Origin of the sequence: Streptomyces sp. NPDC056144, from assembly GCF_042264145.1 — a bacterium.
GTDB lineage: Bacteria > Actinomycetota > Actinomycetes > Streptomycetales > Streptomycetaceae > Streptomyces.
This window is the reverse complement of sequence record NZ_JBHJVF010000005.1, coordinates 415,861-591,875: the sequence shown is the minus strand read 5'-3', so window position 1 is coordinate 591,875 and position 176,015 is coordinate 415,861. Positions and strand designations below refer to the sequence as shown.

The 176,015-nt window shown below is 73.1% G+C and carries 161 protein-coding genes, 1 tRNA gene, 1 other RNA gene and 1 pseudogene (1 of these 164 running past the window's edge); 85 read left to right on the top strand and 79 right to left on the bottom strand.

Annotation, left to right across the window (positions count from 1 at the left end; genetic code table 11):
• Positions 1–113 precede the first annotated feature (113 nt).
• Both ACFC0Z_RS19295 and ACFC0Z_RS19290 read right to left on the bottom strand, forming a co-directional pair.
• Positions 114–1,808 carry an HtaA domain-containing protein gene (locus tag ACFC0Z_RS19295; RefSeq protein ID WP_376439122.1) on the bottom strand — a complete coding sequence of 565 codons (1,695 nt, stop codon included), beginning with the start codon at positions 1,806–1,808 and terminating at the stop codon, positions 114–116.
• Between the two features lie 31 nt (positions 1,809–1,839).
• Positions 1,840–3,306 carry an HtaA domain-containing protein gene (locus tag ACFC0Z_RS19290; protein WP_376439119.1) on the bottom strand — a complete coding sequence of 489 codons (1,467 nt, stop codon included), beginning with the start codon at positions 3,304–3,306 and terminating at the stop codon, positions 1,840–1,842.
• Between the two features lie 90 nt (positions 3,307–3,396).
• On the opposite strand from ACFC0Z_RS19290, the gene ACFC0Z_RS19285 reads away from it, so the two are divergent.
• The 8 genes from ACFC0Z_RS19285 (at position 3,397) to ACFC0Z_RS19250 (ending at position 12,445) form a co-directional block, all read left to right on the top strand.
• On the top strand, positions 3,397–4,434 hold the full coding sequence (locus tag ACFC0Z_RS19285) for a hemin ABC transporter substrate-binding protein (RefSeq protein ID WP_376439117.1): 1,038 nt from the start codon (positions 3,397–3,399) through the stop codon (positions 4,432–4,434).
• The gene (locus tag ACFC0Z_RS19280; protein WP_376439114.1) at positions 4,431–5,552 is read left to right on the top strand and encodes a FecCD family ABC transporter permease; all 1,122 of its coding nucleotides are present in this window, start codon (positions 4,431–4,433) and stop codon (positions 5,550–5,552) included. Before ACFC0Z_RS19285 ends, ACFC0Z_RS19280 begins: the two co-directional genes overlap by 4 nt.
• Positions 5,549–6,577: a heme ABC transporter ATP-binding protein gene (locus ACFC0Z_RS19275; RefSeq protein WP_376439111.1), complete on the top strand. Its 1,029-nt coding sequence runs from the start codon at positions 5,549–5,551 to the stop codon at positions 6,575–6,577. The genes ACFC0Z_RS19280 and ACFC0Z_RS19275 overlap by 4 nt, the downstream gene beginning before the upstream one ends.
• Before the next feature lie 163 nt (positions 6,578–6,740).
• The gene (gene efeO, locus ACFC0Z_RS19270; protein ID WP_376439108.1) at positions 6,741–7,898 is read left to right on the top strand and encodes an iron uptake system protein EfeO; all 1,158 of its coding nucleotides are present in this window, start codon (positions 6,741–6,743) and stop codon (positions 7,896–7,898) included.
• 36 nt (positions 7,899–7,934) lie between these two features.
• Entirely contained in the window at positions 7,935–9,209 is a 1,275-nt protein-coding gene (gene efeB, locus ACFC0Z_RS19265) for an iron uptake transporter deferrochelatase/peroxidase subunit (protein ID WP_376439107.1), read from the top strand.
• Positions 9,210–9,251: 42 nt separating this feature from the next.
• Positions 9,252–10,145, top strand: coding sequence for an iron uptake transporter permease EfeU (gene efeU / locus ACFC0Z_RS19260; RefSeq protein WP_376439105.1), 894 nt, complete (start codon positions 9,252–9,254; stop codon positions 10,143–10,145).
• On the top strand, positions 10,102–11,148 hold the full coding sequence (locus ACFC0Z_RS19255) for a hypothetical protein (RefSeq protein WP_376439102.1): 1,047 nt from the start codon (positions 10,102–10,104) through the stop codon (positions 11,146–11,148). The genes efeU and ACFC0Z_RS19255 overlap by 44 nt, the downstream gene beginning before the upstream one ends.
• Before the next feature lie 58 nt (positions 11,149–11,206).
• On the top strand, positions 11,207–12,445 hold the full coding sequence (locus tag ACFC0Z_RS19250) for a GNAT family N-acetyltransferase (protein WP_376439101.1): 1,239 nt from the start codon (positions 11,207–11,209) through the stop codon (positions 12,443–12,445).
• Between the two features lie 32 nt (positions 12,446–12,477).
• On the opposite strand, the gene ACFC0Z_RS19245 is transcribed toward ACFC0Z_RS19250, so the two are convergent.
• Positions 12,478–13,257 (bottom strand): bifunctional DNA primase/polymerase, encoded by a 780-nt coding sequence (locus tag ACFC0Z_RS19245; RefSeq protein WP_376439099.1) that lies wholly within the window; start codon positions 13,255–13,257, stop codon positions 12,478–12,480.
• Positions 13,258–13,371: 114 nt separating this feature from the next.
• A complete protein-coding gene (locus ACFC0Z_RS19240; RefSeq protein WP_376439096.1) occupies positions 13,372–14,022 on the bottom strand; it encodes a TetR/AcrR family transcriptional regulator in 651 nt (216 codons plus the stop codon).
• Between the two features lie 156 nt (positions 14,023–14,178).
• On the opposite strand from ACFC0Z_RS19240, the gene ddaH reads away from it, so the two are divergent.
• A complete protein-coding gene (gene ddaH, locus ACFC0Z_RS19235; RefSeq protein ID WP_376439094.1) occupies positions 14,179–15,009 on the top strand; it encodes a dimethylargininase in 831 nt (276 codons plus the stop codon).
• On the opposite strand, the gene ACFC0Z_RS19230 is transcribed toward ddaH, so the two are convergent.
• Genes ACFC0Z_RS19230 through ACFC0Z_RS19220 form a run of 3 tightly spaced genes read right to left on the bottom strand, consistent with a single transcriptional unit; the run spans position 15,006 to position 17,832 of the window.
• Positions 15,006–15,989: a small ribosomal subunit Rsm22 family protein gene (locus ACFC0Z_RS19230; RefSeq protein WP_376439091.1), complete on the bottom strand. Its 984-nt coding sequence runs from the start codon at positions 15,987–15,989 to the stop codon at positions 15,006–15,008. The genes ddaH and ACFC0Z_RS19230 overlap by 4 nt on opposite strands.
• A 22-nt stretch (positions 15,990–16,011) precedes the next feature.
• The gene (locus ACFC0Z_RS19225) at positions 16,012–16,476 is read right to left on the bottom strand and encodes a hemerythrin domain-containing protein (protein ID WP_376439088.1); all 465 of its coding nucleotides are present in this window, start codon (positions 16,474–16,476) and stop codon (positions 16,012–16,014) included.
• Between the two features lie 21 nt (positions 16,477–16,497).
• Positions 16,498–17,832, bottom strand: a complete 1,335-nt coding sequence (locus tag ACFC0Z_RS19220) for a Bcr/CflA family multidrug efflux MFS transporter (RefSeq protein WP_376439085.1) — start codon at positions 17,830–17,832, stop codon at positions 16,498–16,500.
• 90 nt (positions 17,833–17,922) lie between these two features.
• Between ACFC0Z_RS19220 and ACFC0Z_RS19215 the strand changes: the two genes are divergently transcribed.
• The 5 genes from ACFC0Z_RS19215 to ACFC0Z_RS19195 all read left to right on the top strand — a co-directional run bounded on the left by ACFC0Z_RS19215 (position 17,923) and on the right by ACFC0Z_RS19195 (position 21,066).
• Positions 17,923–18,930: a Gfo/Idh/MocA family protein gene (locus ACFC0Z_RS19215; protein WP_376439082.1), complete on the top strand. Its 1,008-nt coding sequence runs from the start codon at positions 17,923–17,925 to the stop codon at positions 18,928–18,930.
• A 37-nt stretch (positions 18,931–18,967) separates the two neighbouring features.
• Positions 18,968–19,711: an SDR family oxidoreductase gene (locus tag ACFC0Z_RS19210; RefSeq protein ID WP_376439079.1), complete on the top strand. Its 744-nt coding sequence runs from the start codon at positions 18,968–18,970 to the stop codon at positions 19,709–19,711.
• Between the two features lie 94 nt (positions 19,712–19,805).
• The gene (locus tag ACFC0Z_RS19205) at positions 19,806–20,261 is read left to right on the top strand and encodes a hypothetical protein (RefSeq protein WP_376439076.1); all 456 of its coding nucleotides are present in this window, start codon (positions 19,806–19,808) and stop codon (positions 20,259–20,261) included.
• A 71-nt stretch (positions 20,262–20,332) separates the two neighbouring features.
• Positions 20,333–20,692, top strand: a complete 360-nt coding sequence (locus ACFC0Z_RS19200; RefSeq protein ID WP_376439073.1) for a YrdB family protein — start codon at positions 20,333–20,335, stop codon at positions 20,690–20,692.
• Between the two features lie 116 nt (positions 20,693–20,808).
• Positions 20,809–21,066, top strand: a complete 258-nt coding sequence (locus ACFC0Z_RS19195) for an acyl-CoA carboxylase epsilon subunit (RefSeq protein ID WP_376439070.1) — start codon at positions 20,809–20,811, stop codon at positions 21,064–21,066.
• A gap of 67 nt (positions 21,067–21,133) precedes the next feature.
• Here ACFC0Z_RS19195 and rnpB read toward each other — a convergent pair.
• Together rnpB and ACFC0Z_RS19185 are read right to left on the bottom strand one after the other, a co-directional pair.
• Positions 21,134–21,532, bottom strand: an RNA gene (gene rnpB / locus ACFC0Z_RS19190) — RNase P RNA component class A.
• Positions 21,533–21,575: 43 nt separating this feature from the next.
• Entirely contained in the window at positions 21,576–22,154 is a 579-nt protein-coding gene (locus tag ACFC0Z_RS19185) for a Uma2 family endonuclease (protein WP_376439067.1), read from the bottom strand.
• Between the two features lie 135 nt (positions 22,155–22,289).
• On the opposite strand from ACFC0Z_RS19185, the gene ACFC0Z_RS19180 reads away from it, so the two are divergent.
• The gene (locus ACFC0Z_RS19180; protein WP_376439064.1) at positions 22,290–23,033 is read left to right on the top strand and encodes a MerR family DNA-binding transcriptional regulator; all 744 of its coding nucleotides are present in this window, start codon (positions 22,290–22,292) and stop codon (positions 23,031–23,033) included.
• A complete protein-coding gene (locus tag ACFC0Z_RS19175) occupies positions 23,030–23,911 on the top strand; it encodes a hypothetical protein (protein ID WP_376439061.1) in 882 nt (293 codons plus the stop codon). Before ACFC0Z_RS19180 ends, ACFC0Z_RS19175 begins: the two co-directional genes overlap by 4 nt.
• Here ACFC0Z_RS19175 and ACFC0Z_RS19170 read toward each other — a convergent pair.
• Positions 23,856–25,298 carry an RNB domain-containing ribonuclease gene (locus ACFC0Z_RS19170; RefSeq protein WP_376439058.1) on the bottom strand — a complete coding sequence of 481 codons (1,443 nt, stop codon included), beginning with the start codon at positions 25,296–25,298 and terminating at the stop codon, positions 23,856–23,858. The genes ACFC0Z_RS19175 and ACFC0Z_RS19170 overlap by 56 nt on opposite strands.
• 128 nt (positions 25,299–25,426) lie before the next feature.
• On the opposite strand from ACFC0Z_RS19170, the gene yaaA reads away from it, so the two are divergent.
• Together yaaA and eda are read left to right on the top strand one after the other, a co-directional pair.
• The gene (yaaA, locus tag ACFC0Z_RS19165) at positions 25,427–26,194 is read left to right on the top strand and encodes a peroxide stress protein YaaA (RefSeq protein ID WP_376439056.1); all 768 of its coding nucleotides are present in this window, start codon (positions 25,427–25,429) and stop codon (positions 26,192–26,194) included.
• A gap of 108 nt (positions 26,195–26,302) precedes the next feature.
• Positions 26,303–26,947, top strand: coding sequence for a bifunctional 4-hydroxy-2-oxoglutarate aldolase/2-dehydro-3-deoxy-phosphogluconate aldolase (gene eda, locus ACFC0Z_RS19160; RefSeq protein ID WP_376439172.1), 645 nt, complete (start codon positions 26,303–26,305; stop codon positions 26,945–26,947).
• On the opposite strand, the gene ACFC0Z_RS19155 is transcribed toward eda, so the two are convergent.
• From ACFC0Z_RS19155 to ACFC0Z_RS19130, 6 genes are all read right to left on the bottom strand, one after another.
• Positions 26,944–27,513, bottom strand: coding sequence for a DUF3592 domain-containing protein (locus ACFC0Z_RS19155; RefSeq protein ID WP_376439054.1), 570 nt, complete (start codon positions 27,511–27,513; stop codon positions 26,944–26,946). The genes eda and ACFC0Z_RS19155 overlap by 4 nt on opposite strands.
• Before the next feature lie 327 nt (positions 27,514–27,840).
• Positions 27,841–28,665 (bottom strand): GNAT family N-acetyltransferase, encoded by an 825-nt coding sequence (locus ACFC0Z_RS19150; RefSeq protein WP_376439052.1) that lies wholly within the window; start codon positions 28,663–28,665, stop codon positions 27,841–27,843.
• A 63-nt stretch (positions 28,666–28,728) separates the two neighbouring features.
• Positions 28,729–30,192, bottom strand: coding sequence for a bifunctional RNase H/acid phosphatase (locus ACFC0Z_RS19145; RefSeq protein WP_376439049.1), 1,464 nt, complete (start codon positions 30,190–30,192; stop codon positions 28,729–28,731).
• On the bottom strand, positions 30,192–30,935 hold the full coding sequence (locus ACFC0Z_RS19140) for a zinc ribbon domain-containing protein (protein WP_376439169.1): 744 nt from the start codon (positions 30,933–30,935) through the stop codon (positions 30,192–30,194). Before ACFC0Z_RS19140 ends, ACFC0Z_RS19145 begins: the two co-directional genes overlap by 1 nt.
• The gene (locus ACFC0Z_RS19135) at positions 30,932–31,750 is read right to left on the bottom strand and encodes a Nif3-like dinuclear metal center hexameric protein (protein WP_376439046.1); all 819 of its coding nucleotides are present in this window, start codon (positions 31,748–31,750) and stop codon (positions 30,932–30,934) included. The genes ACFC0Z_RS19140 and ACFC0Z_RS19135 overlap by 4 nt, the downstream gene beginning before the upstream one ends.
• A gap of 53 nt (positions 31,751–31,803) precedes the next feature.
• Positions 31,804–32,859: an ABC transporter substrate-binding protein gene (locus ACFC0Z_RS19130; protein WP_376439043.1), complete on the bottom strand. Its 1,056-nt coding sequence runs from the start codon at positions 32,857–32,859 to the stop codon at positions 31,804–31,806.
• A 220-nt stretch (positions 32,860–33,079) separates the two neighbouring features.
• On the opposite strand from ACFC0Z_RS19130, the gene ACFC0Z_RS19125 reads away from it, so the two are divergent.
• Together ACFC0Z_RS19125 and ACFC0Z_RS19120 are read left to right on the top strand one after the other, a co-directional pair.
• Positions 33,080–34,297: a hypothetical protein gene (locus ACFC0Z_RS19125; protein WP_376439040.1), complete on the top strand. Its 1,218-nt coding sequence runs from the start codon at positions 33,080–33,082 to the stop codon at positions 34,295–34,297.
• Between the two features lie 49 nt (positions 34,298–34,346).
• Positions 34,347–34,487, top strand: a complete 141-nt coding sequence (locus tag ACFC0Z_RS19120) for a hypothetical protein (protein WP_376439038.1) — start codon at positions 34,347–34,349, stop codon at positions 34,485–34,487.
• A gap of 96 nt (positions 34,488–34,583) precedes the next feature.
• Here ACFC0Z_RS19120 and ACFC0Z_RS19115 read toward each other — a convergent pair whose 3' ends face one another.
• Genes ACFC0Z_RS19115 through ACFC0Z_RS19105 form a run of 3 tightly spaced genes read right to left on the bottom strand, consistent with a single transcriptional unit; the run spans position 34,584 to position 37,542 of the window.
• Positions 34,584–35,528 (bottom strand): 3-oxoacyl-ACP reductase, encoded by a 945-nt coding sequence (locus ACFC0Z_RS19115; protein ID WP_376439035.1) that lies wholly within the window; start codon positions 35,526–35,528, stop codon positions 34,584–34,586.
• 43 nt (positions 35,529–35,571) lie between these two features.
• Entirely contained in the window at positions 35,572–36,648 is a 1,077-nt protein-coding gene (locus ACFC0Z_RS19110) for a Zn-dependent alcohol dehydrogenase (protein WP_376439032.1), read from the bottom strand.
• Between the two features lie 39 nt (positions 36,649–36,687).
• Positions 36,688–37,542 (bottom strand): MaoC/PaaZ C-terminal domain-containing protein, encoded by an 855-nt coding sequence (locus ACFC0Z_RS19105; RefSeq protein WP_376439030.1) that lies wholly within the window; start codon positions 37,540–37,542, stop codon positions 36,688–36,690.
• Positions 37,543–37,911: 369 nt separating this feature from the next.
• Between ACFC0Z_RS19105 and ACFC0Z_RS19100 the strand changes: the two are divergent.
• A pseudogene (locus ACFC0Z_RS19100) lies at positions 37,912–38,310 on the top strand (response regulator); the annotation flags it as partial.
• 136 nt (positions 38,311–38,446) lie between these two features.
• On the opposite strand, the gene ACFC0Z_RS19095 reads toward ACFC0Z_RS19100, so the two are convergent.
• From ACFC0Z_RS19095 to ACFC0Z_RS19085, 3 genes are all read right to left on the bottom strand, one after another.
• Positions 38,447–39,901, bottom strand: coding sequence for an MFS transporter (locus ACFC0Z_RS19095; protein ID WP_376439027.1), 1,455 nt, complete (start codon positions 39,899–39,901; stop codon positions 38,447–38,449).
• Between the two features lie 73 nt (positions 39,902–39,974).
• Positions 39,975–41,168, bottom strand: coding sequence for a lipid-transfer protein (locus ACFC0Z_RS19090; RefSeq protein ID WP_376439024.1), 1,194 nt, complete (start codon positions 41,166–41,168; stop codon positions 39,975–39,977).
• A gap of 57 nt (positions 41,169–41,225) precedes the next feature.
• Positions 41,226–43,400 carry an acyl-CoA dehydrogenase gene (locus ACFC0Z_RS19085; RefSeq protein WP_376439022.1) on the bottom strand — a complete coding sequence of 725 codons (2,175 nt, stop codon included), beginning with the start codon at positions 43,398–43,400 and terminating at the stop codon, positions 41,226–41,228.
• A gap of 131 nt (positions 43,401–43,531) precedes the next feature.
• Here ACFC0Z_RS19085 and ACFC0Z_RS19080 point away from each other — a divergent pair, with 131 nt between their 5' ends.
• Together ACFC0Z_RS19080 and ACFC0Z_RS19075 are read left to right on the top strand one after the other, a co-directional pair.
• The gene (locus tag ACFC0Z_RS19080; protein WP_376439019.1) at positions 43,532–43,939 is read left to right on the top strand and encodes a DUF4259 domain-containing protein; all 408 of its coding nucleotides are present in this window, start codon (positions 43,532–43,534) and stop codon (positions 43,937–43,939) included.
• A 72-nt stretch (positions 43,940–44,011) separates the two neighbouring features.
• Positions 44,012–44,644 (top strand): class I SAM-dependent methyltransferase, encoded by a 633-nt coding sequence (locus ACFC0Z_RS19075; protein ID WP_376439016.1) that lies wholly within the window; start codon positions 44,012–44,014, stop codon positions 44,642–44,644.
• 42 nt (positions 44,645–44,686) lie between these two features.
• On the opposite strand, the gene ACFC0Z_RS19070 is transcribed toward ACFC0Z_RS19075, so the two are convergent.
• Entirely contained in the window at positions 44,687–46,654 is a 1,968-nt protein-coding gene (locus ACFC0Z_RS19070; RefSeq protein WP_376439014.1) for a hypothetical protein, read from the bottom strand.
• Positions 46,655–46,806: 152 nt separating this feature from the next.
• On the opposite strand from ACFC0Z_RS19070, the gene ACFC0Z_RS19065 reads away from it, so the two are divergent.
• The 3 genes from ACFC0Z_RS19065 to ACFC0Z_RS19055 all read left to right on the top strand — a co-directional run bounded on the left by ACFC0Z_RS19065 (position 46,807) and on the right by ACFC0Z_RS19055 (position 49,891).
• Complete coding sequence (locus ACFC0Z_RS19065) at positions 46,807–47,715, top strand: N-acetylmuramoyl-L-alanine amidase (RefSeq protein WP_376439011.1); 909 nt, start codon at positions 46,807–46,809, stop codon at positions 47,713–47,715.
• Between the two features lie 117 nt (positions 47,716–47,832).
• Positions 47,833–48,762, top strand: coding sequence for a hypothetical protein (locus ACFC0Z_RS19060; RefSeq protein WP_376439167.1), 930 nt, complete (start codon positions 47,833–47,835; stop codon positions 48,760–48,762).
• 115 nt (positions 48,763–48,877) lie between these two features.
• Positions 48,878–49,891 carry an LLM class F420-dependent oxidoreductase gene (locus ACFC0Z_RS19055; protein WP_376439008.1) on the top strand — a complete coding sequence of 338 codons (1,014 nt, stop codon included), beginning with the start codon at positions 48,878–48,880 and terminating at the stop codon, positions 49,889–49,891.
• Here ACFC0Z_RS19055 and ACFC0Z_RS19050 read toward each other — a convergent pair whose 3' ends face one another.
• From ACFC0Z_RS19050 to ACFC0Z_RS19035, 4 genes are all read right to left on the bottom strand, one after another.
• Positions 49,892–50,437, bottom strand: coding sequence for a hypothetical protein (locus ACFC0Z_RS19050; RefSeq protein ID WP_376439164.1), 546 nt, complete (start codon positions 50,435–50,437; stop codon positions 49,892–49,894).
• An 89-nt stretch (positions 50,438–50,526) separates the two neighbouring features.
• Positions 50,527–51,612 (bottom strand): prenyltransferase, encoded by a 1,086-nt coding sequence (locus ACFC0Z_RS19045; RefSeq protein WP_376439005.1) that lies wholly within the window; start codon positions 51,610–51,612, stop codon positions 50,527–50,529.
• Positions 51,609–52,340 (bottom strand): class I SAM-dependent methyltransferase, encoded by a 732-nt coding sequence (locus ACFC0Z_RS19040; RefSeq protein WP_376439003.1) that lies wholly within the window; start codon positions 52,338–52,340, stop codon positions 51,609–51,611. Before ACFC0Z_RS19040 ends, ACFC0Z_RS19045 begins: the two co-directional genes overlap by 4 nt.
• Positions 52,341–52,412: 72 nt before the next feature.
• Positions 52,413–53,741, bottom strand: coding sequence for a glycosyltransferase family 4 protein (locus ACFC0Z_RS19035; protein WP_376439000.1), 1,329 nt, complete (start codon positions 53,739–53,741; stop codon positions 52,413–52,415).
• A gap of 216 nt (positions 53,742–53,957) precedes the next feature.
• Here ACFC0Z_RS19035 and ACFC0Z_RS19030 point away from each other — a divergent pair, with 216 nt between their 5' ends.
• A complete protein-coding gene (locus ACFC0Z_RS19030) occupies positions 53,958–54,578 on the top strand; it encodes a TetR family transcriptional regulator (protein ID WP_360802601.1) in 621 nt (206 codons plus the stop codon).
• Between the two features lie 115 nt (positions 54,579–54,693).
• On the opposite strand, the gene ACFC0Z_RS19025 is transcribed toward ACFC0Z_RS19030, so the two are convergent.
• The 3 genes from ACFC0Z_RS19025 to ACFC0Z_RS19015 all read right to left on the bottom strand — a co-directional run bounded on the left by ACFC0Z_RS19025 (position 54,694) and on the right by ACFC0Z_RS19015 (position 57,070).
• Positions 54,694–55,260 carry a hypothetical protein gene (locus ACFC0Z_RS19025; RefSeq protein WP_376438997.1) on the bottom strand — a complete coding sequence of 189 codons (567 nt, stop codon included), beginning with the start codon at positions 55,258–55,260 and terminating at the stop codon, positions 54,694–54,696.
• A gap of 116 nt (positions 55,261–55,376) precedes the next feature.
• On the bottom strand, positions 55,377–55,610 hold the full coding sequence (locus ACFC0Z_RS19020; RefSeq protein ID WP_376438994.1) for a ferredoxin: 234 nt from the start codon (positions 55,608–55,610) through the stop codon (positions 55,377–55,379).
• Complete coding sequence (locus ACFC0Z_RS19015; RefSeq protein ID WP_376438992.1) at positions 55,610–57,070, bottom strand: aldehyde dehydrogenase; 1,461 nt, start codon at positions 57,068–57,070, stop codon at positions 55,610–55,612. The genes ACFC0Z_RS19020 and ACFC0Z_RS19015 overlap by 1 nt, the downstream gene beginning before the upstream one ends.
• Positions 57,071–57,212: 142 nt before the next feature.
• On the opposite strand from ACFC0Z_RS19015, the gene ACFC0Z_RS19010 reads away from it, so the two are divergent.
• The 8 genes from ACFC0Z_RS19010 to ACFC0Z_RS18975 all read left to right on the top strand — a co-directional run bounded on the left by ACFC0Z_RS19010 (position 57,213) and on the right by ACFC0Z_RS18975 (position 65,071).
• Complete coding sequence (locus ACFC0Z_RS19010) at positions 57,213–58,250, top strand: MBL fold metallo-hydrolase (protein ID WP_376438989.1); 1,038 nt, start codon at positions 57,213–57,215, stop codon at positions 58,248–58,250.
• Between the two features lie 270 nt (positions 58,251–58,520).
• A complete protein-coding gene (locus ACFC0Z_RS19005; protein ID WP_376438986.1) occupies positions 58,521–59,780 on the top strand; it encodes a prenyltransferase/squalene oxidase repeat-containing protein in 1,260 nt (419 codons plus the stop codon).
• Positions 59,777–60,463 (top strand): SCO2322 family protein, encoded by a 687-nt coding sequence (locus ACFC0Z_RS19000; protein ID WP_376438983.1) that lies wholly within the window; start codon positions 59,777–59,779, stop codon positions 60,461–60,463. Before ACFC0Z_RS19005 ends, ACFC0Z_RS19000 begins: the two co-directional genes overlap by 4 nt.
• A complete protein-coding gene (locus ACFC0Z_RS18995) occupies positions 60,460–61,656 on the top strand; it encodes an energy-coupling factor transporter transmembrane protein EcfT (RefSeq protein ID WP_376438981.1) in 1,197 nt (398 codons plus the stop codon). The genes ACFC0Z_RS19000 and ACFC0Z_RS18995 overlap by 4 nt, the downstream gene beginning before the upstream one ends.
• Positions 61,653–63,185, top strand: a complete 1,533-nt coding sequence (locus ACFC0Z_RS18990; RefSeq protein ID WP_376438979.1) for an ATP-binding cassette domain-containing protein — start codon at positions 61,653–61,655, stop codon at positions 63,183–63,185. The genes ACFC0Z_RS18995 and ACFC0Z_RS18990 overlap by 4 nt, the downstream gene beginning before the upstream one ends.
• On the top strand, positions 63,080–63,493 hold the full coding sequence (locus ACFC0Z_RS18985) for an AAA family ATPase (protein WP_376439161.1): 414 nt from the start codon (positions 63,080–63,082) through the stop codon (positions 63,491–63,493). The genes ACFC0Z_RS18990 and ACFC0Z_RS18985 overlap by 106 nt, the downstream gene beginning before the upstream one ends.
• A complete protein-coding gene (locus ACFC0Z_RS18980) occupies positions 63,490–64,383 on the top strand; it encodes an ECF transporter S component (RefSeq protein ID WP_376438976.1) in 894 nt (297 codons plus the stop codon). Before ACFC0Z_RS18985 ends, ACFC0Z_RS18980 begins: the two co-directional genes overlap by 4 nt.
• A 286-nt stretch (positions 64,384–64,669) precedes the next feature.
• A complete protein-coding gene (locus ACFC0Z_RS18975) occupies positions 64,670–65,071 on the top strand; it encodes a transglycosylase SLT domain-containing protein (RefSeq protein ID WP_376438973.1) in 402 nt (133 codons plus the stop codon).
• Between the two features lie 186 nt (positions 65,072–65,257).
• Here ACFC0Z_RS18975 and ACFC0Z_RS18970 read toward each other — a convergent pair whose 3' ends face one another.
• A complete protein-coding gene (locus ACFC0Z_RS18970; protein ID WP_376438970.1) occupies positions 65,258–66,427 on the bottom strand; it encodes a steroid 3-ketoacyl-CoA thiolase in 1,170 nt (389 codons plus the stop codon).
• Between the two features lie 231 nt (positions 66,428–66,658).
• On the opposite strand from ACFC0Z_RS18970, the gene ACFC0Z_RS18965 reads away from it, so the two are divergent.
• From ACFC0Z_RS18965 to ACFC0Z_RS18955, 3 genes are all read left to right on the top strand, one after another.
• Complete coding sequence (locus ACFC0Z_RS18965; protein WP_376438968.1) at positions 66,659–67,906, top strand: cytochrome P450; 1,248 nt, start codon at positions 66,659–66,661, stop codon at positions 67,904–67,906.
• A gap of 73 nt (positions 67,907–67,979) precedes the next feature.
• Positions 67,980–69,113 (top strand): DUF2330 domain-containing protein, encoded by a 1,134-nt coding sequence (locus ACFC0Z_RS18960; protein WP_376438965.1) that lies wholly within the window; start codon positions 67,980–67,982, stop codon positions 69,111–69,113.
• A complete protein-coding gene (locus tag ACFC0Z_RS18955) occupies positions 69,110–69,778 on the top strand; it encodes an O-methyltransferase (protein ID WP_376438962.1) in 669 nt (222 codons plus the stop codon). The genes ACFC0Z_RS18960 and ACFC0Z_RS18955 overlap by 4 nt, the downstream gene beginning before the upstream one ends.
• On the opposite strand, the gene ACFC0Z_RS18950 is transcribed toward ACFC0Z_RS18955, so the two are convergent.
• Positions 69,775–70,878, bottom strand: a complete 1,104-nt coding sequence (locus ACFC0Z_RS18950; RefSeq protein WP_376438959.1) for a serpin family protein — start codon at positions 70,876–70,878, stop codon at positions 69,775–69,777. The genes ACFC0Z_RS18955 and ACFC0Z_RS18950 overlap by 4 nt on opposite strands.
• Positions 70,879–70,890: 12 nt before the next feature.
• On the opposite strand from ACFC0Z_RS18950, the gene ACFC0Z_RS18945 reads away from it, so the two are divergent.
• The gene (locus ACFC0Z_RS18945) at positions 70,891–71,220 is read left to right on the top strand and encodes an antibiotic biosynthesis monooxygenase family protein (protein WP_376438956.1); all 330 of its coding nucleotides are present in this window, start codon (positions 70,891–70,893) and stop codon (positions 71,218–71,220) included.
• Between the two features lie 41 nt (positions 71,221–71,261).
• On the top strand, positions 71,262–71,741 hold the full coding sequence (locus tag ACFC0Z_RS18940; protein ID WP_376438953.1) for a GNAT family N-acetyltransferase: 480 nt from the start codon (positions 71,262–71,264) through the stop codon (positions 71,739–71,741).
• 14 nt (positions 71,742–71,755) lie between these two features.
• Here the strand turns inward: ACFC0Z_RS18940 and ACFC0Z_RS18935 are convergent, their stop codons facing one another.
• Positions 71,756–73,822 (bottom strand): DHA2 family efflux MFS transporter permease subunit, encoded by a 2,067-nt coding sequence (locus ACFC0Z_RS18935; protein ID WP_376438950.1) that lies wholly within the window; start codon positions 73,820–73,822, stop codon positions 71,756–71,758.
• 138 nt (positions 73,823–73,960) lie between these two features.
• Here ACFC0Z_RS18935 and ACFC0Z_RS18930 point away from each other — a divergent pair, with 138 nt between their 5' ends.
• The 4 genes from ACFC0Z_RS18930 to ACFC0Z_RS18915 all read left to right on the top strand — a co-directional run bounded on the left by ACFC0Z_RS18930 (position 73,961) and on the right by ACFC0Z_RS18915 (position 77,676).
• On the top strand, positions 73,961–75,130 hold the full coding sequence (locus ACFC0Z_RS18930) for a peptidoglycan-binding protein (RefSeq protein ID WP_376438947.1): 1,170 nt from the start codon (positions 73,961–73,963) through the stop codon (positions 75,128–75,130).
• A gap of 150 nt (positions 75,131–75,280) precedes the next feature.
• Complete coding sequence (locus ACFC0Z_RS18925; protein WP_376438944.1) at positions 75,281–75,952, top strand: HAD-IA family hydrolase; 672 nt, start codon at positions 75,281–75,283, stop codon at positions 75,950–75,952.
• 312 nt (positions 75,953–76,264) lie between these two features.
• Positions 76,265–76,915: an HNH endonuclease family protein gene (locus ACFC0Z_RS18920; protein ID WP_376438941.1), complete on the top strand. Its 651-nt coding sequence runs from the start codon at positions 76,265–76,267 to the stop codon at positions 76,913–76,915.
• A 131-nt stretch (positions 76,916–77,046) separates the two neighbouring features.
• A complete protein-coding gene (locus tag ACFC0Z_RS18915; RefSeq protein ID WP_376438938.1) occupies positions 77,047–77,676 on the top strand; it encodes a DedA family protein in 630 nt (209 codons plus the stop codon).
• Between the two features lie 39 nt (positions 77,677–77,715).
• On the opposite strand, the gene ACFC0Z_RS18910 is transcribed toward ACFC0Z_RS18915, so the two are convergent.
• Together ACFC0Z_RS18910 and ACFC0Z_RS18905 are read right to left on the bottom strand one after the other, a co-directional pair.
• Positions 77,716–77,943, bottom strand: a complete 228-nt coding sequence (locus tag ACFC0Z_RS18910) for a DUF2277 domain-containing protein (protein ID WP_376438935.1) — start codon at positions 77,941–77,943, stop codon at positions 77,716–77,718.
• Between the two features lie 74 nt (positions 77,944–78,017).
• On the bottom strand, positions 78,018–78,239 hold the full coding sequence (locus tag ACFC0Z_RS18905; protein ID WP_376438932.1) for a hypothetical protein: 222 nt from the start codon (positions 78,237–78,239) through the stop codon (positions 78,018–78,020).
• A gap of 187 nt (positions 78,240–78,426) precedes the next feature.
• Between ACFC0Z_RS18905 and ACFC0Z_RS18900 the strand changes: the two genes are divergently transcribed.
• Positions 78,427–79,185, top strand: a complete 759-nt coding sequence (locus tag ACFC0Z_RS18900) for a GntR family transcriptional regulator (RefSeq protein WP_376438929.1) — start codon at positions 78,427–78,429, stop codon at positions 79,183–79,185.
• Positions 79,186–79,249: 64 nt separating this feature from the next.
• Here ACFC0Z_RS18900 and ACFC0Z_RS18895 read toward each other — a convergent pair whose 3' ends face one another.
• From ACFC0Z_RS18895 to ACFC0Z_RS18885, 3 genes are all read right to left on the bottom strand, one after another.
• Positions 79,250–79,735 (bottom strand): DUF4231 domain-containing protein, encoded by a 486-nt coding sequence (locus ACFC0Z_RS18895; RefSeq protein WP_376438926.1) that lies wholly within the window; start codon positions 79,733–79,735, stop codon positions 79,250–79,252.
• Between the two features lie 93 nt (positions 79,736–79,828).
• Positions 79,829–80,248: a DUF6578 domain-containing protein gene (locus ACFC0Z_RS18890; protein WP_376438923.1), complete on the bottom strand. Its 420-nt coding sequence runs from the start codon at positions 80,246–80,248 to the stop codon at positions 79,829–79,831.
• 108 nt (positions 80,249–80,356) lie between these two features.
• Positions 80,357–80,431: transfer RNA gene (locus tag ACFC0Z_RS18885), tRNA-Val, on the bottom strand.
• A gap of 237 nt (positions 80,432–80,668) precedes the next feature.
• Between ACFC0Z_RS18885 and ACFC0Z_RS18880 the strand changes: the two genes are divergently transcribed.
• Together ACFC0Z_RS18880 and ACFC0Z_RS18875 are read left to right on the top strand one after the other, a co-directional pair.
• On the top strand, positions 80,669–81,988 hold the full coding sequence (locus tag ACFC0Z_RS18880) for a hypothetical protein (protein WP_376438920.1): 1,320 nt from the start codon (positions 80,669–80,671) through the stop codon (positions 81,986–81,988).
• Positions 81,989–82,051: 63 nt separating this feature from the next.
• Positions 82,052–82,264 carry a zinc ribbon domain-containing protein gene (locus ACFC0Z_RS18875; protein WP_376438918.1) on the top strand — a complete coding sequence of 71 codons (213 nt, stop codon included), beginning with the start codon at positions 82,052–82,054 and terminating at the stop codon, positions 82,262–82,264.
• Between the two features lie 7 nt (positions 82,265–82,271).
• Here the strand turns inward: ACFC0Z_RS18875 and ACFC0Z_RS18870 are convergent, their stop codons facing one another.
• Genes ACFC0Z_RS18870 through ACFC0Z_RS18860 form a run of 3 tightly spaced genes read right to left on the bottom strand, consistent with a single transcriptional unit; the run spans position 82,272 to position 86,827 of the window.
• The gene (locus tag ACFC0Z_RS18870) at positions 82,272–83,132 is read right to left on the bottom strand and encodes an HAD family hydrolase (RefSeq protein WP_376438915.1); all 861 of its coding nucleotides are present in this window, start codon (positions 83,130–83,132) and stop codon (positions 82,272–82,274) included.
• The gene (locus ACFC0Z_RS18865; RefSeq protein WP_376438912.1) at positions 83,129–85,624 is read right to left on the bottom strand and encodes a phosphoribosyltransferase; all 2,496 of its coding nucleotides are present in this window, start codon (positions 85,622–85,624) and stop codon (positions 83,129–83,131) included. Before ACFC0Z_RS18865 ends, ACFC0Z_RS18870 begins: the two co-directional genes overlap by 4 nt.
• A gap of 39 nt (positions 85,625–85,663) precedes the next feature.
• Complete coding sequence (locus ACFC0Z_RS18860) at positions 85,664–86,827, bottom strand: HpcH/HpaI aldolase/citrate lyase family protein (protein ID WP_376438909.1); 1,164 nt, start codon at positions 86,825–86,827, stop codon at positions 85,664–85,666.
• Positions 86,828–87,004: 177 nt separating this feature from the next.
• Here ACFC0Z_RS18860 and ACFC0Z_RS18855 point away from each other — a divergent pair, with 177 nt between their 5' ends.
• The gene (locus ACFC0Z_RS18855) at positions 87,005–87,781 is read left to right on the top strand and encodes a TerD family protein (protein ID WP_376439159.1); all 777 of its coding nucleotides are present in this window, start codon (positions 87,005–87,007) and stop codon (positions 87,779–87,781) included.
• Between the two features lie 16 nt (positions 87,782–87,797).
• Here the strand turns inward: ACFC0Z_RS18855 and ACFC0Z_RS18850 are convergent, their stop codons facing one another.
• From ACFC0Z_RS18850 to ACFC0Z_RS18825, 6 genes are all read right to left on the bottom strand, one after another.
• A complete protein-coding gene (locus ACFC0Z_RS18850; protein ID WP_376438906.1) occupies positions 87,798–88,535 on the bottom strand; it encodes a Tellurium resistance in 738 nt (245 codons plus the stop codon).
• 134 nt (positions 88,536–88,669) lie between these two features.
• Positions 88,670–89,809: a DUF475 domain-containing protein gene (locus ACFC0Z_RS18845; RefSeq protein WP_376438904.1), complete on the bottom strand. Its 1,140-nt coding sequence runs from the start codon at positions 89,807–89,809 to the stop codon at positions 88,670–88,672.
• Positions 89,810–89,837: 28 nt separating this feature from the next.
• Positions 89,838–90,413, bottom strand: a complete 576-nt coding sequence (locus ACFC0Z_RS18840) for a TerD family protein (protein ID WP_376438901.1) — start codon at positions 90,411–90,413, stop codon at positions 89,838–89,840.
• Between the two features lie 83 nt (positions 90,414–90,496).
• A complete protein-coding gene (locus tag ACFC0Z_RS18835) occupies positions 90,497–91,072 on the bottom strand; it encodes a TerD family protein (RefSeq protein WP_026058190.1) in 576 nt (191 codons plus the stop codon).
• A gap of 160 nt (positions 91,073–91,232) precedes the next feature.
• Positions 91,233–91,691 (bottom strand): peroxiredoxin, encoded by a 459-nt coding sequence (locus ACFC0Z_RS18830; RefSeq protein WP_376438898.1) that lies wholly within the window; start codon positions 91,689–91,691, stop codon positions 91,233–91,235.
• Positions 91,692–91,825: 134 nt separating this feature from the next.
• Positions 91,826–92,248 (bottom strand): DUF3052 domain-containing protein, encoded by a 423-nt coding sequence (locus tag ACFC0Z_RS18825; protein WP_376438896.1) that lies wholly within the window; start codon positions 92,246–92,248, stop codon positions 91,826–91,828.
• Between the two features lie 436 nt (positions 92,249–92,684).
• Here ACFC0Z_RS18825 and aceE point away from each other — a divergent pair, with 436 nt between their 5' ends.
• Positions 92,685–95,417: a pyruvate dehydrogenase (acetyl-transferring), homodimeric type gene (aceE, locus tag ACFC0Z_RS18820; protein ID WP_376438894.1), complete on the top strand. Its 2,733-nt coding sequence runs from the start codon at positions 92,685–92,687 to the stop codon at positions 95,415–95,417.
• A gap of 85 nt (positions 95,418–95,502) precedes the next feature.
• The gene (locus ACFC0Z_RS18815; protein ID WP_376438892.1) at positions 95,503–96,270 is read left to right on the top strand and encodes a potassium channel family protein; all 768 of its coding nucleotides are present in this window, start codon (positions 95,503–95,505) and stop codon (positions 96,268–96,270) included.
• On the opposite strand, the gene ACFC0Z_RS18810 is transcribed toward ACFC0Z_RS18815, so the two are convergent.
• Together ACFC0Z_RS18810 and ACFC0Z_RS18805 are read right to left on the bottom strand one after the other, a co-directional pair.
• Positions 96,251–96,631, bottom strand: a complete 381-nt coding sequence (locus tag ACFC0Z_RS18810) for a peptidase inhibitor family I36 protein (RefSeq protein WP_376438890.1) — start codon at positions 96,629–96,631, stop codon at positions 96,251–96,253. The two genes, ACFC0Z_RS18815 and ACFC0Z_RS18810, sit on opposite strands and share 20 nt — an antisense overlap.
• A gap of 141 nt (positions 96,632–96,772) precedes the next feature.
• Complete coding sequence (locus ACFC0Z_RS18805) at positions 96,773–98,377, bottom strand: MFS transporter (RefSeq protein ID WP_376439156.1); 1,605 nt, start codon at positions 98,375–98,377, stop codon at positions 96,773–96,775.
• Between the two features lie 169 nt (positions 98,378–98,546).
• On the opposite strand from ACFC0Z_RS18805, the gene ACFC0Z_RS18800 reads away from it, so the two are divergent.
• From ACFC0Z_RS18800 to ACFC0Z_RS18770, 7 genes are all read left to right on the top strand, one after another.
• Entirely contained in the window at positions 98,547–99,173 is a 627-nt protein-coding gene (locus tag ACFC0Z_RS18800) for a TetR family transcriptional regulator (protein ID WP_376438887.1), read from the top strand.
• 130 nt (positions 99,174–99,303) lie between these two features.
• Complete coding sequence (locus ACFC0Z_RS18795) at positions 99,304–100,518, top strand: alpha/beta hydrolase (protein WP_376438884.1); 1,215 nt, start codon at positions 99,304–99,306, stop codon at positions 100,516–100,518.
• 74 nt (positions 100,519–100,592) lie between these two features.
• Entirely contained in the window at positions 100,593–101,471 is an 879-nt protein-coding gene (locus tag ACFC0Z_RS18790) for a DUF4429 domain-containing protein (protein WP_376438882.1), read from the top strand.
• A 117-nt stretch (positions 101,472–101,588) separates the two neighbouring features.
• Complete coding sequence (locus ACFC0Z_RS18785; protein ID WP_376438879.1) at positions 101,589–102,917, top strand: sensor histidine kinase; 1,329 nt, start codon at positions 101,589–101,591, stop codon at positions 102,915–102,917.
• Entirely contained in the window at positions 102,914–103,591 is a 678-nt protein-coding gene (locus ACFC0Z_RS18780; protein ID WP_376438877.1) for a response regulator, read from the top strand. Before ACFC0Z_RS18785 ends, ACFC0Z_RS18780 begins: the two co-directional genes overlap by 4 nt.
• 159 nt (positions 103,592–103,750) lie before the next feature.
• Entirely contained in the window at positions 103,751–104,740 is a 990-nt protein-coding gene (locus ACFC0Z_RS18775; RefSeq protein WP_376438874.1) for an alpha/beta hydrolase, read from the top strand.
• Positions 104,737–105,939: an acyltransferase gene (locus ACFC0Z_RS18770; protein ID WP_376438872.1), complete on the top strand. Its 1,203-nt coding sequence runs from the start codon at positions 104,737–104,739 to the stop codon at positions 105,937–105,939. The genes ACFC0Z_RS18775 and ACFC0Z_RS18770 overlap by 4 nt, the downstream gene beginning before the upstream one ends.
• Positions 105,940–105,956: 17 nt before the next feature.
• Here ACFC0Z_RS18770 and ACFC0Z_RS18765 read toward each other — a convergent pair whose 3' ends face one another.
• Both ACFC0Z_RS18765 and ACFC0Z_RS18760 read right to left on the bottom strand, forming a co-directional pair.
• The gene (locus ACFC0Z_RS18765) at positions 105,957–106,979 is read right to left on the bottom strand and encodes an aldo/keto reductase (RefSeq protein WP_376438869.1); all 1,023 of its coding nucleotides are present in this window, start codon (positions 106,977–106,979) and stop codon (positions 105,957–105,959) included.
• On the bottom strand, positions 106,976–107,413 hold the full coding sequence (locus ACFC0Z_RS18760) for a MerR family transcriptional regulator (protein ID WP_376438866.1): 438 nt from the start codon (positions 107,411–107,413) through the stop codon (positions 106,976–106,978). The genes ACFC0Z_RS18765 and ACFC0Z_RS18760 overlap by 4 nt, the downstream gene beginning before the upstream one ends.
• A 52-nt stretch (positions 107,414–107,465) precedes the next feature.
• On the opposite strand from ACFC0Z_RS18760, the gene ACFC0Z_RS18755 reads away from it, so the two are divergent.
• Positions 107,466–108,296, top strand: a complete 831-nt coding sequence (locus ACFC0Z_RS18755; protein WP_376438863.1) for a serine hydrolase domain-containing protein — start codon at positions 107,466–107,468, stop codon at positions 108,294–108,296.
• A 46-nt stretch (positions 108,297–108,342) separates the two neighbouring features.
• Here ACFC0Z_RS18755 and ACFC0Z_RS18750 read toward each other — a convergent pair whose 3' ends face one another.
• From ACFC0Z_RS18750 to ACFC0Z_RS18730, 5 genes are all read right to left on the bottom strand, one after another.
• Complete coding sequence (locus ACFC0Z_RS18750) at positions 108,343–108,951, bottom strand: hypothetical protein (protein WP_376438861.1); 609 nt, start codon at positions 108,949–108,951, stop codon at positions 108,343–108,345.
• Positions 108,948–110,474: an ATP-binding protein gene (locus tag ACFC0Z_RS18745; RefSeq protein WP_376438858.1), complete on the bottom strand. Its 1,527-nt coding sequence runs from the start codon at positions 110,472–110,474 to the stop codon at positions 108,948–108,950. The genes ACFC0Z_RS18750 and ACFC0Z_RS18745 overlap by 4 nt, the downstream gene beginning before the upstream one ends.
• A gap of 8 nt (positions 110,475–110,482) precedes the next feature.
• Positions 110,483–111,163, bottom strand: coding sequence for a response regulator (locus tag ACFC0Z_RS18740; protein WP_376438856.1), 681 nt, complete (start codon positions 111,161–111,163; stop codon positions 110,483–110,485).
• A 72-nt stretch (positions 111,164–111,235) separates the two neighbouring features.
• Complete coding sequence (gene murJ, locus ACFC0Z_RS18735) at positions 111,236–112,966, bottom strand: murein biosynthesis integral membrane protein MurJ (protein ID WP_376438854.1); 1,731 nt, start codon at positions 112,964–112,966, stop codon at positions 111,236–111,238.
• Entirely contained in the window at positions 112,963–114,162 is a 1,200-nt protein-coding gene (locus ACFC0Z_RS18730) for a lipid II:glycine glycyltransferase FemX (protein ID WP_376438851.1), read from the bottom strand. The genes murJ and ACFC0Z_RS18730 overlap by 4 nt, the downstream gene beginning before the upstream one ends.
• 216 nt (positions 114,163–114,378) lie before the next feature.
• On the opposite strand from ACFC0Z_RS18730, the gene ACFC0Z_RS18725 reads away from it, so the two are divergent.
• On the top strand, positions 114,379–115,560 hold the full coding sequence (locus tag ACFC0Z_RS18725) for an Ig-like domain-containing protein (protein WP_376438848.1): 1,182 nt from the start codon (positions 114,379–114,381) through the stop codon (positions 115,558–115,560).
• 31 nt (positions 115,561–115,591) lie between these two features.
• On the opposite strand, the gene ACFC0Z_RS18720 is transcribed toward ACFC0Z_RS18725, so the two are convergent.
• Positions 115,592–116,332: a pirin family protein gene (locus tag ACFC0Z_RS18720; RefSeq protein WP_376438845.1), complete on the bottom strand. Its 741-nt coding sequence runs from the start codon at positions 116,330–116,332 to the stop codon at positions 115,592–115,594.
• A gap of 105 nt (positions 116,333–116,437) precedes the next feature.
• Between ACFC0Z_RS18720 and fasR the strand changes: the two genes are divergently transcribed.
• From fasR to ACFC0Z_RS18690, 6 genes are all read left to right on the top strand, one after another.
• On the top strand, positions 116,438–117,619 hold the full coding sequence (gene fasR, locus ACFC0Z_RS18715; RefSeq protein ID WP_360802768.1) for a fatty acid biosynthesis transcriptional regulator FasR: 1,182 nt from the start codon (positions 116,438–116,440) through the stop codon (positions 117,617–117,619).
• Positions 117,620–117,708: 89 nt separating this feature from the next.
• Positions 117,709–118,626: an ACP S-malonyltransferase gene (locus ACFC0Z_RS18710; protein ID WP_376438841.1), complete on the top strand. Its 918-nt coding sequence runs from the start codon at positions 117,709–117,711 to the stop codon at positions 118,624–118,626.
• A gap of 18 nt (positions 118,627–118,644) precedes the next feature.
• Complete coding sequence (locus tag ACFC0Z_RS18705; RefSeq protein ID WP_376438839.1) at positions 118,645–119,676, top strand: ketoacyl-ACP synthase III; 1,032 nt, start codon at positions 118,645–118,647, stop codon at positions 119,674–119,676.
• A gap of 64 nt (positions 119,677–119,740) precedes the next feature.
• On the top strand, positions 119,741–119,989 hold the full coding sequence (locus tag ACFC0Z_RS18700) for an acyl carrier protein (protein WP_376438836.1): 249 nt from the start codon (positions 119,741–119,743) through the stop codon (positions 119,987–119,989).
• A 79-nt stretch (positions 119,990–120,068) separates the two neighbouring features.
• Positions 120,069–121,331, top strand: a complete 1,263-nt coding sequence (fabF, locus tag ACFC0Z_RS18695; protein WP_376438833.1) for a beta-ketoacyl-ACP synthase II — start codon at positions 120,069–120,071, stop codon at positions 121,329–121,331.
• 159 nt (positions 121,332–121,490) lie between these two features.
• Positions 121,491–123,893 (top strand): hypothetical protein, encoded by a 2,403-nt coding sequence (locus tag ACFC0Z_RS18690; protein WP_376438830.1) that lies wholly within the window; start codon positions 121,491–121,493, stop codon positions 123,891–123,893.
• Between the two features lie 72 nt (positions 123,894–123,965).
• Here the strand turns inward: ACFC0Z_RS18690 and ACFC0Z_RS18685 are convergent, their stop codons facing one another.
• On the bottom strand, positions 123,966–124,460 hold the full coding sequence (locus ACFC0Z_RS18685) for a DUF3145 domain-containing protein (RefSeq protein WP_360802786.1): 495 nt from the start codon (positions 124,458–124,460) through the stop codon (positions 123,966–123,968).
• A gap of 200 nt (positions 124,461–124,660) precedes the next feature.
• On the opposite strand from ACFC0Z_RS18685, the gene ACFC0Z_RS18680 reads away from it, so the two are divergent.
• Positions 124,661–125,617 carry an SGNH/GDSL hydrolase family protein gene (locus ACFC0Z_RS18680; RefSeq protein ID WP_376438827.1) on the top strand — a complete coding sequence of 319 codons (957 nt, stop codon included), beginning with the start codon at positions 124,661–124,663 and terminating at the stop codon, positions 125,615–125,617.
• Between the two features lie 50 nt (positions 125,618–125,667).
• On the opposite strand, the gene ACFC0Z_RS18675 is transcribed toward ACFC0Z_RS18680, so the two are convergent.
• Positions 125,668–128,121 carry a glycoside hydrolase family 3 protein gene (locus ACFC0Z_RS18675; protein WP_376438824.1) on the bottom strand — a complete coding sequence of 818 codons (2,454 nt, stop codon included), beginning with the start codon at positions 128,119–128,121 and terminating at the stop codon, positions 125,668–125,670.
• 148 nt (positions 128,122–128,269) lie between these two features.
• Here ACFC0Z_RS18675 and ACFC0Z_RS18670 point away from each other — a divergent pair, with 148 nt between their 5' ends.
• A complete protein-coding gene (locus ACFC0Z_RS18670; RefSeq protein WP_376438822.1) occupies positions 128,270–128,848 on the top strand; it encodes a TetR/AcrR family transcriptional regulator in 579 nt (192 codons plus the stop codon).
• Here the strand turns inward: ACFC0Z_RS18670 and ACFC0Z_RS18665 are convergent.
• Positions 128,845–129,663 (bottom strand): NAD(P)-dependent oxidoreductase, encoded by an 819-nt coding sequence (locus ACFC0Z_RS18665; protein ID WP_376438819.1) that lies wholly within the window; start codon positions 129,661–129,663, stop codon positions 128,845–128,847. The two genes, ACFC0Z_RS18670 and ACFC0Z_RS18665, sit on opposite strands and share 4 nt — an antisense overlap.
• A 58-nt stretch (positions 129,664–129,721) precedes the next feature.
• Here ACFC0Z_RS18665 and ACFC0Z_RS18660 point away from each other — a divergent pair, with 58 nt between their 5' ends.
• Together ACFC0Z_RS18660 and ACFC0Z_RS18655 are read left to right on the top strand one after the other, a co-directional pair.
• Entirely contained in the window at positions 129,722–130,645 is a 924-nt protein-coding gene (locus ACFC0Z_RS18660; RefSeq protein WP_376438816.1) for a LysR family transcriptional regulator, read from the top strand.
• Positions 130,642–131,358 carry a carbon-nitrogen hydrolase family protein gene (locus ACFC0Z_RS18655; protein WP_376438813.1) on the top strand — a complete coding sequence of 239 codons (717 nt, stop codon included), beginning with the start codon at positions 130,642–130,644 and terminating at the stop codon, positions 131,356–131,358. Before ACFC0Z_RS18660 ends, ACFC0Z_RS18655 begins: the two co-directional genes overlap by 4 nt.
• A gap of 133 nt (positions 131,359–131,491) precedes the next feature.
• Here the strand turns inward: ACFC0Z_RS18655 and ACFC0Z_RS18650 are convergent, their stop codons facing one another.
• Positions 131,492–133,690, bottom strand: a complete 2,199-nt coding sequence (locus ACFC0Z_RS18650; protein ID WP_376438810.1) for a M4 family metallopeptidase — start codon at positions 133,688–133,690, stop codon at positions 131,492–131,494.
• 231 nt (positions 133,691–133,921) lie between these two features.
• On the opposite strand from ACFC0Z_RS18650, the gene ACFC0Z_RS18645 reads away from it, so the two are divergent.
• Complete coding sequence (locus tag ACFC0Z_RS18645; RefSeq protein ID WP_376438807.1) at positions 133,922–134,884, top strand: LysR family transcriptional regulator; 963 nt, start codon at positions 133,922–133,924, stop codon at positions 134,882–134,884.
• Here ACFC0Z_RS18645 and ACFC0Z_RS18640 read toward each other — a convergent pair.
• The 3 genes from ACFC0Z_RS18640 to ACFC0Z_RS18630 form a co-directional block, all read right to left on the bottom strand.
• Positions 134,881–135,678 (bottom strand): EI24 domain-containing protein, encoded by a 798-nt coding sequence (locus tag ACFC0Z_RS18640; protein ID WP_376438804.1) that lies wholly within the window; start codon positions 135,676–135,678, stop codon positions 134,881–134,883. The two genes, ACFC0Z_RS18645 and ACFC0Z_RS18640, sit on opposite strands and share 4 nt — an antisense overlap.
• Positions 135,679–135,777: 99 nt before the next feature.
• Complete coding sequence (locus ACFC0Z_RS18635; protein WP_355738289.1) at positions 135,778–136,200, bottom strand: organic hydroperoxide resistance protein; 423 nt, start codon at positions 136,198–136,200, stop codon at positions 135,778–135,780.
• A 63-nt stretch (positions 136,201–136,263) separates the two neighbouring features.
• The gene (locus ACFC0Z_RS18630) at positions 136,264–137,283 is read right to left on the bottom strand and encodes an NADP-dependent oxidoreductase (protein WP_376438801.1); all 1,020 of its coding nucleotides are present in this window, start codon (positions 137,281–137,283) and stop codon (positions 136,264–136,266) included.
• 105 nt (positions 137,284–137,388) lie between these two features.
• Between ACFC0Z_RS18630 and ACFC0Z_RS18625 the strand changes: the two genes are divergently transcribed.
• Positions 137,389–137,823, top strand: coding sequence for a MarR family winged helix-turn-helix transcriptional regulator (locus tag ACFC0Z_RS18625; RefSeq protein ID WP_376438798.1), 435 nt, complete (start codon positions 137,389–137,391; stop codon positions 137,821–137,823).
• Between the two features lie 15 nt (positions 137,824–137,838).
• On the opposite strand, the gene ACFC0Z_RS18620 is transcribed toward ACFC0Z_RS18625, so the two are convergent.
• On the bottom strand, positions 137,839–138,651 hold the full coding sequence (locus ACFC0Z_RS18620) for a hypothetical protein (RefSeq protein ID WP_376438795.1): 813 nt from the start codon (positions 138,649–138,651) through the stop codon (positions 137,839–137,841).
• Positions 138,652–138,915: 264 nt separating this feature from the next.
• Between ACFC0Z_RS18620 and ACFC0Z_RS18615 the strand changes: the two genes are divergently transcribed.
• The 4 genes from ACFC0Z_RS18615 to ACFC0Z_RS18600 all read left to right on the top strand — a co-directional run bounded on the left by ACFC0Z_RS18615 (position 138,916) and on the right by ACFC0Z_RS18600 (position 144,415).
• Positions 138,916–139,977, top strand: a complete 1,062-nt coding sequence (locus ACFC0Z_RS18615) for a rod shape-determining protein (protein ID WP_376438793.1) — start codon at positions 138,916–138,918, stop codon at positions 139,975–139,977.
• A gap of 81 nt (positions 139,978–140,058) precedes the next feature.
• The gene (locus ACFC0Z_RS18610; RefSeq protein WP_376438790.1) at positions 140,059–141,576 is read left to right on the top strand and encodes a GAF domain-containing protein; all 1,518 of its coding nucleotides are present in this window, start codon (positions 140,059–140,061) and stop codon (positions 141,574–141,576) included.
• Positions 141,577–141,697: 121 nt separating this feature from the next.
• Positions 141,698–142,879 (top strand): MFS transporter, encoded by a 1,182-nt coding sequence (locus tag ACFC0Z_RS18605; protein ID WP_376439154.1) that lies wholly within the window; start codon positions 141,698–141,700, stop codon positions 142,877–142,879.
• A gap of 75 nt (positions 142,880–142,954) precedes the next feature.
• Positions 142,955–144,415 (top strand): acyl-CoA synthetase, encoded by a 1,461-nt coding sequence (locus ACFC0Z_RS18600; RefSeq protein WP_376438788.1) that lies wholly within the window; start codon positions 142,955–142,957, stop codon positions 144,413–144,415.
• Positions 144,416–144,468: 53 nt separating this feature from the next.
• Here the strand turns inward: ACFC0Z_RS18600 and ACFC0Z_RS18595 are convergent, their stop codons facing one another.
• The 4 genes from ACFC0Z_RS18595 to ACFC0Z_RS18580 all read right to left on the bottom strand — a co-directional run bounded on the left by ACFC0Z_RS18595 (position 144,469) and on the right by ACFC0Z_RS18580 (position 150,585).
• Positions 144,469–148,170, bottom strand: coding sequence for a S8 family serine peptidase (locus tag ACFC0Z_RS18595; RefSeq protein WP_376438785.1), 3,702 nt, complete (start codon positions 148,168–148,170; stop codon positions 144,469–144,471).
• Between the two features lie 164 nt (positions 148,171–148,334).
• Positions 148,335–149,600 (bottom strand): MFS transporter, encoded by a 1,266-nt coding sequence (locus ACFC0Z_RS18590; protein WP_376438782.1) that lies wholly within the window; start codon positions 149,598–149,600, stop codon positions 148,335–148,337.
• Positions 149,597–150,052 (bottom strand): GNAT family N-acetyltransferase, encoded by a 456-nt coding sequence (locus ACFC0Z_RS18585; RefSeq protein ID WP_376438779.1) that lies wholly within the window; start codon positions 150,050–150,052, stop codon positions 149,597–149,599. The genes ACFC0Z_RS18590 and ACFC0Z_RS18585 overlap by 4 nt, the downstream gene beginning before the upstream one ends.
• 35 nt (positions 150,053–150,087) lie before the next feature.
• The gene (locus tag ACFC0Z_RS18580) at positions 150,088–150,585 is read right to left on the bottom strand and encodes a MarR family winged helix-turn-helix transcriptional regulator (RefSeq protein ID WP_376439151.1); all 498 of its coding nucleotides are present in this window, start codon (positions 150,583–150,585) and stop codon (positions 150,088–150,090) included.
• A 147-nt stretch (positions 150,586–150,732) separates the two neighbouring features.
• On the opposite strand from ACFC0Z_RS18580, the gene ACFC0Z_RS18575 reads away from it, so the two are divergent.
• Positions 150,733–151,149, top strand: a complete 417-nt coding sequence (locus ACFC0Z_RS18575; protein ID WP_360802837.1) for an organic hydroperoxide resistance protein — start codon at positions 150,733–150,735, stop codon at positions 151,147–151,149.
• 92 nt (positions 151,150–151,241) lie between these two features.
• On the opposite strand, the gene ACFC0Z_RS18570 is transcribed toward ACFC0Z_RS18575, so the two are convergent.
• Complete coding sequence (locus tag ACFC0Z_RS18570; protein ID WP_376438776.1) at positions 151,242–151,646, bottom strand: cobalamin B12-binding domain-containing protein; 405 nt, start codon at positions 151,644–151,646, stop codon at positions 151,242–151,244.
• 60 nt (positions 151,647–151,706) lie between these two features.
• Entirely contained in the window at positions 151,707–153,290 is a 1,584-nt protein-coding gene (locus ACFC0Z_RS18565) for a methylmalonyl-CoA mutase (RefSeq protein WP_376438773.1), read from the bottom strand.
• Positions 153,291–153,520: 230 nt separating this feature from the next.
• On the opposite strand from ACFC0Z_RS18565, the gene ACFC0Z_RS18560 reads away from it, so the two are divergent.
• On the top strand, positions 153,521–154,798 hold the full coding sequence (locus ACFC0Z_RS18560; protein ID WP_376438771.1) for an NAD(P)/FAD-dependent oxidoreductase: 1,278 nt from the start codon (positions 153,521–153,523) through the stop codon (positions 154,796–154,798).
• Between the two features lie 62 nt (positions 154,799–154,860).
• Positions 154,861–155,520, top strand: a complete 660-nt coding sequence (locus ACFC0Z_RS18555; protein ID WP_376438769.1) for a ScbR family autoregulator-binding transcription factor — start codon at positions 154,861–154,863, stop codon at positions 155,518–155,520.
• Positions 155,521–155,576: 56 nt separating this feature from the next.
• Here the strand turns inward: ACFC0Z_RS18555 and ACFC0Z_RS18550 are convergent, their stop codons facing one another.
• Positions 155,577–156,221, bottom strand: coding sequence for a ScbR family autoregulator-binding transcription factor (locus ACFC0Z_RS18550; protein WP_376438766.1), 645 nt, complete (start codon positions 156,219–156,221; stop codon positions 155,577–155,579).
• 245 nt (positions 156,222–156,466) lie between these two features.
• On the opposite strand from ACFC0Z_RS18550, the gene ACFC0Z_RS18545 reads away from it, so the two are divergent.
• Both ACFC0Z_RS18545 and ACFC0Z_RS18540 read left to right on the top strand, forming a co-directional pair.
• The gene (locus tag ACFC0Z_RS18545; protein ID WP_376438763.1) at positions 156,467–157,393 is read left to right on the top strand and encodes a ScbA/BarX family gamma-butyrolactone biosynthesis protein; all 927 of its coding nucleotides are present in this window, start codon (positions 156,467–156,469) and stop codon (positions 157,391–157,393) included.
• Positions 157,394–157,401: 8 nt separating this feature from the next.
• Positions 157,402–158,400 (top strand): NAD-dependent epimerase/dehydratase family protein, encoded by a 999-nt coding sequence (locus ACFC0Z_RS18540; RefSeq protein WP_376438761.1) that lies wholly within the window; start codon positions 157,402–157,404, stop codon positions 158,398–158,400.
• Between the two features lie 80 nt (positions 158,401–158,480).
• Here ACFC0Z_RS18540 and ACFC0Z_RS18535 read toward each other — a convergent pair whose 3' ends face one another.
• Positions 158,481–161,288 carry an AAA family ATPase gene (locus ACFC0Z_RS18535; RefSeq protein WP_376438758.1) on the bottom strand — a complete coding sequence of 936 codons (2,808 nt, stop codon included), beginning with the start codon at positions 161,286–161,288 and terminating at the stop codon, positions 158,481–158,483.
• Positions 161,289–161,746: 458 nt separating this feature from the next.
• Here ACFC0Z_RS18535 and ACFC0Z_RS18530 point away from each other — a divergent pair, with 458 nt between their 5' ends.
• Positions 161,747–162,658, top strand: coding sequence for a BTAD domain-containing putative transcriptional regulator (locus ACFC0Z_RS18530; protein ID WP_376438755.1), 912 nt, complete (start codon positions 161,747–161,749; stop codon positions 162,656–162,658).
• A gap of 95 nt (positions 162,659–162,753) precedes the next feature.
• On the opposite strand, the gene ACFC0Z_RS18525 is transcribed toward ACFC0Z_RS18530, so the two are convergent.
• The 4 genes from ACFC0Z_RS18525 to ACFC0Z_RS18510 form a co-directional block, all read right to left on the bottom strand.
• On the bottom strand, positions 162,754–163,650 hold the full coding sequence (locus ACFC0Z_RS18525; RefSeq protein WP_376438753.1) for an ROK family protein: 897 nt from the start codon (positions 163,648–163,650) through the stop codon (positions 162,754–162,756).
• A 35-nt stretch (positions 163,651–163,685) separates the two neighbouring features.
• The gene (locus ACFC0Z_RS18520; RefSeq protein ID WP_376438750.1) at positions 163,686–164,066 is read right to left on the bottom strand and encodes a winged helix-turn-helix transcriptional regulator; all 381 of its coding nucleotides are present in this window, start codon (positions 164,064–164,066) and stop codon (positions 163,686–163,688) included.
• A gap of 25 nt (positions 164,067–164,091) precedes the next feature.
• On the bottom strand, positions 164,092–164,847 hold the full coding sequence (locus tag ACFC0Z_RS18515; protein ID WP_376438747.1) for a thioesterase II family protein: 756 nt from the start codon (positions 164,845–164,847) through the stop codon (positions 164,092–164,094).
• A 70-nt stretch (positions 164,848–164,917) separates the two neighbouring features.
• Positions 164,918–165,373, bottom strand: a complete 456-nt coding sequence (locus ACFC0Z_RS18510; RefSeq protein WP_360802876.1) for a type II 3-dehydroquinate dehydratase — start codon at positions 165,371–165,373, stop codon at positions 164,918–164,920.
• 283 nt (positions 165,374–165,656) lie between these two features.
• Between ACFC0Z_RS18510 and ACFC0Z_RS18505 the strand changes: the two genes are divergently transcribed.
• The 3 genes from ACFC0Z_RS18505 to ACFC0Z_RS18495 are packed head-to-tail and all read left to right on the top strand — an operon-like array spanning position 165,657 to position 168,731.
• Positions 165,657–166,826: a DegT/DnrJ/EryC1/StrS family aminotransferase gene (locus tag ACFC0Z_RS18505; RefSeq protein ID WP_376438744.1), complete on the top strand. Its 1,170-nt coding sequence runs from the start codon at positions 165,657–165,659 to the stop codon at positions 166,824–166,826.
• Positions 166,823–167,998 carry a Gfo/Idh/MocA family protein gene (locus ACFC0Z_RS18500; RefSeq protein ID WP_376438741.1) on the top strand — a complete coding sequence of 392 codons (1,176 nt, stop codon included), beginning with the start codon at positions 166,823–166,825 and terminating at the stop codon, positions 167,996–167,998. Before ACFC0Z_RS18505 ends, ACFC0Z_RS18500 begins: the two co-directional genes overlap by 4 nt.
• Positions 167,991–168,731 (top strand): HAD-IA family hydrolase, encoded by a 741-nt coding sequence (locus ACFC0Z_RS18495; RefSeq protein WP_376438739.1) that lies wholly within the window; start codon positions 167,991–167,993, stop codon positions 168,729–168,731. The genes ACFC0Z_RS18500 and ACFC0Z_RS18495 overlap by 8 nt, the downstream gene beginning before the upstream one ends.
• Positions 168,732–168,830: 99 nt before the next feature.
• Here the strand turns inward: ACFC0Z_RS18495 and ACFC0Z_RS18490 are convergent, their stop codons facing one another.
• A complete protein-coding gene (locus tag ACFC0Z_RS18490; protein WP_376438737.1) occupies positions 168,831–169,865 on the bottom strand; it encodes a 3-dehydroquinate synthase family protein in 1,035 nt (344 codons plus the stop codon).
• A gap of 79 nt (positions 169,866–169,944) precedes the next feature.
• Positions 169,945–170,532: a hypothetical protein gene (locus tag ACFC0Z_RS18485; protein ID WP_376438735.1), complete on the bottom strand. Its 588-nt coding sequence runs from the start codon at positions 170,530–170,532 to the stop codon at positions 169,945–169,947.
• A 277-nt stretch (positions 170,533–170,809) separates the two neighbouring features.
• Between ACFC0Z_RS18485 and ACFC0Z_RS18480 the strand changes: the two genes are divergently transcribed.
• Positions 170,810–176,015, top strand: partial view of an SDR family NAD(P)-dependent oxidoreductase gene (locus ACFC0Z_RS18480; protein ID WP_376438732.1) — the 5' end (the start) only. Its footprint extends 8,318 nt past the window's final position; 5,206 of the gene's 13,524 nt are visible here — the first part of the coding sequence; the start codon lies at positions 170,810–170,812; its stop codon lies beyond the right edge, outside the window.

The window sequence follows — 176,015 nt, the reverse complement described above, 5'->3', positions numbered from 1 at the left end:
CGCGGGGGGTGGGGGGGGGGGGGGGCGGGGGGCCGCGCCCCGGGTTGCGGGAAGGGGCGGGGTGGGGTGAAGGCCCCGCGCAGCGGCCCCCGGCCCGCCCCACCCCGTACCCGTCAGGACTCCATCGCGCGGCGCCGCACCGCGATGACCATCGCCCCACCGGCCGCCGCAATCACCCCGGACGCACCGAGCAGCAGCCCGGCCGGTGCCCCCGAGCCGGTCGCCGCGAGCGCACCCCCCGCACCGCCCGCCGTCCCCGCCCCGCCGATCGTCCCGGCGCCCGTACCGCCGGACGTACCAACGGCCGCACCGCCGGTCGCACCGCCGGTCGCGCCGCCGGTGGTACCGCCGGTCGTACCTCCGCTCGTGGCAGCGGGCGACGCCGTGGGCAGTTCGGCGTCCTGCGACGCCGCCAGCGTCACGGTCACCGGGTCCATGAGGGTGCCGGCCGGGTACCCGCCCTGGCCGCCCGGGGCGGAGAAGGTCGCGGCACCGGCCTCGGTCAGCTTCGCCGGGATGCCGGCGAGGGTGACGAGCCCGTCCTTCGCCGACCAGTCGGCCTTCGTCAGGTCCAGGTCGGCGAAGGCCACGTCGTCACGGGTCCCCTGGGCGGAGGTCACGTCGGCGGTGAGGGTGCCGGTGGTGCCGTTCGCCGTCACCTTCAGGTCGCCGATGGTCCAGTCGATGCCGTGCGCGGAGCACGCGAAGGCGAGGCGGCCGGAGAAGGCGGCTTCGGCCTTGCGGGCCTCGGCGTCGAGGTCGGCCTTGACGAAGCCGAAGTCGTAGGCGGAGCCCCGCTTCACGGCGCCGCCGGAGGCCGTGACCGTACCGCCGCACATCTCGCCGACGTACCGCTGCCAGCTCTCCTTCACGCCCCAGGTCAGTCGGCCGTTGACGACACCGGCGGGGTCTTCGGAGGGCGTGGTGGTGGCGGTCGGGGCCGAGGTGGTCGGCGGGACCGGCGAGGTGGTCGTGGGGGCCGGGCTGGTCGGGGTGACCGGCGGGGTGGTCGGAGGCTGCGTGGTCGGGGGCTGAGTCGTCGGCGGCTGCGTGGTCGGCGGGGCGGTGGTGGGAGCGGTCGTGGGCGGGGTCGTCGGAGGCGTGGTGGGCGGGGCTGTGGTGGGAGCGGTCGTCGGAGGCGTGGTCGGCGGGGTCGTCGGCCTCGCGCCCGCCTTCACCGTGAGCGTGGCCGCGTCGAGCGCGTCGCCCTCCTTGTAGAAGCCGGCGAACGCCGCCGCGCCGTCCTTCGTCAGCTTCGCCGGTATGTCCTTGAAGACCATGGCGCCGCCCGCTCCCTGGGACGGCCGGACCGCCGTCATGTCGAGCGCGGCGAAGGCGATGTCCTCGCGGGTGCTGAACGTGCCGTCCTTCTCCTTGGTGACGACGTCGGCGAGGATCTCGCCGGTCGGCGCCGCCGAGCCCTTCGTCGTCAGCCGGACGTCCGAGATCCGGATGTCGAGGGCGCCGGAGTGGGCCTCGAAGCGGACGCCGCCCTTGAAGGAGTTGGCGGTGGCGTGGGTGGCCGTGTCGTAGGTGCCGGTGCCCTCGACGAAGGTGAAGGCGCCGTTGTCCGGTGCCTGGCGGGCCCCGCCGTCGAGGGTGGTCCTGCCGTGGGCGAAGGGCTGGGCCAGGTACGAGCGGAAGGACTGCTTGATGCCCCAGTCGAGGGTGCCGTCGCTCAGCGTCATCGGGGGTGCGGCGTCGGCCGCGGCGGCGGGCAGGGCGAGGGCGACGGCGCCCGTGCCGAGGGCGGCGGCCGTGGCGACGGCGGCGGCGAGGGTGACGGATCGGCGCAGGGGGGTGGCCATGTCGGGGGTTCTCCTAGGTGGTGCGCGAAGGTCAGTTCGTGGACGTGGGGGTGGGGGTGCCGGTACGGCGACGGCGGCGTACGGCGAAGAGCACCGCGAGCGCGGCGGCGAGGAGCACACCCGCGCCGGTCGCGAGGTACGTACCGGTGGCCGAGGAAGAGGAGTCGGAGGAGTCGGAGGCCGCGGCAGGGGCGGCGGGGGTGGCGGTCCCTGAAGTCGCGGGGGCCGACGGGGTGGCCGCCTTCGCGTCGCTGCCCAGGTCCGGGAGCGCGGGCAGCCGCACCGTGGCGTCGACGGCGACGGCGAGCGAGACCGGGTCCATCGCCGTCCCCGCCTTGTACATCCCGCCGAAGGCCTTGGCGCCCGCCTCGGTGAGGGTGGCGGGGGCCTCGGTGACGGCGGCGAGGCCGTTCTTCGGGGCGAGGCCGGGGGCCGGGAAGGTCACGAGGGGGACGGCCTTGGTGACCTTCCCGGAGCTGGTGACGTCGGCGCCGAGCGTGCCCTTGCCGTCGGTCACCTTCACGGTGACCTTGTCGAGGGTGAGGTCGAGGTGGGCGCCGGTGAAGCGGAGGCTGCCCGCGAAGGCCGCGTCGAGGTCGTGCCGGGCCGGGTCGTACGTGCCCTTGCCGTCCGGGAAGCGGAAGAGCGCGCCGCCGTCCTGGGCGCCGGCCGCGAGGGTCCACTTCCCCTGGGCGACGGCCCCGGAGACGTACTCGCGGAAGGTGCGGCGGACTCCCCAGTCCACGGCGGCCGCGCGAATCGCCGGGGACGGCGAACTCGCCGCGGGTGACGGGCTCGTGGGCACCTGAGTGGTCGGGGCCGCCTTCGGCGCTGCCGGCACCTCCGACGTCTTGGGCGTCTCCGGCGCCTTCGGCGTCAGGACGTCCACGCTCAGGCTGATCGGGTCGAGCGCCGTCCCCGCCGGGTAGTACCCGGCGAACGCCGTCGCGCCCTGCGCGGTGAGCGTGGCCGGGACGCCCGTCAGGGCGACGGGGCTCGTGCCGCCGCGCATGTCGACGGAGCCGAGGTCCAGCGTGGCCAGCGGCACCCCGGCCGAGGTGGTCACGCGTCCGCTGCCCTTGGCCTTGCTCGCCATGTCGGCGTAGAGGGTGCCCCCGCCGCCCTGGATGACGATCCGGGGGCGGCTGATGGTGAGGTCCAGTTCGTTCGTGCCGTCCGCCGCGCGGTGGCCGGTGAAGCGGACTCCGCCGGAGAAGGCGGCCTCGAAGGCGCCGGTTCCGGGGTCGTACGAGCCCTGCGCGGAGTGGAAGCGGAACTGGCTGCCGCCGACCGTGGCGGCGCCGCCGGTGAGCCCCCAACTCCCTTGGGCGACGGGCCCGGTGACGTAGCTCTGGAAGGAGGTTTTGATTCCCCAGTCGAGCCGTCCGCCCTGCACCGTCCGGCCGGCCGCGTGGGCGGCGGGGGCCGGGACCAGGGTGGCGAGCAGGGCCGCGAGGAGGCTCACGGCGAGCGCGCGGGCGGATCTGGACAGCAGCATGGGACCCCTTCCAGGGGGCGGCGTGGACCGGAAAGTAAGGTAAGGCTAACCTAAGCAAACTGCCAACCGACAAGAACAGGACGGTGCCCGGTGCGCAGAACTCGCCTCGCGGGAGCGCTGACAGCGGTGCTCGCGCTCGCCCTCACGGCGACCGGATGCGGAGGCCAAGGCGGAGACGGGGGCCAAGGCGGAGGAAGCGAAGGCAAGGCGCCCGCCGCCGGGACCACCACGGCCACCACCGCCCCCGCCGACCGCGTCGAGCCGCTCGCCGCCCCCGCCGCGCCCCGACTCCCCGTCACGGTCCGCACCGCCGAAGGGCGTTCGGTCACCGTCGCCTCCGCCGAGCGGATCGTCCCGCTCAGCGGCTCCCTCAACGAGATCGTCTTCACCCTCGGTCTCGGCCGGAACGTCGTCGCCCGCGACATCACCGCCACCTTCGAGCAGGCCGCGAAGCTCCCGGTGGTGACCCGCGGGCACGACGTCTCCGCCGAGAGCGTGCTCAGCCTGCGGCCCACGGTCGTCGTCGCCGAGTCCACCACCGGCCCCGCCGAGGCCGTCGCCCAGATCCGCGACGCGGGGATCCCGGTCGTCGTCGTGAAGCCCGCGAAGGAGCTCACGGACGTCGGCGCCCGCATCGACGCCGTCGCCGCCGCCCTCGGCGTCCCCGCCTCCGGTACGGCGCTGGGGCAGCGCACCGAGGCCCGCGTCGAGGCCGTACGGAGCACGGTCCCCGCCCACGCCGGGAAGCCCCGCGTCGCCTTCCTCTACGTCCGGGGCTCGGCCGCCGTCTATCTGCTCGGCGGGGCCGGGTCGGGCGCGAGTTCGCTGCTCGAAGCGGCCGGCGCCGTCGACGCGGGCAAGGAGTCGGGCCTGACGAAGGACTTCACCCCCCTCACCAGCGAGGCCCTCGCGCAGGCCGCGCCGGACGCGATCCTCGTCATGAGCAAGGGGCTCGCCTCGGTCGGCGGGGCCGACGGGCTCGTGGCGCTCCCCGGCGTCGCCCAGACCCCCGCCGGGGCCGACCGCCGGATCGTCACCGTCGACGACGGGGTCCTCCTGAACTACGGCCCGCGCACCGACCAGGTCCTCGCCTCCCTCGTCGACCAGCTGTACGGGGAGGGGAAGTGACGGTTCTCCAGAGCGGCCCGAGGACCGCGCCGGCCGAAGGGGGCACGCAGACCGGCGAAGCCCCGCCGACACCCGTCCCGGCCAAGCCCCGACGCACCCGCACCGCCCTCCTCACGGCCTCCCTCCTCGCCGCGCTGCTCCTCCTCGCCCTCCTCTCCGCGGGCGTCGGCGCGTACGGGATCCCGCTCGGCGATGTCCTCGCCTCGGTGCAGCACCGGCTCGGCCTCGGCGGCCAGGCGCTCGACCGCACGGCGGAGAGCGTCCTGTGGAACATCCGGTTCCCCCGCGTCGTCCTCGCCGTCCTCGTCGGCGCCTCGCTCGGCTGCGCGGGCGCCCTCACGCAGGGCGTGTTCGGCAACCCCCTCGCCGAACCCGGGGTCATCGGCATCTCGGCGGGGGCGGCGGTCGGCGCGGTGGGCGCGATCTCGCTCGGCCTCACCTTCCTCGGGAACTGGACGGTGACGGTCTGCGCCTTCGCCGCCGGGCTCCTGACCGTGCTCGTCGTGTACGCGATGTCGCGCTCCGGCGGCCGTACGGAGGTGGTGACCCTGATCCTCACGGGCATCGCGGTGAACGCCTTCGCCGGCGCCCTCATCGGCCTCTTCGTCTTCCTCGCCGACAACGCGCAGCTCACCCAGATCACCTTCTGGCAGCTCGGTTCGCTGGCCCAGGCCACCTGGCCCAAGGTCCTCGCCGTCCTGCCCTGCGCGCTCCTCGGTCTCGCCGTCGCCCCCTTCCACGCCCGCCGTCTCGACCTGCTCGCGCTCGGCGAACGGCCCGCCCGGCACCTGGGCGTGGACGTGGAGCGGCTGCGGCTCGCGCTGGTCCTGGTGGTGGCGCTGCTCACCGCCGCCGCGGTGGCGGTCGCCGGGATCATCACCTTCGTCGGGCTGCTCGTGCCGCATCTGCTGCGGATGGCGCACGGCCCCGGCCACCGTTTCCTCGTGCCGGGCAGCGCGCTCGGCGGCGCGGTGGTCCTCGTGGCCGGCGACCTGGCGGCCCGTACGGTCGCGGCGCCCGCCGAACTCCCCCTGGGCGTCCTCACCGCCCTCATCGGCAGCCCGTTCTTCTTCTGGCTGCTGCGCAGGACCCGTCGCAAGCAAGGTGGTTGGGCATGACGAAGTCCGTACGTCTCCGAGGCCGGGTCCGGGGCCGGTTCCAGGGCCTGGTCCGGTCCCTGGTCCGGTCCCTGGCGGCCGGCCGGCGGGCCCGGGCGCTGCCCTCTCCCGTCCCGCGCGGGGCGCTCGTCGCCGAGGCCGTCGGGCTGCGGGTCTCGCTCGGCGGGCGGACGGTGCTCGACGGCGTCGGGATCGAGGTGCGCGCAGGGGAGGTCCTCGCCCTGGTGGGGCCGAACGGGGCGGGGAAGTCGACGCTGCTCGCCGCGCTCGCCGCCGACCTGGTGCCGGACGCGGGAGAGGTACGGATCGGGGGGATGCCCGCCGGGCGCCGGCCGGCCGGGGAACTCGCCCTGCGCCGGGCCGTCCTGCCGCAGGCCGCCGCGCTCGCTTTCCCCTTCCCGGTGGAAGAGGTCGTACGGATGGGCCGGGCGCCGTGGGCCGGGACCGGGCGGGAGACCGAGGACGAGGCGGCGGTGGCCGCGGCGATGGCGGCGACCGGGGTCGGGGCCTTCGCGGCGCGGCCGTTCTCCGCGCTCTCGGGCGGCGAGCGGGCCCGGGTCGCGCTCGCCCGGGTCCTGGCGCAGCGGGCGGGGCTCCTGCTGCTCGACGAGCCGACGGCCGCGCTCGACCTGCGCCACCAGGAACTGGTGCTGCGGGTCTGCCGGGAGCGGGCGGCGGCGGGGGACGCGGTGGTCGTCGTCCTGCACGACCTGGGGCTCGCGGCGGCGTACGCGGACCGGGTCGCGGTGCTGCACGGCGGGCGGATCGCGGCGGACGGGCCGCCCGGGGAGGTGCTGGGCGCGGAGTTGCTGAGCCGGGTCTACCGACAGCCGGTGGAGGTGTTCCCGCACCCGCGGACCGGGGTCCCCCTCGTCGTACCGACGCGCCGCCGGTCCACCGACGACCCTTCGTCGACCCACGCCGGCCCTCCGCCGGCCCACACCGGCCCGCCGCCGGCCCACGCCGCCCCGCCTCCGACACGCCCTCACGAAAGGGACGAATCGCCCCACTTGACCAGTCCTTGACCCGTCCATGAGGCGGTCATGAGATCCCTGTGATCCGCCTGTGTCCGAGCCGCCGGGGCTGAGAGGTGAATCACTGGACGGGCGGGTATAGCCAAGGTAAGCCTCGGTTAAGTTAGGTCCGCCTCAGTCCGATGCCGTCCCTCCCCCGCCTTCTGGAGCCCTCATGCGAGCCGTCCGCCTCTCCGTCGTCACCGCAGCCGCGACCGCGGCCGCTCTGACCGCCGTCACGGGCTGCGCCGAGAAGAGCGACGCCAAGGCGGAGGACGGCGCGATCACCGTCGTCGCCAAGGACGACTCCTGCGAGGTGTCGAAGACCGAGTTCCCGGCCGGCCACGTGACGCTGGCCGTCGAGAACCGCGGCTCGAAGGTGACCGAGGTCTACGTCCTCTACCCGGACGACCGGATCGTCACCGAGCGCGAGAACATCGGCCCCGGCACCAAGGCCACCATCACCGCCGAGATCAAGGCCGGCGACTACACGATCGCCTGCAAGCCGGGCATGGTCGGCGAGGGCATCCGCAAGCCGGTCAAGCTGACCGGCGCGGGCGCCTCGACCGCCAAGCGCTCCCCCGAGATGGACGCCGCCGTCGCCTCGTACCGCCAGTACGTGCAGGCGCAGGCCGACGAGACCCTCCCCAAGGTGAAGGTCTTCACCGACGCCGTCCGCGCCGGGAACGTCGAGGCCGCCAAGAAGGCGTACGCCGAGTCCCGCATCGGCTGGGAGCGCACCGAGCCCGTCGCCGAGTCCTTCGGCGACATCGACCCGAAGGTCGACGTCCGCGAGGACGGCCTGGAGGAGGGCCAGGACCCGGCGAAGGACTGGACCGGCTGGCACCGCCTGGAGAAGGCGCTCTGGCAGGACAAGAAGATCACCGAGCGCGAGAAGCAGCTCGCCGACACCCTCGACAAGGACCTCGCGGACTGGGTGAAGCGCGTCGGCAAGGCCGAGATCACCCCGACCTCGATGGCCAACGGCGCCAAGGAGCTCCTCGACGAGGTCGCCTCCGGCAAGGTCACCGGCGAGGAGGAGCGGTACTCGCACACCGACCTCGTCGACTTCAAGGCGAACGTCGAGGGCGCGCAGAAGTCCTTCGAGCTGCTCAAGCCGGTCGCCTCGAAGAACGACCCGAAGCTCGTCGCCGACCTCGACAAGCAGTTCGCGGCTCTCAACACGCTGCTCGACAAGTACCGCGCCGACAAGACCGGTTACGACTTCACCTCGTACGACAAGGTCGGCAAGGCCGAGCGCAAGGAGCTGTCGGACGGCGTCAACGCGCTGGCCGAGCCGCTCTCCAAGCTCGCCGCCGCGGTCGTCAAGTAGTCGTCGGACGAGGGTAGGGAAGGCGAGGACACGGACATGTCCGAGGAGACCGGGACCCGGGAGCAGGCGGCGGCCACCGCTCCCTCGCGCCGCAAGGTCATCGCCGCGGCCGGAGCCGGGCTCGCGCTCGGCGCCGTCGCGGCCGGCGGGGCCGCCGCCGTGATCACCCGCGACGGCGACGCCACCGCGCCCGTCGCCGACAGCGGCGGCGCCGTGCCCTTCCACGGCCCGCACCAGGCCGGCATCGCCACCGCCGTGCAGGACCGGCTCCACTTCGCCTCCTTCGACGTGACGACGAAGGACCGCGCGGAGCTGGTCCAGCTCCTCAAGGACTGGACGCGCGCCGCCGAGCGGATGACGGCCGGCGCCGAGGTCGGCGACGGCGCGTACGGCGGTCTGCCGGAGGCGCCGCCGGACGACACCGGCGAGGCCCTCGGCCTCAAGCCCTCCCGTCTCACCCTCACCATCGGCTTCGGCCCCTCGCTCTTCGACGGGCGGTTCGGGCTGAAGGACAAGCGGCCCGGGGCCTTGGTGGATCTGCCCAAGTTCCCGGGCGACAACCTGGACGCGGCGCGCAGCGGCGGCGACCTGTGCGTGCAGGCCTGTGCCGACGACCCGCAGGTCGCCGTGCACGCCATCCGGAACCTCGCGCGGATCGGCTTCGGCAAGGTCGCGGTGCGCTGGTCGCAGCTGGGCTTCGGCAAGACGTCCTCGACGACCCCGGACGCCCAGACCCCGCGCAACCTCTTCGGCTTCAAGGACGGCACGCGGAACATCGCGGGCACCGAGACCGACCGGCTCGCGAAGCACGTGTGGGTGTCCGGCAAGGACGCCGAGGGTCCGGCCGCGTGGATGGACGGCGGCTCGTACCTGGTCGCCCGCCGCATCCGGATGAACGTCGAGACGTGGGACCGCACTCCGCTCGCCGAGCAGGAGGACATCTTCGGCCGTGACAAGCGCGAGGGCGCGCCCGTCGGCAAGGCCAAGGAGCACGACGAGCCGTTCCTCAAGGCGATGAAGCCGGACTCGCACGTCCGCCTCGCCCACCCGGACAGCAACAACGGGGCGACGCTGCTGCGCCGCGGCTACTCCTTCACGGACGGCACGGACGGTCTCGGCCGCCTGGAGGCGGGCCTGTTCTTCCTGGCGTACCAGAAGGACGTCCGTACCGGCTTCATCCCGGTGCAGACGGCGCTGGGCCGGGCCGACGCCCTCAACGAGTACATCCAGCACGTGGGTTCCGCGCTGTTCGCGATCCCGCCGGGCGTCCGGGACAAGGACGACTGGTGGGGCCGGGCTCTGTTCTCGTGACGCACACACGTCGCCGTACGCACTTCGTGGAGGGAAGCCGACGTGTTCGGTAACTATCTGATCGGTCTGCGCGAGGGTCTGGAAGCCAGCCTCGTCGTCTGTATCCTCATCGCCTACCTGGTGAAGACCGGGCGCAGGGACGCGCTCAAGCCGGTCTGGGCCGGTATCGGCGTGGCCGTCGGCGTCGCGCTCGCGTTCGGCGCGGGCCTGGAGTTCGGCTCGCAGGAGCTGACCTTCGAGGCGCAGGAGCTGCTCGGCGGCACGCTGTCGATCATCGCGGTCGTCCTGGTGACCTGGATGGTCTTCTGGATGAAGCGCACGGCCCGGCACCTCAAGGCCGAGCTGCACGGCAGGCTGGACGCGGCGCTGCAGATGGGCACGGGCGCGCTGGTCGCGACCGCGTTCCTCGCGGTCGGCCGCGAGGGCCTGGAGACGGCGCTGTTCGTGTGGGCGTCGGTGCGGGCAGCCTCGGAGAACGGCGAGGGCGGCTCGTGGGGGCCGCTGATCGGCGTCCTCCTCGGCCTGCTCACGGCGGTCCTGCTCGGCTGGCTCTTCTACCGGGGCGCGCTGAAGATCAACCTGGCGAAGTTCTTCACCTGGACCGGCGGCATGCTGGTCGTGGTGGCGGCGGGCGTGCTCGCGTACGGCGTCCACGACCTCCAGGAGGCGCGCTTCCTCGGCGGGCTCGCCGACAAGGCCTTCGACGTCTCGGCGACGATCCCGCCGGACAGCTGGTACGGCACGCTCCTCAAGGGCGTCTTCAACTTCCAGCCCGACCCGACGGTCCTTCAGGTCACGGTGTGGGCGCTGTATCTGATCCCGACGCTCGTGCTGTTCCTGGTCCCGATAGGGTCGGGTCCGTCCGTGCGGGAGAAGAAGCAGAAGGCGACCGATGAGAAGGCTGAGGCTGCGGCGAGCGCCGAGACGAGCGCGTGACACGCGTGCGCGGCTGACCGCACGATCCGTCAGGGCCGTGGGCGCGACGGCGGCGGCGACCGCCCTCGCGCTGACCGCGAGCGGCTGCGTCACCGTCCACGGCGAGCTCGCGCTCGTGCCCGCGGTCGAGCGGGGCGAGGCGGCTCAGGCCCTCGCCGACTTCACGACCGCCTACAACGCGGCCGACAAGGCCTACGACCCGGCCCTCGACGCGGGCCGGGTCACCGGTCCGCTCGGCGAGATCAACCAGGCCGGCCTGCGCTCCCGCGCGGCCACCTCCCCCGGCGGCAACAAGGACCACCGCCCCCTCGCGCTGACGGACGCGCGGTTCGTCGTGCCCCGCACGACGGGCTGGCCGCGCTGGTTCGTCGCGGACGCGGACACGAACACGGACGTCGACCAGGGCCCCGGCGACCAGCGCTGGCTCCTCGTCTTCGTCCGCAACGGGCCGCACCAGCTGTGGGAAGCGGCCCACCTCGCCATCGTGACCCCCTCCGCCGTGCCCGCCTTCGCGGAGGAGGACGGGTATGCGGTGCCGGTCGCCGCGGACACCGACACCCTCGCCGTCCCGCCCGCCCAGCTCGGCACGCGGTACGCGGCCTACCTCAAGGACGGGGCCCCGGGGCCGTACGCCCCCGGACCGCACACCTCCCAGTGGCGGGAGCAGCGCGCGAAGGCCGCCAAGCGGCCCGCGCTCGCCACCCAGTACGTCGACCGCGCCGCCGACCAGGGCGACTTCGCGCCGCTCGGGCTGCGGACGAAGGACGGCGGCGCGTTCGTCTTCTTCGCGACCCGCTACTTCGAGCGGCAGACGGCGGCGACGGGCTACCGGCCGAGGGTCGAGCCGGACGTGAAGGCGCTCCTCAAAGGCACGGTGAAGAACACCGTCACCAAGGAGTGGGTGTCGAACCAGGTGGCCCTGGTGAAGCCGGCGGGCACCGACCGCGACGGCGTCGTGATCACGGGCCGGCTCCAGGGGATCGTGGGCGCGCAGGGCTCGTGAACTCCGGGCCCGGCTAAATCGGTTGCCCGGTGGGGGCGCCGGCGCTGCACTGTGCCCTGTGACCACGCATATTCGCCCTGCCTCCGAACAGGACCGCGACGCCTTCGTCGACACCCTCCACGCCGCTTTCGGCCGCTTCCCCGAGACCCCGGACGCGGAGGGCGGCGGGGTCTGGTGGGCGGCGCTCGACCTGGACCGCTGCCTGCTCGCCGTCGCCGAGGACGCGACGGCCAAGGACGGGCTGCGGCCCGTCGGCACCGCCGGCACGTACGCCTTCGAACTGACCCTGCCCGGCGGGGCGGTGGCCTCCGCCGCCGGTGTCTCCGCCGTCGGCGTCATCCCCTCGTACCGGCGCCGGGGCGTGCTCTCCGCGATGATGCGGCAGCAGCTCGAAGACCTGCGGGCGGACGGGGAGTTCCTCTCCGTGCTCCTCGCCTCCGAAGCCACGATCTACGGGCGCTACGGCTACGGCCCCGCCACGTACACGGAACGGCTGACGGTCCCGCGCCATCAGGCCGCCCTGGCGCTGCCCCGGGCCGGGGAGACCCCGGACACGGGGACGGTCGAGCTCCTGCGGCGCTCCGACTGCGGAGAGCTCCTGGAGGAGGTCTACGACCGGTACCGCCGCGCGACGCCCGGCGCGCTGTCCCGGCCGCCCCGCTGGTGGGCTCTGGGCGCGGGCCAGCCCCCGGTCTCGCGGGCGCAACGCTACATCGCCGTCCACCGGGACGCCGAGGGCGTCGCCGACGGGTACGCGGTCTACACGATCGGGGACGACCAGACGCTGAAGGTGGAGGAGACCGTCACGACCGACGACGCCGTCTTCACGGCCCTGGCCCGGTTCGTCCTCGGCCACGACCTGGTGGAGCGGGTCGTCTTCCGGCACGTCCCGCCGGGGCATCCGCTGCGCTGGCAGTTCGCCGACTTCCGGGCCGGGACGGTGAACGACGTGACCGACTGGCTCTGGGTGCGGCTGCTCGACGTCCCGCGCGCGCTGACCGCGCGCCGTTACGTGGCCGACGGGGAGCTCGTCCTCGACGTCGACGACCCGTTCCTCGGCGAGCACGGCCGTCATCTGCTGACCGTCAGGGACGGCAGGGCGGACTGCGTCCCGACGGACCGGGAGCCGGATCTGTCCCTGGACATCCGGGACCTGGGCTCGGTCTACCTCGGCGGTACGGCTCCGAGCACGCTGGTCCGCGCCGGGCACGTCACGGCGCACCGGGCGGGCGCGGCCGCGCTCACCGACGCCGTCTTCGGCGCGGAGCGTCCGCCGCACTGCCTGCACTGGTTCTGAGCGCGGGTCGGGCGGGCCGGGGCGTCAGCGGGTCAGCGGGTCAGCGGCCAGGCGATCTCGTGGGCCGGGTGGGCGCCGTCGCCCTCGGCCTCCCGTGCGGCCACGTGGCGGGCGCAGGCGTCCTGGAGGGTCTCCAGGAGGTTCAGGGGGTCCGGCAGGGGGTGCTCGGGGCCGCGGACCCAGGCGACGACCGGGTGGTCGTCCTCGTCACCGGGAAGCCGGGCCGGGGGGACGAGGACGTAGCTGCCGCGGCAGTGCCAGCGCAGGCCCGGGTGCTCGTCCATCGTCTCGGGGTGGCAGTCCAGCTCGCACGGCCACCACTCGTCCTCGTCCTCGGGGGTGCCGCGGGTGGCGGTGAAGAACAGCATGCGCCCGCCGAAGGTGTCGACGTCGGCGGACTCGGCGACGGGGCCGACCTCGACGCCCTCGGCGAGGAGGCGCTCCAGGGCGGCGCGGCCGGCGGCCAGCGGCACGTCGAGGACGTCGTGGACCATGCCGGTGGCGGTGATGAAGTTGGCCTGGGGCTCGTTGCGGGCCCAGCGTTCGATCTGCGCGCGGTCGGTGGTCGACTGCGTCTGCCAGGCGAAGGAGACGGGGTGCCGGGCGGGGGTGGGACAGCCGATCCGCTCACAGGAACAGCTGTAGCCCACGGGGTACGCGGCGGGGGCCAGGGGCAGCCCGGCGGCGGCGACGGCCAGGAGCAGTTTCTCGCGGTCGTTCTGGTCCCCGGCCGCGCCGCGTTTGGGGCGCCGGCGCAGCCACTGTGCGAGTTTGCTCTCCGTGCCGCGGTAGCGGCCGATGCCGTCGCCCATCTATCCCCTCACAGCTTTTGCTCGCCCGTTCGGCTCTGCCCATGGTCCCACCATCCTGCTCCTCGGGTGACCGGAGTGCGGAACCGGGGTGGGGAACCTGTGTGCGCGGTGTGTTCACGCCCTGGGGGCGAGACCGCGCAGGACCTGGTCGACGAGGGCGTCGGCGTAGGCGTGGGTGAGGGGCCGGGTGCGGTGGACCCAGCGGTGGTGGAGAGGGCCGACGAGGAGCTCGGCGGCGAGCCGCGGATCGGCCCCCGGGTCGACGTCCCCGGCGGCCTGAGCTGCCTCGATGCGGCGGACGTAGTACTGGAGCCGGGGTTCGAGCAGGGCCTCGGTGAAGCGGGCGCCGAGCTCGGGGTCGACGATCCCCTCGGCGGCGAGGGCGCGGGTCGGGGCGTCGTAGGTGGGGTCGTTGAACTCGTCGACGGTGGCGCGGAGCACGTACCGGAGGTCGGCGGCGAGGTCTCCTGTGTCGGGGATCTCACTCCCGGCGTCCCCGCCGAGGGCCTCGTCGGCCTGCCGAGCGAGGTCGAGGAAGGCGTCGAGGAGGACCGCGGCCTTGGAGGGCCACCAGCGGTAGATGGTCTGCTTGCCGACGCCGGCGCGGGCGGCGATGCCCTCGATGGTGGTCTTCGCGTAGCCGGTCTCGGCGACGAGGGCGAGGGCGGCGTCGAAGATGGCGCGGCGGGAGCGCTCGCTGCGGCGGGAGGCGTCGGGGGCCTTGGCGTCGGGGGTCTTGGCGTCGGGGGTCTTGGCATCGGGCATGGCCTGAATCTAGCAGGATGGCGAGACGCATCGTCTCGCTCGCGTGTGCGTCGGTCGAACCACCCGAACGGTCCACTGCACAAACCGGGTCGAGAGCGGACCATGGGGTCCACCGATCCTCGGTTCTTCCGTCAGCCCGTCCGTGAGGAGCCCCCTTTGCGCCCCACTCCGCGCACTTCCTCGCCCCGCCGTTATCTGATGTGCCCACCCGCGCACTTCACGGTGACGTACTCCATCAACCCGTGGATGGACCCCACCAAACCGGTCGACCTGCCGCTCGCCCTCGCCCAGTGGGAGGACCTGCGCGACCGCTACCGCGCGCTCGGCCACACCGTGGAGCTCCTGACCCCGGACCCGGCGCTGCCGGACATGGTCTTCGCCGCGAACGGCGCCACGGTCGTCGACGGCCGGGTCCTCGGCGCGCGGTTCGCCCATCCGGAGCGGGCCGACGAGGCCGCCGCGCACCTGTCCTGGTTCCGCAGGAACGGTTGGCCTGACGACGCCGTGCGGGCCCCGGAGCACGTGAACGAGGGCGAGGGCGACTTCGCCGTCACCTCGTCCTGGATCCTCGCCGGGCACGGCTTCCGCTCCAGCCCGCTCTCGCACGGCGAGGCGCAGGAGTTCTTCGGCCGGCCGGTGATCACCCTGGAGCTGGTGGACCCGCGCTACTACCACCTGGACACGGCGCTCTGCGTCCTGGACGACGCCCGCGACGAGGTCATGTACTACCCAGGCGCCTTCTCCCCCGGCAGCCGGGCCGTCCTCGAACGGCTCTTCCCCGACGCGCTGGTCGCGACGGAGGAGGACGCGGCGGCGCTCGGCCTCAACGCGGTCAGCGACGGCCTGCACGTGCTGCTGCCGCAGGCGGCGGTCGGGCTCTTCGAGCCCCTGCGCCGCCGCGGCTTCGAGCCGGTCGGGATGGATCTGGGCGAGCTCCTCAAGGGCGGCGGCAGCGTGAAGTGCTGCACCCAGGAGCTGCGCGACTAGTCCTCGTCCGCCGGCGGCCAGGAGTCGCCCCACTCGGCGTCACGGGCCTGCTTGTAGAGGGACCCGTGGCGCTTGGTGACCGTCTCGCGGCCGAGCCCGTCGGGCCCGCAGACGTCGAACTGGACCAGGCCCTTGCGGATCTGCGGCCTGCGCGTGATCCGGGAGACCGCCGGGGTCACCGGGAACCGGGCGGCGGCCACGTACGCGTACTTCTCGTCCTCGTACGGCAGCGAGCCGCCCTTCACCTGCCGGTGCAGCGAGGAGCGGCTGACCCGCGCCGAGAAGTGGCACCAGTCCGTGCCGGGCGCGATCGGGCAGGCACCGCTGTGCGGGCAGGGCGCCGCGACGGTGAAGCCGGCGTCGACGAGCCGGGTGCGGGCGGCGATGATCCGCTCGTAGCCGTCCGGGGTACCGGGCTCGACGATCACGACGGCCTGCGCGGCGCGGGCCGTCTCGGCGACGAGCGTGGCCCTGTCGGCCTCGGTGAGCTCCTTGAGGACGTACGAGACGGTCACGAGGTCCGTGTCGGGGAGCCGCAGCGCGGTGCCGATGCGCTCGCGCCGCCACTCGGCGTCGAAGGCACCCTTGGCCAGTTCGCGGCCGAGGGCGAGGGCGGGCTCGGCCCAGTCGGTGACGGTGGTCCGGGGCGGCGCCTCCGCCCAGGCCTCGGCGACGGCCCAGCTCGCCGCGCCGGTGCCGCCGCCGACATCGGCGTGCGTGGCGGGTGCCCACTCGGGCGCCGCGTCCCGGAGGGCGCCGAGTGCGCCCCGTACCGCCTCGAAGGTCGCCGGCATGCGGTACGCGGCGTACGCGGCGACGTCGGAGCGGTCGCGCAGCACGGGGGCGTCCGTGGGGGTGGTGCCCCGGTAGTTGGCGATCAGCCGCTCGACGGCGCGGGCCGCCTGGCTGGGCGGCAGCCCGTCGAGGAGCCCGGCGAGGGCGGCGCGCAGGGAGTCGGCGGAGGGAGCGGAGGCGTTCACCGATCCAGTCTAGGCGGCGCTCTCAGGTCGGGGTCCCGCCGCCGTGGACGGCGCTCCAGGCGGCGAAGGAGAGGTTCCACTGCTCGCCGGTGAGCTCGGTGAGGGAGGCCGGGAAGAGGCCGTCCTCCTCCTTCGCGATGTGCTCGTGGAGCTCGTCGACGGCCTTCCGGAACGCGGCCCGCTGCTCGGCCGATTCGAGGTCAAGGCGGGCCAGGAAGGCGGCGAGCTCCCGGTGCTCGGCGGCGAGGGCGTCGACGTACTCCCGGTACTCCTCGTTCTCCCGCATGACGGCGAAGAGGCCGCCCTCCTCGCCCGCCCAGTGGGCGAGGAGCAGGACGGCCATCTTCTCGACGAGGACCCCCGCGCGGGCCCGGTCCCCGGCGTCGAGGGCGCGTACGGCGTCCCCGGCGAGGTCGGTGACCGCCTCGTGCTCGGCGATGAACTCCTTGATCAGCGGGATGTCGCGGCAGCCGCAGTAGTGGCACATGCGGCCGATCGTCACATCGCGTCAGGCGGAAGGCGCGGTGGCGCGCCAGGGGCGGCACAGGCCGAGGAAGGCGGCGACGGCGAGGACCGCGCTCGCGAGCTGCACGACGGCCATCGGGACGGCGGTGTGCTCGCCCGCGATGCCGACGAGCGGGGAGGCGATGGCGCCGACGAGGAAGGAGGAGGTGCCGAGGAGCGCGGAGGCCGAGCCGGCGGCGTGCGGGGTGCGCATGAGGGCCTGGGCGTTGGAGTTGGGGAGGGTGAAGCCCATCGCGGTCATGAGGACGAAGAGTCCGGCGGCGACGGGCACGAGGCCGACGTTCCCGAAGACGCCGCTGGTCATGAGGAGCAGGGCGACGGCGGCGAGGAGGATGACGGCGAGGCCCCAGGCGAGGACCTTGTCGAGGCTGACGCGGCCGACGAGGAGCTTGCCGTTGACCTGTCCGGCGGCGATCAGGCCGACCGAGTTGAGGCCGAAGAGCAAGCTGAAGGTCTGCGGCGAGGCGCCGTAGATCTCCTGGACGACGAAGGGCGAGGCGGCGAGGTAGGCGAAGAGGGCGGCGAAGGAGAGGCCGCCGGTGAGGACGTAGCCGGTGAAGGTCCGGTCGGCGAGGAGGCCGCGCATCGTGCGCAGGGCGTCGCCGACCCCGCCCTCGTGGCGGCGTTCGGGCGGCAGGGTCTCGCCGAGGAAGCGCCAGACGACGAGGGTGAGGAGGATTCCGATGACGGCGAGGACGTGGAAGACGCCCCGCCAGTCGGTGATCCGCAGGATCTGGCCGCCGACGAGGGGCGCGACGATCGGCGCGACGCCGGAGATCAGCATGAGCGTGGAGAAGAACCGGGCCATCTCGACGCCGTCGTAGAGGTCGCGGACGACGGCGCGGGCGATGACGATGCCGGCGGCGCCCGCGAGGCCCTGGAGCAGCCGGAAGCCGATGAGGAGGTCGGCGGTGGGGGCGAGGGCGCAGACGGCGGTGGCGAGGACGTACACGACCATGCCGACGAGCAGCGGGCGCCTGCGGCCCCACTTGTCGCTCATGGGGCCGACGACGAGCTGGCCGAGGGCCATGCCGGCGAGGCAGGCGGTCAGCGTGAGCTGGACGGTGGCGGCGGGTGCGTGGAGCGCGCCGGTGACCTCCGGCAGGGCCGGCAGGTACATGTCCATGGAGAGCGGGGGCAGGGCCGTGAGGCCGCCGAGGACGAGCGTGACCAGGAGTCCGGTGCGCCGGGTGGCGGAGTCGCCCGAGACGGAGTCGCCCGAGACGGAGTCGCCCGAGGCGGCTCCGGCCTCCGAAACACTTTCGGTTATGTGCCCTTGTGTTGATCCCTCTGTTGCTTCCTGGCCGATCTTCGGCATCAACCGCTCCATTTCGTTGAATCTTTCCCTATGCTCTCAGCTCGACAGGAGTGGTCGAGACCTCCGAGGAACGTGGGAACGGGTGGGGACATGAGTCAGAAGGTGCGCTGGGGAATCCTCGCGACCGGCGGTGTGGCCGAGCGGATGGCGACGGACCTGGCGACGCTCGACGGCGCCGAGACCGTCGCGGTGGCCTCCCGCACGGAGGCCTCCGCGAAGGCCTTCGCGGACAGGTTCGGGATACCGCGGGCGTACGGGGACTGGGCCGGGCTCGTCGCCGACCCCGAGGTCGACGTGGTGTACGTCGCGACCCCGCACCACGCCCACCGCGAGGCGGCCGGCCTCGCCCTGGAGGCGGGGAAGGCGGTGCTCTGCGAGAAGTCCCTCACCCTCAACGCCGGACAGGCCGAGGAGCTCGTCGCCCTCGCCCGGGACCGCGGCCTCTTCCTCATGGAGGCCATGTGGATGTACTGCAACCCGCTGGTCCTCCGGCTCGCGGAGCTCGTGCGCGGCGGGGCGATCGGCGAGGTCCGCACGGTCCAGGCGGACTTCGGCCTCCCCGGCCCCTTCGCCGCCGACCACCGGCTGCGCGACCCCGCCGTGGGCGGCGGCGCGCTGCTCGACCTCGGGGTCTACCCGGTGTCCTTCGCGCACCTGCTGCTCGGCGAGCCCTCCTCCGTACAGGCCCACGCGCTGCTCTCGCCGGAGGGCGTCGACCTGAACACGGGCATGCTGCTCGGCTGGGAGTCGGGCGCCTCGGCGCTGCTGTCCTGCTCGCTCGTCGCCGACACCCCGCTGACGGCGTCCGTGACGGGCACGGAGGGCCGGATCGACATCCCGCGCGGCTTCTTCTTCCCCGAGCGCTTCGTCCTGCACCGGCCCGGCCGGGAGCCGGAGGAGTTCACGGCCACGGACGACCCGCACTCCTTCCGGCACGAGGCCGCCGAGGTCGTGCGGGCCCTGCGCGCGGGCGACACCGAGTCGCCGCTCGTCCCGCTCGACGGCTCGCTCGCGGTGATGCGGACACTCGACGCGGTACGGGAGCGGATCGGCGTCCGCTACCCCTCCGAGCAGGCTGTTCACGTCTCGGACAGGTGATTTCCCCCCGCACCCGTCTCGCGTACGCTCCCCGCCCATGAGCATCGCAGTGGTGACCGGAGCGGGTTCGGGGATCGGCCGGAGTGTGGCGCTGGCGCTGGCGGCGGCGGGCTGGTCGGTGGCGCTCGCCGGGCGCCGGGCGGCGGCCCTGGAGGAGACGGCCGCGCTCGCGCCGGACGGCGACTTCCTGTGCGTGCCCACCGACGTCACGTCGGCGGCGGAGGTCGCGGCCCTCTTCTCGACGGTCCGCGACCGCCACGGCCGCGTGGACCTCCTCTTCAACAACGCGGGGACGTTCGCCGGCGGCGGCACCCCCGTCGAGGACCTGGACCCGGAGACCTGGCGCGCGGTCGTCGACGTCAACCTGACGGGCGCCTTCCTCTGCGCGCAGGCCGCCTTCCGGACGATGAAGGAGCAGGACCCGCAGGGCGGCCGGATCATCAACAACGGCTCGATCTCCGCGCACGTGCCGCGCCCGCACTCGATCGCGTACACGGCGACGAAGCACGCGATGACGGGCCTCACGAAGTCCCTGTCGCTCGACGGCCGCCCGTACCGGATCGCCTGCGGCCAGCTCGACATCGGCAACGCGGCCACGGAGATGACGGCCCGTATGCAGACCGGCATCCTCCAGGCCAACGGGCAGCTGGCGGCGGAGCCGGTGATGGACGCGGCGGACGTGGCGGCCACGGTGGTCCACATGGCGGCGCTGCCGCTGGAGGCGAACGTGCAGTTCGCGACGGTGATGGCGACGGCCATGCCGTACATCGGCCGGGGGTAGCGTCCCGCCCGGCGCGCGTGTTCAGTGGCCCGGCCCGTCCCCGTACGGGCAGGATCGGCGCACATGTCCGCGTTCGCTACGTACGGGAGGCTCGATGTCCGACATCGTCAAGGTCGTGAAGCTGTACGCGAAGGGGGCACCGGTCGGTGTCCTCGACGGCCGGGTGGTCGGCCTCCTCACCCACCGGGAACAGGCCGTGGAGTGGGCGGTCGGCGAGGCCGACGGAGGGTTCCGGTTCACCGCGAAGGGCACCGAGGACACGATCGTCGCGGAGACCGCCCCCCTCTCCGAGGGCACCGGGCGCGCCCCGGTGGCCGTCCGCCCCGACGACTCCCCCGCCTCCGTCTGGCGCCTCCAGCGCGTGGAGCCGGACGGCGGCGTCCGGACGATCGCCGGCCTCGACGACCTCGACGCCGGCCTCTACGTCATCGACCAGAACGGCCTGCCCCTGGGCCGCGACCTCTTCGAGGACCGCTCCCTGCTCCCGAAGCCCGTCGTCCTCCGCACGGACGAGCGCGAGCCGCAGTGGCGGGTGGAAATCCTGGCCTGACGGGTCCACGACAGGCCAGGATGGGCGGCACCCCCACACACCGCCGCCCGCCCCTCCCCTGGAGTCCCGTCGTGCTCGCGTCCCTCAAAGCCGTCAACATGCTGGTGATGTTCCTGCTGGAGCTCGCGGTGTACGCCGCGTCGGTCCTGTGGGGCGTCCACACCGGCGACACATGGCCGGTGAAACTCCTCCTCGGCGTCGGCGCGCCCGCCGTCCTCATCGCCGTGTGGGCCCTGTTCGGCTCCCCGAAGGCCCGTCACCCGGCGCGCCGGGCGGGCCGTTTCGTCCTCGAAGTGCTGTGGTTCGGCAGCTCCGCGGCGGCGCTCGCGGCGACGGGGAGAACGGGATGGGCGGCGGCGTTCGCGGCGGTCTTCGTGGTGAACGGGGTCCTCCGGATCCTCTGGAAGCAGCTTCCGGAGTCGGCCGTCTGACCCGCGCGCCCCCCTAAGGGGCTTGTCCGGCCCTCCGGCCCGGGACTAGGTCTGGCTTCCCGTCCCTCCCGACCTGCCCGACCTTCCCGTCCCGTACGCACAGGAGGCCACCGCCCATGCCCGCATCGACGCCCTTCCCGCTGCCGCCGCACCCGACGGAGTCCACCGCCGCCCCCGTCCGCCCCGTACGGATCCTCAACGGCAACCCGACCCCGGAGGAGGTCGCCGCGGTCACCGCCGCACTCCTGGCGAGCCTCCAGCAGGAACCCCCACGGCGCACCACCCCGCGCCCCGACCGCACGGCCGCCCGCTGGAGCCGCCCGCCCGCCGCCAGGGCGGCGGGCTCCTGGCGCGCGGTCCCCGGCGACCACTGACCCCGGACAACCGGCCCCGGACACGCGAAAAGGGCCCCTGGTCAGGGGCCCTTTCCCAAGCGAAGGGCAGACGAGTCGGGCTGTACGCCGGGTTCTGTACCCCGGGACCTCGCGGTCGTCGGGGCGACGGCCATCCATCTACGACCGGCGTTGCCACCGGCCTCCTGCGGTCTACCCGCGGACTCGGGCGAGCAGCCCTCGAACATCCGCGCAGGGACACCGAGGTGTCCCCTCTTGACCTTGCTCCGAGTGGGGTTTACCTAGCCGCCTGAGTCACCTCAGGCGCTGGTGGTCTCTTACACCACCGTTTCACCCTTACCGAGGGCCGAAGCTCCCGGCGGTCTGTTTTCTGTGGCACTGTCCCGCGGGTCACCCCGGGTGGCCGTTAGCCACCACCCTGCTCTGTGGAGCCCGGACGTTCCTCGGGAAGATCCGAGGATCTCCACGCGGCCGCCCGCCCGGCTCGTCTGCCGTACGGCCATGCTACCTGCCGATCCACGATGCGTGATTCAGAGGAAGTCGGCCGTCTCCAGGTCGAAGGCGAAGGGGGCGGGGAGGGTGAGTGCCTTGCCGAAGGGCACCCCGTGGAGCTCGCGGTAGTCGCCGTTCTCGGGGTCGGTGAAGAGCGTCACCGTGGACGTGTCCCGGTCGACCAGGAGGTAGAGAGGGATGCCGCCACGGGCATAGCAGCGGCGCTTGACGTCGCGGTCGGCGTTCGGCCGCCTGGAGGTCACCTCCAGGACCATCGTCACCCCGGCGCACGGCATCCACGGCTCCGCTCCTCGGTACAGGCGCTGAGCCAGCGGTGCGAACGTGCCGTCCGGGATGACGTGATCTCTTGGGGCGCCAGGCGTCTCCTTCAGCGTCAGGCCCTTGTTTCCCGCGAACTGCATCTCGGTCTGCGACCGCCGGTACACCTGCCCGACGATCAGTCCGATGTAGTCCTCGTGGTCCCCGTCCGGCGGCGGCGCCACGACGATCTCCCCTTCGATCAGCTCCGCCCGGAAGCCCTCCGGCGTGTCCAGCGCCAGAAAGCCCTCCAGCAGGCCGTCGGCCTGCGTGAGTGGTGCGTGCGGCATGGCAGTCATGTCGTGATCGTCGGACATCGAGGCACCCGCCGTCCCTGTGATCGGGGTCGTTCCCCCGATCGTGGCACAAGATCGGGGGACGGCGCCGGAGCCCTCGCTTGACCTTGTCGCAACGTCAGGGTTTCTACTGGCCCCATGCGTATCGGCGAGATCGCCGCACTCGTCGGGGTCACCCCCCGGGCCGTGCGGCACTACCACCAGGCGGGGCTGCTGCCCGAGCCGCCGCGGCTGGCCAACGGGTACCGGGAGTACGGGGTCAGGGACGCCGTGCTGCTCGCGCGGATCCGGCGGCTCGCCGAGCTCGGGCTCGGGCTCGACGAGGTGCGCGGGGTGCTCGCGGACGACGCGGGGCGGGGGCTCGTGGAGGTCCTCGACGAGCTGGACGAGGACCTGCGGCGGCAGGAGGCCGTCATCCGGGAGCGGCGCGCGCGGCTCGCCCCGCTGCTCGTCGAGGCCCGTGCCGGGCGGCTGCCCGCCGACGGGCCCGTGTCGCCCGAGCTCGCCGCGCTGCTCGCGGGGCTCGGCGAGCTCTCCGAGTCGCCGATGGCCGCGAAGGACCGGGAGATCCTCGCCCTCCTCGACACCGTCGTCCCCGAGGACGAGCGCGTCGAGCTGATGCGGCTGATGCGGGACGTCTCGGGGAGCGCGACGGAGCTGTACGCGCTCCTCGACGCCCTCGCCTACACCCCGCCCGACGACCCCCGGGTGGACGAGGCCGCCCGGGCCCTCGCCGCCGTCCTTCCCGACGCCCTGGCGGTCGAGCTTCCCCCGGAGGGCTCCGGCGGGCTCGCCGAGGCCTTCTTCGCCGACCTGGCCCCCGCCCAGTCCGCCGCCGTGCGGCGCGCCCTCGCCCTCGTGGCGGAGAGGAGACACCGGTGACCGTGACCTCCCGCGGCCCCCTCCTGAAGGGGCTTCGTGCCGTCGCCTACGCCGCCCTGCCCGCCGAGCTCGTGCTCTTCGTCTGCCTGCTCGCGGGGGTGCGCGTACCCGCCGCCGTGCTGCTCGCCGGGGAGGCGGTCGTCCTCGGGCTGCTGCTCGTCGAGGCGACCGTCTTCCTCCGGCTCCGGCGGCGCGGGCTCTCCGCCCGTCAGGCGCTCGGCGAGCTCGTGCCCGAGAACGTGCTCCGCCTCGTCGGGCACGAGCTGCGGCTCATGACGAGCCTCGGCCGGTGGGTCGCCCGGCGGCCGCACGGGGTCGGGGGCGCCGACCGGGTGTTCCCGCACGCCCGCGACCAGGCCGCCCTGATGTACGGCTTCGCGTTCGTGTGCCTCGTCGAGACGGTCGGCATGTCGTACCTGCTCTCCGACTGGCCGGCCGTGCACGCCGTCGTCCTCGTCCTCGACGTCTACACCGTGCTCTTCGTCCTCGGCCTCCACGCGGCCTCCGTGACCCGCCCGCACACGCTCACCGGCGACGTCCTGCGGCTGCGGCAGGCGGCGCACGTCGACGTCCTCGTACCGCTCCGGCTGGTCTCGGCCGTCCGTCACGAGTCGCTGTTCACGCACGAGAAGGCGGAGGGCGAGCTGAACCTCGCCGTCGGGTCCCAGACGACGGTCACGATCGAGCTGGCCGAGCCCGTCGACGCGCCCCGGCTGCTCGGCGCGCCCCGGCCCGTGTCCCTGGTCCGGGTGCACGCCGACGACCCGCGGACGCTCGTACGCGCTCTGCGAGACGCCCTCGCACGGGACCACGCACCGGACCTCACGCCGGGGCGAACAGCACCTTCGCCGACCCCGGGTCCGCCTCCGCGAGCCTGACCCGCACCCACTCCCCCAGCGGCAGCCGCGCCTCGCCGCCCGCGATCCGGGCGACGACCGCCGGGTCGTCCAGGTGGACCGTGCCGACGGCCGGTTCGCGCTCCTTCACGTCGATCACGTACGCGTCGAAGATCTCGCCGACCCGGTCCCGCAGCAGCGCCGCCTCCACGATGTCGACGCTCTCGCGCTCGACGGTGTTGGCCCGGCGGGAGCCCGCCGCCATCTCGTCGGGGAGGGCGGGCAGCGCGGCCCGTACCCACTCGGGCGGTTCGTCGCCCGCGACGGCCGCGACGCAGAGCTCGCCCGCGTACCGGTCGACGAGCCGCCGCAGCGGCGCGGTGCAGTGCGTGTACTCGTCGGCGACGGCCGCGTGGACGGCCGGGCTGGGCACGTGCCCGTCGGTGAAGACCGTGTACCCGGCGCCGCGCAGGAGGGTCGTGCACTCCTGGAGGAAGGCCGCGTGGCGCGGATTGGCGGGGTCGGCGTGGCGGACGACGTCGGCGTACGAGACGTGGTGCGGCCATTCGACGCCGAGGGCCTGCGCGGAGCGGCGGAGCCGGGCGACCGCGCCGTCGGGGGCCGTGGGGAGGGTGCGCAGGATGCCGGTCCCGGCGGCGGTCATGAGGTCGGCGGCGGCCATGCCGGTGAGGAGCGAGATCTGCGCGTTCCAGCCCTCGGCGGGCAGGGGCGCCCGGTACGCGAGGGAGTAGGTGTGGTCCCGCTCGACGATCTCCTGCTCGGGGACGCTGAGCGAGATCCCGCCGCGCTCGGCTTCGAGGGCCTCGCGGAGGCGGCCGATCTCGCGGAGCAGCGCGAGCGGCTCCTCGGCGGTGCCGTCGTCGATCCGCCGCTGCACGCCCGCGTAGTCGAGCTTGGCGCGGCTGCGGACGAGGGCCCGGCGCAGGTCGGTGGCGACCCGCCGGCCCTCGGCGTCGAGGTCGATCCGCCAGAGGAGGGCGGGCCGGGTCTCGCCGGGGAGGAGGCTGGCGGCGCCCTCGGAGAGGACGGCGGGGTGGAGGGGGACCTTCTCGTCGGGGAAGTAGAGGGTGAGGACCCGCCGGTGGGCCTCGGCGTCGAGCGCGGATCCGGGGGCGACGAAGGCGGCGACGTCGGCGATGGCGTAGTGCACGCGGTAGCCGCCGTCGGCCCTGCGGGCCAGGTGCATGGCCTGGTCGAGGTCGGTGGAGGTCGGCGGGTCGATGGTGACGAAGGGGAGGTCGGTGGCGTCGTGCGCGGGGAGGCGGGGGTTCTTCGCGGCGGCCTCGGCCTCGGCGAGGACGGCCGGCGGGAAGGCGTCGGGGATCGCGAGCTCGGTACGCAGTGCGCGCAGGGCGGCCCGCAGCGGAGCCTCGGCTGCGCCGGTCACGTGGATGTGGCGGCGGGGCATGGACCCGAGCGTAGGGGGGCGGGCGGGGCTCGGCATGTCGTACGGGTACGGGGACGGCCCCTCCCCCTTTGTACGCTGGACTGCCGGGGCCGCACCCCCACCCCCGTACCGTACGAAGGAGAACCACCGTGCTCGTGCTGTTGCCGCCCTCCGAAGGCAAGGCCTCCTCGGGGCGCGGGGCGCCGCTCAAGCCGGAGTCGCTGTCCCTGCCGGGGCTCGCGGACGCGCGCGCGGCGGTCCTGGACGAGCTGGTCGAGCTGTGCGCCGCCGACGAGGAGAAGGCGCGCGAGGTCCTCGGCCTGAGCGAGGGGCTGCGCGGCGAGGTCGCGAAGAACGTCGAGCTGCGGACGGCCGGGGCGCGCCCGGCGGGCGAGATCTACACGGGTGTCCTGTACGACGCGCTGGGTCTGGAGACCCTGGACGCGGCGGCGCGGAAGCGGGCCGGTGACTCGCTGCTCGTCTTCTCGGGCCTGTGGGGCGCGGTGAAGGTGACCGACCGGATTCCGTCGTACCGCTGCTCGATGGGGGTCAAGCTGCCGGGGCTCGGCGCGCTCGGCGCGCACTGGCGGGGCGCGATGGTCTCCGTGCTGCCGGAGGCGGCGGGTGACGGGCTCGTCCTGGACCTGCGCTCGTCGGCGTACGCCTCGGCGTGGAAGCCGAAGGGCGAGGTGGCGGCGCGGACGGCGACCGTGCGGGTGCTGCACGCGCCGACCCGGAAGGTCGTCAGCCACTTCAACAAGGCGACGAAGGGCCGGATCGTCCGGAGCCTCCTGGAGGCGGGCGCGGTGCCGGGGTCGCCGGAGGAGCTGGTCGTGGCGCTGCGGGATCTCGGGTACGTGGTGGAGGAGACCGGCAAGGCGGGGGCGCTCGACGTGCTGGTGGACGAGATCCACTGACCTGACGGACCGCCCGTTGCACGGTGTGCAACGGGCGTTGCGGGGTGCGTGCGACGTCGGCAGGATGACGGCATGACGAGCCCGGATGACGGCATGACGGACGACGGCATGACGGACCTGGCGCCGCCGCCCCCGACGAGTGTGTTCGGCCTGTCCTCGGCCCCCGTCGTGCCCGTCGTGGTGCTCGACGACCTCGCCGACGCCGTCCCCCTCGCCCGCGCCCTCGTCGCCGGCGGACTGCCGCTCGTCGAGGTCACCCTCCGCACCCCCGTCGCGCTCGACGCGGTCCGGGCGATCTCCGCCGAGGTGCCGGGCGCGGTCGTCGGCGCGGGGACGGTCGTCTCGGCGTCCGGGGTCGCGGACGCGGTCCGGGCCGGGGCCCGGTTCCTGGTCAGCCCCGGGTGGACCGAGGGACTGCTCGGCGCGATGCGGGACTCGGGGCTGCCGTTCCTGCCGGGCGTCTCAACGGCCTCGGAGGTCGTCGCCCTCCTCGAACGCGGGGTGGAGGAGATGAAGTTCTTCCCGGCCGAGGCGGCCGGCGGCGTCCCCTACCTGAAGTCCCTCGCGGGCCCGCTCCCCCGGGCACGCTTCTGCCCGACCGGCGGCATCACCCGCGCCTCGGCCCCCGCCTACCTGTCCCTGCCGAACGTCGGCCGCGTCGGCGGTACGTGGATGGTGCCGCCCGACGCCCTCGCGGCCCGCGACTGGGCACGGGTGGAGGCGCTGGCGCGGGGGGCGGCGGAGCTGGCCTAGTTCGCGAGAAGGCTCGTGTTCATCAGGACCGCGAAGAGGCCGAGGGCCGGCGGGGGCAGGCAGGACAGGCCCAGGACGAGGCTGCGGACGGTGAACCCGGCGGTCGGCGGGACGCCGGCGCGGCGCGGGTCGGCGGAGTCGTGGAGGATCTCCGTCGTCGTGGCGACGCGGATGTCCCATCCGGCGGAGACGACCGAGGTCACACGCTCGAAGCGGCGGCCGTCGGCGGTGGTGTACGTGAGGTACGGGAAGACCCGGCTGTGGCCGCCCTTGGACCAGATCCGGAGGTAGCCGTCGACCTCGGCGACGACCCCGATCCCCCGGGTACGGAGGATGCGGACGTTCCGGAAGCGCCGGGCGACCCGCCAGAGGCCCACGGCTCCGACGGCGAAGAGCACGCCGCCGACGGTCAGGGACACGGCGGCCTGGGCGGCGGTGCGGGGGCCGGTGGCGCCGACGGCCGCGAGGGCGCCGACGTAGAGGCAGACGAGAAAACCGATCAGGACGGCCCGGGAGCCCTTCTCGCCGCTGGACGGCGGGGCGGCGGGCGGGCGTTCGACGGTCACCAGGGCGTGGCCGTCCTCGGCGGGCCCGACTCCGGCGAGGGAGGTCCGGAGGTGGTCGGCGAAGGCGGTGGCGGCGTGCGGGTTGGGGCCGGGCAGGACGACGGTCGCGCCGAGCCCGTGCCGGGCCCGGGACGCGTCGGGGCCCGAGATCGCGATCCGTACGCCGCCGTCCGCGGTCCCCGCGCGTACGCGATGGCCTGAAGCGGGACCGTCCAGGTCGTTCCGTCGCGGACGACGGTCAGACGGGCCCCGTTGAACCGCGCCTGGGTTCCTCTGCCTGACAACGCGCCTTCCACTGCCCAGCCCTCCCCTTGGGTCCGGCGACGATCATAGGTTCGACGACGACGGCCCGAACTCCACACCCAGGTGGTCGGTCACCGGGCGGTAGCCGAGCCGCTGGTACAGGGCGTTGCTGGTGGGGTTGGCGAGGTCCGTGAAAAGGAGGACGTGGGCGACGCCGGCGTCCAGGGCGGCGCGGCTCACGGCCTCGGTGGCCCCCGCCGCGTACCCCCGGCCGCGCTCGGCGGGCGGGGTGTAGACGAGGTGCACGCGGGCCTGACCCTCGATCGCCCGGGAGACGGCGGCCATCGAGACGGGGCGGCCGTCGGGCGCCTCCCACAGCCAGAGGCGGCCGTCGGTGATCCGGTCGGTGACGAAGCCCGTGTAGTCCTCGGCGGGCTCGTCGCCGATGGCGAGCGCGAACTCCCGGGTCCAGCCGGTGAGGAGCGGCAGGTCGGCGGCGACGGCCCGGCGGGCGCGGCCGGCCGGGGCCGGGTGGGGCGGGGTGAGCTCACCGAGGCGGAAGAGCCGCATGCGGACAGTGGGACGCCAGCGCCGCCCGGTGGCCTCGGCATGCGCCTCCGCGTACGCCTCGACGGCCGCGGTCTCCCCCCGTACGGCCTTGGGCTCCTCCCCCGCGGGCAGGACGAGGGCGCGGGCGGCCGCCACGGTCACGGCGCCGAACGCGGGAACGCGCGGCGGGGACACCGCGAGCACCCCGGTGACCCGGCCGTCGGCCTCGGTCCACCAGCCGAGCCGCCCGGCGGAACCCATGAGGGTCAGGACGGCCGTGTTACGGGTCGCCTCGGAGGCGAGCAGCTCGGCGGCGGCGGTCCGGAAGGCGTCGGCGTCCTCGGTGAAGGTCCAGGTCATGGAGCCGATGGTGGTACGGGCCGGGGGGCGGGGTCCACCGGTTTAGGGGCTCCCGGTTCCCGGTCAGCGCAGGTGGGAGGTGTCGTTGAGGAGCCGCACCGAGGCGTTCCCGTCGGCGTAGTAGGCCACGGCCGAGATCGACGCGGCCGACAGCTCCATGCGGAACAGGGCCTCCGGCGGGGCGCCGAGGGCGAGCCGGACGAGGGTCTTGATCGGGGTGACGTGGGTGACGAGGAGGACCGTCCGGCCCGCGTACGCGGCGGTCAGCCGGTCACGGGCGGCGGAGACGCGCCGGGTGACGGCCGCGAAGCTCTCGCCGCCGCCGGTCGGCGCGGCCTTCGGGGAGGCCAGCCAGGCGTCGAGGTCCGCCGGGTACCGCTCGCGGACCTCGCCGAAGGTGAGCCCCTCCCAGGCGCCGAAGTCCGTCTCGCGCAGCCCGCGCTCGATCCGGACGTCGAGCCCGAGCCGGGCGGCGACGGCGGCGGCGGTCTGGCGGCAGCGGGTGAGCGGCGAGCTCACGATCTCCTGGACCGTCCCGCGCGCCGCCAACGCCTCGGCCACGGCCTCGGCCTGCCGGAGCCCGGCCGCCGACAGCTCGGGATCGGTCCCGCCACTGCCCGAGAACCGCTTCTCGGGCGTGAGCGCGGTCTCCCCGTGCCGGAGCAGCACGAAGGTCGCGGGCGCGCCCATGTCGGGGGCGGTCCAGCCCTGGCGGGGGGCGGCGGGGGCGGTGGCCTCGCCGGAGGCGGCGGCGGGGCCGGCCGTCTCCGGCTGCGGCTCCGGCTGCGCCTGCGAGGCGGCAGCGTCGGTCGGCGTCTCGGCCTCGCCGGACGTGGGCGTCACGGCCTCCGCCGTGAACAGGCCGTCGTCATCCTGCGGATGAGGGGCCGTCGTCGGCCAGGCTCCCGTGCCTGTTCCCGTGCCGGTGCCGGTGGCCGTACCGGCGGGGGCGGTCGGCGTCCCGGAGGGCGTACCCGCCAGCGCCGCGCGTGCCCGCGCCGCGCCCGCTGCCGCGTCGCCGGGCGGGCCCGACGGGGGCGGGGCGGCCGCGTTGCGGGCCGCCGAGGCGTCGAGGGCGGCCGTCGACGCGGACGGTTCCCACTGGCGGCCGCGCTTGCCCGCGTCCATCGCCTCGTTGGCGAGCCGGTCCGCGTGCTTGTTCAGTTCGCGCGGGATCCACTCGTACCGGACGCGGCCCGCCGGGAAGACCCGGCCCGCCTCGGCCGCGAGGGGCTTCATGTCCGGGTGCTTGATCTTCCAGCGCCCGGACATCTGCTCGACGACGAGCTTGGAGTCCATGCGGACGTGGATCCTGGCGTCGGGGAAGAGCGCCAGGGCCGCCTTGAGACCGGCGACCAGGCCCTTGTACTCGGCGACGTTGTTCGTCGCCACGCCGATGTACTCGGCCGCCTCCGCGAGCGTCTCGCCCGTCACCGGGTCCAGGACCACGGCGCCGTAACCGGCGGGCCCCGGGTTGCCCCGGGAGCCGCCGTCCGCCTCGACGATCAGCTCGCGTGAAGAGGTCATTACAGGCCGGACTCCGCGGTGCGGACGAGGATGCGGCTGCAGTTCTCGCAGCGGACGACCTTGTCGGGCGCGGCGGCGCGGATCTCGTTCACCTCGGTGATGTCGAGCTCCAGGCGGCAGCCCTCGCAGCGGCGCTGCTGGAGCCGGGCCGCGCCGATGCCGCCCTGCTTCTCGCGCAGGCGGTCGTACAGCTTGAGCAGGTCCTCGGGGAGCGGGCCGGCGACGACCTCGCGCTCCTTGGTGACGGTGGCGGCCTCGGCGTCCAGCTCGGCCGTCGCGGCGTCGCGGCGGGCGGTGGCGTCGTCGACCTTGGCCTGGACGGCCTCGACGCGGCCGGAGAGCTCGGTCACGCGCTCCTGCGCGGACTCGCGGCGCTCCATGACCTCCAGGACGACCTCTTCCAGGTCGCCCTGGCGCTTGGCGAGGGAGACGATCTCGCGCTGGAGGTTCTCCAGGTCCTTCGGGGAGGAGACGGCGCCGGAGTCGAGCCGCTGCTGGTCGCGGGCGGCGCGCTGGCGGACCTGGTCGACGTCCTGCTCGGCCTTGGTCTGCTCGCGGCCGCAGTCGCTCTCCTCGGTCTGCGCGGCGACGAGCAGGTCGCGCAGCTGGGTGAGGTCCTTGGTCAGCGACTCGATCTCGGCGTGCTCGGGCAGCGACTTGCGCTTGTGGGCGAGCTGCTGGAGTCGTACGTCCAGGCCCTGGACGTCGAGGAGGCGGATCTGGTCGGCGGGCGCGGCGTTCAGTTGGGGGCTCCAGGGGAGGTGTGGTGGGAGGACCAGGGGTCGGTGACCGTCTTCGAGACGTGGACGCGGAGGCCCCAGCCGTGACGGTCGGAAATCTCGTCGAGCTGGGCGGCGGCCTGCTCGCACCAGGGCCATTCGGTGGCCCAGTGGGCGGCGTCGACCAGCCCGAGCGGCAACTGCTGGGTCGCCTCGGAGACCGGGTGGTGGCGCAGGTCGGCGGTGAGGTAGGCGTCCACTCCGGCGGCCCGTACGGCTCCGAAGAGGCTGTCGCCGGAGCCGCCGCTGACGGCGACGCGGCGGACGGTCATGCCGGGGTCGCCCGCGACCCGGATGCCCTGCGCGGTGGACGGCAGCCGCTTCGCGGCACGGGCGGCGAACTCCGCGAGGGTCTCGGGCCGGTCGAGCTCGCAGATGCGGCCGAGGTTGTTCTCGGGCACGAGGGGGCCGACGACCCGGAGGTCCAGCGCGCCGGCGAGGGCGTCGGAGACGCCGGGGTCGGCGGTGTCGGCGTTGGTGTGCGCGACGTGGAGGGCGATGTCGTTCTTGATCAGTCCGTGGACGACACGGCCCTTGAAGTGGCCGGCCGAGACCGTCGTCGTACCGCGCAGGTAGAGCGGGTGGTGGGTGACGAGGAGGTCCGCGCCGAGGGCGATCGCCTCGTCGGCGATCTCCTGGACGGGGTCGACCGCGAAGAGGACGCGGCTGATCTCCGCGTCGGGATCGCCGCAGACGGTGCCGACGGCGTCCCAGGACTCGGCGCGCTCTGGCGGCCAGAGGGCGTCGAGCTCGGCGATGACTTCAGACAGACGGGGCACGAGGGAAAGGCTACCTGCCCCCTCGCGCCCTGCAGTCCGGGCGTACTCGGCGGTTACTTCTTGACGAGGTCGGCGCGCAGGTCGTCGAGGACGCTGTTCGCGGCCGTGACGCCGAGGCCGAGGTACCAGGTCTCGTCCGGGACGTCCTTGGCCTGGCCGTTCTTGACTGCGGTCAGGTTCTTCCAGAGCGGGTTGGCCTGGGCGGCGCTCTTCTTGGTGGCCTTGGCGTCGCCGTACACGCCGGTGAAGATCCAGTCGGCGTCGGCCTCGTCGATCTTCTCGGGGCTGATCTCGGCGGCGAGCTCGTTCACCTGCTGGTTCTTGGGGCGGGGCAGACCGGCGTCCTCGAGGATCGTGCCGATGAACGACGCCTTCGCGTACAGGCGGATCTTGCCGGGGAGGTAGCGGACCATGGAGATGGTCGGCTTGTCCGCGCCGATGTCCGTGCCGAGCTGCTTGGCCTTCGTCTCGTACGCGGCGAGCTTCTCCTTCGCCTCGGCGGTCTTGTCGAGCGCGGCGGCGTTGAGGAGGTAGTTCTCCTTCCAGGTGAAGCCCGGGCGGATGGAGAAGACGGTGGGCGCGATCTGCGACAGCTCGTCGTACTTGTCGGCGGCGCGGAGCTGGCTGCCGAGGATGAGGTCCGGCTCCAGGTTGGCGATGGCCTCGAGGTTGAGGTTGTTGATGGTGCCGATGGACTTCGGGTTGCCGGCGTCCTTGGCGAGGTAGCCGGGGATGCCGTCGTCGCCCTCGGAGGGGGCGTAGCCGACGGGCTTGATGCCGAGGGAGACGACGTTGTCGAGCTCGCCGACGTCGAGGACGACGACCCGCTTGGGCGCGGCCTTGAGTTCGGTCGTGCCGAGGGCGTGGGTGAGGGTGCGCGGGAACTGGCCGGCCTTGGCGTCGGTGCCCATGGCCGCGGTCTTGGCGGCGGCGTCGCCGAAGTCCTTGCCGCCGGTGGCGACGTCCTTCTTCTTGGCCGCGTCCCCCTGGGCGCCCTGGCTCTCCTTGGCGGAGGCGTCGGATCCGCTGTCCCCTCCTCCGCAGGCCGCGAGCGAGAGCGCGGCGGCGAGGGCGACGACGGTGGCGGTACCGCGGCGGCGGAAGGACATGAGACGGCTCTCCTGGTACGGGGACGGCGGCACGACCTGACGGAGCCACAGGCTCCGCTTAGGTTCGCCTAACCTTACTCACCACCGGTCACTCCAGCACAGCCGCCCCCTCCCCCGCGGCCGAACCCGGCGACGACCACCCTTATGTGTGAAGTGACCGGGCTCGTGTTGTTCGGCAGGAAGTGCGAAAACTAGCTTCGGGGCCGGAGGTGACGAGTCGATGACAGCGTGTGCCATCGAGACCGCGGCCGAGGACGAGGGCCGCGACGGGGAGGGCGACGGCCGCGGGAGCCGGGGCCTCGACGGCCCGGCCGGGTTCACCATCACGGCCAGCGGATTCACCATCACGGCCAACGGCGCCTACGCGGCGCGCCTCGCGGGCGCCGGGGACGCCCTGTACGTGGAGCGGTGGACGCTCGACGGCCCGGAGCCGTACGCCGTCCCGCTCCCCCTCGGCCAGCCGGAGGAGCCCGGCACCCAGGTGCTCCCCCTCGCCGACGGCCGGGTCCTGGTCGCCCGCCGCGTCGACGGCCGGCGGAGCACGTTCTCGCTGCTCTACCCGACGGGACCGGAGACCGGCGAGCTCCAGCTCGGCGCCGTGGAGGCGCCCGGCTCCGAGCGGCTCGTCCTGCTGCCGCCCTCGCCCGACGGCATCTGCGCGTACGCGATGTGCGTCGGCCCCGACACGACCACCCTGTGGCTGGTGGCGGGCGGCGCGTTCGGCCCGGAGCGGGTCGCCGAGGTGAAGGGGCACTGCTCGGGCGCGGTGTGGCTGGACCGTACGGGCCGGATGCTGGCGCTCGACCGGCGGCTCGACGACGGGCCGGTGAAGGCCGTCGCCGTCGATCTGGAGCGGGGTGGCGAGGTCACGCCACTGCTCCAGATCACCGAGGAGAGCGACGACCGGCTGCTGCTCGCCGACCCCGACAGCGGGCTGCTCCTGATCCGCTCCGACGCGCCCTCGCCGGGGCGGGAGCGGCTGGGCTGGGGGGTGCTCGGGAGCCTGCTGCCGGTGCGGTTCCCGGAGTGCCTGCGCCTCGACGACGCGGAGGTGACGCCCTTCGCCGTGCAGCCGGGGCAGGTGCTGATGCCGGAGAGCTGCTCGGTGGCGCTGCGGATCGACGCGGGCGGCGGGAGCTGGGTGGGGACCTGGGAACCCTCGTCGCGCCGCCTGGTGCAGGCGGCGGCGCCGGTGGGATGGCTGGCGGGGGCCGGGCTGTGGACGGCGGAGGGCGTGCTGCGGCTGGCGCACGTGACGGCGGAGACGCCCTGCGGGCTCACGGAGCTGGAGGTCCCGCCCGAGCCGGAGCCGGAGCCGGAACCGGGATCCGTTGTGGTGGGGGAATCCGGCGTCGCGGGCGAATCCGACGAGCCCCGGGTGTGCCGGCCGGTCCCTTTGCAGCAGGCTCCCCTGACGGACCGTAAACCGGCTGGCTAGACTCACGGGCCGCACAGCAAGACCGATTTGTACGGGGTGAGTTCCAGCGGTGAGTTCCAGCAAGGCGGAAACAAGCACGGAGGGCCGGGAGTCGGGCGGCTCCGGAAAGCACCGCGGCGAGGCCTCGGCGGCGGAGGACTCCGCGTCCTCGCCGCACGGCCGCCACCGCCGCGAGCCCGACGAGCGGTGACCGGAATCAGTGACGCGCGACGGTGAAGGGCCCCGGGTCTCCCCGGGGCCCTTCACCGTTCCCCACCGTGTCCCCCCGGACCGGTGCGCCTACCGCTCAGCCCTTCTTGAGGCCGAGCACCTCCGCCGCGGCGAAGGTCTCGCCCGCCGGGCGGGACGCGTAGTGCGGCGTGAGGAGCCCGTCGAGCTCCTCGTACGTGAACGCCTCCTTGGACGTGTCGAACTTGGCCGACACCTTCGGCCGGTCCACGACCGCGACCATCCCGCCGTGGACGACCAGCAGTTGCCCGTTGACGCCGGCCGCCGCCGGGGAGGCGAGGTAGCCGACGAGCGGCGCCACGTGCTCCGGGGACAGCGGGTCGAGCTCGCCCTCGCCGGCGGGCTCGGCGAAGCCGGCGAAGACGTCCTCGGTCATACGGGTACGGGCCCGCGGGCAGATGGCGTTGGCGGTCACCCCGTACCGGGAGAGCGCGAGCGCCGAGGAGGTCGTGAGGCCGACGATGCCGCCCTTGGCCGCCGCGTAGTTCGGCTGTCCGGCCGAACCGGCGAGGAAGGCCTCGGACGAGGTGTTGACGATCCGGCCGTAGACGCCGGTCTCCCCCGCCTTGGAGCGGCCCCGCCAGTGCACGGCGGCGAAGTGGGTGGTGTTGAAGTGGCCCTTGAGGTGGACCCGGATGACCGAGTCCCACTCGTCCTCGCTCATCGAGAAGACCATCCGGTCGCGGAGGATGCCCGCGTTGTTGACCAGGATGTCCAGCTTCCCGAACTCGCTCACCGCCAGGTCGACCAGGCCGCGGGCCGACTCGAAGTCGGAGACGTCGCCGAGGTGGGCGACCGCCCGCCCGCCGGCCGCGCGGATCTCCGCGGCGACCTCCTCGGCGGGCGCGGCGGAGGCGTCGCCGGAGCCGTCGCGTCCCGGCTGGCCGTAGTCGTTGACGACGACGGCCGCGCCGAGCCGGGCGAGTTCGAGCGCCTCGGCGCGGCCGAGACCGCGCCCGGCGCCGGTGACGACGGCGCTCAGCCCCTCAAGAGGGAGTGACATGGGGAAAGGTCCTCTCAGAACTCTCGGAACTCTCGGAAGGCGGTCAGATCTCGATGCAGGTTCGGAGGGCGACGCCGGTCCGCATCTGCTCGATGGCCTCGTTGATGCCGGCCAGCGGGACCCGGTGGGTGATGAGCGACTCCAGGTCGATGCGGCCGGCCCGCCAGAGCGCGATGGTCCGCTCGTACGAGGTGAGGACGTCCCCGCCGCCGTACATGGAGGGGAGGATCCGCTTCTCGTCGAAGAACAGCTCGAACATGTTGAGCTGGAGGAAGTCGTCGAGGGCGCCGGCGCCGACGACGCAGAGGGTGCCGCCGCGGCGGGTCGTCTCGTACGCGGTGCGGGCGGTGGCGGACTTGCCGACGACCTCGAAGACGTAGTCGAAGCCCTCGCCGCCGGTGATCCGCTGCTTGGCGTCGGCGAGCGCGTCGGGGGCGACGGCCTCGGTGGCGCCGAAGCGGAGGGCGGCCTCGCGGCGGGACTCGACGGGGTCGACGGCGATGATCTGGGCGGCGCCCTGGAGCTTGGCGCCCTGGATGGCGGAGATGCCGACGCCGCCGCAGCCGATGACGGCGACCGAGGAACCGGCCTTCACCTGGGCGGTGTTGATCGCCGCCCCGAGTCCGGTGGTCACGCCGCAGCCGATGAGGGCGGCGATGTCGAAGGGGACGTCGTCGGGGATGGGGACGGCACAGCCCGCGGGGACGACGACCTCCTCGGTGAAGGTGCCGGTGCCGGCGAAGCCGAAGACGTCGCCGCCGGGGCGCTTGAAGTTGGGGACTCCGGCGTTGAAGAAGCCGGCCAGACAGAGCTGGGTCTGGCCGCGCTTGCAGGCGGCGCAGGTGCCGCAGGCGGGCAGCCAGCAGAGCAGGACGCGCTGGCCGGGGGTGAGCCCGGTGACGCCCTCGCCGACGTCGAGGATCTCGCCGGCGCCCTCGTGGCCCGGGATGAAGGGGGCGGGCTGCGGGAGGATGCCGCTCATGGCGGAGACGTCGGAGTGGCAGAGGCCGGTGGCCCGCACCCGGATCTTCACCTTGCCGGGCCCGAAGCCCACGGCCTCGACGTCGTCGAGGACCTCCAGTTTGTCCTGGCCGATCTCGTGCAGTACGGCTGCGCGCATGGTGCGGCTCCCCTCGGGCGGTTCTCAGGCGGACGCGGATCAGGAGTGTTCGACGACGGTGTCGGCGAGGACGGTCGCGTCCTCGCGCTCGACGGCGGTGACCGTCACCTGTACGCGGCCCTCCTCCGCCCACATCCGGACGCGGAGGGTCTCGCCGGGGAAGACGATCCCGGCGAAGCGCGTGCGGTACGAGCGGACGCGGGTGACGTCCCCGTCGAGGAGGGTGTCGACGACGGCCTTGAGGGCCATGCCGTACGAGCACAGGCCGTGCAGGATCGGCCGGTCGAAGCCGGCGAGCTTGGCGAACTCGGGGTCGGCGTGGAGCGGGTTCCAGTCGCCCGAGAGCCGGTAGAGCAGGGCCTGCTCCTCGCGGATCGGCCGCTCGACGGTGGCGTCGGGCTGCCGTTCGGGCAGCGGGAGCCGCTCGGAGGGCCCCCGGTCGCCGCCCCAGCCGCCCTCTCCCCGTACGAAGATCTGGGCGTCGTTCGTCCACAGCGGCCCGTCGTCGTCGGAGGCCTCGGTGCGCAGGACGAGGACGGCGGCCTTGCCCTTGTCGTACACGGCGGCGACCCGGGAGGTGGAGACGGCCCGGCCGCTGACGGGCAGCGGCCGGTGGAGGGTCACGGACTGGCCGCCGTGCAGGACGGCGGCCAGGTCGATGTCGACACCGGGGGCGGACAGCCCGCCGGCCACCGCCATCCCGGCGCCCGCGACGGTGGCGAAGCTCGGCAGCACGTGGAGCCGGGACTCCAGGGTGTAGCGGAGCTCGTCGGGGTCGGTCGCGGGCACGCCGGCGCCGAGCCCCAGGTGGTAGAGCTGGACGTCCTTGTGGTCCCAGGAGATCTCGGCGCTGCGGGGTTCGGCGGCGACGGCCTTGGCGGGGTCGATCGGCATCGGGCTGCTGCTCCTCGTGGGCGAGAGTTCCTGGGGCACGGAGAAGGCACGGAAGAGGCACGGAAGAGACGCGGTAAAGACCTCGGCGCGACCGTCCGCACCGTCGGTCGCACCGAGGCCGCGCGGGGACCGTCCCGGAAACGCGGCCGTTCTAGAACGCGTTCTAGGTCGGTGGATCCCATGTATAGCCGAGGCGCGGGGAGTTGGGAACCCTTCCGGAGGTCTTGAACTGACGGAACGTCAGACGTGGGCTCGTCGCCGATTCTCCCGCGCGCGCCGCGCGAGCGGACCACCCCCGCAGGCCGCACTCTGGACGGGGATCCCGCCGCTCGGGCGGATCCCCGGCCCGTACGAGGGGGAGTCCACGGAATGATCAGAGTCCTGCTGGCCGAGGACCAGGGCATGACGCGCGGCGCGCTCGCGCTGCTGCTCGGGATGGAGCACGACATCGAGGTCGTGGCGCAGGTGGGGCGCGGGGACGAGATCGTCGACGCGGCGCACCTCGCGCGGCCCGACGTGGCGCTGCTCGACATCGAGCTGCCGGGGCGCTCGGGGCTCGACGCGGCGGCGGACCTGCGCGACGAGGTGCCGGACTGCCGGGTCCTGATCCTGACGACCTTCGGCCGCCCCGGCTGTCTGCGCCGCGCGATGGAGGCGGGCGCGGTCGGCTTCCTCGTCAAGGACGGCCCGGTCGAGGAGCTCGCGGAGGCCGTGCGGATGGCCTTGCGCGGGGAGACCGTCGTCGACCCGGCGCTCGCCGCGGCGGCGGACGTCACCGACCTGCCCGGACGGCCCTCCGCCGGGCCGGGAGCGGCGGACTGATCTTCGAACTCCGGGCGTCCGTGCGTTTCCGCGCCGTACTACGACCGATCCCTGCCGTTCCGGTCGGAGTACGGCGCGGCTTTCAGTCCGCCCGTCGGGCCTGCTTCGGCAGGCGGAGTGCCATGTAGGCCGCCGCCACGACGAGGATGCCGGTCGCCACGCGGAAGGCCGTCGCGTAGCCGGGGACCAGGTCGCCCGCGTGGGCCGCCGACGCCGAGGCCGCGACCGTCGACAGGACCGCGAGGCCGAGCGCTCCGCCCATCGTGCGGGAGGTGTTGACGAGGCCCGAGACCAGGCCCGCGTCGCCGGGGGCCGCGCCGCTCGTGGCGAGGGTGGCGAGCGGGGTCGTGGCCAGGCCCAGGCCCAGCATCATGAGGATGCCGGGGCCGAGGATCGTGCGGACGAAGGTGCCGTCGGCGGTCAGCGTCGACTGCCAGGCGAAGCCCGCCGCGCCGATGAGCGCGCCGGCCACGGCGACGTTCCGGGCGCCGAGCGTCCGCATGAGGCGCGGGGCCGCCTTGGAGCCGAGGATCACGCTGAGCGAGCTCGGGACGAGCGCCAGGCCCGCCTGGAGCGGGGTGTAGCCGAGCACGTTCTGCGCGTACACCGTCATGAAGAACCACATGCCGAAGGAGGTCGAGCCGCACAGCAGGATCGCCACGTTGGCGGCCGTGACCGCGCGGTTGCGGAAGATCGAGAGCGGCATCAGCGGGGACTCGGCGCGGGCCTCCACCGCGACGAAGGCGGCCAGGAGGACGAGACCTCCCAGGAGCGTGAGGAGGACGGACGGGTCGGTCCAGGACGTCTCCTCGGTGCGCCCGATCCCGTACGCCAGGGTCGCCAGGCCCACGGTGACGAGGACGGCCCCCGGCAGGTCGAGGCGGCGGCCCGTGCCCTTGCCGGTCTCGCGGAGGAAGAGCGCGGCGGCGACGAGGACGACGACGCCGACGGGGATGTTGATGAGGAGGACCCAGCGCCAGGAGAGCAGGTCCACGAGCACCCCGCCGACGAGGCCGCCCGCCGCGCCGCCGGCCGCGCCGACAGCCGCCCAGGTGCCGATCGCCCGGGTGCGGGCCGGGCCGGCCGGGACCGCGCCGGTGATGAGGGTCAGCGTCGCCGGTGACAGGAAGGCGGCGCCGAGGCCCTGCACCGCCCGCGCGCCGATCAGGTACGGCCCCGACGGCGCGAGCCCGCCGACGACCGAGGCCGCCGTGAAGAGCCCGAGCCCGAGCAGGAACACCGCCTTCCGCCCGTACAGGTCGGCCGCCCTGCCGCCGAACAGCATGAAGCCCGCGAAGGCGACGGCGTACGCGTTCAGGACCCACTGGAGGCCGAGCGGCGACAGTCCGAGGTCCGTGCGCATCGAGGGCAGGGCGACGTTCACGACGGAGACGTCGAGGACGACGAGGAACTGGCCCGCGCAGGCGGTCGCGACGATCAGCCAGGGGCGGAGGGGGCGGGAGGGGGACGTGCGGGGCGGTGCGCCCGTGGCGGATTCGGCTGAGTCGGTGGCGTCGGTCTGCGGCATGCGTGTCATGGTCGCAGACCGCCCACGACCCGTACATCGGGATATCGCCCTAGGCACTCCCCCGTTCCCCCGGGGCCCGGACCTAGGGCTTGCGCAGGAGCGTCACCACCGCCGCCCCGCCCAGGCCGATGTTGTGCGCGAGCCCGATCCGCGCCCCCGACACCTGCCTCGGTCCCGCCTCGCCCCGCAGCTGCCACACCAGCTCCGCCGTCTGCGCCAGGCCGGTCGCGCCGAGCGGGTGGCCCTTGGAGATGAGGCCGCCGGAGGGGTTCACGACCCAGCGGCCGCCGTAGGTCGTCGCGCCGGACTCGACGAGCTTGCCCGAGGCGCCCTCCGCGCACATGCCGAGCGCCTCGTACGTCAGCAGCTCGTTGATGGAGAAGCAGTCGTGGAGCTCGATGACGTCCACGTCCTCGATGCCGATCCCGGAGCGCTCGTACGCGAGACGGGCCGCCTCCCGCGACATGGGGCGGCCGACGGCGTCGATGCAGGAGCCCGAGGAGAAGGAGTCGTCGGTGTCGGTGGTCATCGCCTGGCCGGCGATCTCCACCGCCCTCCCCCGCAGCCCGAACTCCTCGACGAACCGCTCGGAGACGACGAGCACCGCCGCCGCGCCGTCAGAGGTCGGCGAGCACTGGAGCTTGGTGAGCGGCCGGTGGACGGTCTTGGCGGCGAGGATCTCGTCGACCGTGTAGACGTCCTGGAACTGGGCGTTGGGGTTGTTCGCCGAGTGCTGGTGGTTCTTGGCGCCGACGGCGGCGAGCTGCACCTCCGTCGTCCCGTACCGCTCCATGTGCTCCCGGGCCGCGTTGCCGAAGATCTGGGCGGTGGGCGGGGACATCTCGAAGCCGTGGGCGGCGGCCATGATCCCGTAGTGCCGGGCGACCGGGGAGGTCTTGAAGTCGCCCGCGCCCGCGCCGCCGCCGAGCGCGCCCTTGCTCATCTTCTCGAAGCCGAGGGCGAGGACGCAGTCGGCGATGCCGCCCTCGACGAACTGCCGGGCGGTCATGAGGGCGGTGGAGCCGGTCGCGCAGTTGTTGTTGAGGTTGTAGACGGGGATGCCGGTGAGCCCGAGCTCGTACACGGCCCGCTGGCCTGCGGTGGAGGCCTGGAAGCAGTAGCCGACGACGGCCTGTTCCACGCTTCCGTACGGGACGCCGGCGTCGGCGAGGGCGGCGGTGCCGGCCTCCTTCGCCATGTCCCAGTACTGCCAGTCCCGGGTCTCCGGCTTCTCGAACTTCGTCATCCCGACGCCGACGACGTACGCCTTGCCCATGGGTCGAAACCCCCCTCGGTCTCGTGGAATCAGTCTCGTGGAATCAGTCTCGTGGAATCAGTCTCGCGGCAGGCCGAGCAGGCGCTCGGCCACGACGTTCAGCTGTACTTGGGTGGTGCCGCCCGCGATGGTCAGGCACCGCGACATCAGGACCCCGTGCAGGGCCCGTTCGCCCGCCGCCTCCCGCACGGCCCCGTCCGGGCCGAGGAGTTCGAGCGTCAGCTCGGCGACCTTCTGCTGGTGGAGGGTCTGGACGAGCTTGCGGACGGAGGCGCCCGCGCCCGGTTCGAGGCCGGAGACCTGGAGCAGGGTGGTGCGCAGGCCGATGCAGGCGAGGGCGTGGGCCTCGGCGAGGAGACCCCCGATCCGTACGCGGGTGGCGCCGTCCGCCTGTTCCGCGCGCTCGATGAGGGCTTCGAGCCCGCTGTCGAAGACGACCTGGTCGGCCATGTGGACGCGCTCGTTGCCGAGGGTGTTGCGGGCGACCCGCCAGCCGTCGTTCACCTCGCCGACGACGGCGTCGGCGGGCAGGACGGCACCGTCGAACCAGACCTCGTTGAAGAGGGAGTCGCCGGTGATCTCCTTGAGCGGCCGGATGTCGATCCCCGGGGTGTTCCTCATGTCGACGAGGAAGTAGGTGAGCCCCTTGTGCTTGGGGGCGGCCGGGTCGGTGCGGGCGAGGAGGATGCCGTAGTGGGCCCACTGGGCGGCGCTCGTCCACACCTTCTGTCCGGTGATCCGCCAGCTCCCGTCCTCGGCGCGCTCGGCGCGGGTCCGGAGGGAGGCGAGGTCGGATCCGGCCTCGGGCTCGGAGAAGAGCTGGCACCAGAGGCGTTCGCCGCGCAGGGTCGGCGCGAGGTGCTCGGCCTGCTGGGCGGGGGTGCCGTGGGCGAGGAGGGAGGGCACGATCCAGGCGCCGATGCCGAGCCCGGGGATGCTGATCCCGGCCTCCTCCAGCTCCTTCTGCACGGCGAGTTGCTGGAGCGGGCCCGCGCCGAGGCCGTACGGCTCCGGGAGGTGCGGGGCCGCGTAGCCGGTGGGGGCGAGGGCGCGCCGGGCGGCGGCCGGGTCGAGTCCGGCGGCGGGGGCGACGGCCTCGCGGGCGGCGGCGCGGTACGGGTCGGCCTCGGGCGGCAGGTCGAGGCGGAGACCGCGCCGGGCGCCGTCGGCGGCGTGCCGGAGGGCGGCGAGGCGGTGGTGGTCGCCGGTGCCGAGGAGCTGGCGGGCGACGAGGGCGCGGCGCAGCAGCAGGTGGGCGTCGTGCTCCCAGGTGAAGCCGATGCCGCCGAGGATCTGGATGCAGTCCTTGGCGCAGGTGAAGGCGGCGTCGAGGGCGGTGGCGGCGGCGAGGGCGGCGGTGAGGGAGCGGGCGGGGTCGCGGGTGGCCCGGGCCGCGTCCCAGGCGAGGGCGCGGGCCTGTTCGAGCCGGACGAGCATGTCGGCGCAGAGGTGCTTGACGCCCTGGAACTGTCCGATGGGGCGGCCGAACTGCTCGCGGGTGCGGGCGTGTTCGGCGGCGGTGTCGACGGCGCGGGCGGCGGTGCCGCAGGCGTCGGCGGCGAGGAGGACGGCGGCGAGGTCGCGCACGAGGCCGGGTTCGAGGGCGAGTTCGCGGCCGGCGGGGACGTGCGCCGCGCGGGCGGTGACCTCGGCGGTGGGCCGGGTCGGGTCGGCGCTCTCGTGGGGCCGTACGGTCAGCCCCTCGGCGTCGGCGGTGTCCACGGCGAGCCAGACGGAGCCGTCGGCGGTGGCGGCGCGGAGGAGGAGCAGGTCGGCCTGGGCGCCGCCGAGGACGGGCGGGGCGAGGCCGTCGAGCAGGTAGCCGCCGTCGGCGCGGACGGCGGTGAGGGTGCCGGTGCCGCCGAGGGCGACGGCGGCGATCCGCTCGCCGCCGGCGATCGCGGCGACGAGCTCCTCCTGGCCGCCGGCCCGGTGCAGGATCTCGGCGGCGAGGACGGAGCCGAGGTACGGCCCCGGCAGCAGCGCCCGTGCGGCCTCCTCCACGACGACGACGAGGTCCCCCAGGTCGCCGCCCCCGCCTCCGTACTCCTCGGGCAGGTGCAGTCCGAGGAGCCCTTGCCCGACGGCCGCGTCCCAGTACGCGGGCCGCCCGGCGGCGGTACCGGGGACGTCGAGGTGTTTGCGTACCTCCTCGGGCGGTACGGCCCGGGCGAGCCAGCCCCGGACGGATCGGCCGAGCTCCCGCTGTTCGTGCGTGATGGCGATGCCCATGCGGCGCAGACTAGAACACGTTCCATTCCGACGGAAGAGCTGACGGTGGATCAGAAAGGCGCGTTGTCAGTGGCGCCTGTCACGATCGTTCCCACGTTCCGAACCCGTACGACGGAGAGAGTGAGCACACCATGGGCACGTGGGACATCGGTCCGTTCGACAACGACACCGCCGCCGACTTCTCGTGGCGCGTCGACGAGGCGCCCATCGAGCAGCGGGCGGAGGTGCTGCGGGCGGCGTTCCAGGAGGTGACCGGGACCGGGGACGCCGACTACCTGGACTCGGACTACGCCGCGCAGGCCGTCGCGGCGGCGGCCCTTGTCGCCGCGCAGTGCCCGGGCGGGGAGGCGCTCGCGACCTCGTACGGCCCGAAGCAGCCCCTGCCGGAGCTCCCGGCGGACCTGCGGCCGCTCGCCGTCGCCGCCCTCGACCGCACGCTCGGACCGGAGTCGGAGCTCCTGGAGCTGTGGGAGGAGTCAGGGGACGACACGTGGGTGACGGGGATACGCACGCTGCGGGCGGTGCTGGCCGGGGCCTGACGGTGTCGTGCGGCGGGTGCGTAGGGCACGATGGGCGCGCGTATCCGCGTACCCGCCAGTAGGAGGACCCCCATGGCCGCCGAGCCCGCTCCCGAGATCCTTGCCGCCTTCGAGGCGGCCAAGGGGTTCATGCCCGTCGTGGAGGGGCTCGCGCTGTACGACGCCGCCACCGAGGCGGCCAAGCTCGGCCTGCCGCTCCTGGAGGTCGGGACGTACTGCGGGCGGTCCACGATCCTGCTCGCCGACGTCGCCCGGCAGGCGGGGACGGTCGCGGTGACCGTGGACCACCACCGGGGCAGCGAGGAGCAGCAGCCGGGCTGGGAGTACCACGACGCGACCGTGGTCGACCCGGAGGTGGGGCTCATGGACACCCTCCCCACCTTCCGCCGCACCCTGCACAAGGCCGGGCTCGAAGAGCACGTCATCGCGGTCGTCGGCCGCTCGCCGCTGGTCGCGAAGGCCTGGGGCGGCGAGCTCGGCCTCGTCTTCGTCGACGGCGGGCACACCGACGAGCACGCCACGAACGACTACGAGGGCTGGGCCCCCAAGGTCGCCCCCGGGGGCCTGCTCGTCATCCACGACGTCTTCCCTGACCCGGCGGACGGCGGCCAGGCCCCGTACCGGATCTACCTCCGGGCCCTGGAGTCCGGAGACTTCGAGGAGGTCTCGGTCACCGACTCCCTCCGGGTGCTGCGCCGCCGCTGAACCGGATCCGGACCGGACCGGACCGGCCCCCTGCGGCCCGGCTCAGAACAGCGTGGTCACATACAGGCAGTTCGTGTAGCTGTACCCCGGCTCGATCTTCGTCTTGCTCGCCTTCGTGTCCCCGTACGACGAGCCGCTGGCGGCCCTCTTCTGGAGGAACTGGTAGTCACCGGCGGGCAGGAGCAGGGTCGCCTTCGGGTACTTCGAGGACGGCCCGGAGCACGCCTTGATCTTCGGCGAGTTGACCAGCAGCGGCTCCTGGTACTTCTTGCAGGTCGCGCAGGCCTTCAGCGTGACCTTGCCGGTGATGGGTCCGGTGTAGAGCAGTTCGACCGAGCCCGGGCCGTCGTTGCTCACGACCAGGACCATCCGCTCGCCGCCGGGGTCCTTCGCCGGGGGCAGGCGCTTGCCCGCCGCCGGCTCCTCCTCGGCGATCTCGGCGGCGATGGCGATGGACCGGGCGTGCGCCGCCTGCGGGCTGTCCGGGTACGCCTTCGCGTACTCGGTCATCGCCGTGGCCGCCTCGTCGTACTCCTTCTTCTTGAAGTGCTCCGTCCCGCACGCGAAGTCGCCCCGCTGGACGGCCGCCTTGGCGTCGCGCGTGACGCCTTCGAGGGCGGCGTCCGGCATGTCGGTCAGCGTCGTCCGGAGGGTGCGGATCTCCGTGGTCGCGGCGCACGCGCCGGAGCCGCTGTCGAGCGCGTCCGTACGGCGCTTGAGCGCGTCCCGCAGGGCCGGTTCGACCTTGGCCGTGTGCGGCGACGTCGGGAAGGTGGTCATCAGCTCGTTGAAGCTCTCGGCGGCGCTCGGCACGACCGTCGTCGCCGCGAGCGCGGCCGTGCCGCACTCGTAGAGGGAGCGCGCGAGCGGCTCGTCGGTCTTCGCGGGCCGGGTCCCGAGGAGCTGCTTGTCGACGGTTCCGGCGAGCCCCCGCAGGTGCCGCAGCGGGGCGAGCGCGCCGCAGAAGTCGTTCTTCGCGTACGGGGCGGACACCGTCTCGTAGTACGCGTCCAGCCGCGCCGGGACGAGCTTCCCGGCCCGCGATCCCGCGTGGCGCAGCCCGAGTTCCTGGTATCCCGTCAGCGCCGTCTTGTAGGACGGCTCGGCCTGCGCGAAGGCGAGGCCGTCGGCCGACTTCACCAGCGCGTCCGCCGCCGCGAGCATGTCGAGGAGCTGCTGCTCCTTCGCCTCGTCGCGGGCCGCCCCGTACGCGAGCGTGCCGCCCGCCGGCACGGCGAGGAGCACGACGGCGAGCGGCAGCGCGAGCCGGCGGAAGGCGGTGCCGATCCGCAGGGTCGCGCGCAGCCCGCGCCGGGCGCCGTCGAGGGCGGCGGCGAGCAGGACCACGCCGTAGCCGACGAGGACTCCCCGGGGGACGCCGTCGACGTCGGCGGGGAGCGCGAGGACGAGCAGGGCGGCGGTGGCGATCCAGCAGAGGACGGCGCCGAGCCAGTTCCGCAGCAGGACGTAACCGAGGCCGAGGCATGACAGGTTGAGGAGGCCGATCAGGGCGGCCTGTGCCGGGTTGGCCTCGCCGCGCGGCCCGGAGCCCCCGCCGCCGGGCCCGTACCCGGGCGGGGCGGTGGGCGGCGGCGGGATCGTGCCGACGCCCGACCAGCCGGGAGCGGTGGCCGGTCCCTGACCTTGCCCGTGGCCGGGAGCGGGCCCGGCCGCGGCCCCTGGGGCGGCGGGTCCGGGAGCCGGCCCGGCCGCGGGTCCGGGAGGAGGTACGGGTACGGGGCCGGGGCCCTGCGCGGCGGGTACGGCGCCCGGCGGCGGGCCGAAGCCCGCGGCCGACGGCGGGCCCGGCGGCGGACCGGCCGGCGGACCGGCCGGCGGACCGGCCGGCGGCGCCGGGGCCTCCCACGGCGCGGGGGCTCCAAAGCCGCCCTGCGTACCGCCCGTCCCGCTGGCACCACTCGTCCCGCCCGCACCTCCCTCCCCTAACCCGCCGCTCCCCGGAATCCGGTCGGACGGCTCGGGGCGTGCGTCGTTCGGTTCTTCCCCCACTGGTTCCCCCTCGTGGGTCCATGCGCGGTGGCACCCCCCACCGTCGCCTCTCTCCCCTACCCTCCACTGCCCCGTCACACGCGTCCACACGTTTCCGGAAGCCGGTGGACCCGGTACGGGCATTCGCCCCCGCCAGGCCCTAAAGTCGCGGGGTGCCGAACGACCACCGGAAGACCGCCCCCCGCCCCCGCCCCCTCGTCCTCGCCCTCGCGCTGGCGGGCTGCTGCGCCGCGCTCGCCGGCTGCGGAGCCTCCCAGGCGTCCGAGGGCTCCGGCGCCGCCGACGTCTCCGGGAAGAGCGGAACCCAGTCGCCACCACCCGCCGCGTCCGCCACACCCTCCGGCGACGCCTCCGCCTCCGCGGCCTCCGCGCTCCCCCTCGCCGGCCGCACCGTCGTCGTCGACCCCGGCCACAACCCGGGGAACTTCCGGCACACGCGGGAGATCAACGAGAAGGTGGACATCGGCACGGCCCGCAAGGAGTGCGACACCACCGGCACCGCCACGAACGCCACCGCCTCGCGGGCCGCGTACACCGAGGCCGCCTTCACCCTCGACGTCTCGCACCGCCTGCGGGACCTCCTCACCGCGCGCGGCGCGAAGGTGGTCCTGACCCACGACGCCGACCGCCCCTTCGGCCCGTGCATCGACGAGCGGGCGCGGATCGGCAACAAGGCCCGTCCCGACGCCGTCGTCTCCGTCCACGCGGACGGCTCGGCCGTCGGCAACCGGGGCTTCCACGTGATCCTCCCGGCCCGCGTGCACTCCGGCGCGGCCGACACGACCGCCATCGTCGGCCCCTCCCGCGCGCTGGGCGAGGCCGTCGCCGACCGCTTCGCGCGGTCGACGGGCACGAAGCCCTCCAACTACATCGGCTCCGGTACGGGGTTGGACGTCCGGGACGACCTCGGCGGCCTGAATCTCTCGACCGTCCCCAAGGTCTTCGTCGAATGCGGCAACATGCGTGACCCGAAGGACGCCGCGCTGCTGTCCTCCGCGGCCTGGCGCCAGAAGGCCGCGCAGGGCCTGGCGGACGGCATCGAGACCTACCTCGGAGGGTAGAACCGGCGAGCGATAGATTCGCTCCGTACCATGGGGCAACCCCCGTGCCACGACCTTGAGCGCCACCCCGACGTGACGCCGCGACGACGCGACGACGACCTGACGAAGGACTTTTACGTGAATATCCGCTCCCTCACCCGAGGCGATGGCGTGCTGATCGGCGCAGCGGTGGTGCTGTTCATCGCCTCGTTCCTCGGCATCTCCGGCTGCGAGGCCAGTGACGCGATCTGCGACCAGATCGACACCCCGAACTCCTGGGAGATCTCGCCCCTCGGCTGGGGCTCCTTCTTCCTCGGCATCGCCAGTGCCGCGCTCGTCGTCGTCTCGCACGGTCTGCCGCAGCAGCGCAAGGTGGCCGGCCTGGAGCTCGGCCAGGTCGGCGCGGGCTTCGCCATCGCCTCGGCGTGGACGCTGCTCATGTGGTTCTTCGAGTCGGAGAGCGCCGGCGCCGGCCTCGTCCTCGGTCTGGTCGCCGCGCTGGTCCTGGCCGCCGCCGCCGTCGCCGCTCCGCTGGTCCCCGCCCTGAAGGCCCCGCTGATGCCCGCGCCTTCTCCGCAGACCCCGCAGCCGTACGGCATGCAGCCCGGCCAGCCGGGTCAGCAGGGTGTCCCCGGCGGGTACGGCTACCCGGGCGGCCCGCAGCCGCACCAGCAGCAGCCGTACGGTGCCCAGGACCCGTCGCAGGGCGGCGGCCAGCCGTTCGGCGGCCAGCCCGGCCCGCAGCAGCACGCCCAGCCGCAGGCGGCTCAGCAGCCGCACGCCGCGCAGCAGCAGCCCGAGCCGCAGGCCGCCCAGGCCCCGCAGTCCCAGCAGCAGCCGCAGCCCGAGGCCGCGCAGCCGCCGGCCTCGGACTTCGCGCCGTTCTGGTTCGCGGTCCCGGTCGCCCGTCCGCTGTACGCGGAGGACGGCTCGCAGGCGCCGATCGCCGAACTGGCGCCCGGCACCTGGTACCTGGCCGTCGAGCAGCGCGGTCCGGGTCTGGTGGCCCAGACCCAGGACGGCCGCCGCGGTGTCCTCCAGGACACGAACGGCATCCAGCGCGGCTGACGTCCCGCACACCCACGCAGCGGCCCCTCGCCACGGAATCCCTTCCGGGCGGGGGGCCGTTGGCGTACAGTCCCCGCACCACATCATCTGACTGACCGTCAGAAAGGACGCGGGCATGCGCCTCGGACTCGCTCTCGGCTACTGGGGCCGCGGCCCCTCCCCCGCCCACCTCGACCTCGCCCGCGAGGCCGAGCGCCTCGGCTACGACTCGGTGTGGACGGCGGAGGCCTGGGGCTCCGACGCCTTCACCGCGCTGACCTGGATCGCCGCGCACACCTCGCGCGTCAGGCTGGGGACGGCCGTCGCGCAGATGGCCGCCCGCACCCCGACCGCGACCGCGATGCACGCGCTGACCCTCGACCACCTCTCCGGCGGCCGGATGATGCTCGGCCTCGGCCTCTCGGGACCGCAGGTCGTCGAGGGCTGGTACGGCCGCCCGTTCCCCCGCTCCCCGCTGACCGCCACCCGCGAGTACGTGGACGTCATCCGCCAGGTCCTGCGCCGCGAGGGCCCCGTCACGCTCGACGGCCGCTTCCACGCGCACCCGTACGCCGGCGAGGACGGCACCGGTCTCGGCAAGGCCCTCAAGCCGATCACCCACCCCCTGCGGGCCGACCTCCCGGTCCTCCTCGGCGCCGAGGGCCCGAAGAACATCGCCCAGACGCTGGCCATCGCCGACGGCTGGCTGCCCCTGTACTGGTCCCCGGACCGCTGGGCCGAGGTGTACGCGCTCCCCGAACGCCTCCCGGACGGATTCCTCGTCGCCCCCATGGTCCGCGCCCAGCTCTGCGAGGACGTCACGGCCGGCCTGCTGCCCGTGAAGGCGATGCTCGGCTTCTACATCGGCGGCATGGGGCACGCGGCCCGGAACTTCCACGCCGACCTGATGGGACGGATGGGGTACGGGAAGGAGGCCGCCCGCATCCAGGAGCTGTTCGCGGCGGGGCGCCGCGAGGAGGCGGTCCTCGCCGTCCCGGACGCCTTCGCGGACGAGATCTCGCTCGTCGGCCCCCGGAAGCGGATCGCCGCGCGCCTGGAGGCATGGCGAAGGGGCCCGGTGACGGACCTGCTGGTCACGGCCCCGGACCCCGCCACGCTCCGCCTGATGGCGGAGCTCAACAACCAGTGATCACCCTCCGGAGAGCTGCGCGGCGCTCGGGACCTTGTCCACGACCTCCGCGCCCGCGCTCTTTCCGGCGTCCTTGACGCTGTTGATGACGGACTCGAAGGAGCCGATGTCCGCCGCGCTCGCGTCGCCCTTGCGGAGCTTCGTCCCGAGGTCCTTGAGCGAGTCGATCCCGGCGGAGAGCGGCCCGACGGCCTTGGCCAGCAGCGGGTCCCCCTTGGCGTTGTTCACGGCCGCCTTGAGCCGGTTGTACGTGAACGCTCCCGCGAGGCCCGCCTTCACGAGGGCGAAGGTCCGCCCGTCCGCGCCCTTCGTGAACTTGCCCGCCTTGTAGGGCTTCACGATCCACTGGTAGGCGGCTCCCGCCGCCAGGCCCGCGTTGGCCACGAACCGCGTCTTGGCCAGCTTCTGCTGCTCGAAGGTCGCGGAGGACGTGGGCGTCGCGGCGGCGGCGCTCACGCTCTGCGTGTCGTCACCGCCGCACGCGGCGGTGGTCAGGAGCAGGGCGCAGGACAGCGACAGTGCCGCGACGCCGCGGGCGGTTCTCATGGGCACGACAGGACCTCCGTGGGGGTTCGTGACGCCCAGCCTCACCCCGGTCCCCCGCGTCCGCCACTCGGGCGACTCCGCACGAGCGGTCAGCAGCAGTCCGGGTCGAGCCCCGCCGGGAGCCGTTCGCCGCCGAAGACGGCGACGGTCGCCTCCTCGCCGCCGAGGGCCGCGACGGCGAGCAGCAGGGAGCCGGCGGTCCAGCTGGTCTGCTCCTCGGGCCACATCGCCTTGTCGCTGTCGGTGTCGCCCTCGAAGACGTACCCCGTCCAGTACATGCCGTTCCCGGCGCGCAGGTGCTGGATGTCCTGGAGGACGGCGAGCGCCCGGTCGGACTCGCCGATCGCCCAGAGGGCGAGGGCGAGTTCGCACGACTCGCCGCCGGTCACCCAGGGGTTGGGGACGACGCAGCGGACGCCGAGTCCGGGGACGACGAACGCGTCCCAGGCGGACGCGATGCGGGCCTTGGCCTCCTCGCCGGTGACGGCGCCGCCGAGGACGGGGTAGTACCAGTCCATCGAGTAGCGGGACTTGTCGAGGAAGCGCTCGGGGTGGCGGCGGATCGCGTGACCGAGCATGCCGGCCGCCAGCTCCCAGTCGGGCTGCGGCTCTTCGCGGGCCTCGGCGATGGCGAGGGCGCACCGCAGGGCCTGGTGGATGGAGGAGCTGCCGGTCAGGAGCGCGTCCTCGACGGCCCGGCCGTCGGCCTCGCGCTTCCAGCCGATCTGACCGCCGGGCCGCTGGAGCCCGAGGACGAACTCGACGGCCGCGTAGACGACGGGCCACATGCGGTCGAGGAAGGCGTCGTCGCCGGTGGAGAGGTAGTGGTGCCAGACGCCGACGGCGATGTAGGCGACGAAGTTGGACTCGCGGCTCCGGTCGGTGACGTCCTCCGGGTCGCCGTCCTGGTAGGCCGCGTACCAGGAGCCGTCCTGGTTCTGGTGGCGGGCGAGCCAGGCGTAGGCGCGGGCGGCGGCCTCGTGCTCGCCGGCCGCGTCGAGGGCCATGGCCGCCTCGGTGTGGTCCCAGGGGTCGAGGTGGTGGCCGCGGAACCACGGTATGGCGCCGTCCTCGCGCTGCGTGGCGAGGATCCCGGCGACGGTCTCGGCGGCCTGCTCGGCGGTGAGCACCCCCGGCAGGACGAGGTGCTCGGCGATCCGCTCGGGGCTGGTCACGCCTGCACCTGCGGGAGGTGCGGCTTGGTCGCGTACGCCACGAAGCTCTTGCCGACGACCGGGTTGAGCAGCTGCTCGGTGATCCGGGTCAGGGCGGGCTTCTTCATGATGTCCCAGACCAGGAGCTTGTGGTACGCGCGGACCGGGAGGGCCTTGTCGTTGTCGACGCCGAAGGCGCACTTGAGCCACCAGTACGGGGCGTGCAGGGCGTGCGCGTGGTGGGTGCCGTACGGCTTGAGGCCGGCCTGCCGGATCTTGGCGAGCAGCTCGTCGGCCTTGTAGATGCGGATGTGGCCGCCCTCGACCTCGTGGTACGCGTCGGAGAGCGTCCAGCAGATCTTCTCGGGGCCGTACCGGGGCACGGTGATCGCGATGCGGCCGCCGGGCTTGAGGACGCGCACCATCTCGGCGAGGACGCCCTTGTCGTCCGGGATGTGCTCCATGACCTCGGAGATGATGACGACGTCGAAGGACTCGTCCGGGAAGGGCAGGTTGAGGGCGTCGCCCTCCATCGCGGTGGCGGTGGCGCCGGCGGGGGCCTCCCCGGCCTCCTTCATGGCCGCGAACCACTTGGCGACCTCGCGGATCTCCTCGCCGTTCTGGTCGAGGGCGACGACCTGCGCGCCGCGCCGGTAGCACTCGAAGGCGTGCCGGCCCGCACCACAGCCCAGGTCGAGCACGCGGTCGCCGGGGGCGAGCGGGAAGCGGGTGAAGTCGACGGTCAGCACGAATGCCTGCCTTCGTGGTCGGGACGGGGGTGGTACGGAGGTACGGAGGTACAGCGGCGTATGCGGTGGTGGTCAGCGCCGGGGCCGTGCGCCCTGGCGGGCGACGGCCTCGCGGTAGAGGTCCGCCGTGCCCTGGGCCGCGCGGGCCCAGGTGAACCGGTCCAGGACGCGGGCCCGGCCCGCCTCGCCGAGGCGGGCGCGGAGCTCCGGGTCGCCGAGGACCCGTCCGAGCGCCGCGGCCAGCGCCCCCGCGTCGCCGGGCGGCACCGCGAGGCAGGTCTCGCCGTCGGCGCCCGCGACCTCGGGGATCGCGCCGCCGGTGGTGGCGACGAGCGGGGTCCCGGTGGCCATGCCCTCGGCGGCCGGCAGCGAGAAGCCCTCGTAGAGGGAGGGGACGCAGGCGACCTGGGCGGAGCGGTAGAGGTCGACGAGTTCGGCGTCGGTGATGCCCTTGACGAACTCGACGGCGCCGCCGAGCCCGTACTTCTCGATGGCCTGGGCGACCGGGCCGTCCTCGGCGCGCTTGCCGACGACGACGAGGTGGGCGTCGGGACGCTCGGTACGGAGCTTGGCGAGCGCCTCGATCAGGAAGACGAGGCCCTTGAGGGGGACGTCGGCGCTGGAGGTGGTGACGATCCGGCCGGGGATCTCGGCGACGGCCGGGTCGGGGGACCAGAGGGTGGTGTCGGCGCCGATGTGGACGACCCGGACGCGGTCCTCCCGTACGCCGAGGTGCTCGACGATCTCCTGGCGCGAGGTGCCGGAGACGGTGAGGACGGACGGCAGCCGGCGGGCGACGCGCTTCTGCATGCGGGTGAAGGCGTACCAGCGGCGGACGGAGGCGCGGCGCTTCCAGTCGGCGGCGGCGTCGAGTTCGAGCTGCCGGTCGACGGTGATGGGGTGGTGGATCGTGGTGACGAGGGGCGCGCCGAGGGCGCCGGGGCCGCCGAGGAGTCCGTACCCGAGCGTCTGGTTGTCGTGGACGACGTCGAAGTCGCCGCGGCGGGCGGCGAGCATGCGGCGGGCGCGCAGGGAGAAGGTGAGCGGTTCGGGGAAGCCGCCGGTCCACATGGTGGCGACTTCGAGGCCGTCGATCCAGTCGCGGTACTCGTCGCGCTTCGGGGTCCTGAAGGGGTCCGGGGAGCGGTAGAGGTCGAGGCTGGCGATCTCGGTGAGCGGGACGCCGTCGTCCAGGGTGGGGTACGGCTGCGAGCCGATGACCTCGACGCTGTGGCCGAGGCGGGCGAGTTCGCGGGAGAGGTGACGGACGTAGACGCCCTGTCCTCCGCAGAAGGGGTTCCCCTTGTACGTGAGGAGGGCGATCCGCAGCGGACGATCACCGTCCGCGGAGGCGGCCTGCCGGGGGCCGGCCGGGCTTGCCTCTATGGCTTCCGCGGTCATGACGCGACCCCCTTCGAGCGTGTTTCGCCGGAGCGTAACCGCTCGCGCTAATCTAGAACAAGTTACAGACTTGATCGTTCTCGATCGGTTCTCGATCATTCGAGGAGGACAGAATCTACCGGCTGGTAGCTCCGTGGTGAGAGCCGGACCAGGTGATTCGCGCCACGACGGCCAGAACGCCATACTGTCGCCCCCCACCCCACGGAACGGGACCCCATGACCGCAGAGAGCAGACCGGAGCTCAGACCCGCGTCGCCACCCCTCACGGAGCGGCAGGAGGCGCGGCGCCGCCGCATCCTGGACGCCAGCGCCCAGCTCGCCGCGCGGGGCGGCTTCGACGCCGTGCAGATGCGCGAGGTCGCGGAGGCGGCGGGGGTGGCCCTCGGCACGCTGTACCGCTACTTCCCCTCCAAGATCCACCTCCTGGTCGCGACCATGCAGGACCAGCTCCAGCACATGCACACGACCCTCCGGAAGCGGCCCCCGGCGGGCGCCGCCCCCGCGGAGCGCGTCGCGGAGACCCTCATGCGGGCCTTCCGCGCCCTCCAGCGCGAGCCGCAGCTCGCGGACGCGATGGTGCGGGCCCTGACCTTCGCCGACCGCGGGGTGAGCCCCGAGGTCGACACGGTCTCGCGGCTGACGACCGCGATCATCCTGGACGCGATGGGGACCTCGGACCCGACCCCGCGTCAGCTGTCGGTGGTGCGGGTGATCGAGCACACCTGGCACTCGGCGCTCATCACCTGGCTGTCGGGACGGGCGTCGATCGCCCAGGTGAAGATCGACATCGAGACGGTCTGCCGCCTCATCGACCTCGTCGAGCCGGAACCCCGCTGAGGGGGACCGTCCGCGCTCCCGGCACCGTCCGCGCTCCCGGCACCGGGGGCGCGGACGGTCCCGCGCTGGGCCCTGTCCGGCCCGGCGGGTCAGGACCCCCGACCGGCCCGGCGGGTCAGGACCCCTGACCGGCCGTGGCGTTGCTCGCGGCGATGGCCGCCGCGCACTCCGGGCCGCTGTCGACGGCCACGAACATGACCAGCTTCAGCGGGCCCGCCGAGTGGTTGCTCGCCTGGAGCTGCCAGCTGCTCTTCTTCAGCGACTTGATGACCGAGCCGCCCGCGCCGGAGCTCCGCTGCTCGCTCCAGCCGCCCTTGGTCAGGGTCGCCACGGAGTCCGCGTACGACTTCGCCGGGTCCGCGGCCTTCTCGGCGTCGGCCGTCCAGCTGACCATGCAGTCCTTGGCCTCGGCCGGCACGCCCTCACCGGTGGAGTCCTGCGTGAAGCCGGCCCCCGTCGCCGCGTCGGTGATCTCCTTGGTGACGGCGTCGACGTCGAGCTTCTGCCCGGCGTCACCGCCGCCACCCGAACCACCGGTCGCGGAGGACCCGGCCGAGGACGAACCCGCGGACGCGGAACCACCCTTGTCCGAGCCGCCCTTGTCCGAGCCGCCCTCGCTCCCGCAGCCCGCGACGAGCAGAATCACACCGGCGGCCGCGGCCACCATCTTCGCCTTGCGCACAACACTCCCAAATACGCACGCACGAAGGCTTCTTGCCCCCGTTGAACGACGCACAGTTTTGCACGTGGGAATGACGGCACCTCACGAGGCGGGCGTCCGGGGCCACTCGGCCGGCCCTACTCCTCCGGCGGGTAGACCGGCTCGCCCCCGTCCGCCAGCGTGATCAGGATCGCCTCCACCGGACAGCCCTCCGCCGCCGCCAGGAGCCGCTCCCCCGCGTCCGTCTCCGGCTCGGTCGGGTGGGACTGGCGGGCCGAGTCCAGACGGAAGCCGGTCGGGGCGTGGTTGACGCACATGCCGGAGCCGATGCAGACGCTCCGGTCGACCTCGACGTGCCAGCGGTCGCCCATCACGCGTCCCCGTATCCGGCCGGGAGGTGGATCATCTTGTGCTCCAGGTACTCGCCGAAGCCCTCGGGGCCGAACTCGCGGCCCACGCCGGAGCTCTTGTAGCCGCCGAAGGGGCCGAGCATGTCGAGGCTGAAGGTGTTGACGTTGAAGGTGCCGGTGCGCACGCGGCGGCCGAAGTCGATGCCGTGCTCGACGTCGCCGGTCCAGACGCTGCCGCTGAGGCCGAAGTCGGAGTCGTTCGCGATCCGGAGGGCCTCGGCCTCGTCCCCGTACGGCAGGAGGCAGATCACCGGGCCGAAGATCTCCTCGCGGGCGATCCGCATGGAGTTGTCGACGTCACCGAAGAGCGTCGGCTCGACGTACCAGCCGCGGTCGAGCCCGGCCGGACGGCCGCCGCCCGCGAGGACCTTGGCGCCCTCCGACTGGCCGATGCCTATGTAGTCGAGGGAGCGCTGCTGCTGGCGGCGGGCGACGAGCGGGCCGACCTGGGTGGCCGGGTCGAGCGGGTCGCCGACGACGAGCGCGCCGGCCGCGGCGGCGAGCGCCTCGGAGATCTCGTCGTACCGCGAGCGGGGCACGAGGATGCGGGTCTGGGCCACGCACGCCTGACCGTTGTTCATCCAGGCGGCCGGGACGATCCCGGCGACGGTGGTGTCGAGGTCCGCGTCGGGCAGGATCACGGCGGCGGACTTGCCGCCCAGTTCGAGGGTGACGCGGGTGAGGTTGCGCGAGGCGACCTCCATGACCCGCTTGCCCGCCGCGACCGAGCCGGTGAAGGAGACCTTGTCGACGCCGGGGTGGCCGACGAGGTACTCGCTGACCTCCCGGTCGGCGGGCAGGATCGACAGGACGCCCTCGGGGAGCCCGGCCTCGGCCGCGATCTCGCCGAGGATGTACGAGTCGAGCGGCGCCTCCGGGGAGGGCTTGAGCACCACGGTGCAGCCGGCGAGGAGCGCGGGCCCGAGCTTGGCGGCGGCGGTGAACTGCGGCACGTTCCACGGGACGACGGCCGCGACCACCCCGACCGGCTCGCGCCGCACGAGCAGCGGGCCGAGCACCCCGCCGCGCCGCTCCTCGAAGGTGAAGTCCCGGGCGACGGCGATGGCCGCGTCCCAGACCATCATCGCGCCGAGCGCCTGGGCCAGGACCGACCAGGAGTACGGGGAGCCGTTCTGCGAGCTGATGACGCGGCCGATCTCCTCGTACCGCACGGCGATGGCGTCCTTGATGCGGGTGACGACCGCGATCCGCTCCTCCAGGGTCATCCGCGGCCAGGGCCCCTCGTCGAAGGCCTTGCGGGCGGCGGCGACGGCCCGGTCGACGTCGGCCTCGGAGGCGTGCGGGACGCGGCCGATGACCTCCTCCGTGTGCGGCGAGATCACCTCGATGACCGCACTGCCGAGCGGGTCGGTCAACTCCCCGCCGATGAACAGCTTTCCGTGCTCCACAAGCTCGGTCATGACCGCCGCCTTCCGGGAGGACTGAGGGACGCGAAAACACTTCTGACGATGCCTCAGAACTGATACCAGTTCTAGTTATGATGGGCAACGGTCCGGTACGCGGAGATCAAGCCCCTGACGGTTTCGGGAAGATGAGGCAGACATGACCCAGGTGACCGAGCACGGCGGAGGCGTCTGGTCCCTTCGGGTCCCGATCCCGGACAACCCCCTCGGCCACACCCTCGTCCACGTCCTCGACACCGACCGCGGCCCGGTCCTCGTCGACACCGGCTGGGACGACCCCGCCTCCTGGACCGAACTCACCGCCGGACTCACCGCCCTCGGACTCTCCGTCCAGGAGATCCACGGCGTCGTCATCACCCACCACCACCCCGACCACCACGGCCTCTCCGGCCGGGTCCGCGAGGAGTCCGGCGCCTGGATCGCCATGCACGCCGCCGACACGGCCGTCGTCCGCCGCACCCGCTCCGCCGAGCCCGGCACCTGGCTCGACTACATGACGAACAAGCTCACCGCCGTCGGCGCCCCCGAGGAGCACCTCGCCCCGCTGATCGCCGCCCGCGCCTCCGGCCGGCTGCGCACCCTGCCCGGCCTGAGCTCCGCCGTCCCCGACCGCGAGATCGTCCCCGGCGAGCTCCTCGACCTCGCCGGGCGGCGGCTCCGCGCCGTCTGGACCCCCGGCCACACCCCCGGCCACGTCTGCCTCCACCTGGAGGAGGAGCACCCCGCCGGGCTCCCGGGCCACGGGCGCCTCTTCTCCGGCGACCACCTGCTCCCCGGCATCTCCCCGCACATCGGCCTCTACGAGCACCCGGGCGAGGCCCAGGAGACCGACCCCCTCGGCGACTACCTCGACTCCCTGGAGCGCATCGGCCGCCTCGGCGTCGCCGAGGTCCTCCCGGCCCACCAGTACGCCTTCGCCGACGCCGCCGGCCGGGTCGCCGAGCTCCTCGCCCACCACGAGGAGCGCCTCACCGGACTCCTCTCCCTCCTCTCCGCCCCGCTCACGCCGTGGCAGCTCGCCGAGCGGATGGAGTGGAACCGCCCCTGGGACCGGATCCCCCACGACTCCCGGAACATCGCCGTCAGCGAGGCCGAGGCGCACCTTCGGCGCCTCGTGAAGCTGGGGCGGGCGGAGGCGGTGGCGGGGACGGACCCGGTGACGTACGTCGCGGTGTGAGGCCCGGGGGCCGCGGTCCCCGGGCCGGTAGAGTGGGCGGGTCGTCATCATGCCCGTACGCGGGGGGAAGCCGGTGCGAATCCGGCACTGACCCCTTCCCCAAGCTCTCGGCTTCGCTCGAGCAGGGGATACCCCATTCGTGAGCGGCCCTCCCCGAGGGCGGCGAGTCGGAATGCCGCGCGGGACGTGAAGGCCGGCACCGTCGAGGAATACGGAGCCGGAGCCTGGTGCCCAGAGGCGTGCCGGAGCCCGGCCGCAGGAGAGGGCCCCATGAACACCGTCCGCCGCGCCGCCGCCGCGCTCGCCGCCGCCGTCGTCATCGGCTCCGGAGCGGCCCTGGCCGCCCCGGCCGCCGCCGCGCCCTCCCCCTCCACGTCCGAGACGGGCACCTCCGGTGCGATCGTCGGCCTGTACGGCTCCGGCGACCCGACGTACGACGGCGTCTGGCGCCAGTCCTACGCCTTCCTCGCCCAGCGCGGCGCCGGCTACCAGCCCGCCGACCAGGCCGTGAAGTGGCTCCTCGACCAGCAGTGCGCCGACGGCTCCTTCAGCTCGTACCGCGCGGACTCCACCAAGCCCTGCGACGACAAGACGATGCGGGACACCAACGCCACCGCGCTCGCCGTGCAGGCGCTCGGCGCCGTCCGCCGCCAGTACGTCACCCCCGAGAACGCCGCCACGGCCGTCAAGGCCGGCACCGACTGGCTGCGGACCGTCCAGAACAAGGACGGCGGCTGGAGCTACTCCCCCGGCGCCCCCAGCGACGCCAACTCGACCTCGGTGATCGTCAGCGCCCTCGCCGCGACCGGCACCAAGCCCACCGACTTCACCTCCGTCGAGGGCCACAACCCCTACGACGCGCTCCTCACCTTCGCCCTGCCCTGCTCGGACAAGGAGGGCGCGGGCGCCTTCGCGTACCAGCCCGACAAGGACGGCAAGCTGCTCGCCAACGCGGACGCGACCGCCGCCGCCACCCTCGCCGGGCTCGGCAAGAGCGTCGTCGCCCGCCGGGTCGAGCCCCCGCAGACCCCGACCTGCCAGGACCCGACGAAGCCGACCGCCGAGCGGGCCGCCCTCAACGGCTCCTCCTACCTGGCGAAGGCCCTCGCGAAGACCGGCTACCTCCTCACCCCGCCGATGCCCGGCGCCACCGACACCGCCGACAAGCCCGACGTCGGCAACACCGCCGACGCCGTCATCGCGCTCGCCGTGACCGGCGCCACCAAGGAGGCGCTGCCCTCCCTGGAGTGGCTCCAGAAGAACTCGGCCGCGTGGGCGAAGAAGAACGGCCCCGCCGCGTACGCGCAGCTGATCCTGGCGGCCCGCTCGATGGAGACGGACCCGACCGCCTTCGGCACGGTCAACCTGGTCTCGGAGCTCAACGCCCTCGGCCCCGAGCCGAAGGTCGCGGACAACTCCACCGCCGCCACGGACGACGAGGACTCCGGCTTCGACATCTGGTGGATCATCGGCATCGGCATGGTCGTCGGCGTCGGCATCGGCTTCCTCATGAGCGGCCGCAAGAAGTGACCTCCCGCACCTCCCGGACGTTCGCCGGCAGGGTCGCCGCCGCCGGCGCGGCCCTGACGCTGACCGTCCTCGCGGCGGCCCCGGCGCAGGCCGCCGGCTACCGCTACTGGTCGTTCTGGGAGAGCGACGGCGGCAAGCCGTGGGCGTACGCCAGCCTCGGCCCGGCGACGGCCCGCCCCGCCGACGGCGACACCATCGGCTTCCGCTTCGCGGTCAGCGAGGGCACGAGCGACACGTCCATGCCGACCCCCGCCCCCGACTTCGCGAAGATCTGCGGGGACGTGGCGGAGAAGTCCGGGACCAAGCGGATCGCGGTCGTCGTCGACTTCGGCGGCCCGAAGGACACCCCGCCGGGCGAGACCCTGCCCGCCGAGACGGTCCGGCTCGGCTGCGCCCGGGTCCCGGAGGCCGGGACGGGCGCGGACGCGCTCGCGGCGGTGGCGAAGCCGCTGCGGTACAACGACGTGGCGATGCTGTGCGCCATCGCGGGATACCCGGCGAAGGGCTGCGGCGAGCAGGTGGCCGAGGCCCCGGACCCGACCGCGGCCCCTTCGGAGGCGCCCGCCTCGGCCTCCGGCATGAAGCCGGTCGACAGCGGCCCGTCGTTCGGCGTGCTCGCCGGCGGGGCGGCCGTGCTCGCCCTGGGCGGGGCGGCGATCTGGAAGGCCCGCCGGCGCGGATGAGTCCCGCCCGCACGACGACGTCCGAAACGTCCAAGGCCTCCGCCTCCTCGACGTTCACGGCCTCCGCCTCCTCGACGTTCACGGCCCCCGCCTCCTCGACGTTCACGGCGCCCGTCGCGAACCGCTCGAACGCCCTGCACGCCGGTGCCTGGTGGCTGTGGGCGCTCGGCCTGGCCGTCGCCGCCTCCCGCACCACGAACCCGCTGCTCCTCGGCCTGCTGGTCGGGGTCGCCGGGTACGTCGTCGCGGCCCGCCGCACGGACGCGCCCTGGGCCCGCTCGTACGGCGCGTTCGTGAAGCTCGGCCTGTTCGTCGTCTTCCTGCGGGTCGTCTTCTCCCTCCTCCTCGGCTCGCCGATCCCGGGGACGCACACCCTGTTCACGCTCCCCGAGGTGCCGCTCCCCGACTGGGTGCAGGGCATCCGGATCGGGGGCCGGGTCACGGCCGAGCAGCTGGTCTTCGCCCTGTACGAGGGCGCGAAGCTGGCGACCCTGCTGATCTGCGTCGGCGCGGCGAACGCGCTGGCCAACCCGGCGCGGCTGCTGAAGTCGCTGCCGGGCGCGCTGTACGAGGCGGGGGTCGCCGTCGTCGTGGCGATGACGTTCGCGCCGAACATGGTCGCCGACGTGGCCCGGCTCCGTACCGCCCGCCGCCTGCGCGGCCGCCCCACGGGCGGGGTACGGGCGGTGCTCCAGATCGGCCTGCCCGTACTGGAAGGGGCGCTGGAGCGCTCGATCGCGGTGGCGGCGTCGATGGACGCGCGCGGGTACGGCCGGACGGCCCAGGTCCCGCCCTCGGTCCGCCGCACCACGAACCTCCTCACCCTCGGCGGCCTCCTCGGCGTCTGCGCGGGCTCGTACGGACTCCTCGCGGCGGAGGGAGCGGGGTACGGGCTGCCGCTGCTCGGCGCCGGCTTGCTCGCGGCGATGGCCGGGCTCCGGCTCGGCGGCCGCCGGACCGTCCGTACGCGCTACCGCCCCGACCGCTGGGGCGTCCGGGCCTGGCTGGTGGCGGGCTCGGGCATCGCGGTCGCGGTCCTGATGATCTGGGCGAACCAGTACGCGCCGGAGGCGCTGCACCCCGGGGTCGTCCCGCTCGAAGCTCCGCAGCTGCCGGTGTGGCCGGCGCTGTCGATCCTGGTGGGCCTGCTCCCGGCGTGGGTGGCACCCGTTCCCGAGGAGTCTGTGTCGTGATCCGCTTCGAAAACGTCTCGGTGAGGTACGAGGAGGACGCCAGGCCGACCCTGCGGAACCTGGACCTCACCATCCCCGAGGGCGAACTCGTGCTGCTCGTCGGCCCCTCGGGCGTCGGCAAGTCCACGCTGCTCGGCACGGTGTCCGGCCTCGTCCCGCACTTCTCGGGCGGCACCCTGACCGGCCGCGTGACGGTCGACGGCCGGGACACCCGGCTGCACCCGCCGCGGGAGCTCGCGGACGTGGTGGGCACGGTGGGCCAGGACCCGTCGGCGCACTTCGTGACGGACACGGTGGAGGACGAGCTCGCGTACGGCATGGAGTCCCTGGGCCTCGCGCCCGCGGTCATGCGGCGCCGCGTCGAGGAGACCCTCGACCTGCTGGGCCTCGCGGAACTCCGCGACCGCCCGATCGCGACGCTCTCCGGCGGCCAGCGCCAGCGGGTCGCGATCGGCTCGGTCCTGACCCCGCACCCCAAGGTCCTCGTCCTCGACGAACCGACGTCGGCGCTGGACCCGTCGGCGGCGGAGGACGTCCTCGCGGTGCTCCAGCGCCTGGTCCACGACCTCGGCACGACGGTCCTCCTCGCGGAGCACCGCCTGGAACGGGTGGTCCAGTACGCGGACCAGGTGCTGCTGCTGCCGGAAGCGGTGCTCGGCACACCGGCCGACGTGATGGCGATCTCCCCGGTCCACCCGCCGGTGGTGGCCCTGGGCAGACTGGCGGGCTGGTCCCCACTGCCCCTGACGGTACGGGACGCGCGGCGACGGTCCGGCGAACTGAAGGAACGCCTGGCGGACCGGCTGCCGGTGGCGGCGACGAGCGCCGTGGCCGGGCCCGCGAACCGGGCCGCCGCGCCGGCACAGGCCAGCCCTGCGGGGCCTCTCCCCCACCCCGCCCCTTCCCGAAACCAGGGGCTCCGCCCCCGGACCCCCGCGCCTCAAACGCCGGCGGGGCTGGATCTTCCAGCCCGTCCGGCGTTTGAGGACCGGGGTCCGGGGCAGAGCCCCGGTTTCGGGAAGGGGCGGGGTGGGGGCTTCCTCCCGTTCCTGCGACGGCGCCGCACCACCCCGGCCGCCCCGACCGCGGGCCCCCTCCTCCTCGCCGAAGGCCTCCGCGTCCGCCGCGGCCGCGTCGAGGCCCTCCGTCGTATCGACCTTCAGGTCACCCCGGGCGAGACCGTCGCCCTCATGGGCCGCAACGGCGCCGGCAAGTCCACCCTGCTCTCCACCCTCGTCGGCATGATCGAGCCGACCGCCGGCACGGTCCGGGTCGCGGGCCTGGCCCCGCACGCCACCGCCCCGGCGGAGCTGATCCGCCAGGTCGGCCTGGTCCCGCAGGAGCCCAGGGACCTCCTCTACGCGGACACGGTCGCCGCCGAGTGCACCGCCGCCGACACGGACGCGCACGCGGCCCCCGGCACCTGCCGTGCCCTGGTCGAGGAGCTGATCCCGGGGCTCGCCGACGGCACCACCCCCGCGACCTCTCCGAGGGGCAGCGCCTGGCCCTCGCGCTGGCCGTCGTGCTGACCGGCCGTCCTCCCCTTCTTCTCCTGGACGAGCCGACCCGCGGTCTCGACTACGCGGCGAAGGCCCGTCTGGTCACGCAGCTGCGTGCCCTGGCGGCGGACGGTCACGCGATCGTGCTGGCGACCCATGACGTGGAGCTGGCCGCGGAGCTCTCCCACCGGGTGGTGGTCATCGCGGACGGCGAGGTCGTCGCGGACGGCCCGACGGCCGAGGTCGTCGTCTCCTCCCCCGCCTTCTCCCCGCAGGTGGCGAAGATCCTCGCCCCGCAGCCCTGGCTCACGGTCGAACAGGTGGAGGCGGCGCTGTGACGCGAACAGACACCCGCGCCGTCCGCGCCGTCCGCGTCCTCCGCCTCGGCCCCCGCTCCGTCACCGCCCTCGTCCTCGTCTCCCTCATCGGGCTCGCCGCCTTCACCTGGCCCCTCTTCGCGGACGCGGACTCGGCCGTGACCTCGCACGCGGGCGACGCCCCGTGGCTCTTCGCCGCGCTCCTCCCCCTTCTCGTCGCCGTCGTCGTCGCGACGATCGCGGACTCCGGCATGGACGCGAAGGCGGTCGCGATGCTGGGCGTGCTCGCCGCCGTGGGCGCGGCGCTGCGCCCGCTGGGGGCGGGGACGGGCGGCCTGGAGCCGATGTTCTTCCTGATGGTGCTGAGCGGCCGGGTCCTCGGCCCGGGCTTCGGTTTCGTCCTCGGCGCGGTCACGATGTTCGCGTCGGCCCTGCTCACGGGCGGTGTGGGCCCGTGGATGCCGTTCCAGATGCTGTCGATGGGCTGGTTCACGATGGGCGCGGGGCTGTTGCCGGGCCCGGACCGGCTCCGGGGGCGGGCCGAGCTGCTGATGCTGTCCGCGTACGGGTTCGTGGCGGCGTTCGCGTACGGAACGATCATGAACCTTCAGGGCTGGGTGCTGATCCTGGCCCCGGAATCCAGCCCTATCGCGTTCCAGCCCGGAGCCCCGCTGCACGAGAACCTGGTCCGGTTCCTCGCGTACGTCACGGCCACGTCCCTCGGCTGGGACCTGGGCCGTGCCGTCCTCACCGTGGTCCTCACCCTCACCATCGGATCCACGCTCCTGAAGGCCCTTCGCCGTGCGACTCGAAGGGCGAACTTCGAGGCCCAGGTCACATTCGAAGGCCCGGAAAAGGGCCTCGCGGGTGAGGCGCCCCACAGGACCCACGTCACAAACGAGCCGGAATAGTAGACGGGCAAACCCGCCGATATCTCCTCACACGCTCTCGTGACCTGCGGAAACCCCTCAAGCCACTTATCCGGCACCTACCCCCCACATCCGAACCTTCCTCGTAATGGGGGTCATTGCATCGGGGCTCCGGGCCTGGTTCATTGGAGGACGTCGCCAGGCAGCCGGTGTTCACCACGGAGCCTCGGACGGCCGGTTCCCCCCAGATCCCGGTTCCCCCGGGCCCTGGTTCCGGCTTGCCGAAAACGCCTGGCGCGGTCCTTGTACCCGACGTTAGGTAGATACGTTGTTCAGCTCGCTCACCACTCGTGCCGCCGTCCGCAAGCGCTCCCTCGCCGCCACCGCGGCCGTCCTTCTGGGCGCGACCGGCGTGGCACTCGGTACGTCGGGCTCGGCTTCCGCCGCCAGCCCGCAGGAGCTCGCTCGAAAGATCGTCCCCGCCTCGCAGTACTCCTCCTTCAGCAAGATCGTCGAGCACGAGTCCGGCTGGAACCCCGCCGCCACCAACTCGTCCAGCGGTGCCTACGGCCTGGTCCAGGCCCTTCCGGGCTCGAAGATGAGCTCCGCCGGCGCCGACTGGAAGACCAACCCGGCCACCCAGATCAAGTGGGGCCTGGACTACATGAACGAGCGCTACGGCTCCCCGAACGACGCCTGGGCGTTCTGGCAGGCCAACGGCTGGTACTAAGCCGACAGCCGCCGGCAGCCACAGCCGCACGCAGCGCGCACGCCCCGCAGTGCGCGCATCCGCAAGGCCCCGCCCTCCTCACGGAGGGGCGGGGCCTGCGGCGTTTCCGGGCACCCCCGGCCCCGCACCGCCGGCCCCGCACCCCGGCCCCGCACCCCGGCCCCGCACCGCCGAACGGGCCGGCGATCAGAGGCGCTGGATGATCGTCCCCGTCGCCAGCGCCCCGCCCGCGCACATCGTGATCAGCGCGAACTCCTTGTCGGTCCGTTCCAGCTCGTGCAGCGCGGTGGTGATGAGCCGCGCCCCGGTCGCCCCCACGGGGTGGCCGAGCGCGATGGCACCGCCGTTGACGTTGACCTTCTCCAGGTCCTGGTCGAAGACCTGCGCCCAGCTGAGCACCACCGAGGCGAAGGCCTCGTTGATCTCGACGAGGTCGATGTCCCGCAGCGACATCCCGGCCTTGCCGAGCACCGCCCGCGTCGCGTCGACCGGACCGTCGAGGTGGTAGTGCGGGTCGGCGCCGACGAGGGCCTGGGCGACGATCCGGGCGCGCGGCCGGAGCTTGAGGGCGCGGGCCATGCGCTTGGAGGCCCACATGATCGCGCAGGCGCCGTCGGAGATCTGGGAGGAGTTCCCGGCGGTGTGGACGGCGGTCGGCATGACCGGCTTGAGCCGCGCCAGGCCTTCCATGGTGGTGTCGCGCAGGCCCTCGTCACGGTCGACGAGCCGCCACATGCCCTGGCCCGAGGCCTGCTCGGCCTCGGTCGTCGGCACCTGCACGGCGAAGGTCTCGCGCTTGAACCGCTCCTCGGCCCAGGCGGCCGCGGCCCGCTCCTGGGAGAGCAGCCCGAGCGAGTCGACGCGCTCGCGGGTGAGGCCGCGGCGGCGGGCGATGCGTTCGGCGGCCTCGAACTGGTTGGGCAGGTCGACGTTCCACTCGTCGGGGAACGGCTTGCCGGGCCCGTGCTTGGAGCCGGAGCCGAGCGGCACGCGGGACATGGCCTCGACGCCGCAGCTGATGCCGATGTCGATGACGCCGGCGGCGACCATGTTGGCGACCATGTGGCTGGCCTGCTGCGAGGATCCGCACTGACAGTCGACGGTGGTGGCGGCCGTCTCGTACGGGAGGCCCATGGTGAGCCAGGCGGTGCGCGCCGGGTTCATGGACTGCTCGCCGGCGTGGGTGACCGTACCGCCGACGATCTGCTCGACGCAGTCGGCGTGGATGCCGGTGCGTCCGAGGAGTTCGCGGTAGGTCTCGCCCAGGAGATAGCTGGGGTGGAGGTTGGCGAGCGCGCCTCCGCGCTTGCCGATCGGCGTGCGTACGGCTTCGACGATGACGGGTTCCGCGGCCATGAGCTCGTCCTCTCCTCGACCGGTGTCGGTGTCCCGGCACCTCGTCCGGTCGGCGTCACGGGGTAACTAGTACGCGTTCTAGTTCTGCAAGCAGTCTTATGACTGCTACCCCGGGTACGCAAGGGTCCGGGACGCAACAGTTCCCGTTCCGCCCCTTGCCACTTGGAGAAGTCGTTACTAACTTTCGCCACAGTTTCTGATGGACCATCAGATTATGGAGGCGTGTTGCCGATGCCCTGTCCTCATCTCCCCGAAGGGTTCGACGCCACCGACCCCGATCTGCTCCGTACCCGCGTCCCCCACCCCGAATTCGCCGAACTGCGGCGGACCGCCCCCGTGTGGTGGTGTCCCCAGCAGACCGGCATCACGGGCTTCCAGGACAGCGGGTACTGGGCCGTCACGCGTCACGCGGACGTCAAGTACGTCTCCACGCACCCGGAGTTGTTCTCCTCGAACCTCAACACGGCCGTCATCCGCTTCAACGAGTCCATCGCCCAGGAGCAGATCGACGTCCAGAAGCTGATCATGCTCAACATGGACCCGCCGGAACACACCCGGGTCCGCCAGATCGTCCAGCGCGGCTTCACCCCCCGGGCGATCCGCGGCCTGGAGACGGCCCTGCGCGACCGCGCCCGGGCCATCGCCGAGGAGGCCAGGGCCGCCGCGGACGCCGACGGCACCTTCGACTTCGTCACCCGGGTCGCCGTCGAGCTGCCCCTCCAGGCGATCGCCGAACTCATCGGCGTACCGCAGGAGGACCGCTCCCGGATCTTCGACTGGTCGAACAAGATGATCGCGTACGACGACCCCGAGTACGCCATCACCGAGGAGATCGGCGCCGAGGCCGCCATGGAGCTCATCGGGTACGCGATGGGCATGGCGGCCGAACGCAAGGAGTGCCCGGCCGCCGACATCGTGACCCAGCTGGTCGCCGCCGAGGGGCAGGGCAACCTCTCCTCCGACGAGTTCGGCCTCTTCGTCCTGCTGCTCGCCGTCGCCGGCAACGAGACCACGCGCAACGCCATCAGCCACGGCATGCACGCCTTCCTCACCCACCCCGACCAGTGGGAACTCTTCAAGCGGGAGCGTCCGGCCACCGCCGCCGAGGAGATCGTGCGCTGGGCGACCCCCGTCGTCTCCTTCCAGCGGACCGCCACCCAGGACACCGAGATCGGCGGGCAGAAGATCCGCGCGGGCGACCGCGTCGGCATCTTCTACTCCTCCGCCAACAACGACCCCGAGGTCTTCACCGACCCCGAACGCTTCGACATCACCCGCGACCCGAACCCGCACCTCGGCTTCGGCGGCGGCGGACCCCACTTCTGCCTCGGCAAGTCGCTCGCGATCAAGGAGATCGAGCTGATCTTCAACGCGATCGCGGACGTCCTCCCCGACCTCACCCTCGTCGGCGAACCGCGCCGGCTGCGGGCGGCGTGGCTGAACGGCGTGAAGGAGCTGAGGGTCCGCACGTCGGCGTGACGGCGGGCGGCGTCAGGGCTCCGCGCGGTGCCGGTCCCGGAACCGGAACGGCACCGCGCGCGTCCGACCCCCCATGCAGGGAACACCGCGACTCCACAGACCCAGGGCGACAGCGGCGCGACGCGCCCTCACCCTCCTCGTCGCCCTCCTCGCCCTCCAGCTCGGCTCGCTCCTCGTCGCCCCGGCGTACGCCTGCGGCTGCGGCGCCATGATCCCGGACAAGGCGCGGCGCATCGGCGTCGACCGGGAGGAGTCGGCCGTCCACTGGGACGGGCGGACCGAGACCGTCGTCATGCGCTTCCGCGTCCACGGCGACGCCCGCAGGGCCGCCTGGATCATGCCCGTGCCCGACCGGGCCGACGTGACCCTCGGGGACCCGGCGCTCTTCGACGAACTGGCCCGGCTCGCCGCGCCCGAGCGGCGCGAACGCCCCTACTTCTGGCCGCGCGAGGACGACTGGCCGTTCGCCGGGAGCCAGGGCGACGGCGCGGGCGCCGCCCCGGTCGGCGCGGGCGCCGGGGTCGGGGTCGTCGGCCGCGAACGGCTCGGCCCGTTCGACGTGGCCCGCCTGACCGCAACCGACCCGGACGCCCTCGGCGACTGGCTGCGCGCCAACGGCTTCGAGCTGCCCGAGCGGCTGACCGGCGCGCTCCGGCCGTACGTGGAGCGGAAGTGGGAGTACGTCGCCGTCCGGCTGGCGCCCGAGGAGCAGGGCGCCGTCCTCTCCGGCGAACTCACCCCGCTCCGCATCGCGTTCGCCTCCCCCGACCTGGTCTATCCGATGCGGCTCTCGCGGCTCGCGAAGTCCGCGCAGAGCCTGGGCCTCTCCGTCCTCGCCGAACACCGCATGGAGCCCCGCTCCTCCATCGGCGGCGACCGCCCCGAGGTCACCTTCGCGGGTCTGATCGACCGCCCGGAGGGCCCGGTGGCGGAGCTCGCGGGCTCCTCGCCGGTCCGCCTCACGGTCCTGGAGCAGCGGTTCCCCGACCCGGGCCGCATCGACGACGACCACCGCCTCAGGGCGGTCGCCGACACCCCGTACCGCCAAGTCGTCTACGCGGACACCCTGTTGACGGTCGGCGGCGGGTTCCCGGTGTGGTTCCTGACCGTCGTCGGGACGGCGGTGCTGCTCGCGGCGACCGCGGTGGTCGTGTCCGTACGGCGACGCCGTCCCGCCCCCACCCCGGGTGTACGTTCGTTCACATGACGACCCCTCAGTGGAACGACGTGGACGACTACCTCACCGGCCTGCTCGCCCCGCCGGACGAGGCCCTGACCGCCGCGCTCGCCGCCTCCGCGGCGGCCGGTCTGCCGGAGATCGCGGTCGCCCCCAACCAGGGCAAGCTGCTCCACCTCCTCGCCGCGACCCAGGGTGCCCGCAGCATCCTGGAGATCGGCACCCTCGGCGGCTACAGCACGATCTGGCTGGCCCGCGCCCTGCCCGCCGACGGCCGCCTCGTCACCCTGGAGTACGACCCCGCCCACGCGGACGTGGCCCGCGCCAACATCGCCCGCGCCGGTCTGGAGAAGACCGTCGAGGTCCGGACGGGCGCGGCCCTGGACACCCTGCCGCTCCTGGAGGCGGAGGGGGCGGGCCCCTTCGACCTCGTCTTCGTCGACGCCGACAAGGCCAACAACCCGCACTACGTCACGTGGGCCCTGAAGCTCACCCGGCCCGGCTCGCTGATCATCGTCGACAACGTCGTACGGAACGGTCGCGTCGCCACCGAGCACCCCGACGACCCGGGCATCACCGGCACCCGCGAGATGCTCGAACTCGTCGCCCGCGAACCCCGCCTGGACGCGACGGCGTTCCAGACGGTCGGCTCGAAGGGCTACGACGGCCTGCTCCTGGCCCGCGTGATCGGCTAGCGCCCGGAGTCGGCGGGTGCGCTCCGCCGCCACCCCACGAACAGCGGCACCTCCCCCGTCCCGTCGACGACGACCACCCCGAAGGGCCGGTCGAAGGCGATCCGCTCCACCGTCCGAGGCCGGGGCGCGGCGGCGCTGCGCGTCATGACGACCTGGGTGACGGCGGCAGCCTCCACGCCCTCCTCGGCGACCTCGACGACCGCCTCCTGAAGGACCTTGGCGATGTACGTGTCCGCCGCCGAGATCCCCGAGAAGTCGGCGTCCGGCCGCAGCGCCGACCGGACGCCGAGGGCCTCCAGATGGGCGTGGGCGTCGGTCCTCGTCCGGAGGGCGAAGCGCGGCAGCGCGAGCTCGACGGCGTCGGCGCGCAGCGGCTCCCGCGCGTCGGCCGGGGCCCAGGCGGCGGGCAGGACACCGGCCGGCCCCGCCCCCTCGTCCCCCAGGACGAACCGCACCCTCACGTTCCCCCCTCCCGCACACGGCAGCTCGACGACCGTCACCCCGCCCACCGCCCAGACCCACCGGGCCGGAACCCGCTGCCGCATGGTCGGTACGTCACGGGTGACCCCGTCCCCGTCGGTGAAGGGCGCGTCACGGGTGAGCTCCGGCGCGAAGGCGACCCGCCACCGGGCCCTGAGCGCGAGGACGCCGAGCAGAACGAGATCCTCGGACCCGTCGAGCCCGAGCGGCACCTCCCGTACGAGCCCGCCACTGGCCGCCCGTACCCACGCGTCGAGCTCCGCCTGGGCGTCGGGAACGGCCCCCAGCACCCCGAACCGCACATCGGGCAGCCCCCGCGCGAACCCCTCCCGGACCGGCACCGCGCTCCACACCCCGGTCGCCACCGCGACCCCGCCGGCCAGGGCCCGCTGAGCAGCGGTCACGGCCTCGGCCGCCGCCTCCCCCTCGACCCCGAGCAGCCCCGCCAGCTCCTCGGCGGTACGCCCCCGGGCCCCGGAAGCCACCGCCCCCAGCGCCAGCCACAGCCCCACGGGCGAGACGACGAAGTCCCCCTCCCCGAGCAACGACACCCACCGCCCGGCCAGCCCCCGCACCGCGCCCGCCGCGTCCGTCCCGATCACCGAGGAGCCCCGGGTCATATCCTGCCCTCCATGAGCATCGTGAAGATCAACGTCCTGACCGTCCCCACCGAGCAGCGTGAGGTCCTGGAGAAGCGGTTCGCCTCGCGGGCCGGTTCCGTGGAGGGGTCCGACGGGTTCGAGTGGTTCGAGCTGCTGCGGCCCCTGGAGGGGACCGACCAGTACCTGGTGTACACCCGTTGGAGGTCCGAGGAGGACTTCCAGAACTGGATGAACGGTTCCATGAAGGCCGCCCACGGGGCCGGTGGCGGCGCGGGTGAGGGCGGCGAGCGGCCGAAGCCGGCCGCCACCGGGTCGACGCTGTGGTCCTTCGAGGTCGTGCAGCAGGCCTCCCCCAAGTAATTCGCGGGAGTCCGGGGGCCGGTCCGTCGCAGAATGGCGGCATGACCTGGACTTTCACCCCCGAGGCCGTCGACACCCCGGACGCCACCGCCCTCCGCCGCGACTACTACGGCGACGTCGCGGGCAGCTACTGGAAGCGGCCCGCGACGGAGGCGGAGATCGACGAGGGGCTCGCGGGCGACGGCGTCGAGCGGCTGACGCCGCCGACCGGGCAGTTCCTGGTGGCCCGGCTCGGCGGAGAGCCGGCCGGGTGTGGCGGGGTCCTCCTGCTGGAGGACGGCGAACGGGCCGAGCTGACCCGGGTGTTCCTGCGGCGCGCGTACCGGGGACGGGGCGGGGCCGCCGCGCTCCTGCGCTCCCTGGAGGACGAGGCGCGGGCGCTCGGGGCGCGCCGGATGGTGCTCAACACGCGCCTGGACCTGGTCGAGGCGCGCGGGCTGTACGTGCGCGAGGGGTACGCGGAGATACCGGCGTACTGCTCGGGGCCGTACATGGACATCTGGTACGGCAAGGAGCTCTGACCGGTCGGGCCCGTTCAGGCCTTGTGGTCGCGGGGCGGCTCGGGGCCCCGGGGGTGCTCCCCGTCCGAGCCGCTGAGCTCGGCCGTCAGTTCCTCCACGAGTTTCACGAGGTCGGTGGGCCGGTCGGGTCCCCACCAGTCGCCGAGGAGGTCGGCGAGCGACTCCTCGCGGGCCTTGGCCAGCTTGGTCGCCGTGGCCACGCCCGCCTCGGTGAGGACCAGCGACACGCCCTCGCGGTGGGCGAGCCGCCGCTCCTCCACCTGCCGCGCCGCCTCGGAGATCACCCGCAGCGGTACGGGAGCGGTCTCGGCGAGGCGGGCCGGCTCGACCACGCCCTGGCGGCGGATCCGCAGCAGCAGCCAGCTCGCGGCGGGCAGGAGGTCGAGTCCCGCGCGGGCGGTGATCTTCTCGTAGACCTCCTTGCGGCCCTCCCGGGTGCCGAGGACGGAGAGGGCGCGGGCGCACTCGTCGTACGAGGAGCGTTCGACGGGGTTCGAGGCGAGGGTCTGGCTGGTGTCGGGCGCGGTGACCGAGCCGCGCAGCTTGTCCTCCTTGAGGAACCAGGCGACGACGAAGGCGACGAGGACGACGGGGGCCGCGTACAGGAAGACGTCGGTGATGGACGTGGCGTACGCGTGGAGGACGGCCGGGCGCAGCTCGGGCGGGAGGGCGGCGATGGCGCGCGGGTCGGCCGCCACCTGCTCGGGGCCGACGCCGGGCGGCAGCTCCGTACCGGCGCCGGCGCTCGCGAAGACCTCGCCCAGCTTGTCGGTGAGCCGGTTGGTGAAGACGGTGCCGAAGACGGCGACGCCGAAGGAGGCGCCGATGGAGCGGAAGAAGGTCGCGCCCGAGGTGGCGACGCCGAGGTCCTCGTACGAGACGGCGTTCTGCACGACCAGGACGAGGACCTGCATGACGAGGCCGAGTCCCGCGCCGAAGACGAAGAAGTAGACGCTCATCTCCCAGGTGGAGCTGGTCTCGGTGAGCCGGTGGAGGAGCAGCAGCCCCAGCGCGGTGAGCGCCGTGCCGGCGATGGGGAAGACCTTCCAGCGGCCGGTGCGGGACACGATCTGGCCGGAGGCGGTCGAGGTGAGGAGCATGCCGAGCACCATCGGCAGCATGTGGACGCCGGACATCGTCGGGCTGACGCCCTGGACCACCTGGAGGAAGGTGGGGAGGTAGGTCATCGCGCCGAACATCGCGAAGCCGACGACGAAGCTGATGACGGAGACCAGGGTGAAGGTCCTGATCCGGAAGAGCTTGAGCGGCAGCACCGGTTCGGCCGCCCGCCGTTCGACGTACACGAACCAGACGAGGAGTACGGCTCCGAGGACGGCGAGGCCGATGATCTGCGGCGAGCCCCAGGCCCAGGTGGTGCCGCCGAGGGAGGCCACGAGGACGAGGCAGGTGGCGACCGAGGCGATGAGGAAGGTGCCGAGGTAGTCGATCGTGTGCCGGGTCGAGCGGACCGGGATGTGGAGCACGGCCGCGATGACGAAGAGGGCGACGATCCCGATCGGCAGGTTGATGTAGAAGACCCAGCGCCAGGAGAGGTGCTCGGTGAACAGGCCGCCGAGCAGCGGGCCGAGGACGCTGGTGGCGCCGAAGACGGCGCCGAAGAGGCCCTGGTACTTGCCGCGCTCGCGGGGCGAGACGAGGTCGCCGACGATCGCCATCGACAGGACCATGAGGCCGCCGCCGCCGAGGCCCTGGACCGCGCGGAAGGCGATGAGCTGGGGCATGTTCTGGGCGATGCCGCAGAGGGCGGAGCCGATGAGGAAGAGGACGATCGCCGCCTGGAAGAGCTTCTTGCGGCCGTACTGGTCGCCGAGCTTGCCCCACAGCGGCGTCGCTGCCGTCGACGCCAGCATGTAGGCGGTGACGACCCAGGAGAGGTGTTCCATGCCGCCGAGTTCGCTGACGATGGTCGGCAGGGCGGTGGAGACGATGGTCTGGTCGAGGGCGGCGAGCAGCATGCCGAGCAGCAGCGCGCCGATCGCGACGAGGACCGTCCGACGGCTCTGCCCCTGACCTGGCACGGTGGCGTCGCCGAGCGGGGAGGGGCTGGTTTCCTGGGCCATTTCCCCATCGTGATCCGAATGTCCGGATATGGCCTGCCGGGGGCGCTCCTGTCGCAACCTCTGGGCGCTCCTGTTCACCCATCGAACAGGCGCGGGCTGCATAATCGCTCGCAGTTGGATCGGGGAGGGGACCCATCGATGACCGGACACGTCTGTCCTGAATGCGGCGTACACAGACCCGGCTGCGCCTGTGCGCAGGCGGAGATAGCGGCGGCCGAGGACTTCGACCCGCTGCGGATCAGGCCGTACGTGACGCTGGACGCGGCGGAGGGGCGCCCGGAGCAGGTCACCCCGCCTCCGGTGGAGTACCACGTGCTGCCCGTGTCGGCGGACGATCCGCCGACGACGCAGCTGACGGCGATACGGGTGGAGGCGCTTCCCTCTGAGGCCGGTCAGGGCCAGGGTCAGGGCCAGGGTCAGGGGCAGGGGCAGGGGGCGTACCCCGGCACGTACCCCGGCGTGTACCCGACGGAGCAGTACGCGGGCGCCTCCGACCACGGCCACAGCCACGACTCCGGCCACGACCCCGACACGGCGCCGCTGCTCCTCCACGGCCTCGGCCGTGTCCTCGACCCCGCCACTGAGCGGGAGTCCCGGGCCTCGCGGGCGGCACGGCGTCGCCGGCGCGGGACGGTGGTCGCGGCGGTGGCCGCGGTCGCCGTGGCCGGTACCGCCGCGCTCGCGGCGGCGGTCCTCGCCGGCGGAGGCGAGACGGACGACCGGGCGACCGTCCCCGACGTGACCACGAGCGCGTCCCTGAACATCGCCGTGTCGGAGGCCCCCTCCCCCTCCGACTCCTCCTCGTCCGGCACCCCACGGCCGAGCTCCTCCTCACCGACCGGGCGTCCGACGCCGACGGCCACGGCCGCCTCCGGCTCCCCCTCTCCGGCGCGGACGTCCGCCTCGTCCGCCCCGTCCGCCACACGGACCACCGCGGCCCCGGCGGCCACGACGGGCGCGGCGGCTCCCCCGGCGGCGACCACCACGGCCTCGGCGGCCCTCCCCACCGCGCCGACGACGACCTCTGCGGCGCCCTCCACGCAGACGCCGGAAGCCCCGGAGGAGAGCGGGGCGGCGGCGCCGACGCTGAGCTACGGCTCGACGGGCGCCGAGGTGGAGGAGCTCCAGCAGCGACTGCGGCAGGTGGGCCTCTACTACGGGGACGCGGACGGCGAGTACGACCAGGACGTCTGGCGTGCGGTGAAGACGTACCAGTCCTGGCAGTCGATCCAGGAGGACCCGAAGGGCGTGTACGGCCCTGCCACCCGCGAGGTCCTGGAGCGGTACACCTGGCTGTCCGAGGAGTGACCGGGGGGTCACGGCGCGTCCACGGAACGGACCGGGTTGGCCAAGACGGCGCCCGATTTTGTATCGTGGAAAAACAAAGTGGCCCCGCCCGTAAACCCTGACCGGCGGGCGGGACCGCTTCGTTCTCCGCCACCCCCTCTGGAGACCCGAATGGCCGCCACCACCCCGGCACCGCAGCTCACCGCCCGCGCCCTCCTGCTCGACATGGACGGCACCCTCGTCAACTCGGACGCCGTCGTCGAGCGCTGCTGGCGGCGCTGGGCCGACCGGCAGGGCCTGGACGGCGACGCCGTGCTCAAGGTGGTCCACGGCCGCCAGGGGTACGCGACGATGGCCGTCCTGCTCCCCGACCGCCCGATGGCCGAGAACCACGCGGACAACAAGGTGATGCTCGCCGAGGAGACGGCCGACCTGGAGGGCGTCGTGCCCGTCGCGGGCGCCCCGGCCTTCATGGACGCGATCGTCGCGCTCCCGCACGCCCTGGTGACCTCCGCCGACGTGCCGCTCTCGCAGGCGCGGATGGGCGCGGCCGGGCTGCGCATCCCGGAGATCCAGGTGACGGCGGAGCGCGTCGGCGCCAGCAAGCCGGACCCCGAGGGCTTCCTGAAGGGCGCGGCCGAGCTGGGCGTCGACCCGGCGGACTGCGTCGTCTTCGAGGACTCCGAGGCCGGCATCCAGGCGGGCCGCGCGGCCGGCATGCGGATCGTGGGCGTGGGCCCGCGCGCGGGGGCGTTCGCGCCGGACATCCACGTGGCGGACCTGACGGAGCTGCGGATCGAGACGGCCGAGGACGGCACGATCACGCTGACCGCGACGCACTAGGCACCACGGCACGGGCCCGGCCCGTCACTTCGCGCACGCCGCCGAAGTGACGGGCCGGGCCCTTTCGCGTACCCGGGCCCCATCCCGCGCGCCCGGCCTCTTTCGCGTACCCGAGCACGAAAACTCTCCCCTGGGCGGAATCTGTCGCTCCGTCAGGCACGTCACACCCCTTGATGTGACGTGCCCATGTCGCCACCCTGTTACCTGGCGCACCCCGCAAGGAAACCTCGCGCCGCCACGATGACCGGGCCAGCGCCCGGCACCCGCGGGGACGGCCTCCGGTCAACGTCCCCCCACCTCAAGGGAGTTCCCATGCCCGTCGGCAGGATCTACGCGCGTCGAATCGCCGTGCTCGCCACCTCCGCCGCCCTCACCGTCACCGGCCTCCTCGCCACCGCCCCGGCCGCCCAGGCCGCGATGCCGACCCCGGTCAGCGCGTCGACGGCCCGTACGTACCTGGCCGCCCTCACGGTCAAGGCGGAAGGTTCCTCCACGGGTTACAGCAGGGACCTGTTCCCGCACTGGATCACCCAGTCCGGCGCCTGCAACACCCGCGAGACCGTCCTCAAGCGCGACGGCGTGAACGTGGTCACCGACTCCAGCTGCGCCGCCACCAGCGGCAGTTGGTACTCCGAGTACGACGGCGCCACCTGGACGGTCGCCTCCGACCTCGACATCGACCACATGGTCCCGCTCGCCGAGGCGTGGCGCTCGGGCGCCAACGCGTGGACGACGGCCCAGCGCCAGTCCTTCGCGAACGACCTGACGCGCCCCCAGCTCATAGCCGTCACGGACAACGTCAACCAGTCCAAGGGCGACCAGGACCCGGCGGAGTGGATGCCCTCGCGCACGGCCTACCGCTGTACATACGCCCGGGCGTGGGTGCACGTGAAGTACTACTGGAACCTCAGCGTCGACTCGGCGGAGAAGAGCGCGCTCCAGTCGGTGCTGAACGGCTGCTGAGGCAGGCGGGGCGCACCCGGGAGGGTGCGCCCCCTCGAAGTCCCCGGGGCACGCCCCCTCAAGGCACCCTCGACCGGCACCCGGCCCCCGCCCGGTCGGGGCTCAGGCACCTCCGCGTAGGCTCTGGCCCTGTGAATCTGCTCGACAGCCTCGGCTCGCTGCGGTCGTTGACCGCCGGCCCGTGGATCTACCCGGTGGTGACGGCGTCGATCCTGCTCGACGTCTTCCTTCCCGTGCTGCCGAGCGGCTTCCTGGTGATCACCGCCGCCACGGCCGCGGCGACGGCCACCGCCGCCTCCCCCGACGTCCCCTCCCTCCTCCCCCTGCTCCTCTGCGCGGTCGGCGCCTCCGTGCTCGGCGACTTCCTGGCGTACCGGCTGGCACGCCGGGGCGGGCCCCGGCTGGACAGAGCCCTCGCCCGCTCGCGGCGCCTGCGCGGGGCGCAGGAACGTCTCGGCACCGCGCTGGCCCGCGGCGGCGGCCTGCTCGTGGTCCTGGCGCGCTTCGCCCCGGCGGGCCGCTCGGTGGTCTCCCTGGGCGCGGGCGCGGCGAAGCGCCGCAGCAAGGAGTTCCTGCCGTGGTCGGCGCTCGCGGGCGTGACCTGGGCGTCCTACAGTGTGGGGCTCGGCTGGCTGGGCGGGCAGTGGCTGGGCGCGACCTGGTTCAGCGCGGGGGTGTCGACCCTCGCGCTCTTCCTGGCCGGCGGCCTGGCCGCGTACCTCCTGCGCCGTCCGGGCGCGACCCCCGCCACGGCCTCCTGAGACCCCTCCCCCGCCCTCTTTCCCGGCCCCTCCCCCGGCTCATCCCGCCGCGGAGTGCGCTCCACGCACCTCCAGACCGGCCAGGAGTCTCGCCGTCGCCTCCGTGATCTCGTCGACGGCGCGGTCGAAGACCTCGCGGTTGTGGGCGGCGGGCGCGCGGAAGCCGGAGACCTTGCGGACGTACTGGAGGGCGGCGGCGTGGAAGTCCTCTTCGGTGGCCTCCTGGGGCAGCGCGGGCGGACGGAGGGTCTTGATGCTTCGGCACATGCCTCCAGTGTGGCGCGCGCCACTGACAATCGCCGAGCCCGGCCCGTACGGCCCCGGGAGGCTCTCCGGGAGCCTCAGGCGAGACCGCGGCGGCTCCGCGCGTTGATCTCGGCGGCGCGGGCGCGCAGCTCGCGCAGGGGCGTGGCGAGCTGGACGTCGGCGGGTTCGGCCTCCCACTCGGCGCCGCCGTGGACGGCCCGGATGAGAAAGCGCCCGGAGACGCTCTCCACGTAGAAACCGACCCGCCCCGTGGCGGCGTCGCGGACGAGGTCACCGACCTCGGGCAGTGGCTGCACGCATCCCCTCCGTCCCGGTCCTGAAGCTTGGGGAGAACCAGAGAAGCGGGGAGACACCTCCCTGTCAACGTATCTCTAGAGATGTCCCCCGATGGATGGATCGACGGGGCGGGACGGCGCACACGTGTGCACCCTGCCCAGGGGGTGCGCCGTAGGGTGTCCCGCAGATGAAGGGAGTGGTTCACCCGTGACTGACCAGGACAGTGCCCGTCGGCCCAAGTACCAGCGCATCGCCGACGAGTTGAGAACCGCGATCCAGTCGGGCGCCTTCGCGCCGGGTGACCGGCTCCCCGGCGAGAACGACCTCATGACCACGTACGACGTGGCGAGGATGACGGCCCGCCAGGCCCTGTCGGTCCTGCGGAACGAGGGCCTCGCCGAGGCCCGCAAGGGCGCGGGGGTCTTCGTCCGGGTCTTCCGCCCGCTGCGCCGCCGGGGCATCCCGCGCCTCTCGGGAGACCTGTGGGGCAGCGGCCGCTCGGTCTGGTCGGCGGACGTGGAGGACAGGGCGCTGGTGGTGGACCGGATCGAGGTGGCGGAGACGGAGGCGGAGGACCGGGTCGCGGGGGCGCTGAACCTGGAGCCGGGGGCGCCGGTCTGCGTCCGCAGCCGCCGCTTCGTGCTGGACACGAAGCCGGTGCTGCTCTCGGTCTCGTACCTCTCGGCGGAGCTGGTGCGCGGGACGCCGATCGCCGAGCCGGACACGGGCCCGGGCGGCACGTACGCGCGCCTGGCGGAGCTGGGGCACCGGCCGGTGCGGTTCCGCGAGGAGATCCGCTGCCGGATGCCGACGGCGGAGGAATCGGACCGGCTGGCCCTGGAGTTCGGGACACCGGTGGTCCTGATCGGGCGGACGGCGTTCACGGGGCCGGGGGTCGCGGTGGAGCTGAACGAGATGACGCTGGACTCGTCGTCGTACGTCCTGGAGTACGACTTCGACGCGTGAGCCCCCCCTCACCCCCCGCACCCGCCGAACCACGGCCCCGGCACCCCGGGGCCGCAGCCCCCGTTCAGCCTTCCTCGGCCTCCCGCCGGGCAGCGGGCACCGCGTGCTCCTGGACGTCGGCACTGACCTGCCCGCCCAGCGTCATGACGTTCAGGGTCGCCGAGTTCTCACTGGCGATGGCCTTCTCGACCCGGGCGACGAGCAGCGAGAACGCCTCCCGCCTGCCCAGGTTCCGATAGGGCCCGACCCGCGCCTCGAAGTACACCCGCTCGTGCCCGAGGAGCTGCTCGGTGGACCGGTAGTTCTTCCACTGCTCGCGGTACCGGTAGACGCTCTCCAGCGACACGGCGGCGACGACCACGACACTCAGCACGGTGGCGGTGACCCGAGCGAACGCCAGATCCACGTTCACGAACACCGGCACGAGCGCCCCACCGACGACGGACACGGTCCGCATCCGCAGATGCATCGCCTTCATCCGCGTCGCCTTGACGTCGTACCACTCCTGGTACTGCACGAGCCGGCTCTCGACGTACCGCTGAGCCGTCATCTCACCACTCTGCACCACGGATTCGGGCGCATCCCCCACCTCGACCATGCGGCGAGTACACCCGCCCGATCAGGCACACGTCAACCGCATCCCTCAGTGACCGTGAGCGGCCGCGCCCTCCCGCGGGTCCGTCACACGTCGGGCGGTCACCAGATACCCCGTGAAGTTCACGTCCGTCCTGGCCTTCGCCCATCCGTCCGCCCTCTCGACCGGCGCCAGCACGGTCGTCCCCGGAACGGGGTGGACCACCCTGCTCGTGGCACCCGGAAGCGGCCCGAAACGGCAGTGCACCTCCACGATCGACACCACCTCCACGGCAGTGGGCGCACGCCCCTCCCCCTCACCATGATGCTCCTCGCGGAAGTCGATCCCCTTCGCGCGTTCGCCTCCGACGATGTCGGCGTAATCCCCCGGGTCAACCTCCAGCAGCCTCCACGAGACGACGTCCCCGAGCCCGAAGCTCTCCCCGCAACACTGCATCTGCCAGTCGTCGACCCAAATCGTCAGCGCCATACCGTCATTGTCCGGCAGAGCCGGACGGGCGGCTCCGGATCCGACGGGACTGCCGTCCCTCAGTGACGTCAAAGGCCCCTCGCCATGATCGGCGAGGGGCCTTTGCACTGGTGGGCGCGGACGGTTTCGAACCGCCGACATCTGCTTTGTAAGAGCAGCGCTCTACCCCTGAGCTACGCACCCGTGGAAGAGGCATCAGCCTACATGGCCGGGGCGGCGGTTCCGAAACCGATTCCGGGGGCGGGGCGTCGGGTGTCGGTGTGGTCACGGATCGTGGTCGGGGTGGCGAGGCCGTGAAACTGATCAGGTCGTGTGTTCGTCTTGGGCTGGTGGGAGAATGAATCCGGACCGGGCACGGTGGACACAGCACGGGAGAGGTACGTGGCGGCGAGCGACGCTAGGGGCAGGGCGACGTCCGGGATGTCCGTGTTGGGGCTGGGGCTCGTGTTGCCGGTGTTGGTGGGGGCTCTGGTGCCGCAGGCGTTCGCCGGAGGGGGGACCCGGCGGTGGTTCGGGGGGCGGGGCGAGGGGCAGCGGGCCGAGGCTCAGGCGGCCAAGGACGCGGCCGCCGCCGCGTTCTACGAACTCGACACCGCCCAGCGCGGGCTGCGGATCTCGATCGAGACCATCACCGCCGTCGACAACTCCCCCGAGGCCCGGCGTGCCGTCGAGGGGTTCGAGGCGCTCGGGCGTCGCATCGACGAGGTCAGTCATGTGTACATCGGGGCCGTCGACGCGCATGACCTTGATCGGGACGAGCTTGACGCCGGTGCCGCCGAGCGGGCCCGGATCGATCTGAACCGTGCCAAGGAGCAGCTCGACGCGGTGAAGGGCGAGCTCGAACGGTTCGAGCAGGGTCTCGCGCCGCTGCTCGCCGGTGCCGAGACGCAGCTCGCCCGGCTCGCCCCCGCCGTCGAGCGCGCCCGGCAGGCGCTGCGCGCCGCCAGTGCCGCGCTCGACTCCGTACGGGACGGGGGGCTGCGCGCCGACGACCTCGCCCTCCGGCTCGCCCGGCTCGGCCCCGAGCTGACCCGCCTCAACGAGGGCGCGGGGCGGCACGGCGTGTCCGAGACGCTCCAGCGCGCCGACCGTGTCCTGCGGGACGCCGAGGCCATACGGGCCGAGGCCGAGCGGCTGCCGGAGCGCGCCGCCGAGATCGACCGGCGCCTCGTCTCCCTCCGTACCCGCGCCGAGGCCCTGACGACCCGCGCCGGGGGCGTCGAGCCGGTCCTGTCCGAGCTGCGGCGGCGGTTCTCCCTCGCCTGCTGGCAGGACCTCCAGCACGTGCCCGAGCAGGCCGCCGGTACGCTCCGGCAGGCCGAGGAGCGGCTCGCCGAGGCCGCGAAGGCCCGCGCCGAGCAGCGCTGGCCGGACGCCACCTCCCTGCTCTCGACCGTCCGCGCCCTTCTGGACTCGACCGACGAGGCCGTCTCCGCCGCCAGCGACCGGCTCCGCCGCCTGGACGCCGTCGCCAAGGACCCCAAGGCCGAGACCGACCGCGCCCGCTTCGCCGTCCGCGACGCCCAGCGTCTCGCGATGGACGGCCGGCAGACCCCGGACCCGCGCCACGCCCGGCCCCTCGACGAGGCCGTCGCCCGGCTCGACCGTGCCGTCGACTCCCTTGAAGGGCGCCACCCGGACTACTGGCACTTCCTGGGTGAGTTGGAGGGGGTTCGGGACACCGCCGGCCGGGTCGTGGAGGCGATCCGGGAGGAGCGGGGGGCCGGGGCGGGGCAGTGACCCCGTGGGGCAGTGACCCCGTGGGCCAGTGACCCCGGGCGTCGTCCCCGTTAGCCTGTCCCCATGCCTCGCTACGACTTCCGGTGCCGCACCTGCGGTGACACCTTCGAGCTCACCCGCCCCATGGCCGAGTCCTCGGACCCCGCCACCTGCCCCGCCGGGCACGACGACACCGTGAAGCTGCTGTCCGCCGTGGCCGTCGGGGGAAGCGGTGCCGCCGCCCCGCAGGGCGGTGGCGGAGGGGGCGGCTGCTGTGGCGGCGGGTGCTGCGGGTAGGACCCCTCTAGCCCGCCACCGCCGCCCGGAAGCGGCGGAGGATCTCCTCTCCCGCCACCACGCCGCGCTCCGCGAGGACGTCGAGGTGGGAGGCGGTCCACTCGCTCTCCGCGAGTTCGCCGTGGCCCGGGCGCCAGGCCCGGTCCGCGGCCATCAGCAGGTCCGCGTCGAGCAGCGAGTCGCCCGCCGCGAGCGTGAGTGTCGTGCCGGTGCGCCGGGCGACCTCGCGGACCGCCGCGCTCTTCGTGAGCGGCTTCGGCACCGCGTACACCTTGCGGCCCTGGAGCGACACGGTCCAGCCGCGTTCCCCGGCCCAGCCGGTGAAGCGGGCGAGCCACTCCTCCGGGAGCCGTTCGCGGTCGACGACGAGGTACGCGAAGAGGTCCTCGGCGACCCGGTGCTTGCGGACCCAGGACAGGTCCGTGGTGGCGGTGAGGTAGGCGCGGATCTCGGAGAGCGGCGCGCATTCGTCGGCGAGCCGGTTGCCCACGGCCCGGTGCCAGTCGCGGTCCGAGACGCCGTCGACGAGGATGTGCCCGCCGTTCGCGCAGATCGCGTACTTCGGTGCGGCGCCCGGGAGTTGGATGCGCTGGTACTGCTTGCGCGTCCGTGTCGTCGTCGGGACGAAGACGGTCTCCTCGGTCAGCCGCGCGAGGAGGTCGGCCGCGTCCTCGGTCATGTACGAGAGCGGCTTCGCCTCGTGGACCTCGACGCACAGCAGCCGGGGCGCCTGCGCGTCCGGCATGCCGAGGGACAGCGCCGCGCTGGAGTAGATGAGGGTGCGGTCGAGGTCGCTCGCGACCAGGGTCGTACGGCGGGGAGCGGAGCCGTTCACCTTGCCACGGCCCGCGGCCTTCGGCGTACTCACTGGGACACCACCGCCTTGCCGTCGGCGCCTGTCGCACCCCTCGTGTACTGAGGGTGGATCAGACCCACGCAACTGTACGGGAGTTCGTCGACCTCCTCGACCGGCACGCCGCGCTGTTCGGCCAGGAGTCGCACGTGTGCGAGGTCCGCGCCCGCGCCGCGCTTCGCGAGGATCTTCCAGGGGACGCGGCGCAGCAGGACGCGGGTGGTCTCGCCGACGCCGGGCTTGACGAGGTTGACGTCGTGGATGCCGTACTCCTCGCTGATCCGTTCGACGGCGGCCCAGCCCTCCCAGGTGGGGGTGCGGTCGGCGGCCAGGAGCTCCTTGACGTCCACCTCGACGGTCTCGGTGACCTCGTCGAAGCGGGCGGCGACGGCGTCGAGGAACTCGCCGGAGACGTCGGACCCGGCGAGTTCGCGGTAGAACTTCGCGCCGTGGAAGTCGTTCGGGCCGACGAGGTCGGAGCGGAGCACCGTACGCGATATCAGCCCGGAGACCGTGGAGTTGAGGCACGCGGAGGGGATGAGGAAGTCCTCGCGGGTGCCGTACGTGCGGACGCAGGAGCCGGGGTCGGCAAGGACCGCGATCTCCGGGTCGAAGCCGTCGAACTCCTTGAGCGCCTCGGCCAGTTCGCGGGTGATGGCGCCCTTGCCGGTCCAGCCGTCGACGAACACGACGTCGGTCGGGTCGTGGCGGTCCGCCAGCCAGCGCAGGGCGTTGGCGTCGATGCCGCGGCCGCGGACGATCGAGACGGCGTAGTGCGGGAGGTCGAGGCCGTGGCGGGCGGCGGCCCAGCGGCGCATGAGGACGCCGACGGGGGTGCCGGCGCGGGCCAGCGAGACGAGGACGGGGGTGCGGCCGGGCCGCTCGGCGAGGACGGTCTCGGTGACCGTGCCGACCGCGCGGGCGATCCGGGCGGCGGAGCCTTCCAGGGCCGAGTGGAAGAGCTCCTGGTAGCGGGCGCTGGGCTGGTACTCGACGGGCAGCGATTCGGCGTAGTGCGCGCCGCCGCTCTGGATGGCTTCCTCGCGTTCCTCGGTCGGCGCCTCCAGCTCGACGTCCGAGAGGTCCTGGAGAAGCCAGCCGACCTCCTCGGGGGCGTACGAGGAGAAGGCGGGGCCGCGGAGGGGCTCGGGCAGCATGGAGCTCCTTTCGGGAGCTTCGTCGGAGACCGTGTTCGGGGAGATCCGGGGGGCGTACGCGGAGGAGTGCGCGGAGGAGTGCTCGGGAGTGCGCGCGGCGGCGTACGCGGGGGTGTACGACGGGACGACCGCGAGCAGCACCCGCGGGACGTGCGCCGCGAGCGCGGCGAGCAGGCCGTCCGGCGCGTGCAGCTCCGGGGTGTCGGCGGCGGAGTCGACGACGAGGACGACGGCGTCGAAGCCGGCGCCGGCCACGTTGTACGCGTACCGCTCGCCGGGGCCGTCGGCCGGGTCGTCGTGGGCGGGGAAGACGAGCCGGGTGCGGATCGCGTACCCGGGGTCGTCGACGGCGAGGACGGGCGAGCGGGTGGTGGTGGAGTAGCGGACGTCGTGTCCGGCCTCCTCCAGGGCGGTGGCGAGCCGCAGGGGCGCGTACATCAGTTCCTCGAAGCCGAGGACGAGGACGCGTGGGGCGGGGGTGGCGGGCAGGGCGGCGGTGATCCTCTCCGCCAGCGCCGGGAGGGCCTCCTCCAGGCGTGCCCGGTGATCGGGGGTGAAGCCGTGGCGCCCTCCGTCGGGCAGGCCTTCGGGCCAGTCGAGGCGTACTCGTACGGGCTCGGTGGCGGCCCCGTGAGCAGGCTCCTGGTACGCGCGCTCGTGCTCCGCCACCAGCGCCTGGCCCTTCTCCAGGACCCCTTCCGGGAGGCGTACGGAGCCGGCGGCGAGCGAGATCAGGTCGACGCGGGCGCCGATCTCCTCCGCGAAGGCGTCGAGGCGGCCGAGGTCGGCGGCCGAGCGCATGTCGACGAGGGCCACGACGACGTACCGCTCGCGCGGGTAGCGGGCGTGGAGGTCCCTGATGGTGTTGAGGACGGTGTTGCCGGTGGTGAACTCGTCGTCGACGAGGACCAGCGGCCCGCCTCCCTCCAGGAGCTTCGGGTCCTCGGGCAGGAGCAGGTGGGAGGTCGCGTGGGAGTGGGACTCCTCGAAGCCGCCCGCGCGGGCGACGCCGGCGACCGGACGGCGGGTGGAGTGGAGGTACGGGGCGAGGCCGAGGCCGTCGGCGACGGCGTGGCCCAGCGCGGTGGCGGTCTCCGCGTAACCGAGGACGACGGCGCGGGCCGCCTCCTCGTCGCCGAGGAGCTCGCGGACGCGCCGGCCGAGGCCGAGGGCGGAGCCGTACACGACGGAGGGGCGCTGCGGCACGTGCTTGCCGAGCACGGTGGACACCAGCAGGTGCGCCCGTTTGGGGTTGCGCCGCAGTGCGAGGCCCAACAGGGCCGGTAGCTCCTCGCCGCCGATCAGTTCGACGCCCAGTCGCTCCGCGACCCACGTTCCGGTCCACACCACGTCGTCGACGTCCTTTCGTCTGCCGGACAGCCCGGCGCGTCAGCCGGACAGCCCGGCGGTGAGCAGCTCCACGAAGCCGACGTCCTCCTTCGCGACGCCGAAGACCTCGGCGCGCAGGAGGATGCGTTCGGCCCACGCGCGGTGCGGCTTCACCTCGTTCATCTTGTTCGTATAAGCGGATCGGAGCACCCCGCCGCCGCCCTGCTCGGGGCGCAGGATGTCCTGGGCGTCGCTCCACTCCTCGTGGCTGACCACGGAGAGGGCGTGCACCGGGACCACGTGGGTGGGGTGGATGCAGGTCTTGCCGAGGAGGCCGTTGGCCCGGTCGAGTTCGATCTCGCGGAGGAGGCCGTCGAGGTCGTGCTCGATGAGGGCGGTGCGCAGGCCCTCGGCCCGGCCCTCCAGGAAGGGGCTGCGGCGCAGCTGGGGCTTGAACATGCGCTCGCCCTGCCGGAAGTACTCCCAGACGGGGCCGGTGATGGTGAAGCCGGTGCCGTCGGAGCGGCCGAGGACGTTGACGACGTCGGCGATGACGTTGGCGACGATCTTGACGTCGTACGCGGTCATGTCGGGCGAGCGGCGGAGCCCGTACGCGCTGCAGAAGTCGGTGACGCCGAGGCGGAGGGCGAGGACGCGGTCGCGGTACTTGTCGGTGATCGAGGCGATCCCGGCGAGGGTCTCGGCCCGGGTCTCCAGGTGGAGGAGCTCGGGGGACTCGAGGACGGGCATGGCGAAGAGGCGCCTGCCGCTCGTCCGCTCGGCCTGGGTGAGCGCTTCGAGGAAGGCGCGGCCGCGGCTTTCGTCGAACTTGGGCAGTACGAATCCGGACAGGAGCCGGACGGTGTCGCCGAGGCGGGCGACGAGGTCGGTGATCTGGCGCGGGGTGCGGACGCGGATGAAGAGCAGGGGGACGTCGGTGCCGCCGGCCGCGAGGTCGGCGAACTGGCGGACGAGGTTGGCCTCGCCGGCCTCGACGTCGCCGTCGCCGATGGAATCCTCCAGGCAGAGGACCATGGAGACGACTCCGCGGGCCGTCTGCTTGCGGATGTCGTCGGCGAGCTTCGGCCGGGTGGCCGGGCTGTAGAGCGTGGCGCCGAGGGCGACCGCGAGCGTGCTCGCGGGAGAGTCGGCGGTGAAGTCGGCCGGCTCCTGGTGGAACAGCCCGTGCCGCGTCGCGGACGGGATGTGCCCGAAATGACGCATGTAAATCCCCCGTCTGCCCTTCGGGCCCCTCATGACATGTGGCCGGTAATAGTACGTAGGTGCGGGTGTCCTTAGTTCCCTCCGCGTATGAAATTCAGGTAACTCCCCGACATCCGTCCTGTCCACCCGCTACGAGTGGTGCCCCCGCGTTGTCGACGGGTCGGGCGGGAGGGCAGGATTGCGGTCATGACGCACGCGATGCTGAAGGGCTCCAACGTCCCTCTCGACACCGCGGCCGTACGGGCCGTGCTCCGCTGGACCCCGGGCCCCGGGGTCCCCGACGTGGATGCCTCGGCCCTGCTCCTGGGCGCCGACGGGCGCGTGCGGTCCGACGAGGACTTCGTCTTCTACAACCAGCCGCGGCACCCCTCGGGGTGCGTGCGGCGGCTGTCGAAGAAGCGGGTCGGCGACGGGCTCACGGACACCGTGGAGGCCGACCTCGGCAACCTGGAGGCCTCCGTCGACCGGGTGATCGTCGCGGCCTCCTCCGACGGCGGCACCTTCCGCTCCGTCTCCGACCTCCGGATCCTGCTGTACGACGCGACCGCCGGCCCCGAGCGGGAGCCGCTGGCCCTGTTCGACGTGACGGCGGAGACCGGCGAGGAGACGGCCGTCATCTGCGGCGAGCTGTACCGGCGCGGGGACGCCTGGAAGTTCCGCGCGGTGGGCCAGGGCTATCCGACGGGGCTCGTCGGGCTCGCCACGGACTTCGGCATCTCGGTCGACGAGGACGCCCAGGAGGCGGGCCAGGGAGGGGACCAGGGCGTGGACCAGGGAGCCGCCTCCGGGCCCGCCCCCGGCTTCCCCGACCTCGACGTGACCGTCGTCCACACCCCCGTACCGCCGCAGCCGACCGTGCCGCCGATGCCGGACCGGGCGCCCGCCCACGGGTACCCGCAGGCGGCCCCGGAGTTCCGGATGCCGCCGATGGGTCCGCAGTTCGTCCGGTCCTGACCGTCCCGCGGCGGCCTCAGGCCTTGCTCTTGTAGCCGCGGCCCCACTGGAGGCCCCAGCCGTAGAGCCGGTCCAGTTCGGCCTGGAAGCCGTAGACGAAGCGGACCTCGCGGCGCACCGTCAGCTCGCCCTTGACGTGCTCCACGGAGAAGACGGCGCAGGAGCGGGCCTGCGGGGCCCGCTCGTCGAGCTCGATCTCGACGCGCGGGCCGTTGCTCGGATAGAGCGTGATCTTGGCGTGCGTCCGGTCGAAGGCCGGGGTCTGGTCGTAGATGTAGACGAAGAAGAGCAGCCGCTTGATCTCGTCCTTGTGGTCCAGGTTGATGAAGATCGTCTCGCCGGAGGAGCCGCCGAAGCGGTCGTCACCGCTGAGCTTCACGTACGGGGCGTCGTTCAGGTCCCCGAAGAAGCCGCCGAGGGGCTGCACGACGCCCTTGCTGCCGTCGGTGAGCTCGTAGAGGCAGCCGAGGTCCAGGTCGACGTTGACCATGCCCTGGGTGTGCGCCTGGACGACCTCGGGCTTGAAGAACTGGGAGGGGTTGCGCAGCAGCCGGCCGCTCGTCCGGGAACGGCCTTCGAGGTCGGAGCTGCGCATCCGCCAGGAGAGGTTGACCCGGAGGTTGCCGTTGGCGGCGCCCTGCTGGGTGAGCGAGACCGTCGGGCGTCGTCTCGTCAGCTCGACCGTGTTCGACGCGGTGCCGCCGGTGTCGAACCGCTCCGCCCTGTTCGGGAACAGGTTGTCCCAGAAGGCCATGGCGCCTTCACCCCCCAGTGATGTTCTTCTGTCCGCTGTTCTGCTGTCAGCGCTGTCCGCTGTCCGCACATGCCTGCGGGGCGGCCGGGTCCACCGGCCGCCCCGCAGGAGAGCTTTCCTCGTTACCGGGGGTGTCACACCCCGGAGGACACCTCGGTCTTGCCCCCGGACTCGTTTTCGGCCGCCGCGAGCGCCTTGTTGCGGCGGACGGAGGACCAGAAGGACCAGCCGATCAGGATCACGCCGACGAGGCCGGTGATGACCTCGTTGATCTCGTACTGGATGGTGATCATGAGGATCACGGCCAGGGCGCCGATCGCGTAGTGCGCGCCGTGCTCCAGGTAGACGTAGTCGTCGAGGGTGCCCTGGCGGACCAGGTAGACCGTCAGCGAACGGACGTACATGGCACCGACGCCGAGGCCGAGGGCCATCAGCACGATGTCGTTGGTGATGGCGAAGGCGCCGATGACACCGTCGAAGGAGAAGGAGGCGTCGAGGACCTCCAGGTAGAGGAACATGAAGAAGGCGGCCTTGCCGGCCAGCTGGACCGCGGAAACCTTCTTGCCGGTGCGCTTGGCCTCTTCCTCGGCCTCGTGCTCGCGCTCCTCTTCCTCCTCCAGCTTGTTCTCGAAGAAGCTGGAGAGACCGCCGACGATCAGGTACGTGATGAGACCGAAGACGCCCGAGAGCAGGACGGTCGACGAGGCGTCGATGTGGTTGCCGCCGTGCTGGTGGGCCTGGGTGGCGACGGTCATGGCGCTGATCGCGAGGACGATCAGGGCGATGCAGACCGACAGCATGTCGACCTTGCCGAGCTTGGCCAGCGGGCGCTCGATCCAGCGCAGCCACTGGATGTCACGCTCCTCGAAGATGAAGTCGAGGAAGATCATCAGCAGGAACATGCCGCCGAAGGCCGCGATCGACGGGTGCGCGTCGGTCACGAGCTGCTCGTAGCGCTCGGCGTCGTTGAGCGCGAGGTCGACGGCCTCGATGGGGCCGATCTTGGCGCTGATCGCGACGATCACGACGGGGAAGACCAGTCGCATGCCGAAGACGGCGATGAGGACGCCGATCGTGAGGAAGATCTTCTGCCAGAAGGCGTTCATCTTCTTCAGGATTCCGGCGTTGACCACCGCGTTGTCGAACGAGAGCGAGATCTCGAGGACGCAGAGGATCGCGACGACCCCGAACGCTTCCCACCCCCCGTAGAGAACCGCCGCGGCCAGGCCGAGCGCGGTAATCGCGAACGACCAGCCGAAGGTTTTCAGAATCACTGTCTACCCCATCGTGAAATTACGGGCTTTACGAAACGTTGACCCCGAAGTCTAGAGCGATGCCCCGAAGCCCGGACGCGTACCCCTGACCGACCGCCCTGAACTTCCATTCGCCCCCGTACCGGTAGAGCTCGCCGAAGATCATCGCGGTCTCCGTGGACGCGTCCTCGGAGAGGTCGTAGCGGGCGAGCTCCTGGCCGTCCGCCTGGTTCACGACGCGGATGAACGCGTTGCTGACCTGGCCGAAGGTCTGGGAGCGGTTGTCGGCCTCGTGGATCGAGACAGGGAAGACGATCTTGTCGCAGTGGGCCGGGACCAGGCTCAGGTCCACGATGAGCGACTCGTCGTCACCGTCACCCTCGCCGGTGAGGTTGTCGCCGGTGTGTTCGACGGAGCCTTCCGGGCTGCGGAGCTGGTTGTAGAAGACGAAGTACTCGTCGCCGAGCACGCGGCCGGCCTGGCACAGCAGGGCGCTGGCGTCGAGGTCGAAGGGGGCTCCGGTGGTGGAGCGCGCGTCCCAGCCGAGCCCGACGAGGACCTTGACGAGGTTGGGAGCGGCCTTGGAGAGGGAGACATTGCCTCCCTTGGCGAGCGTGACGCCCATGGTTTCGGTTCCTCCCCGAGGGTGATGAGGCACGTCCGGCGCCGCACGAGGGTGCGGCGCCGGACGGTTCGAAAGGCTCGGACTCAGACGTTGACGCCGAAGTCCTGCGCGATGCCGCGCAGACCGGAGGCGTACCCCTGGCCGACCGCGCGGAACTTCCACTCCGCGCCGTGGCGGTAGAGCTCGCCGAAGACCATGGCCGTCTCGGTGGAGGCGTCCTCGGAGAGGTCGTAGCGGGCGATCTCGGCGCCGCCGGCCTGGTTCACGACGCGGATGAACGCGTTGCGCACCTGGCCGAAGGACTGCTGGCGGTTCTCGGCGTCGTAGATCGAGACCGGGAAGACGATCTTGGCGACATCCGCCGGCACGGTCGCGAGGCTGACCTTGACCTGCTCGTCGTCACCCTCGCCCTCGCCCGTGAGGTTGTCACCGGTGTGCTCGACCGAGCCGTCGGCGCTCTTCAGGTTGTTGAAGAACACGAAGTCCTGGTCGTTGCGGACCTTGCCCTCTTCGCTCACCAGGATGGCGCTGGCGTCGAGGTCGAAGTCCGTCCCGGTGGTGGTGCGGACGTCCCAGCCCAGACCGACGGTCACGGCGGTGAGGCCAGGGGCCTCCTTGGTCAGCGAGACGTTGCCGCCCTTGCTGAGGCTGACTCCCACGAGTCCCTCCATACGTTTTCAGGGGCAGCGCCCCTGGTCGTGCGTTGGCATCGGATCAACGTCTGGATCCTAGTGACGGGTTCCCGGTCGAAACAGTCGATTCGACCGGGAAATCGAAGGTGTCGACCCGTGGACGCGCCAGGAGGCGGCGGCCGGGGGCTCAGAGGGCCTGGAGGGCCTTGGCGTAGTCGGCCGCGTCCCGGGCGTCCGGGAGGGCGTTCACGACCGTCCAGCGGACGACGCCGGCCTTGTCGATGACGAAGGTGCCGCGGACCGCGCAGCCCTTCTCCTCGTCGAAGACGCCGTAGTCGCGGGAGGCCTCGCCGTGCTTCCAGAAGTCGGAGAGCAGCGGGAAGTCCAGGTCCTCCTGGTCGGCGAAGACGCGGAGGGTGTGGATCGAGTCGTTGGAGACGGCGAGGAGCTGGGTGTCCTCGTTGACGAAGACCGGCAGGTTGTCGCGCAGCTCGCGCAGTTCGCCGGTGCAGACGCCGGTGAAGGCGAAGGGGTAGAAGAACAGCACGACGTTCTTCTCGCCGCGGAAGTCGGAGAGCCGGACGGTGCGCCCGTGGTTGTCCTTCAGTTCGAAGTCCGGGGCCTGGGTGCCGACCTCGATCGCCATCGCCTGCGTATCCCTTCGCCGCTCTCCGCGCGTACGGCCCAGACCTTGGGCCGAATCGGTGAGGCAAGCCTACGGCCTGCGCGCGAAAGCCCCCGCCGACGGTGTGTCGGCGGGGGCTTCTCGCGGCATGGTGATCAGCGCTTGGGGGCCACCAGACGGGCGCCCGCCCAGTCCTTGGCGACGCTGATGCTCTTGGTCTGGGAAAGACCAGCGGTCTGCGCGGCATCGTTGATATCGCTCGGCTCGATGTAGCCGTCACGGCCGGTCTTCGGCGTCAGCAGCCAGATCACGCCGCCGTCCTCCAGAAGACCGATGGAGTCCACCAGGGCGTCGGTGAGGTCACCGTCCTCGTCGCGGAACCAGAGGACAACGGCGTCGGCGACGTCGTCGTATTCCTCGTCCACGAGGTCCTGGGCGATTACGGACTCGATGCCTTCACGGAGATCCTGGTCGACGTCGTCGTCGTAGCCGATCTCCTGGACCACCTGTCCGGGCTCGAACCCCAGCCTGACGGCCGGGTTGGTCCGCTCCTCCGCGTGGTCCGCGGTCGCGCTCACGGCTTGCCTCCTGCTCATTCGGAAAATTCTGTGGGCCACGCGTAGGCGCGCGGCACTGGCCGTAGTCCACACGTGCCGGGGCTCATCGCGCAAGTACTGGGCCGCGGAGACCGCCGAAACGGTGACGTTTGGGGCCGTCTCGCCCCAACTTCCGGCACGCTCCGGCCGCTCTCCGTGATCAGGCACACATGATTCATCCCGGTTTACGGACTTCTGAGGTTTCAGTCTGCCGAACGTCCAGACGAAACGCATGCGCGAGATGGGCGTAAGGTTGCGATTTGACCGCACCCAGACTCGTGGAAGCACCGCTGAGGGTGATACCCCGGCACTGGGGGTTACCCCTCGGTAAATGTGACGTCTGGCGCCGACGGGGTACACGATGGACATCCCGACCACTTCGTGGCCCCGTGGGCACCACCGACAGCGAAGGAAGAGCGTGGCTCCCGGATCCGATCGCAACCCGATCATCATTGGCGGCCTTCCCAGCCAGGTCCCGGATTTCGACCCGGAAGAGACCCAGGAATGGCTTGACTCCCTCGACGCGGCCGTCGACGAGCGGGGCCGTGAGCGGGCCCGTTACCTCATGCTCCGGCTCATCGAGCGGGCCCGCGAGAAGCGCGTGGCCGTGCCGGAGATGCGCAGCACGGACTACGTCAACACCATCGCCACCAAGGACGAGCCCTTCTTCCCCGGCAACGAGGAGATCGAGCGCAAGGTCCTCAACGCCACCCGGTGGAACGCAGCCGTGATGGTCTCGCGCGCCCAGCGCCCGGGCATCGGCGTCGGCGGTCACATCGCCACCTTCGCCTCCTCCGCCTCGCTCTACGACGTGGGCTTCAACCACTTCTTCCGCGGCAAGGACGAGGGCGACGGCGGCGACCAGATCTTCTTCCAGGGGCACGCCTCCCCCGGCATCTACGCCCGCGCGTACCTCCTGGACCGGCTCAACGACACCCAGCTCGACGGCTTCCGCCAGGAGAAGTCGAAGTTCCCGAACGGCCTGTCGTCGTACCCGCACCCGCGACTCATGCCGGACTTCTGGGAGTTCCCGACCGTCTCGATGGGCCTCGGCCCCCTCGGCGCGATCTACCAGGCCCGGATGAACCGGTACATGGAGGCGCGCGGCATCGCCGACACCTCCAAGTCACACGTCTGGGCGTTCCTCGGCGACGGCGAGATGGACGAGGTCGAGTCGCTCGGCCAGCTCTCCATCGCCGCCCGCGAGGGTCTGGACAACCTGACGTTCGTCGTCAACTGCAACCTCCAGCGCCTCGACGGCCCGGTGCGCGGCAACGGCAAGATCATCCAGGAGCTGGAGTCGATCTTCCGCGGCAACGGATGGAACGTCATCAAGCTGATCTGGGACCGCTCCTGGGACCCGCTGCTCGCGCAGGACCGCGACGGCATCCTGGTCAACAGGCTGAACACCACCCCGGACGGCCAGTTCCAGACGTACGCGACGGAGACCGGCGGCTACATCCGCGACCACTTCTTCGGCGACGACCACCGCCTGCGGGCGATGGTCGAGTCCATGTCCGACCAGCAGATCCTGCACCTGGGCCGCGGCGGTCACGACCACAAGAAGATCTACGCGGCCTACGCGGCGGCGAAGGCCCACGCCGGCCAGCCGACGGTGATCCTCGCCCAGACCGTCAAGGGCTGGACGCTCGGCCCGAACTTCGAGGGCCGCAACGCGACCCACCAGATGAAGAAGCTGACGGTCGACGACCTGAAGCGCTTCCGCGACCGGCTGCACATCCCGGTGACCGACCGTCAGCTGGAGGACGGCCTGCCGCCGTACTACCACCCGGGCCGGAACTCCGAGGAGATCCAGTACATGCACGACCGCCGCAGCGCGCTGGGCGGGTACGTGCCCACCCGCGTCGTGCGGTCGAAGCCGCTGGCCCTGCCGGACGACAAGACCTACGCGGCCGCGAAGAAGGGCTCCGGGCAGCAGTCGATCGCCACGACGATGGCCTTCGTCCGCATCCTGAAGGACCTCATGCGGGACAAGGAGATCGGCAAGCGCTTCGTGCTGATCGCCCCCGACGAGTACCGCACCTTCGGCATGGACGCCTTCTTCCCGAGCGCCAAGATCTACAACCCGCTCGGGCAGCAGTACGAGGCGGTGGACCGCGAACTCCTCCTCGCCTACAAGGAGTCGCCGACCGGCCAGATGCTGCACGACGGCATCTCCGAGGCCGGCTGCACGGCCTCGCTGATCGCCGCCGGCTCCGCGTACGCCACGCACGGCGAGCCGCTGATCCCGGTCTACGTCTTCTACTCGATGTTCGGTTTCCAGCGGACCGGCGACCAGTTCTGGCAGATGGCCGACCAGCTGGCGCGCGGCTTCGTGCTCGGCGCCACCGCCGGCCGCACCACGCTGACCGGCGAGGGCCTCCAGCACGCCGACGGCCACTCGCAGCTGCTCGCCTCGACCAACCCGGCCTGTGTCGCCTACGACCCGGCGTTCGGCTTCGAGATCGCGCACATCGTCAAGGACGGCCTGCGCCGGATGTACGGCCAGGACGCCGAGGACGTCTTCTACTACCTCACCGTCTACAACGAGCCGATCCAGCACCCGGCCGAGCCGGCGGACGTGGACGTGGAGGGCATCCTCCAGGGCATCCACCGCTTCAAGCCGGCCGAGGCCGGGGCGATCCCGGCGCAGATCATGGCCTCCGGCGTCGCCGTGCCGTGGGCGATCGAGGCGCAGCGGATCCTCGCCGAGGAGTGGAACGTCCGGGCCGACGTCTGGTCCGCGACCTCGTGGACCGAGCTGCGCCGCGAGGCCGTGGCCGTCGAGGAGCACAACCTGCTCCACCCCGAGGAGGACCAGCGCGTCCCGTACGTGACGCGCAAGCTCCAGGGCGCCGAGGGCCCGTTCGTGGCCGTCTCCGACTGGATGCGCGCGGTCCCGGACCAGATCTCCCGCTGGGTCCCCGGCCGCTACACCTCGCTGGGCGCGGACGGCTTCGGCTTCGCGGACACGCGGGGCGCGGCCCGGCGCTACTTCCACATCGACGCCCAGTCGATCGTGCTGTCGGTGCTGACCGAGCTGGCCCGCGAGGGGAAGATCGACCGATCCGCCCTGAAGCAGGCCGTGGACCGCTACCAGCTCCTGGACGTGGCGGCCGCCGACCCGGGCGCCGCGGGCGGCGACGCCTGACGTAGGCCACGGCCGGCTCGTTTCGGCTGGTGAGGGCGGTGGGACCTGGTCCCGCCGCCCTTCGCCATTCCCTACGATGCCGGTCATGCCCGCCATGAAGCTCCGCTGGGAACAGCGCACCCAGACACCCCTGCTGGTGCTCGCCGTCGCGTTCGGCGTCGCCTACGCGGTGCCGATCGTCGCCCCCGGCGCCGCGCCACGGGTGCACCGGCTGTGCACCTACGTCGAGTGGGCCGTCTGGGGGGCCTTCGCCCTCGACTACCTCGTCCGTCTGGGGCTCGCCCCGGCCCGCTGGACCTTCGTCCGCTCCCACCCGCTGGATCTGCTGGCGGTCCTGCTGCCCATGGTGCAGCCGCTGCGGCTGCTGCGGGTCGTCTCCACCCTCCTCCTCGTGGGCCGGCGGGCCCGGATGGCCCCTCAGATAACGCTCACCACCTATGTGGCGGGGGCGGTGGTCGGGCTGATGATGTTCGGCTCGCTGGCCGTGCTGCACGTCGAGCGGGACGCCCCGGACGGCAACATCAAGACGCTCGGGGACGCGGTCTGGTGGTCGTTCACGACGATGACGACGGTCGGCTACGGCGACCACGCGCCGACGACGGGGCTCGGCCGGGTCCTCGCGGTCGGCCTGATGCTGTCGGGCATCGCCCTGCTCGGTGTCGTCACCGCCAACATCGCTGCCTGGTTCATCGCCCGCTTCGACCGGGACGACGCGGTGGAACGGCGGCAGACCGAGCTCCTGGAGGAGCTCACCCGCGAGGTGCGCGAGCTGCGCGCCGAGGTGGCCCGCTTGTCGGACACGGCTCCGCAGGACATCCCCTCGCCCGCCGCGCCTACCGCTCCCAGAGCTTGAACGCTCTGACCTCGTAGGGCGCTTGCGGCACCCACGTACCCCCGCGGCCCGGGTAGGTCTCGAACTCGCCCGCCTCCGCGCACTCGGCCGACTGATACGTCGTCACCGGCCGTCCCGTGCGGTTCGCGAGGGACTGGGCCGTGGTGCCGGCCGGCAGGGCGACGCAGCTGTCGACGTCGGTCATGGACAGCTCGTACGTCCACGGCCTGCCCTTGAAGTCGGGTTTGGGCCAGAGGCAGAGCCGCCCCGGCCCGCAGGACCCGAGCGTCGTGGCGCCCGGCGAGGCGGCGGCCGCGGTTCCCGGCATCACCAGGAAGACCGCGAGGAGTGCCGCCAGAACACTTTTCGTATACGCACGCATACCGATCAACCCCCGATTCGTCACTCTCTGTAATCACGAGAATGTCGGAGGTCGACGGGCAACGGAAGAGGGGCCGGCCCCGTTCACGCGAACGGGTGACGGCCCCCTACGGGAACCCTGACGGGCCTCGGCCCGGCGGCGTCAGATGTGGCCGCCGCCCATGCCCGCCTCCGCGTTCTCGCCGCGCTTGGTGAGCGTGGCGACGAGGGCCGCGACCACGGCGACCGCGCCGGCGACGGTGAAGGCCAGGCCCATGCCGTCGAGGAACGTGTCGTGGATGACGTCGGTGATCGTGGCGAACAGGTCGGGCGTCATCCCCGGGGCCTTGGCCAGCTCCGCCGGGGCCATGCCGAACTCGGCGGCCTGCTCCAGGCGCGGGTCGGCCGGGACCGGGATGCCGGCCGCCGTCCAGTTGTCCGCGAAGGTGCTCGACACCTTCGCCGACATGACGGCACCGAGCACGGCCGTGCCGAGCGCGCCGCCGACCTGCATGGCGGCCTGCTGGAGACCGCCGGCGACGCCGGAGAGCTCCAGCGGCGCGTTGCCGACGATGACCTCGGTGGCGCCGACCATGACCGGGGCGAGGCCCAGGCCGAGGAGCGCGAACCAGAGGGACATGACGAAGGTGCTGGTGCCGGCGGAGAGCGTGATCATGCCGAACATCGCGACGGCCGTGCAGACCATGCCGCCGACCAGCGGCACCCGCGGGCCGAACTTGGTGATCAGGGCGCCGGCGAGCGGCGAGGAGACGATCATCATCGCGGTCAGCGGGAGCAGGTGCAGACCGGCGTCGATCGGGCCGAGCCCCTTCACGCCCTGGAGGTAGAAGGTGACGAAGAACAGGCCGCCCATGAAGGCGAAGGCCATGAGGACCATGAGGACGACACCGGCCGAGAGCGGCACGGAGCGGAACATGGCGAGCGGGATCAGCGGCTCCTTGACCTTCGTCTCCCAGAGGGCGAAGAGCACGAAGAGCAGCAGCGAGCCGCCCAGGCAGCCGAGGGTCTTTCCGCTGCCCCAGCCCCAGTCGGCCCCGGCCTTGATGAGGCTCCAGACGAGCGAGCCCATGGCGCCGGAGAGGAGCAGGATGCCGAGGACGTCGAAGGAGCGCGGCGCGTTCTCGGCGCGGTGGTCCTTGAGGACGAACAGGCCGAGCAGGAGCGCGACGACACCGACGGGCACGTTGATGAAGAAGACGGACTGCCAGCTGACGTGCTCGACGAGGAAGCCGCCGAGGATCGGGCCACCGGCCGTCGAGGCGCCGATGACCATGCCCCAGATGCCGATCGCCATGTTCAGCTTCTCGGCGGGGAAGGTGGCACGGAGGAGGCCGAGGGCGGCCGGCATCAGCAGGGCGCCGAAGATGCCCTGGAGGACGCGGAAGCCGATGACGGCGCCGATGGAGTCGGAGAGGCCGATCGCGCCGGAGGCCGCGGCGAAGCCCGCGATGCCGATGAGGAAGGTCTGACGGTGGCCGAAGCGGTCGCCGAGCTTGCCGGCCGTGATCAGGGCGACGGCGAGCGCGAGCAGGTAACCGTTGGTGATCCACTGGAGCTGGTCGAGCGTGGCGCCGAGGTCGGCCTGGATGGCCGGGTTGGCGATGGCGACGATCGTGCCGTCGAGCGCGACCATCATCACGCCCACCGCTACGGCGAACAGAGTGACCCACGGGTGACCGCGCAGTCCCTTCGCCGGGACCGGTACCGGTTCCCGGGCGCCCCCTTGGTCCTGCGGGGTCTTTTCCATGGTGGTCTGACTAGTCATGCGAAGAGGCTAATGACAGCCACTGACAATTGACAAAGCGATTCACGCGACGGTAACTGTCACGTAGCTCACAGGTACCCTGAGCTGACGAAATGCCCGAAAAGAGGCCGGGAAGAGGCCCGTGACGAGGACCCGAGAAGAGGCCCCAGACGTGACCGTGCCCGGCCTGCGCGAGCGGAAGAAGCAGCGCACGCGCGACGCGCTGATCCGGGAGTCCCTGGAGCTCTTCACCACCCACGGGTACGAGCGGACCACCGTCGACGAGATCGTCGACGCCGTCGAGGTCTCGCAGCGCACCTTCTTCCGGTACTTCTCCTCCAAGGAGGAGGTCGCCTTCGCCGTCCAGCAGATGGTGGAGGAGCGGTTCATCGAGGCGCTCCGCGCCCGCCCGGCCGACGAGGCCCCCCTCGACGCGCTCCGCAACGCCGTCCTCGGCTCCTGGGACACCGTCGGCGAGGCCATCGCCGAGGTCGTCCCCGTCGAACTGCACCTGCGGACCTTCCGGATGATCGAGTCGACGCCCGCGCTGCTCGCCGTCCATCTGCGCCGCTCGACCGAGATGGAGGAGACGATCGCCCGGATCGTCGCCGGGCGCGAGGGCCTCGACGTCGACGCGGACCCGCGCCCCCGGATCGCCGTGGCCGCGTTCAGCGGCGTGATGCGGGTGACCGGCCAGATGTGGGGCCGGGGTACGGACCAGAGCGTGGAGGCCATCCGCGCGCTCACGGAGCGCTACCTCGACCACCTCGGCCCCGCGCTCGCCCCGCACTGGCGGTAACCCCCGGACCACCCCAAGTAGCCCTGGCGGGCCCGGAGATCAGCACACCCCGTACCCGTCCGGTACCGCTCCGCACTGCACCCCCACCGGCGTGCCGGAGCCCCGGACCGCCCCCGTAGGGTGTCGGCCCGTGACCACCGTCGACGCCCCGCTCGCCCCCGCCGTCACGCGTGCGCTCCTCGCGCTCGCGGTGGTGTTCGTCCTGCTCGCGACCACCGGCTGGACGACGATCCGGCACCGGCCCGCGCCGGGCCCGTCCCGCGAGGCCGCGCTCGCCGCCTGGGCGCGCGACCGCGTCGACCACCGCCCGCTGCCCGACCCGGCCGCCGCCCCGGCCCGGACGGTCGCCGCCTTCTTCGCCCGGCTCGGGCCCGCCGGCGGCCTCCGGCTCGCCCGGCGGCACCCGCTCGTCGTGGGCAACCTCAACGGCGCCCCCGTCGCGCTCCGCTACCGCGCGAACCGGATCACCCTCGCCCAGGCCCTCGCCGCCGAACGCGACCGCGTCGACGACCCCCGGCTCTCCGCCGAGGGCCTCCACGAGGCCCGGCGCCGGGTCGACCGCTTCGCCTCGCTGCTCAGCCCCGACCGCCGCGTCCTCGCCTTCGACCCGACCGGCCGGGGACGGGTCGCCGAGGTCCTCGGCGACCTGGAGCGGGCCCGCCGGGTCTCCGTGGTCGTCCCCGGCGTCGACACGACGCTCCTCACCTTCCAGAAGACCCACGGCCGGTACGCGGCCCCCGTCGGCATGGCCAGGTCGCTGTACGAGGCCGAGCGCCGCGCCGACCCCGGCGCCCGGGTCGCCGTCATCGCCTGGGCCGACTACACCGCGCCCTCCGGGGTCGGCGTCGACGCGATGACCGGGCGGCTCGCCGCCAACGGATCCGTACGGCTCGTGGACATGGTCGCGGCGCTGCCCGGGGACGCGCGCGTGGCCCTGTTCTGCCACAGTTACGGCTCCGTTCTCTGCGGGCTCGCCGCGCCCCGGCTGCCCGCCCGCGTCACGGATCTGGCCGTCGCCGGAAGCCCCGGCATGCGCGTGGAGCGCGCCGAGGAACTCGCCACGCACGCGCGCGTGTGGGCGATGCGGGACGCGGACGACTGGATCGCCGACGTGCCGCACCTGGAGGTCGGCGGGGTCGGGCACGGCGCGGACCCGGTCGAACCGGAATTCGGCGCGCGGCTCCTCTCGGCGGCCGGAGCGGTCGGCCACGGCGGCTACTTCGAGCCGGGCACGGACAGCCTCGGCAACTTCGCCGCGATAGGCGTCGGCGCGTTCGGTGACGTGATCTGTGCACGTGCCGACAGCGCTTGCCATCGTGGAATATCCGGCGCGGAAGGGCCCTGACGCGCGTAGATCACGCGATTTCCGCCCGAAACGCGGGGGCGACGCAGGGGCACGCGCCGCTTACGATGAGGCGCATGGGTGATGTGCTGGCCGGAATTCATGCCACCTGGGAGTTCGAGAGCGACGCCCTCGTCATCCGCTTCGACCGGGGGAACCGCACGCCCAGGCTCTTCAGCGCGCTGCGCGAACGACGCGTACCGCACGAGGCCCTGGCTGCCGTGACGCTCACGCCCGGCAAGCGGGGCACCGTCGTGCTGCACGCGGTGCCGAGGCACGGAGCCGACCCCCTGATGGAGGCGGCGGCGGGGCAGCTGAAGGAGAGCTGCGACCCGTACCGCCTCGTGCTGCCCGCGGACCGGGAGGCGCTCGCCGCGCATCACGGGGACGCGCTGCGCGCGCTCCTCCCCCCGGAGGCCGGCCCGGACGACCGCGCCGACGGCTTCCTCGTCGCCGCGCCCGCCGGGCCCCGCTCCTTCAAGACGTACGACGGGCGGGCGCACTTCGACGGGACGGGCGAGGTCGCGTTCCGCTGGTCCTCGACCGGCGCGTCCTCGGAGAAGTGGAAGGCCGGCGACCAGACCTTCTCCGTACGGGAGCTCAGCGGGGTCGAATGGCGCTCGCCGGACATCGTCGACGGGTACCTCCGCCTGCTGCCGCGCGGCGGGGCGGTCCCCGTCGCCCAGCCGGACCGCGATCCCTCCTCGGTCGTCTTCGGTCTCGGGTACGGTCCCGTGCACGAGTCCCTGCCGTTCGCGGCCGCCGTCCTCGCGGCGATCCGCGGCAAGGTCCGCATCCCCGCTCCCTCCCCCGCCCCGGACACGCTCCGCGCCGCCGTCCCCGTCCCCGGGGCCGTCGCGGAAAGGATTCGGCACCTCGGTGAACTGCACCAGGCGGGACTGGTGACGGACGAGGAGTTCTCGACGAAGAAGGCGGAGCTGCTCGCCGAGCTGTGAGGTGAGCCGGGCCGAGCGCCCCGAGGGAAGCAGGAACGTCATACCCGGGTAGCGGGTCCCAGGACCCACCCCGGTATGACGTCAACGACGGGCCCCGCTGCCTACCCTGGGCGGATCATGGCTACCGACCAGCGGCTCACGCCGCGCATCCGCCGGGCGGGTGAACGGGCACGCGCGTCGCTCCAGGGGCTCGGGGCGGCGCTCACCACCCCGAGCGCCCCCGGCGCGCCCCTCCTCGCCGACGCCTCCTCGCGGTGGGTGCGCCTGCTGCCGTACGGCGTCGCCCTCGCCTTCGTCTGCTCGCTGCTCCCCTCCACCACGGCCGTCCTGATCAACGACTACGACGTCAACGGCGCCCTCGCCGGGGCCCTCGCGACCGCGCAGTCCGCGCCGCTGCTGCTCGCCGTCTCCCGCCCCCTCCAGGCCTGGTGGGTGATCTTCCCCGCCGACGTCCTCGGCGCGCTCGCGATCCTCGGCTCCGCGAGCACCTCCCCGGTCATGTGGCCGTGGACCCCGCCCGTCGTCATCGGCTACTGCGCTCTGATGGTCGCGCTCGGGCTCCGCGAGCACCGCCGCGCCCTCTTCGGCGTCTGGCTGACGACCGTCGCCACCGGCTTCGTCCTGGAGTCCTTCCGGCCCGCGGGCGACACCAGCCTCCACGTCCTGCTGGTCGTCCTGAGCGGCGTCCTGCTCCTGCTCACCTCGGCGGTACGCGCGCGGGGCGACGCACAGCGGCGGCTCGTCGAGCAGGAGACCATCAGCGAGGCCGAACGCGCCCGGCGCACGCTCCTGGAGGAACGCGCCCGGATCGCGCGCGAGCTGCACGACGTCGTCGCCCACCACATGTCCGTGATCACCGTGCAGGCCGACTCGGCCCCGTACCGCATCCCGGACCTCCCCGAAGCGGCCCGCGAGGAGTTCACCACCATCGCGGCGAGCGCGCGCGAGTCCCTGGCCGAGATGCGGCGGCTCCTGTCCGTGCTCCGCAGCGAGGGCAGCGAGGGCGAACGGGCCCCGCAGCCGGGCCTCGACCGGGTCCAGCAGCTCGTGGAGGCGACCGTACGCGCGGGCGTGCCGGCCGAACTGTCGCTCGCCGCCGACCTCGGGGAGGTCCCGCAGGCCGTGGACCTGTCGGCGTACCGGATCGTGCAGGAAGCCCTCGCCAACGTCGTCCGGCACGCGCCCGGCGCGCCGACCCGGGTCTCCGTCCGGGCCTCGGACGACGGCTGGCTGACGGTCCTCGTCGTCAACGGGCCCTCCGAGGGGCGGAGTCCCGCCGTCGAGCGGGGTGCGACCGGCACCGGGCACGGGCTCGTCGGCATGCGGGAACGCGTACGGTTGACGGGCGGCTCGCTCGACACCGGGCCGCTGCCGGACGGCGGCTTCCGGGTCGCGGCCCGGCTCCCCCTCCCGCCCCGCACGAATGCCGAGGACACCCCCCAGTGACCATCCGCGTGATCATCGTCGACGACCAGGCCATGGTGCGGGCCGGTTTCGCCGCCCTCCTCGCCGCCCAGACCGACATCGACGTCGTCGGCGAGGCCCCGGACGGCCGTCAGGGCGTGGACGTGGCCCGGTCGGTCCACCCGGACGTCGTCCTCATGGACGTGCGGATGCCGGAGATGGACGGGCTCGCCGCGGCCCGGGAGATCCTCCACCCGCCGGCCGGTGTCCTCCACCGTCCGAAGGTGCTCATGCTGACCACCTTCGACGTCGACGACTACGTGTACGAGGCGCTGCGCGCCGGTGCCTCCGGCTTCCTCCTGAAGGACGCGCCTCCGGCCGACCTCATCGCGGCGGTACGGGTCGTGGCGGCCGGGGACGCCCTGCTCGCGCCCTCGGTGACCCGCCGCCTCATCGCCGACTTCGCGGCCTCGCGGCCCGCCCCGCGCCGCGACACGACGGCCCTGCGCCTGAACGGGCTCACCCCGCGCGAGACCGAGGTCCTCGAACTCGTCGCGCGCGGCCTGTCGAACCAGGAGATCGCCGCGCACCTCGTCCTCGCCGAGCAGACGGTGAAGACCCACATCGGACGTCTCCTCGCCAAGCTCGACCTGCGCGACCGCGCGCAGGCGGTGGTCTTCGCGTACGAGTCGGGGCTCGTGACGCCGGGGGGATAACCCCACCGGCGCCTTCGGGTCCGCCCCTCCTCCACCCCCTACCCGGGTATCAGACGGAGGTTGGCTCCCCGGTGTGACGTGCCGTCACCCGCCGCCTTCCTACTTTTCCCTCGCCGCCGGACGACGCGGTCGAGCGAGAGAAAAGGGAGGGAGCGACGGATGCGCCGCTTCACGAGGATCCTCACCACCGTGGCCCTGGTCGCCGCCGTGACCGCCGGGACGGCGGGCTGGGCGTCCGGTGACGCCCAGGACCCCGTCACAGGACCTCCCCCGGGTGTGGAGCGGTGGCGTGGGGCGGGGCTGCCGGACCCGGAGGGGATGAGCGCTGTCGAGGTGGCGCGGTACTTCGCGGGACTCGCTCCCGTACAGCGGGAAAGGCTGGCGCGGACGTACCCGACCGTCGTCGGGAACCTCGACGGGGCTCCTCTGGAGCTGCGGTACGAGGCCAACGAACGGGTCGCGCGGGGGAGGTTCGGCGGGGCGCGGGTGCTCGCCTACGATCCGCGCGGCCGGGGCCAGGCCGCCCTCGTCTACGGGGATCTCGCGCTGGCCGAGAACGTCGCCGTCGTCGTGCCCGGCTCCGACATCGACGCCGGCCGGATCCGGCCCCTCGCCGACATGGCGGCCTCCCTCCACCGCGCCACCGGCGGGCGGACGGCCGTCGTCGCCTGGGCCGGATACACCACCCCCGTCGGCGTCGGCCTCGACGCCGCCACCGGCCGGCTCGCCGAGGCCGGGGCCCAGCGCCTCACCCGGTTCACGGAGGGCCTCCGGGCCGTCGGGGCGGCCGCGCCGTCCGTCTTCTGCCACAGTTACGGCTCCGTCGTCTGCGGCCTCGCCGCCCACGACCTGGGGGCCAAGGACCTCGTCGTCCTCGGCTCCCCCGGCATGCGCGCCGCGAACGTCGCCGCGCTCGGCACCTCGGCCCGCGTCTGGGCCGCGAAGGACCCCACCGACTGGATCGACAAGGTCCCGAACGTCGAGCTCGCCGGGCTCGGCCACGGCACCGATCCGACCGATCCGGAGTTCGGGGCCCGGACCGTCCCCGCCGGGGACGCCGACGGGCACGGCGGGTACTTCGCCGCCGGGACGTCCTCCCTGCGCGCGTTCGCCGCGATCGCCTCGATCTCCGAGGGGGATGTCCGATGAGCTCGCTGGCGAAGATGGCCCGCAGGATCGAGGCCTCCACCCCCGCCCACCGCGACCGCGCGATCGACGGTCTCCGCGCCCTCGCGCTCCTCGCGGTCCCCACCGGTCACTGGCTCCTCGGCGGCTTCACCCTCTCCTCCGACGGCGCCCTCCACAACGCCAGCCCCCTCGGCACCTTCGCCGCCCTCGCCCCCGCCAGCTGGGTCCTCCAGATGCTCGGGATCTTCTTCCTCGTCGGCGGGTACGCCTCCGTCCTCTCCTACCGGCGGCGCAAGGGCTCCACGCGCGCGTGGCTCGGCGGCCGGCTCGCCCGGCTCGGCCGGCCCGTCCTCGGCGTCACCGCCGTCTGGGCCGCCCTGCTCCCCCTGCTCCACTTCGGGTTCGACGTCCCCGTCGACACCCTGCGGACGGCGTCCACGCTCGTCATCCAGCCGCTCTGGTTCGTCGGCGTCTACACCGTCGTCACCGCGCTCACCCCGTACTGCGTCCGCGCCGCCCGCCGTCTCGGCGTCTGGGCCGCGCCGCTCCTCGGCTCCGTCGCCGTCGTCGACTTCCTGCGGTACGGGCCGTACGCCGACGCCGTACCGTCCTGGCTCAGCCTGCTGAACATCCTGCCCGGCTGGCTCTTCGCCTATCAGCTCGGCGTCTCCTGGGGCGAGGGCCGCGTCACCCGGCGCCACGCCTGGGCGCTGCTCCTCGGCGGCACCGCGCTCTTCGCCGCCCTCCTGCTCCAGTTCGGCTACCCGGCGTCCATGGTCGGCGTGCCCGGCGAGGCCCGCACCAACTCGCATCCGCCGTCGCTGCTGGTCCTCGCCCTGGCCGCCGCGCAGAGCGGCGCCGCGATCCTGCTCCGCGACCGGATCGGCGCGCTCCTCAGGCGGCCCGCGCTCTGGGCTCCGGTCGTGATCGTCAACCTGTCCGCCATGACGATCCTGTGCTGGCACCAGACGGCGATGCTGGCCGCCGCGATCCCCGCCTCGTACGCCGGGGAGATCCCGGGACTCGTCGGCGCGCCCGACTCGGTCGGCTGGATCCTCGCCCGCCTCGCCTGGATGCCGGTCTTCGCCGGACTCCTCGTCCTCGTCGGGCGGTACGCGCGCGGCTTCGAGTCCCCCTGGGCGAAGACCGGCCGGGCCCGCCGCGTCCTCGCGGGCGTGCTCGCGGCGGGGTTCGGGGCCTTCGCCCTGGGGCTCGCGTGAGACGCCCCGGGCGGGGGTCAGACCTCGCGGGCCAGGGACGTGAAGTTCATGTCCTTGTAGCGGTCGCCCGCCACCAGCCCGGCGATCGGCTCCAGTTCGGCCAGCTCCTCCGGGGTGAGGACGATCCGGGTCGCGGCGGCGTTCTCCAGGAGGCGGGAGCGCTTGCGGGTGCCGGGGATCGGGACGACGGTCAGGCCGTGCACCGCCGCCCGGGCCTGCACCCAGGCGAGCGCGATCTGCGCCGGGGTCGCCCCGTGGGCCGCCGCGATCTTGCGTACCGGGTCGAGGAGGGCCGAGTTCCGCTCGGCGTTCTCGCCGCTGAACCGGGGCATGTGCTGCCGGAAGTCCCCGGCCGACAGGTCCTTGCCCGCGTCCGCGAACGCGCCGGTCAGGAAGCCCCGGCCGAGCGGCGAGTACGGCACGAAGGTCACGCCGAGCTCCGCGGCGGCGCCGACGGCGCTGCGCTCCACGTCCCGCGAGAAGAGCGACCACTCCGACTGGAGGGCGGCGATCGGGTGCACGGCGTGCGCCTCGCGCAGCTCGGGCCCGGTGACCTCGCTCAGCCCCAGGTAGCGGACCTTGCCCTCCTGGACGAGCTCCGCCATCGCGCCGACCGACTCCGCGAACGGGATCGCCGGGTCGCGGCGGTGCATGTAGTAGAGGTCGATGGTCTCGACGCCGAGGCGCCGCAGGCTGTCCTCCGCCGCCCGCTTGATGTACGCGGGATCGTTGCGGACGCCCCGGTGGGCGGGGTCGTCGGCGCGCCGCTCGATGGCGAACTTGGTGGCGAGAACGACCTCGTCCCCGTGGGCGGCGAGGAAGGGCGCGAGGAACTCCTCGTTGGCGCCGCTGCCGTAGATGTCGGCGGTGTCGATCAGGGTGACGCCGGCCTCCAGGGCCGCGTCGAGGGTGTCGTGGGCCGCGGCCTCGTCGGTGGCGCCGTAGAACTCGCTGATGCCCATGGCGCCGAAGCCCTGCACGCCGATCTCGGGGCCCTGCTGCCCCAGACGTACGGTGTCGATCCTGGTCACGCTGGTCATGAAGATGTTCCTCCGCATGCGGTGCCGTGGTTCTCGTTGATCCCGTGGTTCCCGTACAGACTGATCTTGATGTCGAGCACGGCGAGCGTGTCCTGGAGTTCGGAGATCCGCGCCAGGACGTCCCGCCGCGTCGACTCCAGGAGCTCCCGCCGCTCGTCCCGGGTGTGGTCCCCGGCGCGCACCATCTCCGCGTACCGGACCATGTCCGCGACCGGCATGCCGGTCAGCCGGAGCTTGCCGACGAAGGCCAGCCAGTTCAGGTCGCGCTCGGTGAAGCGGCGCTGCCCGGTGTGCGAGCGGTCGACGTGCGGCATGAGGCCGATCCGCTCGTACCAGCGCAGGGTGTGCGCCGTCAGGCCGGTCAGCGCGGCCACCTCGCTGATGGTGTAGCGGTCCCGCCCCGCGAGCCCGGTCGTGCTCTCGATCACGCTCATGGGCCCCACGCTAAAAGGTTGGAGTGCACTCGAAGCAAGTAGGCTCGGCCCCATGCAGAGCAGCTTGCCGAGCCTGGCGTCGATCGAGAACTGGCCCGTCCCCACCGCGGCGGCGGCCGTCGTCCGCGCCGACGGCACCCTCGCCGGGTCGCACGGGCCCACCGCGCGGCGCTTCCCGCTCGCCTCCGTCACCAAGCCGCTCGCGGCGTACGCCGTCCTCGTCGCGTACGAGGAGGGGGCGATCGACCTCGACGAGCCGGCCGGGCCCGAGGGCTCGACCGTCCGCCACCTGCTCGCCCACACCTCGGGGCTCGCCTTCGACGAGAACCGGGTCATGGCGGCCCCCGGCACCCGCAGGATCTACTCCAACTCCGGCTTCGAGGCGCTCGGCGACCACGTCGCCAAGGCGACCGACATCCCCTTCGCCGAGTACCTGCACCAGGCCGTCCTGGAGCCGCTCGGCATGACGTCGACGACGCTGGAGGGCTCGCCCGCGAAGGACGGCGTCTCGACCGTCGACGACCTGGTCCGCTTCGCCGCCGAGGTGCAGGCGCCCCGGCTGCTCGACGCCCGGACCGTCCTGGACGCCATGACCGTCACGTACCCCGGCCTGACCGGCATCCTGCCCGGCTACGGGCACCAGAAGCCGAACGACTGGGGGCTCGGCTTCGAGATCCGCGACGCCAAGTCCCCGCACTGGACCGGCGCGACCTCCTCGCCGCGCACGTTCGGGCACTTCGGGCAGGCGGGCACGTTCCTGTGGATCGACCCGGACGCGCGGGCCGCGTGCGTGGCGCTCACCGACCGGCCCTTCGGGGCGTGGGCGGTCGAGGCCTGGCCGCCGTTCACGGACGCGGTGCTGGCGGAGCTGCGTCGGTCCTGATCCGTCGGTCCTGATCCGGCGGTCCTGCTCCGTCAGTCCTGATCCGTCAGTCCTGATCCGGTGCGCCGGACACCTCGCAGGTGGCCGTGGGCAGGGCGCCGTCCGGGCCCGTGACGGTGACCTCCGCCCGGCCGGTGTCGTCCTCCGCGTACACCGTCGTGCACACCAGCTGGCGGACGGCGGAGTCCGGCAGGCCGGTGACCGCGAACGGGGCCCGCAGGAGCAGGAGACGGCGGCCGTCCGTGCCGCCGGACTCCTCCTCCGAGACGTGCGGGGACCCCGCGCCGCGTGGGAGCACCGTGGTGAGGCCGGCGCTCGCCTCCTCCGGGCGCGGTCCCGCGAGGAGCGCGGCGAGGACCTTGTCGGTGGTGACGGGACCGTGGTCCGAGGGGTCCGTACGGCTCAGGTCGGCGAGCCCCGAGCCGTTCCGCCCGTCCATGGCCTCCCCGAACGGCAGCCCGACGTTGCGGACCACCGGCGTCGGGGCGCCGCCCGGGCCGACGAAGTACAGCAGCAGCTGTTCCTCGGGAATCTGGTTCACCCCCACGGTCGCGGCGCCGCCCGCCTCGACGACGTCGGTGCCCTGGATGCCGCAGGCGGTGAGCGGGAGCAGCAGCCCGCACAGCGTCGCGGTCACGCGCGCGCGGCGGTTCACAGCGGCATCCGTACGGTGAAGACGGCGCCGCCCGCCGGGTGGTTGGCGGCCTCCACGGTGCCTCCGTGGAGGTGGACGTTCTCCAGGGTGATCGCCAGGCCGAGGCCGCTGCCCGCCGAGCGGGTACGGGCCGGGTCGGCCTTGTAGAAGCGGTCGAAGACGTGCGGCAGGACGTCCGGGTGGATGCCCGGGCCCCGGTCGGCGACCTCGGTCACGACGTGGTCCCCCTCCGCGTACACCCGTACCGTCACCGGCGTGCCGCCGTGCCGCAGCGCGTTGCCGACCAGGTTGGCGACGACGATGTCGAAGCGGCGCGGGTCGAGGCGGGCGCGGATGCCGGGGACGAACTCCTGGACGACGGTGGCGGGGTCGGTCCAGTGCCGGTTCCTGAGCGTCATGCGGACGCAGTCGGCGACGTCGACCTCGTCGGTGTGGAGCTCGGCGGCGCGCGCGTCGAAGCGCGAGATCTCCATCAGGTCCTCCACGAGCACGGCGAGACGGCCGGTCTCCGCGCTGATCAGACGGACGGCGCGGGCGGTGTCGCTGCCCAGGGTGCCGGAGTCGGCGTCCTCGTCGAGGACCTCGGTGACGGCGAGCATCCCCGCCAGCGGGGTGCGGAGTTCGTGGGAGACGTCGGAGGCGAAGCGGCGGGCCCGGGCCTCGGCCTCGCGGAGCTCGGTGACCGACCGTTCGAGCGCGGCGGCGGACTCGTTGAACGTCCTGGCCAGATCGGCGAGTTCGTCGCGGCCCTTGGAGTGGATACGGGTGTCCAGGCGGCCGGTGCCCATGCTGTGGGCCGCGTGGCGGAGCTCCCGCACCGGGCGCAGGACCCCGCGCGCGGCGACGAGCGCGGGGATCAGGGCGATGGCGAGGGCGGGCAGCGCGCCGTCGCGGGCGGCGGCGACCATCGCCTCGACGTTCGCCTCCTCCTCGTCGAGCTCCATGACCGCGTAGACGACGAGTCCGGTGGGCTGGGCCGTCGCCTGCGGCGAGTTCCGGAAGACGGCGGGGACGGCCATCGTCAGGTACGGCGTCCCGTTCTTGACGACCCGCTGGAAGCTGCCGTGCGGGGTGGTGTCCCGGTCGCTCGCGCGGGCCCTGAGCTCGGGGGTGATGACCGAGGAGCCGGGGCGGTCGGTGGAGGAGACGCGGAGGGTGCCGTACTCGGCGTACACCCGCCACGGCCGGGGCTTGCCCTGGCGGGCGATCGTGAGGGCCATGTCCCGCATGTCCTCGGCCGTGGGGGGCAGGTTGACGGTGAACGCGTCGACCTGCTCGCGGAAGGCGGAGACGGCGGTGTCCTGGGTCTGCTCCAGGATGGCGCTGCGGGCGGCCCGGTAGGTGAGCGCGGCGGTGGTGCCGCAGCCGACGGCGGCGACGAGCAGGAACGCGAGGACGAGCCGGGTGCGGAGGCCGAAGGGGTGGGGGCGCAGGCGAGGGGCGCGGGCCCTCCTCCGGCGGCGCTCGGCCGGGACCGCCGCGGGGGCCTCTGCGGGGGCCCCTGTGGGGGCCTCCGCGGCCACGCACGTCTTCACAGGGGTCCGAAGCGGTAGCCGAAGCCGCGCAGGGTCTGGATGTAGCGGGGTTCGCCGGGGTCCTCGATCTTGTTCCGCAGGCGGCGGACGCAGGCGTCGACCAGCCGGGCGTCGCCGTGGTAGCTGTGCTCCCAGATGTGTTCGAGGAGCTGCTGACGGCTGAAGACCTGCTCGGGGGCGGCCGAGAGGTGGAGCAGCAGCTTCAGCTCGGAGGGGGCGAGGGCGATGCGTTCGCCGGACTTGGCGACGGTGAGTCCGGCCCGGTCGACGGCGAGCTCGCCGTGGAACTCGACGGAGGGGCGGCCCCCGCCGGGCTCCTCGATGCGCCGCAGGACGGCCCGGATGCGGGCCTCGATGACCTCCGTACGGGCGGGCTTGACGATGTAGTCGTCGGCACCGGCCTCCAGGCCGACGACGACGTCGAAGTCGTCGCCGCGCGCGGTCAGCATGATGATCGGGAGCTGGCTGTCCTCGCGGACCCGGCGGCAGACCTGGACGCCGTTCATGCCCGGGAGCATCAGGTCCAGGAGGAGCAGGTCGGGACGGAACTCGTCGAGCGCGGCGAGTCCGGCCTCGCCGGTGGCGGCGGTCCGCACCTCGTGCCCGCGGCGCCGCAGCCCGAGCTCGACCCCTTCGCGGACGGAGGGGTCGTCTTCTATGAGGAGCACGCGGGGCATGGAGGGAGTATCCCAAGGTCGGTACGGACAGCTGAGGGGGAGGGGGAGACAGCGGGGGAGACAGCGGGGAGGTCAGGTGCGGTGGAGCCGTGCCCTGGCCGCGCCGACGAGGGACTGGACCTCGGTCAGGCGGAGGGGGCCGGCCAGGGCGGCGAACGCGGCGACGACCGTGAGCCCGCCGGCGAGGCCGGCCAGGACCGCGCCCGCCCGGGCGCCCGCGAACGGGCCGGCCGCCGTGACCGTGAGGTCGGTGACGAAGAGCGCGTATCCGGTGGCCGGGACGGCGGCGATCAGGAGGCGCCCCAGGGCGCGGCCCGCGCCCCCTCCGCTCGCGCGGTCGGCGCCCCCTTCGCTCGCGCGGCCCGCGCCCCCTTCGCTCGCGCGGTCGGCGGACCCGAGCCGCCTCCGCAGGACGTACGCCGTGAGGCCCCAGCCCGCCCACAGCGCCAGCGAGTAGCCGGCCGCCATCCCGGCGACGGCCCAGTGGCGCGGGAGCCAGTGGTACGCGGCCAGGGAGAGGCCCGCGTTGAGGCCGGCGATCACGAGGTTGAGCAGGAACGGGGTGCGGGTGTCCCGGAGGGCGTAGAAGGCGCGGGTGCACACGTACTGCCCGGAGAACGCGACGAGTCCGGGCGCGAAGGCGACCAGGATCCAGGACATCACGCGGATGTCGGCGGCGCCGGTCTTCCCGTACCCGAAGACGACCGTCATCAGGGGGACGGCGAGGGCGAAGAGGGCGCAGGCGGCGGGGACGACCGCCGCCGCGCTGGTCCGCTGCGCGTAGTCGACGTCCCGGCGGACGGCCGCGAGGTCCCCGTCGGCGGCGGCGCCGCTCATGCGGGGCAGCAGGGCCGTGACGAGGGAGACGGTGACGATGCCGTGCGGGACGGCCCAGAGGAGGTAGGCGTTGTTGTACGCGGCGAGGCCCCCGCCGCTGACGGTGGAGCCCGCCGAGGTGGCGAGCAGCGTCGTCACCCAGTACGCGGCCTGGTTGGTGAGGACGAGCAGCACGAGCCAGCCGGCGGAGCGCAGCGGGGCGGCGAGGCCACTGCCGCGCCAGTCGAGGCGGGGGCGCCAGCGGAAGCCGGCGGCGCGCAGCGAGGGGACGAGGGCGAGGGCCTGAACGGCGATGCCGGCGGTGGTGCCCCAGCCGAGGAGCGCGGTCTCGCCGGGGGTGAGCCCGCCGCCGTCGCTCACGAGGAGGAAGAGGCCGAAGACGGCGACGACGACCACGTTGTTGAGGACGGGGGTCCACATCATGGCGCCGAACCTGCCGCGGGCGTTGAGGACCTGGCCGAGGAGGGTGAACAGGCCGAGGAAGAGGATCTGCGGCAGGCAGGTGCGGGCGAAGGCGATCGTCGTCTCCCGCCGCTCGCCGGCGTAGTCGGTGTACCCGTCGACGATGCACGGCGCGGCGAGGACGGCGGCGGCCGTGAGGACGACGAGGGCGAGCGCGCAGAGGGTGAGGAGGCGGTCGGTGTAGGCGACGCCGCCGTCCTCGTGTTCCTTGGCCGCCTTGACCAGTTCGGGGACGAAGACGGCGTTGAGCGCGCCGCCGAGGAGGAGCGTGTAGACGATCGTGGGGACGGAGTTGCCGACCGCGTAGCCGTCGGCGACGTACCCGGCGCCGAGGGCGGCGGCGACGACGGCGGCGCGGACGAAGCCGGTGGCGCGGGAGACGAGCGAGCCGGAGGCCATGAACGCGCCGCTGCGCAGCGCGGAGGGGGTCTTCCTGTGCGGTTTCGGGGCGGTGAGCGTCGCCGTCGGGCCGGTCGCCGTCGCCGTCGGGCCGGTCGCCGTCATCGGCGGGCCAGGTACGCCTGGAAGGCGCGGTACAGCGCCCCGTTCGTCGTGCCCTGCATCGGCGTCTCCCACTCCCCCAGCGTCTCGACGACCTGTCCGCCCGTACCGAGCTTCCAGCGCAGCAGCCCGTGGGCGCGGTCGTCCGGATCGAGGGTGGAGGGTACCCCGCGCAGGTCGTAGACGGCCGCGCCGGAGGCGTGGGCGTCGAGGAGCATGCGCCACTGGAGGGCGTTGGAGGGGCGGACCTCGCGGCGGTGGTCGGCGGAGGCGCCGGTCTGGTACCAGACCCGCCCGCCGACGGTGATCATCGTGTGGGCGGCGAGGATCTCGCCCTCGTGGCGGGCGAGGTAGAGCTTCATCCGGCCGGGCTGTTCGGCGTTGAGGACGGCGTACTGGCGCTCGTAGTACGCGAGGGAGCGGCCGAGCCGGAAGCCGTCGCGCTCCTCGGTGATCCGGAGCAGCCGGTAGAACTCGGGGAGGTCGGCGGCGGAGCCGACGGTGATCTCGACGCCGGACTTGCGGGCCTTGCGGACGTTGCGCCGCCACTCCTGGTTGAGCCCGGACCACAGGTCGTCGGTGGAGCGGCCGGTCAGCGGGACCTGGAAGACGTGGCGGGGCTGGGCGTCGGCGCCGTCCTCGGAGTCGCCGCCGCACTTGCGCCAGCCGCGGGCGCGCAGGCGCTCGGAGACGAGGGTGCCGAGGGGGTCGACCTCGTCGGCGAGGACGTCGGCGAGACGGCGGCCGGGGCCGGCGGCGGCCTTGGCGGTGGCGGCGTTCCAGCGGCGGTACGCGGGCCCCGGCCCGATGCGTACGGCGAAGGCGCCGGAGGCGCGCAGATGGCCGAGGAGCGGGCCGAGCCAGCCGTCGACGTCGGGGTCCGACCAGTCGGCGACGGGCCCTTCGGGGAGGTAGGCGAAGTACTTGCGGGTGCCCGGGAAGGGGCGGAGGAGGACGAGGGCGACGCCGGTGAGCCCGCCGGACTCGGGCCCCCAGCCGAGGAGTTGGTGGCTCCAGCCCTCCTTGACCCGTGCCCAGGAGGGGAGTTGGAGGAAGCTCGGGCCGTCGGCACCGGTGGCGCGGTGGGCGAGGAACGCGCGGTACGCCTCGGGGGTCACGGGACCGAGCCGGACCGGCCCCGCGGGGGCGACGGGGATGCGGCGGTCGGCCGGTGCGGCCGTCACGAGCAGCGCTGACACAACGGGAGCCTCCTGGTTCCGCCCCTCGGAGTGGGGGCGCACAGCAGGCTCACAGCCGAATGAGACCGGTCCGCGCGGCCGATGTGACCGGACGATGACCGTTCCGCCGCAGCCCTGGTCACACGGGGATTCCGGCGCGCGGGAACGGCCCGTTCGGCCTACAGTCCGGGCATCCCCCCTTCCTCTCCCACTCCTCTCCCGCCCCGGAGGTTCCTCGTGCTGCCCCTTCGCGTGTCCCGTCCCACCCTGGCGGCCGTCGCCCTCGCCGTCTCGCTCACCGCGTGCTCCGCGCAGGCGGCGAGCGGACCCGGGTCGTCCTCGTCGTCGCCGTCCGCGGGGGCTCCGGCGGCCGCGCCGGTGAAGGTGACCGTCGTGGACAAGGCGGCCGGCCGGCCGGTCTCGGTGACGGCGACGGGCGGCACCCTGGCCTCCGTGAAGGTCGCCGACACGGCGGGCGGGGTCCTCACCGGCCGTACGGGCGCGGGCGGTTCGCACTGGACCTCGGACCGCAAGGCCGCGCCGGGGACCTCGTACACGGTGGAGGTGGTCTCCCGGGCCGCCGACGGCGCGGAGTCGACGACCCGGTCCTCCTTCGTGACGCCCGAGCCCAAGGCGGTCAACAAGCTGACCCTCGCGCCCGGGAAGAACACGACGGTGGGGATCGGGCACCCGATGTCGATCGTCTTCGACCTCCCGGTGACGAGGAAGGCGGACGTGGAGCGGCAGTTGAAGGTCACCACCTCGAACTCCACGGAGGGCTCGTGGGGCTGGGTGAAGGACTGGTCGGGCCGCGACCGGATCGACTGGCGGCCCCGGGAGTACTGGAAGCCGGGCACGAAGGTCACCCTCGAAGCGGACCTGAACGGCACGGACTCGGGCGGCGGCTGGTTCGTACGGGACTACCGCACCGGTTTCACCGTCGGCGCCGGGCAGGTCGTCGAGGTCGACCTGGACCGGCAGCGGCTGAGCCTGAAGCGGGACGGGCGGGAGGTCCGCACGATCCCGGTCTCCGGCGGCACCCCCGGCGGCGACAAGCGGTCCTGGCGGGGGACGGCCGTCGTGATGGCGAAGGAGGGCACGATCAACATGAACTCGGAGACCGTGGGCCTCGGCGACGCCTACGACAAGATGGTCGACTACTCGGTGCGGCTGACCTGGTCGGGGATGTACGCGCACGCGGCCCCGTGGAACGCGCCGTACTTCGGCAGGGCCAACAAGAGCTCCGGATGCATCGGGATGAGCGACGAGGACGCGGCCTCCTTCTACGCCTCCGTGCGGGTCGGCGACCCCGTCGAGATCACCGGCCGCGACACGAAGGGCACGGTCGCGGAGGGCAACGGCTACGGGGCGTGGAACCTGAGCTGGGAGCAGTGGAAGGCGAAGAGCGCGCTGGCCTGAAGAGCCGGGGCGGCGCCGGACGGGCGGTGGGTCAGCCGAGGCCCTTGCGCCAGTCCCGCATCTCCCAGACCAGGAGCTCCGCGTCGGACGTGGCCACGAGGATGTCCCCCTCGGCATCGGTGATCCGGACGGCGTCACCGGGGCCCAGGTCCTCGCCGGGACCCAGGTCTTCGCCGCCGTCCAGGCCTTCGCCGCCGTCCAGGTCCTCGCCGTCCAGGCGGACCGTGCCGCGGACGACGTGGACGTACGCGAAGTCGGCGGCGGGGACCGCGACCCGCTCCCCCGCGCGAGGGCGGTGGACGTGCAGCAGCGCGTCCGCCTCCGGAAGGGCGTACGACCAGGAGCCCGCGCCCCCGCGCACCACCTCGTACGCGGGTTCCCCGCCGGGCGCGAGCGGGGCCAGCCACATCTGGACGAAGACCAGGGGCGTGGCCGCGTCGTTGCGCTCGACGTGCCGGACGCCGCCGGCGGAGCCGAGCCGCTGGAGCTCGCCGGGGCGGACGAGCGTGGTGTGACCGGTGGTGTCGTGGTGGGTGAGCTCGCCCTCGACGACCCAGGTGACGATCTCGGTGTGGCTGTGCGGGTGCTCGTCGAAGCCCGCCCCCGGCGCGAGCCGCTCCTCGTTGCAGGCGAGGAGCGCGCCGAAGCGGAGGTTGTCGGGGTCGTAGTGCGGCCCGAAGGAGAGGGCGTGCCGGGTCTCGATCCCGGCCGCGGGGTCGCCCCCGGGGTACCGCTCGTCCGCGCGCTGGATGCGTGTCCGGATACGTGTCACGGGGGTCACCGTAACCCTCCCCGGGCACTCCCCCGGCGGCCGGCGGCCGAGCGGAATCAGCCCCGCCCCCGCACGTCGGCGCCCCGATAAGGCAGTCTTGTCCCCGTGCCAGAACCCACGAACGCCGCTCATCCGCACGCCGCGACCCTGAAGCGCCTCGAACAGTCCTCCGGGAGACTCGCCGCCGGCGCCATCGCGCGCATGGACGAGACGCTGCCGTGGTACCGGGCGATGCCGCCCGAGAACCGGTCGTGGATCGGCCTGGTCGCCCAGGCCGGCATCGCCGCGTTCACCGAGTGGTTCCGGCGGCCCGAGACGCCGCAGGCGATCTCCACGGACGTCTTCGGCACCGCGCCCCGCGAGCTGACCAGGGCGATCACCCTGCGCCAGACCGTGGAGATGGTCCGGACGACGATCGAGGTCATGGAGTCGGCGATCGAGGAGGTCGCCGCCCCCGGCGACGAGGCCGTGCTCCGCGAGGCGCTGCTCGTCTACGCCCGGGAGATCGCCTTCGCGACCGCCCAGGTGTACGCGCAGGCCGCCGAGGCCCGGGGCGCGTGGGACGCGCGCCTGGAGTCGCTCGTGGTGAACGCGGTGCTCTCCGGCGAGGCCGACGAGGGCGCCGTCTCGCGGGCCGCCGCGCTCGGCTGGAACTCGCCCGACCACGTCTGCGTGGTCCTCGGCACCGCCCCCGACGGCGACAGCGAGCTGACCGTGGAGGCGATCCGCCGGGCCGCCCGGCACGCGAAGCTCCAGGTCCTCACGGGCGTCCTCGGCAACCGGCTCGTCGTCATCGCCGGCGGCAACGACAACCCGCTCGCCGTGGCGAAGTCCCTGATCGGCCCGTACGCGGCGGGCCCGGTCGTGGCCGGTCCGGTCGTCCCCGACCTGCTCGCGGCGACCCGCTCCGCGCAGGCCGCGGCGGCCGGTCTCAAGGCCTGCTCGGCGTGGCAGGACGCGCCGAGGCCGGTCCTGGCGGACGATCTCCTCCCGGAGCGCGCCATCGCCTCCGACCCTTCGGCACGCGAGCAGCTGGTGGAGGAGATCTACAGACCACTGGAGGAAGCGGGCTCGGCGCTCCTGGAGACGCTGAGTGTCTACCTGGAGCAGGCGAGCAGCCTGGAAGGCGCCGCCCGGATGCTCTTCGTGCACCCGAACACCGTGCGCTACCGGCTGCGACGTGTGACCGACGTCACCGGATGGTCGCCGTCCGACGTCCGCTCGGCGTTCACGCTCCGGATCGCCCTCATTCTGGGACGCTTGGCCGACGCGGATCCCCAGTCCTAGACTTTTGTCGAAGACCAACAATTACCCCGACGGTTCTTCGTCCTTGTCCCCACGGGCGCCGGGAGCCGTCCCCAAGAGAGAGTGTGAGGGTGCTCGTACTCGTCGCTCCCGGCCAAGGCGCTCAGACGCCCGGCTTCCTGACCCCCTGGCTCGACCTCCCCGGCGCCGCCGACCGCATCGCGGCCTGGTCGGACGCCATCGGGCTCGACCTCGTCCACTACGGCACGAAGGCGGACGCGGACGAGATCCGTGACACCGCCGTGGCACAGCCGCTGCTCGTCGCCGCCGGCCTGCTCTCGGCCGCCGCGCTCGGTGACGTGTCCCCCGGCGCCGTCGCAGGTCACAGCGTCGGCGAGTTCACCGCCGCCGCCTTCGCGGGCGTCCTCGACGACACCGCCGCGCTGCGTCTCGTCCGTACCCGCGGGCTCGCGATGGCCGAGGCCGCCGCGATCACCCCGACCGGCATGTCGGCCCTGCTCGGCGGCGACCCCGAGGTGACCGTCCCGCACCTGGAGAAGCTCGGCCTGACCGCCGCCAACGTGAACGGCGCGGGCCAGATCGTGGCCGCCGGCACGCTGGAGCAGCTCGCGGCCCTGGAGGCGGACAAGCCCGAGGGCGTCCGCCGGGTCGTGGCGCTCAAGGTCGCCGGCGCCTTCCACACGCACCACATGGCGCCCGCCGTGGCGAAGCTCCAGGAGGCGGCCGCCGAGCTGTCCCCGGCGGAGCCGTCCGTACGATATGTCTCGAACAAGGACGGGCAGGTCGTCGCCGATGGCGCCGATGTCCTCTCGCGCCTGGTCGGCCAGGTCGCCAATCCGGTCCGCTGGGACCTGTGCATGGAGACCTTCCAGGAGCTCGGCGCGACCGCGCTGATCGAGGTGTGCCCCGGTGGCACGCTGACCGGCATCGCCAAGCGCGCCCTTCCGGGTGTGGCCACGGTGGCCCTCAAGACTCCCGACGACCTCGACGCGGCCCGTACGCTCATCGCCCAGCACGCGGCCGTCTGAGAAGGAGTGTCGACAAGCATGTCGAAGATCAAGGCCAGTAAGGGCGCACCGTTCGCGCGGATCCTGGGTGTCGGCGGTTACCGTCCGACCCGGGTCGTGCCGAACGAGGTGATCCTCGAGAAGATCGACTCGTCCGACGAGTGGATCCGCTCGCGCTCCGGCATCTCCACCCGCCACTGGGCGTCCCCCGAGGAGACCGTCACCGCCATGTCGGTGGAGGCCTCCGGCAAGGCCATCGCGGCCGCCGGGATCGCGCCGGAGCAGATCGGCGCCGTGATCGTCTCGACGGTCTCGCACTTCAAGCAGACCCCGGCCGTCGCCACCGAGATCGCCGACAAGGTCGGCGCGGGCAAGCCCGCCGCGTTCGACATCTCCGCCGGCTGCGCGGGCTTCGGCTACGGCCTGACCCTCGCCAAGGGCATGATCGTCGAGGGTTCGGCGGAATACGTCCTCGTCATCGGCGTCGAGCGGCTCAGCGACCTGACGGACCTGGAGGACCGCGCGACGGCCTTCCTGTTCGGCGACGGCGCCGGTGCCGTGATCGTCGGCCCCTCGGACGAGCCGCACATCGGCCCCACCGTGTGGGGTTCGGAGGGCGACAAGTCCGAGACGATCAAGCAGACCGTGCCGTGGAACGAGTTCCAGGTCGGCGACGTGTCCAAGCTCCCCCTGAACCAGCAGGGCGAGATCAAGTTCCCCGCCATCACGCAGGAGGGTCAGGCGGTCTTCCGCTGGGCCGTCTTCGAGATGGCGAAGGTCGCCCAGCAGGCGCTGGACGCCGCCGGCATCACGGCGGACGACCTGGACGTCTTCATCCCGCACCAGGCGAACATGCGGATCATCGACTCGATGGTGAAGACTCTGAAGCTGCCGGAGCACGTCACGGTCGCCCGTGACGTGGAGACCACCGGCAACACCTCGGCCGCCTCGATTCCGCTCGCGATGGAGCGGCTCCTGGCGACCGGACAGGCGAAGAGCGGCGACACCGCGCTCGTCATCGGCTTCGGGGCGGGTCTCGTCTACGCCGCGACGGTCGTTACCCTCCCCTAGGCACCACCGGATCTTCCGGTACGCCTTCTCTTACCGAAGTAACCCCGCAAGAAGGAGCGCCACTATGGCTCACACCCAGAAAGAGATCCTCGAGGGTCTCGCCGAGATCGTCAACGAGATCGCCGGCATCCCGGTCGAGGACGTCCAGCTGGACAAGTCCTTCACCGACGACCTGGACGTCGACTCGCTGTCCATGGTCGAGGTCGTCGTCGCCGCCGAAGAGCGCTTCGACGTCAAGATCCCGGACGAGGACGTCAAGAACCTGAAGACCGTGGGCGACGCCGTCTCCTACATCCTCGGCCACCAGGGCTGATTCGGTCCCTGTTGACCCGGTACGCCACCCGGCGGTGGCGCCGTAATTCCGACCATCACACACATGGAGAACAATTCCTGTGAGCTCGACCAATCGCACCGTGGTCGTCACCGGTATCGGCGCAACGACACCGCTGGGTGGCGACTCCGCATCGACCTGGGAAGGTCTGATCGCGGGACGCTCGGGCGTCAAGCCCCTGGAGGGCGAGCGGTTCGCCGAACTGCCCGTCCAGATCGCCGCGCCGGTCGCCGTCGACCCCGGTGACGTCCTGCCCCGCCCGCTCGCCCGCAAGCTGGACCGCTCGGCGCAGTTCGCGCTGATCGCGGCCCGCGAGGCCTGGGCCGACGCGGGCTACACCGCCCCCGCCGGCGAGGACGAGAGCATCGTGCCCGAGCGGCTCGGCTCCGTCATCGCGTCCGGCATCGGTGGTGTCACCACGCTGCTCGACCAGTACGACGTGCTGAAGGAGAAGGGCGTCCGCCGCGTCTCCCCGCACACCGTGCCCATGCTCATGCCCAACAGCCCCTCCGCCAACGTGGGTCTGGAGGTGAACGCCCGGGCGGGCGTCCACACCCCGGTCTCCGCCTGCGCGTCGGGTGCCGAGGCGATCGGCTACGCCGTCGAGATGATCCGTACCGGCCGTGCCGACGTGGTCGTCGCCGGTGGTACCGAGGCCGCGATCCACCCGCTGCCGATCGCCGCCTTCGCCAACATGATGGCGATGTCCAAGAACAACGACGAGCCGACGAAGGCCTCGCGTCCGTACGACACGGGCCGTGACGGCTTCGTGCTCGGCGAGGGCGCCGGCGTCGTGATCCTTGAGTCCGAGGAGCACGCGAAGGCCCGCGGCGCGCGGATCTACTGCGAGGTGCTCGGCCAGGGCCTGTCGGCCGACAGCCACCACATCGCGCAGCCCGAGCCGACCGGCCGCGGCATCGCCGCCGCGATGCGCAACCTGCTCGAGTCGACGGACCTCAAGCCGTCCGAGGTCGTCCACCTCAACGCGCACGCCACGTCGACGCCGCAGGGTGACGTCGCCGAGATCAAGGCGCTCCGCGCGGTCCTGGGCGACGACCTGGACCACGTCGCGATCTCCGCGACCAAGTCGATGACGGGCCACCTCCTGGGCGGCGCGGGCGGCATCGAGACCGTCGCGACGGTCCTGGCGCTCCACCACCGCCTGGCCCCGCCGACGATCAACATCGACGACCTCGACCCCGAGGTCGACGCGGACATCGTCCGGGGCGAGCCCCGCGAGCTCCCGCAGGGCACGATCGCCGCGATCAACAACTCGTTCGGCTTCGGCGGCCACAACGTGGTCCTGGCGTTCCGCTCCGTCTGACCCCGGCCCCCGCTCGGCCCAGGCCCGTTCCCCTCTTTGGGGGGCGGGCCTTTGGCGTGTCGTCAGATAAGCAAATAAGTGTGCGCGTTTGTCCATTTCTGGTCATATGTGCGTGTGATGATGTCACTCGTACCATTCCGGTCGCGAGAGGCAACGCCCATGACCCGTCGTCACCACAGGCGCGGACGACCCCACCGCACCCTTTACTCCCTTCTGGGCGCCGTCTCGGCGGCCGCGCTCGCCGTGGGGGTTCCCGCTCTCGCGGACGCCGGGCAGGCCGCGCCGCGCGGGGCCGGGACGCAGCGGCCCATCGGACCCGATCCGGTGGTCTCGCTCCTCGCGCACGGCAATCTGACGATGGCCTCCAACTCGGTGCTGACCTGCGACCCCAGCGACGGCAGCGTCTGCAACGACACCGAGGGCACGAACAACAACCGGACGATGTACGTGAAGTCCGACCCGAACGCCCCCGGGAACAACGCCTCCTCCGCCGAGCTCCAGATCCCGGCCGGTGCCACCGTCCTCTCCGCGCGCCTGTACTGGCAGTTCAACCCGACGAACACCAGCACCAGCGGCACCCCCGGCGACCTGGCCAAGGGCAACACCGTCTCCTGGAAGGTCCCCGGCGGCAGCGACTACACGCAGGTCACCGCCGACACCTACGACTACTTCGACCAGCAGGTCGGCGGCACCCCGCCGGAGCCCCTGATGGCCGCCGGCGCCGTCGCGGACGTCACCGCCCAGGTGAAGGCCGCCGGAGCGGGCTCGTACACCGTCGCCGACATCCAGGCCTGCGCCGGACGCTCCTCCGCCCAGAACTTCGGCGGCAACAACGTCGGCTGCTGGGGCGGCTGGTCACTGGTCGTCGCCTACGAGGCCCCCTCGGAGCCGCTGCGCTACCTCCAGGTCTGGGACGGCTTCCAGCTGCTCCGCTCCCCGAACAACCTCACCACCCTCACCCTCGGGGGCATCCGCACCCCGGGCGGCGCCCCGGCCGCGGCCACGATGGGCGTCACCGTCGGAGACGGCGACGCGCCGATCGCCGGCGACCAGGCCCTCGTCGGCTCCGCGCTCGACAACCTGACCCCGCTGGCCATGCCGGGACCGAACGGCGTCGCCACCGACAACGCCTTCACCAGCCGCATCGACGAGGTCGCCGCCGACGGCACCGGCACCAACATCACCACCCGTGACCCGAACCCCGTCACCAACTACGGTTACGACGCCCCGATCATCGACGTCACCGGCAAGATCCCGGCGAACAGCTCGCAGGCCCTGCTCCAGATCAACGGCGCGGGCGACGCCCTCCACCCGCAGGCCGTCTGGCTGGCCCTGGAGGCGCGCGAGCCCGACCTCCAGATCGTCAAGGCCAACGACCCGGCCGGTGCCACCAACGACACCCCGCCCGGTCTGGTCGACCCCGGCGGCGAGATCACGTACACCTTCACCCTGACGAACAAGCACGCGTCCGACCCGAGCACCGACGACCTCGACACCGCCACCGACGTCACGCTCACCGACGAGCTCCCGGCCGGTGCCACGTTCGTCGCCGGGTCCAACCCGGACTGCGCCGCCCAGGGTTCCACCGTCACCTGCACCGCCGACGACCTCGCGCCCGGCGCCTCCGCCACCGTCACCTTCAAGGTGAAGGTCGCCTCCGGCACCGCCGCCGGGACGAAGCTCGACAACACCGCGAAGGTCGCCTTCAAGGGCGAGCAGACCGACCGCTCCCAGGAGCGCACCAGCAACACCGTGCGCAACACGGTGACGTCCAAGTCCGCCTACCAGATCAAGAAGACCTCGGACCACGACGGGAAGACCGCCGCCCCCGGCGACAAGGTCGCCTACGAGGTCGAGGTCACCAACACCGGCAACGCGCCGATCTCCGCACTGACCCTCACCGACGACCTGACCGACGTCATCGACGACGCGACCTACAACGACGACGCCACCGCCACCGCCGGCGGCACGCCCGCGTACGCCGAGCCGGAGCTGAGCTGGACCGGTGACCTGGCGGTCGGCGCGAGCGTGAAGCTGACGTACTCCGTCACCGTCAACGACCCGGTGAGCGGCGACAAGACCATGACGAACACCGTGACCGGCGACAAGCCCGGCGGCAACTGCCCGACCGCCGCCCGCGACGCGGACTGCACCACGACGACCGAGGTCAAGGAGCCGACTCCCACGGAGCCGCCGACGACTCCCCCGACGACCCCGCCGACGACTCCTCCCACGACGCCGCCGACCGACCCGCCGACGACTCCGCCCACGACCCCGCCGACGACCGAGCCCACGCCCGAGCCGAGCGACTCCACGGGAACCCCGACCCCCGGCCCGACCGACGGCACGGGCGGCGGTGACTCGGGTGGCGGCACCTCCGGTGGTGGCGCCTCCGGCGGTGGCACCTCGGGCGGCGGCGGTCACCACGGCGGTGGCGGTCAGCTTCCCGACACCGGCGGGTCGCTCGCCGGACCGCTCGGCGCGGCGGCCGCGCTGGCCGTCGCCGCCGGTACGGGGCTGACGCTCGCCGCGCGACGCCGCAGGAAGGGCCGCCACGCCTGACCCGGCCCCGTGAAAAGGCCGATGGCCCCGCCCGTGAGGGTGGGGCCATCGGCCTTTACGGCGAGGAGTTCCTCAGACGACCTGGTGCAGCCAGCGGACCGGGGCGCCCTCGCCCGCGTACCGGAAGGGCTCCAGCTCGTCGTCCCAGGGCTTGCCGAGGAGCTTGGCGACCTCGGCCTCCAGGTCGGTCTCGCCCTGGAGCGAGCGCGCGAGGGCGGCCCGCAGCCGGTCCTCGGGGATCAGGATGTCGCCGTGCATGCCGGTGACCGCGTGGAAGATCCCCAGGTCGGGCGTGGCGCTGTAGCGCTCGCCCTCGGCCGTGGGGCAGGGCTCCGCGGTCACCTCGAAGCGGAGCATCTGCCAGCCGCGCAGCGCGGAGGCCAGTCTGGAGGCGGTGCCGGTCTGGCCCTGCCAGGAGAACTCGGCTCTCCACGTGCCGGGGGACGCCGGCTGGCGGATCCAGTCGAGCTGGACCCGCGCACCGAGGACGCCCGCGACCGCCCATTCGACGTGCGGGCAGAGCGCACGCGGTGCGGAGTGTACGTACAGGACTCCACGTGTCGTCACCGGGACCTCCAGGGCAAACCCTCATAAAGGGGACAGCATGTGACGTGATGTAATTTACCGGAGCCGGTCGGCAAAGGCGCCTCTGGTTCGACGGGGGAAAAGCTACCGTGCCGCACCGACATCGGTGTGACGTACGACCGGTCCGGGGACGGGTGAACACCAACCTTTCACCCAGCAGGACGGCAAAGGAGGGGCCGGGGATGCGCGGTCGCGGAAAAAAGCGTGTGACGTTCGCGCTCGCGATGGCCGCCACGGTGCTCGTCGGCGCCGGGTGCGCGGCCGAGGAGCAGCCGGAGCCCAAGGCCGCCACGGGGTCCGCCCGGCCCACGGCGTCCGCCGCGCCCACGTCCCCCGCGCCCACGTCCCCCGCGCCCGCGCCGTCCGCGCCCGCCTCCCCCACGCCCTCCGCGCCCGCCTCCCCCTGGGACGTCGCCCCCGCCTCCCTCGCCGCCGTCGGCGATTCCGTGACCCGTGCCTTCGACGCCTGCGCGGTGCTGGCCGACTGCCCCGAGGCCTCCTGGGCGACCGGTACCGACACCGCCGTGAACAGCCTGGCGGTGCGGCTGCTCGGCCCCGGGAAAGCGGCCACGCGCACGTGGAACCTGGCGCGGACGGGCGCCCGGATGGCGGAGCTGCCGGAGCAGATGGCCCGGGCGGCGGCCGAGAAGCCGGGGCTGGTGACGGTGATGATGGGCGCCAACGACGCCTGCCGGCCCACGCCCGCGCAGATGACCCCGGTCGCCGACTTCCGCTTCTCCTTCGAGACGGCGCTCGCGCGGCTGCGCGAGGACGCGCCGAAGGCGCTGGTGTACGTCACGAGCCTGCCGGACCTGCGGCACCTGTGGTCGACGGGGCGGCTCGGGGCGGGGCCCGACGTGTGGAAGCTGGGGATCTGCGGCTCGATGCTGGCGGACCCCGACGACCTCGGCGCGGCGGCGGAGCGGCGCCGGGCGGCCGTACGGGAGCGGGTCGTCGCGTACAACGGGGTCCTGGCGGAGGTCTGCGCGAAGGACCGGCTCTGCCGGTACGACGGCGGGGCGGTCTTCGCGTACCGCTTCGGCAGCGGGCAGCTGAGCGCCTGGGACTGGTTCCATCCGAGCGTGGCGGGGCAGGCGCGGCTCGCGGAGATCGCGTACGAGCGGATCACGGGGAGATGAGGGACCCCGGGGCGGCCGTCAGGTTCCGCCCCGGGGCATTCTCGGGAGGGTCACACCTCCAGGGTGGCGGTGAGGCGCGCGTCCGCGACGGAGTGCGCGGCGACGACCTCGTACCCGCCGGGGACGTACGCCCAGTCGTTCTTCTCCTCGTCCCAGATCTCGAAGGCGCGGCGCGGCAGCGCGATCGTGGCCTCGACGGTCTCGCCGGGCGCGGCCTCGACGCTCGCGAAGGCGGCGAGCCAGCGTTCCGGCCGGCCGTGCGCGTCGGGCCCGTCGGTCTGCGGCGCCAGGTAGATCTGGACGACCTCGCGGCCCGTGCGGTCGCCGGTGTTGGTGAGGCGGACGACGGCCGTCTCGGGGCCGGCGGTGAGGGAGTCGTACGACCAGGTGGTGTATCCGAGGCCGTGGCCGAAGGGGTACGCGGGGACGGCGCCGGACCGGTGCCAGGCGCGGTAGCCGATGAAGACGCCCTCGCGGTAGTGGAGTTCGCCGTCGGTGGGGGTGACCTCGGTGACGGGGACGTCGGCCAGGGCGGCCGGCCAGGTGGTGGGGAGGCGGCCGCCGGGCTCCTCGGCGCCGGTGAGGACGTCGGCGAGGGCGGCGCCGCCCTCCTGGCCGGGGAACCAGCTGAGCAGGACCGCGGCCACGTCCTCGCGCCAGGGCAGTTCGACCGGGGAGCCGGCGTTGACGACGACGACGGTGTTCGGGTTGGCGGCGGCGACGGCCCGGACGAGGTCGTCCTGGCGGCCGGGGAGGGCGAGGTCCTTGCGGTCGAAGCCCTCGGACTCGACGCGCTCGGTGGTGGCGACGACGACCACGGCGGCGTCGGCGGCGCGGGCGGCCTCGACGGCCTCGGCGATCAGTTCGTCGGGGTCACGGCGGGGACCGAGGTGGACGAAGGAGAACATGACGGCCGGGAGCGGGGCCGCGAACTCCTTGTCGAGGGTGTGGAGGAGCGAGACCTCGACGGTCTCGCCCGCCGTGAGGGCGACCTTGGCGCGCTCGACCGGTGAGCCGAAGAAGGCCTCGAAGGGGTCGGTCTCGGGGCCGAGGGCCTGGACGCCGTCGAAGAGGGTCTCGCCGCCGACGGAGAGGCGGAAGGCGCCGAGGCCCCGGGTGCCGAAGGCGTGTTCACCGGTCTCGCGCGGGGTGAAGCGGCCGACCACCTCGATGGAGGCGAGGGCCTCGTGGGTGACGCCGGCGGGGAGGTCGTCGCCGATCCACTGGACCTGCCCGTTGGGCAGGGTGCCCTCGCCGAGGACGGTGCCCTCGGCGTCGCGGCAGCGGGCGACGAGGGTGAAGCCCTGGTCGGCCGGGGTGAGTTCGTCGCTCGGGTCGGCGCCGACGGTGTAGGTGAGCGAGCCGGACGGCAGGGCGGCAAGGAGGCCGTCGAGCGGGGAGACGACGTGGTCGGGGAAGACCTGGGCCGAGCCGCCGCCGAGGACGCGGGCGTCGCGGGCGGCGGCGCCGGAGAGGGCGACGGTGGTGCCGGCGGCCAGGGGCAGGGCCCCGTTCTCGTTCCGTACGAGGACGAAGCCGCGGCGGGCGATCTCGCGGGCGAGGGCGTCGCCGTCGACGGCGGCCGGGAGTTCGGTGACGGCTGCGGGGGCGCCTTCGAGGGCGCCGACGCGGGCGGCGAGCCGCAGGACGTTCCGTACGGCGGTGTCGACGGTGGTCTCGGCGACCTCGCCGGCGCGGACGGCGGCGGAGAGGGCCTCGCCGTACACGGTGCCCGGGCCGGGCATGGCGACGTCGAGGCCGCCCTCGATGTCGCCGACGGTGGAGCGGGCGGCCATCCAGTCGGAGACGTTGTAGCCGTCGAAGCCCCACTCGCCGCGCAGGACCTCGTTGACGAGGTGGTGGTGCTCGGTCATGGTCACGCCGTTGACCTGGTTGTAGGCGGTCATGATGCCCCAGGGGCGGGCGTTCCTGACGATGGCCTCGAAGGGGGCGAGGTAGAGCTCGCGGAGCGGGCGGGCGGCGATCCGGTTGTCGACGGTGAAGCGGTCGGTCTCGGCGTCGTTGGCGACGAAGTGCTTGACCGTGGTGCCGACGCCGCCGTCCTGGACGCCCTGGACGTAGCCGGTGCCGATCTCGCCGGTCAGGTACGGGTCCTCGCTGTAGGCCTCGAAGTGGCGGCCGCCGAGCGGGGTGCGGTGGAGGTTGACCGTGGGCGCGAGGAGGACGTGGACGCCCTTGCGGCGGGCCTCCTGGGCGAGGAGGCGGCCCGCGCGGCGGGCGAGCGCCGGGTCCCAGGCGGCGGCGAGCGCGGTCGGGGAGGGCAGGGCGACGGACGGGTCGTCGGCGGTCCAGCGGACGCCGCGGACCCCGATCGGGCCGTCGGACATGACCAGGGACTTCAGGCCGATCTCGGGCAGTGCGGGCAGGGACCACATGTCCTGTCCGGCGAGCAGCCTGGTCTTGGCGTCCAGGTCGAGCTTGCCGAGCGCCGCCTCGACGGCCGCCTCACGCGCGGCTTCGGCCGTCTTGTCCACGTCCACCATCGTCGTACCTCCTCGTTGACGTACAGATCACCCCGATGTCCTCCATCGTGCACCGACCTACCTGTAGATCGGTAGGTAACGTTATTGTTCTGTTATGACAAGCGGAACGGTACGGTCTCCGGAAGACCTCCGGAAAGGAGCCACGGCGATGGCGCGGGCAAAGAGCGAGGAACGGCGCGCGGAGATCCTGCGGGCGGCCCTCGAAGTGATCGCCGAGCGCGGCTACCGGGGCGCCACGCTCGGCTCCGTCGCCGAGCGCGTCGGGCTGACCCAGCAGGGGCTGCTGCACTACTTCCCCACGAAGGAGGCGCTGCTCGTCGCCGTCCTGGAGGAGCGCGACCGCTGGGACACGAGCGGCGCCCGGAACGCCGAGAGCTGGCGGCTCGACCTGCTCGACTCCCTCGTCGAGTACAACGCGATGCGGCCGGGGATCGTGCAGACCTTCTCCGCGCTGCTCGGCGAGAGCGTGACGGACGGGCACCCCGCCCGGGACTTCTTCACCGAGCGGTACGCGCAGGTGCGGGCCAACATGGCCGAGGTGCTGCGGCTGGAGTTCGGCGAGCGGCTGCCGGGCGGGCTCACGCCCGAGCGGGCGGCGCCGCTCCTGACGGCGGTCATGGACGGACTCCAGTACCAGTGGCTCCTCGACCCGTCGGCGGTGGACATGCCGGAGGCGTTCCGGGACTTCCTGCGGCTGCTGGGGCAGAAGGACCGACAGAAGGACTAACGGACGACGGCCGACAGGTCCTCGGCGAGCAGTCCCGGGTCCGCCGTCAGGGCCGCGTGGACCGCTTCGAGCACGGGCAGCTTCGCCGCGGCCGTCGCGAGGGCCACGTCCTTCGCGGCGAGGGCGACGGGGAAGTACGAGCCCGTCGCCGTGGCCCGGCCGACGGCTCCCGCCAGGGGGCCCTGGGCGAGGGTCCGCAGGGCGAGTTCGCGGGGCAGGCCGAGCCCTTCGGCGAGCGCGAGGGTCTCGGCGACGAGGGCGACCCCGCCGATGACGGCGTTGATGAGGACGAGCTTGAGGGCGGCTCCGTCGCCGGGGCCGCCGCACGGCGTGACCGTGCCGAGGAGGTCGAGGACGGGGGCGACGGGCGCGGTGTCCCCGCCCGCGAGGATCAGCAGCTCGCCGGCGGCCGCCCGGTCCACGCTGCCCATGACGGGCGCGTCGATCAGGACGACCCCCTCGGGAAGCCGGTCCGCCAGCGCGCGGACGGTGTCCGGGCCGACCGTCGAGGTGTCGATCCAGTGGGTGCCGGGGCGCAGGGCCGGGATCAGCTCGTCGGCGACGGCGATGGCCGCGGCGGGGTCGGCCAGCATCGTGACGACGACGTCGGCGTCGCGGACGGCGTCGGCGGGGGTCGCGGCGCGCGTGGCACCGTCGGCGACGAGGCCGTCGGCCTTGGCCGCCGTACGGTTCCAGACGGTCAGCGGGTGCCCGGCGTCGAGGAGCCGGCGGGCCATGGGGAGCCCCATCGAGCCGAGGCCGAGGAAGGCGATCCGCCGCGGCGTGGACGTCTGCGTGAGGTCGTTGTTCTCCATGCCCCCGACGCTACGAACCCCGCCTCCATGCGACAAGCGAATGTCTAGCATGGTGTCCATGCAGATCGGTCATGGCTGGTACGAAGCCTTCCTCGCCGTCGCCCGCGCGGGCTCCTTCACCTCCGCCGCCCGCGAGCTCGGCTACACCCAGTCCGCCGTCTCCCGGCAGGTGCAGTCCCTGGAGGAGGAGACGGGCGCCGTGCTCTTCGAGCGGCTGCCGCGCGGGGTGCGCCTGACCGAGGCGGGCCGGGTGCTGCTCCCGCACGCCGAGGCCGTACGGGACCGGCTGCGCGCGGCCCGGGCCGAGCTGGAGGCGCTGCGGACCCTGGAGGGCGGGCTGCTGCGGCTCGGCTCGTTCTCCAGCGCCAACGCGGCGCTCGTCCCCCGCGCGCAGGCCGCGTTCCGCGCGCGGCATCCGGGCGTCACCGTCACGCGGACCGAGGGCCCCTCGGTGAAGCACCTGGGCCAGATCGCCGCCGGCGAGCAGGATCTCGCGGTGGTCAGCCCGGCCCCCGGCACTCCCCCGCCGGACGGCGTGACGCTCCACCACCTCCTCGACGAGCCGATGCTCGTGGCCCTCGCGCCGGGGCATCCGCAGGCGGGGCGGCGGGCGGTGCGGCTCGCCGAACTCGCCGAGGAGGAATGGATCGTGGGAGCCGAGCGGCTGGCGGACACCCTCTTCCGCCCGGCGGTCGCCGCGGGGTTCCGGCCGCGCACGGGGCTGCTGGCGCACGACTGGATCGCGAAGCTCGGCGCCGTCGCGGCGGGGCTGGGCATCACCCTCGTACCGGCCCTCGCGGCGACGTCCGTCCCCCGGGACGTCACGCTCGTGACGATCCACCCGGACGACGTGCCGTACCGCGGGATCTGCGCCGCGACCCCGCCGACGCCGACGGTCGCGGCGACCGCGTTCCTGGAGCTGCTGCGGGAGACGGCGGAGGGGTGGGCGCGGGACGGCGGGCACGGGATGATGAGCGCATGATCGTCGCAGCCACGCAGTTCGCCCCGGTCGCCGGGGACATCGAAGCCAACGTCCGCACGGTCGCCGGGCTCGCGCGGGCCGCCGGGGAGGCGGGGGCGCGGGTGGTGGTCTTCGCCGAGCTCTGCCTGACGGGGTACGAGCCGACGCTGATCCGGGACACGCCCTCGCTGGTCCTCGCCGAGGACGACGAGCGGCTCGGTCCCGTGCGGGAGGCCTGCCGGGAGGCCGGGGTGGCCGCCGTCGTCAACGGACCGGTCCGGCGCGGCACTTCGGGGGTCGGGCTGGCGACGCTCGTCATGGGGCCCGACGGCGAGCTCCTCGCCCGGTACGACAAGCGGAACCTGTACGGGATCGAGGCCGAGGTCTTCGTGCCGGGCGGGGCCGACGGCCGGTTCACGCTCGACGGCGTCCGGTTCGCGCTCGCGACCTGCTACGACAACCGGTTCCCGGAGCTCGCCGAGCGGGCCGCCGCCGACGGATGCCGGGTGTACCTGGCGAGTTCGGTGCTCTCCGAGGGCAACGACTCGTTCGAGAAGGTGTATCCGGTACGGGCCCGGGACTTCGGTCTGTACGTGGTGCTCGGCAACGTCCTCGGGAGCAACGAGGACGGCGTGGGCCTCGGCGGGGCCGGGGCCTGGGGGCCGGACGGGGAGCGGATCGCGGACGCGGGCGGCGAGGAGGCCGGGTTCGTCCTGGCGGACGTGCGGCTCTGACGCGGACGTCCGGCTCTGACGCGGACGACCGGAGGGCCGGGCGGTCGTGGGACATACGACCGCCCGGCCCTCCGGCTTGGTGTGAGGCCGTCACGGAACCCCCGGTCCGCGACGGCCTCCCCCGCCCCCGTCGTTACGGGGCGCTCAGGCCCAGCGTGTAGGCGCCGGAGCCGCTGTACGCGTGGACCACGTAGCGGTAGTAGCCGGCGGTGCCGTAGTAGCTGGTGTCCTCGTTGGCGGTAGCGGTGCCGCCGACGGCCACGTCAGCCCAGGCGGAGCCGTTCCACTTCTGCAGGTAGAGGTCGAAGTCGGTGCCGGCCGGGCCGCGGAGGCAGCCCACGTGGGTGCCGGCGGTGGCGGAGTAGTAGTACGAACCGTTCGGCTGGATCCCGGTCTGGCCGGAGGTCAGGCTGCCCTGGTACGAGTACTGGGTGCCGGCGCAGCCGGTGGGCGGCGTCGTGGTGCCGACCGACAGCTGGTAGGTGACGGTGTGCGTCGCGGAGCCCGTACCGGTGACGGTGATCGGGTAGGTGCCGTTGGCCGTGCCCGCCGCGACCTGGACGGTCATGGTGGAGGAGGAGCCGGAGGTCACCGAGGAGGGGCTGAAGGAGACCGTGACACCGCTCGGGGCGCCGCTCGCGGAGAGCTGGACGGTCTGCGCGCTGCCGCCGGTGGTGGAGGTGCTCACCGTCGAGGTGGCGGAGGCGCCCGGCTGGACCGAACCGGAGGTCGGGTTCAGGGCGAGCGAGAAGTCCGGGTTGGTGGTGCCGCCGCAGTCGGTCTCACCGGACTGGGCGGGGACGCCGATCGCGTTCCAGGCCGCCTTGACGGCGTTGCACTCGGTGCTGCCGTAGGTGTTCTTGGCGCTGGTCAGGGTCGCCTTGCGGGCGGCGAGGTGGTTCCAGGAGGAGGTCTTCATGAGCAGCGCGCCCATGAAGATCTTGCCGGCCTTCTGGATGCCGACACCGGTCACGGAGGACGGACCGCCGGAACATATGGGGCTGTTGGGCTTGCCGTTGCCCGGGTTGGAGCCCTCGGCCAGGAGGTAGAACCAGTGGTTCTGCGGACCGGCGGCGGCGTGCACCTCGGTGCCGGAGGTCAGCTGGGTGTAGCAGTTGGGGTCGTTGTTGATCAGCGACGGGTTGTACATGTTGCGGATGGGCTGGTTGTTGCCCGTGAAGTTGAGCTTCTCGCCGACGGTGTAGTCGGGGGTGTCGTTCGGGTTGTTGGCGTAGTGCTCGGTGAGCGCGCCGAAGATGTCGCCCGTCGACTCGTTCATGCCGCCGTTCTCGTTGGACGAGCCGGAGCTGCCGGGGGTCTTGTCGAAGATCTCGTGGCCGTACTCGTGGGCCACCACGTCGATGCCGGTGAGCTGGTTGGTCTGGCCCTGGTTGCGGCCGTAGGTCGTCTTCGTACCGTCGTAGTACGCGTTGACCTCGGAGAGTCCGGCGCGGGCCGGGACCATGCCGCCCTGGCCGTTGATGCCGTTGTAGCCGAACCAGTTCTTGAGCATGTCCGACTCGCGCTGGGCCGCGTACATGATGTCGACGCAGGCGGTGACGAGGTCGTTGGCGCCGTTGTTGCCCCACGGCGAGGAGCCCGTGTACGCGCTGCCGTTCTGGCCGCCGCACTTGAAGCCGCCGCGGCTGGTGTCGGTCATGGAGCCCGCGGCGGTGTCGATGGTGACGTTGCCGTTGTGGTAGCCGCGGCCGTCGGCGTGGCTGACCTTGTCGGTGGCCTGGGCGACCGTGCCGGTACGGGCGTCCACGAAGGTGTCGAGGGCGCTCGGGGCGTTCGCGGCGGTGCGGCCGATGACGCGGGTGTGCCAGGTCAGCACGGCCTTGCCGCCCTTGAGGAGGACGGTCAGCTCGGGGGCGCTCGCGCTCTCCACGGAGGCGAGCTGCCCGCGGGCGGTGGCGAGGGCGGCCTCGGCGGTGACGGTGGCCCTGGTGGAGACCTTGATGGCGGGGGCCTTGGCTCCGGTGACCTCGCGGACCTTGCCGGCGCTGTCGGAGACGACGACGGCGTCGCCGCCGACGACGGGGAGGCCGCGGTAGGTGCGCTCGTAGGCCGCGTAGTACAGGCCGTTGTCCCAGGGGGTGACGGAGGTGCGGACGAGCTCCTCGTCGGCGCTGTGGCGCAGTTCGTCGAGACCGCTGTCCGCGGCCCGGTCGGCGGCGGCGAGCGCGAGGGACTTGCCGTGCCCGGGCGGGGCGGGCTGCGCCTGGGGCACGGCGGAGGTGCCGGCGAAGGCGGTGCCGGCGACGGCGGTCGCCAGGCTCGCGGAGAGCGCGAGCGCGGCGACGGTCGCCGTGAGACGGGTGGGGTACAACGTGTGCTCCGATCGGGGTGGGGATCGCGGTGGGGATCTGGGTGGGGATCCGGGTGGGGATCGCGGCTGATCGTGCGGGTGACGACCGCGTGTGTTCGTGCGGGGGGTTGCTGCGGGGAGACACGGATCGTCGCGCCGAGTATGGGCGTGGACATGGCTACTTCGGGACATCTCATCCGGCATAAGACACGGGTTATGGTGCGGCCGTCGTGAGCTGCGTACGCTGCCCGAATGCAGCTGGAGTTGAGGCATCTTGAAGCCGTCTGCCGGATAGCGGAAGCGGGCAGTCTGGGGCGCGCGGCCGGGCGGCTCGGGGTCTCTCAGCCGGCGCTCTCGGCCCAGCTGAAACGGATCGAACGGGTCGCCGGCGGGGAGCTCTTCCTCCGCGGGCGGCACGGCGTCGAGCCCACGCCGCTGGGCGAGTTCGTCCTCTCGAAGGCGCGGCTCGTGCTCGGCGAGATGGACGCGCTCGCCGCCGGGGCGCGGGCCGTCTCCCCGCACACCTCACTGCGGCTCGGCTGCATCCTGCTCGTCCTCGTCGACCGGCTCCTCGGGGAGCTGGAGGAGGAGATGACGGGCCCGGACCTGTCGGTGACCGTGGAGCACTCGGCGACGACGCTGACGCGGCAGCTGGGGGCGGGACGGTACGACGCGGTGCTGTACGGGGAGGTCAACGACCACGAGGTGCCGCTGCCGGAGGGGACGACGGCCCGGACCCTGATCCCGAAGGAACCGTTCTGCGTACGGCTCTCGGCGGCGCACCCGCTGGCGGCGAAGGAGCGGATCGCGCTGACCGAGCTCGCGGGCGAGTCGTGGATGACGCTCGTGGAGGACGACGACGGGGGGCCGGAGGCGCTGGTCGCGGCCTGCGAGCGGGCCGGGTTCACGCCGGTGCTGCGGCACCGGGTCGCCGACCGGAAGATGCACTACGACCTGATCGCGGCGGGCCGCGCGATCTCGATGAGCCAGCCGACGGCACCGGCGGCGGCCGGCACGGTCCTGCGCCCGCTGGAGGGCGACCCCGTCATGGGCCGCATCCGCCTCGCCTGGAACCGGGCGTCGGTCCCGGCTCCGCACGCGGAGCTGCTGTACCGGGCGGCGGCGCGGGCGTACCTGGCGAACGTGGACAACAACCCCTTCTACCGGACGTGGTGGGACGCCCGGCCGGAGCTGCATCCGGTGGTGGAGGGTTAGGGCCTGACCCGGTCGGTGTCTTCGTCGGCCTCGACGTCTTCGTCAGCGTCCGGGGCCGTCTCGCCGCGCAGGTCGCGGGCCATCAGGGTCGCGCCCGCCACCGCTCCCGGCATCAGGAAGACCGCGACCAGGGGGATCAGGAAGGCAAGGACGAGGGGGACGCCGAAGCCGAGGGCCGTGAGGCGGCGGCCCCGGAGGAGGGTCAGGCGCTCCTTGAGCTCCACTCCCCTGCGCTGGAGCGCCACCGCGCTGAGCTCCTCCGCGAGGAAGAAGCCCGAGACGCAGAAGCCGATGGCCGGGACGACCGTCTGGCCGATCACGGGGATGAAGCCGCAGGCGAAGAGCAGGATGCCGTAGAACGCGACCCGCAGGACGACCCGCAGGCTGTCCCGGGCCGAGATCCAGAGGTCCTTCCAGAGCGGGAGGCCGGATTCCGGCGCCTCGCCGCCCACGCTGCGGTCGACCTCTTCGGAGAGGGACTCGTAGAAGGGCTGGCCGACGAGGAGGGTGACCGCCGTGAAGGTGATCACCGCGAGGAAGAAGCCGAGGCCGAAGACCAGGCCCGTCAGGGCGCCCCGGAAGAGGCCGAGCCAGGGGGAGCCCCAGCCGTCGGCGAACGGGGTCGCCCAGGCCGCCAGGTCGTCCGCGCCGTAGGCCAGGCCGACGAGGGCGCCGACGTAGAGGACGAGGGTCACCAGGCCCGGGAGCAGGCCGAAGCCGAACCAGCGGCCGTGGGTCGCCACCCACTTCTGGCCCTGTATGAGGTAACCGAAACCCGCCCCGAGATCACGCATGGGGACACCCTATGCGCGCCCGGGGACACCCCCGTACGCGAGTGGGCCGTACCCCGGTCGGTCGGGGTACGGCCCTCACCCAGTGTGCGGGTGCCGAGCTCAGACGGCGAGCTCGACCGTGATGTTGCCGCGGGTCGCCTTGGAGTACGGGCAGACCTGGTGCGCCTTCTCGATCAGGCTCTTCGCCGTCTCGGCGTCCACGTTCGGGATGGTCGCCGAGATCTTGACGATGATGCCGAAGCCGTCGTCGTTCTTGCCGATGCCGACCTCGGCGGTGACCGTCGAGCCCGAGATGTCGGCGTTCTCGTTGCGGGCGACGACGCCCAGCGCGCCCTGGAAGCAGGCGCTGTAGCCGGCCGCGAAGAGCTGCTCGGGGTTGGTGCCCGCGCCCGAGCCGCCCATGGCCTTCGGCGGGTTCACGACGACGTCGAGCTGACCGTCGTCCGTGGCGACCCGGCCGTCACGGCCGTTCTCGGCGGTGGCGACGGCGGTGTAGAGGACGTCGGAGTGCTGGATGGACATGCCGGTGATTCCTTTGTCAGTTCGCCGCGACTCGCGCCCACGATCGCGACGGCTGAGGGAAGACTAGCGGGTCACCGAGACGATCATCTTTCCGGTGTTGTCACCGCGGAGGAGTCCGAGGAAGGCGTCCACGCCGTTCTCGATGCCCTCGACGAAGGTCTCGCGGTGCTTCAGCTCGCCCGAGCCGAGCCAGCCGCCGACCTCCTGCACGAACTGGTTCTGCAGGCCGTAGTGGTCGCCGACCAGGACGCCCTGGAGGCGGAGGCGCTTGCCGATGATCATCGCCATGTTGCGCGGGCCCGCGACCGGCTCCGTGTCGTTGTACTGCGCGATCATGCCGCAGATGGTGGCGCGGCCGTGCACGTTGAGCGAGGAGATCGCGGCTTCGAGGTGGTCCCCGCCGACGTTGTCGAAGTAGACGTCGATGCCCTCGGGGGCGGCCTCGCGGAGCTGCTGCGCGACCGGGCCGTTCTTGTAGTTGAAGGCCGCGTCGAAGCCGAGCTCCTCGACGAGGAACTTCACCTTCTCGTCGGAGCCGGCGGAGCCGATCACCCGGGAGGCGCCCTTGAGCCGCGCCATCTGGCCCACCTGGCTGCCGACGGCACCCGCCGCGCCGGAGACGAAGACCGTGTCGCCCTCCTTGAAGGAGGCCACCTCGAACAGGCCGGCGTAGGCCGTCAGGCCCGTCATGCCGAGCACGCCCAGGTACGCCGAGAGGGGGGCGAGGGAGGGGTCGACCTTGGTCGCGTGCTGCGCCGGTACGTCGGCGTACTCGCGCCAGCCGAGGCCGTGCAGCACGTGGTCGCCGACGGCGAAGCCCTCCGCGTTGGACGCGACGACCTCGCCGACCGCGCCGCCGTCCATCGGACGGTCCAGCTGGAACGGCGGGATGTACGACTTCACGTCGTTCATCCGGCCCCGCATGTACGGGTCGACCGAGAAGTGGAGGTTGCGCACGAGGATGCGGCCCTCGGCCGGCTCGGTGACGGGCGTCTCGCGCAGCGCGAAGTCGGCGGCGGTGGGCCAGCCGTGCGGACGGGCGACGAGGTGCCACTCACGGCTGGACGCGGGAAGAACGGACATGAGCTCGGCCTCCAGGAAAGCTTCTGAGCAAGAAAGGTTCACTTACTGAAACAACCATGCGCCTGGATATTTCATGTTGTCAAGTATCCGAGTAGGATGTGACCCATGGCCACCACACGCACGGACCCCCTGACCCTCGAAGTCGTCGAGCTGATCGGCACGGTCGTGGCGCGCTACTACGAGGAGTACGAGCAGGCGGCCGCCCAGCACTCGCTGACCGGCGCGCAGGCCCGGGTCCTCGGGCTGCTCTCGCTCGACCCGCTGCCGATGCGGCGGATCGCCCAGAAGCTGAAGTGCGAGCCGTCCAACATCACCGGGATAGTCGACCGCCTGGAGGCCCGCGGCCTCGTCGAGCGGCGGCCCGACCCGGACGACCGGCGGGTCAAGCTGGCCGTGCCCACGGACGAGGGCAAGGAGACGGCCCGGCGGCTGCGGGACTCCCTGGACTTCGCCCGCGAGCCCCTCGGCGAGCTGACCGAGGTCGAGCGGACCCTGCTGAGGGACCTGCTCAAGCGCATGCTCGGCGAGGACGTCGCCTAGCGCCCGCCACGCCTGCTAGACGCACCACCACAGGAACGGGGTGCACGTCCGGGAGGGCGAGGGGGTCGGGGCCGGGGCCGGTGTCACGGTGGCGGTCGCGGCCGGGCCCGTCGCCGTCGGTGACGCCGTCGCCGACGGGGACTCGGTGGGCACCTCCTCCGTCGCCTTGGCCGGCTTTCCCGGCTCGGCCGGGGCCGTGGACGGGACCGCCGTCGGGGTCTCCGAGGGACCGGTCGAGGCGGCCGTAGGCTGCGCCTCGGCCGGGGCCGTGGTCGGCGCGGGTCGCGCCGAGGCCGGCGCGGACGTGGCCCGCGCCGGTGCCTGTGCCGGTTCTCCCGTCCGGGCCTGCGCCGCCGGAGCCGTACCGCCTCCGTGATCCGTGGCGGCGACCGGTGCCGCCACCGTGGCCGTCGGCGTCGCGGTCGCCGTCGTCGGCGACGGGTCCGCGGTGGGGGCCGTGGGCTCCTCGGGGAGGGGTTCCGGCTCCGCGACCTCCTGCTCCCGCACCGCCGTGGCCTCGCCCTTCGTCGCCGGCTCCGCCAGGACCGCCTTCAGGGCGCCGAGCGACCCGACCGCGAGGACCAGGCCCGCCGCCCCGAGCAGGGCCGTACGGCTCCGGCGGCGCCGTCCGCGTGCCCGGCGGCCCCGGCGCGTGGCCGCGCGCCCGCCGCCCGCGGCCACGGGGACGGCCGGGGGTTCGTGCGCCACGACGGTCACGCGCGGGGACTCGTACCGCAGCTCCTCGGCGAGCTCCTCGGCGGGGGTTCCGCACCCGGCGCAGGCGAGGGCCCCGTTGAGGTGTCTGCGGCACGCATAGCAGTAATCCATGAGGACCGCAGGCTATGACGCGCCGTGGGGCGCGAGGTAGGCGCACGTGGTGTGGATCCTGTGAGGAAACCGCAGGTCGCGCCAGGGGTGTTCGAAGGAATCGCTGCCACGAACCCCTAGGGGGCGTCTTGCCTGATCGGCAAGACGCCCCCTAGCGGCTCACTCCAACGCGCGCGCGGCGCCAACTGGTCGCACCATGCGAAGCAGGACCGCGCAACGCGAAACACCTCGCCCGTGCCAGCACCGCATTCCGGAGGATCCGCCGTGACCGTCAGCCTTGACCAGCTGCGCCGCTGCCATGTCGCCGTCGACCTGGGAGCCGCACGCACCCGGGTCTTCGTCAAGGGCGCCGGCCTCGTCGTCGACGAGCCGAGTGTCGCCGCCGTCAACACCCGTACCGGCGCGCTGATCGCCGTCGGCGCGCTCGCCGAGAAGATGACGGGCCGTACGCCCGACTACATCCGTGTCGCCCGACCAGTCTCCGGCGGCACCGTCGTGGACATCGAGATGGCGCAGCGGATGCTGCGTCACCTGCTCGGCGAGAAGCTCCGTCGCCAGCTGCGCCGCAAGCCCCGGCTGCGCGCGGCCGCCTGCACCCCGCACGACAGCGACCCGCTCGCCCAGCGCGCCGCCGTGGAGACCCTCGTGGGGCTCGGGGCGCGCCGGGTGGAGCTGGTCGACACCCTGATCGCCGCCGCCGTCGGGTGCGGGCTGCCGGTGGAGCAGCCGACCGCCACCATGATCATGGTCTGCGGCGCGGCGACCACGCAGGTCGCGGTGTTGTCGCTCGGGGCGATCGTGACCGCCGAGCGGATCCCGATCGGCGGCGACGCCATCGACCACGCGGTCATCCAGCACCTGCGCCACCACCACGAGCTCATGCTGCCCAGCCAGTCGGTGCGGCCGCTCCAGCTCGCCCTGAGCGGCAACGGCCTGACCCCGCAGGGTCCGGCGTCCACCGAGATCCACGGCCGGGACGTGGCGACGGGCCTGGCCCGCTCGGTGACCGTCGACACCGCCGCCGTGCGCGAGGCCATCCACACACCGCTGACCGCCGTCCTCGACGGCATCGGGAAGGTGTTGCGGGACTGCCCGCCGGACCTCGTGGCCGATCTGGCGGACCGGGGCATCATGATGGTCGGCGGCAGCGCCCTGCTGCCGGGTCTCGACCAGATGCTCCGCGAGGCGACGGGCATGCCGGTGCACATCGCCGAACGGCCGGACGTGTGCGCGGTCCTGGGGCTCGGCGCGATGCTGGAGGGCAAGGTGCAGCCGATGACCCTCGACCCGCTGTCGGTGCGGAATCCGCTCGCCGAGGTGGAGTAGGGGGCGTCTCGGCGAGACACCCCCTGGGGCACACCGGCCGCACCACCGCCCGAATCGACCGATTCATATGACAATGGGACCATGACGATCTTGGATGAGGACGACCCCCGTCTTCCCCTGCTGCTCGAAGCGGTCCTCAGCGTCGGCACGGACCTCGAACTCCGCGCCACCCTCCAGCACATCGTGGACTCCGCCGCCGAGCTGACCGGCGCGCGCTACGGGGCGCTCGGGGTCGTCGACCCCGAGCACGACCACCTCACCGGCTTCTACACCTCGGGCATGACCGACGAGGAGGTGGCCAGGGTCGGACACGTCCCCGACGGCCGCACCGGGCTGCTCGGCGTGCTCATCAAGGACCCCCGGCCGCTGCGGCTGGACGACCTGACGGCCGATCCGCGCTCCTCCGGCGTCCCCGCGCACCACCCGCCGATGCGCTCCTTCCTCGGCGTCCCGATCCGGGTGCACACCGAGGTCTTCGGCAACCTCTACCTCACCGAGAAGCGGACGGGCCCCTTCACCGAGCAGGACCTGGCGCTCCTCCGCGTCCTCGCCTCCCAGGCGGGCATCGCGATCGGCAACGCCCGCCTGTACGGAGCGACCCGGCAGCGGGAACGCTGGATCGAGGGGGCGGCGGCGGTCACCACCGCGCTCCTCACCGGCGAGTCCGCCGAGAACGCCCTGATGACCGTCGCCGAGCAGGCCCGGATCCTCGCCGACGCCTCGGCCGGGGTCGTCCTCCAGCCCACCGCCGAGGGCGGGATGGAGATCGTCGCCGCCTCGACCAACGACGACCCCGGCGACCTGATCGGCACGACGATCGCGCCCGGCTCCCCCGTCCTCGAACAGCTCCTCGGCGGCGAGCCGGTCTTCGTGGAGGACTCGTCGACCGACCCCCGGATGACCACCCACGTCCGGTCCCGGTTCGGCCCGTCGATGATGCTGCCGCTCCAGAGCGGCGGGAAGCTCATCGGCACCCTCGCCCTCCCCCGGCGGCGCGGCGGCGCGCCCTACACGGCGGTGGACCGGCTGCTCGCCTCGCAGTTCGCCTCGCAGGCGGCGCTCGCGCTCGTCCTCGCCGACGCCCGGCAGGACCGGGAGCGGCTCGCGGTGTACGAGGACCGTGACCGGATCGCCCGTGACCTGCACGACCTGGTGGTCCAGCGGCTGTTCGCGACGGAGATGATGCTGGAGTCGACCCGGCGCAGGGCAGCCGGTTCCTCCGACGAGGACACGCTGCTCGGCAAGGCCGTGGACGAGCTGGACTCGACGATCCAGGAGGTCAGGACGACGATCTTCGCCCTCCAGCAGCCCCCGGCGGACGCGCCGACCTCCTTCCGGGGCCGGGTCCTGCGCGAGACCGGCGGGGCGGCGGTGCTGCTCGGCTTCCAGCCGTCCGTGCACTTCTCCGGCGCGGTGGACACGCTCGTGGAGGAGGAGGGGGCCGACCGGCTGCTCGCCGCCCTGCGCGGGGCGCTCGCGGCGGCCCACCGCCGGGCCGGGGTCGGGGCGATCTCGGTCGAGGTGACGGCCGGGGACGGGGGCGTACGGCTGCGGGTGGAGGACGACGGGACCCCGCCGGCCGTCGTGACCTGGCCGTGAGCGCCGACGAGGAGACCCGTACGGCGTAGCAGCGCGCGCCGCTCCCCCCGCCCCGATCTTGACTGGAGGGGTGGACACCGAGACCAAGCCCCCGACCGCGGCGGCCTACCGCAACCTGGTGATGGCCACCGTCGGCTTCATGCTCACCTTCTGGGCGTGGGACCTGATCGCCCCGCTGGCCAGCTGGTACGGAGAGCGCCTCGAACTCAGCTCCTTCCAGCAGTCGCTGCTCGTCGCCGTGCCCGTCCTCGTCGGCTCGGTCGGCCGCGTGCCGGCGGGCGCGCTGACCGACAAGTACGGCGCGAAGCTCATGTTCCCGCTGGTCTCGGCGCTGACGATCATCCCCGTGCTCCTCCTGATCGTCGCCAAGGACAGCTACGGCCTGATGCTGGTCGTCGGCTTCCTCCTCGGTCTCGGCGGCACGACGTTCGCGATCGGCATCCCGCTGGTCAACTCCTGGTTCCCGCCCGCCAAGCGCGGTCTCGCGCTCGGCGTCTTCGGCATGGGCATGGGCGGTGTCGCGCTCTCCGGCTACTTCACGCCCCGGATCGCCAAGCACGGCGAGAACCTCCCGTTCGTCGTGGTGGCGATCGCGCTCGCCGTGTACGCCGTCCTCGCCGCCCTCCTCATCACCGACCGCCCCGACCGGCCCGTCCCCACCGCCTCCCTGGCGACGCGCCTCGGTTCGGCCGGGCGGCTGCGGGTGACCTGGGAGCTGTCGGCGCTGTACGCGATCGGCTTCGGCGGCATCGTCGCGTTCGGCGTCTACCTGCCGACGTACCTGAAGACCTGGTACGAGCTCGACCCCACCGACGCGGGCACCAAGGCGGCCGGGTTCGCCCTGGTCACCGTCGTCTTCCGGCCGATCGGCGGCTGGCTCTCGGACCGGATCCACCCGGCGGTCGTGACGGCCTTCGCTCTCGGTGTGGTCGCGCTGTTCGCGATCGTCCAGGCCTTCGACCCGAAGCTGAACCCGGGCGGCACGATCGCCCTGCTCGTCATGGCCGCCGGTCTCGGCACGGCGAGCGGCTCGGTCTTCGCGCTGGTCTCCCAGGTCACCCCGCAGGCCCAGGTCGGCAGCGTCACCGGCATCGTCGGCGCGATGGGCGGCCTCGGCGGCTTCGTGCCGCCGCTGGTGATGGGCGCGATCTACAGCGCCAAGGACTCGTACTCGATCAGCTTCATGCTCCTCTCCGACCTGGCGCTCGCCGGCTGCGTGTACGCGTACGGGCGGATGCGCGGGATCCGGCCGGGCGGGGACGAGGCACCGGAGACGGCGAAGATCACAGCGCGAACTCCCTGACAGGCGGGCAGAATTCCTCGGGCGAGACACCCTCTCAGGCAGACCCTTGTCCACGAGACCCGAGGAGTACGACCGGTGAGTGCGCTCTTCCCCGCCCTGACGGCCGCGACAAGCGGCGGCAGGCCGGCCCTGCGCTGCGGTACGGACACGCTGACGTACGGCGAACTGGCCCGCGCGGCCGGCGCCCTGGCGGCCCGGCTGCCGCGTACGGAGCGGGTCGCCGTCTGGGCCACCCCGAGCGCGCGCACGGCGGTCGCCGTCGTGGCCGCGCTGCTCGCGGGCGTGCCCGCCGTACCGCTGAATCCGCGCACGGGCGGGCGGGAGCTGGCGCACATCCTGGCCGACAGCGCGCCGGGGGCGGTGCTCGCGGGGCCGGAGGACGTGCTTCCGGAGGGGCTCGCGGGTCTCCCCCGGATCGACGTGGAGCTGTCCCCCGCCGACGGGGCCGCTCTCGGTGCCACCGAGCCCGAGGACGACGAGGCGCCCGCCCTCGTCGTCTACACCTCCGGCACCACCGGCCCCCCGAAGGGCGTGGTCCTCTCCCGGCGGGCCGTCGCCGCCTCCCTCGACGCGCTCGCCGAGGCCTGGTCGTGGACCGCCGACGACGTCCTCGTGCACGCCCTGCCGCTCTTCCACGTCCACGGTCTGATCCTCGGGATCCTCGGCCCGCTGCGGCGCGGCGGCGAGGTCCGGCACCTGGGCGCGTTCTCGGTGGAGGGCGTGGCCCGGGAGCTGGGCGCCGGGGGCGGCACGATGCTGTTCGGCGTACCGACGATGTACCACCGGATCGCCGACGCCCTCGACGAGGACGCCGGGCTCGCCGGGGCGCTCGCCGGGGCGCGGCTGCTCGTGTCGGGGTCGGCGGCGCTGCCGCTCCACGACCACGAGCGGATCGCGGCGGCGACGGGCCGGACGGTCGTCGAGCGGTACGGGATGACCGAGACGCTCATGAACACGAGCGTGCTGCCGGGCGGCGGACCGCGCCCCGGGACGGTCGGCGTGCCGCTCGCGGGCGTGGAGCTGCGCCTGGTCGACGAGGACGGGTCCGTGTACGGGGAGCTCGACGGGGAGACGGTCGGCGAGGTGCAGGTGCGCGGGCCGAACCTCTTCTCCGGCTACCTGAACCGGGCGGACGCGACGGCCGCCGCCTTCGACGAAGGCTGGTTCCGCACCGGCGACATGGCGGTCCGCGAGCCCGACGGGACCGTGCGGCTGGTGGGGCGGAAGGCGACCGACCTGATCAAGAGCGGCGGGTACAAGATCGGGGCGGGTGAGATCGAGAACGCGCTGCTCGACCACCCGGGGGTCGCGGAGGCCGCCGTCACGGGCGAGCCGGATCCGGACCTGGGCGAGCGGATCGTGGCCTGGGTGGTGCCGGCGGACGCGGAGAAGCCGCCCGCCGAGGCGGAGTTGGCGGACCACGTGGCCGCGCTGCTCGCCCCGCACAAGCGGCCCCGGGTGGTGCGCTACCTCGACGCGCTCCCCCGCAACGACCTGGGGAAGATCCTCAAGAAGTCGCTTCCGTCGACGAGTTGAGGGAAAGGGAGAGGCCGGGCCCCGGCTCACGGGGTCCGGCCTCCGTTCGTGGGTTACCTCACGCCGATCGCGCGGATCAGCTCCTGCGTCACCGTGCCGCCCCGGTCGTCGCTCGCGCCCGCGCGCAGCGAGACCGAGGGCGCGCCGGCCGGGATCCGGAGTTCACCGCTCCAGGAGGCGCCCCGCGGGGAGCGCGTGAGGGCGACCCTCTTCCAGGTGGTGCCCTCGTCGTAGGAGACCTCCAGGGTGCCGCCGGTGACGGTCCCGGTGCCGGTGGCGCCCTTCACGTACTCCGCGAAGGTCCGTACGGGCAGGCGGCTTCCGGCGCGGACGTCGCCGTGGAGGTCGGTGTCCAGGTCGAAGCCGAGGTTGAGCATCGGCAGGTAGGTGACCTTGTCGGCCGGGGTCTCGGCCGAGCGGACGGTCCACTCGGTGTGGCCCTTGGTGGCGAGCCGCCAGCGGTCCCGGTCGAGGGCGGTGTCGGTGACGACCTTGAAGGTCGCCTCCTCCGCCGGGGCGTCCCAGGCGTAGGCGCCGGAGCTCTTCTTCCGGTCGACGCGGACGCCGTCCACGTACACCTCGGTGAACTGGGTCATCGTCGGGTCGCTCCACACGTTGCCGAAGCCGGTGTGGTCGGTGCCGGAGTCGCCCCAGCCGGGGGTGTTGAACCGGAGGTCGTTGCCGGTGCGCTGCTGGCCCCAGCCGAGGCCGGTGCCGAGCCAGGGGTGCCAGACGGGGCCGAACCAGTCGAGGTCGACACGGCTTCCGCCCCGGTAGACGGACCGGCCGCCGCGCTCCTCCAGGGAGTCGCCGAGGTCGACGGACTCGTGCCAGCGCTGGCCGGTGCCGGTGGAGACGTACTCGACGCGCTCGGCGGGGAAGGCGATCCACTCCTTGAAGCCGACGCCGACCGGGAAGGTGTCGGTGAGCGAGTAGCGGAACTCGCCGCCGAGCTCGGCGCGCCTGGTCGGCGCGTGGAACGTGGAGCGGATCGTGGCGAGTTCGTCCTCGTCGGGCCGGAAGACGAGGTCGGTGCCGAGGGCTCCGGGGTGGCCCTCGGAGAGGTCGTAGGTGTACGGGGTGAAGCGGGTGCCGTCGAGCGCGACGCGCTCGCCGTCGGCGGCTCCCTCGGCGAGGCGGCGGGCGTCGGCCGTGTTGACGGTGGCGACGGCGAGCGGGCGGTCCTCGTAGTCGGCGGTGCCGAACCACTTCATGAGGCGGCCGGGCTGGTCGTCGGTGACGAACAGGGCCTTGGCGCCCGCGTCCTGGGCGGTCTGGGCGAGCCGCGTCGGGTCGGCGCCCTCGGTGAGGCGGACGAGGACGGCCGCGCCGGTGACGTTCCTGCCCGTGTACGCGTCGGGGGCTCCGTTCCCGGCGTCGACGAGGCGGAGCCGGTGCCGGCCCTCCAGGAGGGTGGCGCCGCTCTGCGGGGTGGCGTCGGAGAGGCGGACGTCGTCGACGGACGCTTCGAGGAGCGGCTTGCCGAGGCGCCAGACGGTCCGGTACTCGAAGGTGCCGTGGGCGACGGGGGCGGTGGGGGCGGCGAAGAGCGAGTCGTAGAGCGGCGGGACCTGCACGATGTCGGTGTAGGCGGTGCCGTTCGCCTCGCGGTCGTACTCCATGAGGAGCTGGCGGGTCTCGGTCCGCTTCTCGACCTCGGCGCGGATCTCGCGGAGCCGGCGGCCGTCGAAGGTGATCTCGCGGTCGCGGTCGAGGACGACCTCGGGCGCGGCGAGGAAGCCGAGGCCGAGGGAGTCGGCGCCGTGGGAGCCGCGCACGTCGAGGAAGGTGTCGACGGTGTACGTGCCGGGCTTGAGGCGCAGCGTGACGGTGCCGGAGTCACCGACGGTGCCGGGGAACGGCTCGGCGCCCTTCTCCAGCTTCTTCATGCCGAGGAAGGCGGAGGTGGGAGCGCCGTCGCGGTCCTTGACGTGGACGGTGAGGGTGTAGCGCTCCTCCTCCTTCACCAGGCCGAGCGCGGTGCGGGCGACGGCGGTGCCGTCGGCGGCGGTGGCGGTGATCCGGCCGGAGGACTGGCCGACGGGGGCCTTGGTGGCGTCGCCGGTCACGGTGGTGCTCGCCGTGCCGTGGGCGGGGACGGTGAGCGCGCTGTCGGCGAGGGTGGCGACCCCGGCCGGCATGCCCTCGACGGCGAGCGTCAGCTCGACGGGCGCGTCGGAGGCGTTGGTGTAGGTGACGGTCCTCGTGACCGGCGCGTTCTCCTCGTACGGCCAGGAGGCGAAGCCGAGGTCGGCGGAGCCGGTGGCGGTGACGGTCGCGTCGAGGGCGGCGGGGACGTCGACGCGGCCGGCGCCGAGGGCGTAGGCGGAGGCGTCGAGGGTCTTCGCGGAGGACATGAGGGCGTCCTTGAGCCGGGCGCCGGTCCAGTCGGGGTGCTTCTCGGCGAGCAGCGCGGCGACGCCGGCGATGTGCGGGGTCGCCATCGACGTACCGCTCATGGAGGTGTAGGAGCCGCTGCCCGCGACCAGTTGGGACCGGGCGGCGAGGATGCCGACGCCGGGCGCCGAGAGGTCGGGCTTGAGGGCCTGGTCGCCGGCGCGGGGGCCCTGGCTGGTGAAGTAGGCGGCCTCGTCGGCGGAGTCGACGGCGCCGACGGTGAGCGCGGAGTCGGCGGCGCCGGGCGAGCCGATGGAGCCGGGGGCGCCGGAGTTGCCGGCGGCGATGACGAAGAGGGCGCCCGTCTCGGCGGAGAGGGTGTTCACGGCCTGGGCCATGGGGTCGGTGCCGTCGCTCGGCTCGCGGGAGCCGAGGCTCATCGAGACGATCTTCGCGTCGACGTCCTTGGCCGCCCACTCCATGCCGGCGATGATCTGCGACTCGGTGCCGGAGCCCTCGTCGCTGAGGACCTTGCCGACGGCGAGGGTGGCGCCGGGGGCGACCCCCTTCTCCTTGCCGTCGCTCGCGGCGCCGGAGCCGCCGACGGTGGAGGTGACGTGGGTGCCGTGGCCGTCCCGGTCGGCGACCTCCTGGCCCTCGATGAACGAGCGGGTCTCGGCGATCCGGCCGACGAGGTCGGGGTGGGTGAGGTCGGCGCCGGTGTCGAGGACGGCGACCTTGACGCCCTTGCCGGTGAGCCCGGCCTCCCATGCCTTCGGGGTGCCGATCTGGGCGTTGGACGCGGCCATGTCGGCCTCGACGCGGCCGTCGAGCCAGACCTTCGCGGGGGTGGCGGCGAGGGCGGCGGTACGGGCCTTCGGCGCGGTGAACGCGCTCCAGAAGGCGGCCGGGTCGGTGGCGGTGACGGCGGCGCCGCCGACGCTGGGGAGGGCGCGGACGGTCTCGGTGCCGCGCGGGGCCGCCGCCGCCCTGGACCTCGCGGCGGCCGGGTACGTGACGATCAGCGGGAGGTCGCCGGTGATGCCCTGCTCGACGAGGCCGGTGACGTCGAAGAGGCGCGGGTCGAGAGCGCCGGAGGCCAGGTAGGGGCGGGCCTCGTCGGGGATCACCGTGACCCGGCCGTCGGTGACCTGGCTGCGTATCGCGCCGGTGGCGCCCTTCGCCCGGTCGACGGTGACGGTCCGCTGTCCGTCGCCGAGTTCGGTGAGGGTGACGCGGTCGCCGGTGACGAGGGTGACGGTGGTGCCGGCCGCCCCGGGGCCCGTGAAGGCGGCGGGAACGGCTGTGGTGGTGCCCGGCGCGGCGGCGGTCTGCCCGGCCGAGAGCATCACGAGGGAGACAGCGGCTGCCAGCAGCCCGGCCTTCCCTCTGCCGAAGGGGGTGGTCCTCGACGTCATCGACGCAACTCCTCGCGGACCCGGGGTAGGGGGTGTTTCCGGGTGCCGCGAGGAGTCTTGGCCTGTGGGGCGGGAGTTGACTCCCGTTACCGCTGGCGGTTAGCCGCCGTGGCGGTCAACCGCCAGGCCAGGACGGTGGGTTCGGGGTGAAACCGGACCTCGCCTCACGGAGTGGGGTTCTCTGCGTCGTACCGGCGGAAACCGCGTCCGTACAGCGCGAGGACACCGATCGCGAGGACGCAGGCGAGGCCGCCGCCGGTGATCGCGACCGCCGGGGAGGTCAGGTCGGCGACGGAGCCCGCGAGGAAGTCCCCGAGCCGGGGCCCGCCCGCGACGACCACGATGAAGACGCCCTGGAGCCGGCCGCGCATCTCGTCCGGGGCCGCGACCTGCATCATCGTGTTCCGGAAGATCATGGAGACGGTGTCCGAGTAGCCCGCGACGGCGAGCAGGAGCAGGCCGACCCAGAGGTTCCGGGTGAGGCCGAAGGCGGCGACGGCGGTGCCCCAGCAGGCCACGGAGAGGAGGATCGCCTGCCCGTGGTGGCGGATACGGCCCTGCCAGCCGGAGAGGACCCCGCCGAGCAGCGCCCCGAACGCGGGCGCGGCGACGAGGAGTCCGGTGGTCTTCGCGTCCCCGCCGAACCAGAGCACGGCGATGGCCGGGAACAGGGCGCGGGGGTGGGCGAGGATCATCGCGCAGAAGTCCGAGAAGAACGTCATGCGCAGGTTGGGGCGGGTGGCGAGGAAGCGCAGTCCGTCGAGGACGGAGGCCCGCTTGCTCCCCTTGCGCTCCGGGAGCATGGACGGCAGCCGCCACATCGCGTAGAGGCTCGCGGAGAAGGCGACGGCGTCGATCGTGTACGCGGCCTGGAAGCCGCCCACGCCGACGATGATGCCGCCGAGGCTCGGCCCGACGAGGGTGCCGAAGGTCATGACCATCGAGTTGAGCGCGTTGGCGGCGCGCAGCTGCTCCGGCGGCAGGAGCCGGGGGATCATCGAGCTGCGGGCGGGCGAGATGAGGGCGGCGCACACGGCCTGGAGGGCGACGATCCCGTACAGGAACCAGACGCTGCGCAGGCCGGAGAAGGCGGCGGTGGCGAGCGCGACCGACAGGGCGGCGGAGCCGCAGGCGCTGTACAGGCCGAGCTTGCGGCGGTCGACGGTGTCGGCGATGGCGCCGCCGTACAGGCCGAAGGCGACGAGCGGGACGAGGGAGAAGAGGCCGACGAGCCCGACCGAGAACGGCGAGCGGGTGATCTCGTACACCTGGAGGGAGACGGCGAGCGAGGTCATGCCCTGGCCGACCCAGGAGACGGTGCCGCCGAACCAGAGGCGGCGGAAGTCGGCGGAGGTGCGCAGCGGGGTCAGGTCGGCGAAGACCTTCCGCTCCTTGTGCTCCTTGGGCGGCTGGTCCTGGGTGGCGGTCATACGATGTCGTACCGCATTTCGGGGCGGTCCCAGTGGATCCGTCCGGAATGCGGGACGGTCCCGGTGCGGACGGCGCCGGTGCGGAGGTAGAACTCCTCGGCCGGCGGGTGCGCGACGACCCGGACGGAGTCGAGGCCGTGGGCGGCGGCGCGGGCGGTCATGTGCTCGATGAGGAGACGGCCGATGCCGAGGCCCTGGGCGGAGTCGGCGACGAAGGCGAGGTCGAGCTCGGCCTCGTCGGGCCTGTCGACGAGCAGGGCGTAGAAGCCGAGGACGCGACCGGTGCCGTCGACGGCGACGTGGACCTCGTGGTGCTCGATGTACGCGGCGCCGACCTGGTACCCCTCGACCATGGGCGCGTAGTCGCCCCGGTAGGCGGCCGAGGTCCGGACGAGCCGGGTGAGCCGCTTGGAGTCGTCGGCGGTGGCGCGCCTGACGGTGATCTCGGACATCGTCCGAGTATAGGAGTGATCTCTGCTCGCGCTCCTTACGTTTTGGACTCGACACAGGCGGCGAGCGACTCGGCGTCGACGGCGTCGAGGCGGGTGGCGAGGGCGTCGAGGCGCTGCCGGAGGTCGACGATCTCGTCCAGCGCGAGGCCGGTCGCGGCGGCGATGCGGCGCGGGACGCCGAGGGCGCGCCCACGGAGCGCGGTGCCCTCGGCGGTCGGGCGCACGGTGACGGACCGCTCGTCCTCGGGGCTGCGCCGCCGCTCCACGTAACCGGCCGCTTCGAGCCGCTTGAGCAGCGGGGACAGGGTGCCGGAGTCGAGCCGGAGCCGCTCACCGATGCCCTTCACGGGCAGTTCGCCGTGCTCCCAGAGCACGAGCATGACGAGGTACTGGGGGTAGGTGAGACCGAGCTCCTTGAGGGCCTCGCGGTAGACGCCGTTGAAGGCGCGGGTCGCGGCGTGCAGCGAGAAGCAGATCTGGTGGTCGAGGCGGAGGAACTCCGCGTCCGGGACCGTGTCGAGCGTCTCCGTCATCTCCGTGACCTCCGTCGCCTCCGTCGCCTCCGTCGTCTCCATGCGTCCAGGGTACGCGAGGATTGCCACGCGCGATTGAGTTGTGCACAACTGAATCGTGCGCTATCAATGACGTAGCACTCCTCCCGACAGAACGGATGTCACCCCATGGACGCGATCTACACCGCCGTCGCCACCGCCAACGGCCGCGAGGGCCGTGCCGTCAGCTCCGACGGCCACATCGACCTCCCCCTCGCCCACCCCCAGGCCCTCGGCGGCAACGGTCAGGGCACCAACCCCGAGCAGCTCTTCGCCGCCGGGTACGCGGCCTGCTTCGCCAGCGCCATGGGCGTGGTGGCACGCCAGGAGAAGATCGACGTCTCCGAGGCCTCGGTCACCGCCGAGGTCTCCATCGGCAAGGACGCGGCGGACGGCGGCTTCGGCCTCGCGGTCGTGATGCGCGCCGAGTTCCCGGACCACCTCCAGGGCGAGGCCGGCCTCGCCCTGCTGGAGAAGACCCACGCGTTCTGCCCGTACTCCAAGGCCACCCGCGGCAACATCGCGGTCGAGCTCGTCGTCGAGTAGTCCTCAGGGCACCACCACTCCCAGGACCCGTACGACGCTCCAGCAGCCGGAGCGGCACCGGGCGAGGGCGCGCTGGAGCGCGCGGCGGCCGGTCACGCCGGGACCCTCGCCGTCCGCTCCCTGACCCAGCTCACGACCCGCTCGATCGGCGTGCCGGGCGTGAAGAGCGCCGCCACGCCCTGCTCCAGGAGCAGCTCGACGTCCGCGTCGGGGATGATCCCGCCGCCGAAGACGGTGATGTCGGCGGCGTCGCGCTCCCGCAGCAGTTCGAGGACGCGCGGGAAGAGGGTCAGGTGGGCGCCGGACAGGATGGACATGCCGATGGCGTCGACGTCCTCCTGGATGGCGGCGTGCACGATCTGCTCGGGCGTCTGGTGCAGTCCGGTGTAGATGACCTCCATGCCGGCGTCGCGCAGCGCCCGCGCGATCACCTTGGCTCCGCGGTCGTGACCGTCGAGGCCGGGCTTGGCGACCAGGATCCGGGGCGGGCTGTCCACTGTTCTGTGCTCCTTCGGGGTGGGCGGGATTCGGTGGGGATCAGTACGCGTCGGTGGGGATCAGTACGCGTCGGCGGGGACGTACGTGCCCCAGACCTCGCGCAGCGCGTCGCAGACCTCGCCGATCGTGGCGCGGGCCTCCAGGGCCTCCTTCATCGGATAGAGGAGGTTGTCGTCCCCGGCGGCCGCCTTCTTGACCAGGGCGAGCGCGTCGTCGACCCGCGACTGCACGCGCCAGGCCCGCAGCTTGGCGAGGCGCTCGGCCTGCTGCTGCTCGATGGCCGGGTCGACGCGCAGCGGCTCGTACGCCTCCTCGACGTCGACCTTGAAGCGGTTGACGCCGACGACGACCCGCTCGCCGCTGTCGGTCTCCTGGGCGATGCGGTACGCGCTCCGCTCGATCTCGGCCTTCTGGAAGCCGCACTCGATCGCGGCCACCGCGCCGCCCATCTCGTCGATCTTCCCCATGAGTTCGACCGCGAGTGCCTCGACCTCGTCCGTCATCCTCTCGACGACGTAGCTGCCCGCGAAGGGGTCGACGGTGGCCGTGACGTCGGTCTCGTACGCGAGGACCTGCTGCGTACGGAGGGCGAGGCGGGCCGACTTGTCCGTCGGGAGGGCGATGGCCTCGTCGAAGGAGTTGGTGTGCAGGGACTGCGTGCCGCCGAGGACGGCGGCCAGGCCCTGGACGGCGACGCGGACGAGGTTGACCTCGGGCTGCTGGGCCGTCAGCTGCACGCCCGCCGTCTGCGTGTGGAACCGCAGCATCATCGACTTGGGGTTCTTCGCCCCGAACTCCTCCTTCATGACCCGCGCCCAGATCCTGCGGGCCGCGCGGAACTTGGCGACCTCCTCCAGGATCGTGGTGCGCGAGACGAAGAAGAAGGAGAGCCGGGGGGCGAAGTCGTCGACGTCCATGCCGGCGGCGACGGCCGTGCGGACGTACTCGATGCCGTTGGCCAGGGTGAACGCGATCTCCTGCGCGGGCGAGGCGCCGGCCTCGGCCATGTGGTAGCCCGAGATGGAGATGGTGTTCCACTTCGGGATCTCGGCCTGGCAGTACTTGAAGATGTCCGCGATCAGACGCAGCGAGGGCTTCGGCGGGAAGATGTACGTGCCCCGCGCGATGTACTCCTTCAGGACGTCGTTCTGGATCGTGCCGGTCAGCTGGTCGGCGGCGATCCCCCGCTCCTCCGCGACGAGTTGGTAGAGGAGGAGCAGGAGGGCGGCGGGGGCGTTGATCGTCATCGAGGTGGAGACCTCGTCGAGCGGGATGCCGCAGAAGAGCACGCGCATGTCGTCGATCGAGTCGATCGCGACCCCGACCTTGCCGACCTCGCCCGAGGCGATGGCCGCGTCGCTGTCGTGGCCCATCTGCGTCGGCAGGTCGAAGGCCACCGAGAGGCCCATCGTGCCGTTGGCGATGAGCTGCTTGTAGCGGGCGTTCGACTCCGTCGCCGTACCGAACCCGGCGTACTGCCGCATCGTCCACGGACGGCCCGTGTACATCGACGGGTACACACCCCGGGTGAAGGGGTATCTGCCGGGTTCTCCCAGCTTCTGCGCCGGGTCCCAGCCTTCGTCGAGCGTCTCCGGCCCGTAGACCGGCTCGATGGGCAGTCCCGACTCCGACTCGCGGGCCATGGCCTTCCTCGCCTTCGTCGCAATGGATCCTCGTGGCGGCGGATCGCCGTCGCTGCCGATCCCCGCACCTGTCCGCGCCACTGATGACGCTAGGTAGCCGCCGCTTGCCCGGACACCCCCTACCGGCCCCCTGAACCTGGCCCGGGAGATGGAGCCCGCCCGCACCCGTCCGCGACGATGAGTGCCCACACGAGTCCGGGTGGACTCGGCGAACGGCTGAGGAGGACCAGGTGGCAGGAGCAACGACAGAGGCGGCGTCCGGCACGGAAACCGGCGCGGGAGCCGGCGCGGGCGTCGTCGTCGTCGGCGCGGGAGTGGCCGGGGTGCAGACCGCGGTCGCCCTGCGCGAGAAGGGGTACGCCGGGCGGATCCGGCTGGTGGGCGCGGAGCGTCACCGGCCGTACGACCGCCCGCCGTTGTCCAAGTCGGTGCTCCAGGGCAAGGACGGCGACCCGACCTTCGCGTTCGACTACGAGGAGCTCGGCATCGAGCTCCTCCTCGGCGTCGAGGCCAAGGGGCTGCGCCCCGGGGACCGCGAGGTCGACACCTCCGAGGGGCCGCTCGCCTACGAGGCGCTGGTCCTGGCGACCGGCGCGGAGCCCGTGCTGCTGCCGGGGGCCGAGGAGCGGCCCGGGGTGTACCTGCTGCGGACGGTCGACGACGCGGAGCGGCTGCGGCCGGTCCTCGACGCGCGGCAGGACGTGGTGGTGGTCGGGGCGGGATGGATCGGCGCCGAGTTCGCGACGGCGGCGCGGGAGGCCGGCTGCCGGGTGACCGTGGTGGAGGCGGCCCGCCGGCCGCTGGCCGGGGCGCTGCCGGAGGCGGTGGCCGCGCCGATGGCCCGCTGGTTCGACGAGGCCGGGGCCGAACTGCGTACCGACGTACGGGTGTCGGGCGTCGAGCCCGGTGCGGTGACGCTCTCGGACGGCTCGCGGGTGGCGGCCGGGGCGGTCGTCGTCGGCATCGGCGCGCGGCCCGCGACGGGCTGGCTCGCCGGGTCGGGGATCGCGCTCGGCGAGCGGGGCGAGATCGTCGCCGACGAGCGGCTGCGCACCTCGGCGGAGGGGGTGTACGCGGTCGGCGACTGCGCCTCCTTCCCTTCGGCGCTCTTCGGCGAGCGGCTCCTCGTCCAGCACTGGGACAACGCCTTCCACGGGCCCCGCACGGTCGCGGCCGGGATCGTGGCCGCCGAGGACGGCGGGCCGGCGGACCTCACGTACGACCCGGTCCCCTACTTCTGGTCGGAGCAGTTCGGCCGGTTCGTCCAGTACGCGGGGCATCACGGCGCCGCCGACACGACGTTGTGGCGGGGGGACCCGAACGGCGAGGCGTGGAGCGTGTGCTGGCTGCGGGAGGGCCGTCTCGTGGCGGTGCTGTCGGTGGGGCGGCCGCGTGACCTGGCGCAGGGGAGGCGGCTGATCGCGTCCCGGACGCTCCTGTCGCCCGCGGCGGTGGCGGACGCGGATGTTCCGCTGAAATCCGCGAAAGAAGTTGCCGCACACCTCTAAACACAAACCATTCGACCGGTTTTATAATGACGGCACGGGGGCTGATGCTAAGGAGGACAGCGATGGTCAAGCAGGAGCGCGCGGAGCGCACCCTGCGCCGGATCATCTCCGGCGCGGCCGAGCAATTCGAGCGCAACGGCTACTTCGGGACGAGCCTGGACGACATCACCCGCGCCGCGGGGGTGTCCAAGGGCGCGTTCTACTTCCACTTCTCCTCGAAGGAGCAGGTGGCGGCGGCCGTCATGGAGATCGCCGAGGGACGGTTCGAGGACGTCATGACGGACTCGCCCTGCGGGGAGACCGTCTCCCCGCTGCAGCACCTGATCGACATCACCCACGGAATCAACCGGCTGCTGCACGAGGAGCCGGTGGCGCGTGCGGCGGTACGTCTCCTGCGGGAGTGGCCGCTGGAGACGCCGCCGAAGTTCGACCACTACAGCCTGTGGCACGAGACCGCGCAGAAGCACTTCCAACTGGCCGCTGACCGCAGCGAGTTGAAGGAGGGGGCACCGAAGAACTCGGCGTGCGCGCTGGCCTCGGCGACGCTGTTCTCCCTGGAGGGGTTCAGGCGGCCGGCCGGCTCGACCGACGAGACCCAGCAGCGGCTCGCCGACCTGTGGGACGTCCTGCTGCCGGCCATCACGCCGGTGGACGTCGTCGACGCGTACCGCACCTCCCCTCCCGAAGGGTGCGTGGAGCCGGAGCTCAGCCGCCAGGGCTGAGCCGCATCCGGCCGCACCGCCCCTGGGGAGGGGAGGCGCGGTACGGGGGGGTTCGACTACTTGCCGGCCGTGTCCGCGTCGAGCGCGGGCCGGCCGGTCCCCTCGGCCCGGAAGCGGCCGAGGCGCCGGACCGGCACCAGGCCCGGCAGCATGATCTTCCACATCTGGACGGCGCGCTCCCTGAGGTCCTTGCGGCCGGTCATCACCTGGGACGTGAGCTGGATGCCCGCCCAGGCGCCGACGATCAGGGTCGCGGCGCCGTCCACGTCGACCTCGGCCTTGACGTCGCCACGGCCCTGCGCCTGCGCCAGGCAGTTGCGGACGACGTCGATCCACTGCATGTAGGGGTCCGCGTTCCCCCCTCCCGACGAGCTCTGGTCGACGACCAGCCGGATCGCCGCCCGCACCCGGGCGCTCTCCTGGAGCTGCTCGGCCATGTCGTGGACCAGGTCGATGACCGTCTGGACACCCGGCGGCTCGGCCGCGGGACGCTCGTCCCCCACCGAGAACTGCTCCTGGATCACCGCTTGGGCCAGCTCCTCCTTCGAGGCGAAGTGAAAGTAGAGCGCCCCCTTGGTGACACCGGCCTCGCTGACGATGTCGCTCAGGCTCGTCCCCGCGAACCCCGACTTCTCAAACGCCCGTGCGGCCCCTTCGAGGATGGCACTCCGTGTGACTTCCGCTCGTTCCTGCCTGGCCATGCGAACAACCTCCGAATCCTGTGCGTCCGCTCGTACCCCGCCGCATGGTCCCCCTGCGGGGTACCGCGTACGCCCGGGAACAAGTTTGCCCTCACCTCTCGCAAAAAACCAACTAACTGGTATTGTTCTGCGCACCGCTCCACCGCACCTCAAGTTGCCAGACCGACCCGTTCGTCGATGTATCTGTCATGAACAAAACAACTTCCAGGGGGGCCCTGATGCGCGTTGCGACTCTCATCACGAGCATGGACGAAACGACAGAGAACGTCATAACCGACGAATCCGACCTCTTCCTTCAGACCGTTCCCCGCACCCTCGTGCACCGGGCCGGCGTCGCGGAGGTCTTCGTCACCGGGATCCGCCAGATCGGACCCGACCACTTCCGGATCGGCGCCCAGTGGCCCCGCAGCCACAGCTACTACGGGCCGGTAGCCCGCCGCTGGCACGACCCGATGCTGTTCGCCGAGACGGCCCGGCAGGCGCTGCTGCTCATCTCCCACCAGGGATACGGCGTGCCCATCGGCCACCAGTTCCTCTACCGCGACGGCAGCCACGACATCACGCCGGACGGCGTCCGGCTGACCGACCGCCCGGCGCACGTCCTGCTCGACGTGCGGTGCTCGGACGTGAAGCTGCGCGGCGGGACGGTCAGCAAGTTCTTCGCCCGGATCGAGTGCCTGCGTGACGGGGAACACGTCGGCACCAGCTCCATGACCGTCACCGCGATGTCGCCCCAGCTCTACCGCCGGGTCCGCGGCGAGGCCTGCGGCAGCACCCCGCAGCGCGCCCTGCCGGAGCCGGTCACCCCGTCCTCCGTCGGCCGGTACCTCGACTCCGACGTCGTGCTCGGCGCGACCGGGGTCGACCGGACCTGGACGCTGCGCGCGGACACCGACCACGCGGTGCTCTTCGACCACCCGGTCGACCACATCCCCGGCATCGTCCTCATGGAGGCCGCGCGCCAGGCCTCGCTCTCCGTCCTCGGACGGCCCCACGCCCTGGCCGTCGCCATGGACTGTGCCTTCGAGCAGTACGTCGAGTACAGCAAGGCCTGCGTCATCACCGCGGGCGAGGCCGTCCCCGGGCCGGAGAACACCTGGCGGGTCAAGGTCGACTTCGCCCAGGGCGGCACCATCGCCGCCTCGATCCACGTCAACCTGACGGCAAGCTGAGGCCACGCGTGATACTCGTTCTCGGAGGTACCGGATTCATCGGCGGCACGGTGGTCAGGGAGCTGCTGCGCCCGTTACCCGGCACCGCCCCGGGGTCCACTCCTGGATCCACCCCCGGGTCCGTCCGCGGATCCGATGTGCGCGTGCTGACGCGCCGCCCGCTGCCCGGCTGGATGACCGAAGCCGGAGTGCGGGCCGTACCGGGCGACCTGTCCGATCCCGCCAGCCTCGACGGCTGCTGCGAAGGCGTCGACACCGTCCTCCACATGGCCAGCTATGTCGGCCGCGACCCCGCGATGTGCGCGCTGGTCAACGACATCGGCACCCGCGCGCTCGCGCAGGCCGCCCAACAGGCGGGCACCGAGCGCATGTTGTACGTGTCGACCGCGTCGGTCTACGGCAGCGGACCCCACCGGGGCGCCACCGAAGGCCAGTTGACGCCCCACCCGGCGTCGGCCGCCAGCGCCTCGCGCCTCGCCGCCGAACAGACCGTCCTCGAACGCGGCGGCGTCGTGCTCCGTCCCCATCTCGTGTACGGCCCCGGTGACCAGTGGTTCGTTCCGCTGCTCTGCCGGCTGCTCCGCAAGGTGCCCGTCTGGGCCGAGGGCGGCAGCGCCCGTACCTCCCTCGTCGGTGTCCGTGATCTGGCGCGTGCGATCGCCGTCTTCGCATCGTCGGACGACTGGTCGGCCGACCGGGGCAGCGTCTACCACGTCAACCACCCGCGCCCGGTGACCCTGCGCTCCGTCGCGGCCCGGCTCTGCCAGGGCCTCGGCATCCCGCAGCCCGACGCGGACCTGCCGCGCTCGGCGCACCTGGAGCTGTCCACGCGCGCCCTGCCGCAGCTCTCCGCCCATCAGCACGCCCTGCTCACCATGGACCACTACTACGAGTCCAGCCGCGTCTGGAACCGGCTCTCGCTCGACCCCGGACCGGGGTTCGGCGCGGGCCTCGCCTCCGGACTGCCGTGGTACAGGCGGCATTTGGCGGAGCTTCGTATCGCCTGATTTTCCGTCAGGTCCCGCTGTCCCCCTCGGGCGGGGCGGCCCTTCACGGGCCGTCCCGCCCTTCCGCACGTTCTGCCCTGTCAGGCGTCCTGCTCCACACCCACCTGCACCGCCTCGCCACCGCCGATGGTCAGCTCGACGGGCAGGTCCTTGCGGCAGCGCACGCCCAGCTTGCGGTAGACGCGGGTCAGGTGCTGCTCCACCGTGCTCGGGGTGATGAACAGCTTCGTCGCGATCTCCCGGTTGGTGTAGCCGCCGACCGCGAGCGCGGCGACCCGCCGCTCGGAGCCGGTGAGCAGCGCGTCGGACTGCGGGGAGCCGGGGCCCGCCGAGTCGTCGCTGTCGTCGCCGAAGGAGAGGAGCACCTCGCCGAGGGGCGCGGCGCCGCAGATGCCCACGAGGTGGCGGGCGCGGCGGGCGTGGGTCCTGGCGCGGCGGCTGTCCCCGAGCTCGTAGTAGGCGTTGCTCAGGTCGGCGAGGACCCGCGTCTGCTCGTACCGGTCGCCGACCTGCTCGAAGAGGTCGAGCGCCTCGGTGAGCATCTGCGGGCGCCGGCCGACCGGTCCGCCGGCGGCGAGCACGCGCAGGGCCAGGGCCCTCGGGCGGGCGCCGTTGGTGCCGGGGCGGCCGAGCTGGTCGTAGGCGAGACGGCCGGCCTGCTCGCGGTTGCCGAGTTCGAGCCAGGCCTCGGCGGCGCTGGTCCGCCAGGGCACGATGCCCGGGACGTCGATGCCCCAGTCGCGCATCCGCTCGCCGCAGGCGAGGAAGTCGGCGAGGGCCGCGTGGTGGTGGCCGGTGGCCAGGTGGAACTGGCCGCGGGCGTGCAGGTAGTACAGGCCGTACCGGGTCTGGAACATGGCCTGCGGGACGGCCCGGGTGAGGTACGCCTCCGTCTCGTCGTAGTGGCCCATGCGCGTGGTGGCGAGGACCAGGCTGCCGAGCGGGACGCCGATGGCCACGCCCCAGGCGTTCGGGGTGATGTGGTCGGTGGCCTGCTGGGCGTGGGCGACGGCGCCGGTGAGGTCGCCGAGACCGACGGCGGCCTCGGCGCGGGCCGAGGACAGCAGCGCCATCCAGGTCGGGGAGTACGGGGTGTGGCCCTCGTGCAGCAGCCGGTCGCACCAGGCGGCGGCGTCCGGGCGGTCTGCGGCGAGGAGCACGCCGAGCGCGAGGAGCGCCGGCTCCTCGGGCCAGGTGATGTCGTAGCTCGGGCCGCGGTCGCGCAGGACCTGTTCGGCCCGCTCGACGACCTGGTGACCCCGGCCGTTGACCAGGGCGTCGGCGAGGAGCGCGGTGGGCCGGCGCCAGGGGTCGGTGCGCCGGGAGACGACGTCCGCGGCCCGGGCCGCCTCCTGCGGGCGGCGCCCGCGCTTGGCCAGGGTCGGGTGGGTCCAGGCGATCCACTGCTCGGTGTCGTGGAGGAGCGCGGCGGCCTCGCCGTGCGGTTCGAGCTCGGCGCCGCGCAGCCGCTCCAGGAGCTCGCTCGCGTCGGCGGACCTGCCCTGCCACAGGAGCTGGCGGATCAGGTCGATCGTGTTGACCGGGTCGAGCTTGCCCGTGCGGGCGGCGGTGGCGAGGGCCGTCAGGTGGTGCTCGGCGGTCGCCGGGTCGGAGAGGCGGCGCACCTGGACGAGCCGGGCCTCGACGGCCGCGCGCTCCGCGGTCGGTTCGGCGTGGGCCGTGAGGGCCGCTTCGAGCGCCGCGGTGGCGCGGACGGTACGGCCGGCGATGAGCTCCTGCTCGGCCGCCTCCAGGAGGACGTCCACGCTCCAGTCCCCCGCCGGGGCGCCCGCCTCGACGAGGAGACGCGCGGTCTCCGGGGCCGGGGACCCCTGCTCGTAGAGGAGTTCGGCGGCCTTGACGGTGAGGGCGGTGCGGGCGGTCGCGGACAGGTCGTCCAGGACGGCGCGGCGGGCCACGTCGTGCCGGAAGGCGAGGCCGTTGACGAGTCCGCAGGCGGTCAGCGTCCGCAGGGCGGCCTCGGTCCTGGCCGCGTCGGCACCGGTCAGGCGGGCGAGACGCTCGGCGGTCGCGGCGCCGTCCAGGACGGCGAGCGCGCGGGCGGCGTCGGCGACCGGCGGGTCCATCCGGCTCAGCTGGCGCAGCACGGCCCGGCCGTAACCGCCGGGGCGTACGCCGCCGGTGGCGCGGTGGTCCTCCAGGAGGGCGTGCAGGAGCAGCAGGTTGCCGTCGGCGACGGCCTGGAACTCCGGCGCGAGGCGCTCGGCCGTCGGACGGTCGATGGTGGAGGCGAGGAAGGAGACGACGCCGGCCTCGGTGAGCGGGGCGAGCGGCATCCGCCGCGCGTGCGGCTGGTCGAGCAGTTCGGTACGGAACACGGGGCTGCTGTCCGGGAGTTCCGGGTCGTCCGTCAGGACGAGCATGACGCGTGCCGAACCGATCCTGCGGGCCAGGTAGAGAAGGCAGTCGAGGGAGTGCCGGTCGGCGTGACGGATGTCGTCGACGCCGAGGAAGACGGGGTGCGCCTCGGCGAGGCGCAGGACGGCCTGTGCCACCGCGTGCAGGGTGTGCGCCAGCTCGGGCCCGATGGACGCGGACCGGTCGGGGTCCGCGGGGCCGGTGGCGGCGTCGGCGACGGCGCGGTCGAGCAGCGCGTCGATCGCGCGGGCCTGCTCGTCGGGAAGGACGGCGCTGCGCAGCAGCTGGCCCAGGACCCCGAAGGGCAGGGCGCGCTCGGCGCGGGAGCAGGCGGCCCGCAGGACGAGTCCGTCCCCGTAGCCGGCGTGCTCGGCGATCCGGTGCAGCAGCTCGGTCTTGCCGCTGCCGGAGGCGCCGTCGAGCAGGACGACCCGCCCTCTCTTCGCGGCGCATTCGGTCATCAATTGCTTCAGGTGCATTGCCTGTTCGGCGCGTTCGACCAGTTCCACTGGTCATCCTCCAGTTCTGGAAGTCCTGCTCGTTCCAACGGTCGTCATTCGATTCTCAGTGGGGTTATCAAAGCCCTCCGGGAAGCTAGCAACCCCTCAAGGGCGGGGGGTTTCTCCTCGCCCACCGGGCGGCAACCGTCCGCCCATCGGCGACCGGAACCGTCCTGGAAGTGACCATTCCGGACCGGGCTCGACCCCCTTGGAGGACCCGCCCCGGCGCCTGCCAGGGACCCGCAAACTTCCGTGCAACTGCGCTCACCTGCGCCTTCATCAGGCCTCCTGGCAGGGTCGGACGACAGGAGGCTCCTGCCAGTTGACAAACAGGTCGAACGGTTTGTTTACTGTAGGGGTGATGCTGCGGAAACGCACCCCCGTCCCGTCTTCGGCTGGAGTGAACCGGCGTGCGATTCAATTTGCTCGGACCCCTTGAAGCGTTCTCTTTCGACGAGCCCGTGAATATGGGCGGATTCAATCAGCGGGCGACCGCGGGATTCCTGCTGCTGCACGCGAACGAAATCATCCCGACCAGCAAGCTCATGCACGCGCTGTGGGGATACGAGGCACCGACCACCTCGCGGAAGATGATTCAGAACGCGGTCTCGGGACTGCGCAAGATCCTCGACCAGCACATGGACCCGGCCGCCCCCGTCACCCTGACGACCTGCGCCCCCGGCTACCGGCTGACCGTCGACGAGGAGCAGCTCGACCTCTTCCGCTTCCACCGCCTCGTCCGGCAGGGCCGCGCCCGGCTCGCCGCGGGCGAGCGGGAGGCCGGCCTCGCCGACCTGCGGACGGCGCTCGGCCTGTGGCGCGGGCCGGCCCTGGCCGACCTCGCCGAGGCGGGCGTCGCCTGGCCCGAGCTGACCGCGCTCCAGGGCGTCCGGCTCTCGGTCTACGAGGACTGCGTGCAGGAGGCGCTCGACCAGGGGCGGCACCAGGAGATCCTGGGCGAGCTGGAGCAGGCCGCGGCCGCCGAGCCCGCCGGAGAACGGCTGTGCGGACTCCTGATGCTGGCGCTGTACCGGTGCGGCCGCCAGCACGACGCGCTCGCCGCGTACCAGCGCACGCGCATGGTCCTGCTCGACTCCTTCGGCCTCGATCCGGGCCGCGAGCTGCGCGAGCTGGAGCACGCCATCCTCAACCACGACGCGGCCCTCACGCACGACGCCGGGCCGCGCTGGTCGGGGCGGATGCCGCGGCAGCTCACGGCCTCCGGCCAGCCGACGCCCAACCCGGGGCAGGAGCCCGAACTGGCGGGAGCCGCCGCCGGGGGCGGGGGCGGGACCGGGCCCCACCGGTGCAGCCGGCTGCGAACGACGGGCAACCTGGGGCGGCGGCCGCTGCGGTCGGTGCGCTACCGGGGCATGTAGGAAGCCCGCGTCAGGACTCCCCCCCCAACGAGAAGGGCCGTGAGCTTCCGCTCACGGCCCTTTGACGTGCACCTGCCCACCCCGGAAAGGGGAACTCACTCCGCGCGGGCCAGCAGGACCGCCCCGTCCAGGGAGGACGTGCCCCCGAGCAGTGCCGGGACGACCCTGATCTCGGGGCCCGCCGGACGGGACAGCTCCTTGGCGCGCCGCGCGACCTCGTCCACGTACCCCGGCACTCCGGAGGCGAATCCCCCGCCGATCGTGACGAATTGAGGATGCGTCAGTTCGCAGAGGCCGACGGCGGCGGTCGCCACCGCGTCCGCGCTCTCGGTGACCGCCTTCACCGCCCACGGCTGCGACTCCAGCCAGGCGGTGCGCAGTTCGTCGAACCCGACCACGCGTCCCCGGCAGGCCGAGGCGCGGCGCAGGACCGCGCGGCCCGAGGCGACGGACTGCACGCAGCCGCGCCGGCCGCAGTCGCACCGCTCCCCCGCCCGGTCGACGATCAGATGGCCGACCTCGCAGGAGCCGCGCGCGGTCCCGGGGCTGATGCGTCCGTCGAGGACGACGCCGCCGCCGATGCCGGTGCCGACGCCGATGTGGACCAGGTCGCGACAGCCGGCCGCGTCCGCCTCGGCGAGCGCCGCGAGGTCGCCGTCGTCGGCGGTCCGCACGGTCGCGCCGGGGAGCAGCTCGGCGAGCACCTCGGCGAGGTCGAGCCCCTGCCAGAACGGGCGGTTGGGCCAGCCCCGTACCCTGCCGTCGCGGTCGAGGGTCGCGGGCATCGCCACGCCCACGGAGGCCACGGGGACGACCGGGTCGGCGACGGCGGCGACGGCCTCGGCGAGGGTCGCGAGATCGGTGTCGAGGGTGGCGGACTCGGACCAGCGGCGCACGACCTCACGGGTGCGTATCTCCCCCGTCGCGGAATCCGCGTATTCCAGGCGGAGCGCGATCTTCGTGCCCCCTACGTCGATTCCCAGCCGGTTCATCGCATTCTCCAGGGGGTGGTGAGGGGGTACGGAATTCAGGCCGCGGCCCGGTCCCGGTAAGCGTTTCGCGCCGCTTCCAGAATGGAGCGGTTGCGTTCCACCCAGGCCGTCAGCGGCGTGAGGGAATCCAGGAGCTCGGAACCCAGCGGGCTCAGCGCGTATTCGACCTTCGGCGGAACGGTCGGAAAGACGGTCCGGACGACCAGACCGTCGCGTTCCAGATTGCGCAGCGTCAGGGTGAGCATGCGCCGGCTGATGCCGTCGAGCGACCTTTCGAGTTCGGTGAAGCGGCGCGGGTGCCGCAGACCGGAGAGGATCCTGATCGTCCACTTGCCGCTCACGCGGTCGAGGAACTCCTCCAGGGGAGCCGCCTCGTCCCGCACCCGCCGCGTGGCCGTCATGTCTAAGAGCGCCATGGGGCTTTCTCCTTCGGTCCGTCCGTCACTTCATGTGGGGGGTCAGCGTGGTACGGATCAGGTCGGTCACGGCCTGCTGGTGGTCGGCGAGGTAGAAGTGGCCGCCGCTGAAGACCTTCAGCTGGAACGGGCCGGTGGTGTGCCGGGACCAGAGCCGCACCTCGTCCGCGCTCACCCGCGGGTCGGCGGCGCCGACGAGGGCGGTGACGGGGCAGGTCAGCGGGGTCGGGTCGGCGCACCGGTAGGAGGAGACCGCGCGGAAGTCGCTGCGCAGCACCGGCAGGGTGAGACGGACGAGCTCCTCGTCGAGGAGCAGGGCGGCGTCGCTGCCGCCGAGCACCTTCATCTCCCGGAGCATCGCCTCGTCGTCGAGCTCGTGGTACCGCTCGTCACGGACCGCGGAGGGCGCCCGGCGGGCCGAGACGATCAGCGCCGCGGGCGGCGCACCGGCCGCCTCGCAGCGGCGCGCCACCTCGAAGGCGACGGTCGCGCCCATGCTGTGGCCGAAGAGGGCTATGGGCCCGTCCCACGGCATCAGGGACTCCATGATGCGGTCGGCCAGCTCCCCGATGTCCTCCACCGGAGCCTCGTGCCGGCGCTCCTGCCGGCCCGGGTACTGCACGGCGAGCATCTCGACGTCGGGGCCGAGCCCCTTGGACAGCGGGTGGTAGTAGCTGGCGGACCCGCCGGCGTGCGGCAGGGCGACCAGGGTGATCCGGCGCTCCGGCTTGGGGTGGTAGCGCCGGATCCACTGCTGGGAGCAGGTGGCCGTGGTCTTCATGAGGACTCCTGTGCCGTGACGGTGGGGGGAGACGGAAACTGCCTGGAGACGGAAGCCGCCCGCGCGGGCGTCAGCGGCCCGCGGGCGCCGGGACCTGTCCCGCGATGGCCAGGAGCGCGCGGGCGCCGAGGCGGTAGCCGAGGGCGCCGAGACCGACGACGACGCCGGAGGCGAGCGGCGCGATCACCGACTCGTGGCGCCACTGCTCGCGCGCCCACACATTGGAGAGGTGCACCTCGACCCAGGGCCGGGGGTAGCTGGCCAGCGCGTCGCGCAGGCTCCAGCCGGCGACCATCAGGGCGCCGGGGTTCACGATCGCCCCGACGGTGTCGTAGTTCGCGTGGATGGCGGTGACCAGGTCGCCCTCGGAGTCGTGCTGGATCGACCTGACCTTCCAGCCGGGTCCCGCGACTTCCTCGCTCACGGCCCGCTCGATGTCGGCCAGGCTGTCGGTGCCGTACACCTCCGGCTCACGCTGCCCGAGGATTCCGAGATTGGGGCCATTCAGCAGGAGTATCGCGCTCATGATTCACCTCGCACAACATTCATAGAGAGTGGTTTATCGCCTCTGGAAAGTTGTAGCAGGCCCGCACTGCCACCATGCCCGTGAAGGGGCCCGTAGGCGCACAGTAAGGGGGGTTTCAAGGGACCCTGTAGGGGATGGGGTCCAGTGCCATCCGCGCGGTAGCGTGATATTCCCCGGACGAGAGAAAACCATCGGCCAAGCGGCCAGGGAACGTTATCGCGCTCCTCCGGCACTATTCCAGGCTCTCCGGATCGAGATCCTCCCCGAAAAGGATTGGTTCCCCATGACTGATCGTGAGCAGCAGCTGCTCGCCTCCCTTCCGACCTGGCCTCGTTACGGTGACGAGGAGCGCGCCAACCTGGTGCGCGCCCTCGACCAGGGCCAGTGGTGGCGCATGGGCGGCAGCGAAGTCGACTCCTTCGAGCGGGAGTTCGCCGACCGCCACGGCGCTCCTTATGCCCTCGCCGTCACCAACGGCACGCACGCCCTCGAACTGGCCCTCCAGGTCCTGGGTGTCGGCCAGGGCGACGAGGTGATCGTGCCGGCGTTCACCTTCATCTCCTCCTCGCAGGCCGCGCAGCGGCTCGGCGCGGTCGCCGTCCCGGTGGACGTCGACCCGGTGTCGTACTGCCTGGACCCGGAGGCCACGAAGGCCGCGATCACCGAGCGGACCAAGGCGATCATGCCGGTCCACATGGCCGGTCACTTCGCGGACATGGACGCCCTGGGCAAGATCTCCGCCGACACCGGCATCCCGCTGATCCAGGACGCGGCGCACGCGCACGGCTCCGAGTGGAACGGCCTGAAGGCCGGCGAGCTCGGTTCGATCGCCGCGTTCTCCTTCCAGAACGGCAAGCTGATGACGGCCGGCGAGGGCGGCGCGGTCACCTTCCCGGACGAGGCCTCGTACCAGGAGGCGTTCCTCCGTCACAGCTGCGGCCGTCCGGCCACGGACAAGCGGTACTACCACCAGACGTCCGGCTCCAACTTCCGGATGAACGAGTTCTCCGCCGCCGTCCTCCGCGCCCAGCTGGGCCGCCTCGACGAGCAGATCGCCACCCGCGAGCAGCGCGCCCCGCTCCTCGCCTCGCTGCTCGCCGAGATCCCGGGCGTCGTGCCGCAGGGCCGCGACGAGCGGGTCAACGTGAACCCGCACTACATGCAGATGTTCCGCATCCCCGGCATCACCGAGGAGAACCGCAACGCCCTCGTGGCGCGGCTGGTCGAGCGGGGCGTCCCGGCGTTCATCGCGTTCCGCGCGATCTACCGCTCGGACGGCTTCTGGGAGTACGCGGCCCCGAAGTCGACCGTGGACGAGCTGGCCGAGCGCTGCCCCGTCACCGAGGCCATCACCGCGGACACCATCTGGATCCACCACCGGACGCTGCTCGGCTCCGAGGAGCAGATGCACGCCATCGCCGGGGCCGTCGCCGCCGAGGTCGCGCGGTCGTGAACACCCCGGTGAGCGCGCTTGGACCGGCGCGTGATCCGGTCCGTACGAGCGTGGTCGGCCTCGGCTGGGCCGCCAAGTCCATCTGGCTGCCCCGGCTGCGCCAGCACCCCTCCTTCGCGGTGTCCTCCGTGGTGGACCCCAACACGGCGGCCCACGCGGAGATCGCCCAGGACCGCGCCGGCACCCGTCTCCTGACGGACGTGGCGGAGCTCGACAGGTCGAACACCGACCTGGCGGTCGTCGCGGTCCCCAACCACCTGCACTCCACCGTCGCCTCCCGCATCCTGCGCATGGGCATCCCGGTCTTCCTGGAGAAGCCGGTCTGCCTCAACTCGGCGGAGGCGGAACAGCTCGCCGCCGCCGAGCAGGCCGGCGGCGCGACGCTCCTCGCGGGCAGCGCCGCCCGTTACCGCACCGACGTCCGCATGCTGCGCCAGGTCATCACCGAGGACCTCGGGGAGCTCCGGCACATCGAGCTGTCGTGGGTGCGGGCCAGGGGCGTGCCGGACGCGGGCGGCTGGTTCACCCAGCGGCAGTTCGCGGGCGGCGGGGCCCTGGTCGACCTCGGCTGGCACCTGCTCGACACCGTCGGCCCGATCATCGGCCCGGTCGGTTTCGACCAGGCCGTGGGCACGGTCTCCGACGACTTCGTCAACGACCGTACGTCGGCGGCCGCCTGGCGCGAGGACGCGCCGAAGCACGACGCCTCGGACGGCGACGTCGAGGACACGGCCCGCGGCTTCCTGATCACCGAGGACGGCGTGTCCGTGGCGATCAGGGCGAGCTGGGCCTCGCACGAGCCGTACGACGTGACCCGGATCCGGGTCGACGGCAGCCACGGCAGCGCCACCCTGACCTGCACGTTCGGGTTCAGCCCGAACCGCCGCAAGGGGTCGCGGCTGGTCCGTGTCCGGGACGGCGTCGAGATCGACGTACCGCTGCCGGAGGAGGAGATCGGGGCGGAGTACCTCCAGCAGCTCGACGAGCTGCCGCTGCTGCTCGCCGACCCCGCGTCACAGGGGCGGACCGTGGACGAGGTCCGCCGCACCATCGCGGTGATCGAGCGCATCTACCGCTCGGCCCGCCGGGCCCGGATCGGCGCCCGCTCCACAAGAGCGGCCCGGACGGTGCCCCACTCGACGCTGCTCACCACGGAGGATCACCATGCCTGACGCTCTCGGCGACTATCCGGGCTATACGCCCTACGCCGGGTTCAGCGAGTTCACCGACGGCTTCCCCGCCGCCGGCCGGACCGACCGCACCTTCCGTGCGGTCGTGTTCGACCTCGACGGGGTCATCGTCGACAGCTACGAGGTGATGCGCGAGGCGTTCAGCATCGCGTACCGGGAGGTCGTGGGGGCGGGCGAGGCTCCGTTCGCGGAGTACAACCGCCACCTCGGCCGCTACTTCCCCGACATCATGCGGATCATGGGCCTTCCCCTCGCGATGGAGGGCCCGTTCGTCCGGGAGAGCTACCGTCTCCAGGCCGAGGTCCCCGTCTTCCCCGGCGTCCGCGAGCTCCTCCACGAGCTGCGGGCCCGCCGGATCCCGCTCGCCGTCGCCACCGGCAAGGCCGGCGACCGGGCCAGGTCGCTCCTCTCCGAGCTCGGCCTGCTGCCGCTGTTCGACATCGTCATCGGCTCCGACCAGGTGGCGCACCCCAAGCCCGCGCCCGACATGGTGCTCCGCGCCCTGTCGGTGCTCGGGGCGCCCCCGGAGCAGACGGTCATGGTCGGCGACGCGGTCACCGACCTCCAGAGCGCCCGCGGCGCCGGTGTGGTGCCGGCGGCGGCGCTGTGGGCCGGCGTCGACGAGGACGTCCTGCTCGCGGCGGGTCCCGAGGCGGTGCTGCGCCGGCCCGCCGACCTGCTCGCCCTGTGCCCGGGGGCGGTTCCCGTCGCGTAGGCGAGGACCCGTCCCGTACCCCCGGCGGGTGCGAAGAACACGAAAACGGCCCGGACTCTGCACAGTCCGGGCCGTTTCGCGTGTACGGAACAGGGCGGGTCAGCCGCCCACGGGCATCGCCGCCAGGGTGGCGAGGACGACCGACTCGGGTACGTCCCTGACGAGTTCGGCGCCGTCGGGGCCGTCGAGGACGAAGGCGAGGCCGGCGCCGGCCTTCTTGTCGCGGCGCATGTAGCGGAGCAGCGTGTCGTGACCGACCTCCTCGGGCAGCGTCACGGGCAGGCCGTACGAGGCCACGACCGCCCGGTGCTCCTCGGCGCGGGCCGCGTCGATGCGGCCGAGCGCGAAGGCGAGCAGCCCGGCGTAGACCGTGCCGATCGCGACGGACTCGCCGTGCCGGAGCCGGAAGTCGGTGGCCAGCTCCAGGGCGTGGCCCAGGGTGTGGCCGTAGTTGAGGATGTGCCGCAGCCCCTGGTCGCGTTCGTCGCGGGTGACGACGGACGCCTTGAGGGCGACGCTGGTGGCGATCTGGTCGACGAGGTCGAGGGCGTGGAGGTCCGGGGCGCCGATGAAGTGGCAGCGTGCCAGCTCCCCGTACCCGTTGATCCGTTCGGCCTCGGGGAGGGTGTCGAGGAACTCGGTGTCGCAGAGCACCTCGGCCGGCTGCCAGTAGGCGCCGACGAGGTTCTTGCCCTCGGGCAGGTTGACGCCGGTCTTGCCGCCGATGCTCGCGTCGACCTGGGCGAGCAGCGAGGTGGGCAGGTGGATCACCGGGGTGCCCCGGTGGTAGAGCGAGGCGGCGAGGCCGACCATGTCGGTGGTGGTGCCGCCGCCGCAGGAGACGATCACGTCGTCCCGGGTGAGGCCGAACCGGGCGAAGGCGCCGGTGAGTTCGGCGACGGTGGCGAGGGTCTTGTTGACCTCGCCGTCCTGGGCGTCGATCCGCAGGGTCTCGACGCCGAGCTCGGGGAGCCAGTGCGCGGGGCGGGCCGAGACGACGACCGCGCGCCGCGCCCCGAGACGGGCGACCGCCGCGGGGAGCAGGGCGCGCACGCCGGGGCCGATGTGGACGGTGTACGAGCGGTCGCCCAGGCCCACCTCGACCTGGTGGCGGGCCGCGAGCTGCTGGGTCATCGGGGGTTCCTTTCGGGGGCCCCGCGGAGGGCCCTGTCGGGTGCCTCTCGGAGGGCCCGGTCGGGACGCGGGGCCCGTCTCACGCGGTCTGGAGCGCGGCGGCCGGGACGGCGATCGGCTGGAGGTCCGCGCCCGAGGCGGTGAGCGCGGCGCGGACGGTGCGGGCGGCGAGCGCCTCGGTGACGGCCGGGATGCGCAGGCGGCGGTGGGTGAGGTGGGCGTGGTCGAAGAGCAGGTAGTTGACGGGCGCGCCCTGCTCGTTCCAGGCGTGGACGGAGCGGCGCAGGGTGCGCAGGTACGCGTCCCAGGCCTGCTCGGTCGCGCCGCTCATCGCCGGCGGGCCGTCGTCGAGGGCCGAACCGGCGGCCTGGGTGCGGTCGTAGAGGGCGGTGCGGCGGTCGGGGGTGAGGCCCTCCGTCCAGTGCTGCCAGCACTGGAAGAGGAATCCGCGGCGGCTTCCCTCGGGAATGAGCGCGACGACGTGCCGTACGTGCCAAACGGCGAGTGCGAGCTGTTCGTCGGCGGTGAGGGCGGGTTCGGCGGCGACGGCCTGCGCGAGTTCCTTGGAGGCCAGCGTCACGTCGTCGCTGAATTCGAAGCCGTAGGCCTCTTCATGATCCGTTTCAAGGGCCGTGAGGTGTGTCGGGTCCGGAGCTGTCACGTTCACCGGGAATTCCTTCCGTTACGATTCTCTCCATGCGACCATTCCCCTTTCACCTGCGGGAATGCCCGTTTATTCCATGCTAGGGCCGTCGCCCCCGCCGCCACTATCCACTAGGGGGCGATTACCGCTCCGCACACCCGAGTCAGGGAGCCCTTAGGGGGGTTGACTGGGGTTCAGAACGCACGTGAAGCAACGAGACTCTTCGTGATCGGTTGAGATCTGTAGAGATCCGTAGAGCGTTATTCGTTGTTTCCGTCGCGTTATCGAGGGGTGTGTGGACATGCTGCGAACCGAGCTGATCCGACCGTTGCCGGAACTGCTCACGGCGCACGCGAAGCGTTTCGGGAACAAGGTGGCCTACCGCGATTCCGAGCGTTCCGTCAGCTGGGCGCAGCTCGCCGAGCGGACCGGCCGGATCGCCGGCCACCTCGCGGCGCTGCGCCTCCAGCCGGGCGACCGTGCGGCCATCCTCCTGGGCAACCGCGTGGAGACCGTCGAGAGTTACCTGGCCATCGTGCGGGCCGCCGCGATCGGCGTCCCGCTCAACCCGCGTTCCACCGACGCCGAGCTGACCCACCTGCTGACCGACAGCGGTGCCCGCGTGGTCATCACCGACCCGGCCCACGTCGACCAGGTGCGGCGGGTGCTCGGCGCCGGGAGCCCGGTGCGGATCGTGGTGACCGGCAACGGCCGCCCGCCGGCCGGCGGCGCCTCCTTCGAGACGCTCGCGACGACCGCGCCCGCCACCCCGGCCCGGGACGACCTGGGCCTCGACGACGTGGCCTGGATGCTCTACACCTCCGGCACCACCGGCAAGCCCAAGGGCGTCCTGTCCACCCAGCGCAACGCGCTGTGGTCGGTGAGCGCCAGCTACGTCCCGATCCCCGAACTCTCCGCCGACGACCGGGTGCTGTGGCCGCTGCCGCTGTTCCACAGCCTGTCGCACATCGTCTGCGTCGTCGCGGTGACCACGGTCGGCGCCTCGGCCCGGCTGGTCGACGGCTTCGCCGCCGACGACGTCCTCGCCGCGCTCCGCGAGGAGAACTCCACCTTCCTGGCCGGCGTGCCCACCATGTACCACCAGCTGGTCGCGGCCGCCTCCCGCAAGGGCTTCCAGGCGCCCCGGCTGCGCATGTGCCTGGTCGGCGGCTCGGTCACCTCGGCCGACCTGCACACCCGCTTCGAGGAGCTGTACGGGGCGAAGCTGCTCGACGCGTACGGCTCCACGGAGACCTGCGGCTCCATCACCATGAAGTGGCCGACCGGCGACCGTGTCGAGGGCTCCTGCGGCATCCCCGTACCCGGCGTGAACGTCCGTCTGGTCGACCCGAACACCGGCAACGACGTGCCCACCGGCGAGGAGGGCGAGGTCTGGGTCAGCGGCCCGAACGTCATGGTCGGCTACCACAACGACCCGAAGGCGACCGCCGAGGCGCTCGTCGACGGCTGGTACCGCACCGGCGACCTGGCCCGCCGTGACGTCGCCGGGTACTTCCGCATCACCGGCCGCCTGAAGGAACTCATCATCCGCGGCGGCGAGAACATCCACCCCGGCGAGGTCGAGGAGGTCCTGCGGTCCGTGCCGGGCGTCGCCGACGTCGCCGTCGTCGCCAAGCCGCACGACGTGCTCGGCGAGGTCCCGGTCGCCTTCGTCGTCCCCGGCCCCGAGGGCCTGGACCCCGAACTCCTCTACGCCGCCTGCCGCGAGCGGCTCGCCTACTTCAAGGTGCCCGAGGAGCTGTACGAGACCGAGTCCATCCCCCGTACCCAGTCCGGCAAGATCACCCGCCACAAGCTGCTCAGCCGTCCCATGCGGCTGCGGGCGGCGAACGCCAGCCACTTCGAGTCGCTGCTGCGCCTCGACTGGATCCCGCTGACCGGCGGCACCGCCCAGGACGTCTCGGAGGCCACGGGGGCCGCCGAGCACTGGCTGGTCACCGGCGCCGACGCGGAGGCCCTCGCCACCGCCCTCGACGAGCGGCTCGCCGAGGCCGGCGCGGCCGTCCCCGGCACCGTCGTCCTCGGCCTCGACGTCCCGCAGGCCGCCTCCGCCGCCGAGTTCGCGGGCGCCGTCGGCCGTACCGTCGAGGAGCTCGCCGCCCGCGTCGAGGCCTGGCTCGGCGACGAGCGCCTCGCCAACACCCGGCTCGCCGTCGCCACCCGCGGCGCCGTCATCGCCGGGCCCCGCGAGACCCTCCACAACATCGCGCACGCCCCCGTCTGGGGCCTCCTGCGCTCCCTCCAGGCCACCCACCCGGGCCGCCTGCTCCTCCTCGACCTCGACGAGGCCCCCGCCTCCCTGGAGGCGCTGCCCTCGGCCCTGGCCTCCGGCGAGCCGCAGCTCGCGCTGCGCACCGGCGTCCCGCTCGTCCCCCGGCTCGCCCGGGTCGCGGCGAGCGCCGACCCGGCCGAGCGGCGGGTCCTCGACCCGCAGGGCGCCGTCGTCGTCACCGGCGCCGAGAGCCCGGAGGCCGCGGAGATCGCCCGCCACCTGGTGACCGGCCACCGCATCCGGCACGTCCTCCTGATCACCTCGCACGACGCCGCCGACGAGCGCGTCACCGGCCTCGCGGCCGAGCTGACGCGGCTGGGCGCGAAGGTCCGCGCGACCGTCTGCGACCTGACCGACCGGGCCGCGCTCGCCGCCACCCTCGACCAGGCCGGACGCCCGGTCACCGCCGTCGTCCACGCGCACGGCTGGCAGACCGCGCTCGCGGACCGCCCGGACCGGGCGCTCGCCTCCGCCGTCGGCTCCCTGCTCCACCTGCACGAGCTGTCCCGCGCCCACGACCTCGCCGCGTTCGTCGTCTGCTCCTCCGCGGACACGCTCCTCGGCGCGGCGGGCGAAGGCGGCCGGGCCGCCTTCCACACCTTCCTCGACGCCCTCGCGCAGCACCGCGCCGACCGCGGCCTCCCCGCGCTGTCGCTCGGCTGGGGCCCCTGGGAGCCGGCCGTCACCGACGGCGGCTCGGACGAGCCGGGCGTCGGCACGCTCACCACCGCCGAGGGCCTCGCCATGTTCGACGCGGCCCTCCTCGGCGGCCAGGCGCACTGCCTGCCGATGCGCCTCGACACCGCGACCCTCGCGACCGGCTCGGTGAACGTCCTGCTCACCGGCCTCATCGACACCTCCGCGACGCCCGCGACCGCCGACACCTCGATCGCCGAGGCCCTCCGCGAGCGCCTCGCGCCGCTCCCCGAGCCGGAGCAGGTCCGCGTCCTCCTCGACATCGTCCGCACCGAGGCGGCCCGCGTCATCGACCTCGGCTCCATCGACAAGGTCGGCCCCGAGCGCGCCTTCAAGGAGCTCGGCTTCACCTCGCTGCACGCCGTCGCCCTGCGCAACCGTCTCACCGAGACCACCGGTCTCAAGCTGCCCGCGACCCTCGCCTTCGACCACCCGACCCCGGGGGCCGTCGCCCGCCTGCTCCACTCGGAGCTCAACGGCATCCAGGCCGCCGTCGAGGAGGTCCGCCCCGAGGTCGCCGGCTCCGACGAGCCGATCGCCATCGTCGGCATGGCCTGCCGCCTGCCCGGCGGGGTCACCTCCCCCGAGGAGCTGTGGCGGCTCGTCGCCGAGGCCCGCGACGCGGTCTCCGGCTTCCCCGAGGACCGCGACTGGAACCTGGAGGAGCTGTACGACCCCGAGGGCGGCCGGCCGGGATCCTCGTACGTCCGCGAGGGCGGCTTCCTGTACGACCAGGCCGACTTCGACGCCGAGTTCTTCGGCATCTCGCCGCGCGAGGCGACCGCCATGGACCCGCAGCAGCGGCTCCTCCTGGAGACCTCCTGGGAGGCCCTGGAGCGGGCGGGCATCGACCCGTCGCGGCTGCGCGGCGAGCCCGTCGGCGTCTTCTCCGGCGTCATGTACCACGACTACGGCACCCATGTGACGGGCGCTCCCGAGGAGTTGGAGGGGTACCGGGGCACCGGCTCGGCGGGCAGCGTCGCCTCCGGCCGCGTCTCGTACACCTTCGGCCTCGAAGGCCCGGCGCTCACCGTCGACACGGCCTGCTCCTCCTCGCTCGTCGCCCTGCACCTGGCCGCGCAGTCGCTGCGCAACGGCGAGTGCACGATGGCGCTCGCGGGCGGTGTCGCGCTGATGGCCGAGCCCACCTCGTTCGTCGAGTTCTCCCGGCAGCGGGCGCTGGCCCCCGACGGCCGCTGCAAGCCGTACGCCGAGGCCGCCGACGGCACCGGCTGGGCCGAGGGCGTCGGCGTCCTCCTCCTGGAGCGGCTCTCCGACGCCGAGCGCCTGGGCCACCCGGTCCTCGCGGTCGTGCGCGGTTCGGCGGTCAACCAGGACGGCGCCTCCAACGGCCTCACCGCGCCGAGCGGCCCCTCGCAGCAGCGGGTGATCCGCCAGGCACTGGCCAACGCGCACCTGACGAGCGGGGACGTGGACGTGGTCGAGGGCCACGGCACGGGCACCATGCTCGGCGACCCGATCGAGGCGCAGGCGCTGCTCGCCACCTACGGCCAGGACCGCGACGCGGCCCAGGAGCCGCTGTGGCTCGGCTCGCTCAAGTCGAACATCGGGCACGCGCAGTCGGCGGCCGGTGTCGCCGGTGTCATCAAGATGGTCCAGGCGATCCGCAACGGCGTCCTGCCGCAGTCCCTCCACATCGACCGCCCGTCGACGAAGGTCGACTGGGAGGCGGGGGCCGTGGAGCTCCTGACCGAGGCCCGCGCCTGGCCCGAGGTGGACCGTCCGCGCCGCGCGGCCGTCTCCTCCTTCGGCGTCAGCGGCACCAACGCCCACGTCATCATCGAGCAGGCCCCGGACTCCTCCCCCGCCGGCGAGGACAAGGGCCGCGCGGCCGCCGCGGTCACCCCGTGGCTGGTCTCCGCCAAGTCGCAGGACGCCCTGCGGGCCCAGGCGGGCCAGTTCGCCGCCGTCGCCCGGGGCGCGGACCGTTCGGACCTGGCGCACGCGCTCGCCTTCACGCGGGCCGCGCTCGACCAGCGGGCCGTGGTCGTCTCGGCCGACAAGGACGCCCTGGTCGCGGGTCTCGCGGCCCTGGAGGCCGGTGAGCCGGCCGCCGAGCTCGTCACGGGCACGGCCGACGTCCACGGCAAGACCGCGTTCGTCTTCCCCGGCCAGGGCCACCAGTGGGCCGGCATGGGCGCGCGGCTCGTCGAGGACTCGCCCGTCTTCGCCGCGGCGGTCGAGGAGTGCGCGGCGGCCTTCGCCCCGTACGTCGACTGGAACCTGCTCGACGTCCTCCGCCAGGCCCCCGACGCCCCCGCCTTCGACCGCGTGGACGTCGTCCAGCCCGCCTCCTTCGCCATCATGGTGTCCCTCGCGCGGCTCTGGCAGCACCACGGGCTCGTGCCCGACGCCGTCGTCGGCCACTCGCAGGGCGAGATCGCCGCGGCGTACGTCGCCGGGGCCCTGTCCCTGGACGACGCCGCCCGCGTGGTCACCCTGCGCAGCCAGGCCATCGGCGCCCACCTCGCGGGCCTCGGCGGCATGATGTCCGTGC

Excerpts from the sequence above, each read along its gene's own strand:
- ACFC0Z_RS19020 (WP_376438994.1), bottom strand. The coding sequence starts at position 55,610 with ATGGGCGACCGCTGGCACGTCGAGGTCGACCGGAGCGTCTGCATCGGC.
- eda (WP_376439172.1), top strand. The coding sequence starts at position 26,303 with ATGACGGACCTGGCGCCGCCGCCCCCGACGAGTGTGTTCGGCCTGTCC.
- ACFC0Z_RS19115 (WP_376439035.1), bottom strand. The coding sequence starts at position 35,528 with ATGTCACTCCCTCTTGAGGGGCTGAGCGCCGTCGTCACCGGCGCCGGG.
- ACFC0Z_RS19005 (WP_376438986.1), top strand. The coding sequence starts at position 58,521 with ATGAACACCGTCCGCCGCGCCGCCGCCGCGCTCGCCGCCGCCGTCGTC.
- ACFC0Z_RS18555 (WP_376438769.1), top strand. The coding sequence starts at position 154,861 with ATGGTCAAGCAGGAGCGCGCGGAGCGCACCCTGCGCCGGATCATCTCC.
- ACFC0Z_RS18625 (WP_376438798.1), top strand. The coding sequence starts at position 137,389 with ATGGCCACCACACGCACGGACCCCCTGACCCTCGAAGTCGTCGAGCTG.
- ACFC0Z_RS18670 (WP_376438822.1), top strand. The coding sequence starts at position 128,270 with ATGGCGCGGGCAAAGAGCGAGGAACGGCGCGCGGAGATCCTGCGGGCG.
- ACFC0Z_RS18935 (WP_376438950.1), bottom strand. The coding sequence starts at position 73,822 with ATGGCCCAGGAAACCAGCCCCTCCCCGCTCGGCGACGCCACCGTGCCA.
- ACFC0Z_RS18775 (WP_376438874.1), top strand. The coding sequence starts at position 103,751 with ATGCGCCGCTTCACGAGGATCCTCACCACCGTGGCCCTGGTCGCCGCC.
- efeB (WP_376439107.1), top strand. The coding sequence starts at position 7,935 with ATGTCCGAGGAGACCGGGACCCGGGAGCAGGCGGCGGCCACCGCTCCC.
- ACFC0Z_RS19170 (WP_376439058.1), bottom strand. The coding sequence starts at position 25,298 with ATGCCCCGCCGCCACATCCACGTGACCGGCGCAGCCGAGGCTCCGCTG.
- ACFC0Z_RS18945 (WP_376438956.1), top strand. The coding sequence starts at position 70,891 with ATGAGCATCGTGAAGATCAACGTCCTGACCGTCCCCACCGAGCAGCGT.
- ACFC0Z_RS18630 (WP_376438801.1), bottom strand. The coding sequence starts at position 137,283 with ATGTCCGTTCTTCCCGCGTCCAGCCGTGAGTGGCACCTCGTCGCCCGT.
- ACFC0Z_RS18585 (WP_376438779.1), bottom strand. The coding sequence starts at position 150,052 with ATGTCCGAGATCACCGTCAGGCGCGCCACCGCCGACGACTCCAAGCGG.
- ACFC0Z_RS18965 (WP_376438968.1), top strand. The coding sequence starts at position 66,659 with ATGCCCTGTCCTCATCTCCCCGAAGGGTTCGACGCCACCGACCCCGAT.
- ACFC0Z_RS18490 (WP_376438737.1), bottom strand. The coding sequence starts at position 169,865 with ATGACCCAGCAGCTCGCGGCCCGCCACCAGGTCGAGGTGGGCCTGGGC.
- ACFC0Z_RS19290 (WP_376439119.1), bottom strand. The coding sequence starts at position 3,306 with ATGCTGCTGTCCAGATCCGCCCGCGCGCTCGCCGTGAGCCTCCTCGCG.
- ACFC0Z_RS18520 (WP_376438750.1), bottom strand. The coding sequence starts at position 164,066 with ATGGCGCTCTTAGACATGACGGCCACGCGGCGGGTGCGGGACGAGGCG.
- ACFC0Z_RS19055 (WP_376439008.1), top strand. The coding sequence starts at position 48,878 with ATGCGCCTCGGACTCGCTCTCGGCTACTGGGGCCGCGGCCCCTCCCCC.
- ACFC0Z_RS18760 (WP_376438866.1), bottom strand. The coding sequence starts at position 107,413 with ATGAGCGTGATCGAGAGCACGACCGGGCTCGCGGGGCGGGACCGCTAC.
- ACFC0Z_RS19010 (WP_376438989.1), top strand. The coding sequence starts at position 57,213 with ATGACCCAGGTGACCGAGCACGGCGGAGGCGTCTGGTCCCTTCGGGTC.
- ACFC0Z_RS19150 (WP_376439052.1), bottom strand. The coding sequence starts at position 28,665 with ATGACCTGGACCTTCACCGAGGACGCCGACGCCTTCCGGACCGCCGCC.
- ACFC0Z_RS18595 (WP_376438785.1), bottom strand. The coding sequence starts at position 148,170 with ATGACGTCGAGGACCACCCCCTTCGGCAGAGGGAAGGCCGGGCTGCTG.
- efeO (WP_376439108.1), top strand. The coding sequence starts at position 6,741 with ATGCGAGCCGTCCGCCTCTCCGTCGTCACCGCAGCCGCGACCGCGGCC.
- ACFC0Z_RS18645 (WP_376438807.1), top strand. The coding sequence starts at position 133,922 with ATGCAGCTGGAGTTGAGGCATCTTGAAGCCGTCTGCCGGATAGCGGAA.
- ACFC0Z_RS19110 (WP_376439032.1), bottom strand. The coding sequence starts at position 36,648 with ATGCGCGCAGCCGTACTGCACGAGATCGGCCAGGACAAACTGGAGGTC.
- ACFC0Z_RS18815 (WP_376438892.1), top strand. The coding sequence starts at position 95,503 with ATGCCCGCCATGAAGCTCCGCTGGGAACAGCGCACCCAGACACCCCTG.
- ACFC0Z_RS18880 (WP_376438920.1), top strand. The coding sequence starts at position 80,669 with ATGTCCGTGTTGGGGCTGGGGCTCGTGTTGCCGGTGTTGGTGGGGGCT.
- ACFC0Z_RS18740 (WP_376438856.1), bottom strand. The coding sequence starts at position 111,163 with ATGCCCCGCGTGCTCCTCATAGAAGACGACCCCTCCGTCCGCGAAGGG.
- ACFC0Z_RS18925 (WP_376438944.1), top strand. The coding sequence starts at position 75,281 with ATGGCCGCCACCACCCCGGCACCGCAGCTCACCGCCCGCGCCCTCCTG.
- ACFC0Z_RS19105 (WP_376439030.1), bottom strand. The coding sequence starts at position 37,542 with ATGCCGATCGACCCCGCCAAGGCCGTCGCCGCCGAACCCCGCAGCGCC.
- ACFC0Z_RS18920 (WP_376438941.1), top strand. The coding sequence starts at position 76,265 with ATGCCCGTCGGCAGGATCTACGCGCGTCGAATCGCCGTGCTCGCCACC.
- ACFC0Z_RS19125 (WP_376439040.1), top strand. The coding sequence starts at position 33,080 with ATGACAGCGTGTGCCATCGAGACCGCGGCCGAGGACGAGGGCCGCGAC.
- ACFC0Z_RS19295 (WP_376439122.1), bottom strand. The coding sequence starts at position 1,808 with ATGGCCACCCCCCTGCGCCGATCCGTCACCCTCGCCGCCGCCGTCGCC.
- ACFC0Z_RS19225 (WP_376439088.1), bottom strand. The coding sequence starts at position 16,476 with ATGTGCCACTACTGCGGCTGCCGCGACATCCCGCTGATCAAGGAGTTC.
- ACFC0Z_RS18655 (WP_376438813.1), top strand. The coding sequence starts at position 130,642 with ATGATCGTCGCAGCCACGCAGTTCGCCCCGGTCGCCGGGGACATCGAA.
- ACFC0Z_RS18910 (WP_376438935.1), bottom strand. The coding sequence starts at position 77,943 with ATGTGCCGAAGCATCAAGACCCTCCGTCCGCCCGCGCTGCCCCAGGAG.
- ACFC0Z_RS18640 (WP_376438804.1), bottom strand. The coding sequence starts at position 135,678 with ATGCGTGATCTCGGGGCGGGTTTCGGTTACCTCATACAGGGCCAGAAG.
- ACFC0Z_RS19145 (WP_376439049.1), bottom strand. The coding sequence starts at position 30,192 with ATGACCTCTTCACGCGAGCTGATCGTCGAGGCGGACGGCGGCTCCCGG.
- ACFC0Z_RS18930 (WP_376438947.1), top strand. The coding sequence starts at position 73,961 with ATGACCGGACACGTCTGTCCTGAATGCGGCGTACACAGACCCGGCTGC.
- ACFC0Z_RS18515 (WP_376438747.1), bottom strand. The coding sequence starts at position 164,847 with ATGAAGACCACGGCCACCTGCTCCCAGCAGTGGATCCGGCGCTACCAC.
- ACFC0Z_RS19275 (WP_376439111.1), top strand. The coding sequence starts at position 5,549 with ATGACGAAGTCCGTACGTCTCCGAGGCCGGGTCCGGGGCCGGTTCCAG.
- ACFC0Z_RS18495 (WP_376438739.1), top strand. The coding sequence starts at position 167,991 with ATGCCTGACGCTCTCGGCGACTATCCGGGCTATACGCCCTACGCCGGG.
- ACFC0Z_RS18590 (WP_376438782.1), bottom strand. The coding sequence starts at position 149,600 with ATGACCGCCACCCAGGACCAGCCGCCCAAGGAGCACAAGGAGCGGAAG.
- ACFC0Z_RS18850 (WP_376438906.1), bottom strand. The coding sequence starts at position 88,535 with ATGGCCTTCTGGGACAACCTGTTCCCGAACAGGGCGGAGCGGTTCGAC.
- ACFC0Z_RS19050 (WP_376439164.1), bottom strand. The coding sequence starts at position 50,437 with ATGAGAACCGCCCGCGGCGTCGCGGCACTGTCGCTGTCCTGCGCCCTG.
- ACFC0Z_RS19210 (WP_376439079.1), top strand. The coding sequence starts at position 18,968 with ATGAGCATCGCAGTGGTGACCGGAGCGGGTTCGGGGATCGGCCGGAGT.
- ACFC0Z_RS18830 (WP_376438898.1), bottom strand. The coding sequence starts at position 91,691 with ATGGCGATCGAGGTCGGCACCCAGGCCCCGGACTTCGAACTGAAGGAC.
- ACFC0Z_RS18575 (WP_360802837.1), top strand. The coding sequence starts at position 150,733 with ATGGACGCGATCTACACCGCCGTCGCCACCGCCAACGGCCGCGAGGGC.
- ACFC0Z_RS18705 (WP_376438839.1), top strand. The coding sequence starts at position 118,645 with ATGTCGAAGATCAAGGCCAGTAAGGGCGCACCGTTCGCGCGGATCCTG.
- ACFC0Z_RS19195 (WP_376439070.1), top strand. The coding sequence starts at position 20,809 with ATGCCCGCATCGACGCCCTTCCCGCTGCCGCCGCACCCGACGGAGTCC.
- ACFC0Z_RS18660 (WP_376438816.1), top strand. The coding sequence starts at position 129,722 with ATGCAGATCGGTCATGGCTGGTACGAAGCCTTCCTCGCCGTCGCCCGC.
- ACFC0Z_RS19215 (WP_376439082.1), top strand. The coding sequence starts at position 17,923 with ATGAGTCAGAAGGTGCGCTGGGGAATCCTCGCGACCGGCGGTGTGGCC.
- ACFC0Z_RS19035 (WP_376439000.1), bottom strand. The coding sequence starts at position 53,741 with ATGACCGCGGAAGCCATAGAGGCAAGCCCGGCCGGCCCCCGGCAGGCC.
- ACFC0Z_RS18690 (WP_376438830.1), top strand. The coding sequence starts at position 121,491 with ATGACCCGTCGTCACCACAGGCGCGGACGACCCCACCGCACCCTTTAC.
- ACFC0Z_RS18860 (WP_376438909.1), bottom strand. The coding sequence starts at position 86,827 with ATGCGTCATTTCGGGCACATCCCGTCCGCGACGCGGCACGGGCTGTTC.
- ACFC0Z_RS18890 (WP_376438923.1), bottom strand. The coding sequence starts at position 80,248 with ATGGCGCTGACGATTTGGGTCGACGACTGGCAGATGCAGTGTTGCGGG.
- ACFC0Z_RS19220 (WP_376439085.1), bottom strand. The coding sequence starts at position 17,832 with ATGCCGAAGATCGGCCAGGAAGCAACAGAGGGATCAACACAAGGGCAC.
- ACFC0Z_RS19245 (WP_376439099.1), bottom strand. The coding sequence starts at position 13,257 with ATGGGCGACGGCATCGGCCGCTACCGCGGCACGGAGAGCAAACTCGCA.
- ACFC0Z_RS19030 (WP_360802601.1), top strand. The coding sequence starts at position 53,958 with ATGACCGCAGAGAGCAGACCGGAGCTCAGACCCGCGTCGCCACCCCTC.
- ACFC0Z_RS18525 (WP_376438753.1), bottom strand. The coding sequence starts at position 163,650 with ATGAACCGGCTGGGAATCGACGTAGGGGGCACGAAGATCGCGCTCCGC.
- ACFC0Z_RS19095 (WP_376439027.1), bottom strand. The coding sequence starts at position 39,901 with ATGACACGCATGCCGCAGACCGACGCCACCGACTCAGCCGAATCCGCC.
- ACFC0Z_RS19075 (WP_376439016.1), top strand. The coding sequence starts at position 44,012 with ATGGCCGCCGAGCCCGCTCCCGAGATCCTTGCCGCCTTCGAGGCGGCC.
- ACFC0Z_RS18755 (WP_376438863.1), top strand. The coding sequence starts at position 107,466 with ATGCAGAGCAGCTTGCCGAGCCTGGCGTCGATCGAGAACTGGCCCGTC.
- ACFC0Z_RS18680 (WP_376438827.1), top strand. The coding sequence starts at position 124,661 with ATGCGCGGTCGCGGAAAAAAGCGTGTGACGTTCGCGCTCGCGATGGCC.
- ACFC0Z_RS19015 (WP_376438992.1), bottom strand. The coding sequence starts at position 57,070 with ATGACCGAGCTTGTGGAGCACGGAAAGCTGTTCATCGGCGGGGAGTTG.
- ACFC0Z_RS18620 (WP_376438795.1), bottom strand. The coding sequence starts at position 138,651 with ATGGATTACTGCTATGCGTGCCGCAGACACCTCAACGGGGCCCTCGCC.
- ACFC0Z_RS18960 (WP_376438965.1), top strand. The coding sequence starts at position 67,980 with ATGCAGGGAACACCGCGACTCCACAGACCCAGGGCGACAGCGGCGCGA.
- ACFC0Z_RS18510 (WP_360802876.1), bottom strand. The coding sequence starts at position 165,373 with ATGAGCGCGATACTCCTGCTGAATGGCCCCAATCTCGGAATCCTCGGG.
- ACFC0Z_RS18940 (WP_376438953.1), top strand. The coding sequence starts at position 71,262 with ATGACCTGGACTTTCACCCCCGAGGCCGTCGACACCCCGGACGCCACC.
- ACFC0Z_RS19180 (WP_376439064.1), top strand. The coding sequence starts at position 22,290 with ATGCGTATCGGCGAGATCGCCGCACTCGTCGGGGTCACCCCCCGGGCC.
- ACFC0Z_RS18970 (WP_376438970.1), bottom strand. The coding sequence starts at position 66,427 with ATGGCCGCGGAACCCGTCATCGTCGAAGCCGTACGCACGCCGATCGGC.
- ACFC0Z_RS19085 (WP_376439022.1), bottom strand. The coding sequence starts at position 43,400 with ATGGGCATCGCCATCACGCACGAACAGCGGGAGCTCGGCCGATCCGTC.
- ACFC0Z_RS18635 (WP_355738289.1), bottom strand. The coding sequence starts at position 136,200 with ATGTCCATCCAGCACTCCGACGTCCTCTACACCGCCGTCGCCACCGCC.
- ACFC0Z_RS18785 (WP_376438879.1), top strand. The coding sequence starts at position 101,589 with ATGGCTACCGACCAGCGGCTCACGCCGCGCATCCGCCGGGCGGGTGAA.
- ACFC0Z_RS18840 (WP_376438901.1), bottom strand. The coding sequence starts at position 90,413 with ATGGGCGTCACGCTCGCCAAGGGAGGCAATGTCTCCCTCTCCAAGGCC.
- ACFC0Z_RS18810 (WP_376438890.1), bottom strand. The coding sequence starts at position 96,631 with ATGCGTGCGTATACGAAAAGTGTTCTGGCGGCACTCCTCGCGGTCTTC.
- ACFC0Z_RS19185 (WP_376439067.1), bottom strand. The coding sequence starts at position 22,154 with ATGACTGCCATGCCGCACGCACCACTCACGCAGGCCGACGGCCTGCTG.
- ACFC0Z_RS18770 (WP_376438872.1), top strand. The coding sequence starts at position 104,737 with ATGAGCTCGCTGGCGAAGATGGCCCGCAGGATCGAGGCCTCCACCCCC.
- ACFC0Z_RS18675 (WP_376438824.1), bottom strand. The coding sequence starts at position 128,121 with ATGGTGGACGTGGACAAGACGGCCGAAGCCGCGCGTGAGGCGGCCGTC.
- ACFC0Z_RS19240 (WP_376439096.1), bottom strand. The coding sequence starts at position 14,022 with ATGCCCGATGCCAAGACCCCCGACGCCAAGACCCCCGACGCCAAGGCC.
- ACFC0Z_RS19080 (WP_376439019.1), top strand. The coding sequence starts at position 43,532 with ATGGGCACGTGGGACATCGGTCCGTTCGACAACGACACCGCCGCCGAC.
- ACFC0Z_RS18545 (WP_376438763.1), top strand. The coding sequence starts at position 156,467 with ATGGACGAAACGACAGAGAACGTCATAACCGACGAATCCGACCTCTTC.
- ACFC0Z_RS18550 (WP_376438766.1), bottom strand. The coding sequence starts at position 156,221 with ATGGCCAGGCAGGAACGAGCGGAAGTCACACGGAGTGCCATCCTCGAA.
- ACFC0Z_RS18605 (WP_376439154.1), top strand. The coding sequence starts at position 141,698 with ATGGCCACCGTCGGCTTCATGCTCACCTTCTGGGCGTGGGACCTGATC.
- ACFC0Z_RS18580 (WP_376439151.1), bottom strand. The coding sequence starts at position 150,585 with ATGACGGAGACGCTCGACACGGTCCCGGACGCGGAGTTCCTCCGCCTC.
- ACFC0Z_RS18505 (WP_376438744.1), top strand. The coding sequence starts at position 165,657 with ATGACTGATCGTGAGCAGCAGCTGCTCGCCTCCCTTCCGACCTGGCCT.
- ACFC0Z_RS19090 (WP_376439024.1), bottom strand. The coding sequence starts at position 41,168 with ATGGGCAAGGCGTACGTCGTCGGCGTCGGGATGACGAAGTTCGAGAAG.
- ACFC0Z_RS18790 (WP_376438882.1), top strand. The coding sequence starts at position 100,593 with ATGGGTGATGTGCTGGCCGGAATTCATGCCACCTGGGAGTTCGAGAGC.
- ACFC0Z_RS18955 (WP_376438962.1), top strand. The coding sequence starts at position 69,110 with ATGACGACCCCTCAGTGGAACGACGTGGACGACTACCTCACCGGCCTG.
- ACFC0Z_RS18805 (WP_376439156.1), bottom strand. The coding sequence starts at position 98,377 with ATGGAAAAGACCCCGCAGGACCAAGGGGGCGCCCGGGAACCGGTACCG.
- ACFC0Z_RS18995 (WP_376438981.1), top strand. The coding sequence starts at position 60,460 with ATGAGTCCCGCCCGCACGACGACGTCCGAAACGTCCAAGGCCTCCGCC.
- ACFC0Z_RS18530 (WP_376438755.1), top strand. The coding sequence starts at position 161,747 with ATGGGCGGATTCAATCAGCGGGCGACCGCGGGATTCCTGCTGCTGCAC.
- ACFC0Z_RS19130 (WP_376439043.1), bottom strand. The coding sequence starts at position 32,859 with ATGTCCTTCCGCCGCCGCGGTACCGCCACCGTCGTCGCCCTCGCCGCC.
- ACFC0Z_RS19205 (WP_376439076.1), top strand. The coding sequence starts at position 19,806 with ATGTCCGACATCGTCAAGGTCGTGAAGCTGTACGCGAAGGGGGCACCG.
- ACFC0Z_RS18610 (WP_376438790.1), top strand. The coding sequence starts at position 140,059 with ATGACGATCTTGGATGAGGACGACCCCCGTCTTCCCCTGCTGCTCGAA.
- ACFC0Z_RS18565 (WP_376438773.1), bottom strand. The coding sequence starts at position 153,290 with ATGGCCCGCGAGTCGGAGTCGGGACTGCCCATCGAGCCGGTCTACGGG.
- ACFC0Z_RS18665 (WP_376438819.1), bottom strand. The coding sequence starts at position 129,663 with ATGGAGAACAACGACCTCACGCAGACGTCCACGCCGCGGCGGATCGCC.
- murJ (WP_376438854.1), bottom strand. The coding sequence starts at position 112,966 with ATGACGGCGACCGGCCCGACGGCGACGGCGACCGGCCCGACGGCGACG.
- ACFC0Z_RS18875 (WP_376438918.1), top strand. The coding sequence starts at position 82,052 with ATGCCTCGCTACGACTTCCGGTGCCGCACCTGCGGTGACACCTTCGAG.
- ACFC0Z_RS18950 (WP_376438959.1), bottom strand. The coding sequence starts at position 70,878 with ATGACCCGGGGCTCCTCGGTGATCGGGACGGACGCGGCGGGCGCGGTG.
- ACFC0Z_RS18700 (WP_376438836.1), top strand. The coding sequence starts at position 119,741 with ATGGCTCACACCCAGAAAGAGATCCTCGAGGGTCTCGCCGAGATCGTC.
- ACFC0Z_RS18765 (WP_376438869.1), bottom strand. The coding sequence starts at position 106,979 with ATGACCAGCGTGACCAGGATCGACACCGTACGTCTGGGGCAGCAGGGC.
- ACFC0Z_RS18895 (WP_376438926.1), bottom strand. The coding sequence starts at position 79,735 with ATGACGGCTCAGCGGTACGTCGAGAGCCGGCTCGTGCAGTACCAGGAG.
- ACFC0Z_RS19255 (WP_376439102.1), top strand. The coding sequence starts at position 10,102 with ATGAGAAGGCTGAGGCTGCGGCGAGCGCCGAGACGAGCGCGTGACACG.